This is a genomic window from Streptomyces sp. NEAU-YJ-81, from assembly GCF_017592595.1.
Taxonomy (GTDB): domain Bacteria; phylum Actinomycetota; class Actinomycetes; order Streptomycetales; family Streptomycetaceae; genus Streptomyces; species Streptomyces hygroscopicus_B.
On record NZ_JAGFNO010000001.1, the window covers coordinates 57,672 to 284,082 of the forward strand.

Sequence of the window (226,411 nt, forward strand, 5' to 3'; positions counted from 1 at the left end):
GCAGCAGCTTCCGGGCAACGCCGACCGGGACCGCGCCCGGATGGCGAAGGTGCGGGAGATGCGGGACGAGTACGCCTGGCTGCTGGAGCAGTTCCCGCCGGGGCGCCCGGTGCCCCAGGAGGCGCTGGAGATCCGCTGGATGATCGAGGAGTTGCGGGTCAGCTACTTCGCGCACGCCCTCGGTACGGCCTATCCGGTGTCCGACAAGCGCATCGTGAAGGCCATCGACGCGGCGGCGCCGTAAGGGTGTCCCAGGGGCTCCGGCGGCCTGCTGGAGCCCCGCCGGGCGCGAGTTCGACCGCACCCCCTGACCTGCTGTAGAGTCTGCATCGAAGCGCACACCAGCGCGGCGCGGGGCGACGAAGTCGCAGGCGTCACTGTTGGTCCTGTGGAGCAGTTTGGAGTGCTCGCCACCCTGTCAAGGTGGAGGCCGCGGGTTCAAATCCCGTCAGGACCGCTTAACCGGAAGGCCCGGATCCGTATATGGATCCGGGCCTTCGGCGTCTTGACGGCGCACCACACCCAGGGGTACCCAAGCTAAAAGGCGCGGGGTGCGCGGGAGGTGCGGCGTATGACGACGTCCGCGAGGCATGAGACCAGGGCGCTGCTGCGCGCCCATCTGGCGGCTGCCGCGGGCAACCGCCACTTCACCCGGCACTGTCCGATCTGCCACCGCCTGCTGCGGCTGGCGATGGAGCCCTCGGCGGCCGAGGAGGCGGGTGACGGGGCTGGCAACGGCGCCGGAGACGAGGCCGGCGACGGGGCCGACCAGGAGGCGACGGCCGCCGCTCCACCGCCAACTCGGTAAGCCCTTACCGCAGTTGCCCTTTAGCGCAACCAGTGAGCACAGGGCAATGGTTGGGCAGTGTGACGGGAGTCACCGAATGGGTTTCCGGAGTGAGGGAACTTACACCCCGCTCACCATGCGTCAATTTAATATGTGCAATTGCACCGTCTGTCCGCGCTGGCCCGAACGCCCCCCGAGGACCCCCCGGGAGCCCCCCGGAGACACTGCGGGACACCCCCGGGCAAGCCGAACGATTGCCGCTCCAGGGTCACTTGCGACCCCTCTGGAGGCACCCTCCGGAAGGCCGTTCCCAGGCATAAAAAGATCGCGCCGGACCCGGCGGAGTCCAGCGCGATCAACGACGCACCCATGTCGAGCGGTGGCGGGCCTGTTGGGGCAGGCACCCGTCGTGTGGAGCTATACAGGCGAAAACCGGGCTGGGGGGCCCGGAAATGCCCGGTTATGCGGTTGTTCAGGCCTCGCTGCGCTGCTGCGGGATGCCCGCAAGAAGTGCACGGACCTCCGCTTCGCGGTAGCGCCGATGCCCTCCGAGCGTGCGGATGGACGTGAGTTTGCCTGCCTTCGCCCAGCGAGTGACCGTCTTCGGGTCCACGCGGAACATCGTGGCAACCTCAGCCGGGGTCAGCAGCGGCTCGGCATCAGGGGTGCGAGCGGTCATGAGCGGCCTCCTCGGGAGAACCGAACCATCACGGTTCTTTCCTCTAAATTCTGCACCTTGACCCGCGTTGCCCGAAATGGCGGACGCGGGCCGAGTCGGTTATAGGACGAACGGCTTGTCCTCGGCACTACAACTACACCATCTGTCCAGCCCCGTCGGCCAAACCGATGGAATTGCCCTCTCAGGTGTCCAACCTCAACGGAAGCCGATGGACCATGCCATAGCGGACAGTCACACGGCCGTGACGATCAGTCACAACAGGATCAGGGGTAACCAGATCCATCAAGGAGTGCAATACCGATGAATCCGCCCATACTTGGGCGGAAGGAGTCCCTCCCGGACTCCTTGTCCTATTTTGACACGAGGATGGGCGATTACCGCAAGGCCCGAAGTCAGTGCTTTAGGTCACGATTGAGGCAATGGCCCGGATCAGGACCTACGTCCCCGTCTGTTCCGGCCGACCGTCAACCGGCCGTCCGGCGCCGCTCCGGTCGGGCTCAGCTCGCGTTCTGCCGCCCGCGGATCACGCTCCAGCGGTCGGTCAGCCGCTCGTACGCGCTGCCCGCCCGCTCCCCGTCCCCGTCGCGCAGCGCCGCGAGGCCCTCCGCCACGTCCGCGGCCGAGTGGTCCTCCTCGAGCTGCCCGGCCGGCAGGGTGTGCACCAGGCCGCCGTAGTCCAGCTCGACCAATGACCGGGGGTGGAACTCCTCGAGCCACCGGCCGACGTCCACCAGCCCGTCGATCAGCGGCCCTTCGCCGAGGGACTCCTTGAGCACCTTAAGGCCACGCGCAACCCGGCGCCTGGCCTGGACCATCGGGGTGCGGTAACGCAGAATGAGGCCGTCGTCACCCTTGGTGAATTCGCGCTCCTCGTCCCCGAAGAGCACGAACCAGCGCACCGGCACATGCCAGGTGGCCGAGCGGATCCACGGCCGGGCGTCCGGGTTGCGCTCCAGCCACTGCTCGAAGTCCGCCACCGCCTGCCGGCGCACCACCGGGGGCAGGGCCGCGTCCAGGAGAGGCCCGGGAAGGCGCTCCGGCAGCTCCTCCAGGGCCAGCCAGCCCCTCAGCCGCGTACGCCACGGACAGACGCATGTGACGCCGTCCACGAGCGCCACGAAGGCGTCCGCGCTCTCGTGCACCGGAACCGCCACCGGAGGAACCGGCAGGAGGTCCGCGAGCGAGCGGCGCAGCTCGTCCTGCGCACCGGGCAGGTCGTCGCGCTTGGCATACCGCGCCCAGTGCGATCTCTCCGGCTCCGGAAACGCTGCCAGTGGCTCATAGACCCGGAGATACGCCGCGTACGGGACAATCACCGAAGACGCCAAGGTCACACGCGCTCCCTCAAGGCTGAGACCACCGCCAGGGGCTCCCTCACCCCCACCTGACGGCATCGTCCCATGCCCAGTATCCGGACTCGTCGGGGACATGGCCGATCCCCTGGGACCCCAGGGCTTACCCTCTTGCCCACGGCCCTCCCCACCAGTCAGGAGGGCGTCTACCCCGACCTATGGGAGTCACCACCGTGACCGACGTACGTCACACCGTCAGCGTCGACGGTCCGACGGAGAGTCGCGTGCCGAACCCTCTCTCACCGCTTGCGACGCTGTTCCGGTCCGATCTCGGCGGGCATGAGCAGGTCCTGCTCTGCCAGGACCGCGGGAGCGGCCTCAAGGCCGTCATCGCCCTCCACTCGACCGCCCTGGGCCCGGCCCTCGGCGGCACCCGCTTCCACGCGTACGCCTCCGAGGAGAACCCCGAAGAAGGGGCGCTCCTCGACGCCCTCAACCTCGCCCGCGGCATGTCCTACAAGAACGCGCTCGCCGGGCTCGACCACGGTGGCGGCAAGGCCGTGATCCTCGGCGATCCCGAGGAGATCAAGACCGAAAAGCTGCTGCTCGCCTACGGCCGCTTCGTGGCCTCTCTCGGCGGCCGCTACGTCACCGCCTGTGATGTGGGCACCTATGTGTCCGACATGGACGTCGTCGCCCGTGAGTGCCCCTGGACCACCGGCCGCTCCCCCGAGAACGGCGGCGCCGGCGACTCCTCGGTGCTGACCGCCTTCGGCGTCTTCCAGGGGATGCGGGCGAGCGCCCAGGCGTCCTGGGGCGCGCCCACGCTGCGCGGCCGCCGGGTCGGCATCGCGGGGGTCGGCAAGGTGGGCCACCACCTGGTCGAGCATCTGCTGGAGGACGGCGCCGAGGTCGTGGTCACGGATGTGCGCGGTGAGTCGGTGGACCGCGTGCTGGCCCGCCACCCCCGCGTGCGGGCGGTCCGGGACACCGAGGCGCTGATCCGCGACGACCTGGACGTCTACGCCCCGTGCGCGCTCGGTGGCGCCCTGGACGACGCCACGGTGCCCGTCCTGACCGCGAAGGTGGTGTGCGGTGCGGCCAACAACCAGCTGGCCCACCCGGGGGTCGAGAAGGACCTGGCCGGCCGCGGGATCCTCTACGCGCCGGACTACGTGGTGAACGCCGGTGGTGTCATCCAGGTGGCGGATGAGCTGCACGGGTTCGATTTCGATCGGGCCAAGACGAAGGCGGCAAAGATCTTCGACACGACTTTGGCCATATTCGATCGGGCACAGACCGACGGAATCCCGCCCGCCGCGGCCGCCGACCGGCTGGCCGAGCACCGGATGGCGGAGGGCCACGACGCCTGAGCCATGGCCCACAGGCGCCTGAGAGCTTCTGGGCGCAGCCGTGGGCAGGCCGTGCGGGATCTTTGCCGGAGGCCGCCACACGGGGGACGTGGGAGCCCCCTGGGAGCCATCGGCGAGAGATCCCTCACGGCCTGTCGGCGGGTCGGCCCGCAAGACACGTTAAAATCGCAGTTGACCAGCGAGGAACGGGCTCCTCGCGGGTTCTGCCTCGTGGCACGTCGTGTGGGCGACGTACCGTATGGCCACAGAAGCAGGTACCGTTGAAGCCCTACGGACCGGTCTCTCTTATGAGAGTCCGCTCCGATTTATGAACGTGAACGCGTGTCAAGACTCTGGGGCCGTCGAGCCCCGTCGTTGAGGGGGTCGAGCCATGGGGCGCGGCCGGGCCAAGGCCAAGCAGACGAAGGTCGCCCGCCAGCTGAAGTACAACAGCGGTGGGACGGATCTCTCACGCCTGGCCGAGGAGCTGGGCGCATCGCCAACGAACCAGCCGCCGAATGGCGAGCCGTTCGAGGACGATGAGCTGGACGACGACCCGTACGCACAGTACGCGGATCTGTACAACGACGATGAGGACGAGGACGACGACCAGTCCGATCCGTCCCCGCAGCGTCGCCGCGCCTGAACCACCCGTTCCAGGCGCTCGGCTTTTCGCCGCACACCTCCACCGGTCCGGGGTACCCGCCTCGGACCGGCTTCTGTGCTGTCCGCGCAGGTCGCGCGGTCGACTCAGCTCGCATGGTCACCGGTCAGCGTCACCGCTTCCGCGTCCTCGGCCGTGCGCTCGGTGATCTCACCGCTGACCCAGGCTTCGACACCGCGGTCGGCGAGCGTGGTGAGCGCCACATCGACGGAGTCGGCCGGGACCACCGCCATCATGCCGACGCCCATGTTGAGGGTCTTCTCCAGCTCAAGACGCTCGACCGATCCGGCCTGACCGACCAGCTCGAAGATCGCGCCGGGGCTCCAGGTCGAGCGGTCCACGACCGCGCGCAGCCCCTCGGGGATGACCCGCGCCAGGTTGTTGGCGAGCCCGCCGCCGGTGATGTGCGAGAAGGCGTGCACCTCGGTGGTGCGGGTGAGGGCCAGGCAGTCCAGCGAGTAGATCCGGGTGGGCTCCAGCAGCTCCTCCCCCAGCGTCCGGCCGAGCTCCGGCACCTCGCGGTCCAGCGCCCAGCCGGCCCGGTCGAAGAGCACATGGCGGACGAGTGAGTACCCGTTCGAGTGAAGTCCGGACGAAGCCATGGCGATCACCGCATCACCCGTTCGGATGCGATCGGCGCCCAGCACCCGATCGGCCTCGACCACGCCCGTACCGGCCCCGGCGACATCGAAATCATCGGCGCCCAGCAGCCCCGGGTGCTCGGCGGTCTCGCCGCCCACCAGGGCGCAGCCGGCGAGGGTGCAGCCCTCGGCGATGCCCTTGACGATGGCGGCGACGCGCTCGGGGTAGACCTTGCCGACGCAGATGTAGTCGGTCATGAAGAGCGGCTCGGCACCGCAGACCACCAGGTCGTCCACGACCATGCCGACCAGGTCGTGGCCGATGGTGTCGTACACGCCCATCCGCCGGGCGATGTCCACCTTGGTGCCGACCCCGTCGGTGGCGGAGGCGAGCAGCGGACGCTGGTAGCGGGCCAGGGCGGAGGCGTCGAAGAGCCCGGCGAAACCGCCGAGGCCGCCCACGACCTCGGGCCGGCTCGCCTTCTTGACCCACTCCTTCATCAGCTCGACGGCGCGGTCACCCGCCTCGATGTCGACGCCCGCGGCGGCGTAGGTGGACCCGGACTCAGGCATGACGTTGAGATCTTTCGTATCGGGGATGACAGGCGTGCGCTCAGGGACGGCGCAGGGCGTCGGCGCCGCCGACACCAGCGGTCAGCGTCGTCACACCGTCGGCGTCGGCGCTGTTCGGGGCCTGTGTTTCGGACTCCAGGAGGTGCTTGCCCAGCAGCCCCGGATCCGGCAGCTCCATCGGGTACTCACCGTCGAAGCAGGCACGGCACAGATTCGGCTTGGCGATCGTGGTCGCCTCGATCATGCCGTCGGTGGAGATGTACGCCAGCGAGTCGGCGCCCAGCGACTTGCCGATCTCCTCGACCGAGAGGCCGTTGGCGATCAGCTCGGCGCGGGTGGCGAAATCTATGCCGAAGAAGCACGGCCACTTGATCGGCGGGGACGAGATCCGGATGTGGACCTCGGCGGCACCGGCCTCGCGGAGCATCCGCACCAGGGCGCGCTGGGTGTTGCCGCGGACGATCGAGTCGTCGACGACCACCAGGCGCTTGCCCCGGATGACCTCCTTGAGGGGGTTCAGCTTGAGCCGGATGCCGAGCTGGCGGATGGTCTGCGAGGGCTGGATGAAGGTCCGGCCCACATAGCTGTTCTTGACCAGCCCGGAGCCGTACGGAATCCCGCTGGCCTCGGCGTAGCCGACGGCGGCGGGGGTGCCGGACTCGGGCGTCGCTATGACCAGGTCAGCGTCGGCCGGGGCCTCCTTGGCCAGCCGGCGGCCCATCTCGACCCGGGAGAGGTACACGTTCCGGCCCGCGATGTCGGTGTCGGGGCGGGCGAGGTACACGTACTCGAAGACACAGCCCTTGGGGCGGGCCTCGGCGAAGATGGTGGAGCGCAGCCCGTTCTCGTCGATGGCGACCATCTCGCCGGGCTCGATCTCACGGATGAAGGACGCGCCCACGATGTCCAGGGCGGCCGTCTCGGACGCCACCACCCAGCCGCGCTCGAGGCGGCCGAGGACCAGCGGGCGGATGCCCTGGGGGTCGCGCGCCGCGTACAGCGTGTGCTCGTCCATGTAGACGAGGCTGAAAGCACCCTTGACCTTGGGCAGCACGATGGGGGCCGCCTGCTCGACGGTCAGCGGCTTGCCGTCGTCGTCCACCTGGCCCGCGAGCAGGGCGGTGACCAGGTCGGTGTCATTGGTCGCCGCGACCTGGGTGGCCCGGCCGCCGTCCCGGGGCAGGGCCGCGACCAGCTCCGCCAGCTCGGCGGTGTTGACCAGGTTCCCGTTGTGGCCGAGCGCGATCGAGCCGTGGGCGGTGGCCCGGAAAGTCGGCTGCGCGTTCTCCCACACCGAGGCTCCGGTGGTGGAGTAGCGGGCATGACCGACCGCGATATGGCCCCGGAGGGAGCCGAGAGAGGTCTCGTCGAAGACCTGGGAAACCAGGCCCATGTCCTTGAAGACGAGGATCTGGGAGCCGTTGCTCACCGCGATGCCCGCGGACTCCTGTCCGCGGTGCTGCAGTGCGTACAGCCCGAAATAGGTGAGTTTGGCGACCTCTTCACCCGGTGCCCAGACTCCGAAGACGCCGCAAGCGTCCTGGGGGCCCTTCTCACCGGGGAGCAGGTCGTGGCTGAGTCGTCCGTCACCACGTGGCACGTCATCGAGTCTAGGCCAGTTCAGCGGTGCCTCCGAACGAGGGACCCGTCAGGGGGGCGTAAGTCACATTCCCCGCACCGCTCCGGGCCCCCGGAACCCGTGCCCGACCTGCGAACGGCCGGGGGCGGAAATCCGTGGCCGAGGCAAGGATCACATCTCGCGCCCCGAAAAGGATCACATCGCGGGCGCTCAGCCGAGTAGGGGCAGGTGCGCGGAGAGGTCGGCGCGGTCGCCGCTCGCGGTCAGCGGCGCCGACTCCAGGGCATCGACCCAGGTCAGGCGGCCCGTGGCGAGGCGGACCCAGGTCAGCGGGTCGGTCTCCACGACGTTCGGCGGGGTGCCGCGGGTGTGCCGGGGGCCCTCGACGCACTGGACCACGGCGAACGGCGGGATCCGGAGCTCGACCGAGCCGCCGGGCGCCTTCGCCGCGAGGGCGTCGGCGAGCACCCGGACCGCGGTGGCCAGCGCCTGGCGGTCGTGCCGTACGGGCACTCCGGTGGCGGCCGTCAGATCGTCGGCGTGGACCACGAGCTCCACACAGCGGGTGACCAGGTAGTCCTCCAGCCGCATCGCGCCGACGCGGGTGGCCAGCAGCCGGTCGCCGGGCGCGACGGAGGCCGTCTCCGCGAACCGCGCCTCGGCGCGCTCCAGCAGCTCGCCCACGTCCTCACCCGCCGCGAGGGCACGGGTCTCGTCATCGACTGGCCCCGAGTGCGCGGCAAGCGCCGCGGCCCAGCCCGTGACGGTGACCTCCCGCGCGGGCGGCGCGGGCTGCTCCAGGAGCCGGACGACGGAGGTCACGGCCATCGCCAGATGCGCGACCAGCTCCCGGACCGTCCAGCCCCCGAGCCGGGTGGGGGCGCCCAGGCCCGTCTCGTCCAGCCCCTCGGCCGCCTTCCGCACCAGCCGCAATTGCGCGATCACGGCACTACGGGTCTTGGCAAGGTCGTACGTACGGGCGCGAGTACGGGGCGGCATGGCGCCGAGCCTATCGACAGCCCGGCGGGGCAGGCGGAGGATGGACGAAAGGGGATAGAGCGGTATCAATCAGCACGAAAGGCGTGAATGACCATGGGCGAGCATCCCGATGCCGCCGTGGTGCGCCGCGCATGCACCGCGTTCCAGCAAGGCGACCTGGACACCCTCTCCACGCTGCTGACGGCGGACGTCATGCAGCATGTGCCCGGTGACAACATGCTCTCCGGACACCACAAGGGCCGGGACGCCTGCATGGATCTGTACCGCACCGAATTCGAGGAGACCGGTGGCACGCTGCGGGTCGATCTGGAGTCGGTGATGCCCGACGGGCGCGGGCATGTGATCTCCGGCCACCACGTCCGCGCCGAGCGCGGCAACCGCACGCTGGACATGAAGACCGGGCTGTTCTTCACCATCGTCGGCGGGAAGATCAGCGACATCGACCAGTGCGTCGAGGACATTGACGCCGCCAACGCCTTCTGGGGCAAGTGAGCCCCACAAGGCCCGAAGCGACCCTACGGCCCGCTCCCTGCCGTCAGGGAGCGGGCCGTACGTCGCAAGGACGCAGGTTCTCAGGACAGCAGGCTCAGGCCAGCAGGCCCGGGATCGTCGCCTCGTACGGCTCCCTCAGCTCGGCCAGCGGGATGGAGAACTGCCCCTGGACGTCGATCACGTCGCCGTCGATCACACCGATACGGGCCGCCGGAAGCCCCCGCGCCCCGCACATGTCCTTGAAGCGGACCTCCTCGCTGCGCGGTACGGCGACGACCGCCCGGCCCGCGGACTCGGAGAACAGCAGGACGAACGGGTCCAGACCGTCGGGGACGACGATCCGGGCGCCCTTGCCGCCGCGCAGACACGACTCGGTGAGCGCCTGGATCAGACCGCCGTCGGACAGGTCGTGGGCGGCGTCCACCATGCCGTCGCGCGAGGCCGAGATCAGGATCTCGGCGAGCAGCCGCTCCCGCTCCAGGTCCACCTTCGGCGGCAGTCCGCCCAGGTGGTCGTGGATCACCTGGGACCAGGCCGAGCCGCCCAGCTCCGCCGTGGTGTCGCCCAGCAGATAGAGCAGCTGGCCCTCCTCCGCGAAGGCGATCGGGGTGCGGCGGGCCACATCGTCGATCACGCCGAGGACGGCGACGACCGGCGTCGGATGGATGGCCACCTCGCCGGTCTGGTTGTACAGCGACACATTGCCGCCGGTGACCGGGGTGCCCAGGGTCAGACAGCCGTCGGCAAGACCGCGGGTGGCCTCCGCGAACTGCCACATGACCGCGGGGTCCTCCGGCGAGCCGAAGTTGAGGCAGTTGGAGATGGCGAGCGGCGTGGCGCCGGACGCGGCCACATTGCGGTACGACTCGGCGAGCGCGAGCTGCGCCCCCGCGTACGGGTCCAGCTTGGCGTAGCGGCCGTTGCCGTCCGTGGCGACGGCCACGCCCAGACCGGTCTCCTCGTCCACGCGGACCATGCCGGAGTCCTCGGGCTGGGCGAGGACCGTATTGCCCTGGACGAAGCGGTCGTACTGATCGGTGATCCAGGACTTGGACGCCTGGTTCGGCGAGGCGACCACCTTGAGGACCTGCTCGCGCAGCTCCTCGGCGGTGGCCGGGCGCGGCAGCTTGTCCGCGTCGTCGGCCTGGAGCGCGTCCTGCCACTCGGGGCGGGCGTAGGGGCGCTCGTAGACCGGGCCCTCATGGGCGACGGTGCGCGGCGGGACGTCGACGATCTGCTCGCCGTGCCAGTAGATCTCCAGCCGCTCGCCGTCGGTGACCTCACCGATGACGGTGGCGATGACGTCCCACTTCTCGCAGATCTCCAGGAAGCGGTCGACCTTCTCGGGCTTCACGATCGCGCACATGCGCTCCTGCGACTCGCTCATCAGGATCTCCTCGGGGGAGAGCGAGGAGTCGCGCAGCGGCACGGTGTCCAGCTCGACCCGCATACCGCCGGAGCCGGCGCTGGCGAGCTCGCTGGTGGCGCAGGACAGGCCCGCACCGCCGAGGTCCTGAATGCCCTCGACCAGGTCCTCCTTGAAGACCTCCAGGGTGCACTCGATGAGCAGCTTCTCCTGGAAGGGGTCGCCGACCTGGACGGCGGGGCGCTTGGTGGGCTTTGAATCGTCGAAGGTCTCGGAGGCGAGGACCGAGACGCCGCCGATGCCGTCGCCGCCGGTGCGGGCGCCGTAGAGGATCACCTTGTTGCCGGCGCCGGACGCCTTGGCGAGATGGATGTCCTCATGCTTCATCACGCCCACGCAGAGCGCGTTGACCAGCGGGTTTCCCTGGTAGCAGGGGTCGAAGACGACCTCGCCGCCGATGTTGGGCAGGCCCAGGCAGTTGCCGTAGCCGCCGATGCCCGCGACCACACCGGGCAGCACCCGCTTGGTGTCGGGGTGGTCGGCGGCGCCGAAGCGCAGCGGGTCCATCACGGCCACCGGGCGGGCGCCCATGGCGAGGATGTCGCGGACGATGCCGCCGACGCCGGTGGCCGCGCCCTGGTAGGGCTCGATGTACGAGGGGTGGTTGTGCGACTCGACCTTGAAGGTGACCGCGTAGCCCTGGCCGACGTCGACCACACCCGCGTTCTCGCCGATGCCGACGAGCAGGGCGTCGCTCTCGGGGGCCTTCTCACCGAACTGCCGCAGATGGACCTTGCTCGACTTGTACGAGCAGTGCTCGGACCACATGACGGAGTACATCGCGAGCTCGGCGCCGGTGGGGCGGCGGCCCAGGATGGCGCGGATGCGCTCGTACTCGTCCTGCTTGAGACCGAGCTCGGCCCAGGGCTGCCCGTCGTCCGGGGTCTGCGCCGCGTGCTTGGTGGTGTCCAGGGTCATGCGCTGACCAGCCTCTTGAGGATCGAGGTGAAGAATCCGAGACCGTCGGTGCGACCGGTGCCGATCAGCGGTTCGACGGCGTGCTCGGGGTGGGGCATGAGGCCGACGACATTGCCCGCCGCATTGGAGATACCGGCGATGTCGCGGAGCGAGCCGTTGGGGTTGAGCTCCTCATAGCGGAAGACGACGCGTCCCTCGGCCTCGAGTTCATCGAGGACACGCTCATCGGCGACATAGCGTCCGTCGATGTTCTTCAGCGGGATGTTGATCTCCTGGCCCTGCTCGTATGAGCGCGTCCAGGCGGTCTCCGCGTTTTCCACTCGCAACTTCTGATCGCGGCAGATGAAGTGCAGATGGTTGTTCCGCAGCATCGCACCGGGGAGGAGATGGGTCTCGGTGAGAACCTGGAAGCCATTGCAGATGCCAAGCACCGGCATACCGGCCTTCGCCTGATCGATCACCGACTCCATTACTGGAGAGAACCGGGAGATCGCTCCGGCGCGCAGATAGTCGCCATAGGAGAAGCCGCCCGGCAGGATCACCGCGTCGACCTGCTTGAGGTCCTTGTCGCGGTGCCACAGCGGTACGGCTTCGAGGCCGGCGGTGCGCACCGCGCGCTGGGTGTCGCGGTCGTCGAGCGTGCCGGGGAAAGTGATGACTCCGATGCGTGCGGTCACGACTCGGCCTTCACGGCGGTGGCGTCGGCACCCTCGCCGACCTCGACCTTCACGGAAAAGTCCTCGATCACGGTGTTCGCCAGGAAGGTCTCGGCGATCTCATGGATACGGGCGAGGGCGGCATCGTCGACCGGGCCCTCCACCTCGAGTTCAAAGCGCTTGCCCTGACGGACATCGGCGATCCCCTCGAAACCGAGGCGGGGCAGTGCTCGCTGCACCGCCTGGCCCTGGGGGTCGAGGATCTCCGGCTTGAGCATGACGTCGACTACGACGCGTGCCACTGGCACTCCCGGTGGTGTGGTGCTGGTGCGTAAGGCGGTGGCCCAAGCCTACCCCGGCGAAAATTCTACGCGAGTAGATATGCAAGGGTTCGGTCACGTTTAAGCATCGTCGGTGGCAACCGATGGGGAAAGGTCGGGGAAAAACGTATGGTCCCGATCGCGGCGTGACACGCGGATGGAATTACCGGGGTTCACAATGCAATGCCAGTCGCTGTACAAATGAAAAAGCATTGTTGGACACAACTGGACAGCTGACATCTTTGCACGTCAACGCATCGATGCAGCCCGAAAGGACCGATATCCGTGGCGCAGCGCGTAGTAGTCACGCTCTCCGACGACCTCGAGGGCGGCCAAGCGGAAGAGACGGTCACGTTCGGACTCGACGGCAGGTTGTACGAGATCGACCTCAACTCCGCCAATGCGTCGAAACTGCGCGACGCCCTCGCGCCGTACGTGGAGGCCGGCCGCAAGCGGGCCCGCTCGGGCAAGACGTACCGCCGCACCGATGTCGCCCCGGACCCGGCCGCGGTGCGCGCCTGGGCCAGGTCGAACGGCATGGAGGTGCCTCCGCGCGGCCGGATCCCCAAGAAGGTCTACGAAGCCTTCAACGAGTCGGCCTGAGTGACCCGTTCAGCCGAGTTGCACACCACCCCGGGTGATCCGCTAAAGTCTGGAGCACGCCGAGGGGCGAGGCCGAAAGGCCAAAACCCCGAGGAAGACACCATGCGGGTGTAGCTCAGTAGTAGAGCGCCCCCTTTCCAAGGGGGAGGCGCAGTGTGCGATCCCTGTCACCCGCTCTCATCGTCTATCGCCCTCTTGCTGAAGAGGATCAGGTAGAGTGATGCACGCGCCGATCGGTGAAAGCTGGTCGGAGGCATGCGGACGTGGCTCAGTTGGTAGAGCATCACCTTGCCAAGGTGAGGGTCGCGAGTTCGAATCTCGTCGTCCGCTCCAGATCTGAGGCGCCGGTCGAATCGACCGGCGCCTCAGGCGTTTTCAGGCCCAGAATCCCTGGCCGGGGCCGGGGTGGGAGCGAACGGCGGTGCCGCTGAGGGAAAGTGACGGCGTGCCGGGTCGGTGTGGTCCCGCTGAAAGAGGCCCCTGTGCGAGGGCCGCGCTGGATGAGGTCCCGCTGGGAGGGGCGTGTGAACGACACCGCGGCGATCCGGGTGCTGCTGGCCGACGACGAGCATCTGATCCGGGGCGCGCTGGCCGCCCTGCTGGCGCTCGAGGACGATCTGCTGGTGGTCGCGGAGGCGGCGTCCGGGACCGAGGCGCTGGCGATGGCGCGGGCGCACCGGCCCGATGTGGCGGTGCTGGACCTCCAGATGCCGGAGGCGGACGGGGTCTCGGTGGCCGCGGCGCTCCGGTCGGAGCTGCCCGGCTGCCGGACGATGATCGTGACCAGCCACGGCCGGCCGGGTCACCTCAAGCGGGCCCTGGAGGCGGGGGTGCGCGCGTTCGTACCGAAGACCACCTCCGCGCAGCGGCTGGCGGAGATCATCCGCACGGTGCACGGCGGGTCCCGCTATGTCGATCCCGGACTGGCCGCCGACGCGATCAGCGCCGGAGACTCCCCGCTGACCGCGCGGGAGGCGGAGCTGCTGGAGCTGGCGGTGGACGGCGCCTCCATCGCGGAGATCGCCCAGCGCGCCGCGCTCTCCCAGGGGACGGTCCGGAACTATCTGTCGGCCGCGGCGGCGAAGCTGGGGGCGGAGAACCGGCACGCGGCGGCGCGGATCGCCCAGGAACACGGCTGGCTCTGAGCGGCTCCTCAGCGCTCCCGAGCGCTCCGCGCCGCCGCCCTGAGCGGCCTCGACACCCGGGTGGTAGTTCACCGGTCGAGGGTTTGGTTATAGTAGAGGCGCGTCGAACCGGAAAAGTCCGGCGCAGGCGGACGTAGCTCAGTTGGTAGAGCGCAACCTTGCCAAGGTTGAGGTCGCGAGTTCGAGCCTCGTCGTCCGCTCCGTGCATCAAGGGTCCCGGCCGATCGGCCGGGACCCTTGGTCGTTCTGCGGCCTACTTCCAGCGGGTGCCGGTCAGCAGCTCGTAAGCCTCCGCGTACTTCGCCCGCGTCCGCTCGACGGCCTCCGCCGGGAGCGGGGGCGGCGGCTGCTCACTGGCGCGGTCCCAACCGGAGGCCGGAGAGGTCAGCCAGTCGCGGACGTACTGCTTGTCGAAGGACGGCTGCGCGCGGCCGGGCTGCCACTGGTCGGCGGGCCAGAAGCGGGAGGAGTCCGGGGTCAGCACCTCGTCGGCGAGCACCGGCTCGGCACCCTCCGCGCCCAGGGTCGCCTCCGCGTAGCCGAACTCGAACTTGGTGTCGGCGAGGATGATCCCGCGGGCTCGGGCGATCTCCCGGGCCCGGTTGAAGATGGCGAGGGTGGCCTGGCGAAGCTGGGCGGCGGGCTCGGCGCCGATGCGGTGGGCCACCTCCTCGTACGCCACGTTCTCGTCATGCTCGCCGACCTCGGCCTTGGTGGCCGGGGTGAAGATCGGGGAGGGCAGCTCGGAGCCGTCGGTCAGCCCCTCGGGGAGGGCGATCCCGCACACCGTACGGGTCTCGCGGTACTCGGCCAGGCCGGAGCCGGTCAGATGGCCGCGCGCCACGCATTCGACCGGGACCATCCGCAGCGACCGGCACACCAGGGTGCGGCCCTCCCAGTCGGCGGGGGCGCCGGGGGGCAGCTCGCTGGACAGGACGTGGTTGGGGACGAGGTCGGCGAGCAGATCGAACCACCAGAGGGAGAGCTGGGTGAGAATCTTGCCCTTCTCGGGGATCTCGGTCGGCAGGACCCAGTCGTAGGCGGAGATCCGGTCGCTGGCGACCATGACGAGCTCACCGCGCTCGTTCCGGTAGAGGTCGCGCACCTTGCCGGTGTGCAGGTGCTGAAGGCCCGGAACCTCGACCGGTTCGGGCTTCTCGACGAATCCGGACACGCTTCCTCCTGATGCTTTTGTCCATTTGTCCTAGCCCTCCTCGATTCTGCCGCACGAAGCGGCGGTGACCGGCGGCGGGGCGCGAGGCGCGGCCCGCGGGGCCCGGCGCTTCGGGTTCCGCTTCCGTGCCGGTTCGAACACCTCGCAGGCGGAACTCGTGCGGCAGAACGCGCGCCGGAGGGCTTCGGGACACGCGACGGAGGGGGCCGGTCGGGCCGTATGGGAGGTGTGGCATGGCCGATGCGGCGATCGTGGGCAGCGGCCCCAACGGGCTCGCGGCCGCCGTCACCCTGGCCCGCGCCGGGCTGCGGGTGGAGGTGTACGAGGCCGCCGACCCCATCGGCGGCGGGCTGCGCGCCCAGCCGCCCTTCGACGCGGAGATCGCACATGACATCGGACGGCGCCGTCCCTGGCCCCGGTGTCGTAGGGGTCACCCCGCTTGCGGAATCGGACCCGCCCGCCTCAACCCCGCTTGCAGATCCGATCCAGCAGATTCGCCGTCGCCCGCTGAATCCGCTCATCCGTATGCCCCGGACGATCCAGCGCAGGCGACCACGCGAACGTCCCCGACGCGAACACCAGAGCGCCACTCGGGGCACGGTAGAGCGAAGTCTCCTGGTGGCGGACAACCCCCTCCGTGTCCTCGTACGGCGAGTGGGCCAGCAGGATGCGGCGGAGGTGCTCGGGCAGGACCGTGCGCGGGAAGTAGCGGTCGGCCTCGCCCGCGACCAGGCCGGGCAGCTCATCGCCCTCCTCCGCGCCCGTGGCCTCCCACAGCCAGTGGCCGGCGTTGCGCACGATCAGCGGGCTCGGCTCGGGCACCCGGCCCGCGTACTGGATGCCGATCAGTTGCTGTTCGGGCGCGGTCTCGCGCCACAGCGCCGAGCGGCCGGGGCCGCGGCGCTTGCGGCAGGTCAGCAGCCGGTCCGGTCCGGAGGGCGAGGCGGTGAGCTCGACCTGCCAGTACATGGTGTTGGCGGAGAGGAAGACCAGCGAGGTGCCGCTGTCGCGGGCCGATTCCACGGTCCGGCGCATCGGCGCCGACCAGTACTCGTCGTGACCGGGGAAGACCAGCCCCCGGTAGCGGGTGGGGTCGACCCGGCCCGCGTGCAGATCGCTCACCTCGGCGTAGGCCAGGTCGTAGCCGTAGCGCTCGGCCCAGCGGATGAAGTCGTACGCGTGGCCCACATGGAGGGGCAGCCCCGCGCCCGCGTACGGCCGGTCGAAGGAGACGGTGATCGCCGCCTCCGACTCGCCCAGCAGTTTTCCCCGCTCGTCCCAGGCGTGGTAGAGGCTGGCGCCGGTCCGGCCGTCCTCCGGGTAGAGGTTGTACGCCTGCCAGGTGAGGTCGGGGAGGACGAGGAGGAGATCGGAGGGGCGCGGGTCGCGGACGGTGAACGGGATGTGGCTGCGGTAGCCGTCCACGGTGGTCAGTACCGCGACATAGGCGCCGGGCTTCCAGTACGAGGGGATCTGCAGCCGCCAGGACAGCCACCAGTGGTGGCAGGAGACGGTGCGGTCGGCGGTGAGCGGGGGCGGCTGGACGATCCCGGACAGCCGGGGGCTGGTGGTGATCTTCAGCGCGCCGGCGCCGTCGTAGTAGCCGATGCGGTAGATGTCCACGCTGAACTGCTGGGGCGGGTCCACCGTGATCCGGAAGTCGATGGCCTCGCCGGGGGCCGCCGCGGAGGCGGAGGGGAAGCCCTTGATCTGCCGGTGGACATCGTCGGCGGTGCGGGGGCCGGGGATCCTGGCGGGCCCCTTCGCGCGGACCCGCCCGGCCGCCCGGTCGATGGCCCCGGGGTGGGCCCCGGAGTGCTGGACATGGTCGACGTACCACGGGACCACCCGCCCGGTGTCGTCGAAGTAGTTCTCACTGTCGCGCAGCCAGGGCAGCGGGCCCTGGCCGAAAGGATCCGTCACCGCGTGCGCAAGCGCTCCTGACTCCCAGCGCCGGATCTGGTCCGTCCCCACAATTGTTCCCCTCCCCTGCGTGCCCGGCGGCACCTCGCCCCGCTGTCCTCGCACACCGCACCGCAGCGGGTCCGGCCTTGTGGGCCGGGCTGCGGGGCCGGTCTGGCGGTCCGGGCCGGTGGGCCGGAACTCGTGGGCCGGGCGAACAGCGACCGATCCAAGCACATCACATTACGCACCTACTCCGTCACCCATAGTCGCTAATTTGCCGGAACAGACGCCGAACGCGCGACAAGGCTGGACATAGGACCGGATCCAGCGCAATATGCGCGCCTACACCAGCCGGACGGGCTTTTCCGGACGGACCCCCACCTCGCCGAGCCAGGCGCGCAGCGGCCCGTCGTCGCCGTCCTCCACCAGGCTCAGCACCGGATGGGCCAGATCGGCCCGTCGCCGCCCGCCGACGAGCAGCGCGGGCCCGTCGAGCCAGTCGAGGCCGGGGGCCGCGCCCGCGGTGTCCACGGCGGCGCAGCAGACCATGGCGGTCACATGGTCGGCGAGCAGCTCGCGGCCGGTGCGCGGCGGCTGCAGCGGGAACGCCGGGGCGAAGTCGTCGATCCACGGGTCGCCGCCGGACCCGCCCGCGGCCCCCTCCGCCCCCGCCGCGGGACCCTTGCCGTACGCCCGGGTGGCGGCGGCCTCCTCACGGGCCACCTCGACGCTGAGCCGGGCGGCGAGCCCGGGGGCGCCGCCGTCGGGGCCGTCGGCGGGGTCGGCCGCGGTGGCGGTGAGCCGGTCCATGACCCGGGCCAGGGTGGGCGGCACGGGCGCGCTCACGGGGGCCGGTGTGCGAGCGGCACCGACGAGGTCGTGGGTGTCCTCCCGCTCGTCCAGGAGGCGGTTCAGCCGGGCGGCCTCCTGCCGCCATTTGCGGTCCACGACCTCCTCCGGATACGCGCTCCAGTCGACCGGGGACCAGTCGGGGCCCGGCTCCGGCGGGCCGCCGTGGAAGAGGCGGGCGGCCAGCAGCGAGGTGGCCTCGTCCATCACCCCGGGCTCCTCCAGGAGGTCGCAGGCCGGGCGCTCGCTCAGCCGGGAGGTGAACCCCTCGGCGAGCCGGTCGCGGCGGGAGAGCTCGGTGAGCGCCGAGACCACGCCCGCGTCCAGCCGGGAGGGCCAGCGGCCCATCCGCCAGGCGGGCAGCGCGACCCGGGTCAGCAGCCGGTCCCAGCCCGCGTAGGCGAGGCCCACCTGCTCCTGGGCGACGATCCGCAGTCCGTAGTCGACCGACCGGGCCCGCTCGGAGGCGGCCGCGGCGACCGCGCGCTCCATCTCGGCCGCATGGTCCCGGCAGCCGCGCAGCAGCAGCCGGGCGACCCAGCCGACGAAGGCGAAGGCGGGGCGGCGCACCACCGCCACCAGGGCGGGCGCGGGGCCGGACGACGGCTCGCCGCCCTGGGCCGCGACGGCCACGGCGGCGTCCAGCCCGCGCACGAAGCGGCGGGCGGAGGCTATGTCGGGGTGGACGGACGGGCCGGTGCCCGCCACCACCGGGGCGAGCAGCGCGCGCAGCTCGGCGACCCGCATCCACCACAGGAACGGCGAGCCGATCACCAGCACCGGCGCCTGCGGGACCCGCCGCTCGGGGCGGTCCACGATCCGGTCCGCGCCGCTCGCCGGGCCGGGGGCGCCCCGTGCTGAGCGGGGCTCCTCGACCGCCAGGGCGCCGCGGTCCCTATGCTCCCGGCGCTGGGCGTGCGCCGGATGCGTACGGTCCTCCAGCCAACTGTCGCAGTCGGGGGTGAGCGCTATGGCCGAGGGCGCGGGCACCTCCAGGCGCTCGGCCAGATCGCGCACCAGCCGGTAGAGATCGGGCGCCGTCTCCTCGGCGATGGGCACCGTCGGGGTGAGCGCGGGCCTGGCCCGGACGACCACGGCGGCCACTGCCGCCGCCAGCAGCAGGACCAGCAGAGCGCCCCCGGTCACCACCCAGCGCAGGGCCGTCCAGCCCTGGTCCTGGGAACCGCCGACGCTGCCGGTGGCGCTTCCGGCCAGCAGCACGACGGCGGCCGCGGCCGGGAGGAGCGCGACCGCGAGCGCGGTGCTCCGGATGCGCAGTACCGCCAGGGCGCGAGCGCGCGCCGCCAGGGCACCTGCTTCGGTACCTGCCACGGTTCTCATCACCCCCTACTGTCCGGCCGATGTTTGAACAGCGGACGACGGCGGCGTTGTCTCCCCACCCACTGTCGCACTGGCCGCCCACTCCGCAATGCCGGTGGGCCAGTTGCCGCACCTCGCCTGAGCGGCACACTAGTTGGGGGCCGGGCGTGCGTCAGCAGGATGCGGAAGCGCTCACCCGATGGAATGGCCTTGGGTAAAACCGGGAACTTCGCGATGGCGACGCCTGGCCCCGTGTGAACAGGCGCAAGCGGGCTTCAGGGCCGTTCGCGGGCCCGCCCGGGACACCGCTTGAGACTCTTCTTACAGCGTCGCTTTACGCGTCTTACGGCTTGTCTTACGAGGCCGCTTCGGCCGCAGCCTTCGCGGCGATGTCCGAGCGGTGGTGGGAGCCATCCAGGCCGATCCGGCCCACCGCGCGGTAGGCCCGCTCGCGCGCCTTCGCCAGGTCGGAGCCGGTCGCGGTGATGGAGAGCACCCTGCCCCCCGCGCTCACCACCTCACCGGACGCGCCGTCCCGCTTGGTGCCCGCGTGCAGGACGTACGCCTTGGGGCCGTCCTGCTCGGCCACCTCCTCCAGCCCGGTGATCGGGTCGCCGGTGCGGGGGGTGTCCGGATAGTTGTGCGAGGCGACGACCACGGTCACGGCGGCGCCGTCGCTCCAGCGCAGCGGCGGCTCTGCCTCCAGGCGGCCGGTGGCGGCGGCGAGCAGCACCGCGGCCAGCGGGGTCTTCAGCCGGGCCAGGACCACCTGGGTCTCCGGGTCGCCGAAGCGGGCGTTGAACTCGATCACCCGCACCCCGCGCGAGGTGATCGCCAGGCCCGCGTACAGCAGCCCCGAGAAGGGCGTGCCGCGGCGGTGCAGCTCGTCGACGGTGGGCTGGCAGATCGTGGCCACGACCTCGTCCACCAGCTCGGGGTCGGCCCAGGGCAGCGGGGAGTACGCGCCCATGCCGCCCGTGTTCGGGCCCTCGTCGCCGTCGTGGGCGCGCTTGAAGTCCTGGGCGGGCTGGAGCGGGACCACGGTCTCGCCGTCGGTGATCGCGAAGAGGGAGACCTCCGGGCCGTCCAGGAACTCCTCGATCACCACCCGGCCGCAGGCCAGCGCGTGCGCGCGGGCGGCCTCGACGTCCTCGGTCACCACGACGCCCTTGCCCGCGGCCAGGCCGTCGTCCTTGACGACGTACGGCGCGCCGAACGCGTCCAGCGCCTCGTCGATCTCGGCGGGCGTGGTGCACACATAGGCGCGGGCGGTGGGCACGCCCGCCGCCGCCATCACGTCCTTGGCGAATGCCTTGGAGCCCTCCAGTTGCGCCGCCTCGGCGGACGGCCCGAAGGCCGGGATCCCCCGTTCGCGCACGGCGTCGGCCACCCCCGCCACGAGGGGGGCCTCCGGCCCCACGACCACGAGGCCCGCCCCCAGGGAGGCGGCGAGGTCGGCGACGGCGGCGCCGTCGAGCGCGTCGACCGCGTGCAGCTCGGCCACCTCGGCGATGCCGGCGTTGCCGGGGGCGCAGTGCAGTGCGGTGACGTCGGGGTCGAGGGAGAGAGCGCGGCACAGGGCATGTTCGCGGGCGCCGCCGCCGATGACGAGGACCTTCACGGTATGCAGCCTATTGCCTCGGGCACGGGGCGCTGTGCGGTGGGGGCTGCCACCCTGCGCGCGACGGGCTACTGCGCTGGGGGCTGCCGCACGGTGGGCCGCTCCGCCCATTGCCTCGGGCACGGGGCGCTGTGCGGTGGGGGCTGCCACCCTGCGCGCGACGGGGCTACTGCGCTGGGGGCTGCCGCACGGTGGGCCGCTCCGCGCTGGGGCCGCTGCCGCGTGGGGCAGCGCCTTGGGCGGTGGGTGAGGTGTCCGGCCGCGGGATTCGTCTCGCGCCTTCGGTGCGTGTACACGGCCCCGGCCGAGCCGACCAGCCCCGGATCCGGTGAGCGGGGACACTCTTTTGGGTGAGGGGTGGTCGGTCCTATACCCGATGGGGCAGCTCTTACGGGCTGAAAACCCGTGATCGGGTCTTCGTGGCCAGCCGTTCGGCGGTAGGAATGGTGGTCGCGCATCAGCCGCGCGCCAGGAGAAACGCCGCCGCAGAGGGAGTTGCACGGTGAGTCAGCCGGAGATGCAGCCCGAGGGGCTCCCTCGGCAGGAGGGTGCGAGAGCCCAGGGTGACCTGCTCGGTCGGCCCTTCCCGCACGGCGACTGGGGGGAGCCGGCGGAGCGGCTCGACGAGTTGTACCGGTGGGTCGAGGAGGGCGCCCTGGAGGTCGCGGGGTGGTACCTCGCCGAACGGGTGTGGAAGCGGCGGACCGCCCGGGTGCTGCGGGTGGGCGCCGCGGTGGCGGCGGTCGTGGGGGGCGTGCTGCCGCTGCTGGATCTGAACGGGGCGCTGGACGGCGGCGGCGGGTGGGGCGCGCTGGCGCTGCTGCTGGCGGTCGCCTGCGTCGGCGGCGACCGGTTCTTCGGGCTGACGTCCGGCTGGATGCGGGACGTGGCCACGGCGCAGGCGGTGCACCGGCGGCTGGAGGCGCTCCAGTTCGACTGGGCGTCGGAGAGCGTGCGGGAGGTGCTGGGCCCGACCGAGGGCACCGCGAGCGAGGCCGTGGAGCGGTGTCTGTCGGTGCTGCGGCGGTTCTGCGAGGACGTGTCGGAGCTGGTACGGGCCGAGACGGCGGGCTGGATGGTGGACTTCGGGGCCGGTGCGGCGCCGATGGTCACGCAGGCGCTGATGGCCCAGGGCTCCCGTCCGGACAGCGGGAGCCCCGCGAGCCGCTTTCCGCTGCCGCCGGGCCCCACCCGGCCCAATATGCCGCGGCAGCGTCCTCCGGAGCCGCCCCGCTGACGGCCACGACGCCTCTCGTAGACGCCTGTCGGAGACGCCTGTCGTAGACGCCTGGTGGAGCGGTAAGCCGAAGGAGCGATTAGCTGAAGACGATCATCGAGCCCTGGCCCAGGCTGCGCGTCGCCGCCGCGTGCAGACCCAGCCAGACATGGCGCTCCCGTGCGAAGGGGCTGTCCTCGTACGGGACCGAGGCCGCCGGCTCCTCCAGGCTCGTGGGGCGGGCCGGGGGCGCGGGGGCGGCCGGGGGGTTGGACGGATCGATGCCGAGCGCCGGGGCGACCGCCTCCAGCTCGCGCAGCAGGCCGTGGCTGGATCCCAACGGGCCGCCGCCCTCGAGGAGTTCGTCGTTGGACAGCGGGCTCTGGAAATCGACGGGGACATACGCCCCCGCGTGGTCGTAGTGCCACACCAGATGCGACTGCTGGGCCGTGGGCTCGAACATCTCCAGCAACTGCTCGTAGTCCCCGCCCAGTTCGTCCACCGGCGTCACCGCGAGTCCGCACAGTTGCAGCAGATAGGCACGGCGGAGAAAGTGCAGCGCGTCGTAGTCGAAACCGGCCACCGGGGCGACATCCCCGGACAGTCCCGGCATATAACTGAAGACGGGTACGGGCGGCAAACCGGCATCACTGAGCGCCTTGTCGTACGCGGCGATCTCTTCGGCGAAGGGGTTGTCGGGGCTGTGGCACAGCACATCGACGAGGGGGACCAGCCAGAGGTCACATGCCACGCGATCTCACTCTCGTATCCGTACGGTCGATGGTCGGCCCAGCGTAATGCCCCGCGTACGCGTCGCGAAGAGTGCCGGAAGCCAACCCTGGCGGGTCGGTTCACCTGTCGCCGCTCCGGCCTCCCCGGCCTCCGGCTCACTCACCGCCCCGGGGAACCGCCGACGGGCCGGGAGGAGTTCGGGAAGAGTTCAGGAGGAGATCAGGGGGAGATCAGGGGGAGTTGACCTCCGACGTCCGGTTCTGCGCGCGCGACTCCTCCCGCTCCACCAACCGCTCGATCAGCGCACGGAAATGCGCGTTGTACGCCCCTATCAACCGCTCCGAGTCATGCGGGTCCCCGCGGGTGACCGCCGCGGTGAGCTCCGAGTGCCCCGTCCAGAGCTGGCCACGCAGATCGGGTACGCGACGCAGATACGGCACCGTGAAGACCCAGGTCTGCACGCGTAGCCGCTGCAGAAAGTCCGACACATACGGATTGCCCACCAGCCCGCAGATCTCGCGCCAGAAGCGCAGGTCGTAGCCGATGAGGATGTCCAGGTCACCGGAGCGGGCGGCCCGCTCGGCCTCCTCGGCCCGCCGCCTTACCGAGGCCAGCACCTGCGGGGTCATGGTTTTCAGCTCGACGTAGTGCCGGAAGACTCCCTCGACCACCATCGTGCGGGCGTCGACCATGTGCCGGAAGTCGTCGATGGTGAAGTCGTGGACCCTGAAGCCCCGGTGCTCCTCGACATCGAGCAGCCCCTGGGAGCACAGATCCAGCAGCGCCTCCCGGACGGGGGTCGCGGAGACGCCGTACTGCTGGGCGATCTCCTTGACGGTGAACTGGCGCCCCGCAGGGAGCCGGCCCGCGAGCACCTCGTCACAGAGCGCGTCGGCGATCTGCTGCCGCAGGGTGTTCCGCTTGACCGGGCTGGCGCCGGGCACGGGCATCGAGGACCGTCTCCTTCCACGGCCGTCGGTGTAAGAAAGCGGACGGCCCTCGCATCACGATATGCGAGGGCCGTTGCGCGGAACACGCAGAGTGCGGCAGTGGTCTACACCGGGCAGCGGTCGGGCGGCGGCCGGAGTGCAAACGGGCAGGGGAACGAGGACGAGCCAGGCAGCCACCCGGGGACGGCCCGGGGTCGGCCCGGGGGCGGCGTTCCCCGGGCCCCCGGTGCGGCTACGCCGTATGCGCGTCGGCCGCGGCCAGCGCCTCGTCCAGGATCGCGAGCCCCTCCTTGGCCTCGGCCTCGGTGACGGTGCACGGCGGCACGACATGGGTGCGGTTCATGTTCACGAAGGGCCACAGACCGCCGCGCTTGCAGGCCGCGGCGAAGTCGGCCATCGGCTGGTTGTCCGGTCCGCTCGCGTTGTACGGGACGAGCGGTTCGCGGGTCTCCTTGTCCTTGACGAGGTCCAGCGCCCAGAAGACACCGAGGCCGCGCACCTCGCCGACCGAGGGATGGCGCTCGGCGATCTCCCGCAGCCCCGGGCCGATCACGTTCTCCCCGATCGCGGCGGCGTTCTCCACGATCCCCTCCTCCGCCATCGCGTTGATCGTCGCGACGGCGGAGGCGCAGGCCAGCGGGTGGCCGGAGTAGGTGAGACCGCCGGGGTAGGGGCGCTGGTCGAAGGTCGCGGCGATCTCGGCGGAGATCGCGACGCCACCGAGCGGCACATAGCCGGAGTTGACGCCCTTGGCGAAGGTCAGCAGGTCCGGGGTGACGCCGAAGTGGTCGGCCGCGAACCAGTGGCCGGTGCGGCCGAAGCCCGCCATGACCTCGTCCAGGATGAACACGATGCCGTAGCGGTCGCAGATCTCGCGGACCCCGGCCAGATAGCCGGGCGGCGGGACCATAATCCCGGCGGTGCCGGGGATGGTCTCCAGGATGATCGCGGCGATGGTCTGCGGGCCCTCGAAGGCGATGGTGTCCTCGAGGTGGCGCAGCGCGCGCTCGCACTCCTGCGCCTCGCTGTCGGCGTGGAAGGGCGAGCGGTAGAGGAACGGCGCCCAGAAGTGCACCACACCCGCCGAGGCGCTGTCGGAGGCCCAGCGGCGGGGATCGCCGGTGAGGTTGATCGCGGTGGCGGTGGCCCCGTGGTACGAGCGGTAGGCGGAGAGCAGCTTGGGGCGGCCGGTGTGCAGCCGGGCCATCCGGACCGCGTTCTCCACCGCCTCGGCGCCGCCGTTGGTGAAGAAGATCTTGTCGAGGTCGCCGGGGGTTCGCTCGGCGACCAGCCGCGCCGCCTCGGACCGTACGTCCACGGCGAAGCCCGGGGCGATGGTGCACAGCTTCGCGGCCTGCTCCTGGATCGCGGCGACGACCTTGGGGTGCTGGTGGCCGATGTTGGTGTTCACCAGTTGGCAGGAGAAGTCGAGGTAGCGGTTGCCGTCGTAGTCCCAGAAGTACGAGCCTTCGGCGCCCGCGACGGCGAGGGGGTCGATGAGGCCCTGCGCGGACCAGGAGTGGAACACATGCGCGCGGTCGGCGGCCTTGACGGCGGCGCCGGCCACGAGGTCGGGGCTGGGCTGCACGGACACGTTCGGTACCTCGGATCGCTCGCGGGTCGGGGTGGAACCAGCGTACGGACCGGGTCCCCGGGCCGGGCACCGACAGGCTGTCAGGGTTTCGGGCCTGTCACCGACACCTTGCCGGGCGATGGCGCTCTTGTCGCCGCCGCCGGTGATCGGGGCGCGGCGTCCGGATTCCGCTCCCCGGCCCAGGAGTGACACAGGACGGATACGGAACCGATAACGGATCGTCCGCGTCGTCCACTTCGCTCTCAGCCGCCTTTATTCTCTCCAAGGGGCTGATCAGGGGGATTCACGGGGAAGGGGCGATCGACGCATGGAAGACCTGGGGGCCGAGGACCCTCGATGGATCGGTGAGTACCGGCTGCTCCGGCGCCTTGGCGCGGGTGGCATGGGCCGGGTGTTCCTGGCCCATTCTTCGCGCGGCCGTACGGTGGCGGTGAAGCTCGTCCAGACCGAGCTCGCCCAACAGGCCGAATTCCGGCGGCGGTTCAAACAGGAGGTACGGGCCGCACAGCGGGTCGGCGGTGCGTGGACCGCGCCGGTGCTGGACGCCGACACCGAGGCCGCCACCCCATGGGTCGCCACCGGCTATATCGCCGGTCCCTCCCTGCACGCGATCGTCTCCGAGTCGGGCCGGCTGCCCGAGCGGACCGTTCGCATCCTGGCCCACGGCCTCACGCAGGCCCTGCGCGACATCCACGACGCCGGTCTGGTCCACCGCGATCTCAAACCCTCCAACGTCCTGGTCACCATCGACGGTCCGCGCGTCATCGACTTCGGTATCGCGCGGGCGCTGGAGACCGTCACCGACGGCATCCTCACGCGCAGCGGCGCCGTCGTCGGGTCGCCCGGTTTCATGTCGCCCGAGCAGGTGCGCGGCGAGCGGGTCACTCCCGCCAGCGATGTCTTCTGCCTCGGCTCGGTGCTCGCCTACGCGGCGACCGGCCGTCAGCCGTTCGGCACGGCCAACAGCGGGGTGCACGCGGTCATGTACCGCATCGCACAGGAGGAAGCGGACCTGGAGGGGCTGCCGGAGGGGCTGCGCGAGCTGGTCACCGACTGCCTGAAGAAGGCCCCGGACGACCGGCCCTCGCTGGAGGCGCTGCTGGACCGTACGGCCGGTGCGGACGACGACGGCGAACCGTGGCTGCCGGGCGGGCTCGTCGCCCAGCTCGGACGGCATGCGGTGCAGCTCCTGGAGGTGGAGACGCCCGCGGGGCCGGGGGTCCCCGCCGTGCCGGGTATGCCTGCGCGGCCGGCCGTGCCGCCGATGGCCGGGGCGGCAGGACCCGCCGCGCCCATGGCCGGGGCGGCAGGGCCTGCCGCCCCGCCGCCGCCCTCCGCGCCGCCGTCGGCCACGTCGTACCCGCTGGCTCCGGCGGAGCCCTCCACGCCCCCGCCGCCCACCACACCGCCGCTCCCGTCGGCCGCGCCCCAGGCGGGCGCGGCGCTCCCCCCGGCTCCGTCCGCGCCTCCTTCGGCGGGCGCGGGACAGGGCGGCACGGCCCAGCCGGGCGGGCACGCCGCCGGACCGTACGCCGCCGGGCCGCAAGGGGGCGCGGGACAGGCCGCCGGACCCGGGACGCCCGGCGGGCACCCTGCCGCGCCGTACAGCGCCACACCGCAGGCGGACGGGGGCCAGGCCGCCGGGCCGCAGGCTGGCGGGCCGCAGGCCGCCGCGTCGTCGGCCGACGGCGCGCAGGCCGGTTCGGGCCACGCCGGGCCGGGCCACGGCGGGCCGGGGCAGGGCGCGCCGCAGCAGGCCGCCGCGGGCCAGGACACCCCGGGCCACCCCGCCGCCGCGCCCGCAGCGCCGGGCGGGGCAGCCGCCGGGCCGCAGGGCGCCACGCCTTCGGCGGGCGCTGAGCAGGCCGGCGCGGCAGGAGGATCCGCCGCGTCGCCCAGCACGCCCGGTGGCGCCGCGCCGAGCCACGACGCCCCGCACGCCGCCGCATCCGGAACACCTGCAACCGCCGGAACACCCGGCCGACCGTCCGCCGCGCCCCAGGCAGGCGCGGCGCAAGCAGGCGCAGGGCAGGCAGACCCAAGGCAGGCGGACGCGTCCCCGGCCGGTGGAAGCCAGGGCTCTGCCGCGACGCCGAGCGGGCCGCAGAAGGGCGCGCCCTCCTCCGCCGGACCACAGGCGGGCGAAGGCCAGGGCACACCCGGACACCCCACACCGCCGCACGCCGGAACGGGCGACGCGGCAGCCGCGTCGCCCAACTCACCCGGCGGCGCCGGGCCACAGAGCGCAGCGCCGTACGCGGCGCCGCAGGCAAGCGGCGCGCAGGGCACACCTGGGAGCGCCACACCGCCGCAGGGCGTGCCGCCCCACGCCACACCCGGAAGCCCCACACCACCACACGCCGCACCCGCCCACGGCGCCCCCGGAACCCCCATCCCACCTCACACCGGAGCGACCCCCGCCGCGCCCAACTCGCCCGGTTCCGCCGCCCCCTACGCCGCCCCGGCGTACGGCTACCCGCCGCACGCCACCCCGTCGCGGCCCGGCGCGGACGGCGAGCCGCAGACGCCGCCGCACGCCTTCGGGCCGCCCGCCGTCACCTCGTTCGGGCCCGCCCCGTCCCCAGGCCAGGCAGCCGCCGCCACGCCCTCCGTCGGCTTCGGCGGGCCGAGCGGACCAAACGCACCGGCAGCACCAGGTGGACCGGGCGGGCCCGGTGGCCCCGGTGGCCCCGGGTCCGGCTCGCCGCAGCCGCCACAGCCCAAGCGCCGCCGTAAGACGCTCATCGTCGTCTCGGCCGCCGTCGCCACGCTGCTCATAGCCGGGGTCGCCGCCCTCGCCGTGGTCAAGGGAAACGACGACAAGGGCGACAAGGCCAAGACCGACTACGACAAGATGACCCACACCCCGCCCGCCAGCCCGGATGGCGCCAACTCCAAGGCGCCCACCGGTGGTTCGGGCGCGCCCGATCCGTCCGCGACCAAGCTGGACACGACCGGCGATGTGCCCACCGAGTATCTGGGCGCCTGGGAGGGCGAGATCAAGGAGAGCGGCTCGTCCACCGGCAAGATCCGCCGGATCGTCCTCTCCCAGGGGCCGGTCGGCGCGTTCGTCGCCGAGACCCTGACCTCCGACTCGGACTCGTTCTGCCAGGACTCGGCCAAGCTCAAGTCGGCGGACAGCCTGCTCCTCATCGAGGACGACGAGGTCACCACCAGCATCCCCGAGGACAGTTGCAGCACGGTCGGCGAGCAGACCCTGCGGATAGGCAACGACGGCACCCTCGCCTGGAGCACCACCGACGGCTCCTACGAGGCGACGCTGCGCCCCTCCAAGAGCGGCGGCAAGCCGATCCCCTCCTCGTACGAGGGCACTTGGCTGGCGAAGGACGCGTTCGGGAAGCAGGACGCCACGCTGAAAATCACCATCAAGCAGGGTGCGATCGGCACCGCGGTGGCCCAGGAGGTCGCGGACAGTAACAAGTACCACTGCGAGGGTGACCGGGTCCTGGCCTCGGTGGAGAAGGGCCTCGTGCTCAGCCCCTCGAAGTTCACCGGGGGTACCCCTAAGAATCTCTGTGGGCCCGGCACGTCACTGACGTTCACCTCTTCCGGACATGACAAGCTGCGTGTCGAGTATGACGACCCGGACGATTACAGCGATGAGACGATGACACAGACGTTCACCCGCCTCGACTGATCGGCCGATCGGCGCAGGGACTATCGGCACAGGGACAGGAGCCACACCGCGATGGAGAACCTCGGGGCCCAGGACCCGCGGTGGATCGGCGAGTACCGGCTGCTCGGCAAGCTTGGCGAGGGCGGAATGGGCCGGGTCTATCTCGCCCGCTCCGCCCGCGGCCGCACCGTCGCAGTGAAGCTCGTACAGGCCGAACTCGCACGACAGCCCGACTTCCGCGGCCGCTTCAAGCGGGAGGTGGAGGCGGCCACACGGGTCGGCGGCCAGTGGACCGCCCCCGTGCTCGACGCCGATACCGACGCCGAGGTGCCCTGGGTGGCCACCGGCTACATCGGCGGTCCGTCCCTGCACAGCGTCGTCGCCGAGGACTTCGGAGCGCTGCCCGAGCGCTCGCTGCGGATCCTGGCGAACGGACTGGCCCTCGCGCTGCGCGACATCCACGGCGCCGGGCTGATCCACCGCGACCTCAAGCCGTCCAACATCCTCATCACCATCGACGGTCCGCGCGTCATCGACTTCGGCATCGCGCGCGCCCTGGACGCCGTGGGCTCCACCACGGGCGGCAATCTGACGATGACCGGCGCGGTCGTCGGCTCGCCCGGGTTCATGTCGCCCGAGCAGGTGCGCGGCGAGCCGGTCACGGCCGCGAGCGATGTCTTCTGCCTCGGCTCGGTGCTCGCCTTCGCCGCCACCGGACGTCAGCCCTTCGGCAACGTGGACAGCGGGATCCACGCCCTGATGTACCGAATAGCCCAGGAGGAGCCCGATCTGGTGGGGCTCCACGAGGGGGCGCGCGGGCTGGTCACCGCGTGCCTGAACAAGGACCCGGCCAAGCGGCCCTCGGTGGACGAACTGATCGCCGCCACCCACCCGGTGACCGACGACGGCGAGCCCTGGCTGCCGGGCGGACTGCTCGCCCGGCTCGGACGGGACGCGCTGCAGCTCCTGGAGGTGGAGGCCGAGAACGCTCAGCCGGGCGCCATGGCGACGCAGCAGGGCCCGTCGGCGTACGGCCACCCCCAGGCCGCCCCGCACACCCCGCCCGGCCCCTCCGCGTACGGCACGCCGTCGGCGTACGCGACACCTCACGCGCACGCGGCCGGGGGACCCGCGTACCAGGTGCCGCCGCCCACCCAGCCCTGGCAGGGCGGCTATCAGACGCCGGTGGGCTATCCCGCCCCGGGCACCAGGCTGAAGCCGATACGGGGTCTGGCCACCGCTTTGATGAGCATGTTCGGCGTCTGGCTGGTGCTGACGCTGCTCGATATGGCGCTGAACATCTCGCTGCTCGACACGTACTTCGCGCTCGACAACGGCACGGTCACCGACGACATGCTCTACAGCAAGAAGAGCGACGTCGAAGCGATGGACACCGGCACGGGTGTCGCCGCGCTCGTGCTCGTCGTGCTGTGGCTGGTCTGGTTCCGGACCGCCTACATCAACTCCACGGTGCTCAACCCCGGCCGGCAGCGGTTCGGCAGCGGCTATGCCGTGGGGGCCTGGTTCATCCCGGTCGCCCAGCTCTGGCTCCCCAAGCAGATCGCCAACGACATCTGGACCTCGAGCACTCCTCCGGGGCCCGGACGTCGCGGACGCGGTGTGCTGCACTGGTGGTGGACGTTCTTCGTGATCATGTTCCTCATGTTCCCGGTGAACGGGATCAGCGAGGTCGTCGGCGACAACATCCGGGAACAGCGGCCCAGGGTCGCCGTCAGCATCGCCGACGACGTCCTCGGCATCCTGACGGCGCTGCTGGCCATCGCGGTGGTGCGGCGGATCACCAAGATGCAGGAGCAGCGGGCCACGGCTCCCGTCGGTCAGGCGCAGCAGCCCGCCGGAGTGTTCGGCCCGCCCGCGGCGTAGTGACGCCGACGGCCCGCCCGCGGCGTGGTGACGCCGGCGCGCGGGCCGCTTCCCGTCCGAGGGTCAGAGGGTCAGAGGGTCAGAGGAACGAGTTGATCTGGATGGTCTCGTCGCGGCCCGGTCCGACACCGATCGCCGAGATCGGGGCGCCCGACATCTCCTCGAGCGCCTGGACGTACTTCTGCGCGTTCTTCGGCAGCTCGTCGAAGGTCTTGGCCTGGGTGATGTCCTCCGACCAGCCCGGCAGGGTCTCGTAGATCGGCTTGGCGTGGTGGAAGTCGGTCTGGCTGTACGGCAGCTCCTCGACCCGCTTGCCGTCGATCTCGTAGGCGACGCACACCGGGATCCGCTCCCAGCCGGTGAGCACGTCCAGCTTGGTGAGGAAGAAGTCGGTCAGGCCGTTGACCCGGGTCGCATAGCGCGCGATGACCGCGTCGAACCAGCCGCAGCGCCGGTCGCGCCCGGTGGTCACACCGCGCTCGCCGCCGATCGTGCGCAGCTTCTCGCCGTCCTCGTCGAGGAGCTCGGTGGGGAACGGGCCCGCGCCGACGCGGGTGGTGTACGCCTTCAGGATGCCGATCACGCGGTTGATCTTCGTCGGGCCCACTCCGGTGCCGGTGCAGGCGCCGCCCGCGGTCGGGTTGGAGGAGGTGACGAAGGGATACGTGCCGTGGTCGACGTCGAGCAGGGTGCCCTGGCCGCCCTCGAAGAGGACGACCTGACCCTGGTCGATGGCGTTGTTCAGGAGCAGGGTGGTGTCGGCGACATAGCCGCTGAGCGGGTCCGCGTAGCCCAGCAGCTCCTCGACGACCTGGTCGACCGCGATGGCACGGCGGTTGTAGAGCTTGGCCAGCACCTGGTTCTTGTTGTCCAGGGCCGCCTCGACCTTCTGCCGCAGGATCGACTCGTCGAAGAGGTCCTGGACCCGGATGCCCACACGGTTGATCTTGTCCGCGTAGGCCGGGCCGATGCCGCGGCCGGTGGTGCCGATCTTCCGCTTGCCGAGGAAGCGTTCCGACACCTTGTCGAGGGTCGTGTGATACGGCGTGATCAGATGGGCGTTACCGCTGATCAGCAGCTTGGATGTGTCGACGCCACGCTCATCCAGTCCGCTCAGCTCGGAGAGCAGGACCGCAGGGTCCACGACGACACCGTTGCCGATCACCGGGGTGCACCCGGGCGACAGGATTCCGGACGGGAGGAGGTGCAGCGCGTACTTCTGGTCGCCCACCACCACGGTGTGGCCGGCGTTGTTACCGCCCTGGTAGCGCACTACATAATCGACGGAGCCGCCGAGCAGATCGGTGGCCTTCCCCTTGCCCTCGTCACCCCACTGAGCACCGAGCAGCACAAGTGCGGGCACAGGCGTACACCCCTTCCGGGCGGGGCATGTCCAACGTGCATGGTGACGTGCGCCACCACAAGAGCCGTCGAACCGGTGCCCCGGATAGACGAAGCCCCTGGCGCAACAGCGACAGGGGCTCTTGCACCGAGAGATTACCTGAGGAAGGACCGAGGTGTCGGCTCCAGATCCCCGGCCCCCTGCGCCGGACACCGTCCGGGGGCGCCCGCTGCTCATGGTCATCGACCCCAACGCCCGGCGAACGGACGGGGAGTCGGTGCGGATCGCGAAAGATGTGCTCTGTGCGGGCGCGCAAACGAAAATCTGCCTGCCGGACGGCCCGGAGGAAGTCGAGCGGGCACTGGCCCGCCGGGGCGCCCGCCGGCCGGTACTGGTGGGCGACGACCGCGCCCTGCTGCGGATGGTGGAGCTGCTCCACCGGCGGCGGGAGCTGGCGGACGCGACGCTGTCGGTGGTCCCGGTCGGCGGCTCCGCGACGGTCGCCCTGGCCCATTCGCTCGGAGTGCCGACGGACGCGGTCGCCGCGGCCCGTACGGTCCTCGACGGGACCGCGCGCCCGCGTGATCTGCTGGTGGACGAGAGCGGCGGGGTGGTCCTCGGGGGCCTGCGGATCCCCTCCGGACGCGCTCCTTACGGTGCCCACGGGACGCCGGGCGGCGGATGCGGCGCGGCGGCCGGGCCGGACGGGCACGAACCAGGCCCGTACGACGGCGGGGCGAGGGGCCGGGACTGCCGCTGCGATCCCTGCGACCGCGACCGCCGCCGCCGGGCCGAGGAGGACGGGGACGGGGACGACGGAGTCAGCGGGGGCCCGCCCGACGGCGATCCGGACGGCGATGGCAACCGGCCGTGGTGGACCCCGGCGGCCCGCACCGCCCGTACCGCGCTGACGCTGCTCTCGCTCCCCGTGATCGGGCTGGCCGGCGGCGCCCGGCGGCCGGCGCATCCGCCGCCGCAGCGGCTGCGGATCGAGGCGGACGGGGTGCTGCTGACCGATCTCGACCGGCCGGTGGAGCGGGTCTCGGTGTCGACGGCCACACCGGGCGGCGGGCTGGCCGAGGTCGTCGTCCATCCACACGCGGCGGACGGCCCACTGCGCACCCGGGCGCGGGCCGTCACCGTCTCCGGCCCGGACTTCCGCTATCACGCGGACGCGCTGATCCGGGGCCCGGTGCGCAGCCGCACCTGGACGGTCCTGGCGGAGGCGTGGTCTCTGATGCTGCCCCACCGCCCTTGAGCGACGCTAGCGCGGCCACAGGGCGGCACACTCACCGCGGCCGGCCCAGACGCTCACCGGCACCAGGCCGGGCCTTGTGCCACCGGGCCGGAGCCTTGTCCCGCCGGGTCGAGACGCAGCCGCCCCCGGACGGGCAGCACGGCCTTGGCGCCCGGGATACCGCCGCCGAGGCCGGACACTCAGCCCCCGCCCGGGACACGACCGCCACTCGGTCGGACGCGCACACGGCACCGGCCCGGGGCGGACAGCCAGGGCGGCCGGGGCGACGCACGAGCGCCGAGCGCGGCGGCACCAGGGCACAGACGCCGAGCGTGCGGCGGCACCGGCACAGAGGCGCCGAGCACGCGGGGCACCGGGGCGCCGCTCGCGCCGTCGCTACCCCGCCTCCGCCTCGCGCGCCTCCGCGGCGCGGTCCGCGGCCTGGTGGACGCGCCAGCGCTCCAGCATCTTGGGCAGCTCCTGCTGGACGAACTCGAAGAAGTCGGCGGTCTCGGTGATCCGCAGCCCCGCCGGGGTGCCCGGGCCGAGCACCTTCACACCGTCCCGCATGGTGCTCTCCCAGCGGGCCATCATCTGGTCGCGGCGGGTCAGGGTCTCGTACCAGACCTCGCTGTAGAGCCGGTAGCGATCGCGGCGGGAGCCCGGCTCGCGCTCGCGCACCACCATGTCCACCTGCGCCAGATAGCGGATCGCGCCCGAGACCGCGGCCGGGCTGATCCGCAGCTGCTCGGCGAGCTCGGCGGAGGTGAGGGCCCCGGCGTCGGAGACGAGAAGCGCCGCGAAGACCCGCGCCGCCATGCGCTGCATACCGCCCTCGGCCAGATCGGCCGCGAACCGCTCGACGAACCTGGACACCGCCGTTTCGTCCCGCGCGTCACCGGGCGCGTCCTCCGGTTCGATCATCTCCCTCACCGCTTCATCATCTCCTCTCTTCGTCACATCATCATAAGTTTATATGGTTCCTTAACTTCACAATTTTGTGAAACTAGCGTAGCTTCGGAATCATGAAAACGGCAATCTCCGTGTCCGGCCTCCACAAGTCCTTCGGCCGGACCCACGCGTTGGACGGCCTCGACCTCGAAGTCGAGGCAGGTGAGGTCCATGGCTTCCTCGGACCCAACGGCGCCGGGAAGTCCACCACCATCCGGGTCCTCCTCGGTCTGCTCCGCGCCGACTCCGGTGCGGTGCAGATGCTCGGCAAGGACCCCTGGCACGACGCGGTCGACCTCCACCGCCACATCGCCTACGTCCCCGGGGACGTCACCCTGTGGCGCAACCTGAGCGGCGGAGAGGTCATCGACCTGTACGGGCGGCTGCGCGGCGGGCTGGACTCCGCACGCCGCGCCGAGCTCCTGGAGCGCTTCGAGCTCGACCCCACCAAGAAGGGCCGTACGTACTCCAAGGGCAATCGGCAGAAGGTCGCCCTGGTCGCCGCGTTCGCATCCGAAGTGGAGCTGCTGATCCTCGACGAGCCCACCTCCGGGCTCGACCCGCTCATGGAGGAGGTCTTCCGCGAGTGCGTCGCCGAGGAGCGCGACCGCGGTCGTACGGTCCTGCTCTCCAGCCACATCCTCAGCGAGGTCGAGGCGCTCTGCCGGAGAGTGAGCATCATCCGCAAGGGCAAGCGGGTGGAGTCCGGCTCGCTCACCGAGCTGCGCCATCTGACCCGTACGTTGGTCACCGCCGAGCTCGCCGAAGAGCCGAACGGCCTGTCCGGCCTCCCCGGTGTGCACAACGTGGACATTCAGGGCCGCCAGGTCAAGCTCCAGGTCGACACCGACAAGATGGACGCCGTGCTGCGCCAGCTCACCCAGGCCGGGGTGCGCAGCCTCATCTCCACCCCGCCCACCCTGGAAGAGCTCTTCCTCCGCCACTACCAGGACGACATCTCGCACACGGAAGCCGAGGCGATCGTCCGATGACCGCCGTAGCCGACGCCCGGGTCTCCCCCCGCACCCGCGGATCGGCCCGCGATCTGGCCGGCACGGGCACGCTGTTGCGGCTCGCCCTGCGGCGCGACCGGATCATGATGCCGGTGTGGGTCCTGTGCCTGGGGCTCACGGCCAGCAGCACCGTCGGCCGCCTGAAGAGCGCGTACGACACCCCCGCCCGGCGCGCCGACCTCGTCCACGACATGAACGGGAACGGCTCGACCCGGGCCCTGTTCGGCGCCGCCTTCGACGATTCGCTCGGCGCGCTCACCGTCTGGCGCGTGGGTGCCTTCCTTACGGTGTTCGCCGCGATCATGAGCCTGCTGATCGTGATCCGGCACACCCGTGAGGAGGAGGAGACCGGCCGCCAGGAGGCGCTCTCCGCCGGCATGGTCGGCCGCCGCGCCGGTCTCACCTCGGCCCTGCTCGCCGTGGGCATCGCCAACGGCGCGGTGACCCTGCTCATCGCGGGCAGCCTCGCGGGCCAGGGCGGCACCGGCGCGCTCGCCCTCGGCCTCGCCGTCGGCCTGTCCGGTATGGCCTTCGGCGGGCTGGCCGCAGTCGCCGCCCAGCTCACGGAGAACGCACGGCTGGCCCGGGGGCTGAGCTCCGCCGCGGTCGGCGTCGCCTTCGTGCTGCGCATGGCGGGTGACGCCGCCGAGGACGGCACCAAGGGCTCCGGCCATGTCCTGGTCTGGCTCTCGCCGCTGGGCTGGGCCGAGTACGCCCGGCCGTACGGGGGCGAGCGCTGGTGGCCGCTGCTGCTGATCGCCGTGCTCGCCGCGGCCTCGATCAGCCTCGCGTACTCCCTCGCGGGCCGTCGCGACGTGGGCGCCAGCTTCTACGCCAGCCGTCCCGGCCCTCCGGCCGCGGGCCCGCTGCTGAACGGCGTCTACGGCCTGGGCTGGCGGCTGCAGCGCGGTGCCCTGCTCGGCTGGGCCGCGGGCTTCGTCTTCGCGGGCGCCATCTTCGGATCCATCTCCGACGGTGCCGACGACTTCCTCGGCGACAGCGACCAGACCCGCGACATCATCCAGCGGATGGGCGGCGCCCAGGGGCTCAACGACGCGTTCCTGGCCGCCATGGTCGGCGTCCTCGGCACCATCCTCGCCGTCTACACCGCCAGCTCCGTGCTGCGGCTGCGCAGCGAGGAGACCGACCAGCGTGCCGAGCCCCTGCTGTCCAACGCCGTGGGCCGGCTGCGCTGGGCCGGGAGCCATCTGGTCATCGCCTACCTCGGCCCGGTCGTCATCCTCGCCATCGGCGGTCTGGCGCTCGGCCTGGGGTACGGCGTCGCGGCGGGCGATCTGGCCGACCAGCTCGGCCGCTGCATGGGCGCCGCCCTCGCCCAGCTCCCGGCGCTGTGGGTGCTCACCAGCGTGACGCTCTTCCTCGTGGGCGTATTGCCGAAGTACTCGGCCGCGGCCTGGGCCTTCGTCGGCTGGGTGGTCGCCCTGGGCTGGATGGGCCCGGCGCTGGAGCTGTCCGATTCCGTCATGAACACCTCACCTTTCAGCCATCTGCCGAAGCTGCCGGGCGATGAGGTGACGGCCGCACCGTTCCTGTGGCTGCTGCTTCTCTCGGTCGTTCTCGCCGCCGGAGGACTGGTGGGTTTGCGCCGCCGTGACATCGGCGGCTGACCCCCGTCGGCCCACCACACCCCGGCAACCGCCCCCCGTTGTCCACAGGCTGTGGACAACGGGGGGTCCTTTCGTCTGCGCTGTCTGCTGTGTCTGCTGTCTGGCCGCCGTCGTCCGCTCAGAGCTCGACCAGCAGCTCCCGCAGCCCGCGGATCACGAAGTTCGCCTGCGGCTCCGGCTCCTTGACCAGCCGCATGCCGGGCGCCTTACGGAGCAGCGCGCCGAAGGAGGCGGCGAGCTCAAGACGGGCCAGCGGGGCGCCGAGGCAGTAGTGGATCCCGGCGCCAAAGCTGACATGGGGGTTGTCGGCGCGGGAGAGATCGAGGGTGTCGGGGCGGTCGAAGCGAGCTGGATCGCGGTTGGCCGAGCCGAAGAGCAAGGCAACCTCGCTGCCGCGCGGGATGACCGTGCCGTCGACCTCGATGTCCTCCAGCACCCAGCGCTCGAAGAGCTGCAGCGGGGTGTCGAAGCGCAGGAGTTCGTCCACGGCGGTGGGCAGCAGCGCGTCCGGATCGGCGCGGAGCAGGGCGAGCTGCTCGGGGTGGCGGAAGAGCGCCCACCAGCCGTTGCCCGTGGAGTTGACCGTGGCCTCATGACCCGCGTTGAGCAGCAGCACACAGGTGGAGATCATCTCCTGCTCGGTGAGCCGGTCGCCCTCGTCGTGCGCGGCGATGAGCCCGCTGATCAGATCGTCCCCCGGGGCCTTGCGGCGCGCGCCGATCAACTCGCGCAGATAGCCGGAGAATTCAAGGGACGCGCGCACCGCCCGGCGCGCCGTCTCCTCGCTCGGCCCCAGCTCGTACATCCCGCAGATATCCGCCGACCAGGGCCGCAGGGCGGGGCGGTCGGCCGGTGGAATGCCGAGCATCTCGGCGATGACGGCGACCGGCAGCGGTTCGGCGACCGCCGCGATGAGATCGCCGCCGCCCGAGGCGACGAGGGAGTCGACGAGTTCGTCCGCGAACCGCCGGATCGTCGGCACCAGTGCCTCGACGGTCCGCGGGGTGAACGCCTTGGAGACGAGCCGCCGCAGCCGGGTGTGGTCCGGCGGTTCGAGATCGAGCATGCCGTGGTCGTTGAGGGTGTGGAACGGCTCGTGCTCGGGCGGCGGCGCGGTGCGGCCGAACTCCTCATGGCTGAAGCGGTGCAGATAGGTGCGGCCGAGCCGGCGGTCCCGCAGCAGGGCGCTGACATCAGCGTGCCGCGGGATCAGCCACTGGCGGGAGGGCTCGAACCAGTGCACGCGGCCGCGCTCGCGCAGGGCGGCGTACGCCGGATACGGGTCCGCGACGAACGACGGCTGCCACGGATCGAAGGCGGGGGCTTCCGCACGGCTGCTGCTCATCCCCGGACGGTACCGCCGGGGCCCCGCGGCCTCCAGGGCCTGCTCAGCCTCCGGCGGCCTGCTCAACCTCCGGGGCCTGCTTAGCGTCTGGCGGCATGCTCAACCTCGGGGGCCTGCTCAGCCTCCGGCGGCCTGCTCAACCTCCGGGGCCTGCTTAGCGTCTGGCGGCATGGTCAGCCTCGGGGGCCTGCTCAACCCTCGGGGCCTCCTCAGCCTCCGGGGCCCGCGCAGCCTCCGGGCCCGCGCCTGTGGGGCCCGCTCAACCTTCGGGGCCTCCCAGCCTCCGGGCCCGCTCAGCCTCCGGGGCCCCCTCAGCCTCCAGGGGTGACCAGGCGGGCCTCGTACGCGAACACCGCCGCCTGGGTGCGGTCGCGCAGCCCCAGTTTCACCAGGATCCGGCTGACATGCGTCTTCACCGTCGACTCGGCGACGATCAGCCGCTCGGCGATCTCGGCGTTGGAGCAGCCCTGGGCGACCAGCACCAGGACCTCGTTCTCCCGCTCGGTCAGCTCGGCCAGCCGCCCCTGCGGGGAGGGAAGCGGGCCGCCACCGAGCCCGGCGGCCTCCCCGATCCGCGAGAAGGTGGTGATCAGACGCTTGGTGACGGTCGGGGCGAGCAGCGCCTCGCCCGCCGCGACGACGCGTACCGCCTCGCCGAGCTGACGGGCGGAGGCGTCCTTGAGCAGGAAGCCGCTCGCTCCGGAGCGCAACGCCTGGTAGACGTATTCGTCCAGATCGAAGGTGGTCAGGACGAGCACCTTGGCGTCCGCGTCCGCCGCGACGATCTCCCTAGTGGCCTCGAGGCCGTTGAGCTCCGGCATCCGGATGTCCATCAGAACGACGTCGGGGCGCAGAGCGGCGACCTGCGCGATGGCCTGGCGCCCGTCGACCGCCTCGCCGACAACCTCGATATCGGGCTGGGCGTTCAGCAGCACGGAGAAGCCCTCGCGGACCATCACCTGGTCGTCGGCGATCAGCACGCGGATGGGAGGGGTGGCATCGGTCGTCATGGCTTCATCGTCTCCCCCTCCGGGGCGGGCCCCTTCGTCAGCCCCGACGCCGCCGGTCCGGACGCCTCTGATCCGGAGGGCCCGGACGGCCCTGACGCCCCTGACGCCTCCGCTTCGGGAAGCGCCGCGGCCGGAATGAAGACCGCGACCTCGTAGCCGCCGTCCCCCTCCACCGCTCCCGCCGTCATCTCCCCGTTCAGCATCGCCACGCGCTCCCGCATCCCGAGCAGCCCATGGCCCATGCCCGGCGAGGGGCGTACGGGCTGGGTGGGTGGGCCGTTGACGATCCGCAGGCCCAGACCGCCGAGGACGTACGCGATCTCGACGCGGGCGGTGGAGCCGGGGGCGTGGCGCAGCGCGTTGGACAGCGCCTCCTGGACGATCCGGTAAGCGGACAGTTCCACACCGGAGGGCAGCGGGCGCACGGCACCGGTGATGACGTGCTCGACGGTCAGCCCCGCCGCCCGGACCCCCGCGAAGAGCGTGTCGAGCGTGGCGAGGGTCGGCTGGGGCGCCTCGGGGTCGGCGTCGGCGTAGGCATCGGGGTCGTCGGCGCGGACGACGCCGAGGAGGCGGCGGAGTTCGGTGAGTGCGGCGACCGCGTTCTCGCGGATGGTCGCGAAGCTGGTGGCCAGCTCCTCGGGCGGGTTCGCCACCCGGTAGGGCGCGGCCTCCGCCTGGATGGCGATCACGGACATGTGGTGCGCGACGACATCGTGCAACTCGCGGGCGATGGTGGCGCGCTCCTCCAGCAGGGTGCGGCGGGAGCGCTCCTCGTAGGTGGCCGACTGCTGCACTGCCACCTGCTGCTTGGTCTCGCGCAGACTGCGCCGGGCGACGACGGCGCCCACGATGACGCAGGAGGCGACCACCATGGGAAAGGCGTTCGTGGGCCGCGCGTTGATACCGAGTTCACAGGCGAACCCGAACCCGGCCGTGAGCAGCAGCATCCGCCCGGCCACCCGCGGGCGGTTCTGGGTCGCGACGATCACCATCACCGCGATGTAGGACGCGAAGAGGGTCGTCGGCCAGGGCCACATGCTCCCCCCGTACCTGTCGGCGATGCCCAGGCCCCAGACGACGCTCGCCGCGAACGACAGCCACCAGGCGCCGATCGGCCGGTAAAGCGCCAGCAACAGCGGCACAGCGCTGAGCAGGGCCAGCCCTACGCCCTCGGTCTCGCCCGCCACGGCCATGAGATAGAAGGCGAAGGCCACGATCGCGGCCTGCGGCAACCACGGCGCGTACGGCCGCACCGCCCGGGGCATCCGGCGCACCAGCCGATGCGTGGCGCCGAGCGGCGGCAGCGGGCGGAGGGCGAAAGCGCCGGTGATCAAGTCCTTCCGCAGATCGGAGAACGCCCGGCGGATGGTGCGGAGTTCGGTCCGCGGAGTCGTCTGGGTCACGCCGTCCACGGTAGAGAGCGCCTGCGGCGCCGTCGTCCCCGGGAATGTGGATTGTGCGGCATCCGCCTCAAGTACTACGCGGCGGGGCGCGCGCTGCGGTGGGGCCTGGCCGGATGCGCTGCGGCGCTGGGCGCCGAGTGCGCCGCGGGTCGCGTGGCCGGGAGCGCCCGGATGCCGTGTGGCCGGGAGCGCCCCGGTTACCCGGCCAGGTGCGCCCCGACACCACGTGGCCGCGTACGCCCCCGCCGCCACGCGGCCAGACGCGCCCCCGGAACAACACAGCCAATTGCCGCCCGGTAATGCACGGCCGGGCGCGGGCCGCTGGCACGCGCCAGGTGCGCTGCGGTGCTGCGCGGTCGGGGGCGCTGCGGTCGGGCGTGGTTGGGGTGCCTCCGGTGGCTAACTTGCCGGGCCTGTCCCGGCCACGTGGGCGATCTCCTCCGCGACGGTGTGGGCGACGGGCGTGGTGGGGTCGATGGGTGGGAAGTGCCCGCCCTCCGTCCTGACCAGCCGGACGTCCTGCCCGGCGCGAGTCGCGGCCGTCGCGAAGGCGTCCGCGACCGCCGGTGGCACGTCGATGTCGGTGCCGCCCTGCACGATGGTGGTGGGGATCGCGGTGGGCAGCAGCGCGGCGGGGTCGGCGAGGGCGAGCCGGGCCGTCAGTTCATCGCCGTCGCCGCGAACTGCACCGAGGAGTTCGCCGACGGCGCCGGAGCACACGTCCAGCGCACGGGCCGTGGCGAGGTCCGCGATGGGGGCGAGGGCGACGACACCGCGGAGCGGGGAGGGGGAGGGCAGATGCCAGGGAGTGCCGGACGGCAGCCGATGCCGGGCCGCCGCCCACAGCACGGCGTGCCCGCCCGCGGAGTGCCCGGTGAGCACCACGCGGTCCGGGTCGACCCCGGGGAGCCCGAGCTCACGGGCGAGGCTCGGCACGGTGTCCACGGCGGCCGCGATGTCGTCGAACGTCTCCGGCCACCGCCCCGCCCGTGCGGGGTCCGCCCCGCCCCGGCGGTATTCGACCGACGCCACCGCGAGCCCCCGCCCCGCCAGGAAGGCGGCGAAGGGCGACACATGGCGGCGGTCGTAGGGGGCGCGCCAGGCCCCGCCGTGGAAGAGGAGGACCAGCGGGGCGGGGCGGGCGGCCCCGCGCGGCCCGCGCGGAAGGTACAAGTCCGCCACCTGGTCCGGGTGTTCGCCGTACGCGGCGGTCCGGTCCGGAGCCACGGGTGTGAGCCCGAGGACCGACGTCTCCTCGGCCGCTGCCCTGCCCATCGGTCAGCCCTCCTTCAGCAGCACGTCGGCCAGCACCCGCGCCGCCCGCTCCACCTCGGCGAAGCCCGTATACAGCGGGGTGAAGCCGAAGCGCAGCACATCGGGGCGGCGGTAGTCGCCCACGACACCGCGCCGCGTCAGCTCCGCCATCACCTCCCCCGCGTCCGCGCACCGCAGCGCCACCTGGCTGCCGCGCTCGGCGTGTGCGGCGGGGGTGACGGACTGGACGCGGCCGGCCGGGACATAGTCCTCGACACAGCGGAGGAAGAAGTCCGTCAGGGCCAGGCTCTTGGCCCGGACGTCCTCGATCGTCACGTCGTCCCACACCTCGAGGGCGGCCTCCAGCGCCAGCATCGAGAGGATGTCCGGGGTGCCGACGCGACCGCGCGCCGAGCCATCGGCCGGGGTGTAGGCGGAGGCCATGCCGAAGGGGTCGGCATGCGAGTTCCAGCCGGGCAGCGGCGAGTCGAAGCGGGGCTGATGCGCACGGGCGACGTACAGATACGCGGGCGCGCCGGGCCCGCCGTTGAGGTATTTGTACGTGCAGCCGACCGCGAGGTCGACCCCATGGGCGTCCAGCCCGACCGGCAGGGCGCCCGCGCTGTGGCACAGGTCCCATACGACGAGCCCGCCCGCCGCGTGCACAGCGGCCGTGGTCCCGGGCAGGTCGTGGAGGCGGCCGGTGCGGTAGTCCACGTGGTTGACGAGCGCGACGGCGGTGCGCGCGCCCACGGCGCTGGGCACGTCGCCCGCGGCCACCGGCCGCAGGGTGCAGCCGGTCATCCGGGCGGCGGACTCGGCGATATAGCCGTCGGTGGGGAAGGTGGTCTCGTCGACCAGGATCTGATCGCGGTGGGCGCCGCGCTCCTGAGCGATCCGTACGGCCGCGACGACCGCCTTGAAGACGTTCACGCTCGTCGAGTCGCCCACGACCACCTGGTCGGGGGCGGCGCCGACGAGCCGGCCGACGCGGTCACCGATCCGCTCCGGCGCGGTCCACCAGCCGCTCTCCTCCCAGGAACGGATGCGCAGCTCGCCCCATTCGCGGGCGACCACATCGGCCAGGCGGGGCGGGACGGCACGCGGCAGCGCGCCCAGCGAGTTGCCGTCGAGGTAGATCACATCGTCGAGGGTGAAGGCGTCGCGCTTGGCGCGCAGTCGGTCGGCCGCGTCGAGCGTGGTGGCCTCGTCGCTCAGCACGGTGCGGGGCAGACGGGGCTCGGCGGGACCGAGCTCGGCCGCACCGGGCGCGGCCGGACCGGCCTTAGCTGCACCGGGCCCGGCCACACCGGGCTGGACACCGGTCGACTCGGCCCCAGTCGGCTCAGTACCAGCCGCCCCGGTCTCGGCACCAGCCGCCCCGGTCTCGGCACCAGTCAACTCCGTACCGGACGACTCGGCCGCAGTCGGCTCAGGCCCGGTCGGCTCGGCCCCGGTGCCGGTCGGTTCAGCCCTCGTCGCCCCGGACTCGGCACTCCTCGGCGCGGCGCCCGCCGACTCCGTCGGGATCGTCGCGTCAGACATGGCTGCGCGCCGTCCACAGCTCGGGGAAGACCGTCTTGCCCGCGCGCTTCTCCAGCCAGGCGACCCCGGCCGAGCCGCCGGTCCCCGTCTTGGCGCCCATCGCCCGCCGGGTCGCCACCAAGTGGTCGTTGCGCCAGCGCCACACCAGCTCGGCGACCTCGGTGAGCGCCTCGCCGAGCCGGACCAGCTCACCCTCGCGCGGACCGGAGTAGATCTCCTCCCAGACCCGCTCCACCCCCGGATCGGGTTCATAGCGCAGGGCGGGATCGCGGTCCAGTACGGCGGCCGGGACGGCGAGGCCGCGGCGGGCGAGGTAGCGCAGCACCTCGTCGTAGAGGCTGGGCTCGGTCAGCGCCTTCTCCAGCTCGGCGTGGACCCGCGGCGCGCCCCGGTGCGGGACGAGCATGGACGCGGACTTCTCGCCGAGCAGGAACTCCAGCCGCCGGTACATCGCCGACTGGAAGCCCGAGCCCTCGCCGAGCGCGGAGCGGTACGCGTTGAACTGGCCGGGGGTGAGATGGGCCAGCGGCGTCCAGGAGGCGTTGAGCGACTCCAGCTCGTAGGCCGAGCGCTGGAGCGCGGCCATCGCCGTGGGCAGATCGTCCTCGCGCAGCGCCTGCGCGGCGGTGTGCCACTCATGGACGATGACGGTGAACCACAGCTCCATGACCTGGGTGGTCACCAGGAACACCATCTCGCCGGGGTCGTCGGAGAGGGGGCGCTGGAGGTGGGTGAGCACGGACGCCTGGACGTAGTCCTCGTACGGGGTGGTGCCGTCGAAGTCCAGATGGGGGGCCTCGAACTCGGCCCCGCCCGGAGCGGTCCGGCTGGGGGCGGTCCGGCTGGGGGCGGCGCTGCTCGGCGTGGCCTCGCCCGGTGCGGTCCCGCCTGGGGCGGTCCGGCCTTGAGGGGTCCCGCCTGAGGTGGCCTGGGCCGGGGCGGCGTGGTCAGGGACAGGCTGCTGCGACATCGCATCTCCTGAGTACTGCTCGCTACCGGGTAGCGGTCCGCCCCATCCTTTCGGTCTCGGAGCCCCGGTCCCCTCAGGGCCCACATCCGAAGGGGCCCCGCACCGCATCATCCGCGCCGCACGGACGATCGGCAAGTACGGAAGGGGCCCGTGGGGCGTACGACACCCCACAGGCCCGGTACGCCTCGTTACGTCTCAGGAGAGCGTGTCCGCCGCGGTCGGGGAGCTCTCGCGCAGGAAGGTCGAGCAGCGCTCGTACTCCTCCTGCTCACCGATGGACTGCGCGGCGCGCGCGAGCGCGTGCAGGGCGCGCAGGAAGCCACGGTTGGGCTCATGCTCGAACGGCACGGGACCGTGGCCCTTCCAGCCGCTGCGGCGCAGGGAGTCGAGTCCACGGTGGTAGCCGGTGCGGGCGTACGCGTAGGACTCGACCACCCGGCCGGCCTCGAACGCCTCGTCGGCGAGCTGGGCCCAGGCGAGCGAGGAGGCCGGGTACTTCGCGGCGACCTCGGACGGGGCCGCGCCGGAGGCGAGCAGCTCCCGTGGCTCCGGGTCGTCGGGCAGATGGGTCGGGGGCGGTCCCCCGAGCAGGTTCTCGTGAATGGCCATGGGTTCCAGTCTGCCTGGTCCGAGGCCCCACCCGACACGCTCAAGCCACATGGTCCGCAGATCGAGGGGCACGTCCAGGGGCGCGTCCGGCGCGAAGAGGGGTGAAGAGGGCGCGGGTCAGGTACCGGAGCGTCTCTCACCCGGATCCAGGGGCGGCGCGGACACACCGCAGTGGTAGGCGCACTCGGGGCGGCACGGCGGCCCCGTCGGCCGCGCGGCGCCCTCGGCACGCCCCGCCGACGCCGGTACGGCACCCTCGACACGTTCCCCCGCCACAGCACCCTCCGCACGCTCCGCCGCCACGGCACCCTCGCCTCGCTCCGCACCCGCCGCGGCCTCGGCCCCCTCCGGCTCCGCCCCCGCCACCGCCTCCTCCCCCGCCTGCTCCAGGGCGTCCGAGCGCACCGTGCGCCAGGCGAGGACCGCCCCCAGCACCAGCACCCCGGCACAGATCGGCATCGCCCGCCGGAAGGTGTCCCCGAACGCGTCCGCCGACCGGTACGCCTCCGGGCCCATCCCCGCGAGCAGCGGCAGCGCCGCCACCGCGATCAGGCCCGCCGCGCGGGCCGCCGCGTTGTTGACGCCGCTGGCCAGACCCGCGCGGGCGACGTCCACCGAGGCCAGGACGGTCGCGGTGAGCGGGGCGACCACCACCACCATGCCCATGCCCAGCACCAGCAGCGCGGGCAGGATGTCCCGCCAGTAGACCGCCCCCACCCCCGCCCGGGTCATCAGCAGCATTCCCGCCGCACACAGCAGCGGGCCCACGGTCAGCGGGATCCGCGGGCCGATGCGCTTGCCCAGCTCTCCCGAACGGGCCGACAACAGCAGCATCAGCGTGGTCGTGGGCAGCAGCGCGGTACCGGCGGCGAGCGCGGAGTAGCCCACGACCACCTGAAGGTCGAGCACCGAGAGGAAGAAGAAGCCGCCGAAGGCCGCGTAGACGCACAGGGTCACCGCGTTGACGGCACTGAACTGGTGGGAGGAGAAGATGGAGAGCGGCAGCATCGGCTCGCGCCGCCTGCGCTCCACGGCGACGAAGACCATCCCCAGCGCCAGCCCGGCGACGGCCGGAACCACCACGGCAGGCGAGGCGCCCTTCTGCGGCGCGGCGATCAGCGCGTAGGTGATCAGGCCGAGGGTCGCCGCCCCCAACAGGGCGCCGAGGACGTCGAACCGGCCGTGCGCCCGCGGATTGCTGGTCTCCGGTACATGGCGCAAAGCGACCGGCACACACACCGCGGCCAGCGGCACATTGATGAAGAACACCCAGCGCCAGCCGGGCCCGTCCACCAGCCAGCCGCCGAGGAACGGCCCGATCGCCGCCCCGACCCCGCCGAAGCCGGACCACAGCCCGATCGCCCGCGCCCGGTCATCGTGGTGGATCACCGACTGGATCAGCGCGAGCGACCCGGGGGTGAGCAGCGCCCCACCGATGCCCTGCAGCGCCCGCGCGGCGATGAGCACTCCGGCGTTCGGCGCCAGCCCGCACGCCAGCGAGGCCAGCGCGAACCACACCACCCCGGTGACGAACACCCGCCGCCGCCCGAACCGGTCCCCGAGCGCCCCGCCGAGCAGGATCAGCCCGGCGAGGGTGAGCATGTAGGCGTTGACGGTCCACTGCAGTACGGGGAGATCGGCACCCAGGTCGAGTCCGATGCGCGGCAGGGCGACATTGACGACGGTGCTGTCGAGCAGGGCCATGGCGGAGCCCAGCACGGTGGTGAACACCAGCCACCGCCCGGCCGGCACGGAAAGCCTGACCGGCTGACCGTTACCCGGAGCGCGGCCCGCTCCGGGCGTGGCGCCGCCCATACCTGGATCATCCTCGTGTTGCCCGTGTGAGGCCAGCCCACGGGTGCGGCGCCTGCCGTTCCCCTTGAGGCTCGCCGCCGGGTGCGGCCCGGTGGCCGGTTGTGCCCACCCGTTCCTCCCCCAGTTACCGCTGGGAGGTGCCCCCTCCGCGGAACGATTGCCCACCACCGGCATCCGCGACGCAAACGGGCCCGGCGGCTCGCCACGAAGGCGAGCGCCGGGCCCGTGAGAGCGAGCCGGAGAACGAACTACTTCAGCTTCGTCCCCGTGGACCGAAGGTTCGCACAGGCCTGGGTGACGCGCTCCGACATCCCCTTCTCGGCCAGCTTGCCCCAGCTCCGGGGGTCGTACGTCTTCTTGTCGCCGACCTCGCCGTCGACCTTCAGCACCCCGTCGTAGTTGCGGAACATGTGGTCCGCGATCGGGCGGGTGAAGGCGTACTGGGTGTCGGTGTCGAGGTTCATCTTCACCACACCGTTCTCCAGCGCGGTGCGGATCTCCTCCTCCGTGGAGCCGGAGCCGCCGTGGAAGACGAAGAAGAACGGGTCCTGCTTGCCGTACTTGGCGGCGACACCGTCCTGGAGGTCACGCAGCAGGTCCGGGCGGAGGACGACATTGCCCGGCTTGTAGACGCCGTGGACGTTGCCGAAGGAGGCGGCCAGCAGGTAGCGGCCCTTGTCGCCCAGGCCGATGGCCTCGGCGGTGCGCAGGGCGTCGTCAACCGTCGTGTACAGCTTGTCGTTGATCTCGTGCGTGACGCCGTCCTCCTCGCCACCGGTCGGGGTGATCTCGACCTCGAGGATGATGTTCGCCTTGACCGCCTCGGCGAGCAGCTCCCGCGCGATGCGGAGGTTGTCGTCGAGCGTCTCGGCGGAGCCGTCCCACATGTGGGACTGGAACAGCGGGTTCTGGCCGTTGGCGACGCGCTCCTGGGAGATCTTGAGCAGCGGACGGACATAGCCGTCCAGCTTGTCCTTAGGGCAGTGGTCGGTGTGGAGGGCGATGTTCACCGGGTACTTCTCGGCGACGACATGCGCGAACTCGGCAAGGCCGACCGCACCGGTCACCATCTCCTTGCTGTACTGGCCACCCAGGAACTCGGCACCACCGGTGGAGATCTGGACGATGCCGTCGCTCTCCGCCTCGGCGAAGCCGCGCAGGGCGGCGTGCAGAGTCTGCGTCGAGGTCACGTTGATCGCGGGGTAGGCGAACTTGCCTGCCTTCGCCCGGTCGAGCATCTCGTTGTAGATCTCAGGGGATGCGATGGGCATCTGACCGCTCCTTGTATGTGCGGGTTAGTCGTACTTGGCCCTGACCTAGGGGCGACGTCATCGTCGGGGCCATAATCCCAGACTCCGTCGATTGCTCCACACGGCGCACGCGGAGACCACACGGACGGGGGTGGGTGGTTTCACGTGAAACGTCCGACCGCCCCACCCGCCACGATTCAGCTCAGCTCGAGGTCGGCAAGCGAGTACGCCGGGAGGTACGGCAGCCCGGCGTCCGCGATCGCCGGCGCGGCGCCGCGCTCGACGATCGTCGCGACCGCGACGACCTCCGCGCCCGCCTCCCGCGCCGCCTCCACCGCGGTCAGCGGTGAACCGCCGGTGGTGGAGGTGTCCTCGACCACCAGCACCCGGCGGCCCGCGATATCCGGGCCCTCGATCCGCCGCTGCATCCCGTGCGTCTTCTGGGCCTTGCGGACCACGAAGGCGTCGAGCCGGCGCCCGCGCGCGGCCGCCGCGTGCAGCATGGACGTGGCCACCGGGTCGGCGCCCAGCGTCAGACCGCCCACGGCGTCGTACTCCAGATCGGCCGTGGCCTCGAGCATGACCTGCCCGACCAGCGGCGCGGCCTCGGCGTCCAGGGTGATCCGGCGCAGGTCGATGTAGTAGTCGGCCTCACGCCCGGAGGAGAGGGTCACCTTGCCGTGGACCACGGCCTTGTCCTTGATCTGCTGCAGCAGGGCGTCACGCGCATCGCTCATGCGCATGAGCTTAGGCGGTGGCCCTCGGAACCCCTCAAGCCGCTCCGTTCCGTCAGGCCGAGCCGCCCCGCTCCGCTCCGTCAGGCCAGGCCAGGCCAGGCCAGGCCATCAGGCCAGTGTGCGCCAGCTCCAGGTCATGGAGAGCTCCAGCGGATCGATGGGGGTGACCAGGCGCGGCAAGAGGTTGAGGCCGTTGGGCGGGCCGGACTGCGGTTCGACGCACACCGCCTCCGCCTGCTCGTCGTAGACGACCACCCACTCCGTCCGGCTGGTGACCTTCAGCTCGAGCCGGCCGGGCCAGGTGAGCGTGACGTCCACCCCCTGCGGCATGCCGAAGCAGTCGTCCCAGGGGCCGGGCTTCGGGGCGATCCGGCGGCCGGTGGGGAGGTGGTCCTCCCCGCGCTCCTCCTGCCATGCGGCGTCGAAGGCGATCTCGGCATCGGCGCCGCCGTCGCCCAGGTTCCGCAGGAACCACGGATGCCAGCCCGCCTGCGCCGGGAACGAATCGCCCTCGGTCTCCACGCTCATGGTGACGGTCGTGCTGTCCGGGGAGAGCTCGAAGGTCTGGGTGACCCGGCCCTCGTACGGCCAGGGGTCGGCGAGGTCGTAGGTGAAGGCCGCGCTGGACTCCCCGGTCCTGACCGGGCTCCATGCGACGTTCCGGCCGGTCCCGTGGATCGCGTGCGGCGGGGAGTTGATGGGCAGTTGGTGGGTCTGCCCGCCGTTGCGGAACCGGCCCAGCCCGGTCCGGCCGCACCACGGCACCATCGGGAACGCCCCGAACCGCGGGCCCTGTCGCAGCAGCTCCGTACCGCCGATGCGCAGTGAACCGATACGGCAGCCGTTCTCGGGTGAGACGGTCAGCTCGGCGTCCCCGGCGGTCAGCCGTACGCCCTTGGTCTCCGGAGTCTCTTCGGTGGTCACAGCTACCGACCCTATGCGCACACGCTCATCGGCGGCGGCGAAGTACGCGACGGCCCACGACGACGACGGAGGCGAGCACCACGGCCGCGGCGGGCGCGGCCCAGCGCAGTGTGGCGCTGGTGGAGACGGTCTGGGGCGCGGGGACGGGGGCGTAGCGGCCGCGCGGCGGGGCGTGGTCGACCTCCTCCGTGGAGCGGCCGATCATCGTGCGGCGGGCGTGCGCGGCCTCGGCCGGTGGCTCGTCGTCCAGGTCGTCGAGATCGGCGAGGTCACCGAAGCCGACGGGCTCCTCGACTGCGTCCGCGTCGTCGACGTCCTCGAGGTCGCCGACGTCGTCGATGTCCATGTCGTCGGCCGACAGCGGAAGCTCGGCCTCGGTCGGCAGCCCGGACTCCTCCGCGGCGGCGGCCGTACCGGCGGCGTCAGTGGCCCCGTCATCGGCCTCGTCGTCCCCGGCCTCGTCAGTGGGCCTGTCGGTGGGCCTGCCAGGGGCCTCGTCCTCGGTGGCCGCGGTGATCGGGGACGTCTGCAGCCCGGCGGTGAGCGCCGAGGCGAACCGGTCCAGCATGCGGCGGGCCACGGTCGTGGACGCCTCATCGTCGAACTCGGCCAGCCGCCCCTCGCAGTGGACCGTCCCGGCGCAGATCAGCTCCGTACCGCCCTCGACGGGCTTCGGCGTCACGGTCAGCGCCAGCTTCACCGAGCCGCCGCCACGCGCCTCGGTGCCCTCGCCCTCGATCTCGAAGGCATCGGCGCGCCGACCGACGCGCAGCACACCGCGGTAGGTGATGGTGGACCCGCCGATGCGCAGCCGCAACCGGCCGGAGAGCGGCCCGGCGGCCTCATCGGCGTCCCGCTGGAGCCCGGGAACGCAACGGGCGACGCGATCGGGCTCCGCGAGCGCCAGCCGGACGGTGTCGACGGGAAACGGAACGAACACCTCATGCTCCATAGCTCAAGACACTACCCATCGCTCGTTACCTGAGACCCGTTCCCGGTCAACTTTCCGCACCGGGCGCGCCGCCCACCGCCTGGCCACCGCGGCCTTGCCCCTGGCGGCCTTGCCCTCTGCGGCCTTGCCCCCGGCGGGGCCTGCCGCGACCGGCGGCGCGTACCCCATCAGGCACACGCCGACGACGCGCGCCCCCGGCGTGCGGGCGGGCGCCCGCGCCGAGCCCCGGAGGATCAGGCGGCTCCCCCACAGGACCCCTCGCCCCACCGAGCACCCTCGCCGCGGAAGGCGCCCCCGCCCCCGGAAAGCGCCCCCGCCCCGAAGCGGGACGCACCACAAACGCACGGTGCGCCCTGCCAAGGCGCCTCACTCCCCATAGCGCGGACGCATCAACGTGGAAGGAGGCAACCCCGCCTCGCGATGCCGCTCGGCCGTGCGGCGGGCCGCCCGTAGCCCCTCCTCCGTCAGCGAGCGCGGTCGCGGATCATGCGGGGCCAGCCGCAGCCCCACCGGGGAGCGCGCCGCCAGCACAAAGCCCCAGTCGTGCGGGGACCCACGGCCGGGGCGCGGGGAGCCACGGCCCGGGCGCGGGGTGTCGATCACGTAGGGCGCGGTCCGCAGGCCGACCGAGCGCATCGTCGCGTCCACCGTCCAGAACGCCCGTGGGTCGGGCCGCAGCGGCCCGGCGTGGACCACCAGCCGGCCGCCGGGCGCCAGCACCCGCTCGGCCAGGCCGTAGAACTCCTGCGAGTAGTACTTGGTGCTCGGGGTGAGCTCGGGGGCGGGCAGATCGCAGACCACCACGTCGTACGCCATGGACCGGCGCAGCCAGTCGAAGGCGTCCGCCGTGACCGCCCGCACCCGCGGATCGCGGTAGGCGCCGCCGTTGAGCGCGGACAGGCCCGGATCGCGCCGGGCCAGCCGCACCACCTCCGCGTCGCGCTCCACGACGGTCACCGAACGGACCCCCGGATACCGCAGGACCTCGCGCGCCGCGAGCCCGTCGCCCCCGCCCAGCACCAGGACCCGGCCGTGCGGTCCGGCGGCCATCGCCGGGTGGATCAGCGCCTCGTGGTAGCGGACCTCGTCGCGCCCGCTGACCCGCAGCCGCCCGTTGACGAAGAGGGCCAGCGGCCGACCGCTCGTTCCGCCGCCCACGAGCACGATCTCCTGCTCACCGGTGCGCAGCGCGACCCGCACCCCCGGTCCGTAGACGGCCTGCCGGGCGGCCCGCTCGAAGGAGGGGGTCAGCACGGCACCGGCGGTCAGCGCGGCGAGCACCAGCCCATTGACGACGATCAGTGTCCACCGCGCCCGTACGCTCAGATCGCGGCGGAACAGCCAGAGCACCAGCGCCCCGCCGGCGACCGTGTTGACCGCGCCGGTGACCAGCGCGCCGGTGAGCTGCCCGAACGCGGGCAGCAGCAGAAAGGGAAAGGCGAGCCCGCCGACCAGCGCGCCCACATAGTCCGCCGCGAACAGATCGGCCACGGCGCCGCCCGCGTCCTGTCGGCGCACTCGCTGGATGAGGGTCATCAGCAGCGGCACCTCGGCCCCGATGAGCACCCCGATCGCGAACGAGAAGCCGACGAGCGCGGAGCGCGAGTGACCGCCCCACGCGAAGCACGCGTACAGCGCCATCGCCGAGCAGCCGCCGACGAGCGCGAGCACCGCCTCGACCGCGCCGAAGCCGACGGCGGCCCGGCAGCGCAGCCGCTTGGCCAGCAGCGAGCCGACGCCCATGGCGAAGACCATCACGGACAGCACCACGGATGCCTGGGTGACCGAGTCACCCGCCAAGTACGAGGCCAGCGCGACGAGTTCGAGCTCGTAGACGAGGCCGCAGGCGGCGCAGACGAAGACGGTGCCGAGAACGAGGAAGCGGCCGAGCGCCGCCCTCACGGGCAGCCGCGCCGGAGGGCCGGACTCCGGCGACGACGGCGCATCCGAGACGGCGGACATCGGCGAATCGATCACAAAGGGAACGCTACGTTACATATCGCTTACGCCTCGTCCCCCATACGAGTGCATTGCCGTTCACGCATCGGGCATCGATGGCCTCGCGAACACCCTGGACCCCCTTTAGGCACACGGCACTTGGGGCGACCGCCCATCGGGCAGGCCACCTATCTCGAGCCCGCCCGCGCCCGGCGGCCGGAGCGCGGCCGGCGCCCGGGCCCCCACACAGGTGCGGGTGGTGACCAACCGCCCCTCCTGGGGGTAGGCATGCCAGGTCCGCCACCCCACCGTGCCCTCGTGCCACTGCGCGAGCAGCGCCGTGAACGCGTTCGGACTGCCGGGAAACGTACCGGCCAGCCCGTGCGGATGGTCGGCCACCAGCGCGAGCAGCTCCTGCGCGCGCCCGGCGAAGGCCCCTTGCGACAACTCCTCGACGCGCGCCGCGAATTCATATTCGCGGCCGTCGACGAGCGTGGAAACCCCCAGCGGAAGCGCGGTGCTGTTGCCGGACATGCAGGCCACGGTCTCCGAGCAACGGCTCCCCTCCCCTTCGAGGAGGACCTGATGCGAGGCTCCCAGGAGCCTCAACTGGACGTCGAAACCATGAAGTTGAAGATCAAGCACGGCGAGGGCGGGAAGCGGTTCCCGTCCCAGGCCCCAGGCGAGGTCAGCGGCGCGGGTATCGGTGTAGGCAGTCTTGAGGGTCGTGAGCATGGATCGGCTCCGCAAACACGCAATGGAAAAAAGATGGGCCGACTCGCCCCGCGGTGGGCCAGGGGCATGCGCATACGCCGGCTCGTGCCCACGTGGGGCCGTAAGGTCGATGGTGGTATACGGAATCATGAAATGCTGGGCGCCACATCGTTTTTACCCATCTTCGCCGGGTTTCCACCCCCTAGGGCGCCTTCTAGGTCAAGTGTTCAACAAGCCCGCGCCCGGCGCACGTTGGCGCGCCGGGCGCGGGCTCATTGCTTCACGGCCGTAAGAACGGCGTGGCGACCATAAGGACGCGTGGTGGCTAGGGGATCCAGGGGGTCAGGCGCCCCCACCGCAGCCACCGCCACCACCACCGCCGCCGCCACCGCAGCCACCTCCACCACCGCCACCGCAGCCACTTCCGCCGCCGCAGCCACCGCCGCCATGGTGGCCACCCCCGTGATGGCCACCACCGCCGTCGCCACCGGCCCACCAGCCGCCACCGGCCGCCCCACTGGAACCCGCACCCCAGGACCGCTTGCGTCGTCCGCTGTACCCCTTCGACCGACCGGCGCTCAGCGCGGCGACCGCCGCGAACGTGAACGCCACCACGACCAAGATGACGACAGGACCCATGGTCCTCACTCTCCTTCCATCCCCCGTAGCGAGGTACCGCTTCGTACCTGTCGTCTCCCCTGCCCGACCTCACCCGGGTCGAAAGCGAAGTTGAGGAAGTCCAGAGGTTCGGCGAGGCGCGACTGACCGTCGGCTCAGGTGGGTAATTTGCCGTGCATGCACAGGAGCCGTGTGTACGCCGTTTTGATCGACGCGCCCAAAGCCGAGGCCGACCGGGCGACCGCCTTCTGGTCCGCGGCTCTCGGCGTCACCGCCGAGCCGTTTGCGCCGGAGCCGCAGTTCACCACGCTCCATGAGGCTCTGCCGGGGCTGGTCACCGCCGTCCAGGCGGTCGACGACGCACCCCGCATCCACCTGGACTTCGAGACCGACGACGTCGAGGCGGAAACCGCGCGCCTGCTCGCCCTGGGCGCCGAGCAGATTACGCAGTGGCAGGAGTGCCGAGTGCTCCGCGTCCCCGGCGGCCACTTGATGTGCGTACTGCCCCTGGAGAGCGACCCCGAGACCTTCCGGGCACAGGCCAACGTCTGGCCCTGACACTCGTGCGACGGCGCGCCGCTAGCGGTGCTCCCAGTGATGCGGGTCGGCTTCCAGCACCGCGCGGTCCCAGTCGCCCAGTTCGGCGGCCGCCTCATAGGCGCTGTGCAGGAATTCGCTCAGCGTCCGGTCCGGATCGGCCGCGGTGGCGACCGTCTCGTAGGGCAGCACGAACTCACCGGCATCCCGCTGGTACGAGGCCGCCTCGGGGCGGACCGTATGGTCGGCGAAGCCCGCGGGTTCCGGGTAGGCGTAGGTGTAGAACCCGCCCTCCGCACCGCCACCGGGCCAGAAGCCGCAACTGGACAGCTCGACGGAGTACGCCTCCCGCGTCACCCGGTCCGGCAGATTGGGCACCCCACCGGCGGGATGCTCCGGCGCGGACCGCCCGGAGAAGCGAGTGGCGGCCAGGTCCATCGCCCCCCAGAAGAAGTGCACGGGACTGGCCTTGCCGACGAAATGCGACCGGAATTCCCCGAACACCCGGTGTGCGCTCAGCAGCTGCCCCCAGAAAAGCCGAATGGCGTACGGGTCATACGCCGCATGCCGGTGATCCTCCGGGAACGGAATCGCCAGCGCCACCTCGTTCGGCCGGGGATGCATCCGGGTCTGAATACCCAGCTCTCCCAGCGCACCCATGATCTCGGCGTAGAACTGGGCCACCGATTTGGACTCCAGCAACAGCTCACGCCGGCTCCCGTCACTGACCCGGATCCCCAGCCGCTGATCGACGAAGTCGAACTCGATCTCGAACGCCCCGGTCCGGTACGGAATCGTCGACGTACTCAGGCCGCGCGGGGTGACATACAAGGTCACCTGCCACCACTGATTGGCCGGTGGCGCGTGATCCAGCCGGATCTTCCCGACGATCTGGGTCCACATATGCAGCGTGTCCCGCGCCTCGGCCCAGTCCTCCAGCCGAAGCCGCGGCCAGGCGCCCGCCTGCTGTGTCCTGTGCTTGGCCATCTCGCCTCCCGCGGGCCTCACCGCTCCGGCAACGCCCGCAATCGATCACAGTCGATGGCTTCCGACCCGGCCGAGTACCCGCCCATCACGCCGATGAAAACGACGACAGGTAGAGAACCCCGGCATGGGAGAGATCCAACGCCCTGGAGTCCTGTACCAGCAGCTCACTGCGGAGATCTGCAACGGCATCGTTACAGGCGAGTGCAGGCCCCAGCGCCCCGCTTCCCCGCACGGCACCGGACTCGGACGCGTGCGGTGGGTGGCTGAAGCAGCCCTCGCGCACTTCCACGATGCCCGCCGGTTACGCACTCGCTGGGAGGGCCCGTGACAACGTCCACGAAGGCTTCCTCCGACTCGCCCACTGCATGATCCTCGCCCGCAAGCATCCCGCTCTCTGAGAGGGCCCCTGATGAGGACTCCACATTGCCTGTAGGGACGAAGAAGCGCACGCGCTGCGCGACATGTATACGCCTGCTAATCGGTCGGTAGCGTGTAACGGTGCGACATTTCCCCACCCCCCGACACGATCGGCATGATGGCGCGGGCGCGGTGTGCGAGCCCCTGAGCCCGGACCTCCGCGGACGCGGGCGCCAACTGCTTTCCATCAGCGAGCTCGCGCACCGGAGCGCGGTGAGCACTCGGCCACTTCGCTACTACGAGGAACAGGGCCTCTTGATCCCCAAGCGGAACGCCGCCGGGCACCGTCGGTACGACGCCAAGGCGGCCGACTGCGTCCACTTCATCCAGCACCTGTTCGACGCCGGCATCCCAAGCAACCTGATCCGTATCGTGGTCCAGGAGTGCCAACTCCCCGATTCCGTCCCCCGGGTCGAAGCGATCCTGCGCACCAGACACGAGGAGTTGTCCGTCCAACTCGAAGGACTGCGGACCACGCTGGCCAACCTGCAGGCGGTTCTGGACACGGTGACGGAGAGCCGCTGACTTGCCCTTCACACCAGTGTGAACGCCTACGTTCGCGATGCGGGCACACGAAGGGTGAGCCCGGCACACTGGAAAAGTCGACTGGTGAGCAGCTACATGCTGGCGCAGCTTCAGCTCAAGTACGGTTTCGCGAACCTCGCACGCTACGAGCCCGCCATGGTGACCGTCCGCGCGCCCTTCGAATCCCAAGGCATCATGCTCATCGCGGAGACGGTGACGCGCGTCGGGCCACTCTACGAGGCATGGAACCTCTGGAAGGTCGAGGACCACGGCCATCTCGAACGCGCGCTTGGGACCATGACGCTCGACGATCCCGAATCCCTGGCCGAGCTGGACACCACCGTGGAGCACGAGCAGACCCGGTTCCTCGGATCACTCGCGTTCGCGGGAGGTCCAGAGACCAGCTGAAGGGGCACGGAAGAGACTGGCCGCGCGCTACTGTCGGTCCTCTCCGAGCAGGCCCAGCAAGCAGCGTGCGCCGCCTTCGACGCGGGCAAGCATGCTGATGCCACCAGCCTCTACGAGACCAGTCACCAGGCAGGAGACACGACCCTCGTCGCAAACGCTCTCGCCTTCCTCGGGTACCAGAAGATCAACGCGGACCGCACTGTCGGGATAGAGATAGTCGTGCATTCCTCCGCCACCGCAGGTTCCGACGTCCCGCCCGGCGTGCGCGCGCTGCTGTACGGGCACCTCGCCTGGGCGTACGCCGCCGCCCCTTTCGTTGGCCCCTGGGCCGAGGGAATGCATCTCATCGAGTTCGACGTTGGACCGCCCAGCGGAAGTTTTGGCGAGCCAAGGTCGCACTCAATGTCCGCCCTTATGGTCCCCCGCGCCGGGCAGAGCCCAAGTTGCCAACCAACGTATGGCCCCCTGATCATGCCCGACCCCAGACCGGGCAGGCCACCGGCCAAATTTGCTCCGCCGAGCCAGGCGTACCGCTTGGCGGTGGAAACACCGCAATTCTCGTTGTGGCCTTCTCAGCCTGCGCTGGGTGGCGTGACTGTTGCTCGATCAAGCGCTCTATGTAGTGCGCTGGCAACTGAAAGCCATTCAATTACCTCGTCCGTGTCAAAATCGGGGTCGGACGGCCTGTGCGCTCGCGGATTGCGCGCTGCCCGAAAAAGGGCCATCCCTAGATGCATGTATCCTTCTTGTTCGCTGATCTCTGAGCTCTTGACGCCATCATTAACGGCAATAATTCGCTGCTTACCAAGCGTTCTCGATACGAGCGAAGCTCCATCATCGTCCAGCCCGCTGAGCTGCTGCAAACGAGCCCCGACGCTCTGGCATGCCTCTACAACTGCCTCATCGCCATGCCCACTTGACAGCCGAGCCAGGGCTCCCGGCTTGATGGCCGGATGTAGATGCTGGAGTCGTGCCGCAATGGCGTCCCTCTTCTGTTGAGGGAGCGTTGTAGTGGACTCAGGATGCTTGATAGTATGCAGGATAAACGTTTGCAGGGTACGCGCGAATTCCTCGCAGGTGCGCTTCACGGGACCTGAAGCGTAAACCCAGGATGTGTCTTTCTGGTTTTTCGCCAACGTTACTGAGATTTGTGTATCCGGGTAGTCACCGTCGCGTTCGTACCGTGCGATGTCTACTGACGTAACGTCCCGGCGATCGTCCCCTAGGTCGATCTGGGCATCAATCAGCGTGTCGTACTTTCCGTACAGGTCCCGTTTACCCTTAAAGTAGAATTTAGTTTCCGCCTCTGGCCATTGGTCGGTTACCCTTTCCAGCTCGCGGGCAATTTTTTCGAAAAGGTCCCAGTTTTGATGGTGCCCATGCGGAACTAAGGCAGTGGCGTAGTAATCTCTTCTTGCCACCTTGGTACCCCCTAAGGTGATGAAGGCGCAGCTATCACCATGTCAGCCGCTAGATCATAGTCGGCGCAAGCCGATCGCGGATGAGAACTGTTGACGAGGTGGCTCACCAGTCATCTCGTGCGGGTTGCTGTTGGTCGGCCCGTGCCCAGGGGTGTCACAGCCTGGTTGGGCCGCCTCCGGGCCGTCCGAGGTCGGCCAGCAGTGCCCGACAACGGCCAACGTCGAACACTCGATGAACGGCGATGATGCTCATCAGAATCAAGCGAAAGCATCGATGACCTCTGCTGGTCCTGCCAAAGCACCCCAAACCGCGCTTACTTGCGTGCTCTCGGACCTGGCCATCAGCCGGTGAGCCTGCCGCACCTCCTCTGGGCGCTACTGTTCAGCGCTGCCGGATGAAGTCGCACAAGGCTGCAAGAACTTCTTCATGTGTGCAGGTCAGATGCATTATCGGTGGCCGCGTTCTTGCAGTACAGATTTACGTAACTGGGCGCAAGAACTGTCCAACCGGCTCGCGTCATTGCCCGCCGAACTGCATCCTGCTCAACACGGCAAGGAACGTTGCGACCGCGACGTCGTCCTCTGTCGCCATGACACTAAGGAGCGTCTTGTGAGCACTGCGCTTGAGCACTCACCCCTGAGCATGCCCTGTATCGTTAATGGCCGTATTGACGTGCATCACCTAGCCCCTGACGTGGTGCTGGTGGTGGTTGTGGTCCTCGTTCTTCTTGGCACCCCTGTAAGTGACGTCACCGCACTTCTAAGTGCGGTGAGCCTCCTGATCGCTCAGGTCGGTTCCGACCTCCGTCAAACTCCATGAAGGAGGTTGCGCCATGGCTCGTCCGGAGAAGCCGTTGCCTGAGGGTTCCGATCCGCATATTGACGCCGCACGGTGGCTGCGCGGGCTCCGTGATCGCGCGGGATTGACGAACCGCCAATTAGCTCAACAACTGGGTATGTCGGAGTCCACCATTTCGCGGGCGATGGCTGGCCGAGGTTCGAACGCATTGGTCAGACTCTTGTTCGTCATGACCTTCATGTGCGGTGGGAGCATCGAGGAATCTCAAAACCTGATGGGGCGCCTTTCTCGGCGTCGGCGTGCGCATCTACAGCAGCCCATCGAGGGCATTCTCGGTTGCGACCCGGATCTGATCACCACGCCAGCTGAGTTAATCCGAGGAATGAGGGTTCTCCGCATTCATGCTGGCCAACCCTCTCTTGCAGAATTGAAACGCAGGTCACCGAACCGCACGCTGGCGCCGACAACGATCAATGAAATTCTGTTGGGTCAGCGCTTGCCATCCGCGCTTGTGCTTGCTCGATTTGTCATAGCGTGCGGAGTTGTAACACCCGAGTCCGACCGCTGGGCACGAGCCTGGCAGCGGGTTATGTTTTCGCAACAGCAGAGTGGGTGGAAGTCTAAAGCCCCCTTTTCGCGCATGATCCGTTTTCAGTTGGTTGAGATGGAGGCCAATGTCGGATCTGCCTTCAGCGCGCCTTTCCAGGAAGCACATGAAGAGATCAATGGTCACCTTGCTGGATCCTCGGATCATGACTGATCTTGATTCGCGACGGGCCGGTCTCTCTATGTCGTCGGACTAGTAACCAAACCCGCCGCACTGACGACGTCTGCATACGCATCTCCTAGAGCCGATGCAGCAGGCATGCCCCGGCTGGAACGGGCTAGCCCCTCCACGACGGGCCGACGTTGCCGGTGTACAGCTGCCCACCGGCGCGGTCATGTTGCTCTTTAGGACTGCGAGGGCCGTATGAGGGCCGCTCGGTCGAACTCCTAATGCGGTGGTCGCCCGTCAAAAGCACCAGCAGCGGTGACGGCAACGTTGAAGCACAGAGCGGGGAGAGCTGTTGCGGACCAGCGCAACGGCTGAGAGCTTTAGCGGCCCTTGGCCGCGCCCCACCAGGTTGCTTCAAGCCGCCAAGATCGTGCAGGCGCTGCCAGCTCGCGGGGATCCACTGGCTGCCAGGGCCCGAGACATCGATGCACCGTGACTCCTGCCCCAAGGCCCACACGTCTCCGCCACGCGTGATTCTTAGGAGTGGGAGGGGAATGCAGCCCTGTGACGGAGTTAGGGCAGGGGAGGGGCAGCAGGTGGCGCAGCGTGGAAGCAGTCGGGGGAACGAGTACCAGCGGCAGCAGCAAGCATTACGACGGGCCCAGGAACAGCAGGCTCGCCAGGCCGAGCGGGCCCGCAAGGCGGCCGAGGCAGCCACCAAACGACGCGAGCGGGAGCGGAAGGCGGCGTACGAACAGGCGCAGGCAGAGATGGCAAGGATTCGCACGATCGGCGTGGAGCACGAGGTCGAGCAACTCGGACAGTTGCTACGTGATGCGCTGGTCGGCGACCCTCCCACGACCTTCGAGCGCCGGCGCCGAACTCACGCGTCGAAGGCGTTAGATGAGCGGGCGTATTCGCGTCCCGAACCCGCTCCGCGATGGGAGGAGTTCGCTCCGCCGGAGCCTGGCGGCTTGGCCGCGGTTCTGGGTCTAGGTAGGAAGCGGTACGAGGCGGAAGTAGCCGAGGGTCGGGTGCGCTTCGTTGAAGCAGCGGAACGTCATAGGCGAGCTGAAGAGAAGCGACTCGCGACACTGGAGCGGAAGCGGGCCGAGCACCGTCGGGCTGAGCAACGAGCCCACAACGAGGTAGCGGCCTTCAACAAGGGGTTGGACGAGCAGCGCGAGGCGTACCGCGCGGGAGACCCTGCAGCTGTGGAGGCTCACCTGGGGGCCGTGCTGGATGCTTCCTCGTATCCGAAGGGGTTCCCGCACGAGCATCGAATCGCTTACCGCCCGGCAACCGGCGAAGTCCTTGTAGAGATCCATTTACCGCCCGAGACAACCGTTCCCGCGGCGCGTGGATACAAGTACGTGAAGAGTCGAGATGAGACGACTGTGGTGCCACGGCCGGAGAAGGAGCGCAAAACGCTCTACGCGTCTGTGCTGGCACAGGTCGCTCTGCGGACCGTCCACGAGATCCTCACCAGTGATCCGGATCGGATCGTCAACGGCGTCATCCTGAACGGTCACGTCAAGACGATCGACCGTGCCACTGGGCACGAGGTGGCTCCCTGCCTGATCACGCTCAGCGCGGCTAGGGAAGAGTTCGGGAAGCTCCGTCTCAGCCAGGTCGATCCGGCGCTGTGTCTCCAGCGCCTGAATGCGATTGTGTCTCCCAACCCGTACGACCTCGAACCCATCCGCCCCATGATCGAGTTCGATCTGTCGAAGTACCGGTTGATGGACAGCATGGACGTGGTGGCTGGTCTCGACAGCAGGCCAGTGCTGGTCAAGCTGACGCCCACGGAGTTCGAGCACTTGATCCGGCAGCTGTTCGAGGCGATCGGCATGGAAGCGTGGAACACCCAGGCTTCGAAGGACGAGGGCGTGGACGCTGTGGCCGTGAGCAAGGACCCGGTGTTCAACGGGGAGTGCATCATCCAAGCCAAGCGCTACAGCAAGCTCGTTGGCGTGGAATCCGTCCAAGCGCTTGCGGGCGTGGTGGAGCACAAGCGAGCCGCGAAGGGTGTCCTGATCACTACCTCCTGGTTCGGCAGGGCAAGCCACGATTTTGCCCGACAACATGGCCGCCTACAGCTCATCGAGGGCCCGGAACTCAAGTACCTCGTCAAGGAGTACCTCGGTAAGGACGTGATCCCAGGGCCAGTTCCTCCCAAGCGCCGGCCAAGCTAAGGCCACTACTCAGCAAGCGCCACCTCGAACATCAAGGGATCCGAAGCTCGGATGAAGATACTCACGGACGACGAACGCTGAGCCAGACCGTAGAGGACGTGCTTACGGGCATCACGGAACTGGCCAAGGCTGACAGCAGAGCCGAACTCGACGATCTCAGATTGCGGACCCGTGACGACATCAGCCGACTTGTCGGCGCAGGCAAGAGGCACCTCTGAGACGCTTGCAACGTAGAGCCGCCAGGCTGGCCCTGCTGGCACCGTTGACCGCACTACAGCCGCATGAGATCGAGCGGGGAACCCCCGGGATCACGCTAGAAACGACCCCGCCTAAAGAGACCACAGTCCAGCAGCGCGCCCCGGTCAGCACCACCCTGATCGGCCCCGAAAGGCCAGACCTCCCCAAGCTCAGTTCCGTCTCAACCGGTCCTACCCGACCGAGTTGCCGTCACCCGTGCCAGCATCGCCACCTCGCGTGCCGTCACCGTCGAAGGTTCCAGGCACACCAGCCCGGAGCCGTCTGCGCCCGAAGCAGCACGCAGCCGCAGCCCTGCCGTCTCGACGCGTCGCCCAGCTCGGCCGCAGCTTCTCTCGCGTCTCGCCAGCCGCTCATGTAGTCCACTCCGCGTGCCCAGATCCCCGCCTCCAGGTCTGCCGCCTCACTCCCGAACCCGTCGTCCCCAGGGCCGCGCATCTCGTCAAGTCCCCTTCCCTGCATGCCACCTGACAATCGACTACCAGGCCACGTCGAGCGGGAGCACGACGACGACCCCAGTGCCATCGGCACCGGGGTTCGTAATCGATGACCAGCCGGACCACCCCGGTAGCTGTCCAGGCGGCGGGGTGGTCCGGTGTGGCGTTTTCGGTTGTTGTGCGTGGCCCAGCCCGAGCTGACCTCAGTACCGCTGTCGGCCACCGGGGTAGCGGATCGGCTTACGACACTCGGGGGCGCCCGCAGGCGGGGCCTCTTGGCCGAGCGCGAAGCACAGGCCCGCGTGGAGTTGTTCCGACTCGTCCAACGTCAGCACTAGGGGCGCCAGAGTCACAGGCTTCCCGAGACGGACGATCCGAAGTGTCGCCGTGAACCGGTCGTCTCCCTCTTGGTGTACGCGCAGACCCGCCGGGGTAGCTTCGATCTTCCACTCCGAGGCGAACCGCCGGTCCGGGCTCATTCGTGCGCCCCGCTCGCTTGAGCCGGTCCGTCCTCGTCGGCCGCGGGCAGACGTCTGCCGCGACTTTCTGCGACGCGGAGCGCATCTTGCAGCGCCTCGATCAGGCGGTTTGTGAGGTAGCGGAGTTCTCGGGCGTCCGCCTTCCGATCGCGGAGCAGTAAGCGGGCGTGACCGATGAGTTCAGCGCCCATCTGAAGCTGAATCGCTTCCATCTCGTCAGCCAGTCGCGACAGGTACCCCTCACCGTCCGCCTCCGACACCAGGTAGCACGGCTGGCCAGCAGGGCCAGGCCATGGCAGCAGTCGTGGTTGCGCACTCACCTGACCACCACCATCCCGTGTGGAGCGCACAGCAGCTCCACGCGAGGCACGTCCTGCTGGCGTCGTTCCTGCCGACGTCCATGCGGGGCGACGTATGGCCCGGCCGAGCCGACGTCCCCACTGCGCGGCACTGACTGATCCGATACCCGATGTACCTGACGCACGCGCGGAAGGCGCAGCGTCGGCGCCTCCACGCTGGTCGCCGAAGCGCTTGTCTCACCGGCGCGACGACGACCGGCGCCGGGCAGCAGTAGTCGTAACAGCCACCGTACGAATCGGGGGATATGGTTTTGCACGTTGACGCTCCTACACAGCGTTGACCACGCCCCCGGGCCGTTCGCATCGGTCGCGGGGGTCTCTTGCGTCTGCCAACTGTGCTGCGAAGGAACGACGGTGGCTTCCCGCCCGTGGCTATACCCATCATGGGTAGGCTGACGGTCACAACTGTGCGACACACTGTCACCAGTAGGCGCAACGGGGCACACCATGGCCGCTTACCAACCGCCGACCGCACTACCCCGAGAACTCCTCAGCCACCCAGAGATGCGTGCCGCGATCCTGGCTCACGACTTCGGCGCCGTCTTCTCCCTGGCCCGAGCCTTAGCCAAGATCAGCTACTCGAAGATCGCCGCCGAGTGTGACATCAAGCCCGAACGAGTCGGCACCCTCGCCCGTGGCCAGGGCCGCATCACCTCGTTCGAGAAGATCGCAACGATCGCCGACGCCTTACGCATCCCCGGACATCTCCTCGGCCTCGCTACCCGCGACTGGGAAGCGGCTACCGCACCCGGTCACGCCCCTACCGCCTCAGCACGCACCTCACCCACGACCCGAGAGGGAAGCGAAACAGTGCTGCGCAGGGAATTCTTCCGAGCCACAGCCGGGGCCGGTCTGGTCCTCGGTCTGCCCGAGCTGAACCAGATCAAGACAGGCCGCCGGATTGATCGAGACGTGCCCGAACAGTTGCGACAGCGCACAGCACGACTTCGGCGACTCGATGACGTCCTCGGTGGAGGAGACACCTACCGCGTCTACCTCGGCGAGTACCAAGCGACCAAGACGATGCTCCGAGAGGCCAGCTACACCGAGGAGACCGGCCGCGCGCTCCTGTCGGTCCTCTCCGAGCAGGCCCAGCAAGCAGGTTGGGCCGCCTTCGACGCGGGCAAACACGCCGACGCGCGCGGCCTCTACCAGGACAGCCACCAAGCCGCCACCGAGGCGAAAGACGCCGCCCTGGCCGGGAACGCCCTCGCCTTCCTCGCCTACCAGAAGATCAGCACGGACCGCTCTGCCGGGATAGAGACCGCTGTCCGGGCATGCCGCACCGCAGGCCCCGACGCCCCGCCCGGCGTGCGCGCACTGCTGCATGAACGACTGGCGTGGGCTTACGCCGTAGCCGGAAACCCCGGCGAGACCGAGCGCGCCCTGAGCATCGCGGAAGCCGCCCTCAGCGAGGGCGACGGAAGCCCCCAGCCCGACTGGTCAGCGTGGGTCGACCGCAACGAGCTCCAGATCATGACCGGCCGCTGTTGGACCGAACTGCGCCGACCGCTCCGTGCCGTCCCCGTCCTGGAAGACGTGCTCACCCGGTACGACGACGCCCACGCGCGCGACAAGAGCCTCTACCTGTCCTGGCTCGCCGACTCCTACCTCACCGCCGGAGAGATCGAGCAGGCCACAGCCATCACCAGCCGCGCCCTCGAACTCTCAGCCGGTGTGGCGTCCGTCCGGCCGCGCCGGCGCCTCGCGCCGATTCTCCACCAACTCAAAACCCACCAGGAGCTTCCGTCCGTGGCCGAAGTCCTGGAGAAGGCCAGGACTTGAGAGGTCAGGCCCCGGGTTCCGGCTCAGTGGTCCGCTCCACCCACCGCAGATAGGCGTCCGAACCCGCGACGATCGGCACGGCCGACACCTCGGGGTTCTTCCACGGGTGATGCTCCAAGAGGTGCGCTTCAAGGTCGGAGTAACGGTCGGCACGGGTCTTGAACAAGAGCTGCCACTCTTCCCCCGTGCCGAACTCGCCCTGGTGCCAGAAGACGGACACCACCGGCCCGACGATCTGCGCACCGGCCGCGAGTCGAGCCGTCACCACCGACCCCGCAAGCTTCTCGGCTTCTTCGCGGCTCTCCGTCGCCGTCGCCACCTGAAGGAAATCAGTCATACCCGCGAGCGTAGACCCGGCCACAGTCCGGTCAGCGTGCTGCGATCAGTCGCTCGACGGCCGTGCGGATCGACTCCGATACGGGCGCAGTCCGGCCCGCGTCAGGCCTTCGGTCAGCAGGTTTCGGTCGTGCCGCAAGGTCTCGCGCAGATCCGCGGCCCAGTCCGCCAGTCGAAGCCGTGGCCGAGCGACGGCCTGCTGTGTCTGCTGCTGGGGCCATCTCGCCTCCCGCGGGCCCCGCCGCTCCGGAGATGTGCGGTGGATATCCGTCGACGGGCAGTCGATGGTTTCCGACCCGCCCGAGCCCCTGTACGTCGCGGTGGTGAAAACCCCGGCCCCCTGCCACGCCCAGGGCCAAAGCCAGGTTGATGAAGGCCGGCGCTTCGGCGGAGTATGGGCGCCATGGGACGACCGCCGCTCAATCGCCGACTGGCCGCCTTCGGGACCACGATCTTCGCCGAGATGTCCGCCCTTGCCGTGCGCACCGGCGCCATCAACCTGGGCCAGGGCTTCCCGGACACCGACGGCCCCGAGGAGGTGCGCGAGGCCGCCGTCCGGGCGCTGCGGGACGGGCGGGGGAATCAGTACCCGCCCGGCCCCGGGGTGCCCGAGCTGCGTACCGCCGTCGCCGAGCACCAGCGGCGCTGGTACGGGCTGGGCTTCGACCCCGATACCGAGGTGCTGATCACCGCGGGCGCCACCGAGGCCATCGCGGCGTCGCTGCTGGCGCTGGTGGAGCCGGGGGACGAGGTGGTCGCGCTGGAGCCGTACTACGACTCGTACGCCGCCTGCATCGCCATGGCGGGCGGGGTCCGCGTCCCCGTCACCCTCCGCCCCGACGGGGACACCTTCCGGCTGGACCTGGACGAGCTGCGCGCCGCCGTCACCGATCGCACCCGGCTCATCCTGCTCAACACCCCGCACAACCCCACCGGCACCGTGCTCACCCACGATGAGCTGGCCGCGGTCGCCGAGCTCGCCGTCGAGCGCGATCTGCTGGTGGTGACCGACGAGGTCTACGAGCATCTCGTCTTCGGCACCGCGCACACCCCGCTCGTCTCCTTCCCCGGGATGCGCGAGCGGACCGTCACCATCAGCAGCAGCGGAAAGACGTTTTCGTTCACGGGGTGGAAGGTCGGGTGGGTGACCGGCACTCCGGAGCTGGTCACGGCGGTGCGCTCGGCCAAGCAGTACCTCACCTATGTCTCGGCGGGGCCCTTCCAGTACGCGGTCGCCGAGGCGCTGCGCCTCCCCGACGCCTATTTCCACGGCATCCGCGAGGATCTGCGCGCCAAGCGCGATCTGCTGGCCGACGGGCTGACCGACGCGGGTTTCCAGGTCTTCCGCCCCTCGGGCACCTACTTCATCACCACCGACATCCGGCCCCTCGGCGAGACCGACGGCTTCGCCTTCTGCCGCTCCCTCCCCGAGCGCTGCGGCGTGGTCGCCGTCCCGAACGCGGTCTTCTACGACCATCAGGACCAGGGCTCCCCCTTCGTCCGCTTCGCCTTCTGCAAGCGCGATGAGGTCCTTACGGACGCCGTCGCCCGCCTGAAGACGCTCGGCGCCGGCTGACGCGGCGCTCCGGTCACCCGGGTAGGCCCCGGGTAAGCCCCGGGTAAGCCCCGGGTAGGCCCCGGGTAGGCCCGGTCAGCCTCCCCCGGATGGGCCTTCCAGGTCGCGGGCGGCCGCGGTCCGGCGGAGGGTCGGTGTGTCCGCCGAGCCCCTTGGTCCGTCCCCTCCCGGGGGCTCGGCGCATGTCCGTCGGGTGCCCGCACCGGAGGTTTCCGTGTCCGCCGACACCGCCGCGTCCACCCGGACCCCGGAGCCGCCAGGACGACCGGCCACACGGCGGGGGGTGCGGGCGTCGCTGGGGCGGGCGTGGCTCGCGCTGGCGGTGTACGCGACGGTGCGGGCCGCCGGGATCGGGTGCGTGGCGGTGGGGGCCTGGCGGACCGGGAAGCATCCGCGCACGCAGCTCGGGCACTACTGGGACAGCCTCTGGTACGTGGGCATCGCCCAGCACGGCTACGGCACCAGCCGGCCCTCGCTCACCCACCCCGGCCTGACCTTCAGCGATCTCGCGTTCTTTCCGCTCTACCCGGCGCTGATCAGGGCCGTCACCAGCATCGTCCCCCTGAGCGCGGTGACGGCGGGGCTGCTGATCACCTGGGTCACGGCCGGGCTGGCGGCCTGGGGCATCCACGCGGTCGGGGAGCGGCTGTACGGGCGGCGGGTGGCCCTGATGCTGGTCGTGCTGTGGGGGCTGCTGCCGCATGCGGTCGTGGAGTCCATGGGGTACACGGAGTCGCTGCTGACGGCGCTGGCCGCCTGGTCGCTGTACGCGCTGCTGACCCGGCGCCCGCTGTGGGCCGGGGCGCTCGCGCTGTGCGCGGGGGCCACCCGGCCCAACGGGATCGCGGTCGCGGCGGCGGTGTGCGCGTGCGCGGCCGCCGAGGTCTGGCGGCGCCGCGGGCGTACGTCCTGGCGGGTGTGTGCGGGCGCGGCGCTGTCACCGCTCGGCTGGCTCGGCTACACCGGCTGGGTGGGGGTGCGGCGCGGCACCTGGCGCGGCTATCTGGACGTCCAGGACCGCTGGGGCACTTCTCTCGATCTCGGCGCGAGCGGCTTCCGCTCCGCCCGCGGCCTGATCATGGGGAGCGGCTCGCTGCCGCACTACATGTCCCTGATCGTCATCGGCGCCTCGCTGATCTCGCTGGTCTGGCTCGCGCTGCGCCCACCGCCCCTGCCGCTGGTCGTCTACACCCTCGTCCTGGTGTTCATCGCGCTCACCGGCTCGAACTACTTCGCGTCCAAGCCGCGCTTTCTGCTGCCCGCCTTCCCGCTGCTGTTCCCGGCGGCGCTGGCGATGGCAAGAGCCCGGCCACGCACCGCCGTCCTGGTGGGCGGCGCGCTGGCCGGGCTCTCCTGTCTCTACGGAACGTATCTGCTGACCATGGCCGACAGCCCGGCCTGACCGCGTTCCAGCCCTCCCGGCCCAGCCGTAATCCAGCCCCCGGGCCGACCGCGACGCGGGCCCCGCGGCTCAGGACTCGCCGTCGTCCGGCTTGTCGTCGCCGTCGGACTCGATGTCGGCCTCCAGACCAAGCTGTTCGACCAGCCAGCGGTCGAACTCGATCGAAGCCCGCACCCAGCTGACCGTGCTGGATACGAAGTGCTCAAGGCTGACGCCGGTGCCGATCAGCATCTGCGCCTCACCGATCAACCGGACCGTGCCGTCGTCATTGGTGTGGGTGTAGACCTTCGGCCACAACGTGCGGCGGTTCCAGTCGTCGAGCGCCTCGAGCAGCCGCGGCTTCTCATCGATGCCATGCGGCCGGTCGTAGAACGTACGGACGGAGAAGACCTGCTGCTCCTCCTCCCCACGGAACATGAAATAGGTGCGGAACTGCTCCCACGGCGCGGCGAGGTCCCCCTCCTCGTCGACGACGTACTTCAGCTCCATCTGCTCCAGCAGCTGCTTGACCAGATCCTGGTCGGGCAGCACGGGGCCGCTCGGACCCGTCGGTTCGGGCTCGGGCTGACCCCCGAAATTCGGAATCGAGGACGGGTCGATGCTCACCGTGGATTTCCCTTCGTATGGAATACCGCCATCCTCCCTCACACCCGCCCCCGCCGTGCAACCCCGGCCGTACATTGCCCGATCCGGCCGAACAAGGACCGGCGGGACCTATTGCCGGGACTTGCCGGGACGTGCCGGGACCTATTGCGCGGGGCCCACCAGAAGGCCGTCGCCGACCCGGTCCACCCGGACCTTGTCGCCGTCGCGGATCTCCCCGGCGAGGATCTCCTTGGCCAGCTGGTCGCCGATCGCGGTCTGGATCAGCCGGCGCAGCGGGCGCGCCCCGTACGCCGGGTCGTTGCCCTCCTCGGCCAGCCATTCCAGCGCGGCCGGGGTGATGTCGAGGGTCAGCCTGCGGTCGGCGAGGCGGCGGGCCAACTTGGCGATCTGGAGCTCGGCGATCCGGGCCAGCTCCGGCCCGCTGAGCGCGGAGAAGACCACGAGGTCATCCAGGCGGTTGAGGAATTCCGGCTTGAAGGAGGTCCTTACGGTCTCCAGGACGCGTCGCTTCTTCTCTTCCTCGCCGAGCAGCGGATCCATCAGGTACTGGCTGCCCAGGTTGGAGGTGAGCACCAGGATGGTGTTGCGGAAGTCCACCGTCCGGCCCTGGCCGTCGGTGAGCCGCCCGTCGTCCAGGACCTGCAGCAGGATGTCGAAGACCTCGGGGTGGGCCTTCTCCACCTCGTCCAGCAGCACCACGCTGTACGGGCGGCGGCGCACCGCCTCGGTCAGCTGGCCGCCCTCCTCGTAGCCGACGTACCCGGGCGGGGCGCCGACCAGCCGGGCCACGCTGTGCTTCTCGCCGTACTCGCTCATGTCGATGCGGACCATGGCCCGCTCGTCGTCGAAGAGGAAGTCGGCGAGCGCCTTGGCCAGCTCGGTCTTGCCGACGCCGGTGGGGCCGAGGAAGAGGAACGAACCGGTGGGCCGGTCCGGGTCGGCGATGCCCGCGCGGGTCCTGCGCACGGCGTCCGATACCGCCCTTACGGCTTCCATCTGGCCGATCAGCCGCTTGCCCAGCTTCTCCTCCATGCGCAGCAGCTTCTTGGTCTCGCCCTCCAGCAGCCGGCCGGCGGGGATGCCGGTCCAGGAGGCGACCACATCCGCCACGTCGTCCGGGCCCACCTCCTCCTTGACCATGGTGGGGCGGTCCTGCTGGACCTCCGCCTCGGCCTCCGACGCCTCGGCCAGCTCCCGCTCGACGGCCGGGATCTCCCCGTACAGCAGCTTGGAGGCGGTGTCGAAGTCGCCGTCGCGCTGGGCGCGCTCGGCCTGGCCGCGCAGCTCGTCCAGCCGCTCCTTGAGCTCACCGACGCGGTTGAGGCCCTGCTTCTCCTTCTCCCAGCGGGCGGTGAGCCCGCGCAGCTCCTCCTCCTTGTCGGCGAGGTCGCGGCGCAGCTTGTCCAGCCGCAGCTTGCTGGCCTCGTCGGTCTCCCGGGCCAGCGCCATCTCCTCCATCCGCATCCGGTCCACCGACCGCTGGAGCTCGTCGATCTCCACGGGGGAGGAGTCGATCTCCATCCGGAGCCGGGAGGCCGCCTCGTCGACCAGGTCGATGGCCTTGTCGGGCAGGAAGCGGGAGGTGATGTACCGGTCGGAGAGGGCGGCGGCGGCCACCAGCGCGCCGTCGGCGATCTGCACCTTGTGGTGGGCCTCGTAGCGGCCCTTGAGCCCGCGCAGGATGGCGACGGTGTCCTCGACGGTCGGCTCGGCGACCAGCACCTGCTGGAAGCGGCGCTCGAGCGCGGCGTCCTTCTCGATCCGCTCGCGGTATTCGTCGAGGGTGGTGGCGCCGACCATGCGCAGCTCACCGCGGGCCAGCATCGGCTTGAGCATATTGCCCGCGTCCATCGCGGAGTCGCCGCCGGCGCCCGCGCCGACCACGGTGTGCAGCTCGTCGATGAAGGTGATGATCTGGCCGTCGCTGGACTTGATCTCGGCCAAGACGGTCTTCAGCCGCTCCTCGAACTCACCGCGGTACTTCGCGCCCGCGACCATCGCGCCGAGGTCGAGGGCGACCAGGCGCTTGTCGCGCAGGCTCTCGGGGACGTCGCCCTTGACGATCCGCTGGGCGAGCCCTTCGACGACGGCCGTCTTACCGACGCCCGGATCGCCGATCAGCACCGGGTTGTTCTTGGTGCGCCGGGAGAGCACCTGCACCACCCGGCGGATCTCCTGGTCCCGGCCGATGACCGGGTCCAGCTTGCCCTCGCGCGCGGCGGCGGTGAAGTCCGTGCCGAACTTCTCCAGGGCCTTGTACGTGCCCTCCGGATCGGCCGTCGTCACCCGCTGTCCACCCCTGACCTTCTCGAACGCGGCGAGCAGCTTCTTGGCGCTCGCCCCCTGCTGGTCGAGCAGCTCCCCGGCCTGGCCGCCCTTGGCGGCGATGCCGATGAGCACATGCTCGGTGGAGACATAGTCGTCTCCCAGTTCCCTGGCCCGCTGGGTGGCGTCCGCGATGACGGCGAGCAGCTCGCGGCTGGCCTGCGGCGGGGCCACGGTGGAGCCCTGGACGCTGGGCAGGGCGGCGAGCAGCCGCTCGACGCCGCTGCGCAAGAGGGCCGCGTCGGCCTCCGCGGCTGCCAGCAGATCCATGACGTTCTCGTTGTCCTGGCCCTCCAGCAGGGCGAGCAGGAGATGCGCGGGCGTCATATCCGCGTGCCCGGAGGACACCGCCCGGTCATTGGCGGCGCTCAGCGCCGCCCGGCTCTTGTTGGTCAGCTCGGCATCCACGTCCCTGTGCTCCTCCTCGCCGCGATCTTCCCATCCTGCCCTACCCAACCTCCGCAAAGTTGAGTCTATTCCACTCAACCTCGCTGACGCCACTCCCCTGGCCTGAGGTTCTGGGCCATGTCGGTAGGTTCTGGGCCATGTCTGTCGATCCCCGCAACCCCGATCCCGGGTACCTCGATTTCTGGCGCGAACGCCATGTGTGCACCCTGACCACCCCGCGCCCGGACGGCACCCCGCATGTCGTCCCGGTCGGCGTCACCTACGACCCCGAGGCCGGGCTCGCCCGCGTCATCGCGAACCGCCACAGCCGTAAGGTCGCCCATGTCCGGGCGGCGGGCGAGGGCGGTGCGCGGGTCGCGGTCTGCCAGCTGGCGGGCAGGCGGTGGGCCACGCTGGAGGGGCTCGCGGTCGTACGCGAGGACCCCGAGCTGATCGCGGAGGCGGTACGCCGCTACGCCGAGCGCTACGAACGCACCCCGCGCCCCAACCCCGACCGCGTCCTCATCGAAATCGCCCTCACCCGCGCCATGGGCAAGGGCTGAGGCCCGGGCCGGATCACTCCTCGTCCTCCTCCCGGTGGCCCGCCCCCGCCCAGGGGTGGCGCAGCCGGATCCAGACGTCGCGGGCGTGCCGCCCGGCCTCCGTACGGCTCTCGGCCACCGCCGTACGCGCCTCCTCCTCGGTCTCCACCATGGGCCCCGAACCGCGCAGCGGCTTCCCCGCCGTCTCATGCAGGAACAGCGTGGCGATCAGCCCGATCACACCCGCCGCCATCAGGTAGAAGGCGGGCACCAGCGTGTTGTGCGTGGTGGCCACCAGCCACGAGGCCAGCAGCGGCGTCGTCCCGCCGAACAGCGACACGGAGAGGTTGTACGAGATCGACAGCGCGCCGTAGCGCAGCCGGGTCGGGAACAGCGCCGGAAGCGTGGCGGCGCTCGTCCCCGCGAAGGTGACCAGCATCGCGCCCAGGATCAGACAGCCGATCGCGGGCATCAGCACGCCGCCCGCCCGGATCAGCAGCACCGCCGGAATGGCCAGCGCCACCAGACCCAGGCTGCCGACCAGAAACAGCGGCCGCCGCCCCCAGCGGTCGGAACCGCGCCCGACCACCGTGATCGCCAGCACCACGAACAGCATGGTGCCCAGCACCAGCACCTGGGCCGTGGTGGCGTCCTGGCCGAGCGTGGAGGACATGTACGTCGGCAGATACGACGTCACCATGTAGTTGGTGACGTTGTACAGCAGCACCAGGCCCATGCAGATCAGCATCGCCTCCCAGTGCTGGGTGAAGATCTCCTTCAGCCGCCCCCGTCCGGACTGACGAGCCTCCTCGATCGGCACGGTGTCGCCGTGCGCCTCCGCCGCCTGTGCCGCCTCGGCCGCCCGCTCGGCCTCCTGCTGGAACGCCGGGGTCTCCTCCAGCCGCAGCCGCATATACAGACCGATCAGCCCCAGCGGCCCCGCCACCAGGAACGGCACCCGCCAGCCCCACTCCACCATCCCGGTCTCACCGATGGCCGCGGTGAGCACGGTGACCAGACCGGAGCCCAGCGAATAGCCGATGAAGGTGCCGAAGTCGAGCCAACTGCCGAGAAAGCCACGGCGCTGATCGGGCGCGAACTCGGCGATGTAGGTGGTCGCCCCCGCGTACTCACCGCCGGTCGAGAAGCCCTGCAGCACCCGGCAGGCCAGGAGCAGCAGCGGGGCGGCGAAGCCGATCTGGGAATAGCCGGGCAGCACACCCACCGCGAAGGTGCCGGCCGCCATCAAGATCATGGTGGTGGACAGCACCTTCCGCCGCCCGATCCGGTCGCCCAGCGGCCCGAACACCAGCCCGCCCAGCGGCCGCACCACGAAGGCCACGGCGAAGGTGGCGAACGTGGAGACCACCTGGGCGGCGGGGTCCTCGGCGGGGAAGAAGACCCGGCCGAGGGTGACCGCGACATAGGCGTAGACACCGAAGTCGAACCACTCCATGGTGTTGCCGATCGCGGTCGCCGTGACCGCGCGGCGCATCCCCGGCTTGTCGACGACGGTGACGTCCTCGATGTCCAGCGACTCCTTACGGCGTCGCAGCAGCGTCCGGATGAGCTGGTCGGTACGGGCACTTCCGTGCGGCCACCCCCCGCGGCGGGGTCCACGCGGTGGTATCCGACCGGTACTCATCTCGTCCCCTGCCGACGGCTGAACCGCTACAGGACGCCGCTCCCGCCCCCCGAGTCAGGCCCCGGCCTCACTCGACTTCGCATACGTCAACGCCATCTGCCCGGCGACGTCGTACACCACGACCTGCTCATCGCCGACGACCCACGCGTCATGGCCGGGCGCCACCACATACACATCCCCGGGCCCCACCTCGGCCTCCGCGCCATCGGCCGTGCGCAGCCGCATCCGGCCCTGGATCACGATCCCGCTGTGGTGGACCTGGCACAGATCGGTCCCCACGATCGGCCGCACCGACTCCCGCCAGCGCCATCCGGGCTCGAAGGTGCCCACGGCGAAATCCAGCCCGGTCAGATGCAGGGCTTCGATATGGCCTCCGGGAAAGTCACGCCGCTCATCCGGCTTCTCGATCGTCTTGACTTCCACCATGGCGATACCTCCTCCCATATCTCCATGGTGCGCCCGGCACGCCCCATCGGCGCGCCCGGCCGAGAGCCCACCGGGCAGGCATGTGGCGGAGCCGGGCACGCGAAAGGCCCGGTGGCCGTAAGGACGGTCACCGGGCCTGCGATCAGCGGCGCGCCGGGGCGCTACTCCGGGCGCTTGGGGCGCCAGACGACCAGGGCGCTGCTCTGCTGGACGTCCTGGTAGCGGACCAGGTCGCGGCGGTAGGAGGCATGGACCTGGGCCTCGCGCTGCTGCATGGCGGTCGCGGCGCCCTCGACCGCGGCCTGGAGCTCGACGACACGGGCCTGGAGAGCCGCGACCTGGTTCTCCAGCTCGATGATGCGCTTGATCCCGGCGAGGTTGATGCCCTCGTCCTGGGACAGCTGCTGGACCTGGCGGAGCAGCTGGATGTCGCGCGCGGAGTACCGCCGGCCACGGCCGGCGGTGCGGTCGGGGGAAACCAGGCCGAGGCGGTCGTACTGACGCAGGGTCTGCGGGTGCAGCCCGGAGAGCTGAGCCGCCACCGAGATGACGTACACCGGCGAATCCTCGGTCAGCTCATAAGGGTTACGGGGCCCGGCGCCCCTGCCTCCGATGCCTCCTCGGCCGTGCGACTCCATTGGGGTCACGCTCCCTTCGCGGCCTTGAACAGCTCCGCCCGTGGGTCCTCTCCCACGGTCGCTTCGCGATACGACTCCAGCGCGTCCCGCGCCGTGTCGCTCAGGTCCTGCGGCACCGTGACCTCGACGGTGACCAGCAGGTCTCCGCGCGTGCCGTCCTTACGGACCGCGCCCTTGCCACGGGCGCGCATCGTCCGTCCGTTGGGCGTGCCGGGCGGCAGCTTCAGCGTGACCGGCGGGCCGCCCAGGGTCGGGACCTTGATCTCGCCGCCGAGCGCCGCCTCCGGAAGGGTGACGGGCACGGTGACGGTCAGGTTGTCGCCCTTACGGCCGAAGACCGGATGCGCGTCCACGTGCACGACCACATACAGATCACCGGCCGGGCCGCCGGTCTCGCCCGGGGCGCCCTTGCCGCGCAGCCGGATCCGCTGGCTGTCGCTGACGCCCGCGGGGATCCGGACCTGCATGGTGCGGGCGGAACGGGCCCGTCCGCTGCCCTTGCAGGTTTCGCACGGGTTCTGAGCGATCAGGCCGCGGCCGCGGCACTCCACACACGGGTCGGTGAGCGAGAAGCCGCCCCCGCCGCCCCGGCTGACCTGGCCGGTGCCGACACAGGTCGGGCAGACCCGCGGGGTGCCGTCCCGGTCGCCGGTGCCCGAGCACGCCTTGCACGGGGCCTGGCTGGACATCCGCAGCGGGACCGTGGCCCCCTCGACGGCCTCGGTGAAGCTGAGCGTCACCTCGGACTCGATGTCCTGGCCCCGGCGCGGCTGGGCGCGGGTGGCGCCGCCGCGGCCGAACAGCCCGCCGAAGACATCCCCGAGCCCGCCGCCGAAGCCACCGGCGCCACCGCCACCGCCACCGGCACCGCCGCCGCCCTGGGCGCCACCGAAGAGGTCACCCAGGTCGAAGTTGAAGTTTCCGGTGCCGCCCGGACCGCCAGGACCGGGGCGGAATCCGCCGTTCCCGAAGAGCGAGCGGGCCTCGTCGTACTCCTTGCGCCGCTTGGGGTCGCCGAGGATGTCATTGGCCTCGGAGATCTCCTTGAAGCGGTCCTCCGCCTTGGCGTCGCCCTTGTTGGCGTCCGGGTGGTACTCGCGGGCGAGCTTCCGGTACGCCTTCTTGATCTCCGCCTCGGTCGCGTCCTTGGGGACGCCGAGGACTTTGTAGTAGTCCTTCTCCACGAAGTCCTTGGTGCTCATCCTCGACGTCCCTCCTCTCCTGCTGCTCCCGCGATCACCGTCACGTCAGCCCTCTTCCGGGCCACCGCTCTCCTCGTCCGGCGCCGCGGCCTCGCCTTCGCCGCCCTTGACGGGGGTGGCTCCCGGCTGGGGCTCGGCGACCGCGACCCGCGCCGGGCGGATCGTGCGCTCGCCGATTCGATACCCCGGCTGCAGAATCTGCACGCACGTGGTCTCGGTGACATCCGGCGCGTACGAATGCATCAGGGCCTCGTGCACCAGCGGGTCGAAGGGCTCGCCCTCCTTGCCGAACTGCTGCAGGCCCAGCTTCGCCGACACCGACTCCACCGATTCGCCGACCGACTTGAAGCCGCCGACGAGCTCGCCGTGCTCACGGGCGCGGCCGATGTCGTCGAGCACGGGCAGCAGCTCGGACAGGAGGCTCGCCACGGCGATCTCCTTGACCGTCACCCGGTCCCGCTCGACCCTGCGCCGATAGTTCTGGTACTCCGCCTGGAGCCGCTGGAGGTCGGCCGTCCGCTCACTGAGGGCGGTACGCACCTGGTCCAGCTGTGCCTGAAGGGCTACCTGCTCGAGGTCCCCGGCCGGGGCTGCCGGGCCCGCCTTGTCGGCGGACCCGGCGCCCTTCGCCGCGTCGTCGGGGTTCTGCGCGGCCTCGGAGGGGACGTCGGGCTGCTCCTCGAAGCCCGGGGTCTCCTCCGTCACGCGGCACCACCCTGGCCCTTGTCGGCCTTGTCGTCGTCGACGATCTCGGCGTCCACCACATCGTCATCGGCCTTGGCCTGGCCCGCGGCGCCGGCGTCACCGGCGGCGGCACCGGCCGCGTCCGCGCCGTCCGCCTGAGTGTTGGCGTACATGGCCTGGCCCAGCTTCTGGCTGACCGCGGCGACCTTCTCGGTCGCGGTGCGGATCTCGGCGGTGTCCTCGCCCTTGAGCTTCTCCTTCAGCTCGGTGAGGGCCTCCTCGACCTCGGTCTTGACCTCGCCCGGGACCTTGTCCTCGTTGTCCTTGAGGAACTTGTCCGTCTGGTAGACGAGCTGCTCGGCCTGGTTGCGGGTCTCGGCGGCCTCGCGGCGCTTGTGGTCCTCCTCCGCGTACTGCTCGGCCTCGCGCATCATGCGGTCGATGTCGTCCTTCGGCAGCGCGGAGCCGCCGGTGACGGTCATCTTCTGCTCCTTGCCGGTGCCCAGGTCCTTCGCGCCGACGTGCATGATGCCGTTGGCGTCGATGTCGAAGGTGACCTCGATCTGCGGCACGCCGCGCGGGGCCGGCGGCAGACCGGTCAGCTCGAACATCCCGAGCTTCTTGTTGTACGCCGCGATCTCGCGCTCGCCCTGGTAGACCTGGATCTGCACGGACGGCTGGTTGTCCTCGGCCGTGGTGAAGATCTCCGAGCGCTTGGTCGGAATGGTCGTGTTGCGCTCGATCAGCTTGGTCATGATGCCGCCCTTGGTCTCGATGCCGAGGGACAGCGGGGTGACGTCCAGCAGCAGGACGTCCTTGACCTCACCCTTGAGGACACCGGCCTGGAGGGAGGCGCCGATGGCGACGACCTCGTCCGGGTTGACGCCCTTGTTGGCCTCCTTGCCGCCGGTCAGCTCCTTGACGAGCTCGGCGACGGCGGGCATGCGGGTCGAGCCACCGACCAGGACCACGTGGTCGATCTCGGACAGCGAGATGCCCGCGTCCTTGATGACGTTGTGGAACGGGGTCTTGCAGCGCTCAAGCAGGTCGGAGGTGAGCTGCTGGAACTGGGCGCGGGTGAGCTTCTCGTCCAGGTGCAGCGGGCCCTCGGCGGACGCCGTGATGTAGGGCAGGTTGATGGTGGTCTCGGACGAGCTGGAGAGCTCGATCTTCGCCTTCTCAGCGGCCTCGCGGAGGCGCTGCAGGGCCATCTTGTCCTTGGACAGGTCGACGCCGTGGCCGTTGTTGAACTGCTTGACCAGGTAGTCGACGACGCGCTGGTCCCAGTCGTCACCACCGAGGTGGTTGTCACCGTTGGTGGCCTTGACCTCCACCACGCCGTCGCCGATCTCCAGCAGCGAGACGTCGAAGGTGCCGCCACCGAGGTCGAAGACCAGGATGGTCTGGTCGTCCTTCTCCAGCCCGTAGGCGAGCGCGGCGGCGGTAGGCTCGTTGACGATACGCAGGACGTTGAGGCCCGCGATCTCACCGGCTTCCTTGGTGGCCTGGCGCTCGGCGTCGTTGAAGTACGCCGGGACGGTGATGACCGCGTCCGCGACCTTCTCGCCGAGGTACGACTCCGCATCCCGCTTGAGCTTCTGCAGGATGAAGGCGCTCATCTGCTGCGGGTTGAAGTCCTTGCCGTCGAGGTTGACCTTCCAGTCGGTGCCCATGTGGCGCTTGACCGACCGGATGGTGCGGTCCACGTTGGTGACCGCCTGGCGCTTGGCCACCTCGCCGACGAGCACCTCGCCGTTCTTCGCGAACGCCACAACGGACGGCGTGGTCCTGGCGCCCTCGGCGTTGGTGATGACGGTGGGCTCACCGCCCTCGAGAACACTGACGACGGAGTTCGTCGTACCCAGGTCGATGCCGACCGCACGTGCCATTTCGGGATCCTCCAGCTACAGCATTGAGTGGAACAGGCTCAAGCGTGCATCAGCCCGATCGCCGCTGTCAACAGACCTGAGTCGCATGGGCTCAAGTTTTATATGAGGCTTATGCCCAACCAAGCGCGGATGAGAGGGAGGAGGGGCCAAGTGAGCGACACAGATCACCGGCTCGTCGACTACATACGCCCCCGTCCGGGCGGGTAATCTCGGTCAGGCCACATTAAGTTACTGCTTAGTAATCCAGCTCGCAGGTTCGAGGAGCCCCATATGCAACTCGCCGCGATCATCGTGTCGCTGGTTCTCACCGCGGTCGGCGTTGCCCTGCTCGGCCGGGCCGTCGCGCAGTTCGTGCGCTTCTTCAAGCTCGGCGCGCCGGTCCCAGCGGGGGCCAGGACCGACAACCCCTACCAGCGCAGCGTGACCCTGGCCCGGGAGTTCCTCGCGCACACCCGCATGAACAAGTGGGGCGTGATCGGCGTCGCCCACTGGTTCGTGGCGATCGGCTTCCTGACCCTGCCGCCGACCATCATCAACGCCTACGGCCAGCTCTTCCAGGCGGACTGGACGCTGCCGATCCTCGGCGGCTTCCTCCCCTACGAGCTGTACATCGAGTTCATCGGCACGATGACCACCCTGGGCATCCTGACGCTGATGGCGATCCGGCTGCTCAACCTGCCCAGCCGGGCCGGCCGCAAGTCACGGTTCACGGGCTCCACCGCCTGGCAGGCGTACTTCGTCGAGTACGTCATCCTCATCATCGGCGTCGCGATCATGGCCCTGCGCGGCACCGAGGGCGCGCTGCACCACGTCGACCACTACGAGCCCGCGTACTTCGCCTCGTATCCGCTGGTCCAGCTCTTCGACGGGCTCAGCGTGGACACGGTGCAGAACCTGACCTACCTGTTCGCGATGATCAAGCTCGGTACGACCATGATCTGGATGATCACGGTCAGCACCAACCTCGACATGAGCATCGCCTGGCACCGCTTCCTCGCCTTCCCGAACATCTGGTTCAAGCGCAACGCGGAGGGCGACGTGGCCCTCGGCGCGCTGCAGCCGATGGTGAGCGAGGGCAAGCCGATCGACTTCGAGGACCCGGACGAGGACGCCCAGTTCGGCGTCTCGCAGATCGAGCACTTCTCCTGGAAGGGCATCCTCGACTTCTCCACCTGCACCGAATGCGGCCGCTGCCAGTCGCAGTGCCCCGCCTGGAACACCGGCAAGCCGCTGTCGCCCAAGCTGCTGATCATGGCGCTGCGCGACCACTCGCACGCCAAGGCGCCGTATCTGCTCGCCGGTGGCGGCGCTGTGACATCAGCGGCTGGCGCCGCGGGCATGGAGGGCGAGGAGAAGGCGAGCGAGGGGCAGCTCGCGGACGTGCCCGCGTCCGCGCTGGCCGAGGCCGAGCGTCCCCTGATCGGGACCCTCGAAGAGAACGGCGTCATCGACCCCGACGTGCTGTGGTCCTGCACCACCTGCGGTGCGTGCGTCGAGCAGTGCCCGGTGGACATCGAGCACGTTGACCACATCGTGGACATGCGCCGCTACCAGGTGATGATCGAGTCCTCGTTCCCGTCCGAGGCGGGCACGATGCTCAAGAACCTGGAGAAGAAGGGCAACCCCTGGGGGCTCGCCAAGAAGCAGCGCCTCGCGTGGACCAAGGAAGTCGACTTCGAGGTGCAGGTCGTCGGCAAGGACATCGAGGACCTCACCGAGGTCGACTACCTGTACTGGGTCGGCTGCGCGGGCGCCCTGGAGGACCGGGCGAAGAAGACCACCAAGGCCTTCGCGGAGCTGCTGCACATCGCGGGCGTCAAGTTCGCGATCATGGGCGGCGACGAGGCATGCACCGGTGACTCCGCCCGCCGCCTGGGCAACGAGTTCCTCTTCCAGCAGCTCGGCCAGCAGAACGTCGAGATGCTGAACATGGCCTTCGGGGAGGATGCCGAGGAAGGCGTCACCGTCGACAAGGCCAAGAAGAAGATCGTCGCGACCTGCCCGCACTGCTTCAACACCATCGCGAACGAGTACCCGCAGCTTGGCGGCGAGTTCGAGGTCATCCACCACACCCAGTTGCTGCAGCACCTCATCGACGAGGGCAAGCTGATCCCGGTCACCCCGGTCGAGGGTCTGATCACCTACCACGACCCCTGCTACCTGGGCCGCCACAACAAGGTCTACACCCCGCCGCGCGAGATCATCGCCAAGGTGCCGGGGCTGCGGAACGAGGAGATGCACCGCCACAAGGAGCGCGGCTTCTGCTGTGGCGCGGGCGGCGCCCGGATGTGGATGGAGGAGCGGATCGGCAAGCGCATCAACAACGAGCGCGTGGACGAGGCGCTGTCCCTCAACCCGGACATCGTCTCCACCGCCTGCCCGTTCTGCCTGGTGATGCTGACCGACTCCGTCAACGGCAAGAAGAACGACGGGAAGGCGAAGGAAGAGCTGCAGGTCGTGGACGTGGCGCAGCTCCTCCTCGACTCGGTGAGGACCCCGGCCGCGCCGGAGGACGGCGGCAAGAGCGCCGAGGAGCCGGAGCCGGCCCCGGCCAAGTGACGCCGCAACCGATGCGCTGAAGCCCGCCCACGGGGTCCGTGGGCGGGCCTCACGCTGCGCTGAGGGCCGTAAGGCGGCCCTGGAGAGTCGTAGGCGGCCGCGTTGCCCGTACGGCGCTCGTGAGGCGCTCGTGAGCGCCTCACGGCTTTCATACGAGCCCTGGAGCGCCCTGAGGCCCTTACGACCGCGGCTTGACGCTCTTCGACAGCGGCAGCGCCTGCTCGGTCCAGATGACCTTGCCGTCCGAGGTGTAGCGGGTGCCCCAGCGGTCGGCGAACTGCGAGACCAGGAAGAGCCCCCGGCCGCCCTCGTCCGTCGTCCCCGCGTACCGCAGATGCGGGGAGGTGCTGCTGGTGTCGAAGACCTCGCAGATCAGGCTGCGGTCGCAGAGCAGCCGCACCCGGATCGGGCCGGTCGCATAGCGGATCGCGTTGGTGATCAGCTCGCTGAGGATGAGCTCGGTCGTGAACGCGACATCGCCCAGATCCCACTCCGCCAGCTTCCGGGCCACCGCGGCGCGCACCGCGGCCACCTGCGACGGGTCGGAGGCCACCTCCCAGTCGGCGGTCAGACCGGGCTCCAGCACCCTCGTACGGGCCACGATCAGCGCGATGTCATCGCTCGGGCGGTCGGGCAGCAGCGCGTCCAGCACGGCCGTACAGGCGTCCTCGGGCGTCCGGCCGGGGTGGGACAGGGCATCGCGCAGCATCTCCAGACCGGTGTCGATGTCCCGGTCGCGCTTCTCGATCAGCCCGTCCGTGTAGAGCACCAGATGGCTGCCCTCGGGCAGGTCCAGCTCCGACGTCTCGAACGGCAGCCCGCCGAGGCCCAGCGGGGGCCCGGCCGGGAGATCGAGGAACTCCACCGAGCCGTCCGGACGCACCAGCGCGGGTGGCGGATGACCGGCCCGCGCCATCGTGCACCGCCGCGTCACCGGATCGTAGATCGCGTACAGACACGTGGCCCCGGTGATCCCCTCGCTCCCACCGCCGTCACCGTCCAGTCCACCAGGGCCCTCGTCCTGGTCGATCCGGGCGATCAAGTCATCGAGGTGCGACAGGATCTCATCGGGCGGGAGATCGAGCGTGGAGAAGTTGTGCACCGCCGTCCGCAACCGCCCCATCGTCGCCGCCGCGTGCAGGCCATGCCCGACGACATCGCCCACCACCAGCGCCACCCGCGCCCCCGGCAACGGGATGACGTCGAACCAGTCGCCCCCGACCCCCGACTCGGCCGGCAGATAGCGGTACGCCACATCCAGCGCGTTCTGCTCGGGCAGCATCCGGGGCAGCAGGCTGCGCTGCAGGGTCACCGCCATGGTGTGCTCGCGGGTGTAGCGCCGGGCGTTGTCGATGCTGACGGCGGCCCGGGTGACCAGCTCCTCGGCGAGGGAGATGTCGTCCTCCTCGAAGGGCTCCGGCTTCTCCGCGCGCATGAAACTGGCCACGCCCAGGACGACGCCCCGGGCTCGCAGCGGGACCGTGATCATCGAGTGGATGCCGTAGTCGACGATCCGCCGGGCGTGCTCGGGGTCCTGCTCCTGCCAGCCGGCGAAGTCGCTCAGGACCGGCTCGACCGTCACCGCTCCGCTGCGGAAACCGCGGGCCTGGGGCGCGCTCGGGCCGAATTCGATCAGCATGCCGAGGGGGTAGAGCGGGCCGTCGTCGCGGATGCCGCTGAGGGCCGTACGGCGCAGGACGGTACGGTCGCCGTCGGCGACCGCCATAGCGCCCCACGGGCCCGAGTCCGGGGCGCCGGTGCCCGCCGCTCCGTCCGGGGGCTCCTCGCCGCGCAGCACCGAGTCCGCGAGGTCCACCGAGACGTAGTCGGCGAACCGGGCCACCGCGTACTCCGCCAGCTCCTGGGCGGTGCGCACCACGTCCAGCGTGGTGCCGATGGAGACGCCCGCGTCGTACAGCAGCTTGAGCCGGTTGCGCGCGAGGTCGACCTTGCCGGACAGCGCGCGCAGCTCCGTGGTGTCGCGCAGGGTGGCGACGCTGCCGGGCGGGCCGCCGTCGCGGTCGGTGGGGCGGTGGCTGACGGACAGCAGCCGCTCACCCGCCGTATGAACCTCGTCGGTGGCGGGGCGCCCGGACACCAGCAACGCGGCGGTGTGCGGATCGAAGCCGAGCTCGGACACCAGCCGGCCCTCGGCGTCCGGCGGGAGATCGAAGAGTCGGCGCGCCTCGTCGTTGGCGAGCACCAGCCGCCTGTCGCCGCCGACGATCAGCACGCCCTCGCGCACCGAGTGCAGCACTGCGTCATGGTGCTCGTACATCCGCGTCATCTCGGCCGGGTCCAGCCCGTGGGTCTGGCGCCGCAGCCGCCTGCTGACCAGGGCCGTGCCCGCCGTGGCGAGCGCCATCGCGGCCGCGGCCGCGCCGAACAGCAGCGGGAGCTGATGGTCGGCCGCACCGCTCACCTTCTTGATCGTGATACCGGCCGCGACCAGGCCGACGACCTTCCCGTGGCTGTCCTTGACGGGCACCACGGACCGCACGGACAGGCCGAGCGTGCCCGTGAAGGTCTCCTGGACCGTCCGGCCCTCCGCCGCCGGGCGGATGCTGCCCATGAAGTGCTTGCCGATCCGGGCGGTGTTGGGGTGGGTGAAGCGGATCCCCTGGGGCGTCATGACGACGACGAAGTCGACGTGGGAGCCCTTACGGGCGCGCTCGGCGAGCGGCTGCAGCACGGCGCTCGGATCGGGGCCGCGGATCGTGCTCACCATGCCCGGCGCGCTCGCGAAGCTCTCGGCGACCGCCATGGAGCGGTTACGGGCCTCCCGCTCGCTGTCGTAGCGGGACTGCAGGACGAGCGCCACCACGGCGGCGACGACCAGCAGCAGCACGACCCCCACCTGAAGGACGAAGACCTGGCCGGCCACGGTGCGCACGCCGCGCACCGGGTTCCGGCGGGGCCGCCCGTAGCCGCGGCCGTGGGCGGTGCCGTGGCCGGAGCCGGATCCGCCGCCGGTCCGGCCGATGCGCACCGGCGACCGCTTCTGCGGGCCCCGCTGGGCGTACGCGTCCTGCCGGCCCTGCGGATCCCAGTGGTCATGGGGATCCGGCGAGCCCTGCGGATCGGATGGATCGCGCTGATCTCGCTGACCCTGCGGGTCCTGCTGAACGCGCCGCCCACGTCGTTCCCACGCCGAGCGGGGCCCCTCACGCCGACCCCGTGGGCGCCAGTCGTTCATCGTGCGGGCCAGCGGAACCCGTGGTCGACCGAAAAGTCCGGCCATGTCGTTATTTCTAGCACCCTCGCTCAGCGGCGGGCGAGCGGCGTCCGCCGCCGGGCGCCGAGCGCTCCCGTCCGACATCGCGACTACACCCCGCCCGAGCCCTCTTTCGCCGGTCTCGCCGCTTCACCCGTCACCCGCACACCGTGCGTTAAGCACATGACTGCCCCCGCTTTTCCGCGTTGAAGTTCCGCGTCGACCGACTACCGATACTGGCCGTGAAGTATCCCTTCTCACAACGACGTTACGAATTCCCTACAGGATCATGCCCGACGGCGCATAGGTAAATGTCCTGGACAGACCTTGTGCTCCAAAGGTCATCTTTACAGCCAAGCGGACTGATCGGTCCCGCGTCCTCGCGTACAACCAGTGAGCGGACGAGGACGAAACGCCAGGCATCACCCTCGTAACGAAGTGCCGCGCCCCTTGGCCTCAGCCGCCCTGATGGGTTGAGGTGGCCCGATGACGCCCGCACCTCCCCCCACCGCACCACCCGGCAGCGTCCCGGGCCCCCGACGCCGCACCCTCCTCCGCACCCTCCTCCGCGTCCCCACCGCCTCCATCGCCGCAGGTACGGCCTGCCTGGCGCTGCTGCTGGCCGCTTGCGGCCCCGACGACGGGGGCGCACGGGGTGGGCGCGACGGCTCCTCCTCCACCAGCGGGTCCGTCATCACCCCCACCGCCACCGCGCCCGTCCCCCACGGGAAGGGCAGCCGGCTGCCGGATGACGTCAACGGCGACGGCTATCCCGATCTACGGCTCCCCGTCCCGTCCGGCAAAGGGGGCCTGCCCAGCCGGATCGCCTTCGTCCACGGCTCGTCCCACGGCCTGAATCCCGCCACCCGCACCGTGCTGCGCCACCGCGACCTCGGCCTGCCGTCCCAGGACGTCACCGTCGCGGGCGCGACCGAGGTGGCCACGGCCGACCTGGACGGCGACGGCTACGCCGACGTCACCACCACGGCGGGCGAGGCCCTCGGCGAGCGCGAGACGGAGCGCACCCAGGCCACCGTCCGGACCGTCCCCTACATCTCCTGGGGCGGCCCCGGCGGCCCCCAGAGGACCCGCTCGGCCGCCCGCGTCCAGCTGACCGGCCCGGACGACGGCGTGGACGCCCAGCGCCCGACCGTCGGCGACTTCGACGGCGACGGCCACCACGACCTGGCCCTGATCCGCGAGGACCGCCACTCGCTGCTGGTGCTGTACGGACCGTTCAACCGGGCGGGCAAGGCCGCCCGGACCGTTCCGTACGCGAGCCCGCTGGACGGCCACGGCGAGATCGGCGATCTCATCGCCGACACCATCGCCGACAACGTCACCGCCAGCGACACCGCCCACGGCACCGGCACCCACGCCGCCGACGGCCACCGCGCCACCGATCTGGTGGTGCACGCGGTCAACGACAACGACCAGTCCGGCTCCACCCTCCTCGCCGCCGGGTCCCACGGCCTCAGCACAGAGGGCCGCAGACTGCGCGAGGGCAACGCGATCGCCTTCGGCGACTTCGACGGCGACGGCCGCCGCGATGTCGCGGTCGGCGACAGCGGCACCCGCAACGACGAGCCGGGCGGCGAGACGGAGCGGCCGGACATCGGTAAGACGGTGAGCGTCTACTACAAGCGGACCGCGCGGCCCGGGCGTGCCGATCCGCGCCTTCTAGAACCACGCCCCCTCAAGATGCCGGGGATGTCGGGCAAGCTGGCCGCCGCCGACACCGACGGTGACGGCACCGATGAGCTGGCCGTCTCGCTCGGCCGGGGCGGCGTCGAGCTGCTCACCCTGCGCCGGGCCTCCCACACCGCCACGACCCGCGTCACCGGGCGTCACCTCCTGACCCGCGCGGCACCTTCCGTCGTGGACGGCAAGACGATCCGTAAGGGCGAGCGCGCGGCCCGGCTCTACGACGTCGCGGACTTCGATCATGACGGTAAGGACGAGGTCGTTCTGGCGTGGGGCCCCGGTCTGGCCTTCTCGCGGTACGGCGAACGTCCCGAGTGGTGGTGGATCACGGACGGTAAGGCGGACAAGACGGCCTTCAGCAGCAAGCCGTTCGGGGCGGACGCGGACTAGGGCGGCGGGCCGGGGGAGCGAGGGCGGGCGAACGCCGGGGGAACACCGGGCGGGTACACCAGATACCCTCAGGAACCACCGGGGGAAAACCCATAAGGGACCCCCTAGGGGATGTCACAGCTCGGCCGCAAAGCCTGGTCCACCACACAGCTCCCGCACCCGGCCCGCTACGACCGGGTACGTTCGAATGGTGGCTGGATTCAGGATCGGACGCGGACGGGACTCCCACTCCGCGCAACAAGGGCAGCAGCAGCGGCCGCCGCAGTCGCCGTACGGACAGCAGGAGCCGTACGGCGGTCAGCAGCCGACGCAGTGGCAGCAGCCCTCCTCACAGGGAGAGCCGGAGTACTTCGGCGGCCAGGACCCGCACTACGGCCCCGGGCACGGCCCTGGTCCCGGACACGGAGGCCAGGGCCAGGGGCAGAGACCGTACGGACAGGGCGGCGGGTACGCCGACAACAACGCGGGCCATACACAGCAGTTCAGCGTCGGCGAGGCGCCCGACGCGTACGACCCGTACGGCCAGGCCCCCGGTTCGTACGACGACGGCTACGGCGGGCAGACGTACCGCGCCGGCTCCTCCACCGCCCCGCCCTCCGGCCCCCGGCTGCACTGGCAGCAGCTGCTGAGCGGCATCGTGCTGCGCCCGTCGGCCACCTTCTGGCAGATGCGGGACTACGCGGTGTGGGGCCCGGCGCTGATCGTGACCTTCGTCTACGGTCTGCTGGCGGTCTTCGGCTTCGACGACGCCCGTGAGGACGTCCTCAACGCCCCTATGGCCAACAGCATCCCGTGGGTGCTCACCGCGGGCGTCGCCATGGTGATCAGCGCACTGATCCTGGGCGCCGTCACCCACACCCTCGCCCGCCAGTTGGGCGGCGACGGCACCTGGGCACCGACCATCGGCCTGTCGATGCTGATCATGTCGATCACGGACGCGCCGCGGCTGGTGTTCGCGCTCTTCCTGGGCGGTGACAACTCACTGGTGCAGGTGGTGGGCTGGCTGACCTGGCTGACCGCGGGCGCCCTCTTCACCACGATGGTGAGTAAGTCGCACGACCTGCCGTGGCAGAAGGCGCTGGGCGCGTCGGCGCTCCAGCTGATCGCCCTGCTGAGCCTGCTGAAGCTGGGGACGCTGTAAGGCAGCCACCGCATTCCGCACGACCAAGGGGCCCGCACCGCGGGCCCCTTCCTCATCTCCTGCACGATCTCACGGGCTTGGCACCAGTGCACCCGTAAGGCGTCCAGCACCCTTCAGAGGCTTCCCGCCCCCATCGCCCCGCTCAGGCGTCCCGCCCCGTCAGGCGTCCCGTACCTGCCCCTCCCGCCGCACGACGGGCGGTTCGACGCTCCACGGAAAGTTGATCCACTGATCGGTGCGCTTCCAGATGTACTCGCACTTCACCAGCGACTGCGGCTTCTCGTAGATCACCGCGCTGCGCACCTCGGCGACGGAGCCGATGCAGAAGTCACGGACCAGCTTCAGCGTCTTGCCGGTGTCCGCCACGTCATCGGCGATCAGCACCTTCTTGTCGGAGAAGTCGATCGCGTTGGGCACGGGCGCGAGCATCACGGGCATGTCGAGGGTGGTGCCCACGCCCGTGTAGAACTCCACGTTCACCAGGTGGATGTTCTTGCAGTCGAGCGCGTACGCCAGCCCGCCGGCCACGAAGACCCCGCCACGGGCTATGGAGAGCACGATGTCGGGCTCGTACCCATCCTCGGCAATCTTCTCCGCCAGTTCGCGGACCGCGACCCCGAACCGCTCGTACGTAAGGTTCTCCCGCTGCTCACCCATGCCACTCACACCTTCGTCCGATGGAAGCGCTGGAACGACCGCGAGGGCGTCGGCCCGCGCTGCCCCTGATAGCGGGAGCCGTAATGGGCAGAGCCGTAAGGATGCTCGGCGGGCGAGGTCAGCCGGAACATGCACAGCTGCCCGATCTTCATCCCCGGCCACAGCTTGATCGGCAGCGTCGCGACATTCGACAGCTCGAGCGTGACATGCCCGGAGAACCCCGGGTCGATGAACCCCGCCGTGGAGTGCGTCAGCAGCCCCAGCCGCCCCAGACTCGACTTCCCCTCGAGCCGCGAGGCGATGTCGTCGGGCAGCGATACGACCTCGTACGTCGAGGCGAGCACGAACTCCCCGGGATGCAGGATGAACGCGTCCTCGCCCTCGGGCTCCACGAGCCGCGTCAGATCGGGCTGCTCCACCGCCGGATCGATATGGGGATAGCGGTGGTTCTCGAACACCCGGAAGAACCGGTCCAGCCGTACATCGATACTCGACGGCTGCACCATCGCCGGGTCGTACGGATCAATCCGCACCCGTCCGGCGTCGATCTCGGCCCGGATGTCCTTGTCTGAGAGAAGCACCCGAAGAGGATACGCACATCGGACCCACCCCCACGGCACAGGCCCGGTCCCACCGGACCGGGCCCGCACCCTGCGGCTTCATCGGCTACCGCTTACCGCTTCTCGGCACCCACCGGCACAGCGTGCCGGAGCCGGGCGCAACGCGGACACCGCAGCAACCGGCCGGGACCAATGCGGTCGACGGTGAGGTGCTGCATCGGGAACGAGGCGGTGCTGAATACGTGCCCTTCAGCACAACGGACGACGGTGCGCTCCATTGAGTCCCTTCCCCAAGAACGTGGACGGCGTGGACGACAAAAGCCACATTAGGGGATCAACCACACACCGCTCCACGCGGCACTCCGCACCCCCACCGTACGCCCAACTCCCGCACCTCAACAGCCGCTTCCACCCCGCCCACACCTCAGAATTCCACCCCAAAACACCCCAGAATCCACCCCGAACAGCACGAAGACCCCACGACGAATGCGCCTGGGGTCAGCCATGGGGTAAAGTGTCCGACGATGCGGCGCCGAGATCAGGCGCCCCTCGCGGGTGTAGTTTAATGGTAGAACATGAGCTTCCCAAGCTCAGAGCGCGGGTTCGATTCCCGTCACCCGCTCCACGCTTAAGGCCCAGGTCAGCGACCTGGGCCTTGTTTGTTGTCTAGACCTCTCTATGCCTCCCGTGCCCGTTGCGTGCCCGATGGGCTCTCGGCCGCCGCGCGGTGTGCCCGTACCCGAGCGTCCAGGGCGGCGGCGATCTCCTTCTGACGGTCGAGGTTGGAGTGCTGATAGATCAGCGCGGCCCGCTCGGAGGACTGGCCGGCACGGACCATGGTGTCCTTGAGCGTCGCCCCGGATTGGGTCGAGAGGGTATGTCCGGTGTGACGAAGATCGTAGAAACGAAAATCTTCCGGCAGCCCGACCTTGGCCCGTGCCCGACGCCACTTCCGCCCAAAGGAGGACCGCCGGAACGGTGCCCCCTTCTCACCCACAAACAGAAGCCCGTTGGGCTCCTTTTCGGCGAACCACTTCAGATGACGCTCCAAGTCCTTCCGGAGGAAGCCGGGCAGGACGATGAACCGCTTGCCCGCCTCGGACTTGGTGTCACCGACCACCCGCCGCCCGGTCGTCAGCTCAGGAGCGGCCCGCCGGACCCAGACGCCGACCGTTTCGAGGTCCACGTCAGGCCGCCGCAACGCGGCTTGCTCCTCCGGCCGTGCGGGCCCGTACGCCGCGATGTAGACCATGAGGCGCCAGCGGGGTCCGATCGCGTCCGCGAGGGCATCCACCTGGTCCACGGTGGCGATGGCCCGCTCAGGAGCCGACTCCTTGCCCGCCCCTCGAATCCGGCACGGATTGCGGCGGATCAGCTCATCCTCAACAGCCGTTTCCAGGATCGCTTTCACCAGCCGATACGACTTGGCGACGGTCGTTTCCCCCGTAGCCTTGAGCCGCTCAGCTCGCCATGTGCGCACCCGGGGCGGGGTGATCTCGTCCAGCTCCCAGGCCCGGAAGGTGGGCAGTATGTGCAGCCGCAGAAGGCGCCGGTACAGCTCTTCAGTGGTCGCGGAGAGGTCCCGTTCGTCGACCCACTGCGCGGCGTACTCAGCGAAGTTGACCGCCCCCGCGTCGGGGTCCTGCCAGTCGCCTTTGCGTACCTCCGTCTGCTGCTCTGCCAGCCAGTCATCTGCCTCCCCGGCCGTGGCGAAGGTGACTGGTGCCGGGCGGTCGATGCCATCGGGGCCGAGGTACCGCGCCTGATAGCGACCGGAGGGCAGCTTGCGAACACGCCCGAAGCGCCGCTTCTTCGATGGCTTCTTCTTCGGCATCAGGCAGCCCGCCCAAGGCGCCGACGCCGAGGCTGAACCGTGTTGGCGTCGATGTACTCCTGAATGACGCTCTCCGGGATACGGACGTGACGACCCACCTTGACGTACTTGATGCGCCGCTCGGCGACCAGCCGTCGAGGGAAACGGTCCGTGGTGCCCAGCAGCTCGGCCACCTGAGCAACGCTGAGGTACCGGTCACGCATGGGTCGGTTCTCCTTCCGTTCCGGGAGCGGGGGCGATCGTGGCAGTCAGCCATTCCTCGGCGGGCGTGAGGCCGGTACCGGCGTAGACCCAGTGGGCGAGGACCAGCGTGGTCTCGGCCGGGCCGGAGTCGTCGGCCGCAGCCTGAGCACGACGCCAGGCAGCGCGGGCGTCATGGAGGGCGCCGAGGGTGGTGGAGTAGCGGCGGGATTTGGTGGAGAAGTGGCCCCGGAAGCCGAGCATGTGAGCCCAGGCACTGAGCCGGAGGTGTTCCAGGTCTTTGCGGGCGCCGAGGGCCCAGGCGGTGCGTATGAGGCGGCGGGCGTGCTCGCTGATGTCGAGTTGGGCGACTTCGGCGATGAGCCGTATGGGCCGGTCCAGGGCCCCGGTCGCCGTCTCGGCGCCCTTGGTGGCGTACTTGGCGATGTATGCGGCCACGGCCCGATCCGTCAGCTCCTGGCCGCCGTTGAAGTCGGCGCCTCGGATGGGCCGTACGTCGAGTTCGTCACCGAAGGCGAAGGTGTGGGCCTGCCCGTCGATGACCGGCCCGGCGACCTGCGCCTTGGGCGTAGCCGCCTCGATAGCGTCGGCCAGCAGCTCGACCGTGGCCCAGGTCGGAGGCGGAGTGTGGCTGCCGCCGGGGCCGTCGAGGCGGATCACGGCATGGAAGTGGACAGCGCCGCGCTTTTGGTACTCGGCCACTTTGGCGAAGGACAGCCGGGCGTGCTCGCGGAAGGCCCGTTGCGTGAGCCCGGCCCGCTTGGCGACCTCCCGCCGCAGGTAGATCGAGAACCGCCGCCACAGCAGGCCCGCGTGAGCGTTCCAGAGCACCGCGGATTCGTAGTCGTACCTGTCCGGGGCCAGCGGCGTACCAAGCGCGTCGTCCTCCTGATCGTGGCGGACGCCGCACCGGCACCGACGGACCGTGCCAGCCGGACCGGTGGGCCGGTTGTGGACCGGGCCGAAGCTGGGCGCGGTGAAGGTGGCGAAGACGCGAGGGTGAGTGGCGACGTCTTCCGGGATGCCCTTGCCGCCACGTAGTCCGGCGGTGATCAGGTGGAAGGTGTCGCGGCGGTAGGTCTCGGCGCAGGCCGCACAGCGGGTGACACGGCGGTTGTTGCAGCGGACCAGGAGGTGCCCGGCGGGCAGTTCGGCGGAGTCGAGGTGTCGGAGGACGCGGCCGATCTCGCCGGTGTCCTGGTTGAGGTGGTGTTCGGTGCGGTGGCCGTCGAGGCGGATGGGGTTGGTGCAGCCGCCGAGGCCGGAGAGTTGGCGGAGCAGTGCGGGCATGGTCCCGAGGGCTGCCAGGCTGCGGAGTTCGGGCAGCGGAGGCGGGGTGGTGCGGGTGATGACGGGGTCTCCTCTTTCGGCTCTTGGGTCGGGAGGGGTTGGGCTGCCGGGGCGGCGGATGCTTGGCGGTATCGAGGCCGCCCCGGCAGTCGTGTTCGTGCGGGATCAGCGGCGGCGTTGGCTGGCCAGGAGCGAGCGCATGACGACAGCGGCCACGGCGACGGAGACGGCCGTCACGGCAACAGCGGCGAGCAGGGCCGTGAGGACGATGCCGACCGTGACCACGGCGCCGACCGTTCCGGCGTTGAGCCCGCTCAAGACCCCGGCCGGGCGAGTTGGAGCGGGCGCGGGGGCGTGTTGGCAGGAGCAGGCCGCAGCGTGACTCTGCTGGGCCGCCGGGACGGCCGTGGGCACGTGGACGATCGACGGCTTGGGGGCCTCTGGGTACTTCGGTCGGAACACAGCGATCTCCTCTCAGCTACTCGTCTAGTCGTGTTGTTCGTTGACGGAGTCGACGCCGGAGCGCGTACCGGACTCCACAGACGGCGCGAGGCCGGTGTGGGCGAGCCAGAAGCCGAACAGCGCGATCACGACGGCGACCCACAGGCGGACGCCCATGAACTTGATCGCGATCCAGGCGACGGCGCCGAGGACGAGGACCAGGGGCAGGCTCACGGTCACAGGCAATCTCTCCTTTCAGCGGACGGGGCAGCGGTGCGTACGAGCGGCCAGCTCGGCGGCGGCACGGGTGTCGTAGTCGGCGGAGAAGTCACAGCGCGGAGCGGTGCACACGGCGGTGTGCTTCACGCGCCCGCGTTGGTCGTTGGCGGTGCCAACACGGACCGGACCAACGCGCAGGATGTTGCGGAAACGGCGGAGCATGGTGGACTCCTGTCAGAGGCGGGAGGCGATGGCGTCAGCCAGCGGCGCGGGGACGCCGAGACGGGCGCGCAAGGTGGCTGTGTCGATGGGCGAGCCAGTACGAGCGAGATGTTCGTCGGCGAGCTTGCGCGCGTGGTTCACGAGCGCAGCCGGAACGTGCAGCGTGGGCGTTTCCGGCTCGGGCTCCGGGGCGGCGGGTGGCCCCGCGGTTTCCGGTGCGGCCGAGAGTGATACGACTTCGGCGGATTGGGCCGGGACCGGAGCGGCCTCGGCCGCTGGTGTGGTGTGTGCGAGGAGCGTGCCGCCGAGGAAGGCGACGGCAGGCCATCCGGCGACGAGGATGCGCAGCCAGTCCGGTACGTCGGCCAGGTCGAGCAGCCCGGCGGTGGCGACGTTCGCCCCGAGCGACGCGGCCAGGGCAACGACGAACCAGCACCAGCCCGCAGCCTTGGACGCCCCCGACCGGAGCCGCTTCCAGGCCGCCACGAGCAGCAGGTCAACGGAGACCGGATAGGCCCACGCCTTCCACCCGTCCTGCCCGGCCGCCGAGGCCAGGTCATGCAGGTGGGCGAAAGACAGCGCGGCAGCGATGACCGCTTGCACGAGCACCGCGTCAACCCGCGCCAGGTAAGCGCGCATGGGTAGAAGCTCCTTCCAGTGAGTCAGCCGTCTGCGGTGAGTTCGTCGGCACGTGCGCGAGCGGCGGCGGCGACCTCAGCGGCCTCAACGTCATCGGGCTGGGCAGCGGCGATGCGCTCCAACAGGTCCGCTTTGCGGTTCATCAACTCGGCGTTACTCCCGGCCCCGCGTGTACGGAAGTCGGCCAGGTCGGCCAAGAGCGCGGAGACCTCGGAAATGGTGGGACGAGGCACAGGGACTCCCCTTCGCTTTCAGGCATGGCGGGGGTAAGGACACGGCGCGGGTACGGTCGCGCCAGCCGTCGGGCGGGTGGATTACTCGGCGGCCGGAAGCGGCTTGAGCAGGGACGCCGGAGCGCTCACCGGTACGGCCGGCACGGTCGGCCGGAACGCTTCCAGCGCGGGCAGGTCCGGCACGAGATGGGCATGGTCGCGGCAGACGGCCGCAGCATCGGCGAGTGAAAGATGAGGCGGACGGATGCGGGACCAGCCGCCGGACGTGTCCCCCGCGACCGCAAGACCGGGCCGTTCGGGGGCGATGGCGCAGGCCGCGCCGACCGCTTCGGGGGCGATATCGCCAAGGGCCATCTTGGCGGAGGCTTCATCGTTCACGCGGTGGCAGACCCGGCCGGTCAGCTGAGCCCGGAGCATCGTGGCGCCCTTGCCCAGCTCGGCTCCGAACCGCTGTCCGCACACCTCCAGGTAGATGCCTGCCGCGCGGCCGAGTTGGGCGAGGCGGATGAGCTGGGTGACCATCTCGTCCCGCCGTTCCTCGTCCTTCCGCGTGGCGACGAGGAAGAGTTCGGCCACCTCGTCCACAAGCAGCACCACCGGCACCGGCTGCTCATCCTCCGGCAGCCCCCAGACATCAGAAGTGATCTCCTCATCCGGGGTACTGGGAGCGATGCCCTGCCGGGCCTTGATCAGGTCGTACCGGTCCTCCATCAGCCCGACCAGCACAGGCAGCAGCTCCGCCGCCTGCTCAGGATCAGTCGCCAGGGCCGAGAGCCGTGGGGCGAACGGCGCCAACTCGACACCCCGCTTGCAGTCGATCCCGACCAGCGCTACCGGCTGCCGAGCGAGCCCGGCGATCAAGTGCCGCAGGAACATCGACTTCCCCGACAGCGTCGCGCCTAGGGTGAGCTGGTGCGGGATGGCCCTGTAGTCCCGGACGAACGCCGTCGCGTCCTCCCGCAGCGCCACCGGCACCTTGAGAAACCCGCCACCGGTCTTACGAGGCATCCGGACCTTCCGGAGTACATCGAAGCCGATCAGCCGCAGCTCGACCACGCCCGGTTTGATCTCCTCCACGTAGGCGCCGTGCACGCCCCAGGCATGCCGAAGCCGTTCGGCCGAGGCCGCCACGTCCGCCGGTTCCTGCCCCGGCGCCAGCCGCAACCGGACCCGCAGCCCGGTCGACGTCGGACGGATAAGCCCCCGACGAGGAGGCACCGGCCGGACTTCCCGGTGCGTGAGTGCCTGCACTGCCCAGGCCCGCAGCCGGGACGGCGGAACGGTCAGCCCGCACGCGTCCATCACGGACCCGTACGACCCCAGCAGCCGGGCCGTCGAGATGGGCATCCCGATCGTGGACCAGTAGGCGGCCGGATGCTGGGCCCGGAGGTAGGCGGCTCCGCCGACCGTAGCGGCGACCGGACCGCCCACCTCCATCAGCGTCATCACGTCAGCCATCAGGTTCAGGCCCCCGCGCCGACGGATATGGCGGCCGGGGCGATGGCCTCGGCGCGGAAGGCGATGCCGTGCCGCTGCTGCCCGTTGAACACGGTGTCCCAGGGCCGGGCGATCAGCCCGATCAGCGTGACCGGCGAACCGAGGGCCAGCCCCTCCGTCACGCCGCTCTCCGGCACGGTGACCTGGAGCAGCGAGGATTCCCCGCCGTCGATGTAGACGACGCCGAGCCGCATCAGCGTCTCGCCGCTCTGTGCGTCCTTGGCAATCTCGCCGGTCTGCCGGTCCTTCACCTTCGGCTCCGGCGCCTCAGTCAGCAGAACCGTGGCGCCAGAGGTCTCAACTCGGATGGAACGCAACTACTTCTCCTTCTCTCACGAACAACGCACCTAGTTGTGTAGATGAGTTGCGGCCTTCGAACCCGAACGAGCGGGAACGGGGACCACCATGCCACACAGCTTGCCCACTCGTCTATACGAGTATGCGTCTTCGTGTGTACGAGTCAGAAGAAGCAGCCCGGGGCCACAACGCCCCGGCCATGCGTCAGTTGGCAGGAAGCTGGTAGGCGAGGACGTACGCGTCAGCGGCCATCACGGTGTCACACACCTCCACCGCCCGCCCCTCACCGTCGTAGGCAGTCCGGACCAGATGAATCACCGGCACCCCGGAAGCGAGCTGGAGCGTACGCACCTCGGCAGGCGAGGGCATCCGGGCCCGGATCTCCTCATCGAAGTGATCCAGGCGGTGCCCCATCTCCTCCAGCCGGGCATAGATGCCACCGGGGCCGGGGTTGGGCTGCGCGATCGGGGTGTTCCGCGCCAGGTCGAGCGGCAGATACGAGGTGGCGAACTCCACCGGCCGCCCATCCAGCAGATAGCGCCGCCGCCGAGCCAGCACCTTACGAGGCGAACCCAGCCGAGCCGAGATGTCCGGCGACGGCCGCTCCTCCTTCACCTCGAGGTTGTCCACCTCCGGGCGACTGCCCGCCGCCTCGGCCTCCACGGTGAAGGCAGCCTTCCCCTGATCCCGATGCCGCCGCGCGAACCGGTCCGAAGCCAGCCGCCGCACAGGCGGCCGGGGCCGCACGAAGACCCCCTTGCCGTGCTCAGACACGGCCAGCCCCTCTTGCTGGAGCAGCGACAGAGCGTTCCGCACGGTCATCCGCGAGACACCGAAGTGGTCGACCAGCTCAGTCTCCGAGGGCAGCTTGTCGCCCTCCCGGAAACGCCCTTTGTCGATCGCTTCCCGCAGCGCGTCGGCGATCTGCCGGAACACCGCCCGGTCACTCGTCGGGTCCAATACACCCAGAACGGAAGTCAGGGAAGGCATGTACACATACTCCTTTAGGTATCTAGACGAGCGGCTGACCGGGATTGCTACGGTGGAGAGCCTAGCCAGCCGAGAGGGCCGAGGAACGTGAGCACTGAGCGCCCGCACTCCGTGAGCGTCGCCGGAGTCATCGTCGACGACGCGGGCCGTGCGCTGCTGATCAAGCGACGCGACAACGGTAAGTGGGAACCGCCCGGCGGCGTGCTCGAACGCGAGGAAACCATCCCCGACGCCCTGCAACGGGAAGTCCTCGAAGAGACCGGAGTCAAGATCGCGCTTCCCGCGACCCTCACCGGCGTCTACAAGAACATGACCGGCCTGATCGTCTCCATAGTCTTCCGCTGCGAGGCCATCGACGGCGCCCCGACCACCGGAGCCGAGACCCGCGCTCTGCGCTGGGCCACCCGCGACGAGGTCACCGAGCTCGCCGACGAGGCATACGCGATCCGCGTCCTGGACGCGCTCGACAACACATCCCCGCCGGCCATCCGCGCCCACGACGGCGTACGACTCATCTAGCACGCACCCACGCCCCATAGCCCCTACCAGCACGAAGGAACTTGTATGGACGAGTATATGAGTGCTCCGCGAGTTTGGGGCCTGATGTGCCCAGGATCCCGAGAAGAAGTCACCCGCGCTCGCCGCTGGACCCGCGACATCCTCAGCAACCACCCATGCGCCGACGACGCCGAGCTGATCGTGAGCGAACTCGGCAGCAACGCCCTCACCCACACCGCAAGCGGCAGCCCCTACGGAACCTTCCAGCTCACGCTGTCTCTCTCACCCCGCACCGTCGCGATCTCCGTCACCGACGAGGGAGGCCACCCCGAAGAACCCCGCCATACGGAGGCCGACGCAGACGACACCCACGGCCGCGGATTAAGCATCGTCATGGCACTCGCCCGCCGCCTGGACATCACCGGCAGCCAGCACGGCCGCACCGTCACCGCCCAACTCGTAGCACCCGAGCAGGCAGGAGTCACCACATGCTGAGGCCCCTGCTGCACCCCGGCTACTGGTGCGAGTGCTGGAGCCGTTCACCAGCCACAGGCCCCCGCTCGGTCCTCCTCGCCTCCATCGAAACCAACAGCCCCAGCGAGGCCACCAACTGGGTCCGCATCACCGTGCGAACCATCGCCTCAGCACTCGACCGCGAAACAGCCCACAAGGCATGGGACTGGGTCACCTACGGCCACAAGGAAGCCGAAGACGCCCTCACCAACGGCGAAGCGACCACGTTCGCACTCACCCAGCACGACACTCACATCGAATGGATCATCCGGCCGGTCATCTTCCTACCCCTCGCCCATCGCGAATCCCGACGCCTTCCGGCATGCGCCGAACAGTTCACCTGCCCCACCACACACAAGATCGCCCGACACCAGGCCAACGGCCACTGAGTTACAACCTTCTTTACGGGTTCAAGGCGGCTCGCTCCGCTCACCGCGCGCGGCCCGGCCCCCGGCCGGGCCTGCGCTCCTGTCTCCGCCCCGCTCCAGCCCAGCCGCCGCCCGTGCCGCGCACACAGCAATCAGCCGCCTGACGTCAGAGAAGGGGTACGTCGTGGCTGGCGCCGGTCGGCTCCACGGCTTTAGGCAGCCACTTTGGGGCGAGCCTCTAAGATCATGGCCCCAACGTCGTGCTTTACCGGGCAGGTCCACAGACTGCCCGACGCGCCGCAAGCTTACGGGGCCATGATCACTCGCCCCAAAGCAGCTCCAGCCCAAAGCCGCTCCACCGACCTACGTCACGCTCACTGGCGACCCAGGAACCCTGCGAGCTGGGCGTGACGCTTCAACGTAGTGCGAATAGCATCCTTGATTGAAGATGGCCGCGTATTCTCCGTCGAGTATGCCTTCAGCTCGACGATCACCGAGTCCTGCTGGGCACCAGGCCGCTGAACTAGAACGTCTGCCCTGACCTTACTATGAGGCGTCTTAATCTCCTGCTCATGCTCAGCGTCGAAACCAATCGCCTTCAAGCAGAGCGCAATACGCCTACCAAGCTGGGTGGGCATAGTGGTTACACCTTCGTACCACTCTCTCGCGTTCCGCGCCCTCGCAGACTCACGCTCCCGCAGAGGGCTAAAGGTGCTGGGGTCCCAGTGCTCGCTGATGATCGACGCGAAGTGCGAGTTCTCCAGACGGTCCAAGTAGGAGCGGCTCGGCGTTACGTCAGCCTTATCGAGATCCTTGCAAAGAGGGTGGAGGTCAGCAGCAGCAATGGGCACGAGGCGAACATCGAAGTAGAGTCGCGCCCGGTTGAGCTCAGAGAGCGGAAGACTCTGTCGATCGTCTTCGTTGAGCTCGCGATAAAACGCATTCCAATCGAGCTTGTACCCGTCTCGCGCATTAGTGAAGCCCGCAACTCGTGTAATGCGAAGACCATCTGTCACCGGCCACAACATCACGACTTGATAGCGCGAGATGTCATGCAACTTAGTGGTGTAGGAAGCGAGCTCTTCTGCAACCTTCTCAATTGCAGCGCCGATAGTGGGAGACTTATCGGAGAAATCCTCCACATCTGAAGAGAGGACTTCAAAGTCAGCAAGTGGTTGGTTCTTGTTGTGGAAAGCGAAAGTCTCTTCGACAATTTCAGGCCACTCACCCCGCGCGGGCCCGGAAAGCTCGAAATCGCCACTTAGCAGGATGCGCTCATTCCTAGAAGTAGCCGCAGCCAAGTCCGCCTGAAATTCCCTGCTAGTGGTCAGCCAAAGAAACAGAACGGGGCGCTGCCTCAACTCTCCACGATCAAGAAGGCTAAGCCGTTCGACGAACTGCGAGGGAATGGCCGTCTTTTCAGCCACTCGCTCCTCGAATTGATCCACTACAGCAATTATCAGCTGGGCTTGGTTTCGGTACCCGTCGACTGCCCTCAACTCTTCAAGCAGAGCGGCCTCCGATGCAATTGCTGAACGACTAAGTTCGACGACCTTGCATTCGGGAAGGTGTGTAGCCAGCTCACGAGCAGCCGAACTCTTCCCCGACCCGCTCCGACCAAAGATGGGTAGGAAACGAATTCCGCCCGTGATCTGCATGCTGGCGTGGGCCCGCTGGACCTGCGCGAGCAACTGACGATTCGGCCGGAGACGACCCCTGAAGGCAGGGTCGAGGTCCTCATAGCGGGAAGGTAGGCGCGCCAACATGTCCTGAGTATAGGCGACTTGCGCGTAGTTGCGGTGACTACGCCGACTGCATGCTGGCAGCACACGCGAGCGCCCTCCCGGGCCGTCCTCGGGCCGTGGAAGGGCGCTCAATGGTGACCAACGTCGACAGGTGCCGACAGCTCGGCAGCAGGTCAGGGCGTTGATCGGTTAGGCGGCCGCAGGTCACGGCCGCCGTAGGTCAGTTGTGGCTTGGTAGAGCGCGTACTAGCGCCACCATGCTGCACAAGCTACTGACGGCCGCGGCATGAAACTGTCAGGAGAGGAGCGCGGCCAGAAAAGTCAGGCTGAAGCCCCACCAGTCGTACGGCTCAGGCTGGAGCTTGGCGGGGCCGGCGGACCAGTTGCCTACTCCCTTGTTGCCTGAGCAGGCGGCAGGAGGCGCTGACTGAGCAGCGTCCCTGCAACTGTGCGCCGGGGAGGTGGTCTTGCGCCCTTGAGCCTAGGAACTTACTGTCGGGACCCCTGGAGGGTGCAACTTTATTGGGGGAGAGTACACGTGGACTTCAGTTCCTTAGTACAAGAGTTAGGGACCCCTGCCAACCTCGTTGTGAACTCTGAGGCAGAACTCGCGAAAGAAGTCGAAAGGGAGGCCCGCGAGAGGACCGGCCCTAAACGCGGAGCTTCCTATCTGTATCGGAAGCCGGTGTATCCAATAGACTCTTCCCTGTTCAACGGAATCGTATCTAGCCCGGCAGAAGTGCTACGCGAATTGGGGCTGGCGACCACTTTTATTACGGCCTCACCGTTTGCAGATATAGCCCGCCACTGGGCCCATGTACGTTACTGTGCGACCCTGGCTAGTAACCAAAAAAGGATCCTGGCCTTAACTAAAAGCGGGTCTGATGTTGTCCATCATCACAAGATGGTCCAATCTGAGCAATTAGGCATTGGCTTGGCTCTGGTGGTAGCCAAGCGGATACTTGAACGAAAATATCCTGGCTGGCTGTTTTCCAGCGTAGACGTAGATGTGGCCTTGCATGCTGGTTTCATTGACGGAGTAGGGCCGGTCCGGCAGAAAAATAAGACAACAATGCGTCCGGACTACTTCTTGGTCGGACAGCGCGCTGGAGGCGGAACCTCGGGCTGTAAAGTATATGCACTAGAATGCAAAGGGACCCACGGCAGCGCGTATCACGCCAGACAGCAGCTGGCTACCGCCTCTTTGCAAGTAGGTTCTATCGAATTGGGATCACGGACTCTGCCGAGTCTTATAGTAGCCTCTCGCCTCTCTACGGCGGGAATATCGATAAACGTGTTTGATCCGCCTGGCGATGACGATCTGTGGACTGGTGAGTACGGGCAATTCGATGAGCTAATATCAGCGGATCCAGGGCCGCAGCAGTGGACATCGGGCAGGCCAACTTTTGAGCAATTCATGGCACGGCGAAGAGAGCTCTCTGGCATAGAGGGCGAGCCCGACGAGGAGGAGTTGCGATCCTCCCGTGCCGGTTATGAAGCGAACGTAGACGACCTGCCAGTCGTTTTCCGGATACCCGAGGACGGCAAAAAGTGGCTGTTTCGCACCCTTGCGAGGAATGCTGCTCATTCCATCCTGAGATTCGCTGGAGATAATAGCTCGGCTTCGCGGTTTGCTACTACGAGAGCCAGTGAGCACGAACGTCTCCCGATAGATGGTTTGACTCCGGACTGGCAAGACTTCACGGTAAGTTCCGAATCTAGGATTCGCTCGCATAAATTCATCGGTGTCGAGTATTCGATGCCACTCCCCAATGGCGCTTCTCTCGAAATATTTAGAGGTGTCGAGAAGGGAGTGTACGAAAGTCTTCGTGAAGGGAAAATCAGTTCCTACCTGAGACGAGCTAATCGACTACGCGACTCATGGCAAGCCGTCTCGGACGGAGCGAATGGGAATCGCATCGCACACCATGCGATCTCGGTCGGGAACGACGGGACCGGCCTGCGAGTTCGCGTGGTTCGGCGATCCACAAACTAACCAGTGGAGCGCGCTGTATGTGACGGTGCGTGCCACAGCCGTGCCGCATAGTGCGGTCAACCATGGTCAACGACAGTTCGCCCCAGTCAAAATGAGCCAGTGACCTGCCCTGCCTCCACAGCCGGAGTGGCCTGCGCACCACAGGCCGCAGTGGTCGCCCGTTGATCGAACTCCGAAAGCGGGTGTCGGTCCGCCTGACGCGGCTCCTCGCGCTGACGTATGCGCGATGGCTCAATGCTTGCTGCCCAGTAAGACCGCGGAGCAGGGTCGTGCCCGATGCGTGCCCGATGGGGCGGTGAACCACGGTCAATCAAGGGCTGCCACGAGCCGGACGGTGGGGCTCTTCTCCACCCGTCCCAGCAGGTCAGAGTGGGTTTTCAGCGCACTAGACCCCGTGATTCCCAAGCTCAGAGCGCGGGTTCGATTCCCGTCACCCGCTCCACAGCGAAGGCCCAGGTCAGAGACCTGGGCCTTGTTTGTTGCCCAGATGGTTCAGTTGCCCAGACGGTTCAAAGGTCACCGTGCCCGTTCCGTGCCAGATGGCTGTCGCGCGTGTCCGGCGGCCACGTTCACTCCCCCGTGCGCCGATCCGCACTGTCGATGCGCTCGGCAGTCCCCTCGGGCATGCTGGATCCATGAGCAGGTATGCAGCGGCGAAGCCGTACGTACTGCCGAAGTCGCTCGACGGGCTGGCCGGGCCGACGGTCGGCAGTGTCACGCTGCCGCGCCACATCGACTGGGGACCGCGCTACGTCTACGACCTGACCGACGAGGCCGACCTCCGGCTGATGTACGAGCGGGTCATCCGCGAGGCCCAGACACGCCAGGACCTCGACGCATATCTGAACGCGATGTCCCTGCGGAAAGTGTGGCGCGAGCTGTTCCTCCCCCTCCCGGTCAAGACGGCGTGGGAAACCCGCTTCCCCGAGCTCCGCGAACCGGGCGCCACGACAGCGGCCGCCTAGTGGACGAGCTGCACCGACAACTGATCCGCATCGGCCTGGACGCGCTCGCCGAGGACTACGGATACGCCCTCGCGGGCGGCTACGCCGTCCAGGCCCACCACATCGTCAACCGAATCAGCGACGACGTGGACCTCTTCGCCCCCTTCGAGAGGGCGAGGCGGGGGATGAGCCAGGCCGCGGAGCGGATCACCACCGCCTACGAAGCCGCCGGATACACCGTTGAACAAGCCCACTTGACCCACACCTACACCAGGTTGAACGTCACCGACCCTGGCTCGGGGACGCAGAGCAAGGTGGAGCTTGTCGCTGAATTCCTGCACCACACACCAGTCGACTCCGACCTGGGCCCAGTCCTGCACCGCGACGATGTCGCCGCAGGCAAGACCAGCGCACTGTTCACCCGAGCCGAGGTCCGCGACGTCATCGACGTCGCGGGGCTGTTGTAAGGCCGGCTACACCCGCGAACAGCTCATGGAACTCGCCGCCCAGAACGACGCAGGCTTCGACCACCGCATGTTCGCCGACTCACTCGCCCGCGTCCAGCGGTACACCGACAAGCAGTTCGCCGCCTACGACCTCAATGCCGAGGAGGCCGCCGCGATCCGCGACACCTTCGCCGACTCGCAGCAGCAACTCCTTTGAACCGGCGCTCTCCCCCCGACAGCGCGGGCCGCCGCTCCTATCTCCGCCGCGCTCCAACGCGGCCTCCATGCCTCGCGACAACAGCCAGCGCCTTGGCTAAGGCTCGCATCGGGCAAGGCCAGGGGCCACTCGGTCACAAAGCAGGCAGGTCCAAAGCCTGCCCAAGTCGCCAAGCAGCGTACGGCCTTTGGCCATGCCCGACCCCAAAGCGGACAGGCGACCGCCCAAACCCACTCCGCCGACCTCAACTGCGCCGCCACAGCGGCATCGGCATCGGCATCGCCACCGTCGAGGCGCTGGCCGCCGCGGGCGCCCATGTGGTGCTCGCGGTACGGGACCCCGAGCGCGGCGAGGCCGCCGCCGCGCGCGTGCACGGCAGCGTGGAGGTACGCCGGCTCGACCTGGCCGCCCTCGCCTCCGTGCGTGAGTTCGCCGCCGCCTGGCGGGGCGATCTGGACCTGCTCGTCAACAACGCCGGCGTCATGAACACCCCGGAGTCCAGCACCAAGGACGGCTTCGAGACGCAGTTCGGGACCAATCACCTGGGCCACTTCGCCCTGACCAACCTGCTGCTGCCGCACATCACCGACCGTGTGGTGACCCTGTCGTCCGAGGCGCACAAGAAGCCGGGCACCCCGCACATCCACTTCGACAACCTCAACCTCACCGGCGAGTACCAACCGAGGAAGGCATACAGCCAGTCCAAGCTGGCCAACCTGCTGTTCACACTGGAACTCCAGCGCCGCCTCGCCGCATCGCACTCGCCCGTGCGCGCCCTGGCCGCGCACCCCGGCTGGGCCAACACGAACCTGCAGCGCCACGACGGCAGCGCGCTGAGCCGCGTCATCATGCGGGTCGTGGCCCAGGACAACAAGGCCGGCGCACTGCCGACCCTGTACGCCGCCGTCCAGGACCTCCCCGGCGCGAGCTACGTCGGCCCGGACGGCTTCGGCGAGGTGCGCGGCACCCCGACCCTGGTCGGCCGCTCCCCCGGCGGCCAGCGACCCGGCGACGGCCCGGCACCTGTGGACGGTCTCCGAGGAACTGACCGGCGTCACGTTCCCGCAGCCGGCCGCGGTCACCGGAGCGTGAGCGCACCGCGTCCCTACTACCGCCGCCCGGGGTCGGTCAGCCGCACGCGACCGGCTGCCGCTGAGAACGGGGCGGCGCCTGTTTCGGGCTGCGGGAGGGTTGTCGGCATCACGGGTCGGTAGTCCCGGGATGGAGTGACGGGCGGTGTCCGGTGGTGCGGGTAACCGTAACGACGACGGTGACGGGTCCGGGTATCCCGTGGCGGGTCACACGTGCATCGACCGCCGATCGGACGCTTTCATGAACGTCGCGTGCGGTGTCCAGAGCGCGGCGGTCTTCGTTGAGCACACAGCGGACTTCGACGTGCCAGGCGCCCGTTCGGGGAGCGCGTTCGGCGTGGATGCCGGTCTCGGGGAACGGCGCGGCGGAGCCGAGAGTTCGACGGACTCGGGTAGCGGCTTCGGCCAGGGACTGGCGGAGGCTGGGCTGCAGTTCGGCCACCCCCGGGACTGCCAGCGCCGCTCGGGCGGCAGTCCGCTCGACACCGGCCGTATGGACGGCGGTCACCGTCCGCTCCCGTCTCGTAGCGTGGGTTCCTCGGAGGCTGTGGGCTTCAGGGGCTTCAGGGGCTCCAGGGGCTCCAGTACGGACACGATTCTCAGGTCGATGGTGCTGACGGCGAGGCCGAGCTCGTGCCCAGCGGCATGAGCGACGGCCCGGCGCACCTCGGTGGCCCTGCCGGGCAGGGGTTGGTCGAGCGTGACGGCGAGGGTCATGGCGATGGTCACCCTGGTGCTCCCCTTCTCAGGGGCCAGGCGGCAGCTCGCGGCGCGCACTCCGGGGACCCGGTCGGCGGCCCGGCGCAGGACCTTCGCCGCCGCCGCCTCCGCGATCCGCAGTTCTCGTGTGGGATCGTCCAGGGGCAGTATGCGACCGAGCCGTACCTCGGCGCGCACCGCGCGCATAACCCGGTCCGCGACAGTGTGGGCGCTGGGGCGTTCCGCACGCAGGGTGCGGGTGGTGCTGTCCAGGGCTGTCAGTCCCTCGACCGCCTGCCGACAGAACGCGCAGCCCTCCGTGTGAGGGTCGGGCTGATCGCCGGCGGCGCGGGCCTGCTCCCAGGCGTGGCCCACCAGCCGCCCGCAGGGCAGCCGTTCGTCCCCGATGAGCCGTGCCGCGTCGGCGTCCTGGGCGGTCGGAGCGTCGCACAGGGGCGTGGCACGCGGGTCGTCTAGCGCCATGAGGCCATCTCCTTCATCAGGGTGCGCCGGGCCCGGAACAGCCTGCCGCGTACGGTCTGCTCGCTCTCGCCCACCACATGCGCGATCTCCTCGTACGACAGCCCGTGCAGCTCCCTCAGGATCCAGCAGGCACGCTGGGTGGGCCGCAGGTCCCGGAGCGCTTGAGTCAACGCCGCCGCGGCGGCCGCGCTTTCGGCTGCCCGGGCGGGTTCGCCACCGGCATCGTGGGCCGCCGGCTCGGAAACGGCGTCCAAGGAAACGGAACGGGCCTGCCCGCGCCGGACATTGAGGCATCGGTTGGTCACGATGCGGTACATCCAGGTGCGGAACGAGGCGTCCCCGCGGAACTCCGGAAGCCGCCGCCATGCGCTGATGAGGGCATCCTGCACCGCCTCCTCGGCGTCCGAGAGGTTGCCCAGCATGTGGTACGCCAACCCCAGCAGCGGTCCGCTGTGACGCTGGACCAGTACGGCGAACGCGTCGTCGTCACCTTCGGCGGCCCGGGCCACCAGCAGTCCGTTGTCCAGATCACGAAGGTCGTCTCCGGTCTCACCCATCCTCTCGGCCGGGGGAGGATCCGACCCGGTGGGCTGGCACAAAGCCGCGTACCGGGTGGGTGAGAGTCCTCCCTGCTTCGCATCCACTGTTCGCTTCCCACACGATTCGCGTCCTGGACGGCGTCACCGCGGCTCCCGCCCCTGTCCGCTTGATGACGGCAGTCCCGCTAAGCCCCTTGACCAGCCTACGTGACGCACGCCACAGAAAAGTGTGACGATTTCTGACTTTTTGTGTCCATTCTTATGACGGGCGCTGCTGCGGTGTCCGTCTCCCCCTCAAGGAGAACGTCATGACGGACACGACGCCCCGCCCGGGCACTGAAAGGCACTGGTCTGCCGATGAGACAACGGCACAGCACAGTGCGAAGCACAGTCTCGACGCACCGGACAGCCGTGGGCGGACCACGATCGCGGACACCGTCGCGGAGAAGATCGCCGGAATGGCGACTCGCGAGGTTCCGGGCATCCACAACCTCGGCTCCGGCATGGCGCGGACCATCGGGGGCGTCCGTGAGCGGATGCCCGGCGGACAGCCCAGCATCACCCGCGGTGTACACGTCGAGGTGGGCGAGCACCAGACGGCTGTGGACCTGGACGTCGTCGTCGACTACGGATTCCCCATCGTCGACGTCGCCGCGGATGTCCGCACCAATGTCATCGCGGCCGTGGAACGCATGACCGGTCTGGAGGTCGTCGAGGTGAACGTGGCCGTCGACGACATCAACCTGCCAGGGGACGAGGAGGAAGGCGAAGGCGACGAACACCGGGTGGAGTGATCTCCCCCCGGCCTCCGCCCCTGCCGTGCGGCTACGTCGCGCACGGGAAGGAGGCGACCACGTGAGACTGGTGAATGAACGATGAACACAACTGTGGTGGGACTCCTGACCGGCCTGACACTGGGTTTCGCCGGTTACTTCGGCGGCTTCGGGGCTTTCATCGTGGTGGCGGCCCTGGGCTTGGTGGGCCTGATCGTCGGCCACCTGGCACGCGGCGATGTGCATGTCACCGACTACGTACGCACCCGCGAAGGCGATGGACACCGGGCGCAGACCTTCCAACGCCGCCGGAGCGACCACGGACCCACCCCCGGCACTGAGCACAGGGGGCGTGTGCGATGAGCACCCAGCCCCCGTCCCGTCCCCTCCGAGGCGGCCCGGGAAGCGAGGGCACGGGCACATCCCGCGAAGGCACGGGCACATCCCGCGAAGGCACGGGCACATCCCCCCTCCCGCCGCCCGCCCTGCGCGGCGCGACACTGATCCCCGACACCGTGGTGGCCCGCATCGCGGTCCGGGCGGCACACGAAGCCCTTACGCGGCAAGGAGGCAAGCCCCCCGCACGGCTCGGACTGGGGACACCCCGCACCAAGGCCACCGTGCACGACGGCTCGGCCCGCCTCGGTGTCTCCTTGGAGCTGCCCTATCCCGTCGACATCGCCCGCGCCGGCGGCGAGATTCGGCACTACATCGCGGAACGGGTGGCCCATCTGACCGGCCTGCGTATCGACGGCATCACCGTGTCCGTCCAGCGACTCGTCGCCAGTCATGGCCCGCGACGAGGACGAGTCGAATGACCCGGCGGCACCCGCCCGCGACAGGAGGATCATGACTTCCCGCACCCCGAACACCCCGCCGGGCCCCGGCGGCGATCCCCCTCGACCGCGGCCGGACACCATGGCGGCTCCGGCCGGGAATACGCCGCACCACGATGCGCCGCCCGTTGAACCGCCGCGGCAGCAAACGGCGTTGGAAGAACGCTCCCGCCGTCCATGGGGAGCGCGCCGGGCCCCCGCGGGCATGGCCGCCGCACTGATCCTGCTCGGAGCGGGCGCGCTGCTCTTCGAAGCGGTCTGGATACGCACCGGACACCAGGCCGCTGCCTGGTGGACACGTTTGACCGACGAACTCGCCACCCGCCCGGTGGACGACGTCTGGATCCTCACCGGCGCCGCGATCGCGGCCGCCCTCGGCCTGTGGCTGATCGTCCTGGCCCTCACCCCCGGCCTGCGTCCCCGATTGCCGTTGCGGGTCCCCACCGACGGCCACGGGCGGATGCGTGCCGTGCTCGACCGCAAGGGTGCGGCGCTGATCCTGCGCGACGCCGCCCTGCGGGTCCCCGGGGTCAGCGCGGCGCGGGTCCGGGTGCGCCGCCGCCGGGTCACAGTCCGTGCCGACGTGCGCTTCCGCGACCCAGCCGACGTCAAGGACGAACTCGCCGACGCCGTCCGGCGCGAAGAACGCGACCACCTCGCCCTGGCCCGGACCCCGCGGCTGGCGGTCCGCGTACACCGGAGCCCGACCTGACGGCCGTAGCGCCGGGGCCCCGATATGCACCGGAGAAGACGATGAGGGAACACACCACGACCAACCGCGTTCTTCTGGCCCTGCTCGGACTCGTACTGCTGGGCGGCGGCCTTCTGGTGCTCGCCGGCGGTGCCGACAGCTACCGTCGCCTGCACCTCACACCGCCCGCCGGCTGGCCGCTCACCACTCCGTACAACGTCCTGATCCCCCGCGCCGACCAGATCCAGTGGACTGACCAGGGCTGGTGGTGGCCGGCCGCCATCGCAGCACTGACCCTGCTCATGCTGCTCGCCCTGTGGTGGCTGCTGTCCCAACCCCGGCGACGGCACTCCCGCCGGCTGTCCGTCGGACACACCCCCCGGGACACCGTGACGGTCAACGACCACGCGCTGCGCGACGCCCTCACCACCGACCTCGACGCGCTGCCCGGCGTCCGGCGGGCCCGGACACGCTTCCTCGGGCCTCCCACTCACCCGCGGGCCCGTATCGGCCTCACCCTCAGCCCCGGTAGTACTCCGGAGCACGTACTGAAGGACCTGCGCGACGCCGCCGATCGAGCCCGCCAATCAGCTGGTTGGGACCGCCTCCCCACGGATGTCCGCTTGGGCGTTGCCCGCCATGGCCCGCACCGTGCCGAATGACGTCAGGTCCGGCTCCGCCCCCTCGCAGCAGTGAGGGAACGAGTTGGCGTAGTGCCTGATTCGGGGCGACAGTGGAAATGGAGCATTCTCGAAAGATCGGAGGACCCCATGATCGTCCTCGGGATCATTCTCCTCGTCGTCGGCTTTCTGACCGGCATTGCCATCCTGTGGACCATTGGAATCATCGTCCTCGTCATCGGAGCGATCCTCTGGGTCCTTGGCGCCGTCGGGCACGCAGTCGGTGGGCGTCGGCACTACTGGTAGCAGGGCGGCAACGCTGTTCGACCCCGCCTGAGACAGGCGCAGGCGCATGAGGCATCAAGACGCGCGATCCGGTCGTCGGTGATCAGTCGTGTCGGCAGTTCTTCCGTGCGCGTCGGAGGCCAGGCCGACGCGCACGATGGGCAGTACAGTGAAAACACCGGGAGTACTTCGCACACCGGCTTCCACGCGGGTGTCGTTCTCGGCGAGCGACAACACCGGGACGTTGCGAGACGCGCCCGGGGACAGGTCCGCGCCATGACCGTGGCCATCGACCGTACGACCCCTGATGAGCGCGTGCCCTCCCCACCGGCCCGCCTGTCACTGACGCCGACCAGCCCGGTTCCAGGTCTTCTGGACGGTGCGTGGTGGCCTCGCTCCCGCGATCTCCTCCGTGAGCTGCCCGCCCTGACGGACGTGTTGGACGCACGCTGGGGCCGTATCACGCGCGTCTCCGTGAACCCGGCCCACTGGCCCGTGATCCCGCGCAAGGTGCCTGCGACCGGGCACACGGTGAAGGTGGGCTGGTTCACCGATGAGCAGGACCCGCACAAGTTGATTCTGCTCTCCTACACGACGGGCCGCTGGGACCTTCTGGTGATCCCGCCGGAGACGAGTGCGGCAGCCGCCGCCCGGCTGATGGCCGCCGCAGCCACCGTCGGCAGCCTCCTCACCGCGAGCAGTCTGATGGCGAACGAGACCGCCACCCATGCCCTCGCCCCCTCCACACCCCGACCACCGCGACGGGGCCGCGAATGACCCATGGCCTTCTCCTGACCTGGGCCGGTGGGCACGAAGCGAGGGCCCGCGCCCACCACCACGTCTTCCTGATGAACGAGGTCACCATGCAGCCACCGAAATCACCCTCGGCAGGGCGCGCCGAGGTACGTATTGTCGCCGCGTCCCCCGATGTCGCCCGTCAGGTCGCGGAGGTGCTCCGTCGTTGCTTCGCCGGCACCGAACAGCGGAGCTACCCGGCCGCCGCGGACGGCGGAACCCTCCTCCATCTCACCGTGGACACCGCGCACACGGCAGAGCCGGCGCGGTCCTGGCTGGTAGCAAGTCGGTCCTCCGGGCAAGACCCCGCGCAGACGGACCACGTCTGAAGGGGTTCAGGGCGCCGTCGGCCCGCGTCGGCGCCCGACGCCCGACGCCCGGCGTCGCCGGAAGAACTTCTGGACGCGAAAAGTCTCTGATGCCGGAAAAGCGCACCAGACATAGCATGGGAGTGGGCCGGTGCACTCTCACGTGCGACCGACCCGAAAGGGCGGCCCCGGTGTTTCTGCGCCGGGGCCGTTGTCTCCTGTGGATCAAGGCCATGCCGGGGTCATGCCCGACGTTCGGCCCGCAGTGGGGCCCCCACCGCGTGGAGATGACGCAGCACCTGCCGGTACGAGTCCACCAAGCCCGTCTGTTCGTAGGGCAGGGCGAGCTCGGCACAGTAGGCGCGGATCAGGGGCTGGGCCGCCGGCAGAGCGGTTCGGGGCATGCTGGGGAACAGGTGGTGTTCGATCTGGTAGTTCAGACCGCCGAGCACGAAGTCGATGACCCGCCCGCCCCGTACGTTGCGCGAGGTGAGGACTTGGCCGCGCAGGAAGTCCGGTCGGTCATGCTCCCCCGGCATCGCCATCCCCTTGTGGTTGGGGGCGAAGGAAACCCCCATGTACAGGCCGAAAAGGGCCTGCTGGACCACAACGAACGCCAGCGCCTTCAGCGGCGAAAGGACCACGAGCACAACGGTGAGATACGCCGCCACGTGCACGAGCAGAGCCAGTACCTCGACCGGGAGAGGAGCGGGAGCACTCGTCCGGCCCCTGCGCAGCGCCCGGAATGTGGCCACATGCAGTGCCCAGCCCTCCAGCAGCAGCATGGGGAAGAAGAGGCGGGCCTGGTGGCGGGTGATGAAACCGGCCACACCCGTACGCCCACGAGCCTCGTGATCGATGAAGACCACGGCGCCGGTCTCGATGTCGGGGTCGCGGCCGACCTGGTTGGGATGGGCGTGGTGACGGTTGTGCTTGGCCACCCACCATCCGAATCCGAGACCGATGAAGAGATTGCCGAACACCAGCCCTGTCGCGTCGTTTGCCCGCTTGCCGTGGAATAGCTGGCGGTGGCCCGCTTCATGGCCGCGGAACCCGCACTGTGTGAAGGCGAAGGCCAACACCGCGGCGACGGTCAGCTGCCACCAGGAGTCGCCGATCAGGAGGAAGGCCGCCCAGCCACCGGTCAGGAGGAGCAGCGTGACAGCCAGCGCCGTGACGGAACGCAGTGGCCGGTGCCGCAGCAGTCCCGCGTTTCTGACCTGGCGGGAAAGCAGCGCGTAGTCACTGCCCGGGGATCGATCACGGATCGTCTTGGACCCGCCCGGGATGTTTCCGGAGGGCTCGGCCCGCGGAGCCGAAGGGCTTGAGGAAGTCGAGGAAGTTCCAGCCGACCCCACGCCGACAACGGGGGGTTGACTGAAGTCTGAGGACGCCATGGATCTCGATCCTGATCGGTGTCAGCCGTCAGCCCCCAGCCATCAGCACTCAGCCGTCAGCACTCAGCTGTCAGCGGCACGCGGATGCGGGCTGTTCATGCGGTGCGGTGCCATCGGAGCGGCAGCCCTCGCAGGTCACCACGGGGGGACAACCATCGCGCGGATCAACCGGTCCGCTTGGCCGGTGCTCGGACCACGTCGCCCGTAACCCTGACGCGGACGACGTGAGCTGTGTATACGCCCTCTCCGAGCCCGTGGTCCGGACCGTGTCGTGAATCGCGAAGGATCGTGAAGGATCGTGAATCGCGAAGGACGGCCGGCTGTGGCGGGGGAACCGCCATTCCGGATCGCCCTTCTTCCTCTTCACCGTACTCCCCGCGCGCCGAGGAGGCATGTTCCCGTGCGGCCCGGCGGCCACAGACGCGCTCCAGCGTCCGGACGAGAGTAGGGTGGCGCTACCCACGCGCATCTCGGGTGGCGTCATCGCCGCGGCGTCAGCCTCGGGAACAGTAGGCCGGGCAGCCACCGCCGAGATGAGAGCCCGACCACCGGTCGCCACATCGCGTGCAGCGAATCGTCGGGCCCGAGCGCCGACCGACCGCCGGGCCCGCAACGGCCCAGAGCAGATCAGTAACGCTCCCTGAGCACTACGGAACCAACCGCAACACACCCGGCCCTTGCCACGGGTCCTTTGGGCCCACTGTCGCGCCATGAGCAAGAGGAAATGGTTCACATGTATTCATCTGACGCCATCTCGAGCCGCCGTCGCAGTCACTCCGAACCGACCGAGGAGATGGTGGCCGGACTGGTCTGCGTCGTCTGCCGCACCGACTACCGGCGTGCCCCGGACACGGACGCGATGGTGGTCGCGCACGACAGCGGCAAACAACTGCTCGCTTGCGAGGGTGTCTGCGCGCGTATGGCCGGCGGGTCCGTCAACGGTTCCGACGGGACGCCTCTTCCGCTGGTCGAGCGCATGCACAGGTATGAGGCCGAGCACTGATGCCGTACCCGGCGCTTCGCCGGGGCGCACATCGCTCTTCGCCCGCCTCAGGCACCAGTCGCGCGCTCCGGCGGCCTGGCGCCAGGTGTCGCGGGCTCCCATGTGCGCGATGCTGGAGTGGCGGAGGCAGCGGGGCCACAGTGGCGAACAGCCCCAAGGACCGCCTCCGCGCGAGGGCGGTGCGGCGAGACGAGGTCGCCATGGCAGACGGTGAACAGGACTTCCGTAAAGTCACAGTGGACCGGTCGGAGGGATTCGGGGAGCGGCTGCTGGGTGTGCTGCTGGACCGGGCGCACGAGATGCCACCCCAGCTGATCGCCCCACTCGTCGCCGAGGAAGTGAGCAGGATCGGCGGGCGGAACGTCTCCATCCTCCTCCAGGACTACGACCAGCTGATGCTGGCTCCCCTGCCAGGCATGAGACTCATGGTCGGGGAAGCCGAACGGATCGACGACACTCAGGCCGGCAGGGCTTTTCTGAGCGCCACGACAGTAGAACAACCGCAGGCCGACGGCGTACGGATATTCCTGCCGCTGCTGGACGGCAGCGACGTGGTAGGGGTACTGGCCGTCACCCTGACCACTGTCGACGACGACGACCGGCGCTTGCTGCGGCGCCTCGCCGGCCTGATCGCCGACATGCTCGTCACCAAGAACAGCTACACCGACCAATTCTTCCGGGCCCGGCGACGTGAGCCGATGACGCTGGCCGCGGAGATCCAATGGTCGCTGCTGCCCCCGCTGACCATGGTCACACCACAGGTGGCAGTGGCCGGAATCCTCGAACCCGCCTACGACGTCGCGGGGGACAGCTTCGACTACGCCCTGAACAACGACATCCTGCACGTAGCCATCATCGACGCCATGGGCCACGGGCTGGACGCCGCCGTACTGGCCACCGTCGCCATCGGCGCCTACCGGCACGCCAGACGCGCCGACGTCGACCTCGCCGACCTGTACATGTTCATGGACACGGCCATCGACGCGCAGTTCGGGCCCGACCACTTCGTCACCGCGCAGATGATGCGCCTCGACATCGGAACCGGCCATCTGCAATGGGTCAACGCCGGACACCCGGCGCCCCTGCTGATCCGCGACCACCGCGTCGTCCAAGCACTGGAGAGCCCAGGCACCCTGCCCGTCGGCTTCGGCGGCGCCATCCCACAGATCAACGACCAGCTACTGTCCCGCGGCGACCGGATCCTCTTCTTCACCGACGGTCTCATCGAGGAGCACCGCGCCGGCGAAGAGCAGTTCGGCGAGGAACGGATGCTCGAATTCGTGGACCGAGCGGGATGCGTGGGAGAAGGCGTACAGGAAATGGTGCGCAGCCTGTCCCACACCCTGATGCGAGAACGCGGCGGGGTCACCACCGACGACGCGACGCTCTTCATGGTCGAGTGGTCTGGCGGCACCGCCGACCGCCTCGTCACGATATGAGCGGTCACTCCGCTGATCTGGGGTTTTTGCGCTGGTTGGCATTGAAGCGCGCTTTCTTCTGACGATTCCCACACGTGTTCATGTCACACCATTTGCGGGTGCGACTTTGGCTGGTGTCGAAGAAGGCGGCTTGGCAGGTTGGTGATGCGCACAAGGCCAATTTCCCGTCTCGTTCGCCTGCGATGATGCTGATCGCGTCGGCGGCGATCACGCCGAGTGCATCTTCCACGCAGGAAGCCGAGCTGAGCCGCCATCGCCGCTTACCCTCGGGCGTCAGGATCGCCGCGGCCCGACCCTGAGCGCTGCAGTCATTGATGACCTGGACAGCAGACGCAGGGAGAGCGTCCTGGATCGCGGCCGCTGTCGCGGCGGCGTGAATCGACTCCCTCAGTTCCCGAGCGAGGTCGAGCTGGTCAGTGGTACAGGAGTCCACGGCGAGGCCGTTCACTGCCAGCCAGTCGACGAGTCGGTGCGGCGTGGGAATGCGCTCCACAGCGTCGCCATGACGCTCCGACAGAGTCCCCGTGAAGCTGGTCGCCAGCACGCTACCGAGGCGGAAGTCAGGGAAGCCAGCACGCATGGAACCACCTTAGCTGGTTGCGGGCCGACATGAAGACATGCTAGAACCGCCTTAGCCGGTTCCGCCATGGCCAGGAGGTCTCATGCCCCGTCCAACCAGCGACGTGCAAGCATTTGAAGCCCACGCAAGTGACGCTGACCTCGACGATCTGCGCGCGCGGTTGGCCGCGGCGCGGCTACCGGAGGCTGAGACGGTCTATCGCGCCGCGCCCGGCCCTCGCCGATGGGAACAGGGCGTTCCGCTCGCCGACCTCGTCGATGTCGTGAGCTACTGGCGCACCGGGTACAACTGGCGGTCGTTCGAAGAGCGCCTTAACCGGATCGGCCAGTTCCGCACGACCATTGATGATCTGGGAATCCACTTCCTGCACCGCCGATCCGCGCGCGCGGATGCCACTCCTCTGCTCTTGACGCACGGCTGGCCAGACAGCATTGCTCGGTTCATCGATGTAGTGGACGAGCTGGCAGATCCGAAAGATGCGGACGTGCCGGCGTTCCACGTCGTGGTCCCGTCGCTACCAGGCTTTGGTTACAGCGAGAAGCCGGCCACCACCGGGTGGGGAACCGAAAAGATCGCGGCCGCATGGGTGGAACTGATGGGAAGGCTCGGCTACAGCAAGTTCCTGGCCCACGGTGGCGACTGGGGAGGCAATATCACCACGGTTCTCGCCGGCAGGTTCCCGGCGCACGTTCTCGGCATCCACACAACGTTCGCGGAGGGACCGCCCGGGTTGACAACGGACGGGCTGACGGCGGTCGAGCGCAAATGGACCGAGGAAACCCGTGATTTCTGGCGCCACCGCGCGGCCTACGCGAAGCAGCAGGCGACCCGACCGCAGACCATCGGCTACTCGCTCGTCGACTCACCGGTCGGGCTTCTTGCCTGGATCCTTGACAAGTTCGCCGAGTGGTCAGACACCGAAGACAGCCCGTTCGAGACGATTTCCAGAGACCGCATTCTCGACGACGTCACCCTGTATTGGCTGACGCGGACCGGCGCATCGGCGGCCCGCATTTACTACGAAAGCCACAACTCGCTCGACCCCGAACTTCGGGTCGACGTCCCGTCAGCACTCACTATGTATCCCCGCGACGTCGAAAAGTGTCCGCGCCCCTGGGCACAGGAGCGGTACCGACAAATCGTCCGATGGAGGTCGCCCGAAATCGGAGGACATTTCCCGTCGCTGGAGGTTCCCGAGTATTTCGTCAAAGACCTCCAAGAGGGCCTCGCGGCAGTGCTGGCCGCTAATCGGTGAACGCGGGGAAGGCCCTCCTTGCGCAGGACGCCGACGGATCGAGGTCGGCCTCGCTCGCCTTTACATTTTTGGCTGCACGTCGACAGGCAGGGCGAGACGGCCGCCGCCGAAGGAACTACTGGCACGGTCGATCTCACCGAAGAAGACCATGACGTCGTTCGGGTCCGCCGGTCCAGCTCGTTCCCGGCCTCGTCGTATCCGGCGTCGGCGATCCGTTGCAGCTCGCGCAGGTCGCCGGTCGCGGCCGCGCGGCGGGTGAGCAGGAACCCGGCGTGCATGGACCCCTCGTCCAACAGCTCGCTCAGCTCGCCGAGGTCGCCGGCCGCCTCGGCGAGGTCGGCCAGCCGGTCCAAAGCGGTCTCGTTGCCCTGATCGGCCAGCTCGCGCAGGCTCTCCCGGTTGAAATCCATGTGCGCCATGACGCCATGCTGCAACCCTGCCCCAGGGGAAGGGTCAAGTGGAACGATGGCCGGGTGATCACCATCGGGCAGCTGGCCGGGTACGTCGGAGTGTCGATCAAGACCATCCGCGTCTATCACGACAAGGGGCTGTTCCCCGAGCCCGACCGCGATGCGTCCGGCTACCGGCGGTACGGCGCGAACGACGCCATCGAGCTGATCAAGATCCGCACCCTCGCCGAAGCCGGCGTCCCCCTGGCTCGTATCCGGGACCTGAGATCAGCGACCGACGAGGAGTTCCAGCAGGCCCTGCGCGAGATCGACGAGGAGCTCACCGCTCGTATCCGTGGCCTGCGGGCAACGCAGGGGCGCCGGAGCCAGCTCGCCGCCGGGCGGCTGACACCGCTGCCCGGCGAGGTCGGTGCCCATCTGAAGCGCCTCGCTCGCTGGGGATTCACGTCTCGGTGGGTCGAGCTGCAACGCGACCTGTGGATCCTCGTGTTCGCCACCCACCCGGACCGCGCGATCACACTGTTCCACGACCAAGCCGAGTCCCTTGCCGACCCGGCACTGCGGCAGCTCTTCCTCGACTACGACCACGCGCACGATCTGAACGCCGACGATCCCCACCTCGACGACCTCGCCCGCCGGATCTCCGAGGCGACCCGGGAACGCTACGGCCCCGACGAACTGCCCGAGCTGGACGCGGCCTCCGAGATCCCCGCCCTCATCCAGGGCACGGTCAACGCCTCGTCCCCGGCATGGCAGCGGCTCGACACGCTCATTCGCGCACAACTGAACGCATGACTCGACGCATGACTCAACGCATACGGACGCACGGTCCCGGCTTGCGTGCGGAAATCAGCCGACCAGACCACGCATGGCGTCAATCACCTGCGGGAGGGGACGGGGGCCTGCGCAGCAGCCACTGCGCGAACGTCCGGCGCGGGGGCCGCACCACCACGCGGCCGTGGGTCTTCTGACCGACCAGCTCCACCCGCAGAGTGACGGGCGTATCAGGATTCGTCAGAGCCTGACGGTACTTGACCCTGCAGTGCAACAGCTGCAGACCGTCAGTATCAACCACGACACCCGGCCTTGTGACCAGCGTCAGGGTCTTCCCCGTCATGCCTACGTCGATCCGCAAGGTGTCGTGCGTGATCACGGCCTCAGTGAAGTCGAGCGTCACCCCGCAGAACGTCACCGCGAGCTCCAGCCTCCGCGGTACCACCCAGCGCCCCACGCGCTCTACCGCGCCGCTGTGGATCTGTTCGATCCGAACCGTGTCCTTGGCCTCTGCTCCAGTCCCGCCGACCGTAGCCGATACGGGCGGCAGGTCGGCGGTGAGCGCGGCCAGCTCGCTCAGAGTCCGCGCCGACAGGGCGACTTCCAGGCGCTCGTCCAACTCGTCCGCGGTCAGCAGGCCGTCCCCCGCCGCGATACGCAGCACATCCACCACCCGGTCCCGGTCCGCATGAGAGGCCCGCAGCTCGGGCGACGAGCCGGGGCCGGGGCGCTTCCCGGCGGGCGAGATCTCTCCCGACATGCTTCCGTCCTGGTCCTGTCGAAGTCCTGTCGAACGTCTCCGCCGTCTCCGCGCGGATGCGGACAGCGGCGCGAGTGGAAGACTAACGCTATATCGCGATATAGATCCGGGCCAAGCCCCCTCACGGAGAGGCGATGGCGAGCGTCGATTCCCGGCATGTGGCATCCATCATGCCGAGGCCCGGTCGCGGCAACAACCGCATCCCAGAGGCCAGTTCACTGCGGCCGTCTATCCGCGGTCCGGGCTTGGCGTGGCAGGGCTGTCCGGGGTCGTCGGCTCGGCGTTCGGCTCGGCGTTCGGCTCGGCGCTCATGTAGAGGATGTCGCGAGCCTGTTCTGTGGCGCGGGCGAGGCTTTCGGCGACGAAGTCGAGGAAGCGGGCGACGTTCTCCAGGCGGACGGCGGCCGGGGTGCCCGGGCCGAGGATGCCGACGCCCTGGCGTGAGATCTCGACCTGCTGGGTGAGGGCGCGGACGCTGGCGGCCATCGACTGGTACCAGAGGTTGTCGTCGATGACGTAGCGCTCTCGGCGGCGTTCGTCGCGTTCCCTGCGGACGAGGGACTGGCTCTCCAGGAAGGTGATCGATTTGGAGATGGACGCCGGGCTGACCTGAAGACGCTGGACCAGTTCAGCGGCGGTCATGCTGCCGGAGTCGGTGGTGAGGAGGCAGACCATCACCCGCGCCATCATCTTGTTGGACAGGCCCGATTGCATCATGACGGTGGTGAACCGCTCTTCGTACTCGGCCACGGCCTCGGGGTCGCGTCCGTGCGGCAGGGCGGCCGGCTCCGCTCCCCGGGACGAGGCGGGCTTGCGCCGGTGGGCGCGGCGTTCGGTGGCGCGGTGGGCCAGGTCCGCGCGGTAGCCGGTGGGGCCGCCGTTGCGCATCACCTCACGCGTGATCGTCGAGGTCGGACGCTCCAGGCGGCGGGCGATCTCGGCGTAGGGGAGGTTGTCGGCCAGCCCCAGCGCGATCTGCTGACGGTCCTTCTGAGTGAGCCTGCCGCCCGGCATCGCGCCCTCCTTCGTGTTGTCCGATGCCCCACAGCATAGCGTTCACATGCAATCCATTGCAACGTTCGGTGAACCCAAGTTGCATTACGTTCAGGACCATCGCAACGATTATTGGGCCTCCACCTGCATAGATAGAGATCTCATGCAACGACTGCGTTGCCAGTTTCTTGAACGCAACGTAGCTTTTCCAATGTCGGAAACAACGAGTCGCAAGGAGAGCACGATGCCGAAGTTCGAGACCCCCACCCCGATCGCCGCCGTCCTGGACATCCCCGCGGGGCGCGTCCAGATCATCGCCGCCGATCGCGCCGACACCGCGGTCGAGGTCCGGCCCACCAACGCCTCGAAGAGCCGTGATGTGAAGGCGGCGGAGCAGACCACCGTCGGATACGCCGACGGAGCCCTGCGGATCGAGGTCCCGGTGAAGAACGAGTACCTCGGCCCCTCCGGATCCATCGAGGTGACCGTTCAACTGCCCGCCGGTTCCCGCGTCGAGGCGAAGGCGGCGAGCACCGAGTTCCGGGCCGTCGGCCGCCTCGGCGACATCGCCTTCGACGGCGCGTACCGCCAGATCAAGATCGATGAGGCCGCGAGTGTCCGCCTCACCGCGATCGACGGCGACGTCGAGGTCGGCCGGCTCAACGGACCCGCGGAGATCAGCACCGCGAGGGGCGACATCCGGATCGCCGAGGCCGTGCGCGGCAAGGTCGTGCTGAGCACCCAGCAGGGCGACATCTCGGTCACCGCCGCCGCCGGGGTCTCGGCCTCCCTGGACGCCGGTACCTCCTACGGCCGCATCAGCAACGGCCTCAAGAACGCGGGCAGCGTCGAGCTCGACATCCACGCGACCACCTCCCAGGGCGACATCGCCGCCCGCAGCCTCTGACCCCGCAACCTCCGACCCCGCAACCTCCGATCCGCGGCTTCCAGAAGGAGCACCCCTCATGACCAGCTTGGCCATCGCGGCGAACGGGCTGCGCAAGTCCTACGGCGACAAGGTCGTGCTCGACGGCATCGACCTGGCGGTGCCGGCCGGCACCGTCTTCTCCCTGCTCGGCCCGAACGGCGCCGGCAAGACCACCGCCGTCAAGATCCTCTCCACCCTCATCAGCGCCGACGGCGGCGAGCTGCACGTCGCCGGCCACGACCTCGCCGCCGACCCGCAGGCGGTGCGGGCCGCGATCGGTGTCACCGGGCAGTTCTCCGCCGTCGACGGGCTGATCACCGGTGAGGAGAACATGCTCCTCATGGCGGACCTGCACCATCTCTCCAAGCGCGAGGGGCGGCGGGTCGCCACCGAGCTGCTGGAGCGGTTCGACCTGGTCGAGGCCGCGAAAAAGCCCGCCGCCAGCTACTCCGGCGGCATGAAGCGCCGCCTGGACATCGCCATGACGCTGGTCGGCAGCCCGCGGATCATCTTCCTCGACGAGCCGACCACCGGTCTGGACCCGCGCAGCCGCCACAACATGTGGGGCATCATCCGTGAGTTGGTCTCCGACGGCGTCACCGTCTTCCTCACCACCCAGTACCTGGACGAGGCCGACGAACTCGCCGACCGCATCGCGGTCCTGAGCGACGGCAAGATCGCCGCCGAGGGCAGCGCCGACGAGCTGAAGCGGCTCATCCCCGGCGGGCACGTACGGCTGCGCTTCGCCGACCCTGCCGCCTACCAGTCCGCCTCCGTCGCCCTGCGCGAGGTGACACGGGACGACGAGGCGCTGTCGCTGCAGATCCCCAGCGACGGCAGCCAGCGCGAACTGCGCTCCATTCTCGACTGGCTGGACTCCGTCGGCGTCGAGGCCGACGAGCTGACCGTGCACACTCCCGACCTCGACGACGTGTTCTTCGCCCTGACCGGCTCCACCGTGCCCGCCCAGAACAACCAGCCCAAGGAGAACGTCCGATGAGCGCCCTCTCGCTTGCCGTCCGCGACTCGGCCACGATGCTGCGCCGCAACCTCCTGCACGCCCGCCGCTACCCGTCGCTGACCCTGAACCTGCTGCTCACACCGGTCATGCTGCTCCTGCTCTTCGTCTACCTCTTCGGCGACACGATGAGCGCGGGCATCGCCGGAAGCGGCGCCGACCGCTCCGACTACATCGCCTACGTCGTCCCCGGCATCCTGCTGATGACCATCGGTTCCACTGTCATCGGGGCCGCGGTGTCCGTCGCCACCGACATGTCCGAGGGGATCGTCGCCCGCTTCCGCACCATGGCCATCCACCGCGGATCCGTGCTCATCGGGCACGTCATCGGCAGCGTGATGCAGTCCATCGCCAGCGTGGTCCTCGTCGGCGCCATCGCCGTGGCCATCGGCTTCCGCTCGACGGACGCCACCGCCCTGGAGTGGCTCGCGGCGTTCGGACTGCTGGTGCTCTTCGCCCTGGCCCTCACCTGGATCGCGGTCGGGATGGGCATGGCCAGCCCGAACGCCGAAGCCGCAAGCAACAGCGCGATGCCGCTGATCCTGCTGCCGCTCATCTCCAGCGCCTTCATTCCGATCGACTCGATCCCGGGCTGGTTCCAGCCCATCGCCGAGTACCAGCCGTTCACCCCGGCCATCGAGACCCTGCGCGGTCTGCTGCTGGGCACCGAAATCGGCCACAACGGGTGGCTCGCCCTCGCCTGGTCCATCGGCCTGACCGCGCTCGGCTACCGCTGGTCGACCGCGTCGTTCAAGCGCGACCCGAAGTAACCGGCATGAGCCCGCGGGCCACCTCCCGCACCTCGTCCCACCCGGGGCGGCGTCCACCGACACCATGTCGCGGACGCCGCCCCGTCGGCGTCCCCGCCATCAGCCGGGTGCCCCCGGAAGGGCCATGAAGGGCCGTGAAGGGCATGCCACTGTGGGGCCCGGAGATGGTCCTGCCTACCCTGATTCGGCTGATTCTTTTCGACGACATGTTCGGTAGCCCGAGCTGACCAGGAGTGCACCATGGCCACCTCCACCGATGTGGAGCCCCGCCCGGCGGAGGCCCCCACGGGAGGCCGTCTGCGGACCTGGCTGCTGCAGGGCCTGTCCGATATGGCCAAACAACAGCCCGGACCGCATGCCCAGGTCCCCGAGGGGCACCGGGGGCAGCGGTGGTGGCGGGTGATGTGCCTGACCGGCGTGGACTATTTCTCCACGCTCGGCTACCAGCCCGGCATCGCCGCCCTCGCCGCCGGGCTGCTGTCCCCCATCGCCACCGTCGTGCTGGTGGCCGTGACCCTGGCCGGGGCGCTGCCGGTGTACCGGCGGGTGGCCAAGGAGAGCCCGCATGGCGAGGGGTCGATCGCGATGCTGGAGCGGCTGCTGTCGTTCTGGAAGGGCAAGCTCTTCGTTCTGACGCTGCTGGGGTTCGCGGCCACCGACTTCCTGATCACCATCACCCTCTCGGCCGCCGACGCCTCCACCCACCTGGTGGAGAACCCGCACTTCACCAGCGCGCTGCACGGCCATGAGGTGGCGATCACGCTGGGGCTGGTCGCCCTCCTCGGCGCCGTCTTCCTCAAGGGCTTCATGGAGGCCATCGGGGTGGCGGTGGTGCTCGTGGGCGGCTACCTGGCGTTGAACGCGGTCGTCGTGATCGTCGGGCTGTGGCATGTGGCCACCGCGTCCCACGTGGTCACCGACTGGTCGCGGGCGCTGACCGCCGAGCACAGCAACCCGCTGGTCATGGTCGGCCTGGCGCTGGTGGTGTTCCCCAAGCTCGCGCTCGGCCTGTCCGGGTTCGAAACCGGTGTGGCCGTCATGCCCCATGTGGACGGCGGCCCCGGCGACACCGAGGAGCGTCCCACCGGGCGGATCCGGGACACCCGGAAGCTGCTCACCACCGCCGCCGTGATCATGAGCGTCTTCCTGATCACCACGAGCTTCATCACCACCGTGCTCATCCCGCAGGACGAGTTCAAGGCCGGCGGCCAGGCCAATGGACGGGCCCTCGCCTACCTCGCGCACCACTACCTGGGGTCCGTCTTCGGCAGCGTCTACGACGCCGCGACCATCGGCATCCTGTGGTTCGCGGGCGCCTCGGCCATGGCCGGACTGCTCAACCTCATGCCCCGCTATCTGCCCCGCTACGGCATGGCCCCGCACTGGGCCCGGGCGGTGCGTCCCATGGTGCTCGTCTTCACCTTGATCGCCTTCCTGGTCACCTGGCTCTTCGACGCCGATGTGGACGCCCAGGGCGGTGCCTACGCCACCGGGGTGCTGGTCCTGATGACCTCCGCCGCGGTCGCCGTCACCATCGCCGCCCGCCGCGCCGGGCAGCGGGGCTGGACCATCGGCTTCGGCGTGATCTCGGTCGTCTTCGTCTACACCACGGCGGTCAACGTCGTGGAACGCCCCGACGGCGTCAAGATCGGCGCCTGTTTCATCGCCGGCATCATCGCGGTGTCCCTGCTGTCCCGGCTCGCCCGTGCCTTCGAGCTACGGGTCACCGACATGGATCTGGACGACCTGGCCGAGCGCTTCGTCCGTGACAGCGCCACCCGCCGCATACGGTTCATCGCCAACGAGCCGGACCACCGGGACGTGGCCGAGTACCGCGACAAGATCCAGCAGATCCGAGCCGACAACGACATCCCGGACGACGAGGATCTGATCTTCGTCGAGGTCACCGTCCGCGACCCGTCCGACTTCGAATCGGCGCTGCGCGTGCACGGCGAGGTGCTGCACGGCCGCTACCGCGTCCTGACCCTCGACGGCTCCAGCATCCCCAACTCGCTGGCCGCGCTGCTGCTGCACGTACGGGATGTGACCGGGTGCAGGCCGCATATCTACTTCGAGTGGACCGAGGGCAGCCCCTTCGCTCAGTTCCTGCGGTTCTTCCTGTTCGGCCAGGGAGAGGTCGCACCCGTCACCCGGGAAGTGCTGCGCGAGGCCGAGCCCGACCGGGCCCGGCGGCCCCATGTCCACGTCGGCTGAGTGCCGGAGTTGCGTCAAACGTGCGGACGGCGGCGTCACGCGTAGGTAGTTGGTGCCGCTGTCCGTGGCCCGGCCCCCGGACGTCGTTCGCCCGCGGTCACGAGGACGCGCATGCCCCTGCCCTTCGGCACACCCTGGTCCACCGGGGAGCGGCCTTCACCGAGATGGACCTCGACGCCGTCCTGGCCCGCCGCCCCCAAACAGCCCTGGTCGATGAGCTGGCCCACACCAACGTCCCGGGGTCGCGCAACACCAAGCGCTGGCAGGACGTGGACGACCTCCTCGACGCCGGGATCGACGTCGTCACCACGCTCAACATCCAGCACCTGGAGTCGCTGAACGACGTCGTACGGCAGATCGACGGAACCACCTCGGAGCCGAACGGCTCCCGAGCCGACACCCCGCCCCTGCGGCTCTCCCGCGACCTCACCGAGGCCATGGGCGGCACCTTGAACCACACCAGCCGCCGCCGCGCCTTCGCGGTCACGCTCACTCTCCCGACATCAACGCACCGCCCGGGACGCTGACGGGCTCACCGCCGCGCGTGGCGGATCGTCAGTCGGCCGAATCCCATGGTCCCGGAGATGCGGATCCTCGGCCCGCCGGGGCCGGAGTGCCGCCGGGGCTTGTAGCGCGTGTCCTTCCACCCGGTGTGCAGACCCTCGAGGTCGACGATCGCGTCGCGAGGCACCGTGATCTTGGCTCTGCCGGTGCCGAGTTGGAGCTCGATGTCCACTACCGGATGTTCGATGACCGCCCGGGACAGGTCCAGGCGCACCCTTCCGAACGCGGACGCGACCTTGAGGACGCGAGGTACCCGCCATGCGCCGCGCCGCTTGATCCGTCCACCGGCGGCGGCGATCGTGGACGTGGTGCCCGCGTTCTCCTCCGGGAGCGAGGCCAGAGCCGACACAAGTTCGCCGCGCGTCTTGGCGGTGAGCACCTGGTGGAGGCGTTCGTCCATGTCCTCGTGCGAGATGTGCCCCTCGGCGTACGCCTCCTGCACGCGCTGTACGGCCGCGTCGCGGTCGTCTTCGCTGACCAGTAACGGCGGGTCTTCCGGCAGAGAAGTCACCGTTTCACTCTACTGGCGCGGCGACGATACGCAGGTGGGTCAGCAGGTTTGTGATCGCGTCAGCGCTTCGTTAGTGGAGCGCTAATGGAACGGTAGCGGCCACCGGCAAGCTGAGTTGCACACCGAGCGAAACATCGCCGGGAGCACTACACCACTGATGACGAAGAAGGTCTTCCCATGCTTATCAGCCGCCCCCGGGTCCGTATGTTCGCCGGTGCCAGTCTGCTGGTGACTGCCGCGATGTTCGCCACCGCTTGCCAGTCGGACGAGACGAGCAGTGGGTCCAATGACTCGTCTGCCTCCGCCAAGGCCACGACCGGGGCCACGGCCGATGCCGCGGGCGACAAGGACACCGCCGCCGACTCGTCGGCCAAGACCCCCGGCGCGAAGGACAAGGGAGCCCAGGATGGCTCCGGTGCCGACACGGGCAACGGCGAGCGCGGCAAGGTCGGGCAGGTGTGCGGGGCCAACGACATTTCCTGGAGCACTCGGGAAGAGACGCAGGCCGGCGGATACATCCTGGTCATGGCGAAGGCCAAGGCGGGGATCACCTGTGTGCTGCCCGCCGCGCTTCCCACGGTGGCCTTCGGGTCGGACGGCACCGAGGCGGGTCCCGCCGAGCAGGCCGTAGGACCGGCGGTCACGCTGAGCGGGGGAACTACCGCCTATGCCGGGGTGAACCCGAAGACCACCGGGGACAACGGTGGCAAGGAACTGGACAGCATCATCGTCGCCGTCGGTGACAAGGACCCCAACCCGGTCTCCCTGCCGGTCGGCACCATCAAGGTCGACAAGCCCATCGTCACCAACTGGCACACCTCCGCGGCGGACGCTGTCCCCTTCGACGGCGGAACGGACCAGTAGCCGACCGGGCCGCCCCATTCCGGTGACGGTGGTTGACGGGGAGGGCGCGCGCCAGCTCTCCCCGTTCGCACGCCGCGGCGATGTAGTACGGCACCTTCGGTACGCGTTCGCGGGGCGTCGCCACCCTCTCACTTCGCAGTAACGACGTTAGGAGTTCGTAGATGCTTCGCAAACGGTCACGTCTGATCGCCGCCCCGATCGCGGCTGTCGCTCTGACCCTGACCATCGCCGGTTACCAGGCCAGTGCGGCCGGATCGTCGCCCTCGGGCGCGGATCGGTCCGGCAAGGTCAGCGAGGCGGCGGGCCCGTGTCTGGCCGACGCCACGACGCTGGTCGGCGATCTCGACGGCGACGGCCACCCGGACAAGATCTCGAACCCCGGGCACACCGGAACCAAGATGACCATCCAGTGGGGCGCCGCGGACGGCACGTTCGGCGCGAAGCACGCCGTCAGCGAACTTCTCGGCGCGAAGAAGGGGGAGGTCGCGACCGCCGCGGTCGCCGACTTCCAGAACGACGGCACCCTGGGCATGGTCGTCAACATCGTCAAGCCGGCCGACGGAGACGACGCCTCGACCGCGCGCGTCGCGGAATACCGCCCCGGCCCGCTCGCCCGGACGGACCTGAGCTCCGCCGACGCCCGGCACTCCGACATCGGCGACCATGGCGAGGTCCAGCAGCTTCGGATCGCCAACTACGGCGACGACCCGTACCCGGACCTCGCGATCCTCAACAACCCCGGTGACGGGCAACTTGATCGGGACGTGCGCCTGTCGACCGCGGGCAGCGGCCCGGGGGACTTCGACTACGCGATGAAGGTGAAGTACGGGGAGTTCGCCAGCACGGCCGAGCCGCCCGCCATGCCCGGCGACGGCTGGAAGCACTTCTACAAGCCCTGCTCCTGACCCCAACCCGGCGCCGCCGATCCTCCGGGCATCGGCGGCGCCGGGCTGCTTCACGCACGCTCCCGGGCCAGGGACCGGGATCGGGCCCGGTCCCGTCCACCGATCGGTGGACGGGAAGTTCAACCGGGCACCTCTGTCGGCCAACCGCGCTGGCCAGCAACGCTTTTGGCCATGAACTCATTCACTGTGCGCATGGCGCGTTGGAGCGCTCAGCACCCCTGGCGGGCCATCGTCGGCTGGCTGGTGTTCGTGGTGCTGTGCCTGGGGATCGGCAGTGCCGTCGGCACACACAGCGCGACCACGGCCGATTACCGGGTCGGCGAGGCCGGGCGGGCGGAGGCGATGGCCGCCGAGGGGGGTCTGGAGCGCAGGGCCGCCGAGCAGGTGCTGATCTCTTCCCGGTCGGGACCCTTCGACCGGGACGCGGCCGAGGCCGCCGCTGGGGACCTGACCGCCCGGATGAAGCGGCTGCCCGAGGTCGCGGGCGTCGCCGACCCGCTGCTGTCCGAGGATCGCCGGATCCTCATGGTCGAGGTGGCTCTGAAGGGCGAGGAGCGGGACGCCAAGGACAAGGTCGACGCGCTGGTCGGACAGACCGACGCCGTGGGGAAGGCGTATCCGGGGCTGCGGCTGGAGGAGACCGGGAGTCCCTCCATCAGCAAGGGAGTCGATCAGCAGCGCGGTGACGACCTGGCGCTCTCCGAGAAGATCACGCTTCCCATCACCCTGATCACCCTGTTGGTCGTCTTCGGATCCGTGACCATGGCGGGGGTGCCGCTGCTGCTCGCGCTGTCGTCCATCGCGGCGGCCGTCGGGCTTTCGATGGTGGCCTCACACCTTTCCCCCGACGCCGGGGTCGGCACGAACGTCATCCTGATGATCGGCCTCGCGGTCGGCGTCGACTACACGCTCTTCTACCTCAAGCGGGAACGCGAGGAGCGCGCCCGCTCGGGCGGCCGGCTGAGCTCCGAGGCGCTGGTGGAAATGGCCGCGGCGACCTCCGGCCGGGCTGTCGTGATCTCCGGACTCGCGGTCGTGGCCTCCACCGCGACGCTGTATCTCGCCTCCGACGTCATCTTCTCCTCACTCGCCACCGGCACGATCGTGGTCGTCCTGGTCGCGGTGGCCAGTTCGCTGACGGCGCTGCCCGCGATGCTCGTCAAGCTCGGACAGCGGGAGGAGCGCAGGGCGCGGCGCCGTGCTGAGCGAGGAAAGCCCGCGCGCCGGACCCGGGACGACAGCGGTGGCCGCGTATGGGCCGCCCTGCTGCGACCCGCGAGCCGGCACCCCCTGGCCACCCTGTGCGTCTCGGTTCTCGCCCTGCTCGCGCTCGTCACCCCGTTGGCCGGGCTGAAGATCACGGAGATGAGCCGGGACACCCACTCCCGTGACATCGCCGCCATGCGGGTGTACGACCGGCTCAACGCGGCGTTCCCGGAGCAACGGGTCACCCACCAGATCGTCGTACGGGCCGACGCCGCGCGCTCCGGCGAGGTCGGCGGGGCGTTGCGCGAGCTGGCCCGACGTGCCGACGCCGACCCGCTGTTCGCCGGCGCCTCGCGCATCCGGACCTCCGCCGACCACCGGCTCAGTGTGCTCGAGCTGAAGGTGCCGTACCTGGGCAACTCCGACCAGGCGTACGACTCCCTCGACCACCTGCGTAAGGACTACCTGCCCGCCACCGTCGGCCGGGTCGAGGGGGCGGAGTTCGGAGTGAGCGGGGACGTCGCCCGGTACGCCGACTATCCCGCTCACCAGAACGGCAAACTCCCCCTGGTCCTCGGGGCGTTGTTGCTGGTGACCTTCGCGATGACGACGTACGCGTTCCGCTCGGTGGTGCTGGGCCTGATCGGTGTCGTACTGAATCTGCTGTCCGCGGCGGCGGCGCTAGGACTGCTCGTCCTGGTCTTCCAGAAGACGTGGGCCGAGGGGCTGTTGGACTTCCACTCCACGGGTTCGATCGGATCGCGCGTACCGCTGTTCCTCTTCGTGATCCTCTTCGGGCTCTCGATGGACTACCAGGTGTTCGTGGTGAGCCGGATCCGGGAGGCCGTCCTCGCGGGCGTGTCCACGCGGCAGGCTGTGCTCGAGGGAATCCGGAGGTCCGCGAGTGTGGTGACGAGTGCGGCGGTGGTGATGACGACCGTCTTCGTGAGTTTCGTCTTCCTGCACATCATCGAGATGAAGCAGATCGGCTTCGTCCTCGCGGCGGCCGTGCTGCTCGATGCCTTCATCGTCCGGATCATGGTCCTGCCGTCGGCGATGCTGCTGCTCGGTGAGGCGAGCTGGTGGCCCTCGCGGACGGCGGGGCGAACGGCGGCGGCCTCGGCTCATCCGGCCGACGGGCGACCGGTGGTCGACGTACGTTGATCGGTATGACCGCTCTCGCCAACCCCTTGGCCGACGCCTTCTGGGCCACTTCGCTGCGCCGGTGGAACGCCGTGTGCTGGGGCCTGTTCGCCGCGATGGCCGTCGGGCTGGTGACGACGGTTCCGGCCGGGGGGAGCAAGTACCAGGCGATCGCGCTTCTGGGCTGCGTGGTGCTGTGCTACGCGGTGCTCGACCGCTTCCCGGGGAATCCCGTCGTACGTCCGCGGGTCTACCTCTCGGTGCTCGTGTTCGCGCTCGGCGGGCTGGCCTATCTGGGCAGCAGCTATGCGGCGCTGTTCATGGTGACGCTGCCGCACTACTGGATGTTCGGGCGCACTCCGCGGGCCTCGATGGGGTTCCTCGGGCTGGCCACCGGTGCCACGCTGGCCGGGAGCCTGGTCCGGCAGGGCTGGTCGGCGGAGTTCTTCGGCGAGACGCTGATGTCCACCCTGATCGTGGTCGCGGTGGGCGTACTGATCGGCCTGTGGGCGCACTCGGTCGTCGCGCAGAGCAGTGAACGGGCACGGCTGATCGAGGAGTTGGAGCGGACGCAGGCACAGCTGTCCGAGGCACACCAGCGACAGGGCGCGGCGGACGAACGGGAACGCATCGCACGCGACATCCACGACACGCTCGCGCAGGGCTTCGCGTCGATCATCGTGCTCGCGGAGGCGGCCCAGGCGGGCATTCACCACAATCCGGCGACCAGCGCCCAGCAACTGCGGTCGATCGAGTCCACCGCCCGGGAAAACCTCGCCGAGGCGAGGGAGTTGGTCGGCTCTGTGGGGCAGCCGGGCCCGGGCCAGGTGGCGGCCGGATCGGTGGCGCGGACGCTGCGCCGTACGCTGGACCGCTTCGCGGAGGACACCGGCCTGGCGGTGGACGCCGACCTGGCAGACCTGGAGTGCGACCAGCAGACCCGTATCGCGCTGCTGCGCTGCACCCAGGAGTCCCTGGCCAACGTGCGCAAACACGCACGCGCATCCATGGTCGGCGTGGTGCTGGTGCGGCGTCCGCACGGAGTGGAGCTGGAGATCACCGACGATGGGACCGGGTTCCGGGTGGGGGAGTCGACCGGCTTCGGACTCGACGGCATGCGCAAGCGACTGGCTGAGCTGGGCGGGAGGCTCACGGTGACGAGTTCGGTGGGCGACGGGACGCGGATCCTGGCGATGATCCCCATGGCGAGCGAGGTGGAGGCATGAGCGAGGGAGGTCTGCGCATCGTCGTGGTGGACGATCACACCGTGATGCGGGCCGGAGTGATCGCCCTGCTCGCCGCCGAGGACAGCATCGAGATCGTCGGCGAGGCGGGCGACGGACGCGTGGCGCTCGATCTCGTCGAGCGGTACGACCCCGACGTGGCGCTGGTCGATCTGCGGATGCCCGTGCTCGACGGGGTGGCGACGACGACGGAGATCGTCGCCCGGTATCCGCGTACGCGGGTGCTTATCCTGACCACGTACGACACCGACACCGAGATCGAGCGCGGGGTGGAGGCCGGTGCCATCGGCTATCTGCTCAAGGACACCACCCGTGAGCAACTCGTCGACGCCATCCACGCGGCGGCCCGGGGCGAGACGGTGCTCGCTCCCCGGGTCGCCGAGAAGCTGGTCGCGCGCATGCGGCGGCCCGTTCAGGAGCCGCTGACCGACCGCGAGACCGAGGTCCTGGGCGCCGTGGCGGACGGTCTCACCAACGCCGAGATCGGACGACGTCTCGTGATCGCCGAGGCCACGGTGAAGACGCATCTGCTGCGCCTGTTCGCCAAGCTCGATGTGAACGACCGGACGAGGGCGGTGGTGGTGGCCATGGAGCGGGGGCTTCTGCGGCGGCCTTAGGGGCGTATGACGCGGCCATAGCGGCGTACTGGCCACTGGTGCGCGACAGAGACAGGGCCCTCACCGCTCGTCGGGCGTTGCCTCGGGAATGCGCTTCCGGTAGTGGATCCGGTCGTACGCGCCGTCCTGGCGGCGCTCGGTCGCCTCGTACCCGTACCTCGGGTAGATCTCCTGGTTCTCCCACATCTGGGCGTTGGTGTAGAGCCGGATCTCCGGGAGGCCGAGAGCGCGTGCGTGCAGCTCGGCGAAGGCGAGCAGGCGCCTGCCCACGCCCTGTCGGTGCGCGTCCGGGTGTACGGCGATGCTCTCCAGGACGAGATGGTCGGGCTCGGCCACCAACACCAGCACCCCCACGACCGGGTCGCCGGTGACGAAGACGCGCCCCGCCGCGATGTCGGTCGCGTAGTCCGCGTCCATCGGTGCGGGGCGGACGCCGATCCGGGCGACGTAGGGGCGGTATGCCGCGTCGGTGACGGCCTCCACCGCGTCAACGTCGGCTGCGGTCGCAGGGCGGACGTGGCTGCGGTTGTCCATGCCCCACAGTTTGGCGCACGGCTCAGCCCGGCTGGGCCTGGGTGCCTCGTTGGGTCTGGGCCACCCACTCCGGCGCCGGCGCGGCGTCGCCGTACGCGTCGTGCCAGTTCCACCATTCGTACGGCGGGGTTTTGGGGTAGTCCTTCGGCGAGTCCTCCCACTCCTCCTGCCGCCCGAGCGCCGTCATGTCGAGGTAGCTCCAGGTGCTCCCCAGCGCCTCGTCACCGCGGGCGTTGATGAAGTAGGTGCGAAATACGCGGTCGCCATCGCGGATGAACGCGTTCGTGCCGTGCCACTCGTCCACACCGAAGTCGGCGTCGAAGTCGTCGGTGATCGTGTACCAGGGCATCGTCCAGCCCATCCGCGCCTTCACCTGCTCGATCTCCGGCTGCGGCGCGCGCGAGGCGAAGACGAGGGTGGTGTCGCGGGCGTTGAGATGAGCGAGGTGGCCCACATGGTCGGCGACCATGGAACAGCCGCGGCAGGCGTGGTCGGGCCAGCCGTAGACGACGGGCTCGAAGAAGGCGCGGTAGACGATCAGCTGACGACGCCCCTGGAACAGGTCGAGCAGACTCACCCGGCCCTCGGGACCCTCGAACGCGTACTCCTTCTGCACCGCCAGCCACGGCATCCGCCGGCGCTTGGCGGCCAGCGCGTCACGGGCGCGGGTCAGCCGCTTCTCCTCCCCGAGCAGCTCCTGACGCGCGGCCTCCCACTCCTGCGGCGAAACGACCGGGGGTGTCTTCATCGTGACGTTCACCTTCCAGTTCGGTCCGAGCTCCTGCGCTGGGCCAGGGGCACGTGAGCCGGGCGCTGCTCAGCAGGCTCCCCGCGTCCACCCTCCAGGGTCGGCCGTCACCGGCGAGGGCGCACGTCGGCACGCCGGAAATCAAACGTACGATCGATATCGGTCGAGCGCACGGCTCCCGGCGCTCATAGCAAAGCCCCAGGCCAGCGGCCCGGGGTTGCTTTGCTGTCTGTTGTCTACTTGCCGGTGCCGACGGGGTCCACCTTGATCGCGGAGCCGGAGCCGTCGGAGACGGGGACGTTGATGCTGACGGGCAGGGAGTGCGAGTGGGTCTCGTTGGGCGGGGTGACGACGAGCGTGGTGAAGGTCTCGCCGGAGCCACCGGAGGTGTTCGGCGGGTAGTAGAGCGTGAAGCGGGTCTCCTCGCCCGGCTTGACGCTCGTCTTCGGCGCCGCGAGGTCGCTGCGCTTGGCACTCAGGGTGCCGTTCTTGCTCTTCAGGTCGACGCCGGGGAAGCCCTGGAGCGTGCAGGTGGCCGACCCGGTGTTCTTGAGGTCGACGATCAGAGTGCCCTCACCCATGCCGTGGGTGCTGCGGAACGCGAGCTGCGAGGTCGCGCAGGCATCGGAACCGGCGTTGCCGCCCCCACCGGAGCCCGAGGAACCCGAGCCGGAGGAACCGGATGAACCCGAGTCGGAGGAACCCGAGTCGGAGGAGTCCGAACCGCCGGAGCTGGACGAGGCTGCGGAGGACGAGTCCCCGCTGGCATCCGCGTTGTCCTGGCACGCGGTCAGACCGAACGCGGCGACTGCGACGACCGCGGCGGCGGCGACCTTGCGTGCGTGACGAGTGGTGATGCGGTGCGACATGAGTCCCTCTGTTGTCGTGAGCGTTGTCCCCGTCCCCCGGGGCCATGACAACAAGTCTGTCCGGCCCCGCTGACGATCAACTAACGCCCTGTTAACAGGCTGACAACGCTGTGACCTCGGGCTTTGTCGCCTTGACCCCTATGAGGCGTTGTGCCCTCCGTGTGCGGTCGCGAGCACGTTGCCGTCGGGCCCGGGTGGCGGTTTCCAGCACCGCCACCCCGAAGCGGCGGTCGGCACGGTCCATGGTCGCCGCCATGGCGAGCCTCGGCAGCCTCGCCGTGGGTGGCCCGCTCGCGTACGCCGGAACGCAGAAGGACTCGGCACAACAACAGTCGGCGCGGAAGAACACCGCGCACCGGAGCCGAGCTCGCCGACATCACCGAGCTGGACCCCTCCAAAGCCTGGGCCACCGGACAGCTCGTCTCCACCCCCGCGACCTCAACCGCTACTTCTCTCGACATCCTCTTCCGGGCCACCCGGCCGAGCTCCATCCGCGTCGTGACGGAGGGCATCGGCATGTTCTTGAGCGCGTGGCCCGCCAACCGGCCGGTTCGGGCCCTGCAAGCTTTCCGCAAGGGGTCGGCAAGCCTTCTGTCCGTCGGGCCGGGCAGAGGACGGACGCGAGACCCACGAAAGTCCATGCCCGAAATCCGCATGAGAGATCAACGGGGGGCGCCATGTCGGCGTTGAGCACGATCGCAGAGTCTTCGTCGGACGAGCCACGCCAGTGGCTCACGCTGGTGGAACGCAAGAAGGTACTGGCCGTCGTCCACACCGTCACCTACGCCAAGCGACTTCTCGATGTCCTGTCGCTCCTGGAGGCCGACTTCCGGCTCCAAGTGGTATTCACCACGCCACCCCACGTCTTCGGGGACGAAGTACCGCGTTTCCTCCAACAGCTGGGAAGCCCCGTACTTCCCTGGGCAGAGGCCACCCGCATGACGTTCGACCTCGCGGTGGCGGCAGGGCCGCGTGGGGTGGAGCAGGTGCAAGCGCCCCTGATCACGATGCCGCACGGCGCCAACTACCTCAAACGCCTGCCCGGGATGTCGGACGCGGGCGTGGCGGGGCTCCGCAAGCGGGACCTCATGCCCGGCGGCAAGCCGCCGGCCGCCGTAGTCGTACCGCACCACGCTGACCTGCGAGAGCTGGGCCGTCATTGCCCCGAAGCGCTTGAGCTGGCGCATGTGGTCGGCGACCCCGCGCACGACCGGATCACCGCGAGCCTGCCGCGGCGCACCGCATATCGTCGTGCGCTGGGTCTCGCGGACGGGGAGCGGCTGGTGCTCGCCGTCTCCACCTGGGGTCCGCACTCGTTCTTCGGCCGTTTCGAGATGTTGCTGCCACGCATGGTCGGGGAGCTTCCCTGCGGGCGGTTCCGTACCGCCATCCTTGTCCACCCCAACGTTTGGTCGGGCCATGGACCGTGGCAGGTCAGGACGTGGTTGGCGTGGTGCAGTCGGCTGGGGGTCAGCGTGGTGCCGCCGGAGGCGGACTGGCGCAGCGTCCTGATCGCCGCTGACTACATCATCGGCGACCATGGCTCGGTCACCCTCTACGGAACGCTCACCGGAGTGCCGATCCTTTTGACCGGGTCCCCGGAGCCGGAAATCAACCCGAGCTCTCCGGCCGCCACCCTCGCTGTCACCGCGCCGGCGCTGTCCCCGGCTCATCCGCTCCCCGAGCAACTCGAGTACGCCGCAGCCGAATACCGCCCGGAGGAGTACGCCGCGATCGCCGCGCGCATCACCTCCGAGCCCGGCCGCTTCCATCGCAATATGCGGCGGCTGATGTATCGGCTGATGGGATTGGGCCAGCCCGCCCACGAACCGCGGGCGATACCGCTACCGGAGCCGCCGACACTGCGATCGTGGTCCTCCGATCGTGGAGAGGCATCGGCATGAGGCGCCCGGCCGGGTGTTTCGTCACCGTGGAGTGGTGGGAGGAGGCTCCACCCGATCCAGCGCCGACGCCGTCCCTGTGCCTCTGGACGGGCCGGGCGGCGGGCGGAGGCGTCTTGCTGGCGCGTACCGGTCTCGCGGGCACCCGCCGGGCGACCGTCCTCGACGAGCACTTGACGGTGGACGCCGATGCCTGCGCCGACGCACGCGGGCTGGACTGCGCCGACGTCCTGCGTGGAAGCCGCCCGCGGTCGGCCGCCGAGGCGGTGCGGTGGCTGGCGGAGGTCGGGCCCGCCGGACCGGGGTGCCGCCTGGCCGCCGTACCGCTGACCGGTGGCGGCTGGGTGGCGCGCGGCGGTACTGACCCGGACGTGGTGGCCCTGCCCTGCCGTGTGCCACCGGAGCAATGGCTCTTCGCGTCCTGCCTGCACGCATGGCTGGTGGCGGGGCTCCCGCTGAGCGGAATGTTGGAGGCACGCCCGCGGATCACGTACCGCTCGGCGATTCCCTGAGCCGACGCGCGTCGGAGGGGCTGGTGACCTCGAACAGCGCAAGCGCCCGGGCGCGGAAGTTCCGTGCCGCCGTCTCTTCCCCGCGTTCCCGGGCGCTGTCTCCGAGCATCTCGAGGGTACGGGCCTGCCAGTGAGCAGCCCCGGACGAGGTGAACACCGTGAGGGCCTCTGCCATCGCCGTCACACCCACCACGTGTTCACCGGCGCGCGCACGGGCACGCCCCAAAAAGACCAGGGCGCGCGCCGCGTCATGGGGGTCGTTGACGGCCAGCAGACCAGCGCGCGCGTACGTGAAGTACTCGACGGCCCGGCCGGTGTCGTCCTGGGCGAGTGCGATCTCACCGAGGACGATCCTGGCCAGGGCCACACCGCGTGGGTAGCCGCACGCTTCCCACAAGATGGTGGCCTGGTGGAGATAGTCCACGGCAGCCACCATCCGCCCGGCCTCGCGGTGGCAGCCGCCGAGGCCCAGTAACGCCTGTCCCTCGTCCCGTACATCGCCCGCCTCGCGCGCCGCCCGGCGGGACTCCTCGTACCACTCGGCCGCGTCGTCGACGCGGCCGGCGGCACTCAGGCCGATGGCGCCGGAGTTGAGCATCTGGCGCTCGGCCTCGGCGTTACCGTCTCTTCGGGCCGCTTCCAGCCCGATCTCGTGAGCCTCGATCCACAGATCGTAGTAGCGCAGCCGAAGGAAGACCGGCCACATAGCGTCCACGAGCTGCCAGGTCATCGCATGCCACTGGGATGCCGCGGCAGCGCGTATCACCGCCATGAGGTTCATCCGGTGGGCATCGAGCCAGGCGAGCGCGCCCGGATCGTCGGTGAAGGGGATGGGGAGCCCCGAGGGGTGGGCCACGTCCCTGTCGAGGGTGAACTGCGCGGGTGTGATCAGCTTCTCCGCTTCGGTGGCCGTCTCCAGATACCAGTCGCAGACCCGCCGCAGTACCTCCGCGCGAGTCGTAGCGCTCTCCTCCGCGATCGCTCGGCCGTGGGCGTGGACACGCACCAGATCGTGGTGGCGGCAGATGCCCGGGCCGATGTCCTCCATCAGGTTGGCCTCGACGAGCTCGTCCAGTCGGGATTCCGCCCACGCAAGGGAGGCGGCGCAGGCCGCGGCGGCGCTACTCGCGTCGAAGGTCCGCAAGGGCAGTGGGCCGAGCCTGCGGTAGAGGAGGGCGGCGCCCTCGGTGAGTACGGCGTAGGAGGCGTCCAGGGCGTTGCTCACTGTGGTCTCCCCTTCCACTTGCAGCGCGGCCAGACGCTCCGTGTCCCGGGTCAGGGCATCGGCCAGTGTCTTCACGGACTGTCGTGGCCTCGACGCCAGGCGCGCGGAGGCAAGGCAGACGGCAAGGGGCAATCCTGCACACAGCGCGACGACCTGACGCGCCGCGTGCGGCTCGTTCGCGACGCGGTCGTCGCCGATCGCACGGCTGAGCAGCTCGGCCCCGGCGGCCGGTTCCAGCGCCTCCAGCTGGTGCATCGCCGCTCCATCCATGCGGAGGCCGGTCAGTCTGCGGCGGCTGGTGACCACGGTGAGGCCACCCGGTCCCGCGTGCAGCAGCGGGCGGACCTGCGCAGCGGTGAACACGTTGTCCAGGACTACCGCGATCCGGGCATCAGCGGTCCAAGACCGCCACAGCGACGCCTTTTCGGCCATATCAGCGGGCACGGAGCCGGCACCGAGCGCCCGCAGGAACTGGCTCAGAATCTCGCCAGGGCTCGCGGGGCCCTCGGGCGAATGCCCCCGCAGGTCGGCGTAGAGCTGTCCGTCGGGGAACTCAGGCGCGAGAGAGTGCAGCCAGCTGCACACCAAAGTCGTCTTGCCGATACCGGCCGGGCCGCTGACCACGATCAGCGAGCGGGCCGGGCCGCCATGCCCACGGCCGGTCAACAGTCCATCCAGCGCCGCCAGATCGTCGCCACGGCCCGTGAAGTGGGCGGGGACCGGCAGGAGCTGCCGGGGTGGCGGCACCGCAGCGGCCGCTCCGGTGTGCACATGGATGCCGCCGTGAACGTCGCGCGCCTGTACCACGGGACCGAAAATCCGGGCCTGGCCGCCGATCAGATTCTCGTGGGCATCCCCGTGAGCCTGGCCCATCCGTCTGCCCCCCGGTCAGTCGGTTGCCGTTTGTGTGGATCAGCCCGGTTCTACCCTCGACGAGGCTTCGGCGATGCACCCGGGAACGCCCGATGACGTGATTCGGCCAGTGCGCCGCGAACGGCGTATGGCGGCTCTCGATGCCCCATGCCATGCTCACTGAAAAGGACAGACCAGCGGGAGGACGCTGGTGGACATCCATTTACTCGGGCCGGTGGAGCTTCGGCTGGAGGGCCGGCAACTGAAGCTCGGTTCGGACAAGGAACGGGCTCTGCTGGCCGCTTTGGCGCTGGAAGTGGGCCGCCCCATCTCCATGAACGCGCTCCTGGAGCGGCTCTGGGACGGCAAGGCTCCACCACGCGCCCGCGAGAACGCCCACACGTACATCTCGCGAGTGCGTAAGCATCTACGCCTCGCCGGCACCGGGCCGAGCGCCCCGCGCATCACCAGCCGGGCCCACACCTACGTGCTGAACACCGACCCCGACTCGGTCGACTTGAACCGCTTCCAACGCCTCACCGATCTCGCCGGAGCGGTGGCGACAAGCGGCGAGGACGAACGCGTCGTGGACCTCCTTACTCGCGCCGAACACCTCTGGCAGGGGGAGGCCCTCGCCGGGCTCCCCGGCACCTGGGCCGAAACCGTACGCAGCACGCTCGCCGAGCGCCGTCTCCAGGCGACCATTTCCCGAATCGCGGCTCTGCACCGGCTCGGCCGTTTCGCGGACTCGATCGGTGAGCTGTCGGCCATGGTGCGCCACCACCCTGAGGACGAGACGCTGGCAGGCCAGCTGATGCTGGCGTACTACGGCAGCGGCCGATACACGGACGCCTTACGGGTGCATCAGCAGGCCCGCCGACTGCTGATGTCGGAATTCGGCTCCCGGCCAGGGGACGAACTGGACCGAATACACCGCGGCGTCCTTGACCGGACACCGGTGGACCGGCTCCTCCAGGCCGCCGCCCCCGCGGCGTCCTCCGAGCCTTCCGCCGGAGGGCATTCCTCTGCGCAGCCTCCGCCACGCAATCTGCCGTACCAGCCCCCGCTCATCGGCAGGCGCTCCGAGCTCGACGTCTTGATGGCGTCCATTGGCACGGAGTCGAGGGAAGGGGCTGTGCTGACGCTGGAAACGGTCAGTGGCATGGCCGGGGTTGGCAAGACAGCGGTCGCGGTGGACACCGCTCGGACACTGGCTCCTCGATTCCCTGCCGGTCAAGTCTTCCTGGACTTGCGGGGCCACTCCCCCTCCCAGGAACCGCTGAGTCCGAGCGCGGCCCTTGCCACGCTCCTGCGGCTGTTCGGCGCGCCCGCCGATTCAATCCCCGTCCGGTTGGACGAGTTGATCGCCCTGTGGCGGACCACCATCGCCGACCGCCGAGCCGTGATCGTGCTGGACGACGCGGCGGGGCCCGATCAGGTCGCACCGCTGCTGCCTGGCAATTCGCCGTGCCTGACCATCATCACCAGCCGTCGGCATCTGACGGGGCTTCCGCATGCGGTGCCGCTTGCCCTGGACGTGCTGCCGACCGATGACGCGATCACCCTTTTCCGGAGTTTCGCGGGTGCGGCACGGACCGAGGACATCACAGAGACCGCCCGCATCGTGCGCCTATGCGGCCATTTGCCGCTCGCCATCGAATTGGTGGCCAACCGCTTCCGTTCCCGCCCCTCTTGGAGCCTGACCACCCTGGGCGAGCGCCTGGCACGCAGCCCCGGTCCCCTCGGCGAGATCCGCAACGCAGATCAGGAGATTCTACGCGCCTTCGCCCTTTCCTACCGGGCCCTCGACGCCACGCAGCGCAGCACGTTCCGGCGCCTGGGGCTGCATCCGGGGCGCGACTTCACGGCCGAATCGGCCGCCGCGCTACTCGACCTTCCCCCCAAGGAAACCGAGCGGCTGATTGAATCCCTGCTGGAGTGTCATCTCCTCCGGGAACCGGCGCCCGACCGGTACCGGTTTCATGACCTGCTGGGCGAATACGCCCGGATGCTTGCTCTTTCGGAAGACAGCGCGTGGGAGCGTGAGCAGGCCCTGGAACGGCTCATCGCCTCGTACCTACGGAACGCGGAGCAGGCCGACCGAGTGGCGTACCCGCGGAGGATCCGGCTCGCGCCGGACGGTGCGCACGAGCTTCCGGCCCTCTCCCCCATGCGGAACGCCCAGGACGCGCGCGCCTGGTTCACCGCCGAGTACGGCAACCTCCTGGCTGTCGAGCGCCACGCCCGTACCCATGACTCCCGGCCGTCCGCGGCCCGGCTCGCCCACGCATTGGCGGGATTCCTGGAGTCCGAGTGTCACTGGCAGGACGCCATTGACATCCTCCAGCACGCCGCCGACCACTGGTCACGCACCGGCGACCAACCGGCCCAGTGCCACGCACTGCTCTGCCTCAGCTCCAATCACGCCAACACGGGCCGCTATGCGCAGGCCGTGGAGGCGGGCGAGCGGGCACTGGAGATCGCGCGGACGACCGGGGACCGGGAGGCGGAGTGGGAGGCATACCGGAGCCTCGGGGTGATTTATTGGCATATAGGTGAGAACGAGACCGCGGTGGTGATGCACCAGAGAGCATTCGCGATCGGCATCGCGACCGGCAACGTCCTGAATCAGGCCAGATCTCGAAACAACACCGCGATATCCCTTCTCGCCCTCGGAGAACTGGAGCGCGCACTGGACCATTTCCAGAACGCGATATCCGGTTTCCGGTCAGCAGGCGATGAGGTCGGCGTTATTAGAACACTCAACAATGTAGGCGACCTGTACGCACGCCGAGGTGACTACGCACAGGCCCGGAAGGCTTTCGAGGAATTACTTCCCCTGACGGAGTCCACCGGAAATGCCTACACCCAGGCGATGGTGCGTACCAATTTGGCCGCAAGTCTTGCCGAAGCCGGCGAAATCGACCGGGCGCTGGCACTTCACCATCGGGCATTGACGGACTTTCGCATGCTCGGGGACAGAAAGAGCCAGGCGACAGCGTACAACGGGCTTGGGGAAGCGTACTTCAAGGAGGGCTCTGTTGACTCATCCGTCGAGAACCACCTGAAGGCCCTGGACATCGCCCGCGACATCGGAACAACCCAGGAAGTCACGCGCGCCCTGCGCGGGCTGGGTCAAAGCGAACTCGCCAGTGGCCGACTCGAGGCCGCGGCCGAGCACCTGGAAGCGGCCATAGCTGCCGCGAACAGGGTCAACGCCCGCGACGAGGGAGCCAGGGCGCAAGCGATCCTCGCCGAGGTACGGGCGACAGCGGGTGATATCGCGGGAGCTCGGGAACTGCTGCGTCGGGCGCTCTCTACGCTGCGCGGTTTGAACGAACGAGAAGCGAACAGATCACACAAACTCCTGACCAGAATCGATCATGGAGAAACAGACTTTGCGACTCGTCGGTAAGTTAATCCCCGGTAGTGCATGACGCCGGAGATCGAACACTTGACCTCAACTTCTCTGTTTGATTTAGCTCCCGAGGGGCGCTACTGTCAGTGTCGATCTTGGACGCTCACATCAATCCGAGGACAAGTGCAGAGATTGCAACTCACTATTCGCTGGCTTCAAGCAGTGACGTTTCTCTTGGCGGTTTTGGCATGCATGCCGACTCTGCTCGGGGGATGGACATCCAGCAATCCGGCAACTCCGGCGAATGACAGAATCCGCCATGGCGTGGTGCGGCATACCGAAGACATCGCCGCCGTACCCCTCATCGACGGGACATACATCGCCGAGAACTAGGATCACCGGCCAGCTACGGTAGCTCAAGGCCCAGGTCACCGGCCTGGGCCTTCAAAAACCCCGCGCCGTAGGCGGCCTCGCGTCGTTAGGATCCGGCGCATGGCCACAGCCGACCACGCAGTTACCCATGTCCTTACGGGCTACCGGCCGAAGACCACCGCGGAATGCGTCGACCTCGAGCGGGTGCTCGGCGTTGTCGAGGCGGGCGCCCCCTGGGACCGGTCCAACCCCCTCCACATCACCGCATCCGCCCTGATCGTGCACCCCGGCAGCGGCCGAGTGCTGCTGCGCTGGCACCAGCGTCACCAGTCGTGGCTGCTGGTGGGCGGGCATGGCGACCCGGGCGAGTACGACCCGATCGCCATCGCCCTGCGGGAGGGGCGGGAGGAGACGGGGCTGCCCGACCTGGCCCCGTGGCCGGACGCGGACGTACGGCATGTGGTGATCGTCCCGGTCCCCGCGAACAGCCGGGAGCCGGCGCATGAGCACGCCGATGTGCGCTATGTGCTGGCCACCAGCGTTCCCGAGGCGGTACGGCCGGAGAACCCGGACGCGCCGCTGCGCTGGCTGACGCCGGACGAGGCGCGGATGGCGATCACCGAGGCCAATGTCCTGGACACGCTGTCCCGGGTGGAGTCCCTGCTCGCGCGCTGATCAGTCCTTACTGAATGCCTGGGCTACGGCGAGGCTGTCCTCGTAGACGTGGTGGCGGGTGACGAGGCCGCCTTCGAGGGTGAGATACAGGGCGAACCGCGCACGATAGGCGCGTCCGGTGGCCCGGGCGGTCTGGCGGATCTCGCCGAGCACGACCGCGTCGTCGCCGTCGACGAGGATGCGCTCGACCTCGGTGGCCGCCTGCTCGGGCACATGGTGGCGGGCCAGCTCCGCGAAGTGGGCGGCCACGTCCGCGCGGGTGGAGCGGTGGCGAATCCACGGGGTGGCGGGGCGGCCGTGCTCGGCCTCCGGCCAGTCCAGCTTCCAGTCGCTGCGCTCGGCATACAGCTCGGCGATGCGCTCGGGGTCACCCTCACCGATGCGGCGCAGCAGTTCCGCCACCAGGGCGCGGGTGGTCGTGGGTGCGGCCGAGGACATGGTGATCCCTCCGATCGGAAGCCTTGCGGGGAGCGATCACCATGCTGCCCGGGGGCGCGGCGCGGTGCGATTACGTCCCAGGTAATGCCCGCCGTGGAACGGGGTGCGGCCGACCGTTTTGTCCGGAGAGGTCAAGCCCGGCTGGATCGATTCGACCCGGGCGGACGTGGCGGCCCGGGGCGGTGGCGGCCACCGTGGGACGGGTTGGCACAGCAGGAGGAGTAGTGGAGTAGCGGAGGGAGAATCGACGATGGCCGGTTCCACAGCGTTCGATCGCGGGGAGTGGCGGACCACGCTCGATCAGGTCACGGCCGAGCACGAGGGGGAACTGGCCACCATCGAGGTGCTGGACCCGTCGGTCGGGCATCAGTACGAGGCCGAGCGGCTGCCCTTCTCCTCCCTCAGCTACGACCCGAAGGACGACACGGTGATCGGTGCCGTCGGCGGGAGAGCGCCGCGGTATCCGGTGGTGCTGCGGCACATGGTGTGGCATCCCACCGAGGTCGACGTGGCCACGGAGGACATCCCGGAGGCGGCCGTCCGCGTCGTCGCGCCGGACGGCAGCACCACCTTGATCACCTTCTATCCGGAGGAGTCCGGGACGTAAGCGGTGAAGGGCGCTCCGCCGTCTCGCCTGGCGTACGTCAAGAGCTCGCCGCCTAGTGCCACAGCGAGACGGCCAGGCCCAGGCCGCCGAGGGCGATGGCGATCCGGAGCGGGGTTTCGGGCAGGCGGCGGACGGCCAGGGGGCCGAGCCAGCTGCCGAGGAGGGCGCCGAGGCCGAGGGATACGGCGGCGGCCCAGTTCACGGGGGCGACGGCTACGTAGGCGACGGCCGCCGTCACATTAGCCGCACCCGTGGCGATGTTCTTGACGGCGTTGGTGACCGGGAGGGGCTCCGTGGCGGAGAGCGAGAGCACCGCCAGCATCAGGACGCCCGAGGCCGCGCCGAAGTAGCCGCCGTAGAGGCCGACCAGCAGGACCGCGCAGGCGAGCGGGAGGGTGGGCCGGGCAGTGTTGGCGAGGGAGCGTGAGCGGGAGGCCACGAGCCGGCGGAGCGGATCGCGGACCAGGATCAGCACCGAGCCGAGGGCGATCAGCCACGGTACGACGGTCTCGAAGGCGGAGGACGGGGTTCCCAGCAGCAGGGCGGCCCCGACCGCGCCGCCCAGTGCCGCGATGACGCCGAGTCGGAGGAGGCGGTCGCGCTGGCCGCGGAGTTCGGCGCGGGATCCCGCCGCGGTGCCGACGGTGTTGGAGAACAGGGCCACCGTGTTGGTCACATTGGCGGCCACCGGCGGCAGGCCCACCGCGAGCAGCGCCGGATAGCTGAACAGCGAGGCCAGCCCCGCGATCGAACCGGCGAGCCCGGAGGCCACCCCGGCCGACACCAGCAGCGCCGCCGAGTCGATGCCCATCCGTTCTCCACCCCTGTGGCTGTGTCCTGCGCGTTTGCGTCCGCGTGTGCGTATGCGTGTGCGTGTGCGCGCTGGTGAGTGGCGCTGTTCGCCACCTCGGCGACGCCGCTGTTCTTTACTCCACGTCGGCGACGTCGCTTCATACTCCAGGGGTGCTGTCTCCTATGCAAGACAGCGTTCATCTATATGAACTTGTAGATGGCCCCAGAGGGTCGCGCGGCCCTACCAGGTCAGGGCGTCCTGCGCAGTCGTCTGCCAGTACGTGACCTGGGCGGCGCTGTCGATGTAGACCGAGCCGCCGGGCAGTTCGACGCTCACGGGGTCCTCGCTGCCGTCGATGAACACCTCGAGCGAGTTGACCTCGCTGCCCTCCGAACCCGAGCCGTCCCCCGCGGAGGTGGTGATGCCCGCATAGGTGCTCTCGCCCGGGGCGAGCACGACGACGGACTGCGGCCGGCTGTCCTCGTTCACCGGGGTGGCGGACTGTGCGTCCTCGCCGAACTTCAGGCCGGGGTAGCCGACCAGCTTGCAGTCCACGCCGGCCCCGTTGGTCGCCTTGAGCAGCAGGTGGTTGATCGGGTTCTTGACCTTCTGGAGGGAGAAGACCGTCTTGTTGATGTCGCAGTCGCCGATCGGCTCCTCCTCGGACCCTGCCCCGGCCTTCTGGGCCTGCGTCTTCGCGTCCTTGGCGTCCTTGGCGCCCGCGTTACCACCCTTGGCCGTCTTGTCCGCCGCGCCCGCCTTGTCCGACGTGCCCGCGTCCTGTCCGTTCGAGGATGGCCCCGGGGCCGAGGCCGACGACTTCGCCTTGCCCTCGTTGTCCGAACCTCCGTCTCCGCTACCGCCGCACGCCGCGGTCAGACCCAGGGCGGCGACGGCCAGCATGGAGGCGGCGAGGGTACGGACGGTGCGGCCGCGGCGGTAAGCGGTGACGTTCATGGCGGGTTCTCCCTTTGGGGCGGGTCGGCGGTCCGGCGTTGTCCCCCACCGGCCCTCGGTATGGCTATGAGCCTGCCGTGATCCGCTGGCGTAAAGCTGCCGCCGCAACGCCGTTCCGCTAACACGGCGCTAACACAACGGCACGGCCCCCACCTCCAGTTGGCCGACCCGCCCGTTCGCCGGTCCGTCCGTTTGTCCCGCCGCCGGACGGCGCTCCGCTGATAACCGTTCCGCCACGCCCTGGACCACCTGGTCCGCCGATGCTCCCGCCGACCTAATCTAGGAGGCCGGTACGGCCGTTCAAGACGCGGAGACAGCGCGGGAAAGGGGATCGGCGATGCCGCTGGCCACCGGGGATCCGGAATCCATAGGCGGCTACGCCCTGGTCGACCGGCTGGGGTCGGGCGGCATGGGCGTCGTCTATCTCGGGCGTTCGGCCTCGGGGCGGCAGGTCGCGCTCAAGCTGATCCACGAGCAGTATGCGCAGGACGAGGAGTTCCGGACCCGTTTCCGGCAGGAGGTCGCGGCGGCGCGCCGGGTGAGCGGGGCGTTCACCGCACCCGTCGTGGACGCCGATCCGGAGGCCGACCGGCCGTGGATGGCCACGCTGTATGTGCCGGGGCGCACCCTCTCCGAGGTCGTACGGAAGAACGGGCCCTTGGACGGGCGCACCTTGCGGACACTCGGCCTCGGGCTGGTCGAGGCGCTGCGCGAGATCCACCGGGCCGGGGTGGTGCACCGGGACCTGAAGCCCGCCAACATCCTGATGGCCGAGGACGGGCCGCGCGTCATCGACTTCGGCATCTCCCGCGCCGTCGACAGCCAGACCCTCACCGTCACCATCGGGCGGGTGCTCGGCACCCCGCCGTTCATGTCGCCGGAGCAGCTCCGCAGTCCGCGGGACGTCACGGCGGCGTCCGATGTGTTCTCGCTGGGGTCGCTGCTGGTGTTCGCGGCGCGGGGCAGCAGCCCGTTCGAGTCCGACAGCCCGTATCTGTCGGGCTACCAGGTGATGTACGAGCATCCGACGCTGGACGAGGTCCCGGCACCGCTGGCGGGCATCGCCGAACGCTGTCTGGCCAAGGAGCCGGAGGCCCGGCCGAAGCTGGACGAACTGCACCATATGCTGCGGGCGCTGCCGGACTTCCCCGCGGCGGAGCGCGTCGTAACCGCCGGTGGTCCCGGGGCGGACGGTGGTCCCGGAGCGGCCGCCGCCGGGCATCCCCCCGCCTCCTCGGCCCACGCTCCCCACCCCGACTCGCAGCCCGGCCCCCAGCCCCCCGGCTCGCAGCCCCCCGGACCGGGACGGACCGGACCTGGGCGGGGAGCTCGGCGGCGGCTCGTCGTCACCTCCGCCGGAGTCGCGCTGGCCGTCACCGGGCTGACCGTCGCGGCGGCGGTCTTCGCCCCGGACATGACGGATTCGTCGGGCGACGCGTCCGCCGCCTCCGCCACCGCGCCGTCCCAGAAGCCCGCGTCACTCCCCGAGGGCTGGCGGCCATGGCGGACGGCTCTGCGGGTCGAGACCGAGGGGCCGCCCCTCGTCTACCAGCAGTCCGGATGTGTCCCGGATAACGGCCGGACCCTGTACTGCGGCGGAAACGGGTTCACGATCGCCAAGGTCGACGCCGCCACCGGTCGCGTCCTGTGGCGCTGGGGCACCCGCCCCCAGGCGGCGCGCCCGATCGGGGTGCGGGACGGAATCGCCTACGCCTACCGGGAGCCGAAGGACGGCGGGCGATGGGTGGTGGCCCTGGACGCCGCCACCAAGCGACAGCGGTGGGAGCAGAGGATCAGCGACTCCGCGTCGGTGCAGCTGTTCCGCGGCGGGGTGCTGACGCTGTCGCCGGACGCCGGCCAGTTCGTCGCCTACGGGACGTCGGGTGAGCGGCTGTGGCAGTCACCGGCGCCCCAAGGGAAGTACTGCGAGCCGACGGTGCTGGGCGGCGAACCGTACGGCCTGTGCTCACCCGTGACTTCCGACGGACTGGCCGCCGAGGGCCCGTACGACCTGCTGCGGCTCGACCCCTCCGACGGCAAGCAGCACGAACTCACCACCCTTCCGAAGAAGACGCTGACCATCGGCGCGGCCACGGGCAAGCCACTGTTCCTGATACCGCAGACCGCGAAGGAGGTGTACGACTCGGGGTACGAGCGCCCGTACACGTCCATGCTCCGGGTGGATCCGAGCACCGGCGAGACCAAGCGGATCCCGCTGCGGCGCCCCGTGCTGGGTGAGCCGACCCTGCTGCGCGGTGCCGTCTACTTCGTCCGTGCCAACGGCACGGTCACCGCGGTGTCGGCGGACAGCGGCCGGGAGCTGTGGCAGCGGGCGACGGAGACGGAGAACCTGTCCGCGCCCGTGCTGTCCAGGCGGTACGGACAGCTTTACTTCTCCAACCGCTTCGGCCGGCTGCTGGCGCTGAACGTGGACGACGGCACGGAGGCGTGGCGCACGGCCGCGCTGGACAACCCCGGGACGGCGGCGCAGGACACGGAGCCGAGGGTGGTGCTCGTCCAGGACGCGATCGTGGGGACGGCCGGGGACACGGCGTTCTCCGTACGCCCGGACCGTCCCTCGGCGCGGCCCCCGTCCTGATCCACCCGCTCCTGTCCCGATCCACCCGCTTCCGTCCTGATCCACGCGACGGCGGTCGGCGCGGCTACACCGGGGCCGGGCCCACGAGTTCGTCCAGGACGTCCGTCATCGTGACGAAGCCGAGGACCGCCGTACCGGTGTCGGCCGTCACGACGGCCAGGTGGGTGCCGGTGGCGCGCATGGTGGTGAGGGTGTCGTCCAGCGGGGTGTCGGCCCGCACGCGGGGGATGGTGTGGACGGCGGTATCGGGGAACGGGCGGTCCCGGTCGACGGCCCCGAGGGTGTCCTTGATGTGGAGGTAGCCCAGCATGGCGCCGCCGGGGCCGGTGACCGGCAGGCGGGAGTAGCCGGAGGCCGCGGCCGTGCGTTCCAGTTGGGCGGGGGTGACGCGATGGTCGACGGTGACCATCGCGCCGAGGGGGACGAGGATGTCGCCGACCCGCCGGGTGCCCAGCTCCAGGGCGTCGCGCAGCCGGTCGCCGCCGGACTTGTCGAGCAGCCCGGCGTTACTGGAGTCCCGTACCAGCCGGATGAGTTCGTCGTCCGTGAAGACCGACTCGACCTCGTTCTTGGGCTCGACCTTCAGCAGTCGCAGCACGGCGTTGGCGAAGGCGTTGACGCCGAAGACGACCGGGCGCAGGAGGCGGGTGAGGGCCACCAGGGGCGGGCCGAGGAGGAGTGCGGTGCGCTCGGGGGCGGCGAGGGCGATGTTCTTGGGGACCATCTCGCCGATGAGCATGTGGAGATACGTGGCCACTGTGAGCGCGACGACGAAGGCGATCGGATGCACCAGGGCGTGCGGCACGTGGACGGTGTCGAAGACGGGCTCCAGCAGATGGGCGATGGCCGGTTCGGCGACCGCGCCCAGGGCGAGGGAGGAGATGGTGATGCCGAGCTGGGCCGTGGCCATCAGCGCGGACAGGTGCTCCAGCGCCCACAGCACACCGCGCGCCCGCTTCTCCCCCGCCTGTGCGCGCGGCTCGATCTGGCTGCGGCGCACGGAGATCAGGGCGAATTCGGCGCCGACGAAGAAGGCGTTGGTGAGGAGGGTGAGGGCGCCGATGGCGAGTTGGAGGACGGTCATCGGGTGGCCTCGGTGATCTCGACGGCCTCGGTGGCCTCGGTGGCCCCGGCGGTCTCGGTCGCTTTGGTGACCTCGGCGGTCTCGGTGATCCGTACGCGGTCGGCGCGGTGGTGGTCCACCTTCAGGACCATGAGCTGCCAGCCGTCGGTCTCGATGGTGTCCCCGGCCGCCGGGATGCGCTCCAGGGCGGTGGCCAGCAGGCCCGCCACCGTTTCGTACGGGCCCTCGGGGGCGGTCAGGCCGATGCCGGTGAGCTCGTCCAGCCGTACGCCGCCGTCCGCCTCCCAGGCGCCGGGGCCGAGGGGCACCAGGCCCGGGGTCTCGTCGGTGTCGTGTTCGTCGCGTACGTCGCCGACGATCTCCTCGACGATGTCCTCCAGGGTGGCGACCCCCGCCGTGCCCCCGTACTCGTCGATCACGACGGCCATGGTGTGCGCTCTGCGCAGCCGGTCCAGCAGCCGGTCCACCGGGAGGCTGTCCGGGACCAGGAGCGGGGGCGTGGCCAGGTCGGTGACGGGGGTGGTGGCGCGGTCGGCGGCGTCCAGGGCGAGGACGTCGCGGATGTGCACGGTGCCGACCACCTCGTCCAGGGTGTCGCGGTAGACGGGGAAGCGAGATCGGCCCGTCGCCAGGGTGAGGTTGGCGGCGTCGGCGGCCGTGGCGTGGGCCTCCAGCGCCTGGACGTCCACGCGCGGGGTCATCACGTTCTCGGCGGTCAGCTCGCTCAGGTGGAGCGTACGGACGAACAGCTCGGCCGCGTCCTGTTCCAGCGCGCCCGCGGCGGCCGAGTGGCGGGCCAGCGCGACCAGTTCGTCCGGGGTACGGGCGGAGGCCAGCTCCTCGGCGGGCTCCAGGCCCAGACGGCGCACCAGGCGGTTGGCCATGTTGTTGAGGTGGTGGATCAGCGGGGCGAAGGCGGCGGTGAAGGCGCGCTGCGGGGCGGCCACCGCCTTGGCCACGTGCAGGGGGCGGGAGATCGCCCAGTTCTTGGGCACCAGCTCCCCGGCGACCATCAGCACCACCGTGGAGAGGGCCACGCCCAGCACCAGCGCGGTCGTCGAGGCCGCGCCCTCCGGCAGGCCGGTCGCGGTGAGCGGGCTCTGGAGCAGGGTGGCCAGCGAGGGCTCGGCGAGCATGCCGATCACCAAGGAGGTGACGGTGATGCCCAGTTGGGCGCCGGAAAGCTGGAACGTCAGCCGGCGCACCGCCATCAGCGCGCTGTCGGCCCCGCGCTCACCGGCTTCGGCGGCGCGCTCCAGGTCACCACGTTCGACAGTGGTGAGGGAGAACTCTGCGGCCACGAAGAGGGCGCAGGCGAGGGTAAGCGCCAGCGCGAGGAGAAGCAACAGGATCTCGGTCACCGTGCCACCGCCGTCTGCCCGCTCAGGGGAGCCCTGGTGCGGGACGCCGTGATGAGGGGCGTCCTCGTGAGGGGCGTCCTCGTGAGGGGCGGGCGGAGGGTGGCACGGGTGGTACTGGGAGGGTCAGGGTCGCCCATCGCGGGTCTGGTGCTCCTTCATCGCTGGTAGGTGGCTCGCCGGGACGTCCGGTGGATCCCCACATGTCCGGGGAAGGCAGTGTCCCTCCACCCATAGTAAAGGGACGGTAAAAGTGCGGGCCCCCGGCCCGCACCGCCACCCGCGTCGAGATTCGCTCCGCACAACCTGCGGCTTTTCCGTGTCGGCTCGATTGGGGACGGGGTTGCCTGTCGTCGGCACAGGTTTATCGGCAATACTTCCCGCCGTGGAGCAGAGCACTGGACCGATCATCCCGCCCATGCACACAGCCGGGACGGATCCGGGGTATGTCCCCGGCCTGACGTCCCCGCGCCCTGCCGATGTGGAGGAGGACGCACCGGACAACGCAGCAGAGCGGCCACCCGAGGAAGTCACCGCCGAGGACGAAGTCGACGAGGTAGAAAGCGCCGAGGCAGAAGGCGCCGACGCCGAGGCGGAGTCCGACGACGAAGCCGATACGAAGGGCGACGTCGCGTCCGACGGGGAAGCGGACGACGACGGCGAGGAAGAGGAAGCGGAAGAGGACGGCGAGGAGGAGGACGGCGGCGTCGTCTTCGACGTGTCCGACCGGCGCGGTGCGATCCGGGCCGGGCGCCATGGTGTCGCGTTCGAACTCGACGGCGAGAAGGCCGAGTTCGGGTGGGACGAGATCGGCGCGGTGGAGGTCGACACCCCCCGGTTCGGGAAGCGTTTCGGGATCACGGTCTATACGACCAACCGGCGTTGGTACACGGCCGATGTCGAGGCACCCGCCCGCAAGCTCCTCAAGGAATGGACGGCGGAGCTCGACGCGGTGCTCGACGCATATTTCGAGGACTCGGCGGACGGCGAGGCCGAAGCAGACGCCGAGAGCAAGGACGCCAAGGACGACCAAGACGCCAAAGACGCCAAGGACACCGAAGCCAAGGACGCCACCTCGTAGCGGCCATCCGCGCGGGTGGCGGTTCATCCGGTCCTCGCTGCGCACAACCGTATCCGGCGCCGGGAAAACGGTCTAACGTCGGATTTCAGCAGCGGAACGACTGGGGGGCGGCCGCCGTATGACACCGGATGATCCTGTGATCGGTTGCACCGGGGTGCTGGTACTCGGCACCCGGGGGGCCGGTGGTCCCGGTGAGGTCCTGGTGCGGGTCAGAGGCGGTTCGGAGACATTCCTCGCCTGGTCTGCCGACCCGTTGCCCCAAGGCGCGTCCGTCCTCGTGATCGACTTCCGTGGCTCCCGCCAGGTCGACGTCATCGAGTGGACCGATCCATTGAACGCGTCGTCCGGCCTGGCCGGCGGCGCCGGCTGAGGAGACGAAGGATGTTCGGTTACCGCGTGCCCGCACCCGACCAGGCGATGCTGATCTCGGGGGGCAGGCGTGGGCAGGGGGGTGCGCCGTTTCGCGTGGTGACCGGGCACGGCAAGTTCGTGCTTCCGGTCTTCCGCAAGGTCCGCTTCCTGACGCTGGCGATGTGTGAGGCGGAGGTCGAGGAGAAGTGCGTCAGCCGGCAGGGCATCACGCTGACGGTGCGCTCGGTGATCGCGTTCAAGGTGGGCAATGACACCGAGTCCATCGTCAACGCGGGCCAGCGGTTCCTCTCCGACCAGGAGCAGATGGCGGTGCTGACGGGCCGGATCTTCGCGGGCCATCTGCGGTCCATCATCGGCTCGATGACGGTCGAGGAGATCATCACCGAGCGGCAGAAGCTGGCCACCGAGGTGCTGGACACCTCCAAGGCGGAGATGGCGAAGATCGGGCTGATCGTGGACTCGTTGCAGATCCAGTCGATCGACGACGGCGACACCGGCTATATCGACGCGATGTCCGCCCCGCACAAGGCCGCCATCCAGCGCCAGGCCCAGATCGCCCAGGCGCAGGCCAGCCAGGCATCGGCCGAGGCGGAGCAGGAGGCGGCGCGCAACCAGGCCGAGTACGCACGGCAGACGGCGGTGGTCCAGGCCCGGTACACCGCCGAGGTGGACCGCGCCCAGGCCGAGGCCGCCCAGGCGGGGCCGCTGGCGGAGGCGCACGCCCAGCGGGAAGTGCTGGCCGCGCGGACCGAGTTGGCCCAGCGGGCGGCGGATCTGCGGCAGCAGCAGCTCGTGGCCGAGATCGTGAAACCGGCGGAGGCGGAGGCCGAGCGGATCCGGGTGGTGGCGCTGGCCGAGGCGGAGCGGATGAAGATCCAGGCCGAGGCGGCGGCCTCGCACGGCCGGGTGGCGCTCGACCGCATGCTGATCGACCAACTCCCGCAGATCGTCAAGGAAGCCGCCTCCGGACTGTCCGGGGCGAACGTCAACGTCCTCAACGGGACCGACGGGCTGGGCGAGATCGCGGCGGGCCTGGTCGGCCAGGGACTGACCATCCTGGACGCGGTGCGGCGCAACATGGGCACGCCGGGTCCGAAGGACGAGCCGAAGCCGAAGCGACGGGGCGGGGCGGACGACGGCGCGGTCGAGGTCCGTTAGGGGGTGTCCGGCGGGTCGTGACGCCTGCGGCGGGCTGCTCCCCTCCCCGCCCCTTCCCGCAGGACGCCCTTCGGGCGTGTCCTCAATCGCCGGACGGGCTGAACGCAGCCCGTCCGGCCGTTGCTACCGTGAGAAACCCAGCCAGCCGAGAGGGCCGAGAAACGTGACCCCTGACCGCCCGCACCGCGTCAGCGTCGCCGGAGTCATCGTGGACGAGCGCGGCCGAGCACTGCTGATCAAACGGCGCGACGGCAGCACCTGGGAGCCGCCGGGCGGTGCGCTCGACCCCGACGCCACCGTCCCCGAAGCCCTGCAGCGCGAAATCCTCGAGGAGACGGGCGTCAAGATCGCGCTCCCGGCCGCGCTCACCGGGGTCTACAAGGACATGAACGACCTCACCGTCTCCCTCGTCTTCCGCTGCGAGGCCCTCGACGGCACCCCCGCCACGGGCCCCCGCACCCGCGCCTGGCGCTGGGCCACCCGCGCCGAGGTCCCCGACCTCGCCGACGAGGCGTACGCCGTGCGCATCCTGGACGCCCTCGACGCCACCGCCCCACCGGCGGTCCGCGCCCACGACGGCGTCACGCTCGTCTGACCCACGCAGCCATAGGTCACGCCGGAAGCAACCGCGTCAGCTCGTCCGCCACCGCCCGCGCCGCCGGGCTGGTCCAGCGGCGGCGGTGCTGGGTGAGGTGGACGGGGACCGGGGGGATGGGTGGGCCGTGGACTTCGGCGAGTTGGCCGTCGGTGAGCTGGCGTTCCACCGTGGCGCGTGGCAGCAGCGTCAGGCCGAGCCCGGCGGCGACGCAGGAGCGGGCGGCCTCGATGCTGCCGAAGCGGGTGAGGCGGGGTGGCGGGCCGGGGAGGGTGAGGAGGGTGCGGACCAGGTGGTCGCTGTAGGAGCAGCCCTGTTCGTGGACGAAGAAGCTCTGCGCGGCCAGTTCGTCCCAGTCCGCCTCGCGTCCGGCCAGCGGGTGGCCGGGGGCGGCGAGGTAGACGAGGGGTTCGCGGGCGATGGGGCGGGCGACCAAGTCGGCGTCGCTCACGTCCTGTTCGAGGAGGAGGGCCAGGTCGAGCCGTCCCGTACGCAGCCCCTCGACGGCCGCCGCGGTGCCCGCGGGGTGGAGGTGGAGGTCGATACCGGGGTGGGTGCGGCGCAGCGAGGCGATCACGCGGGGGAGGCGCGAGGCGCACAGGGACTCGCCCGCGCCGAGGGCGACGGGGCCCTGCACCGCGCCGTCCGCGCCGTCGCCGTTTCCGGCCGCCGCCACCGCGCGCAGCCGGGCTTCGGCGTCCAGGACCTCTTCGGCCTCCTTCAGCAGCCGTCGGCCGGCGCTGGTCGGCAGGGCGCCTGACGGCAGCCGGTCGAAGAGGCGGGTGCCCAGCTCACGTTCCAGGGTGCGTATCTGGACGGTGACGGTGGACTGGGCGAGATGGAGATCGGCGGCGGTCGCGGTGAAGCTGCCGGTTCTCGCCAGCGCCGCGAACGTCCTCAGGAGTCGTGTGTCCACGACGGTCAGGATAGGCAGCCCCCACCTGGCCCCATCGGGTTTCTCGATCGCCTCCAGCGAAAGGAATCGTTGGACGCGATACCGACTGCGGTGGAACCGTGGACGGCATGACCGCACCCACGACGGACATCGACGTTCTGCACTACTCCGCCTTCACCACCCACCCCGACGGCGGCAACCCCGCCGGTGTGGTCCTCAACGCCGCGGCCCTCGCGGACGACGACGCGGCCATGACCGCCGTCGCCGCACGAGTCGGCTACTCGGAGACCGCGTTCATCACCGAGCGGGACGAGGCCGCGCGCCGCTACCGGCTGCGGTACTTCAGCCCGCTCGCCGAGGTCGCCTTCTGCGGACACGCCACCATCGCCACGGCCGTCGCCCTCGCCGACCGCGACGGCCCCGGTGAGCTGGTCTTCGACACCGCCTCGGGCGAGATCCGCGTCGAGACCACGGCCGACGGCGACGGCCCGTCCCGGGCCACGCTCACCAGCGTTCCCACGCGGTCGCGCCCCGCCGACCCGGGCGCGGAGGTCGAACCGACGCTGGCGGCGCTGCGCTGGTCCGCGGACGACCTGGACCCGGCCCTGCCCCCGCATGTCGCCTTCGCGGGCAACGACCACCTCGTCCTCGCCGCCGCCACCCGCGAGCGGTTGGCGGACCTCGACTACGACTACGACGCGCTCGAGGCGGTGATGCGGCGGCGCGGCTGGACGACGGTGCATCTGGTGTGGCGCGAGGTGGCTGATGGCGCCGCGGGTGGCTCGGCGGACAGCTCCCCGGACGGCCTTACGAACGGCTTCGTCTTCCACGCCCGCGATCCGTTCCCGGTCGGCGGGGTGGTCGAGGACCCGGCCACCGGCGCCGCGGCCGCCGCCTTCGGCGGCTATCTGCGGGCACTCGGCCTGGTCGACGGCCCGACCCGGGTCCGTATCCGCCAGGGCGAGGACATGGGCCGGCCGAGCGATCTCCTGCTCGACGTCACGCCCGACGAGCCCCGGGTGCGGGTCAGCGGGCAGGCCGTCCGGATCCCGCAGAGCGGGTGAGGAGCAGTGCGAATCATCAACGCGTGACACCGCGACACCGTGACACCGTGACACCGGCCTCGGCGGTCACGGTGCGGGCGGAACCGCCTGCGCCAGGCCCGTCTGGTAGGCGATGACGACCAGTTGGGCGCGGTCGCGGGCGCCCAGCTTCGTCATCGCGCGGTGGATGTGGGTGCGCACGGTCAGCGGGCTGAGCGTGAGGATCTCGGCGATCTCGGTGTTGGACCTGCCCTCGGCGGCCAGCCCCATCACCTCACGCTCACGGCCGGTGAGCTCCGACAGGCGCTCCGGGGGCGCGAGGTGGGCGTCGGGGGCGGGGGACATGAGGAAGTTCGTGATGAGGGTGCGGGTCGCGGCGGGTGACAGCAGCGCCTCGCCGGAGGCCACCGTGCGCAGGCCGGCCAGCAGAGTGTCGGCGGTGACGTCCTTGCCGAGGAAGCCGCTGGCACCGGCGCGCAGCGCCTGGGCGACGTAGTCCTCGGTCTCGAACGTCGTCAGGATGAGGACGCGGGTGGCGGCCAGCTCCGGGTCGGCGCAGATCGCGGAGGTGGCGGCGAGACCGTCCGTGCCCGGCATCCGGATGTCCATGAGGACGATGTCGGGGTGGTGGTCGCGGGTCAGTTCCAGCGCCTCCGCGCCGTCCGATGCCTCGCCGACCACCGTCATGTCCTCGCAGGAGTCGATCAGGATCCGGAAGGTGGCCCGCAGCAGGGCCTGGTCGTCGGCGAGCAGCACCCTGATGGTCATCACTCTTCTCCTCCTGCTGGAACGTCGGTGGCGGCTACGGCCGCTTGGGGGGCCGTCTCGGGTGCCGCCTGAGGTGCCGCCTGGGGTGCCGAGGGCTGGAGCGGCAGGGCGGTGGTGACCTCGAAGCCGCCTTCCGGGCGGGGGCCCGCGCTGAGTTCGCCGCCGATGGTGTGGGCCCGTTCGCGCATGCCCATGACGCCGAAGCCTCGGCTCGGCACGGCCTCGGCGACATCAGTGCGGCCCATGGTGCCCGTAGTGCCCGTAGTGCCCGTAGCGCCCGTAGTGCCCGTAGCGCCCGTAGTGCCCGGACCGTCGTTGCTGACCGTGATCAGCAGACGTGATCCGGCGTAGGCGATGCGTACGTGTGCGGCGTCCGCGGCGGCGTGCTTGGTGACGTTGGTGAGCGCCTCCTGCACGATCCGGAACGCGGTCAGGTCCACCCCGGGGGAGAGCGGGCGGGGCTCCCCTGTCGTGGTGACCGTGACGGTGAGCCCCGCGGACGCACACGCCGAGACCAGTTCGGGCAGGCGGGCGAGGCCGGGGGACGGCTCCAGCGAGGCGGAGGCCGGGTCGTCGTTCTGGCGCAGCAGTCCCAGCGTGGCCTTCAGCTCGCGCAGTGCGGAGGAGGTGGTGCCGGTCAGGTCGGTGAGGATCTTCTTCGTCTGCTGCGGGCTGGTGAGCGCGAGGTGGGCGGCCGTACCGGCCTGCGCGTTGGCCAGGGCCATGTGGTGGGCCACGACGTCGTGCAGCTCGCGGGCGATGCGCATGCGCTCTTCGGTGACGCGCAACCGTGCCTCTTCCTCCCGGGTGCGCTCGGCGTGTTCGGCGCGGGCCTGCACCGATGCCAGGTAGGCGCGCCGCAGCCGGGTCATGTTGCCGGCGGCGAGCGGCAGCAACAACCAGAAGAAGGGGCCGACCGTCCTGAGTACCAGGGGGACGCTGTCCATGGAGTCGGAGATCGCCGCCGCGACCATCAGCGCCGCCATGGTGGTGACGCCGAAGACGCGTGTGGTCTTGCGGTCGGTGAGCGTGGCCAGCCAGTAGAGCGCCGCCATGACGGGGCCCAGCAGCAGGGGGGTGAGCAGATACCCCAGCGAGATCGCGATCACGGTGCAGACCGCGGTCACGACGACGGCGGTGCGCGGGTGGGTGCGGTACTTCAGCAGGGCGAGGCAGGACACGCCCATGAGGACGATGGCGGTCCTGTCCTGGTCGGGTGGGTCGACGCCGGGCAGGGTGAGATTGCTGCCGAGGGTCGCACAGCCCATCAGTGCCAGGACGAGCACCACGTCGACGATGCGGGGGTAGCGGTCGGCGTACTGCTCGAAACGGTCCGTGTAACGCTCAAGGCTGGTGCTCATCGGGCTCTCCGGTCGTTGCTCTGGGGCCATCGTGACCGTTCCCCGCTCCCCGCGCGAATGGCTGTCGGGACCGCCCATGGCGTTCGCCACGGGTGGTCCCGGTGGGGGTGGGTCGGGCGGTCGCCGTCAGATGCGGGCCACTTCCCGGCCGGGAGTCCCGGCCGGTTCCGGGTCCGCTCCCGGGTCCGCTTCCGGCCGGCGGCTGAGCGCCTCGCCCTCCACGTCGACGTTGGGCAGCAGCCGGTCCAGCCACTTCGGCAGCCACCAGGCCCTGTTGCCGAGCAGAGCGAGCACGGCGGGCACGATCGCCATCCGTACGACGAAGGCGTCGAACAGGACGGCGGAGGCGAGTCCGAACCCGATCATCTTGACCATGGAGTCGCTTTCGCTGACGAACCCGGCGAACACCGCGATCATGATCAGCGCGGCGGCCACCACCACGCGCGCGCTGTGCCGGAAGCCGGATGTGATCGCCTGGCCGGGTCCCTCTCCGTGGACGTACGCCTCCCGCATCCGCGAGACGAGGAACACCTCGTAGTCCATGGCCAGGCCGAAGACGATGCCCACCAGGAAGATCGGCATCAGGCTCATGATCGGGCCGGTCTGTTCCACGCCCAGCAGTTCGGCGCCGTGACCCTGCTGGAAGACGAGGACGACCACGCCGAGGGAGGCCAGCACCGACAACAGGAAGCCGAGGGCCGCCTTCAGCGGGACGAGCAGGGACCGGAAGACCACCAGCAGGAGCACGATCGCGAGGCCCACCACGACGACCAGGTAGGGGATCAGCGCGGACTGCACCTTGTCGGAGATGTCGATGTTCAGTGCGGTGGTGCCGGTGACCTCGAAGGTCGCCCCGGTCTCGGACTCGACTCCGGGCCGCTCGCCCCGAATGGTCGTGACCAGGTTCTTGGTCTTCTCGTCGGTCGGCGCCGTGGACGGCACGACCTGGACGACGGCCGTGTCACCGGCCTCGTTGAAGCGGGCCGGGGAGACGGACAGGACACCCTCGGTGCCGCCGATCTCCTTCGCGACCATCTCGGCGGCGCCCTTCGGGTCGACGGCGCCCTTCGCGTCCACGACGACGCTCAGCGGCCCGTTGAAGCCCGGCCCGAAGCCCTCGGCGAGCGCGTCGTAGGCCCGGCGCTCGGTTGTGGAGGTCGACTTGGCCTCGTCCCCGGGCATGCCGAGCTGCAGGTCCGTCATCGGCACCGCGAGGGCTCCGAGGCCCACCACGCCGAGCAGCAGCACGGGCAGCGGACGCCGCAGCACGAACCGCGCCCAGCGGCTGCCCCCGTTGTTCCGGGTGCCCTCCTCCTCGATCCGTCCGCTCTTACGGGCCCGCCGCCGGAGCACGGCGTCCGGCCAGAAGCCGAGGAACGCCGGGACCAGCGTCAGCGCGACCAGTACGGCGACGACGACCGCGCCCGCCGCGGCCAGACCCATCTTCGTGAGCATCGGGATGCCGACCACCGAGAGTCCGGCCAGCGCGATGACGACGGTGAGCCCGGCGAACACGACCGCGGAACCGGCCGTGCCGACCGCCATGCCGACCGCCTCCTGCGGCACACGGCCCTTGGCGCGCTCCTCGCGGTAGCGGGAGACGACGAACAGGGCGTAGTCGATGCCGACCGCGAGGCCCAGCATCATCGCCAGGGTGCCGGTCGTCGTGGACAGGCCGAGCGCGTCGGACAGGGCCAGGATGGTGGCCATGCTCGCGCCGACGCCGATGAGGGCGGTCAGCAGCGGCAGTCCGGCGGCGGCCAGCGAACCGAAGGTGACCAGCAGCACGACGGCGGCTATCGCGACCCCGACCACCTCGGCCGCACCACCGGCCCCACCGCCCTGGCCCATCGCGTTTCCGCCGGCCTCGACGGTCAGCCCGGACTTCTGGGCCGTGTGGATGGCCCGCTCGAGCTGGGTCTTGGCGGCGTCGGTGAGGTCGTTGGCGGCGACCTTGTAGGTGACGGTCGCGTACGCCGTCGTGCCGTCCTTGCTGACGGCCTTCGCCTGGAACGGGTCGACAGCGCTCGCGACCTGTGTGCCGTCGGCCAGGTCGGCCACGGCCTTCTCGACGGCCCGCTTGTTCTCGGTGGCGGTGACCTTCTCACCGCCCGGCGCGACGAAGACGACCCGGGCGGTCGCGCCGTCGGCGGTGGCTCCGGGGAAGCGCTCTTCCATCAGGTCGAACGCCTTCTGGGACTCGATGCCCGGCATGGAGAACCCGTCGTCGGAGGCTCCCGGAGCCTTGAGGGCACCCAGTCCGACGGCGGCCAGGACGGCCGCCCAGACCAGGGCGACGTACCAGCGTCGCCGGAAGGCCAGACGGCCCACTCGGTAAAGGAAAGTAGCCACGGCAGGAGGTCTCCACATCTGGTGCCGACTGTCCGCCCAGGCTCTCTGGGAGCGGGCCGTCCTGTCGTCGTGCGCCTGCCGACAGTTCGCACTACTGAGAACGCAGTACGGAGGGGCCGAGGGGGTCCGCCGCTGGTACGACGGACCCGGTGGGGTGGTCGGGGTTGTTGGGGGTTGTCGGGATGTACGGGCTGGTCGACTTGGTTGGGTGCGGCGCCGTTTCGCGCCTTCGGCGCGATTGAGCAGCGGCGACGGGAGTGGGGGGCGCGGCAGCGCCGCCGGGCGCCGGGTCGGTGGGTGCGGGCGCCGGTGGCGGCTGCGCTGGTCGGCGGCTGGGGATGGTGCCGGCCAGCCGGGAGGGGGGTTGGGGTACCCCTCTTGAAAACGCTTGACAAATTAGTTGCTTCAGATCAAGCGCTTTTTTTGGGGGGGTACCCGGAGGGGCCGTCGGTCCGGATGGGGTCCTGGCGGCGGCGCCAGACCGCTAATGGAGGCCGTGGAGCTTGGCGATCAGACGTCGCAGGAGGGCCACCCGGTCGCTGCCACGCGGTCGGCAGTCCTCCAGACGGCGGACGACCCCCGGCGGTACGTCCTCGACCCCGACGGCGTCCACGACCTTGTCGAGCGCGTGAATGCCCCAGTACTGGTTGAAGGCGAGCGGCTCCCTGACGACGGCGTCGGCGAGAAGGGTCAGCGCGTCGGGTACCGGCACCGCGTACAGCCGCGCGTACGCGGCCAGCCGCAGACCGCCGTCCGGGGAGGTGAGCCAGCCGTCGAGGTCGGGGTCCGCGAGCCGCTGGGTGGTGCGCACCAGCCGCGCGAAGATGCCGCTCATGCGCTGCGTACGGGCCGATCCACTGGCCATCGACCTACGGACCTCAAGGTATTCGGCGGCCAGTCGGCGCACGTCCGCCAGCGCCGTGGGGTCGTCGGTCTCCGGTCCGTCGCCGCCGCTTCCGACGAGGGCGGCGTCGGCGATGCGCTCGGCGGCCTCGATGCGCTGCTCGACCGCCTCCTTGAACTCCAGCCGGACCCCGCCCGGCAGTTCGATGCTGTCGAGCAGATCGCGCAGCCAGGGCACGACGGCCACCACCAGGAGCGCCACGGTGACGTTGTCTATCTTCAGGTCCGGCGCCAGCACATGCGTAACCGCCACCGCGACAGCCACCCCGCTCACCACGGACGCGACGACATACCGACGCCACGCGGCCCGCCGCGCAAAGCGTTCGCTCTCCCCGTGCTCCCCCCGCCTCATGTCCCCCAGCCTTCCCCAACCGGGGCCACTTCAGGCCGTGCGGGCATGGGCCCGGGCCGGCCGCCTACGCTGCCCGCATGATGCGCGCAGTGGTCTTCGACGTCGGCGAGACCTTGATCCGGGATGACCGTGGATGGGCCATGTGGGCGGACTGGCTGAACGTCCCCCGCCATACCCTCTCCGCACTCGTCGGCGCGGTCGTCGCTCAGGGCCGCGACAACGCCAAAGCCCTGCGGCTCATTCGGCCCGACATCGACATCGCGGCCGAGCGAGCCGCGATGGAGGCCGCTGGGGTGGGTGAAGGACTGAGCGAAGTCGATCTCTACCCGGATGTGCGTCCCGCCCTCGCGGCCCTCCGTGAGAAGGGGCTCCGCATCGTCATCGCGGGCAACCAGACCGCGCACGTCGGCCAGTTGCTACGGGAGCTGGACCTCCCGGTTGACGAGATCGCCACGTCGGGAGAGTGGGGCGTGGCCAAGCCCGACCCTTGCTTCTTCGCCCGCGTCCTGGACCTCGTCGGCACCCCGCCCGACAAGACGGTGTACGTGGGGGACCACCCCGCGAACGACATCCGCCCGGCAAAGGCGGCGGGACTGCGCGTCGCGCATCTGCGCCGTGGGCCGTGGGGGCATCTGTGGTCCGGCACAGCTGAGGCGGCCGCTGCCGACTGGCAGATCGACTCGCTGCACGATCTTGTACGACTCGCCGCCAGTTGAGGCGAGCAGCCCCGCTGTCGCAAGGCCGCTCGCTACCGTTCGGAGTGGACGCACCGAACGGAGCACCGGTATGCCCACCGATCTCGGCAAGCGTGTGGCCTATCAGCGCCGCATCGCTCGCATGACGCAACAAGAGCTGGCGGACGCCGCCGGTGTGCACGTCGGCACCCTGCGAAAGATCGAACGCAACGCCCGGGGCGCCGGCGACAACGTGGTGGAAGCCCTCGCGGCAGCTCTCGGTGTCGACCCATCCCTCTTATTGGGAAGCCGGGACCGGACGGACGCCCGCGTTCACGCAGCGATGCCATCCCTGACGGCCGTCATCGCGGCGTACGACGTGCCTGACGATGGGCCGGTGCGGCAACTCAGCGAGCTGGGCGCAGCAGTGGATGAGGCGGTGACCTGGCGCCTGGCCTCCCAGTACGTCCGGATCGCACGCCACTTACCATCGCTCATCAGCGAGCTGATTCGCGCCTTCCACCTCGCTTCGGCAGAAGCGAAGCCCGAGACGGCAAGCCTGCTCATCGGTGCGGTTCGAACCGCTGACGCTGTGGCGTACAAGTACGGTGCCCGGGACCTGTCCGCCCGTCTGGTCGATCTGATGCGCTGGGCGGCGCCGTACACCGACGACCCGCTGCTGGACGCCGCCGTCGCATACGTCCGCACCGAGACCTTCTTCGCCGCCCGCGCGTTCGCCCCTGGGCTACGCGCACTGGAAGCCGCGTTGGACCGGGCACCCACCAGTGATGACGAGGCGGCAATGGCTGCCCGAGGCGCCTTGCACATGCGCGCCGCTGTCATTGCGGGGCGCGCCGGTCTCGTGAAAGCCGCCGACAAGCACCTCGCGCAGGCTCGGCGCCTGGGGGACGCCGTGCGCGAGAACGTCTATCAAGGCACAGCGTTCGGGCCGGACAGCGTCCGTGTCCACGAAGTGTCCGTCGCGGTCAGCCTCGGTGGTGGCCATGTGCGTCGCGCCCTCGACGTGGCCAACGATTGGGCCCCGCCGCGGGACCTTCCCGCCGAGCGCCGCAGTGGGTTCTACATCGAGGTCGCGCGTGCGCAATTGTGGTCAGGGCTGACCCGCGATGCGTTCGAGTCGCTGAAGATCGCGCGGCATATCGCTCCGCAGCACACTCGTGATCACCCGTGGGTGCGGGAGGACGCCGCGACTCTCCGCCGCCTGCGACGCGGCGATGCCGAGAGCTTGAGCAATTTCGCGGAGTGGTGTCACGCGGGTGAGTGACCCTCACTGACCCTCTCCGGGTCACTTGCCACCCTTGCAGCGGAGAACCATCTACCTGTCCACACCGACCAGGCAGATGGGACAGCACCAGCCATGGCAGCCGACTCTCTCAAGTCCGAACCATGGGCGCCACCGCGCGGCGCCGACGTAGAGATGGTGCGGGTCGGCCCGCACTGGGACGTCGTACGGGCGCCGGAGGCGCTTGGCGGGTGGGCGCTGGAGTTACTCGGTGGGGGAACCGGCGCCGTCATCGCCGACTACAACCTCATGTACTGGCTCATCCGCCCGGGAAGCGCCCAGTACTGGCGACGCATCCGGCAGGTTCAGACGCTCGGTACGGGGCGCGTCGAGACCTCGTACATCGGCGTTCCCCCCATCGACCGCACCAGCGGGCCGTATCTGCACTGGCGCGTCCCGCTCGGGCCGGGGCGATATCTCACCGACGCCAATCGGCTCCGCGAGGCGCTGGCCAGGGCGGCCGTCGCCGAGCTCGGGATCGGCGAGGAGGACGACCGGTGACCGACGGGGGTTCAGCCGCCCAGCAGCCGCTCGCGGCAGTGCGGGGCATCGAGATGCCGGACCCCGACACGCTGACCGGGCCGCAACTGGAGGGCTGGCACTGTGCCCTGTGCGGGCGGCGGCTGTACGCCGATCAGTTGCTCGGCACGGTCGAGTGGACCTGCGGCGGCCGCACCCAGGGGGTCGAGCTGTGGGTGTGCCGACCGCTCTGCGAGGTGGGCCTTCGCGTAGGTGCGCCGGCCCGGCTCAGGCCGGATACGCGTGGGTCTGGGTCGCCTTGAGGGTGGCCCAGACGGTGCGGCCCGGGTGGAGGGCGAGTTCGGCCACCGCCACCGTCGTGAGGTCGGCCAGCAGGGGGAGTTCGCCGGTGAGGTCGACGCGGATCTGGTCGCCGTGTGACTCCATACCGGCGACCTCCAGCCGCCACAGGTTGCGTGCGCTGGAGTCGGGGCGGTCGCGGTGGAGGGTGACCGCGGCGGGTGGGAAGGCGACGAAGACCGGGCCGGTGAGGTCCTCGGTGGTGGTGATGGTGGCGCCGCCGTCGAGCCGTACGGTGTGGCCGTCGGCGCGGCCCTGGTAGAGGTTGAGGCCGACAAGGCTGGCGATGTAGTCGGTGCGGGGGCGGCGGGAGATGTCCGAGGGGGCGCCCTCCTGGACGATACGGCCCTCCTCCACGACCACGAGCCGGTCGGCGAGCACCATCGCGTCCAGCGGGTCATGGGTGACCAGGACGGCCACCGCCTCGAACTCGGCCAGATGGCGGCGGAGCCCGGCGCGCACGTCGAGGCGGGTGCGGGCGTCCAGCGCGGCCAGTGGCTCGTCCAGCAGGAGCAGCCGGGGGCGGGTGGCGAGGGCGCGGGCGAGGGCGACCCGCTGCGCCTGGCCGCCGGACAGGGCGCGGGGTTTGGCGCCCGCGCGGTCGGTCAGGCCCATCCGCTCCAGCCAGTCGGCAGCCTGGGCGCGGGCCTCCGCCTTCGGCACCCCGTGGCAGCGCGGGCCGAAGGCCACGTTGTCGAGCGCGGTGAGGTGAGGGAAGAGCAGATAGTCCTGGAAGACGACGCCGACCGGGCGGTGTTCGGGCGGGGTCCTCAGCCGGCGCTCCGGCTCCTCCAGGGTGCGGCCGTCCAGCCGCAGCGCCCCCGTGGTGAGCGGGGTGAGTCCGGCCAGGGCGCGCAGGGCGGTGGTCTTGCCCGCGCCGTTGGGGCCGAGCAGGGCGACCACCTCGCCGGGGGCGGCGGACAGCCGCAGGTCGAGGCGGAAGGTGCCGCGGTCCACGACGAGGCGGGCGTCAAGGCCGTCGGTGCGCGGCCCGGCGTCCTCGATGGGGGATGCGTCCGTGGTCATGAGGCGGCCGTCCGGCGGTCGCGCGGCCCGGCGTTCTCGGCGAGAGACGTGTTCGTGGTCATGAGGCGGCCATCCAGCGGTCGCGCAGCCCGGCCAGGACCGCGATGGAGACGGCAAGCAGGACGAGGCTGAGCGCGATGGCGGCGGCCGGGTCGCTCTGCAGCGCGAGATACACCGACAGCGGCATCGTCTGCGTACGGCCGGGGAAGTTGCCCGCGAACGTGATAGTGGCGCCGAACTCGCCCAGCGCCCGCGCCCACGCCAGCACCGCGCCCGCGGCCACGCCGGGCGCGACCATCGGCAGGGTGACGCGCCGGAAGGCGGTGAAACGCGAGGCGCCGAGGGTGGTGGCGGCCTCTTCGTAGCGCGGATCGGCGGCCCGCAGCGTGCCCTCGACGCTGATCACGAGGAACGGCATCGCCACGAACGCCTCCGCGATCACCACCCCCACCGTGGTGAACGGCAGCGTGATGCCGAACGCCGAGTCCAGCCAGCGGCCGACGATCCCGTTGCGGCCCAGCGCGAGCAGCAGCGCCACACCGCCCACCACCGGCGGCAGCACCAGCGGCAGGGTCACCAGGGCGCGCACCAGCCGGCGGCCGGGGAAGCGGGCGCGGGCCAGCAGCCAGGCCAGTGGCACGCCCAGCACCAGCGCCACGGCGGTGGCGGCGGTCGCGGTGATCAGCGAAAGCCGTAGCGCCTGCCACACCGCGACACTCGTGAGCTGGTCGGGCAGGCTCCGCCAGGGCGCGCGGACCAGCAGCGCCACCAGCGGAAGCACCAGGAAGACCAGTCCGCCGAGGGCGGGCAGCAGCAGCGGCAGCGGGACCCCCGTCCGGAAGCGGGGGGTGCCGGACCGTCGGCGCGAGCCGCCGTCCAGCACTTCCGCCGGGCCGGTCGCGGCGTCCGGCACTGCCCCCGCCTTCGGCGTCCCCGCCTTCGGCTCCGTCACGGCTTGAGGAAACCGGCCTCGCCGAGCACCTTCTGGCCCTGCGCGGACTTCACCAGGTCGATGAAGGCGGTGGCCGCCTCGGCGTTGGGGGCGTTCTTCAGCAGGGCGATCGGATAGTCGTTGATGGCCTGCTTGGACTCGGGGAACTCCACGCCCGCGACCTTGCCGCCCGCCGCCTTCACATCGGTCTTGTAGACGACGGAGGCGTCCACCTCCTTGAGCTGCACCTTGGTCAGGGCGCCCTTGACGTCCTGCTCGTACGAGACCGGGGTGAGCTTCAGCTTGGACGCGTCCAGCGCCTTCTGGGCCGCCGAGCCGCAGGGCACCTCCTTGGCGCACAGCGCGACCTTCAGCCCGGAGCGGGTGAGGTCCTTCAGCGTCGCGATCTTCTTCGGGTTGCCCGGGAGGGTCGCGATCTCGAGCTGATTGCGGACGAAGGTGACCGGGGTGCCCTTGGCGTCCTTGGCGTCGGTGACGGTCTTCATGGTCTTCGGGCTCGCGGCGGCGAAGACATCGGCGGGCGCACCGGAGGTGATGCTGGCCGCGAGGGCGTCGCTGCCGCCGAAGTTGAAGGAGACCTTGGTACCGGGGTGTGCCTTCTCGAAGGTCTTGCCCAGCGCGGTGAAGCTCTCCTTCAGCGAGGCCGCCGCGAACACGGTCACCGTGCCGGACGGCTTCTTCGAGGAGGAGCCGGAGTCGGACTTCTTGGAGGAGTCGTCGGAGTCGCCGGAGGAGCAGGCGGTGAGCGCCATGGCGGCGAGCGCGAAACCGCCCACCGCACGGTAGGTCCAACGGACTCGGGGTCCGGATCCGGATACGGAACGGGTCGTCATGGAGTCTGTCTCTCCCTCTCTGCCTCTGCTGCCGCTGCCGCCTGTGCCGCCTCTGCCGCCTCTGCCACTCTCGGCGCGCGTGCTCACGGGGTTTCCACGACCACGTTGGTCGACTTGATCACGGCGACGGCCGGAACGCCGGGCTCCAGCTTCAGCTCCTCCGCCGACTCCCGGCTGATCATGGACACCACGCGGAACGGCCCGGCCTGGATCTCCACCTGCGCGGACACATCGCCCAGGATCACCTCGGTGACGATCCCCGCGAAGCGATTACGGGCCGAAGAGCCGGGGTTGTCGCGCTCCGCGCTACTGGCGACCTCGCGGGCGAACGCGGCGAGCGCCGGGCCCGGGATGATCCGGCGCCCCTGCTCGTCCCGTTCGGCGGCCAGCCGTCCGCTGTCGACCCAGCGCCGCAGGGTGTCGGCGCTGACCCCCATCAGGGCCGCGGCCTCACCGATCCGGTACGTATGCATCCGCCGATGGTAGCGCCGCATCTGCGAGCCGGTACACGGCGGGCAGGTGGTATTCGTCCAACGATTCGAGTACGAAGGCTGGCATCTGCGCGAGGGGAAACGAACGTGAGCTCAGGGCTCGCCGTCGGCGTCGGCTCCGGGCTCCTCGTCGGCGTCGGTTCCGGGCTCCTTGTCCGCGTCGGCTCCCGGCCCCTCGTCCCCGTCCGCCATCCCCGCCAGCTCCCCCAGCGTCACCGGGGCCGCGAACGGCCGTGCCGAGAGCGGCCGTAGATCCTCCGCCGTGGCCGGGCGGCCGGTCAGCGACGCGGTGACGGCGGCGACGGCGAACCCGCAGATCCGGCCCTGGCACCAGCCCATCCCCGGGCGGGCCAGGAGCTTCATGGTGCGGGGGTCCTCGGCGCCGAGTTCGCTGCGGGCGCGGCACAGCTCCCCGTAGGTGACCTCCTCGCAGCGGCAGACCACCGTGCGTTCGGTCAATCGGTCAGTCCACCCGGCGGGCACGGGGTAGGTGCGGTGCAGGGCCGCGGCGAAGGCCCGGCCGTGGCGGATCGTGGTGCGCAGCCGTCGCGCGGCGCGCGGATCGACCGGCAGCCCGTGGGCCGCCGCCAGGGTCAGGGCGGCCATGCGTCCCTCGGCGACGGCCGGCGCGGCGCCGCCCACGCCCGTGGTCTCCCCCGCGGCCAGGACGCCCGGGACGGTCGTGCGCTGGCGGGCGTCGACCACGGCGACGAGGGAGCCGTCGAGGTCTCGCCGGGTGGCGGCGCCGACCATCAGGGGCAGTTCGAGGGCGGGGGTGAACCCCCAGCCCAGTGCCACCAGATCGGCCTCGAGCACCTCGCCGCCGTCGAGCCGCACCCCGCGCACCCGGTCCTCGCCCAGGATCTCGGTCACCGCGGCCCGTGTCCGGTACGGGATGTGGTGGCGGGCCATCAGCGCCGCGTACCGCAGCGCCTCGGCGGACTTGGCGGGCGCCCGCGCCGCCCCGCCCAGGTGGCGCAGCCAGCCGTGCGCCGGGTTGGCCTCGCATACGGCCAGGACGCGCACACCCGCCTGAGCCAGGCCCGTCGCCACCGGCAGCAGGAACGGGCCCGTGCCCGCGACCACCGCCCGGCGGCCCGCCGCCGTCCGATGCCCCTTCAGCAGCGCCTGGACACCTCCGGCCGCCATCACCCCGGGCAAGTCCCAGCCGGGAAGCGGCAGTTGGCGGTCGTGGGCGCCGCAGCAGAGCACCAAGGCGCGGGCCCGCACTCGGTCCCGCTCGACGGGGGCCGTGTCGTACGGACCGTTCAGGCGCAGGGTGAACGGCCCGGTGTCCGGGCGGGGGCGGTCGATCAGCCAGACCTGATGGCCGGGGAGGTAGTGGAGGCGGCCGAGGCGACGCTGGTGGTGCAGCCGGGCGCGAAGGCGGGCGAAGAGCCGCCCGTCGCGGTGGCCGGGGTGCGGGGAGTGTTCATCGTCGTGGCGCCAGTACTGGCCGCCGGGCAGGCGCCCCGCGTCGATGAGAGCCACGTCCAGGCCCGCCTCGGCGGCGCCGACGGCGGCGGAGAGCCCGGCGGGTCCCGCGCCCACGACGGCCACGTCATACGTCGGCGGATCAGTCGACATCGCCATCACCGCCGCCTTCGCCGTCTACACCGCTATCGACACCGCCACGGCTGCCGTCACGGCCACGGTCACCGTCACTGCCACGGGCACCGCCACCACCACTGCCACCGGCACGGTCACCGCCGCCACCGCCACCGCCACTGCCACCGGCACCGCCACCGCCACCGCCACCGGCACCGGCACCGGCAGCGTCACCGTCGCCGACGCCACCGCCCTCCGCCGACAGCCGCATCCCGTCCCGTGCCGGGACCAGACAGGCCCGCTGGCCGGGTCGCCCGTCCACGGTGATCAGGCAGTCGAAGCACACCCCGATCCCGCAGAACAGCCCGCGCGGCCTGCCCTCCCGCCGCGTCGTCCGCCAGGCCACGATCCCGGCGGCCACCAGCGCCGCGCCCACGCTCTGCCCGGGCAGCGCCGTGACCGTCGCGCCGTCGAAGGTCAGCCGGTACGGCGGCGATCCCGTGCCGACGACGGGCTCACTTCCCGCGTGGCTCATCCGCGCCCTCCTTCGGATGCGAAGCGTTCGGGGGCGAACGGCGTCAGGTCCAGCTCCGTCGCCTCCCCGCTCAGGGCCTGCGCGATCAACTTCCCCGTCCCCGCCGCGAGGCCGATGCCCGCGCCCTCGTGGCCGCAGGCGTGCCACAGCCCGGGGGCGCGCGGGTCGGGGCCGATGACCGGCAGATGGTCGGGGCAGTACGGCCGGAAGCCCGCGTACACGCGCATCGCCCGCACCGACGCCAGCACCGGGAACAGCCCGATGGCGCCCCGGGCCAGCGCCCGTAGGGCGGCGGGGGAGGGCCGCCGGTCGAAGCCGACCCGCTCCCGGGTGGAGCCGATCAGCACCGTGCCGCCGCCCGTGCCCTCCACGACCGGCGACGCCTGAAGCTCCGCGTCCGAACTGGCCACGGCGTCCACGTAGTCGGCCGCGTAGACCTTGTGCCGTACGGTCGCGGGCGGCAGGGGTTCGGTGACGAGGACGAAGCCCCGGCGCGGCAGCACCGGCAGCTCGACGCCCGCGAGCCCCGCCACCGCACCGGCCCAGGTGCCCGCCGCGTTCAGGACGGCGGGGGCGCTGACCGTGCCGTGGGGGGTCCGTACGCCGGTGACCGGTGAGCCCGCGGGCCCGCCGCCGGGCCGCAGGAACCCCACCACCTCCGTCCGCGTCCGCACCACCGCTCCGCGCCGCCGCGCGAGCCGCAGCAGATGCGCCGCCGCCAGCATGGGCTGCACCTGGGCGTCCTGCGGATACAGCGCGCCCCCGGCGGCCTCGCGGGTCAGCCGCGGTTCGAGGGCGTGGAGCTCCGCCCCGGACACCTCCCGTACGTCGACACCGAGGGCCCGCTGTTGCTCGGCCAGCGTCCGCAGCGCGCCCAGGGCGGTGGGTGAGGAGGCCACCACCAGCCCGCCCTTGGACTCGAACTCCCACAGCCCGCCGTACGCGCCCAGGTCCTCGCCCCACACCCGCCGCGAGTATTGGGCGAGTTCCAGCTCCGGGCCCGGCTCCTTGTCCGAGACCAGGACGTTTCCCTCGCCCGCACCCGAGGTGCCGCCCGCGACGGCGCCCCGGTCGACCACCACGACCCGCAGCCCCGCCAGGGCGGCGAACCAGGCCGCGGCCGCACCGACCACTCCGGCGCCGATGACGACCAGGTCGGCGGTGCTCGGCAGCTCCTCGGCGGTCCCGGGAGTCGTGATGCGCCGGTCCGGGGTCACGACCGGGCACGCAGGCTTTCGCGCTTGCCGAGCGGCCCCGGGCCGCAGGGGCGCCCACGGGAATCGGATGTCTTTCCCACCATCGCCACGCTCGCTCCCCCTACATCAAGAACCCGGCCGGAAACGGATCGTCGGGATCGAGATGGAACTGCGCGGTGCCGGTGACCCACGCCCGTCCGGTGATCGCGGGCACGACGGCGGGCAGCCCCGCCACCGTGGTCTCCTCCAGCAGCCGCCCGATGAACCGCGTCCCGATGAACGACTCGTTCACGAACTCCTCGTCGAGGCCCAGCTCACCGCGTGCGTAAAGCTGCGCCATCCGTGCGGAGGTGCCGGTCCCGCAGGGGGAGCGGTCGAACCAGCCCGGGTGGATGGCCATGGCATGGCGGGAGTGGCGCGCCGTCGACCCGGGGGCCTTCAGATAGACATGGTGGCAGCCGGTGATGTCCGGCCGCTCGGGGTGGTGCGGCGGCTCCTGCGCGTTCACCGCCTCCATGATCTTCAGCCCGGCGGTCAGCAGCTCCTGCCCCGCCGCCCGGTCAAACGGCAGCCCGAGGGCGTCTAGATCCACGATGGCGTAGAAGTTGCCGCCGAACGCGATGTCGTAGCGCACCTCGCCGAGGCCGGGGACCCGCACCGTACGGTCCGTGGCCAGGCAGAACGAGGGCACGTTCCGGATCGTCACCGAGGTCGCGGCCCCGTCGCGTACGGCGACGTCCGCGACCACCAGGCCCGCCGGGGTGTCCAGGCGGATGGTGGTGACCGGCTCGCGCACCTCGACCATCCCGGTCTCGACCAGCACCGTGGCCACCCCGATGGTGCCGTGCCCGCACATCGGCAGCACCCCGGACACCTCGATGAAGAGCACTCCGTGATCCGCGTCCGGCCGGGTCGGCGGCTGCAGGATGGCCCCGCTCATCGCGGAGTGGCCGCGCGGTTCGTACATCAGCAGGGTGCGCAGATCGTCCTGGTGCTCGATGAACCACCGGCGGCGCTCGGCCATGGTGGCGCCCGGGAGCGTCCCCACCCCGCCGGTGACCACCCGGGTGGGCATGCCCTCGGTGTGGGACTCCACGGTGTGCAGGACCCGCCGCGACCTCACCGGCGCCCCTTCGCCGACGGCCGCTTCACCGGTACCCCAACCCGAGCACCGTCTCGGTCTCCCGCACGACGCGCGCCGCCACCTCGCCGGTCAGCCGCGAGCGCGGCGGCCGGCAGGATCCGCCGCGCAGCCCGGCGAGGTCCATGGACGCCTTGATGGCCTGGACGAACTCGGTCCTGGAGTCCCAGCGCAGCAGCGGATGCAGCGCGCGGTACAGCGGCAGCGCCTTCTCCAGGTCCGTGCCGACGCCCGAGGTGGCGAGCCGGTAGAGCTCCACGGTGGCCTCGGGAATCGCGTTCGGATACCCGGCGATCCACCCCACGGCCCCGGCGAGCCCCAGCTCCAGCAGGACGTCGTCGGCGCCGATCAGCAGATCCAGCCCGGGGGAGCGCTCGGCGATCTCGTACGCCCGCCGCACATCCCCGCTGAACTCCTTGACCGCGACGATCAGCCCCTCCCCGTGCAGCTCGGCAAGCAGCTCCGGGGTGAGGTCGACCTTGGTGTCATGGGGGTTGTTGTACGCCACCACCGGCAGCCCGGCCCGCGCCACCTCGCGGTAGTGGCCGACCACGGCCTCCCGGTCGGCGCGGTAGCTGTTCGGCGGCAGCGCCAGCACCGCCCGCGCCCCGGCCTCCCGCGCCTGCTCCGCCCACCGCCGGCTCTCCAGCGCCCCGTACGCCGCCACCCCCGGCATCACCCCGAACCCCTCGGGCGCCGCCTCCACGGCCACCCGCACCACCCGCGCCCGCTCCTCGTCCGTCAGGGTCTGGTACTCCCCCAACGACCCGTTGGGGCAGACCCCGTCACATCCGTGCTCGGCGAGAAACCGCACATGGGCGGCGTATCCCTCGTAGTCGACCGACAGTTCGTCATCGTCATGGAACGGAAGCGCCGTGGCGACATGAACGCCACGCCAGGGCGCGGAAACACCGGGAATCTCGGGCATGCGGAACCTTCTCGGCGAGGGGACCAGGCCACTTGTCCATTCAACGGTAACAGTGCAATGTCACACCGCACAGACCTCGGCACGCGGCTGGTTATGGCGATGGGACACCGGACCGGAGGTCGTGGCGCGCCTCACCGGAAGTCACCGGAAACGCGCAGGAGTTCACACGGCGAACGGTGCGGTCTGGACCTTTTGCGGCATGCAACTTCTTGTCGCATCGGACAGTGAACGTGACTACTATTCACCTCAATTCGGCACGACCTCACGGCTTGTCAGGCGGCTCGAAATCCCTAAACGGGGACTGCTCTACGTCTCTTGTCAGCCAGGTCACCGGCGTGAAAGGCTCGGCCCGCCCCGTAAGGGGAATCCCCAACTCCGAGGCAGAGCTGTGCTGTTGGCTGACTACCCCGCGGCCCGTTTATGAGAGGGTTGCCCCCGGCGGGGGCGCCGCTGTTCGTGAGTGAGGAATTGCCTCCATGCCCGACCACTCATCGCCCAGGGAATCTCCCGGGGACGGCTCCCCGGCGCTCCACGGTCTCGCCGAAGCGCCCGCCGAGGAAGTCGATGGCGCGGCCTCCGCGACGGCGCTGCTGGGCGCCTATTGGGAGGCGGTCGCCGATTACGCGGAACTGTGCACGACCACTCCAGAAGACGGGATGCGGCTCGCCACCGAGGCGTTCCGGCGGGGTATTCGGGAGACCCGCCACCGCCGCACCCGGGGCTTCGGCAAACGCCTCCCGTGGCTTCCGCTCTTTCTGACGTCGGTACGGAAGACCGCCGCCGACTGGCACGCCCACCGCCACGGCGACCGGCTCAACCCGGAGCTGCGGACGTGGCTGACCTCCGACCTCGCCGCCCGCTTCGCCGCCCCGCCCCGCGACCAGCCGCTCGCCCTGCGCGCTCTGCGGGATCTGCCGGAGGCGGACGGGGAGCTGCTGTGGCTGGTCGAGGTGGAGGCGCGGTCCACGGAGGCGGTGGCCCGGCAACTGGGCTACGACCCGGAGTACGCCACCGAGGAGATCGCCCGGGTCCGCGCGGCCTTCCGTGAACGGTGTCAGCGCGCCCATGTGGACACCCTCACCGACGAGGAGTGCCGCAGCTACGCCAAGCTGCTGGACGCCGCCACCCGGGCGCCCGACTCGCCCTCACCCGCCGACCTGTGGCAGCACCTCGCCCGTTGCCGGACCTGCCGTGACGCCGCCACCTGCATGTATGTGGACGGCGAGGGGCTGCCCGGCGCACTGACGGGCGGGGTCATCGGCTGGGGCGCACACCCCTACCTCGCGCGGCGCCGCGCACTCGCCGAGCGGGCCCCGGGCACCGCGCCGAGCGCCCGCGCCGCGGCGCCCACCGCACACGCGGTCCGCGCGCCGCTGTGGGAGCGGCTGCGCGACCGGGTCCTGGACGTGATCGGGGCGCGGCGCAGCAGACGGGCCGGTGACGCGGGCGGCAGAGCCGGGGCGGGAGGCAGAGCCGGTGCGGGCGGGGCGGATGGTGGTGCGGGGGCTTCCCGCCCCGGGGGGCACCGGGTCAGCCGGAGCCGCGCCTCCCGCCGCCGGTTACGCAGGGCCCGTACGACGGTCATCCTGGCGGTGATCGCCATCGTCGCCCTCGCCACACTGGTCGCGCTGACCAGAACCGCCGCGGACTCCGACGACCGCAGCAACGGGTACCTGGGCCCGGAGGAGACCCCCAGCCTGGCGCCCGCCACCTCCTCGCCGAACAACCCCGGCGCCCCCACCTCCCCGAGCCCCTCGAAGGGCGGGAGCGACGGCAAGGACCCGGGCAAGGGCTCCGGTCACGACCCCGGCAAGGGCTCGACGAGGAAGCCCAATCACTCCCCCTCCGCGTCCCCCTCGCCCTCCAAGGGCGACTCAGGCTCCGGCTCCGCCTCCGGCCACGGCGGAAGGCCGCCTTCCGACCGGAGGCACGGCGCATACGCCGACTGCACGGCCCGCTTCCAACTGGTCACCGAATGGCCCGACGGCTTCAAGGCCGCCGTCACCCTCACCTCCCGCAAGCCCCTCGACGACTGGCGGGTCACCTGGACCTTCCGCGACTCGCAGCGGGTGACCCAGATGTGGGACGGGGAGTTCACTCAAGCCGGCTCGAAGGTGACCGCCACCGCCGCCGACTACAACAAGCGGGTCAAGGCGGGCGGCTCCCTCTCCGTGGGCTTCCTCGGCACCTGGAACGACGGCAACCGGCCACCCGGATCCTTCACCCTGAACGGCCGCCCCTGCTCGGACTGACGACACGCTCCGCCCGGCCCGAACGGCGTTCCCACCCGGATGGCGGAACAAGTCCTCCGTCCAGGGGGAAAACATCTCGGAGTGAGCAGTGTCCTGAGCGGCATCGTGACCCTGCCCCCCGACGCCCCCGCCGGGCGGGCGGCGCGGGTGGTGGTGGAGGTGCGCAATGTGTCCCGCTCCGATACCCCCGAGTCGATCGTGGCGGCGCAGGTCCTCACCGATGTGCCGCTGAGCCCGGGAGGCCACGTCCCGTTCAGTGTCACCGTCCCGGTTGAGCTGGTCCCGGGCGACAACTACGGGCTGCGGGTCCATGTGGACGTCAGCGGCTCCGGTGTCATGGAGAGCGGCGATCTGGTCAGCGCCGAGGCCAACCCCGTACCGGCCGGATCCACCGCCGGTCTGATCGCCCCGGTCACCCTCGTCTGAGGGGGCCCCCGGCGCGATGCCGCGCCGGGGACCTCCCGGCATCTTGCGATCACTTGTCGTTCGGGGTCAGTTGTCGCTCGCGGCGTCGGAGTCCGCCTTGTCAGCCGCCGACTCGGCGTCGTCCACCAGCTTGTTCAGCTCGTCCAGCTCAGAGGTGGACGGAGCCGGTGCGGTGGCCGACGGGGCGGACGACGACCCCGATGAGCCGTCCGAGCCGTCCGCGTCGTCCGAACCGCCCTTGCCGCCACCGCAGCCGGTGGCCAGCGCGGCGCAGAGCACCGCCGTGGCCGCCACGGCCCAGGGGCCGCGCCGCACGGGCCGGCCGCGCCTCATGTGCCGGAACCCTCACCGCGCGAGGCGCACCACGTCTGGACCTTCGACAGGTCCTTCTGGCGCTGCTCGAGCGTGGTCACGAGGGACCTGCGGAAGGTGAGCTTGTGGTTGAGGAAGGTCTCGACCTCGGTGTGGTCCGCCTTCTTCGCCCGCTCGACCCGCTTCGCCAGCCGGGCCACGGACCCCTTGACGGACGCCTGGCCCTTCAGCCGCTTCAGGGCCCGGTCCAGCCGCTTGTCGATCTTCTTGGAGCGCTTGCACAGCCCCTGGGAGCCGTCCCCCGCCCCCTTGTGCGGCTTCGCGCTCGGGGCGGCGGCCGGTGTCGAGGCCGGGGCGCTGCCGTCCGCCGCCGCGACGCCCACCGGACCGAGCAGGGCAGCGGTGGCCGCGCAGGCCACGATGACGCTCTTTCCACGGTGCATGGTGCTTGTTCCTTCCCTTGGAGCCGGACGGCCCGGGAGGGGCCGGACCGTCCCGGACTAGGGAAAAAGCTAGGAGCCTTCTTTGTGGAAATTCTGTGGGCCGGAACGGCCGGAACGCCCTGCATACACGGAAGCACCGGGCGGAGCTGAACATCCCCCGTTCACGGGCCGGTTGTGCGGCCCTCCGGCTGCCCGGACGGTCGCAGGACAAAGCCCACGCCGCGCACCGTGTGCAGCATCCGGGGCCGGCCGCCCGCCTCCAGCTTGCGGCGCAGATAGCTGACGAAGGTGTCCACGGCGTCCGTCCGCACCTCGAAGTCATAGCCCCAGACGCGGTCCAGGAGCTGATCGCGGGTGAGCACGATCCCGGCGTTGCGGGCGAACATGTCCAGCAGCTCGAACTCGCGCCGGGTGAGCCGCAGCGGCGTCCCGTCCAGCCACGCCTCCCGGGCCTCCGGCGCCATCTCCAGCGCACCGGCCCGCACCCGGTCGGTGGCGGCGGGCGGACGGCGGCGCAGCAGGGCGTGCAGCCGCAGCACCAACTCCTGGAGCGCGAACGGCTTGACGAGATAGTCGTCGCCCCCGGCCTGCAGCCCGGCCACCCGGTCGGACACCTCGTCGAGCGCCGACAGCATCAGGACGGGGACGTCATTGCCGTCCCCGCGCAGGGCGCGGCACACCTCGATACCGCTGAGGTCGGGCATGGAGATGTCCAGGACCACCACATCGGGGGCGCCGTCGCGCACCGCGGCGAGCGCGGCGTGGCCGCCGTCCGCGAGGGTCACGGAGAACCCGTTGAGCCGCAGCCCGCGCTCCAGGGACCGCCGTATGGCCGCGTCGTCGTCGGTCACCAGGACGCGACCGCCGCCTGTCTCTCCCATGTCCCTACCACCTCCGGCCGGGCATGGTACGTGGCCCGCGGTGCGCCCGGCCCGGTCCAGGGGGCCGGTATGGCCTTTGGGCCAATTGACTCTGTCCCGTCCGCGCCGTGGGATAAGCGTGGTTCACCCCTTTCCCGCCGCGCCCGCCAAGGGGCCGGTGTGTCCTCCGCCCGCGAAGGAGCCAGCGTGTCCCAGCCCGCCACCACCCCGGACGCCCTGGACGCCCCGGACGCGCCGCATACCGTGGACACGCCGCATGCCGTGGACACGCCGGACGCGCCGCACGCCCCAGGCTCCCCGGACGCGCCACCCGCCCTCCAGGCCCTGGACGCCCTGGACGCCCTCGGCCCCAAGGGGCCGTACCGCTCCCGTCACCGCCTCACCATCAGCGATGTCACCGGCACCCCCATGGCCGAACTCTCCCTGGTGCCCCGGCTGTTCGTCACCCGCGCGCTGGCCGCGCTGCACGCCGCCGCCACCCCGCCGCTGGAGGAGCGACTGGCCGCGCTGAAGCGGGCGGGGGAGCTGTTCGCCACCGGCACCGTCGCCGGGATGACGGCGGCGGCGTACGAGAGCGCGGTGTGCCGGATGTCGGGCACCCCGCTCGCCAATGTGCGGATCGCCGTGGAGGCGATACGGCTCAGCGCCACCGAGGCGTACCGCAGCGTCCAGGCGGCCCGCCCGATGGGGGCGGTGGGCGACTGGCGCGATCCGTACGCCCGCAGCGGCACCGCGGTGTGGATCCGGCGCGGCGATGTCTTCGCCGTGCACGCCGCCGGAAACCACCCCGCCGTGCACGCCCTGTGGCTGGAGGCGCTCGCGCTGGGCTACCGGGTCGCCGTACGCCCCTCCCGCCGTGAGCCGCTCACCCCGTACCGGCTCGTCAGCGCCCTGCGCGAGGCGGGTTTCGGGACTGATCAGGTGGTGCTGCTGCCCACCGACCACGACGCGGCCGGGGAGATCCTGCACGGCGCGGATCTGTCCATGGTCTACGGCGGCCAGGAGGTCATCGACCGCTACGCCGCCGATCCGGCCGTGCTGCCCAACGGCCCCGGCCGCTCCAAGATCCTGCTCACCGCCGACCGGGAGTGGCGCGACCACCTCGATGTGGTCGTCGACTCGATCGCCCGCCATGGCGGCACCGCGTGCGTCAACGCCACCGCCGTGCTCGTCGAGGGCGATCCGGCGCCGGTCGCCGAGGCGCTGGCGGAACGGCTCGCCGCGCTCCCCAGCCTGCCGCCGCAGGACGAGAAGGCGGTGCTGCCGGTCCATCCGCTCGACACCGCGCGCGGCTTCGAGCGCCTTCTGCTCGGCAAGGCCGCGGGCGCCCGGGCGTGGCTGGGCGGCGACGGGGTGGTGGACGACCTCGGCGACGGCAGCGCCGCCCTGCGTCCCGCCGTCTTCCAGCTCGACGATCCGCTGGACCCGCGGCTGGGCATGGAGCTGTCGTTCCCCTGCGTCTGGGTGGCCCCCTGGACGCGTGCGGCGGGGGTCGCCGCGCTCCGGGACAGCCTGGTCGTCACGGCCATCACCGGGGACGAGGCGCTGCTGGACGCGCTGCTCGCCGAGCCGTCCGTCAAGAACCTCTACATCGGGGACCACCCCACGCACTGGATCGCCCCGGGCATCCCGCACGACGCGTATCTCGGCGAGTTCCTGATGCGTACGAAGGCCGTCATCCGCGGCTGACGGCGCCGATCCGGCGTCGCCTGTCCTGACGGGCGCCGATCCCGCGCCGCCTGTCCTGACGGGCGCCGCCCCGGCGTCGCCTGTCCCCCACGAGGAGCATGAGGAGCAACCCGTGCCGACAGCTTCCCTTTCCGTGCTCGACGTCCCCTTCGACGAGCGCCCCGACCCCGACGAGTACATCCGCGCCGCCATGGAGTGGCACTTCGGCCCGGACACCGGCTCCCCGTTCTGGCTGCGGAAGGCGCGCACGCTGGACTTCGATCCGCGCCGGGACGTCAAGGGCGTCGCCGATCTCGCCCTCTTCCCCAATGTCACCGGGGAGTTGCGCGACGTGCCGGTGCGCGATCTGATCCCCCAGGGCTACGGCGCCGACGCCCGGATCGTCGGTGTCTTCGAAAGCGGCGGCACCACCGGCGCGCCCAAGCGGATCGTGTGTCTGCGCGACTGGCTGGACCGGCTCACCCACGGGCTGAGCGCCGACCTCGACGGGCTCGGCATCCCGCGCGGGGTGGACTGGCTCGCCATCGCGCCCAGCGGCCCCCATATGGTCGGCGAGATGGTCGCGGGCACGGCCGCCCGGCACGGTGGGCTGATGTTCCGCGTCGACATGGATCCGCGGTGGGTGAAGAAGCTGATCTCCGCCGGGAAGGCCGAGGAGACCGACGCCTATGTGAGCCACCTGGTGGAGCAGGCGGCGCACGTCCTGCGCACCCAGGACATCGGGGTGCTGATGACCACCCCGCCGCTGCTGGAGCGGCTGGCCCGGCATGACGACCTGATCGAGCTGATCGGGGAGAAGGTCAAGGGCATCATGTGGGGCGGCGCCCATATGGACGCCGACACCCGCGATCTGCTGCGCAGCGAGGTGTTCCCCGGCTGTGCGCTCTACGGCACCTACGGCAACACCATGATCCTCGGCGGCGCCACGGAGCGGCTGGGGCTCGGCCCGGACGAGCCGTGTGTCTTCGATCCGCGCACGCCGTTCGTCACCTTCTCGGTGGTGGACCCGGCGAGCGGGGAGCCGGTGCCGTACGGCGAACGCGGCCAGGTGGTGATGAACCACGTCAGCAAGTCCGCTCTGCTGCCGAACAACCTCGAGCGCGATCTGGCGATCCGCGTCCCGCCGCCCGAGGGCGCGGCCGGGGACTCGGTGGCCGATGTGGGGCCGGTCGCGATGTTCGACGACGAGGCCGTGATCGAGGGCGTCTACTGAGGGGCGGCATACGGCGGGCGGGGGGGGCGGCGCGGCTGACGCCGGGACACCTGAGTCACGGCTGACGCCGGGACACCTGAGGCCACCGGACGTCGCGCCTGATGCCGCGCCCCCACCAGGCATTTGCCCACGTTCCGCCGTGGGCCCATTCAGTCGCGGCAGTCACAGTGGTTACGATCTGGCGCGATGGGCAGAGGGCAGGGCGGAGAGGGCCACATACGGAGGGACGCGGTGCGCGGCACCGTGCCGTCCGTCCTCTGCCGTGCCATTCTGCTGCTCGCCGCGGCGATATGGGTGGCGCCCTCGTGCGTCCATCCCGCCGCCGACCACAACGGCCTGTCGACGGGGTGCCCGCGCCGCCCGGCGGACACCATCGCGTCGGCCGAGCCGCACGAGAAGCCGGTCACCTATCCGTCTCCGGGGCACGGCCCGTCCGACGGCTCCGGCACCGGCTCCGGCACCGGCTCCGGAAGCGACGACTGTGTCACGGGCCCCCGGGGCGTGGTCCAGGCCCTGGTGCCCACGCCCGTACCCCCGCTCTTCCTCGCCGAGGTTCCGCCGCCCGACGGCCACCGGAATCCGGACTCCGTCCGGGCGCCGCCCGACCACCCCGTCCGCGCCCTCGGCCTCCATCAGCTCCAAGTGCTTCGGACCTAGGCCGGCGCCGGTAACCGCGATGCACCGCTCCACCCATCCAGCGTGCGAACTGCGCGAACTGCGCGAACTTTGAGCACTCCGAGGACAAGGACAGCCATGGGCTCCAAGGGATCGAAGACGAAGGGCACCGCGGCCGACCGCCGCGCGAAGATAGAGGAACTGCGCCGTGCGGAGAAGGCGCGCGAGCGCAGGTTCCGGGCCATCACCATCACCTCCGTCACGGTGATCGTCGCCGGACTCGCCGTCGGGGGCTACTTCCTCGTCGACGCGAGCAACAAGAAGGACGAGAAGGCGGCCAAGGTCACCTCCGCGGTCGTGAAGACCGGCGAGTTCAAGGGCATGAAGACCTGGAAGAACCTGGGCCGGACGCATGTCCAGGGCACGGTGAAGTACGCGATGTCGCCGCCGGTCGGCGGAAACCACAATCAGGTCTGGCAGAACTGCAACGGCGACGTCTACACCAAGCCGCTGGCGAAGGAGAACGCCGTGCACGCGCTGGAGCACGGCGCGGTGTGGGTGACGTACACCGACAAGGCTCCGAAGGAGGACATCGCCGCCCTCTCGGCGCGGGTGAAGAAGACCCCGTACTCGATGATCAGCCCCTACCAGGAGCAGGACGCGCCGATCGTCCTCAACGCCTGGGGCAACCAGCTCGACATCCAGAAGGCGTCGGACCCGCGGGTGGCCGCCTTCTTCAAGAAGTTCGTCCAGGGCAAGCAGACGCCCGAGCCCGGCGCCTACTGCACCAACGGAAAGACCTCGTGAGCGACGGAACCGCCGTCGGCCGCGCCGCACGCCAGCCGCTGGTGGCGGGGATCGCCGCCGCCCTCGCGCTGGTGACGCTGGTGGCGGTGGCCGTGCTGTGGCTGACGAGCGACCGCTCGGAGGGCACGACCGACACGGGTACGCCGAAGGACACCTCCGCCGAGGCCGGTTTCGCCCGCGACATGTCCGTCCACCACCAGCAGGCGGTGGAGATGTCGTTCATCGTGCGCGACCGCACCAGCGACGACGAGGTGCGGCGGCTGGCGTTCGACATCGCCAGCACGCAGGCCACCCAGAGCGGGATGCTGCAGGGCTGGCTGGACATGTGGGGGCTGGGCAAGACGTCCGAGGACCCGCCCATGACGTGGATGAAGAACGGCATGGACGGTATGGAGGGCATGGACCACGGCTCGATGAAGGGCATGGACGGCGGCGCGTACAAGCCGCACGACGGCTCGCTCATGCCGGGCATGGCCACCAACACCCAGCTCGACGAGTTGCGCAAGGCCAAGGGCAAGGCGGCCGAGGTGCTCTACCTGAAGCTGATGACCGCCCATCACAAGGGCGGCGTCGAGATGGCGAAGGGCGCGGTCGAGCTGGTCAAGGACCCGACCGAGAAGCATCTGGCCACGACCATGGTCCAGGGCCAGCAGTCGGAGATCCAGCTGATGGCCGACATGCTCAAGGCACGCGGCGCGTCCTCCTGACGCCCCGCCGATGGCGCCCCCGCCCCGGGGGCGCCATCACCCCCTGCGATCCCCCTCGCGATCCCCCTCGCGATCGCCCTCGCGATCGCCCTCGCGTACGAACACCCCCGAGCGGGCGGCCTGATACGTCGTCTCGACGCTGGTGCGCACCAGCCGCTCGTCGATGAACCCGCGCAGAATGAGCACCCGGTAGTAGAGGGGCGCCGCCAGTGCGGCGATGACCTCCCGCGCCTCGGTGCCCTCGGGGATCTCCCCCCGCTCGACCGCCTGCCGCGCGATCAGGGTCACCTCCTCGGTGCGCCGCACGAACGCGGCTCGGACGATCTCCTCGACCCGGGGATCGTGCGCGGCGGCCGCGAGCAGCCCCTGGATGACGTTGCGGTTGCGCAGCGCGTTGTTGAAGTCCGCTATGGCCTGCGTGAGTTGCGTCAGGTCCCGCCGGAAGTCACCGGTGTCCGGGGTCGGCAGCGTCGAGCTGTGCTCGGCCAGCAGATCGACGACGACCCCCTCCACCGTGCGCCAGCGCCGCCGGATGGTCGACACATGCACCCCCGACCGCCGGGCGAGCCGGTCAAGGGTGAGCGCGGCGAACGAGTCGCGGTCGAGCTCCTCGTACGCGGCCGCCAACACGGCGGCACGAGTCCGGGCCGTACGCCCCCCGGGGCGAGCCGACCCATGCGGTGGTCGCTCTGTCATGACGCGCCGACTCTACGGCCCCTCCACCCTCGTGAGCACCAGATCTTCACGACATCCGGGCGCCCTACGCCCGGTAACCCATTGCACGGCGTACACGCCCCTCGCTATTGTGACACCCGTTACCTAATGCGCGCGACAGCGCATTAGGCCAGCAGGGCGCAGAGTTGCCGGACCTTCCTCACGAGGGGAAGGAAGGTCCAGCACGCCCCCTTCTTCTCCCGCCCTGCGATGCTCCCGGCCCGGTACCAACAAGGCCCACGCAGCGGCGGTCGGCCACGTCAACGTCAGTACATCCCCACTTGGGCCAGAGGGCCCGCATCGGTGGCCAGAAGAAAGGCCAGCGGCCCCGCCCTTTTGGCGCGAAGGGCAGGGCCACCGAAATTGGTCCTAGTTCAAACGCTCGCCGAGCCTGGCCGACTGCCGCTCGGAGCCCTTGGTGTGCCACCACTCGAAGAGGCGGATGCGGAGCGACATGGCCACCGCCTGTACGAGTTCCCCCGGCGAACTGCCGTCGAAGATCCGGTGCTCGGAACTGTCACACTCCAGACGGACTCTCCAATGCCCGTCCGGAGCGATCAGTTCGACCACCACCGTGAACCTTCGCCCCTGGTCGATGACCTCAAGCCCGAGGACTTCAAGACAGACCGAGCCGTCCTCGAGTCGCCCCGTCAAATACCGGGCGAGGAGGCCACGGACACCTTCGACAGATGGCACGGATTCCTTCTCCTAGGACGACGAGATCAAGACCGCGCAGGAGCTACTGCGCCGACTGACCACCAACGTCGAGCAGCACACTTCCGGAAGCTGACCAGAAAAGCCCTGCCCCCTGGCAGTGACAACGCACCACCAGGGGGCTCAAGCTCGCGCTGTCAGCGGCATCCACACCCCGTGGACGTCGTTCACGGTGTTGAAGCCGGGCTGTTCGTACAGCGCGTGCCCATCGACGGTGAGATCAGCCGTAGGAGGCCGACCACTTGCCGCGCGTGAAGTGACACACGCCGTCAGGTACCGCGCCGCACGGTCGCGGTCGCCGCGCGCAGCAGCAGCATCCCCCACAGGGACAGATCGATGGGCCGGGACCGGAATCCGGGCTCGATCCGCTCGGCGGCGGTCAGGGCGACGCGCTCGGCGTCCTCCAACCGTCCCTGCTTGGTGAGGATCCACGACAACGTGGAGATGCCCATGGTCTCGAGGTGCGGATCGTCCGACCGCCGGGCGGCCTCCATTGAGCGCTCCAGCGCTGTGAAACCGGCGTCTTCCCTGCCGAGCGCGGCCAGCGTGGTGGCCGCCACCTGGTACGCCTCGGCGAGCACCGCATGGGCCGCGGCGGCGTCGGCGCCGCTGTGAGCGTGAGCCGCCGTCCTGGGGTCCCGGATGAGCTGGGGCAGCAGGACGCCGATGTCGGCCATCCGCCCCTCGCGCCGGACCCGTTCGGTGGACCGTAACGCGGCGCGCAGCGCGCCGACGGTCGGCGGGGCCTCGGGGTCGGCGTCCTCACCGAGGAGTTCGGTCAGCGGGGAGACGGCCTGCCGTAGCGCGAGAACGGACGGCGAGTCGCCCTCCTGACGGGCTTCGAAGGTGGTCGGCTGCCCGATCAGTACGGACGGTTCCACATCGAGAGCGCGGGCGAGGGCGTTGATCGTCGAGAGCCGCGCCGTCTGCCGCCGGCCCTGTTCCAGCTTGCGCACCACGTCCACGGACAACTCCGCCCGTTCGGCGAGCCGCTCCTGGGTGAGCTTGCGCCGGACCCGGAACCGAGCGATCCGATCCCCGAGCCCCTGCTCGTCGTCACAGCCCATGACCCTGGCCCCCCACTCACCGTCAGGTATCAGGTGGATGTGGCTTCCACGCTACGCCCTCGCACGCGCCAGATGGGAAAACCGGTACCCCTTTCGTCCCCCGGCGGTGGCAACGCATCACCGGGGGACAGCGAAGGGTCAGTGGAGGTGGGCCGGGGTGAACCGGACCGGGAGGGCGGCCACGCCGCGCATCATCAGGGTGACCCGCCATTCGAGGTCGTCCGGGGCGACGGACAGGGCGACGTCCGGGAGGCGGTCGAGGAGGACCTCGACCGCGGCGCCGGCGATGACCTGGGCGATCTCACGGGCGGCCGGGGGGCAGCCGTGCTTGCCGTGGCTGAAGGCCATATGGGCCTGGTTGCCGCCCGCGCCGGAGTGGAAGTCCGGGCGTACGTCGGGGTCGGCGTTGGCCGCGGCGAGGCCCAGCATCAGGCAGTCGCCCTTCCTGATGCGGCGTCCGCCGAGCATGGTGTCCTCGGCGGCCCAGCGGCCGATCCAGAACGGGACCGGGGTGTCCTCCCACAGCACCTCGTTGAGCGCCTGGCCGACGCTGCGCCGGCCGCCGGAGAGGGTGATGGCGAACCGTTCGTCCGTCAGCATCAGCCGGAGGGCGTTGCCGATCAGGTCGCTGGTGGGCTGCTGGACGGCGTAGACGCTGCCGAGCAGGTCGTTGACGATCTCGTCGTCGGTGAGCCCGGCCGGGTGGGCCACCAGATGGGCGGCGACGTTGACCTGGTCGGGGTTCTCCCGGACGCGCTTGATCAGCGCCTCCGTCCTGGTCTGCATATTCCGCAGCGCGAGGGGGGCGTCGGGTCCGGTGAGGTGGAGCGAATCGTCCTGGATGGCGGCGGATTCGGCGTCGTCCAGTCCGTACAGCCGGGTCACCACGCGCAGCGGGATCTGGCTGGCGTACTCGGCCACCAGATCGGCCCGGCCGCTGCCCGCGAAGGTGTCGATCAGCCGGTCGGCGACGCGCTCGCACTGCGCGCGCAGTTCGAACTGGTCCACCGACGCCAGACCGTCCCAGATCGCCTCGGCCCGCCGCTGGTGCTCGGCGCCCTCGCTGAAGAGCATGGTCGGGCGGTAGCCGACGAAGGTCATCAACTCCCAGTCGGGCGGCACCAGATGCCAGGCGTGCCAGCGGCGGGGGTCGCGGGCGAACAGCCGGGGATCGGTGGTGACCCGGACCACCTCGCGGTAGCCGAGCACCGCCCAGACGGGGATCTTGCCGTCCAGCAGGACGGGCACGACGGGGCCGTGGTCCCGGCGCAGCTCCCGGTAGAGGTCCAGCGGCTCGTCCCGGAACCGCTGGTAGTCCAGCGGCAGCGACCCGGTGGGCACCACCCCATCGGGCGGCGCGGGGGCGGACCGGAAGACGGGCTCGGGCGGGTCCTCGGACGAGCCCTCCGACAGGTCCTCGGGCAGGTCCTCGGGCAGATCCTCCGACAGGTCCTCGAACGAGGGCTTGGGGTCAGGGGTGGTCACGCGGTGCTCTCCCCGGCGGCGCCGTTGGTGGAAAGGGAGTAGAGGTAGTGGGCGAGCGCGACCAGTACGGCCTTGCTGGAGTCGCGCTTACGGGCGTCGCAGTCGATCATCGGCACCTCGGGCGGAAGGTCGAGCGCCTCCCGCACCTCCTCCAGCGAGTGCTGCGGCTCGGTGAAGTTGTTGCGGGCCACGATGAACGGCGTGCCGTGGTGTTCCAGCCGGTCCAGCGCGTACCAGGAGTCGGAGAGCCGATTGGTGTCCACCAGGACGACCGCGCCCAGGGTCCCGGAGAAGAGCCGGTCCCACAGGAACCAGAACCGCTCCTGGCCCGGGGCGCCGAACAGATAGAGCACCATCTGCTCGTCCAGGCTGATCCGGCCGAAGTCGAAGGCCACCGTGGTGGTGGTCTTGTGCCGCACGAACGAGGCGTCGTCGATGCCGACGCCCGCCTGCGTCATCGTCTCCTCGGTGCTGAGCGGGCGGATCTCGCTGACCGACCGCACCATCGTCGTCTTGCCGACGCCGAACCCGCCCACGATCACGATCTTGAGACCGTTGCTCGCGCTCTCCCGCAGCGGAGCGTGTCCGGTGCTGCCGGGGAGTGCCATGCTGACGGTGTCGTCAGAGATTCTGGAGTGCAACGAGCACCTTCTTCAGGGTTTCGGGCCCGGGCAGCCGGCCGCCGGGGCGGGCCACCTGCGGATGGCGCGCGGTGATCCGGCCGGTGTCCAGCAGATCGCACAGCAGGATCTTGACCACGCTGACGGGCAGTTCCAGATACGAGGAGATCTCCACGACCGACAGGGGGCGGCGGCACATCCGCAGGATCCGGACGTGCTCGGACTGCATCCCGGGGGTGGGGTCGCTTTCGCTGACGATCAGCGTGACCATGTCGAACCGGCTCTCGTCCGCCCGGCTGCGGCCGCCGGTGACGGTGTACAGCCGGTCCGGCCCCTCCTTGTCCAGCGGCCCTCGGATCATGCCTTCGCCCCGCCGCCGCTGTCGCCCGCGGCCACCCTCGGGGCAGCCCGCAGATGGTCACCGATCTGCTCGACCAGCTCGTTCATGTTGTGGCCGATGATGCCGACATCGGCGTCGTCATTGGCCACCACGGCGAGATGGGCGCCTTCGCCGGCCTCGACGATGAACAGAATTCCCCCGTGGAACTCCGTCATCGACTGCCGTACGCCGCCGCTGCCGTCGCCGAACTCGATGGACGCGCCATGGGCGAGGCTCTGGATGCCCGACGCGATGGCCGCCAGCTGATCGGCCTGGTCCACGGACAACCCGGAGGAGAGGCACAGTTTGAGCCCGTCCCGCGACAGCACCAGCGCGTGGCGTGACCCCGGGGTCTTCTCCAGCAGGTTCTCCAACAGCCAGTCCAAGCTGCGGTCGGTGGTGTTCATCGGCGTTCCTTCTGTCACGGCTTGTCGTTCTCGGCAGGCTCGGCGGACTCGGCGGATACGGCAGGCTCGGCGGACTCGGCGGTCTCGTTGTGCTCTGCGGATACCGAAGGCTCGGTGTCACACGGGGCACCGGTGGCGGAACCACCGCGGGCCGCCTGGCGGAAGGCGCCGAAGCGGGCTCCGGCTTCCTCGGGTCGTGGACGGCTGATCTTGGCCTTGGGTTCCGCCTCGGCCGCCTGGGCGGCCGCCCGGGTGGCGGCGGCCAGCGTCTCGCCACGGCGCCGCTTGGGCAGTCCGTTGACGGGCCGTGGGGGCTGCGCTGCGGGCTCCGGCGCGGTGGGCTCCGGCGCGGACGACGGCGAAGGGGGCAGCGAAGGGGACGGCGAGGTGGCGGGTGCGGGGGCCGCCGCGGCGGGGGCCTCGGTGGTGGTGGCCGTGGACGCGACGGCCTGGGCGGACGCCTGCCGGGGGACCCCGGAGCGGACGGAGCCCGGTGCGTCGAGGACGACGGCGTCCTGGTTGACGTGCGTGATCAACTGCTGCGGGATCAGGACGACCACACCGGTGCCGCCCCGCGCGGACGGCCGGAAGGAGACGGTGAGCCCGTGCTTACGGGCCAGACAGCCGACGACGGCCAGGCCCAGCCGGGTGCCGGACAGGCTCATCAGGTCCAGGCTCTCGGAGGAGACGGACTTCTGGGCGCGGTCCAGGGCGGCCGGGCCCATCACGAGTCCGCCGTCCTCGATGGTCACCACGACGCCCGCGTGCGTCTCCTCGACGTACACATGCACCTCCTCGGTGGGAGGCGAGAAGCTGGCGGCGTTGTCCATCAGTTCGGCGAGGGCGTGCATGACGCCCTCGGCCGCGTAACCGGCCACCGCGGCGTTGCTGGCCGAGTGGACCCGTACCCGCTGGAAGGCGCTGATCCGGCCGATCGCGCCGCGCAGCACGGACTCCATGACGATCGGCTTGGTCCAGCGGCGCCCGGAGCGCGCACCGGTCAGCACCGCGATACTGTCCGCGATCCGGCCCGCCTGGGCGGTGGTGTGGTCCAGTTTCAGCAGATCGCCGAGGACGGTCTCGTCGTGGCGGTTCTCCATCTCCCGCAGATCGGCCAGCATGCTGGTGGCCAGCGCCTGGACACGGCCCGCGGCGTTGGCGCACGCGGCCATCGCGGAGGCGCGCATCCGCTCACCGTCGCCGATCTCGCGCAGCAACGCCCGCAAGAGCTGCTGATGGGCCCTGCTGGTGGGGCGCTCCATGCGGGTGATCACGGTTTCCGCCGAGCCGCCCTCGCGCAGTCTCCGCACTGCGGACGGAATCGTTTCCTCGGCGATCCGGGTGGCCTCGATCTCCTTGGCGGCGGCCGCGGTCTCCAGCTCCGTGACCCGCTCCTGGAGACGGCCGATGGTCCGCGAGCGGTTGGTGGCGACCGCGAGCGCCACCCCCAGCAGCACGGCGGCCACTCCGCAGAAGACGGCGACGGAGGCGCGCTGGGCGGAGGGCACGGCGCTGGTCACCCACAGTCCCGCTCCACCGGCGACGACGGCTGCCAGCAGGGGGACGGTCAGGGCCCCACGTGTCACCGAGGGCCCTTTGTACGGATGGCTGGATATGTGTGCTGACATCTATCAGGTCCTCATGGGCGCGTTGAGGGTTTTTGGCTGGACCACGCGGACATCAAGCCGTGGGCGCCACATGTTAGTAGAGTCACGTCACTTTGACCGGTCCCGCTCATCACATGGATCATGACGGTCCGTCAAATCGGAGCGTCGAGAAGCGTCACCTTCCGGACGCATATGCCGCTGCCATCGCTCGCAAGCGTTCCCGACCCGGAAACGTCACGGATCCGGAAGCGTCCCGCCCCCGAAGCTTCACGGAATCGCCAGCTCGGCCCAGATGACCTTGCCGTTCGAGGTGTAGCGGGTGCCCCAGCGCTCGGCGAACTGGGCGACCAGGAAGAGCCCCCGGCCACCCTCGTCCGTCGTCGCCGCGTACCGCAGATGCGGGGAGGTGCTGCTGGTGTCGGAGACCTCGCAGATCAGGGCCTTGTCGCGGAGCAACTGCACCCGGATCGGGCCGGTCGCATAGCGGATCGCGTTGGTGATCAGTTCGCTGAGCACCAACTCGGCGGTGAACGCCGCCTCGTCCAGCCCCCACTCCGCCAGCTTCCGCATCACCTCGGCGCGCACCCCGGCCACGGCGGCGGGGTCGGACGGCACGTCCCAGGAGGCCACCCGGTCGCCGCCCACGACCCGGGTACGGGCGGCGATCAGGGCGATGTCATCGCTCGGGTTGCTGGGCAGCAGCGCGTCCAGCACCTCGGTGCAGATCTCGTCGGGCGTCCGGCCGGGGTGGGACAGGGCGTCGCGCAGCATCTCAAGACCGGTGTCGATCTCCCGGCGGCGGTCCTCGATGAGCCCGTCGGTATAGAGGACGAGATGGCTGCCCTCGGCCAGTTCCACCTCGGCGGTCTCGAACGGCAGCCCGCCCAGGCCCAGCGGTGGCCCGGCGGGCAGGTCGAGGAACTCCACGGAGCCGTCCGGACGCACCAGCGCGGGCGGCGGATGACCGGCCCGCGCCATCGTGCACCACCGCGTCACCGGATCGTAGATCGCGTACAGACATGTCGCCCCGGTGATCCCCTCACTGCCGGCGCCATCGCCATCCGGCCCGCCAGGGCCCTCGTCCTGGTCGATCCGGGCGATCAGATCGTCGAGGTGCGACAGGATCTCGTCGGGCGGAAGGTCGAGCGTGGAGAAGTTGTGCACCGCCGTCCGCAACCGCCCCATCGTCGCCGCCGCGTGCAGGCCATGCCCCACCACATCGCCCACCACCAGCGCCACCCGCGCCCCCGGCAACGGGATGACGTCGAACCAGTCGCCCCCGACCCCCGACTCGGCCGGCAGATAGCGGAAGGCCACATCCAGCGCGTTCTGCTCGGGCAGGGCGCGGGGCAGCAGGCTGTGCTGCAGGGTGACCGCCATCGTGTGCTCACGGGTGTAGCGGCGGGCGTTGTCGATACAGACCGCGGCGTGCGCGGCGAGCTCCTCGGCGAGGGACACCTCCTCCTCTTCGAAGGGCTCGCGCTGCTTCATCCGCCAGAAGTTGACCACGCCCAGCAGCACGCCCCGGGCCCGCAGCGGCACGGTGACCAGGGACCGGACGCCGTATTCGATGACCTTGGCGGTCTGCTCGGGGTCCTGCGCCTGCCAGCCGGTGGCCTCGGTGAGATCGTCCTCGACGACCGGCTCACCCTCGCTCAGCCCGAACGCCTGGGGGGAGGTCGGGACGAACGAGAACACCCGGCCGACCGGATAGAAGGGGTGGCCCTGGCCGGGCCGGATCCCGTGGACCGCCTCCCGGCGCATCTCGACACCGCCGACCGCCAGCGGCTCATCGCCGCGCGCCACGGGCTCCGCCAGGTCGACCGTGACGAAGTCGGCGAAGCGGTCCACCGCCACCTGTGCCAGCTCCTCGGCGGTCCGGGCCACATCGAGGGTGGTGCCGATCTCCACGCTCGCGTCGTACAGCAGCTTGAGCCGCTTCTGGGCCACGTCGGCACGGCCGGAGAGGGCGCGCAGTTCGGTGGAGTCGCGCAGGGTGGCGACGCTGCCGGGCGGCCCGCCGTCGCGGTCGGTCAGCCGGTTGTTGATGGCCAGCAGCCGGTCGCCGGCCACCAGCACCTCGTCGGTGACATCGCGCCCGGAGGCCAGGACGTCGGCGACATGGGGATCCAGGCCCAGATCGTCGACCAGCCGCCCCTCCGGCCGCGGCGGCAGATCGAGCAGCCGGGACGCCTCGTCGTTGGCGAGCACCAGCCGCCCGTCGCCGCCGACGATCAGCACGCCCTCGCGCACCGAGTGCAGCACCGCGTCATGGTGCTCGTACATCCGCGTCATCTCGACCGGGTCCAGGCCGCGGGTCTGCCGCCGCAGCCGTCTGCTCACCAGGGCGGTGCCGCCGGTGGCGAGGACGAGGGAGGCGGAGACGGCGCCGACGAGCAGCGGGAGCTGGCGGTTGGCGAGCCCGCTCACCTTCTGGATCGTGATCCCCGCGCCCACCAGGCCGACGACCTTGTGATGGCTGTCGAAGATCGGGGCGACCGCCTGCATCGCCGGGCCGAGGGTCCCGGGGCGGCTCTCGGTGATGGTGTGCCCCCGCAGCGGGGGGCCGATGTTGCCGATGAAGTGCTTGCCGATGCGGTCGGGCTTGGGGTGGGTGAGCCGGATGCCCTTCGGGGTCACCACCACGACGAAGTCGAGCCCGGATTTCTTCCGGGCGGCCTCGGCCTTCGGCTGGAGCGCCTTGGTCGGGTTGCGGGTGTGCAGGGCCTGGACGATGCCGGGGGAGTTGGCGAAGGATTCGGCGACCGCGATGGACCGGCCGCGGGCCTCGTCGGTGGCGTCGTGCCGCACCTGGAGTACCAGGGCGATGGTCGCCGCCGCGCCGAGCAGCAGCACGATCACGAGTTGGAGGACGAAGACCTGGCCGGCGACGCTGCGGACGCTCAGCCACGATCGAAAGCGCCGGCCCGCCACCTCCGGGCGCTCCCGGCGCCGACTCCGTGGGCGCCGACCGGGGATCATGCGGGCAGCCCACGATCGACCCATAAACCGGGCCATACACATACATCTACACCGGGAAATCCTGGAAGGCGAATCCCCGCTTCCGCCGGCCGGGCGCGAAACGACAAGGCACATACAGTGCGCGACTTTCCGTGCCTAATCGATTACGGAGCGCTCCAGCGGGGCGTATTCACGATGGCGAGGTGCCGAAGCCGGGGGTCTATGCAAATCTGAGAAAAAGGGCAATTCACCCTTATTGCCGTCAATCGGTGCCGACGCGGCACCGATTGCGCCTGACGAAGGAGCCCGACATGGCCAGTCACGCCGGTGGAGTTCAGACAGGGGTCGCCCCGGGCCACGCGCACCGGGCGGTGAGTGGATGGCTCGTCTTCGCGGCGGTCATGATGATCTTCAGTGGGCTGATGAACCTGCTCCAGGGCATCTCGGCCATCCGGACCGACCGGGTGTTCCTGGTCACGCAGAGCTATATCTTCCAGTTCGACCTCGCCGGCTGGGGATGGGTCCACTTCGGCGTCGGCATCGCCCTCCTGCTCTCCGGGTTCGCGGTGTTCACCGGTGCGATGTGGGCCCGGGTCACGGGTGTGGTGCTGGCCGGGCTCGCGCTGAGCGCCAACTTCCTGTGGCTGCCGTACTACCCGGTCTGGGCCACTGTGCTGCTCATCATCGACGCCCTCGTCATCTGGTCGCTGTGCGCCGGGCCGGGCCGCAGCGGCGCGGGAGGACGCGGCGAAGCGGGACGCGGCGAGGCGGGACGTACCGCCTGAGAGCCGGGGTGCCTGGCTTCCCGGCGGGGTGCGGGGCAGGCTGGAGCCATGCTGCTGGCTGATGTCGCGCTGACCTCCCGCCAGGTCGCGGCCACCTCCGCCCGCTCGGAGAAGATCGCCGCGCTGGCCCGGCTGTTCCGGCGTACGGAACCGGCCGAGGCGGCCGTGGTGATCACCTACCTCGCGGGCAAACTGCCCCAGCGCCGGACCGGAGTGGGCTGGTCCACCCTGCGCCACCGGCGGGAACCCGCCGCCGGGCCGACGCTCGCGGTGCTCGATGTGGACGAGGCCCTCACCCGGGTCGCGGCGGTCTCCGGCACCGGCGCGACCGCGGCCCGCAAGCGGCTGATGGGCGAGCTGCTGGCCGCCGCGACCAAGGAGGAGCAGGGCTTTCTGCTCGGGCTGATCGGCGGGGAGCTGCGGCAGGGGGCGCTGGAAGGGCTGGCCGTGGAGGGGCTCGCCGAGGCGGTGGGCGCACCGGCCGCCGAGGTGCGGCGGGCGGTGATGGTCGGCGGTTCGCTGGGCACCGTCGCCGAGGCGCTGCTGGCGCGCGGCCCGGAGGCCCTGGCCGACTTCCGGCTCGAGGTGGGGCGGCCGGTGCTGCCGATGCTCGCGCAGAGCGCCAAGGACCTGGATGAGGCCATGGACCGGCTGGGGCCGTGCGCGGTCGAGGAGAAGCTGGACGGGATCCGGGTCCAGGTGCACCGCGACGGCGAGGACGTACGGATCTACACCCGCACCCTCGACGAGATCACCGACCGGCTGCCGGAGGTCGTCACGGCGGCGCGGGAACTGGCGGTGGACCGGGCGATCCTCGACGGTGAGGTGATCCTGCTGGACGCCGAGGGGCGGCCACGGCCGTTCCAGGAGACCTCCGCCCGGGTCGGCTCCCGGCTCGATGTGGCCGGGGCGTCGGCCGCGCTGCCGCTGTCCCCCGTCTTCTTCGATCTGCTCGTCGTGGACGACCGCGATCTCCTCGACCTCCCGGCCCGCGAGCGCCATGCCGAACTCGCCCGGATCGCCCCCGGGCCCCGGCGGGTGCGGCGGCTGGTGGCCGACGACCCGGCGGATCCGGAAACCCGGCGGGCGGCACGGGAGTTCGCCGCCGACGTGCTGGCCCGGGGGCATGAGGGGGTGCTGGTCAAGGCGCTGAAGGCGCCGTACGGCGCGGGCCGGCGCGGGGCGTCCTGGCTGAAGGTCAAACCGGTGCACACGCTGGATCTGGTGGTGCTGGCGGCGGAGTGGGGACACGGCCGCCGCACCGGGAAACTGTCCAACCTCCACCTGGGCGCGCGAGCGGCGGACGGCACGTATCTGATGCTGGGCAAGACCTTCAAGGGGCTCACCGACGCGATGCTGGAGTGGCAGACACAGGCGCTGCTGGGGATCGCGGTCAGCGACGACGGCTGGGTGGTGCGGGTGCGCCCGGAGCTGGTGGTGGAGGTGGCCTTCGACGGGCTGCAGCGCTCGTCCCGCTATCCGGCGGGCGTCACGCTGCGGTTCGCGCGGGTGCTGCGCTACCGGGAGGACAAGCCGGCGGATCAGGCGGACACGGTCGAGGCGGTGCTGGCGCTGCGCGGCGAGTGACCGGCCGGGGCCGGGAGAGCGCGAGATCTCGGGCGGTCCGGGGCCCCGGACCGCCCGACCCCGGGCCGCCAGGCGGTCCGGGGTCGGGCGGGATCGGGAGCGATCAGGAGGGGTTCTCCGCGTGGGTCAGGGTCTCCCAGCCCAGGAAGAGGCTGTTGGTGCCCGCCGGGCGCTGCTGCTCGGTGAGCTTCTGGGTGTTGGCCATGGCGATGCCGAGGCGGGTGTGCAGGGCGTTGTAGCCGACCTCGGTGATCGGGCCGAGGCCCCGCTTGACACTGCCGCCGCACAGCCAGGACGGCACGCCCTCGCCGAGTTCATACTTCGACTGGAAGCCCAGCGCCTGCCGCAGCCGCTCGCCCACCTCGGGGTAGAGGTCCTGGCCCTGGATGCGGCTGGTCTCGGCGACATGGGCGATGGAGGCGATGCCGTATCCGGTGTGGGTGAAGTCGCGGCAGGTCTCCTGGGTGAGGCCGGTGACGAAGGTCGTCTGGCCCTGCCAGTACTTGACGATCTTGTCGCGGGTGTCCAGGCCGCTGCCGGGCGCGGTCTTGGGCAGGGAGCCGTCGGACTGCAGGTAGATGTACGCGGGGACGCGGCCGCGGAACTTCGCGACGGCCTTGTCGTAGCTGGCCCGGTCGTCGAGGAAGACGGAGATGCCGGTGGCGGCCTCCATCATCACCAGCTCCCAGTTGCCGTTGGAGTTCGAGCCGCCGATGACCTTCGGGAGGTAGACGTTCCGCAGCATGGTGGAGAAGCGGCTGATGGAGGCGTCCGACCAGCCGTCATAGGTGTAGCGGATGATCTCGGCCGCCCGGGGCCAGGAGGATCCGGCCCAGCCGGTCTGCAGCGGGGCGTTGCTGTTGGTGTGGTCCTTGATGGTGGCCGACCAGGCGTCCATGATCTGGATCGCCTTCTCGGCGTAGCGGCTGTCGCGGGTGACGTACCAGGCCAGCGAGAGCGAGTAGGCGGCGAGCGCGTCCTGGCGCTCATCGGTGCAGCCGAGGTTGGGGTCGGAGTACGGACCGCATTCGACGACCGCCCGCGGCTTGGGGGTGCGCGACAGCGAGGCGTACGGGCTCGACAGCATCGCGTCGTACGCGCCCTTCCAGGGCTGCGCACCGGCGTTCACCTTGGAGCGGACGAAGTCGAGCTGGGCCTGGCTGACCAGGACGCCGGGGTGGGTGAAGGCGGCGGCCTTGGGTTCGGCGGACCGCTGGGTCTGCCCGGCCGTGGCCGGGCCGCTGAGGATGCCCGCGAACAGCGCGGCCAGCGCTGCGGCGAGGGCGAGATACAGGGCTCTGGTGCGCATGGGGGCGGCTCCTGACGGTGGGGTTCGTGTATATGAACGACGGATGCCGACATGAACTCCTGCGATGCTCCGGGAAGTTAGCTCATGAACACGTCAAGGTCTAGACCTGCGGGGCGTAGGAGAGAATGTGCGCCCCGCCCCGATCGAGAGGCCCAGCGTGGAGACGACAGTCGCGGAGGACCAAGGCACAGGCCCCGGCCGACCGCCCGGCGCCCCACGCGGCGCCCGGGGCACCTGGGGCGCGGTCGGGCGGCTGCTCCGGCTCCCCGGCGGACGGGCCCGGCGGACGGCGGCCTGGTCCGCGATGGTGCCGCTGGCCCTGGTCAGCGTGGTGGTGCTGTGCCGGGCCGCGGACATCGACGGCATCACCCCCATACCGCAGCTACTGGCCTTTCTGCCCTGGCTGCTGGTCCCGGCGGCGCTCGGGCTGCTGCTCGGCACGGCCGCCCGCTGGCCACTGGGGTGCGGCTGGGCGCTGGCGGCAGCCGCGGCCACCGGGTGGTTCATCCAGCCGTACGACGGCGGCACCCCGCCCGAGCCGCACGGACCGGTCCTCGCCCGGCTGCGGGTGATGACCGCGAACCTCGAGTTCGGCCAGGCCAGGGACGGGCTGCTGACCGCGCTGCGCCGGGAGCGGCCAGACCTGGTCGCGGTGCAGGAGTGCGACACGGAGTGCGCCGAGGCGCTGGACTCGGCCGCCGTCCGCGCGGCCTACCCGTACCGGAGTATCGCCCTCGGCGACAGCCCCGCCGCGGGCTCGGCGATCCTGAGCCGCCACCCGCTGACCCGGGAGGAGGGGGTGCGCGGGACGCTGCGGATGCCGGGCGCGGTCGTCCGGATCGCCGGGCAGCGGCTGCGGCTGCAGGTCGCGCATCCCATGCCGCCGATGCCGGGCCAGTTGGACGTCTGGCGCACCGAGCTGGGGCGGCTGCGGGCCTACGCCGCCGGGCGGGGTGAGGAACCCACCCTGATCGCGGGCGACTTCAACGCCACCCAGGACCACGCCGCCTTCCGGGCCGTCCTGGACACCGGGCTGCGGGACAGCGCACGGGCCACCGGGGTCTCCCGCACGCCGAGCTGGCCGAGCGCCACGGCCCCGGTACTGGGGGCGCAGATCGACCATGTGCTGGCCAGCCGGGCGCTGCGGCCGCGCACGGCCCGCTTCCTGGATCTGCCGCACACCGACCACCGCGCGCTGCTGGTGGAGCTGGACCTGTACGGGCCGCAGGGCTGACCGGCGGCTCGGCGGCTCGGCCCTCGCTCGGGTCGCGGCTCAGCTCTCGCTCGGGTTGTAGGAGTTGGCCAGCTCGAACGGATCGGGCTCCAGGCCCGCCGTGGGCCAGCGCTGCTCCCGCTGCCAGCGCGCGTTCTCCTGGGCGAGCGCGTCCCAGAGCAGATTGAGCGGATGGGCCGCGTCATAGGACGCGCGCTCACCGCGCCGGGTGAAGGCGCCCAGCAGCACCTCCAGCCGTGGCCCGGTGTCATTGACCAGCTCGACCGCGCGCAGCCCGCGTCCGTACGCCACCCGCGGATCGCCCGCCGCGTCCGCGACCCCCTTGGTGACCAGCATGCAGCCGCGCAGCAGACCGGAGCGCAGCAGCTCGAAACCGTAGTTGACGGTGTCTATCTCGGCGGCGATGCGCAGCTTGTTGCGGTAGTCGCCGCCGAACCAGGTGTGCAGCACCCCGGCCATCAGCCCGCTGGCCGAGACCACCAGCGGCAGGGAGCGCAGCGCGCTGCTCGGGGCGGTGGGACCGGGCAGCTCGGCCTCGGACAGATTGGTCAGCAGCGAGACCCCGCTGCGGCGCCACTCCATCACATCGAAGGCGGCGAGTTCATCGTCGCCCTCGGGCCGGGTCACCACGGAGCCGCACACCAGGTCGACATCCTTGGCGCGCAGCTTGGCCAGTACGTCCCGGGTGCGCACATGGCCGACCTTGAGGTCGATGGCGCGCTGCCGGAACTCCTCGGACACCCGCTCCCCGGCGCCCGCCAGATAGCTGAGGGTAAATCGAGTGGTGCCCACCACCAGGGTTTTTCCCAGGCGGCGCCGTGACTCATGGATGCCGTCCAGCCACTCGCCGAGAGTTCCGCGCGCCAATTCGACCAGGGCTTCTCCGGTGCCGGTGAACAGCACGTCCTTGCCACGCCCCTGCTTGAGTATGAGGGGTTCGCCGCAAAGCTCGCGAAAGTTCCGGTTCATGGTGTCGATCTGCTTTTGCACGCTGGACTGTTCGCGGCCCAGAATCCGTGCGGCGCCCAGTGCGGTACCGGCCTCATGGACCATGATCAAGGTGCGCAACTGGTCCATCGTGGTGTCCATGAGCGCGAGTGGGCTCTGCGCCCAACGGCCGCGCCGATCCGTCGTCGGTGGTCCGAGCGACCCTGGTCTCACCATGATTTCCCCCGCTTTTCAACTTCTGCCGTTTTCCTGACTCCAGAGTTTAGTCAGCGACCCCGTGATAACTCGGGTCCGTATGAAGCGAGAAGCGGAGATAAATGAGCGGCTCGCGGACGACCGGACGGCCCCTGGCGCCCGTACGGACACCAGGGGCCGATCGCCGCGCGGCCGGCGCTGCCGCGTTTGCGGGTCAGGCGCCGATGTCGCCGCCGTCGCGCCGCCAGACGCTGACCACGGACGGCCGGGTCAGCTTGCCCGGGCCGTCGGGCCAGGTGGACGCGGGCTTCTCCACGCTCGCGCCGTCGAGCTCGCCCGGGTGCTGCACGGCCACCAGCACGCGCCGCTCCTGCACGATCGGGCCGCAGGTCTCGGCGCCGTTCGGCACGGTCAGGAACTGCTTGACCTGGCCGCGGCGGCTGCCCGCCGTCGCCACACCGAACAGCCCGTCGTGGTTGCCGAGCGCGTTGCCGTCCGTGGAGATCCACAGATTGCCGTGCACGTCGAAGGTGATGTTGTCCGGGCAGGAGATCGGGCTGACCTGGTCCTTGGGGAAGCCGCCGAAGTAGGTGCTCGGGTCCTCGGGGTCGCCGCAGACCAGGAACAGCCGCCAATTGAAGCGGGTGGAGCCCGGGTTGTTCCAGCGCTCGGTCAGCTCCAGGATCTGGCCGTGCTTGTTGGCGTTGCGCGGGTTGGCCTCGTCGACGGCGGCCTTGCCCTCCTTGCCGCGGTCCGTGTTGTTGGTCAGCGCGATGTACACGCGACCGGTGCGCGGGCTCGGCTCGACGTCCTCGGGGCGGTCCATCTTCGTCGCACCGGCCTTGTCGGCGGCCAGGCGCGTGAAGACGTACACCTCCTCGGCGGTCATCCCCTCCACGAAGGAGCGGTCGCCGCAGGCCAGCGCGATCCACTCACCGCCGCCGTCGAACTCGCCGTCCTTGGGCAGCTTTCCGGTGCCGTCGATCTCGGCGGACGGGCTGTCGCCGGTGAACTTGGCGACGTACAGCGTGCCCTCGTCCAGCAGCGTGCGGTTGTGCTCGCGGGCGATGCGGCTGTTGCCCTTCATCATCCGTTTGGCGGAGACGAACTTGTAGAAGTAGTCGAACTTCTCGTCGTCGCCCATGTAGAGGACCGGACGGCCGTCGGTGGTCAGCCGGGGCTCGGCGGCCTCGTGCTTGAAGCGGCCCAGCGCGGTCAGCTTGCGCGGGGTGGAGTCGGGGTCGAACGGGTCGACCTCGATGACCCAGCCGAAGCGGTGCGCCTCGTTGGGCTCCTTGGCGAGGTCGAAGCGGTCGTCGAAACGCTCCCACTTGCGCTCGGAGGCGCCGTCCTCGAAGCCGTAGCGCTTCAGGCCCGCCTTGACGGCCGGGTCGGTGACCTTGTCGGGGTTGGCGAAGTACTGGTTGAAGTTCTCCTCGCCGGAGAGCACCGTGCCCCACGGCGTGATGCCGCCACCGCAGTTGTTCAGCGTGCCGAGGATGCGCTTGCCCGACCGGTCGGCGGAGGTGCGCAGCAGCTCGCTGCCCGCCGCCGGGCCGGTGACCTCGAACGGAGTGGTCGCGGTGATACGGCGGTTGAGGTGGTGGCGGGGCACGGCGGTGAGCCGGCCCAGCCGGCGCTCCTCGGCCGTCACGACCACGGACAGCCCGTGCGCGGCCCAGCCGATCTCGGCCTGCTCGCGGGTGGGGTTCTCCGGGTCGTACCCGGCGAACATCAGCACCTCGTCGGTGTACTCATGGTTGACCACGAGCAGCTGATGGTCGCGCTCGCCGGGGACGTCCAGCACCGCCATGTAGTCATTGTTGTAACCGAACTGGCCCGCCTGGGCCTTGGCGCTCTGCTTGGCCGGGTCGAACGCGGGCGCACCGCGCAGGATCGGGTCACCCCAGCGGAGCACCACGTTCTGGTCGTGGCCCTCGGCGGCGACCACGGTGTCCTCGGTGTTGGGGGCCACCGGCGAGAAGCGGAGGCCGCGGGCGGCCTTGTCGTGCTTCGCCTCGGCGGCGGCACCGGCGGTGGCGGCCGCGTCGCCCGACGCGGCGGATGCCTGCGGCGCCCGCTCGATCGCCACGGCTCCGGTCGCGGCCGCCACGGTCATCACCGCACCGGCCCGCAGAAGGGAACGGCGCGAGGCGGCAGCGGCGACAACGTCGCCCACGTAGGCGTTGTCAGAGGTGTTCGGCGTCTCGTGAAAGCAGGCGTCGCCACAGCGGTACCGGCACGTCAGCGCGGAACGACCGCCCGGGTGCGAGCTGATGAGCGGCAGGAGGTTGCGCACGTCTTCCCCTCCGTAAGGGTGTCACGTATGAGCTTCGAAGGGCCCCGCATGGGCAGTACGCCGACGCGGTCCGGGCCGACATGACGTCGGGATCCTTTGGCGGCGAAGCTATGGGCGTAGAACCGCACGGTGGCGACGAACGCCTGAACCAGAGGTGAACGAAGCGCGAGCGGAATCGGCGGAAGAGGGCCGCCGGGCGGCCCGCTAGCCTTTCGGCACCACGGTCATGCACCGCCATGCACCGCACTCGACACGTGAGAGGTATCTCCCATGGGCATACGGGACCTACTGCGCAAAGTTTTCGGCCGCTCCCGAACCACGGGGGTGGACGAAGCTTCTGCCGCGCCGGAGGCGGAGGTTGTCCCGGACCCCCAGTCGGCCGAGCCGGAGCCGAAGTCGGCGGAGCGCCAGTCGGCGGAGCCGACGGCAGACGAGAAGGCCGAGTCCGAGGCTGCGTCGGACGTCGAGCCGAAGGCCGAGTCCGGCGTCGAGCCGAAGGCCGAGGTGGAGGCCGAGGTAGAGGCCGAGCCCGAGCCGAAGGCTGAGCCGAAGCCTGAGCCGACCGCGGACATGGCACCGGCCCCGGACTCCCCCGACGACGAATCCGCGCACGACCCGGCCCTGTCGGCTCCGCTGAAGTCCCTCGACGAGATCCTGAAGTCCCCCGCGCCCGAGGACACGACAACCTCCGGCGACGACGCACCGGTTGAGGCAGCGGCAGCGGCCGACGCGAAGGAGACGGACACCGCTGAGGCGAAGGCAGAGGCGGACGAGCCCAAGCCCGCCGCCGAGGCCGAGGCAAAGGCCACGCCCGAGCCGGACGTTGAAGCCCAGCCCACGCCTGCGGACGGTGCCGACGCCACGTCCCCCACCACCCCCGCGGCCGACGCCGAACCCGAGCCGACGCCCGAACCGGCGGCCGAGGCCGAGGACAAGACGGAAGCAACCGAGGCCGCAGCGGAACCTGAGGCGAAGGCGGAGTCCGCCACGACGCCCGAGGCAAACGCAGACGAGCCCAAGGCTGCCGCCGAGGTCGAGACCGAGACCGAGGCGGCCGTAAAGGCTGACGACGAGGCCGTCCCGGCCACCGAGACCGACAACGAGCCTGCCGAGACCACGGCCAAGGCCGTGGCGGAGGCCGAGCCTGAGCCCGCGACCGACCCGGCGCCGGAGACCACCGAGCCGGTGACGGAGACGGCCGAGCCGGTGACGGAGACGGCCGAGCCGGTGACGGAGACGGCCGAGCCGGTGACGGAGACGGCCGAGCCGGTGACGGAAGCCGCCGACGCATCCTCGGCGGAGGCCGACACCACGCCCGAGGCCGAGGTTGCGGAGGACCCCGCGCCGGAGACCGCCACGGCGGAGACGGCAACCGCCGCGGCGCCCGAGGCGGCCGCAGAGACCGCCGCGCCCGAGGGGAAGGCAGCGGCAGAGGCTGGCGACGAGGCCATGCCCGCGGCCACGAGCGACGACAAGCCCGCTGCGGCAGAGGCCGAGGCCAAGGCGGAAGCCGAACCGGAGGCCACGGCGGAGGCCGAGCCCGCGGACGACGGCGATGCCGCGGCGGCTCCGGCGGCGGCGAGTGCCGATGCCGAGCCCAAGGCCGAAGCCGAGGCGGCAGCAGAGGCTGACGGCGAGGCCGCCCCGGCGGTCGAGACCGATGACAAGCCCGCCGAGGCGGAGACCGAGTCCGAGGCCGCCCCCGCAGCCAAGGCCGATGACGAGTCCGCCGAAGCGGAGACCGCCCCCGAGCCCGAGGCCAGCCCCGCGGCCAAGGCCGATGACAAGCCCGCCGAAGCGGAGACCGCCCCCGCGCCCGAGGCCGCCCCCGCGGTCGACCCCGAGCCGGTGGCGGTCGCTGCCGCCGCCCCCACCGCCGCCAAGGCCGACGCACCCACCACCGCCACCGCATCCGCCATCACGCCCGCCGACCTCGAATCGCGGGCGCCCGGGCTGGTCGGGGCCTTCGCCGCCGCGGGGGAGGCCATCCAGGCGCATGGGCTGGCCGGGCAGCGGGCGGTCGTCTACCTCGTGCTGGACCGGTCCGGGTCGATGCGGGGGTACTTCAAGGACGGCACCGTGTCGCACCTCGCCGAGCAGGCGCTCGCCCTGTCCGCGCAGTTCGACGCCACCGGCACCGTGCCCGTCGTGTTCTTCTCCACCGACATCGACGGCACCGCCGACCTCGAGCTGGACCAGCACACCGGCCGCATCGAGGAGCTCCACGGCTCGCTCGGCCACATGGGGCGGACGAACTACCACACCGCCGTCAACGCGGTCATCGAGCACTACAAGGCGTCCGGCACCACCGACCCCGCGTTCGTGATCTTCCAGACGGACGGCGCGCCCACCGCCAAGACCGCCGCCGAGAAGGCGCTGTGCGAGGCGGCGGGGCTGCCGCTGTTCTGGGAGTTCCTGGCGTTCGGGGACCCGGAGGCGAAGGGGTTCGACTTCCTCCGGAAGCTGGACACCGCGCCCGCCCTCGCCGTCCCGGAGAAGCGGGCGGTCGACAACACCGGCTTCTTCCACGCCGGGCTCGACCCGCGTACCGTCGCCGACGCCGAGTTGTACCGGGAGATCCTGAAGAAGTTCCCGGGCTGGCTGGCCGCCCGTACGCAGGGCTGACCAGGGGGCGCACCACACCCGGCAACCCACCAGGAACCACGCCGAGCACCACACCGGGGGCCATCCGTCGCGGAAAAAACGCCGCGCGGGTGGCCCCCGTCACTCGGATACGATATGGGCGGCTCAGCAGGGCCAGAAGTCACTTACCGTATCGACTCGGGAGCAGCCTGCAATGGCTCGACACCTCATCACCAGCGCCCTTCCCTACATCAACGGGATCAAGCACCTGGGCAACATGGTGGGGTCCATGCTCCCGGCCGACGTCTACTCCCGCTATATGCGCCAGCGCGGCCATGACGTCCTCTACATCTGCGCCACCGACGAGCACGGCACCCCGGCCGAGCTGGCCGCCAAGGAGGCCGGGCTGCCGGTCGACGAGTTCTGCGCCCAGCAGCACGAGGCGCAGAAGGCGATCTACGACGGCTTCGGGCTCGCCTTCGACTACTTCGGCCGCAGCTCCTCCGCGCAGAACGTGCAGATCACCCAGACGATCGCGCGTGAGCTCAAGGCGAACGGCTTCATCGAGGAGCGCTCGATCCGCCAGGTGTACTCCAACGCCGACGGCCGCTTCCTCCCCGACCGCTATATCGAGGGCACCTGCCCGCACTGCGGCTACGACAAGGCCCGCGGCGACCAGTGCGAGAACTGCACCCGCGTGCTCGACCCGACCGACCTGATCGACGCCCGCTCCGCGATCAGCGGCAGCAGCGATCTGGAGGTCCGGGAGACCAAGCACCTCTTCCTCCTCCAGTCCAAGCTGGCGGAGGAGGTCGCCGCCTGGGTCGACGAGCGCGGCAAGGACTGGCCGACGCTGGCCTCCTCGATCGCCCGCAAGTGGCTGAACGAGGGGCTGCAGGACCGGGCGATCACCCGCGACCTGGACTGGGGCGTGCCGGTGCCGGCCGACACCTGGCCGGAGCTGGCGGCCGAGGGCAAGGTCTTCTACGTCTGGTTCGACGCGCCGATCGAGTACATCGGGGCTACCAAGGAGTGGGCAGACCTCGACCCGGCGAACCGCGACTGGAAGTCGTGGTGGTACGACGTGGACGAGGCGGTCCGCTACACCGAGTTCATGGCGAAGGACAACGTCCCGTTCCACACCGTGATGTTCCCGGCCACCCTCCTCGGCACCCGGGACGCCTGGAAGAAGGTCGACTACGTCAAGGCGTTCAACTGGCTGACGTACTACGGCGGGAAGTTCTCCACCTCCCAGAAGCGCGGGGTGTTCACCGACGCCGCGCTCGAGGTGCTGCCCGCCGACTACTGGCGCTACTTCCTGATGGCGAACGCCCCGGAGTCCGACGACACCTCCTTCACCTGGGAGCACTTCACCGCCACCGTCAACAAGGACCTGGCCGACACCCTCGGCAACTTCGTCAACCGCGTGCTGTCCTTCTCCCGTAAGCGGTTCGGCGACGAGGTCCCGGCCGGGAAGGCCGCCGGGGAGGCGGAGGAGCGGCTGGGCGTGGAGATCGCGCGGCTGCTGGCGGAGTACGAGGAGCACATGGACACGCTCCAGTTCCGCAAGGCCGCGGCGGCGCTGCGCGCCCTGTGGAGCGCGGGCAACTCCTACCTGGAGGAGAAGGCCCCCTGGCTGGAGATCAAGACCGACCAGGAGGCCGCGGCCCTCACCCTGCGTACGGCGATGAACCTCATCCACCTCTACGCGATCGTCTCCGAGCCGTTCATCCCGGCCTCGGCGCGGGCCATGCGGTCGGCGTTCGCGCTGAGCGAGGACACCGCGGTCTGGGTCGGCCAGGAGGAGGCGAAGGCGCTGGCGTCGGTTCCGGCGGGCACGGCCTTCACCGTTCCCCCGGTGCTCTTCGCGAAGATCACCGAGGAGGACCTGGAGTCCTTCCGGGAGCGCTTCGGGGGCGCGGAGCAGAACGGGAACGGCGCCGCGTAGCAGGTCGGCGAGCGGCGCCGGATAGCCGCTCATGCGCGTGTTGATCGCGCGGCAACCGTTCGTTTAGTCCCCTCGGTGACCCTGTGGAGTCCATAACCACCGGGGAGTCGAGGAAGCAGTGCCGGACGCACGTGTCACGGTGACGGTCCACGGCCCCGACCCGCTCAGCCGGGCCGGGGTCGTGCGTCATCTGCAGCATCAACCCAGCGTCGAGCTGGTCGACCGGCCATGCCCGCCCGGCGACGAACCCCGCGGCGCCGTCGCCGTCATGCTCGCCGAGCGCCTCGACGACCGCGCCGGGGCGGAGCTGCGCCGCCTGGTGCGGGGCGGTCGGCAGCGGGTGGTGCTGATCGCGGGCGAGCTCCGTGAGACGGAGCTGATGGCGGTGATGGAGTACGGCGTGCAAGCCGTCTTATGGCAGCACCGGACCACGCCGAAGCGGCTGTTGCGCGCCGTGCACCGGGCCGCCCGCGCGGACCGTGGCGCACCGTGCGGCGTGGACCGGAGGCTGTGACCGAGGACGCCCCAGGGCTTCACCTCACCTCACCTCAGGGCTTCACCTCACCCAGGGCTTCAGAGGTCCGTGCCCTCGTGGGTCGCGTCGGGGTCGACCCCCAGCGTGAGGCTTCCGGTGACGCCCTTCTCGATCTTTCCCTTGCGGTACTTGAGGTTCAGCAGACCGCCCTGCGCGCCATTGCCGGGGTAGATCCCGTCCTCGTCGAGGGTGGTGCGCTCGGTGGTGCTGGTGTTGTACGGGGCCACCTCGGCCGAGGCGAGCACCGCCTCCTCGGCGAAGAAGAGCTGACCGGTGTGGCAGGTGTGGCCGCCCTCGTAACCGGCGTCCGTGAGCTTGCCGCCGACGTGCACCTTGGTGTGGATGTGCACACAGCGGCCCCGGTACCAGCCGGGGAAGACCGTGGTGAACTCGACGAAGCCGTGCCGGTCGGTGAGCTGGGTGCCGCGCAGATACCGCTTGTCGTCGGTCGGCTCCTGGTGGCCGCCGCCGGGCGGGCCACCGGTCGGAGCGCCCGTCGGGGCGTCGGTGGGCGGCGTCCCGGTCGGCGGGGTGCCGGTGGGCGGGGTGCCGCCTCCGCCGCTGCTCGAGCTCTCATACCCCGAGTAGAGCCCCAGCGCGTCGCAGTGCCAGATGTCGACGGCGGCCTTCGCCACCGGTTTACAGCTCTCGGAGTCGATCACTTTGAGGCGGAGGGTCATCGGAATGCCCTCCTTGTGCTCGGTGATGTCCTTTCTGATCTTGTCCGCGTCGATGTAGTACGGCCCCTCGGTCGTCTCCGAGGTGAGCCGGTAACAGACCTCCCCGGACGGAGAGGAGGCGGAGGCCGAGGGGGTGGCGGAGGTGGCGGAGGTCTCGCCCGCCGAGGCGGTGGTGGCGATGGCCGTTCCCAGGCCCGCCGCCGCGACGGCCGCGCCGCCCGCCACCACGACCCGCCGCCTCGTCAGGTCCCGCTGGGGGTCGACGTCGTTGCTCTGCTGTTCGGTCATGGCCCGGGACAGTAGGGAGGCAACCTGGCAGCCCCATGGGTGCCGGCTGTGAATGGCTGTGCGAAGCGCGTCATTCGGCCATCCGCAGACGCGGGGCGGGGGCGCGCCGTTCGGCACGCCCCCGCCCTGTGGGTCTCGTCCGGCCCGGCTACTCGGCGGGCTTCTCCGCCTCGGTGGCCGTCTTCGCCGCGTTCTCTGCCTTCTCGGGGGTCTCGGCCTTCTTGACCTGCGGCGGCTTGCGCACCGACAGGTGCAGCTCCCGCAGCCGGGCCTCGTCCACCTCGCTGGGCGCGCCCATCAGCAGGTCCTGCGCGTTGCCGTTGAGCGGGAAGGCGATGGTCTCGCGGATGTTGGGCTCATCGGCCAGCAGCATCACGATGCGGTCGACGCCGGGGGCGATACCGCCGTGCGGCGGGGCACCGAAGTGGAACGCGCGCAGCATGCCGCCGAACTCGCGCTCGACCTCTTCCCGGTCGTAGCCCGCGATCGCGAACGCCTTGTACATGACGTCCGGCTCGTGGTTCCGGATGGCGCCGGAGGACAGCTCCACGCCGTTGCAGACGATGTCGTACTGCCAGGCCAGGATGTCCAGCGGGTCCTTGGTCTCCAGGGCTTCCAGACCGCCCTGCGGCATGGAGAAGGGGTTGTGGGAGAACTCGATCTGCCCGGTGTCCTCGTTCCGCTCGAACATGGGGAAGTCCACGATCCAGCAGAAGCGGAAGACGCCGTCCTCGAAGTGGCCGGTCCGCTTGGCGGCCTCGACCCGCACCGCGCCCATGATCTTGGAGACCTCGTCGAACTCACCCGCACCGAAGAAGATCGACGTGCCGGGCTTGCCCTGGACCTCGGTGATCAGCTTCTCGACGTCCTCGTCGGTGAGGAACTTCGCGATCGGCCCGGTCAGCTTGGAGTCCTCGCCGATCCGGACCCAGGCCAGCCCCTTGGCGCCCTGCTCGACGGCGAACTCGCCGAGCTGGTCGAAGAACTTCCGGGGCTGGTCGGCGGTGTCGGGCACGGCCAGCGCGCGCACATGCTTGTCCGCGAACGCCTTGAAACCGGAGCCCTCGAAGATGTGGCTGACGTCCCGCAGCTCCAACTGAGCCCGCAGATCCGGCTTGTCGGAGCCGTACTTCAGCATGGCCTCGCGGAACGGGACCCGCGGGAAGGGCGAGGTCACATGGCGGCCGCCGCCGAACTCCTCGAAGAGCTCGGTCATCACCTTCTCGATGACGCCGAAGACGTCCTCCTGCTCGACGAAGCTCATCTCGACGTCGAGCTGGTAGAACTCGCCCGGCGAGCGGTCGGCGCGGGCGTCCTCGTCGCGGAAGCAGGGCGCGATCTGGAAGTAGCGGTCGAAGCCCGCGATCATCAGGAGCTGCTTGAACTGCTGCGGGGCCTGCGGCAGCGCGTAGAACTTGCCCGCGTGCAGCCGGGAGGGGACCAGGAAGTCCCGGGCGCCCTCCGGCGAGGTGGCGGACAGGATCGGAGTCGCCAGCTCGTTGAACCCCTGCGCGGTCATCTTCTGCCGGATGGCGGAGATGACGGCGGAGCGCAGCATGATGTTGCGGTGCATACGCTCGCGGCGCAGGTCCAGGAAGCGGTACTCCAGGCGCCGTTCCTCGCCGACCCCGTCCTCGGGGAAGACGGTGAAGGGCAGCGGGTCGGCGGCGCCGAGCACCTCGACGTCGGCGACCTCGACCTCGATCTCGCCGGTGGGCAGTTCGGGGTTGACGTTGTCCGCGCCGCGCGCGATGACCCGGCCGTCGATGCGGACGACGGTCTCCTTGCTGATCGAGCTCAGCGCCTCGTTGGCGGCGGTGTCGGGGCGCACCACGAGCTGGACCAGGCCGTAGTGGTCGCGGAGATCGATGAAGAGGATGCCACCCAGGTTCCGTCGATTGTGGAGCCAGCCGGAGAGCCGGACGTCGGTGTCGACGTCAGCGGCGCGGAGCTGACCACAGGTGTGCGACCGGTACCGATGCATCATTCATCCAAGTCGTCTGATCGGGAGGCGTGCGTACCCTCGTGAACTTCCGGCCAAGCCTACCGGCGCCGCGACCCTCACTGGTAAGCGGTTGGCAAATCCCCATAAGGTAGTGCAATGCGCACCGAGGACCTGCTGGCCGCCATAGCGACCGGCCTATGGCGTTGGGACAGTGTCTCGGGCGCCGTCAGCTATGACGCGGAAGCCGCCCGGCTGGTGGGCCTGCCCGCCGAGGCCATCACCCTTCCCGAGGCCGCCGCCCGCGCGTGTTTCCACCCCGCGGACTGGCTGGAGGTCAAGGCGATCGTCGACCTCGCGGTGGCCGAGGGCACCCTGGCCGAGGCCCGGCTGCGCGTCGTGGACGAGAAGGGCACCGTGCTGCGGACCGTGCGCACCCGGTCCCGGCCGATAGCGCGGGGCGGCAGCGAGGACGGCTACTACCTGCTCGGCACCCTCCAGGAGGTCCCCGACCCGCTGCCCGGCACCTCGGCCGCGGGGCCGCCGGTCACCGGCGACTGGCGGCGCAACCGTGAGGCGTTCCTGCTGGACGCGGGGCGGGCGCTGGCGGAGGCGATGTCCACCGCCGAGGTGCTGCGGGTCGCGGCGGGGCTGTCCATGCCGGGCTTCTCCCCGGAGGGACTCGCGGTCTTCGGCGTCCAGGGCGAGCGGATCTCGGTGATCGGCCACCACGGGCCGCGGACGGGCGCCGATCACCCCTTTCACGACATCGCGCTGGGCACCGACTATCCGGCGGCCGAGGTGGTCCGCACCGGCCGGGCGGTCTATCTGCCCACGCCGGAGGAGTACCGCGGCCGGTTTCCGGCCGCCTGGTCGCTCGGCCGGCCCCGTAAGCGCCGGTCCTGGGCGTTTCTGCCGCTGATCGTCGCGGGCCGCACCATCGGCGCGTGGATGGCCGGATTCGCCCATCCGGTGTCGTTCTCGCCCGATGAGCGCTCGGTGCTGACCACCATCGCGCGGATGCTGGCCCAGGCGCTGTCCCGCACCGCGCTCCAGGAGACCGAGCGGGAGCTGGCGGACGGGCTGCAGCGCTCGATGCTGCCCGCCAGCAAGCCCGATATCCCGGGGCTGACGGTGGCCGCGCGCTATGTGCCGACCGGCGGCGGACTGCAGGTCGGCGGCGACTGGTACGACGTGATCGGGCTGCCCTCGGGGCGTACCGCGCTGGTGATCGGCGATGTGCAGGGCCACGATGTGCACGCCGCGGGGATCATGGGGCAACTACGGATCGCGGTCCGGGCGTACGCCTCCGAGGGGCACCACCCCGACGCGGTGCTCTCCCGCGCCTCCCGCTTCCTCGCCGGGCTGTCGGCGCCGGACGGTGCTGACAGCCCGGACAGCCGGTACGACCCGAGGTTCGCGACCTGCCTCTATATGGAGGTGGACCCGGTCGCCGGCACCCTGGACATCGCCCGCGCGGGCCACCCCGACCCGGCGGTCCGGCTCGCCGACGGCACGATGATGGTCAGGCCCACGGCGGGCGGGCTGCCGCTGGGCATCGACCCGGACACCGACTATCCGACCACCCGGGTGGTGCTGGAGCCCGGCGAGACGCTGCTGATGTGCACCGACGGGCTGATCGAGACCGGCGGGCACGATCTGGAGACCGGCTGGGACCGGATCCGTAAGGTCTTCGAGCGGCCCGCCACCCTCACGAACGACTCCGGCACCCTGCCCTCCGACGACCTCGACTCCGACGACCTCGAAGCCCTCGCCGACTCCCTGGTGCAGGCCGTGCACGGGCCGCCCTCCCACCACACCACCGGTCCGCTCGCGGACCGCCGCGAGGACGACATAGCGCTGTTGCTGATCCGCCGGGAGGCGGAGGTGTGCCTGGTCGGGCCCGGTTCGGCGCCGGTGCGGCGGACGGCGGTCACGGTTGCGCAGGCCGAACCGGAGCGCATAGCGGGCACCCGGCAGCAACTGCGCGACATGCTGCACGACTGGGCCGACCCGGACCAGGTGGAGTCGGCGGTGCTGATGCTCTCCGAGATGGTCACCAACGTCCTGGTGCACACCGACGGGGACGCCCTGCTGGTGGCCGAGGTCAGCGGGCGGCACGGGGCCCGGCGGCTGCGGCTGGACGTCGCCGACAGCAGCGATGAGCTGCCGCACCGCCGGCGGCCGGGCGAGCTGGCCTCGTCGGGACGCGGGCTGCTGCTGCTGGAGATGCTCGCCGACAACTGGGGGGTGGATCCGCGCGGCGACGGCAAATGCATCTGGTACGAGCTGCACGAGGCCGCGCCGGATGGCGCGGCCCCTTCGTCCCCGCCCGACGGCGCCTAGTCCCTTTCGGCCGTTCGTGGTGTCGGCTCAGGAGACGGGCGCGCTCGATGGTCTGCACACGGCGTGTGTCATGGCGCGGGCGCTGCCGAGGTAGGCCATGGGGTCGGCAAGTTCACGGATCCCGCGGTCGCCGAGAGCGGCGACGACTTCCGGGCGCGTGAGGAGTTCGTCGACCAGCGGCCTTTTCGTCTCCGTCGCCACGCGGCAGGCGTCGTAGACGAGTTCATGGGCGTGCTGGCGGCCCAGGTGGGGGGCGAGGGCCATCATGACGGCTTCCGCGAGGATGAGTCCCTGGGTGAGATCGAGGTTGTCGCGCATGCGGATGGTGTCGATGTGCGGGCCGGCCATCGCGTCGACGGCGTGGGCCAGGGAGGAGGACAGCAGCAGGAACGCCTCGGGAATGACGGCCCATTCGACATGCCAGGGGCCGGTGGCCCGCTCGAAATCCTGCATCATCGCGTCGAGCATGGCCGACGCCTTGTCACGCAGGAGCTTCGCCGCCGCCACCATCACCTCACTGGAGATGGGGTTGCGCTTTTGGGGCATGGTGGAGCTGGCCCCCCGCCCCTTCACAAAGGGTTCGGCCAGTTCGCCGAACTCGGTGGAACACATGAGGGCGACGTCGGTTCCGATCTTTCCCAGCGATGCGCCGATGGCGGCGAGGATGCCGACGATCTCGGCCAGACCGTCCCGTGCGACGTGCCAGGTGATGTCGGGGTCCCGCAGGCCGAGTTCCGTGGCGAGTTCGGCACGTACCCGCAGAGCCTGGGGGCCGGTGCCGAGGGAGGCCAGGGTGCCGGCCGCACCGCCGAGCTGGACCATCAAGGCACGCTCGCGTGCGTCGCGGAGCCGATCGGCGTGCCGGTCCAGGGAGGAGACCCATACCGCGATCCGGTAGCCGAAGGTGATGGGCAGAGCGTGCTGGAGGTGTGTCCGACCGGCGGTGACGGTGTCGGCATGGCTCAGGGCGAGCCGCCTGAGCGTGTCGCGCAGCTCGTCGAGTGCTCCCGCGACCAGGTCCAGCCCTTTGGCGCACTGCAGGATGGTCGCCGTGTCCATGATGTCTTGCGTGGTCGCGCCCCAGTGCAGGTAGCCGCCGGCGTCACCGCACTCTTCGGCGAGCTGGGTGACGATCGGGAGGATGGGATAGCCCACGGTCGCGGTGTCGCGCCCGAGCCGTTCACGGTCGAGGCGCGTGGCGTCACAGCACGCGGCGATGGTGTCGGCCGCGTCCTGGGGAATGATCCCGACGCGGGCCTGCGCCTGGGCCAGTGCGGCTTCGACGCGCACGACGGCTTCGAGATAAGCCTGGTCGCTGAAGACCGCGCGCATCTCGGGTGTGGCGAACAGGTCGCGCAGGAGGACCGAGTCGAAGACGGTACTGGCGGTCATCGGACGCCTTTCGCGGCGCTGGCGTCGGCGCCGGGGCTCTGCGGCCACGGTGCCGGAATGTCGATGGCGAGGTACTTCTGCTCCAGGTACTCGTCGATGCCCGTATTGCCGCCCTCACGGCCGATGCCGGACTGCTTCATGCCGCCGAAGGGGGCGCTGGGGTCGGAGACATAGCCGCGGTTGAGTCCGACCATGCCGGTTTCGAGCTGCTCGCCCATGCTCAGGGCCCGGTTCAGGTCCCTGGTGTAGAGGTAGCTCACGAGGCCGAATTCGGTGTCGTTGGCGTCGCGCAGTGCCTCCTCGTCGCTGGTGAAGGTCTGGATCGCCGCGACCGGGCCGAAGATCTCCTCCCGCGTGATCCGGGCGTCGGCGGGGACGCCGGTGAGGACGGTCGGGGGGTAGAAGTAGCCGTGGCCGTCCGGCGGCGAACCGCCGGTGCGCAAGCGGGCGCCCGCCGCGACGGTCTCGTCGACCAGATCGGCGACACGGCGGCGCTGGCGTTCGTCGATGAGCGGTCCGAGCGTGGCTGCGGGGTCGGTGCCCGCACCGACGGTGATCGTGCTCATACGTGCGACCAGCTTCTCGGTGAACTCCTCGGCGACATCGGCATGGACGTGGAAGCGGTTGGCGGCGATGCACGCCTCTCCGATGTTGCGGAGCTTGGCGGTCATCGCTCCGTCGACCGCGGCGTCGAGGTCGGCGTCCTGGCAGACGATGAACGGAGCGTTGCCGCCGAGCTCCATCGAGGTCCGCAGCACCGTGTCGGCCGCCTGCGCGAGCAGAAGGCGGCCGACGGGCGTGGACCCGGTGAAGGACAGTTTGCGGAGCCTGCCGTCGCGCAGCAGAGGTTCGGTGACCGCCGCGGCCCGGGTGGTGGGAATGATGCTGAGGACACCGTCGGGGAGGCCGGCCTCGGCCAGCAGCGCGGCGAGCGCCGCCGACGTGAGCGGCGTCTGCGGTGCCGGCTTGACGATCATGGTGCAGTCGGCCGCCACGGCCGGTGCGATCTTGCGGGCGGGCATGGCCAGCGGGGCGTTCCACGGAGTGATCAGCAGGCAGGGGCCCACCGGCCGGCGGGTGACCAGGACGCGGGCGGTCCCGTCCTCGCTGACCTTCCAGGTGCCGTCGATCCGGACGGCCTCCTCGCCGAACCAGCGCAGGTACTCCGCGGCGTAGGCGACCTCGGCCCGGGATTCGGCCAGTGATTTGCCCATCTCCAGCGTGATCAGCAGCGCGAACTCTTCCCTGCGCGCCATCAGCAGGTCATAGGCACGGCGCAGGATGTTCCCCCGCCGGCGCGGGGGGACCGCCGCCCAGGTCCGCTGCGCGGCGGCGGCGGAATCGAGGGCGGCCAGCGCGTCCGCCGGTGTGGCGTCGGCCACCTCGCACAGCCGCAGGCCGTTGGCGGGATCCTCCACCGGGAAGGTGCCGCCGTTTTCGGCCGGGCGCCACCGGCCGCCGATGAAGACGCCCTTCTCCACCTGCTCGATGACGTCGTGTGCACGCTCGGCGACACGCTGTGAAGGCGCGAGAGTGTCCATCGGTGCGTTTTCCCTTCTCTCAGGGTGAGTGATCACAAGGGGGCGTCGGCCGGTCCATGCCCGACCACCGCTTGCCCGGGGTCAGCCGAGAGCGGTGATCATGTCGACGGCCATGGAGCCGCTGGACGCCGGGTTCTGGCCGGTGAACAGGTTGCCGTCGCGGACGTTGTATTGCTGGTAGGCCGGACCCTGGGAGTGTTTCGCGCCCATCTCCCGCAGTCGGGCGGCGAGCAGCCACGGGGCGCCTTCGGCCGTGCCGAACAGCTCCTCCTCCTCGTCGGTGAACGCGGTCATCTCCCGCCCCGCGAAGATCCAGCCGCCCTGTGCGTCCACGGCGCTCAGCAGCGCGGCCGGCCCGTGGCAGACGGCTCCGATGAGCTTGCCGGCCGCGTCCGCCGCGATGAGCAGACGGCCGAGGTCGGAGTCCTGGAAGAGGTCGACGACCGGGCCGTGACCGCCGGGGAGCACCACGGCGGCGTACTGCTCGATGTCGATCTCCGCCAGCTTCAAGAGGGGGCCGAACTCCCGCAGAGCCTGTTCGGCGTGTGCGACGTAGTGCGCGCAGTTCGCACCGGCGACCTCGGGGTCGGCGCTGTGCCGGTCGAGCGGCTGCAGCACCCCACCGGGGGCCGCGAAGTCCACCGTGTGGCCGGCCCGGACGAACTCCTCGTGGGGCGCGGCGACCTCCTCGGCCCAGTAGCCGGTCGGGTAGGCCGAACCGTCAGTGCGCTCCCAGGTGTCGGCGGCGGACATGACGATCAGAATCTTGCTCACGGGTAATCCCTTTCCATGAGGTGACGAGACGAGACGGGACGTGGCGTTGCGTGGCGGACCCGCCGTGGCAGTGACTCCAGCGTGGTCCGTCGCACGGCGCCGTGGGCGCCCATCTCGCGCCCTGTGCGACCGCGGACCCGGCTGACTAGGACGCACAGACCCAGTCAGGAGCGCGCGGTGTCGGGGACACTGGATCCATGGCCGAGATCAACCGTGAACTCGCTGACTTCCTCAAGCGCTCTCGCAGCCAGGGCGACCCCTCTCGGGCGGGTCTGCCCCCGGATGCCCGGGTGCGCAGGGTGCCCGGGCTGCGTCGTGAGGAAGTCGCGATCCTGGCGGGAGTGTCGGCCGACTACTACGCCCGCCTCGAACAGGGCCGCCGCATCACGCCCTCGCCCGCCGTCGTCGAGGCGATCGGCCGCGCCCTCGATCTCGACGCCGCGGGCCGCGCGCATCTGCACGACCTCATCGGCATCGCCTCGGGGCCCGTTCGGCACCGCCCCCGCGCCGTCCAGCAAGTGCGCCCCGGGCTCTACCAGCTCCTGGAGGCGCTCGACGGCGAGCCCGCCCTCCTCCTCGGCCGCCGCACCGACGTACTGGCCGCCAACCGTATGGCCAAGGCGCTCTTCACCGACTTCGACCGGATGACGCCCCAGCACCGCAACTACGCGCGCTGGATGTTCCTCGACGACGACGCCCGATCACTCTTCGTCGACTGGGACGTCCAGGCACGGGCCGCCGTCGAGAGCCTGCGGTTCGACGCCGGCCGCGACCCCGACGACCAGGCCACCACCGCCCTCATCGCCGAACTGCGGGAACGCAGCACCGAATTCGACCACTGGTGGGAGCAGCACCGCGTCCACCAACGCACCCACGGCTCCAAGCACCTGCGCCACCCCGTCGTCGGTGAGCTGACCGTCGGGTACGAGACCTTGACCCTGCCCGGCGACCCCGACACGGCGCTGTTCGTCTACACCGCCGAAGCCGGCTCCTCCTCCAAGCGCGCCCTGGACCTTCTCGCGAGCTGGTCCCTGCCCGACTCCGCCACCGGCACCGTCCCCTCCCGCGACCAGCGGCCCGGCTCCCACGAGTGAGAGGCGGGGCGGACGCCGGCACCGGACAGGACGCGACAGCGGCCAAGGTCCGCACCCTGCCTCGCCCTTCACCCGGCCTCCTCGCCGCGGACGGCCGGATGAGCCTTGCCCGGCTCGCCGCACGCACGCACACCTCGGCCGCAACCGCACAGCGCCGGCTTCACCGGCTGAGGCTGACCGGCGGGGCCGAGATCGCCACCGTCGTCGGCCGCTGCCAGGTCGGCCTGGAGTCCAGGCGGTGTTCTTCCTCCAGACCGACCCCGCCACCCTGCACGAGGCCGTCAAACAGCTCACGGCCCGCACCCCGGTCCACCTCGCCGTTGCCGTGACCGGTCCCGACAACCTTCTCGCCGCCCTCGCCGCACCCGACACCGACGTCGTCTATCGGCTCCTGGCCGAAGAGATCCCCTACCTGCCCGGCTACCGGCACGCCCGCGTCCACCTGGTCACCGCGTTCGTCAAGGAGAGCGGCATGGTCTTCCACGACGGCCACTGGCAGCCCGTCGAGCCCTGAACCAGCGGCGGGGAACATAACGGGCGCCGCGCGGGCTTGACCTTGCCGCGGCGTCAAGGACTTCACTGGAGTCATGCGAGTCGAAGAGGGCGACACACCCGCCTGACCGGGGCCGCGAACCGGCCACCGGCAGCGGGAGCCGCATGCCGTGTTCAGGCCGTTGGCAGCCGACCGCCGCACTTCACGGAGCAGCACCCCGTACTCGACCCGAGCCCCTGAGCCGTCCGAGGAAGGATCCCGATGAACACCACCACGACCGAAAAGAGCTTGGCCCTTCTGCGCACCGCGTACCAGCGGTTGCAGAGCGGCGACGTCGACGCGTGCGAAGCACTGCTGGCGGAGAAGTTCATCGCCAACCTCCCCGGGATGCCCGACCCGCTGTACGGACGGGAGGTCTGGAAACAGGGCACGCAGGCCATGTTCGAAGCATTCCCCGACCTGCGGATCGAAGTCGAGGACATGTTCGGCGTCCACGACAAGGTCGCGGTACGCGTCCACTTCCGTGGCACCCACCAGGGCATGTTCCAGGGCGTGGCCGCGACGCACCGGCCGGTCAGCTTCCGCAGCATCGAGCTCTACCGCATCGAGGGAGACAAGATCGCCGAAGAATGGGTGGCCCCGGACATGACGAGCCTCACGCAGCAGATCTTGCCGCCCAGCTCATGAATGTTCAGGGCGACGAACAGCCCGAGAACGGCGGTGACGACCACCACACCGATCCGTCGTAAGCCGCCCCACGGCCCGCGCCGGTTCGCGGGCCGAAAGACCGGGTCAGAGCGACCCACAGGAAGCGTCGGCGCGCCCTACAGTCCGCCCTCGGACATCCCGTGCACGGCCGGGATCGTGCCCAGTCGCCCCTTCTGGAAGTCCTCGAACGCCTGCTGGAGCTCCTTGCGGGTGTTCATGACGAACGGGCCGTAGTGGGCCATCGGCTCGCGGATGGGCTGGCCGCCCAGGAGGACGACTTCGAGCTCCGGGGTGTGGGAGTCCTGCTTTTCGTCCGCGCGGACGGTCAGCGCGCCGCCGTCGCCGAAGACCGCCGTCTGCCCCAGCTCAACGGGGCGGCGCTCGGTGCCGACGGTGCCGCGGCCCGCGAGGACGTACGCGAGGCCGTTGAAGTCCTCCCGCCACGGCAGGGTGATCTCCGCACCCGGCGCCAGCGTGGCGTGGATCATCGTGATCGGCGTGTGGGTGATACCGGGACCCTGGTGGCCGTCCAGCTCCCCGGCGATGACCCGCAGCAGCGCGCCGCCGTCCGGGGTCGTCAGCAGCTGCACGTTGCCGCCGCGGATGTCCTGGTAGCGCGGCGCCATCATCTTGTCCCTGGCCGGGAGGTTCACCCACAGCTGCAGACCGTGGAAGAGGCCGCCCGACATGACCAGCGACTCCGGCGGCGCCTCTATGTGGAGCAGCCCCGAGCCGGCCGTCATCCACTGGGTGTCGCCGTTGGTGATGGTGCCGCCACCGCCGTTGGAATCCTGGTGGTCGAAGATCCCGTCGATGATGTACGTGACGGTCTCGAAGCCGCGGTGGGGGTGCCAGGGGGTGCCCTTGGGCTCGCCCGGAGCGTAATCCACCTCACCCATCTGGTCCATCATGATGAACGGGTCGAGGTGCTGGTAGTCGATGCCCGCGAAGGCCCGGCGCACCGGGAAGCCCTCCCCCTCGAAACCGCCGGGGGCGGTGGTGACGGCGAGCACGGGGCGCTGTCGCGCCTCGGCGGGTGCCGCGACGCGCGGCAGGGTCAGCGGGTTCTCTACGGTCACTGCGGGCATGACGGCCTCCTCGGTCGTTCACCATTCAACTTAATTGAATGCTGAACAACTCGCAAGAGGGCCTTTATTTCCACCCGAGCGCCCCGCGAGGCGAACGGCGATATCCGGACCTATCCGGGGCCTATCCGTACATACGCCGCATGGCGAAGTCCACCATCTGCTCCACCGCCTTCGCGTCGAAGACGATCCGGTGCTCGCCCTCCATGTCGAGGACGAAGCCGTAGCCGGTGGGCAGCAGGTCGATCACCTCGGCGCCGGTGATCACGAAGTACTTGGACTCCTTGCCCGCATACCGCCGCAGCTCCTTGAGCGAGGTGAACATGGGGATCACCGGCTGCTGGGTGTTGTGCAGCGCCAGGAAGCCGGGGTTGTCACCGCGCGGGCAGTAGACCTTCGAGCCCGCGAAGATCTGCTGGAAGTCCTCGGCCGGCATCGAACCGGTGGTGAAGGCGCGCACCGCGTCGGCGAGCGACGGCGGCGAGGGCTCCGGGTAGAGCGGCTGCTGGCCGTAGCCCGCACCCGCCTGCGCGTGATGTGACGCATGCGGCTGCTGTTGCGGCGGAGGTGGCGGAGCGGCATAACCCTGCCCTGCGCTCGCGTTCTGGTCGTAGCCGTACATGCGAAGAAGCGTACTGAGTCACAGTTACCCGGTTGAGGGTTGCCCTTTATTACCCACGGGTAGCATCATGGCGACAGCTGATCCGATACGCGTCAACGCAGAGGTCCTGGCCTCCCGATCCCTTACGGAGCCGTCGCCATGGGGCACTACAAGTCGAATCTCCGCGACATCGAGTTCAACCTCTTCGAGGTGCTCGGGCGCGACACGGTGTACGGCACCGGCCCGTTCGCGGAGATGGACGTCGAGACCGCCAAGAGCGTGCTCGCGGAGATATCCCGGCTCTCCGAGCACGAGCTGGCCGAAAGCTACACCGACTCCGACCGGAACCCGCCCGTCTTCGACCCCAAGACCCACACGGCGCCGCTTCCCGAGTCGTTCAAGAAGAGCTACCGGGCCTACATGGAGGCCGAGTGGTGGCGGCTGGGCGTCCCGGAGGAGCTCGGCGGCACGGCCTGCCCCCGCTCGCTGCTGTGGGGCTCGGCCGAGACCATCCTCGGCTCCAACACCCCGATCTGGATGTACGCCTCGGGCCCGGCTTTCGCGGGCGTGCTGAACGACGAGGGCACCGAGGAGCAGCTCAAGATCGCCCAGCTGATGGTGGACAGGCAGTGGGGCTCCACCATGGTGCTGACCGAGCCGGACGCCGGCTCCGACGTCGGCGCGGGCCGCACCAAGGCCGCCCAGCAGGAGGACGGAAGCTGGCACATCGAGGGTGTGAAGCGGTTCATCACCTCCGGTGAGCACGACCTCTCCGACAACATCATCCACTTCGTGCTGGCCCGGCCCGAGGGCGCGGGTCCCGGCACCAAGGGGCTGTCGCTGTTCATCGTCCCCAAGTACGACTTCGACTGGGACTCCGGTGAGCTCGGCGAGCGCAATGGCGTCTACGCCACCAACGTCGAGCACAAGATGGGTCTGCGGGTCTCCAACACCTGTGAGCTGACCTTCGGCGCCGACCACCCGGCCAAGGGCTGGCTGCTGGGCGACAAGCACGACGGCATCCGCCAGATGTTCAAGATCATCGAGTTCGCCCGGATGATGGTCGGCACGAAGGCCATGGCCACCCTCTCCACGGGCTACCTCAACGCCCTGGAGTACGCCAAGGAGCGGGTGCAGGGCCCGGACCTGGCGGCCTTCACCGACAAGACCGCCCCGCGCGTCACCATCACCCACCACCCGGATGTGCGTCGCTCGCTGATGACGCAGAAGGCGTACGCGGAGGGCCTGCGCGCGCTGGTCCTCTACACCGCCTCCGTCCAGGACGAGATCCTGGTCAAGGAGGCCGCGGACGAGGACGCCTCCGCCCTGAGCCGCCTCAACGACCTGCTGCTGCCCATCGTCAAGGGCTACGGCTCGGAGAAGGCGTACGAGCAGCTTGCGCAGTCCCTGCAGACCATCGGCGGCTCCGGCTACCTCCAGGAGTACCCGCTGGAGCAGTACATCCGGGACGCCAAGATCGACACGCTCTACGAGGGCACCACCGCCATCCAGGGGCAGGACTACTTCTTCCGCAAGATCGTCCGGGACCAGGGCCAGGCCCTGACCGTCGTCTCGGAGGAGATCAAGAAGTTCCTGGCCGAGGCCGCCGGGGGCGAGGAGCTGGAAGCCGCCCGCGACCAGCTCGCCCAGGCCGCGGTGGACCTGGAGGCGATCGTCGGCGCGATGCTCACCGACCTGGCCGCCACCGAGCAGGACGTCAGCTCGATCTACAAGGTCGGTCTCAACTCCACCCGGCTGCTGCTGGCCTCCGGCGACGTGATCATCGGCTACCTGCTCCTCAAGGGCGCGGCCGTCGCCACCGAGAAGCTGGGCACCGCCTCCACGAAGGACCGGTCCTTCTACGCGGGCAAGATCGCCGCCGCGAAGTTCTTCGCCCACGAGGTGCTGCCGGGCGTCTCGGTGCAGCGCTCGATTGCCGAGTCGGTCGACAAGGGGCTCATGGACCTGGACGAGTCCGCGTTCTAAGAGCTCTCCTCCCTCGTCCAGGGGGCCGACCGTCCCATCCTCCAGCGGGGCGGCCGGCCCCCTGGCCTGTGCCCGCGGACGTCGTCACCGCTCCTGGTCACCGTTCCGCGTTTCGTCGGGCGGCCGCTCCCGCAGGGCCCGTTCGACCTCCTCCCGGGCCCACCGCCGGAGCTCCTCGCCCTGGGCGAGGAGCTCGTCGACCGACTCGCCCCCGCCCTCCGGCGGGCGCGGGCGGGCCCTCAGCTTCGCCAGCAGATCCCGGCACGCCTCGTCCTCCGTGGCGAACCGGCTGGTGTCCCGGTCCAGGGAGCGCTCCCTCAGCCCGGTCTCCCAGCCGCCGTCCGCAGCGGGGCGCAGGTAGTAGTAGGCGTCCGGCTGCACCGGGATGTCCTGCACTCCCGGGATGTCGTACAGCGCGTCCGGCACCTGTTCGTCGCGCAGGGTTGTGACGAGTTCCGTTCTGTCCACCGGTTCAGGATCCGCCCTCAGTTGAGTGCGCGCAGATTACCCGCCGCGACAAGCTGGGGGATCGAAGGACCGGTCAGATACTGGAGCCCGAAGCCGGGTTGTCCGAACCATGGCCGGATGGGACCGGCCTCGACCAGGAAGGGCTCGGTGACCTCATAGAGGTGATAGCCGTTCGGATACGCCGGGTCGATGGTGTTGAGGTTGCTGGGCGGCAGCGCGCGCTCCTCGTAGGGCGTACCCGCCGGGGCGAGGAAGTGGCCGAAACCGCTCCCGAAGAGATCGACCTTCTGACCGACCTTCATCCTGATCGTGGTGTGCAGCGGTGACCCGTTGAGCAGAACCCAGCCGTCGGGGTAGGGGAACCACCAGCCGCTCGTCTGCTCGTTCCAGTAGCAGTCGAGGAACGCGGAAGAGGTGCGGAAGTGGTCGAGCCGTTCATAGCCTTCGAGCATCCGCCCGATCGCGCCGTACCGGGGGAGCTGGGCGGGGCCGAGCCGCCAGTCACCCTGGTAGTAGCGCTCACGCGGCGGGTTGGGTGCGATGCTGGTCCCCCCGATGCGGTCCATGGTCGGACAGGGAGGGTGGCCCTTGCCCTCACCATCCCCGCCGTTCCCCGGACGCGGGCCGGGCGAGGGCGCGGCTGCCGGCTCCGGAGAGGCCACGGGCGCGAGCCCCGCGGCGAAATCCGTGACAGGCTTGGCCATGGCAGGTCCGCCTGCGCACAGCAGCAGCAGCGACCCCAGAACGACAAGCAGGTGGCGAAGAACGCGCATCCGGTATCCCCTTGAGTTACGACTCAGTGCGGCGTTGCTCGGTACACGGGGAATATCGACCGATTCTCCCGAATTCTCGCCTTACCTGACGTGCTTTCATCAGATTGGATCAACGTGGCCCCACGGATGGATGCCACGACCCGCACCAGGGCGAGCCACCCCCGGCGAATCTATGCTGAGCACATGAGCGCACAACCCGGCATCGACCGCGGCCACACCGATGACCTGATGTCCTTCCTCCGCGCCAGCCCATCGCCGTACCACGCTGTGGCGATCGCCGCTGAGCGGCTGGAGAAGGCCGGGTTCCAGCGGGTCGAGGAGACCGCGCGCTGGGACGGCGCGGCCGGTGGTCGGTTCGTACTGCGAGGCGGTGCGATCATCGCCTGGTACGTACCGGAGGGGGCGGACCCCGCCACTCCGTACCGAATTGTCGGTGCTCATACCGACTCTCCCAATTTGCGGGTCAAGCCGATTCCCGACACCGGTGCGCACGGCTGGAGACAGATCGCCGTCGAGGTCTACGGCGGGGTGCTGCTCAACACCTGGCTCGACCGCGACCTCGGGCTCTCCGGCCGGATCTCGCTCAGGGACGGCTCACACCATCTCGTCACCATCGACCGGCCGCTGCTGAGAGTGCCCCAGCTCGCCGTCCACCTCGACCGGTCCGTCAACACCGAGGGCCTCAAGCTGGACAAGCAGCGCCATATGACGCCCATCTGGGGGCTCGGCGGCGTCGAGGAGGGCGACCTGATCCGCTTCGTCGCCGAGGAGACCGGTGTCGCGGCCGAGGAGATCGCCGGCTGGGACCTGATGACGCACAGCGTCGAGCCGCCCGCCTACCTCGGCCGGGACCGCGAGCTGCTCGCCGGGCCCCGGATGGACAACCTTGTCTCCGTGCACGCCGGTACGGCCGCGCTCATCGCCGCCGCCCGCCCGGAGCTGCCGTACATCCCCGTACTGGCCGCCTTCGACCACGAGGAGAACGGCAGCCAGTCCGACACCGGCGCCGACGGCCCGCTGCTCGGCACGGTGCTGGAGCGCTCGGTCTTCGCCCGCGGCGGCGCGTACGAGGACCGGGCCCGCGCCTTCGCGGGCACCGTCTGCCTGTCCTCCGACACCGGCCACGCCGTTCACCCCAACTACGCCGAGCGCCATGAGCCGGGCCACCACCCACGGCCCAACGGCGGCCCGATCCTCAAGGTGAACGTCAACCAGAGATACGCCACCGACGGCGCCGGGCGGGCCGTCTTCGCCGCCGCCTGCGAGCGCGCCGGGGTGCCCTGGCAGAGCTTCGTCTCCCATAACTCGATGCCGTGCGGCACCACGATCGGTCCGATCACCGCCGCCCGGCACGGCATCGCCACCGTCGACATCGGCATCGCGATCCTGTCCATGCACTCGGCACGGGAACTGTGCGGAGTGCAGGACCCGCGGCTGCTGGCCAAGGCACTGCAAGCCTTTCTGGAGGGCTGAGTTGGACTTCTCCGTGCTGGGACCGGTGACCGTCATCGCGGGACCGCCGGCAGCGCCCATCGAGCTTCCGCTGGGGCCCGCCAAACGGCGCAGCGTGCTCGCGATGCTGCTGCTGCGGCCCAATGCGACGGTGTCCGTGGAGCAGTTGATAACCAGCCTGTGGGAGGACGAGCCGCCAGCCCACGCCCGGACCGTCATCCAGGGCCATGTCTCCCGGCTCCGCGCCGCGCTGGCCGAGGGCGGCGCCGAGGACCACGGTGTCGAGCTGGCCACCCACAGCTCCGCCTATCTGCTGCGCATCCCCGAGGCGCTGATCGACACCCAGCGCTTCGACCAGCTGACCGCCCAGGCCAGCCCGGAGTCCGCCCCCGGCGAGGCCGTCCGGCTGCTCCGCCAGGCGCTCGGCCTGTGGCGCGGCCCGGCGCTCACCGGGACCGTGGCCAGCCCGCCGTTCGCGGCGGCGGCGCACGCCCTGGAGGAGCGCCGGCTGAGCGCCGTGGAGGCCCTGGCCCGGGCGCACAAGGCGCTGGGCGAGCATGAGGAGGCGGTGCGCGCCCTGCACCCCGCCGCCGTCGCCAACCCGCTGCGCGAGGGGCTGATCGCCGCCCTGATGCTGGCGCTGTACCGCTCCGGACGGCAGTCCGACGCGATCGCCTGGTTCCACCGCACCCGGCAGTTGCTCGACGACGATCTGGGCGTCGACCCGGGCCAGCGGCTGAGCGCCGCGTACCAGGAGATCCTGCGTGCGGCCCCCGAGGCGGACGGGCCGCAGGGCGGCGCCGAGAGCGCCGGAGCGCCGGGCCCCTCGGGGCAGCCGGTGCCGTCGGCCCCGTCGCATCAGCAGTCCGTGGCCGCCGCATCGGCCGCCGCGCCCGTACCCGAGCTGCTCCCCCGGCCTCCGGCGGGCTTCCACGGCCGGGGTGCGGAGCTGGCCGAGCTGACCCGGCTGACCCGGGACAGCGCCGAACCGGCCCAGGGCGGCGCGGCGGGCGGCTCCGGCGGCTACCCCCAGGAGGGCGGTATCGCGCTGCTCACCGGGCCCGCCGGGGTCGGCAAGACCGGTCTGGCGGTCCACTGGGGCCATGCCCAGGCCGCCGCCTTCCCCGACGGACGGCTCTTCGCGGATCTGCGCGGCTTCAGCGGCGGCGAGGCGACGGTGCCCGCCGAGGTGCTGCGCGAGTTCCTGCTCGCCCTGGGCACCCCGGCCGAGCAGATCCCCACCTCGACCGAGGCCGCGTCCGCGCTGTACCGCTCGCTGGCCGCCCGCCGCAGGCTGCTGGTGGTGCTGGACAACGCGGGCAGCTCAGCCCAGGTGCGCCCGCTGCTGCCCGGCGGACCCCACTGCGCCACGCTGGTCACCAGCCGCAGCAGGCTGGACGGGCTGATCGCCACCGACGCCGCCCGCCCCGTACGGCTGCACGCCCTCGGCACCGAGGACGGGGCGGCCCTGCTGGGCGCGCTGCTGGGCCCCGCCCGGGTCGCCGAGGACCCGGAGGCCGCGCGGGAGCTGGTGGCCCTGTGCGACGGGCTGCCGCTGGCGCTGCGCGCCGCCTCCGCCCAACTGATGGCCCGGCCCCGCTGGCGGCTGGCCCGGCTGGCCACCGCGCTGCGCGACGAGCGCCGCAGGCTGGCGTTGCTGTCGGCGGAGGACACCGGAGTGGCCGCCGCGCTGCGCAACTCCGTGGCCCGGCTCTCGGCGGACGACGCACAGCTCCTGCGGGCCCTGGGCACCGGTTTCGCGCGGGAGGTCAACACCGCCGAGGCGGCCGCGCTGTCGGGGGCGGACCCCGAGCTGATCCAGGACTCCCTGGAGCGGCTGGCGGAGATGCATCTGCTGGACGAGGAGGCCACCAACCGCTACGTCATGAGCGACTTGGTGAAGCTCTTCGCCCAGGGCGACGGGAGCGGACGCGGCGAGACCCCCGGCGGGGCCTCCGGCGAACCGTCACAGGGGGCCTGAGCAGCGGTGAACAGCGGGGCGTTAGCGGGACGTTAGCGGGCGGCAGCCGTTCACCAGCCGAACGGCAGCGGGTCCGGACAGGCTTGAGCCGTACCGGAAAACGCCCGAACGCCCGCTGAGGGGAGACCCGCCATGCCGCTCACCACCGCTCGCCTCGCCCACCGCCCCGGCACCCTGCGCTCGGTCGCGGCCGGCCTTACGGTCGTCGCCGCGGGCATCACCCTCGCGGCGTGCGGCACCGCCGACGCATCGGGCGTGAAGACGGCAGGCAAGGCCGAGAGCATGGCCTCGGCCTTCCCCACCGTCCCCACCGCCAACGAGGAAGACCTCCAGGGCGGCGCCCAGCAGGCCGCGCGGGAGACGGTGGCGGGCGGGGCCGACGCCGGGGCCCAGGGCGGTCTGCGGGCCGACAGCGGCGTCGAGGGCGAGACCGGCGTCTGCCGTCTCGACACGATGTCGGTGAGCGTCACCTCCGTCCCCCGGCCGGCCAACCATCTGCTGCTGGAGATCACCAACCAGTCCGGGGTGACCTGCCGTCTCATCGGCTCCCCTGTGGTGCGGTTCGACGACGGACGGACGTCCGTGCCGCAGGACGGGGACACCCGGCCCCAGACGGTCGTCACGCTGCCCGCCGGCGAGAGCGGTTACGCGGGCCTGACCACCTCCGCGGCGAACGCCCCGGCCGCCGACGGCCGTAAGGCCACCGGGTTGACCGTCTCCCTCCCCGGCGAGGACAGCCGCCGCGCCGTCGATCTCCCCGGCGACTCGGTGGAGGTCGGCGACGGGACGGAGGTCGGCTACTGGCAGAGCGACGCGTCCGACGCCCTGCTCTGGTGACCGCTTGACCTTCCCTCCGGTGACCGCTCGACCCCTCCGGTGACCGCTCGACCTTCCACTCCGGTGACCGCTCGATTCCGAGCCACCCAGCTGGACAGGTAGCCGCCTCCCCCCGGCTACCTGCCCCGGACGGCCCCCGCCTCGGCGGGGGCCGTCTCGTCATGTCCCACGGCACCGCCCTCCGTGTCCCGCTCCTGGCCTCTCCCGTGGGCGTCTTGGCAGGTCATCAGGGGCGCGCCCGGATGGGACGTCCCAAAGGACGGCTCGGCCCCCGAAAGGCCCCGCCCCGCGGCCCACAGTGGTTCCCGTCGCCGAGGCGAACGGCCC

General features: G+C 70.3%; 201 protein-coding genes, 5 tRNA genes and 5 pseudogenes (1 of these 211 running past the window's edge). 98 read left to right on the forward strand and 113 right to left on the reverse strand.

The window, feature by feature from the left end:
* From hrpA to J5X86_RS00230, 3 genes are all read left to right on the forward strand, one after another.
* Window positions 1-244, forward strand: partial view of an ATP-dependent RNA helicase HrpA gene (gene hrpA, locus J5X86_RS00220; protein WP_208514842.1) — the 3' end only. Its footprint begins 3,683 nt before the window's first position; 244 of the gene's 3,927 nt are visible here — the last part of the coding sequence; its start codon lies off the left edge, out of view; its stop codon occupies window positions 242-244.
* Between the two features lie 138 nt (window positions 245-382).
* A tRNA-Asp gene (locus J5X86_RS00225) sits at window positions 383-457 on the forward strand.
* 114 nt (window positions 458-571) lie between these two features.
* Entirely contained in the window at window positions 572-808 is a 237-nt protein-coding gene (locus J5X86_RS00230) for a DUF6274 family protein (RefSeq protein ID WP_208514843.1), read from the forward strand.
* A 451-nt stretch (window positions 809-1,259) separates the two neighbouring features.
* On the opposite strand, the gene bldC is transcribed toward J5X86_RS00230, so the two are convergent.
* A complete protein-coding gene (gene bldC, locus J5X86_RS00235) occupies window positions 1,260-1,466 on the reverse strand; it encodes a developmental transcriptional regulator BldC (RefSeq protein ID WP_003949541.1) in 207 nt (68 codons plus the stop codon).
* A 497-nt stretch (window positions 1,467-1,963) separates the two neighbouring features.
* Window positions 1,964-2,800, reverse strand: coding sequence for a hypothetical protein (locus J5X86_RS00240; protein WP_208514844.1), 837 nt, complete (start codon window positions 2,798-2,800; stop codon window positions 1,964-1,966).
* A gap of 176 nt (window positions 2,801-2,976) precedes the next feature.
* Here J5X86_RS00240 and J5X86_RS00245 point away from each other — a divergent pair, with 176 nt between their 5' ends.
* Both J5X86_RS00245 and J5X86_RS00250 read left to right on the forward strand, forming a co-directional pair.
* Entirely contained in the window at window positions 2,977-4,131 is a 1,155-nt protein-coding gene (locus tag J5X86_RS00245) for a Glu/Leu/Phe/Val dehydrogenase dimerization domain-containing protein (RefSeq protein WP_243979160.1), read from the forward strand.
* A 370-nt stretch (window positions 4,132-4,501) separates the two neighbouring features.
* A complete protein-coding gene (locus J5X86_RS00250) occupies window positions 4,502-4,756 on the forward strand; it encodes a DUF3073 domain-containing protein (protein ID WP_078642646.1) in 255 nt (84 codons plus the stop codon).
* Window positions 4,757-4,860: 104 nt separating this feature from the next.
* Here J5X86_RS00250 and purM read toward each other — a convergent pair whose 3' ends face one another.
* The 3 genes from purM to J5X86_RS00265 all read right to left on the reverse strand — a co-directional run bounded on the left by purM (window position 4,861) and on the right by J5X86_RS00265 (window position 8,506).
* A complete protein-coding gene (purM, locus tag J5X86_RS00255; RefSeq protein ID WP_208514846.1) occupies window positions 4,861-5,928 on the reverse strand; it encodes a phosphoribosylformylglycinamidine cyclo-ligase in 1,068 nt (355 codons plus the stop codon).
* A gap of 40 nt (window positions 5,929-5,968) precedes the next feature.
* Window positions 5,969-7,528 carry an amidophosphoribosyltransferase gene (gene purF, locus J5X86_RS00260; protein ID WP_208514847.1) on the reverse strand — a complete coding sequence of 520 codons (1,560 nt, stop codon included), beginning with the start codon at window positions 7,526-7,528 and terminating at the stop codon, window positions 5,969-5,971.
* A 189-nt stretch (window positions 7,529-7,717) separates the two neighbouring features.
* On the reverse strand, window positions 7,718-8,506 hold the full coding sequence (locus J5X86_RS00265; protein ID WP_208514848.1) for a maleylpyruvate isomerase family mycothiol-dependent enzyme: 789 nt from the start codon (window positions 8,504-8,506) through the stop codon (window positions 7,718-7,720).
* Between the two features lie 93 nt (window positions 8,507-8,599).
* Here J5X86_RS00265 and J5X86_RS00270 point away from each other — a divergent pair, with 93 nt between their 5' ends.
* The gene (locus tag J5X86_RS00270; protein ID WP_208514849.1) at window positions 8,600-8,998 is read left to right on the forward strand and encodes a nuclear transport factor 2 family protein; all 399 of its coding nucleotides are present in this window, start codon (window positions 8,600-8,602) and stop codon (window positions 8,996-8,998) included.
* 94 nt (window positions 8,999-9,092) lie between these two features.
* On the opposite strand, the gene purL is transcribed toward J5X86_RS00270, so the two are convergent.
* From purL to purS, 3 genes are read right to left on the reverse strand one after another with little or no spacing between them, the layout of a single operon-like run.
* On the reverse strand, window positions 9,093-11,342 hold the full coding sequence (gene purL, locus J5X86_RS00275; protein WP_208514850.1) for a phosphoribosylformylglycinamidine synthase subunit PurL: 2,250 nt from the start codon (window positions 11,340-11,342) through the stop codon (window positions 9,093-9,095).
* Window positions 11,339-12,019 (reverse strand): phosphoribosylformylglycinamidine synthase subunit PurQ, encoded by a 681-nt coding sequence (purQ, locus tag J5X86_RS00280; protein ID WP_093463487.1) that lies wholly within the window; start codon window positions 12,017-12,019, stop codon window positions 11,339-11,341. The genes purL and purQ overlap by 4 nt, the downstream gene beginning before the upstream one ends.
* Window positions 12,016-12,300, reverse strand: coding sequence for a phosphoribosylformylglycinamidine synthase subunit PurS (gene purS, locus J5X86_RS00285; protein WP_078642640.1), 285 nt, complete (start codon window positions 12,298-12,300; stop codon window positions 12,016-12,018). Before purS ends, purQ begins: the two co-directional genes overlap by 4 nt.
* Window positions 12,301-12,603: 303 nt before the next feature.
* On the opposite strand from purS, the gene J5X86_RS00290 reads away from it, so the two are divergent.
* From J5X86_RS00290 to J5X86_RS00310, 5 genes are all read left to right on the forward strand, one after another.
* A complete protein-coding gene (locus tag J5X86_RS00290) occupies window positions 12,604-12,921 on the forward strand; it encodes an Lsr2 family protein (protein WP_078642639.1) in 318 nt (105 codons plus the stop codon).
* Window positions 12,922-13,025: 104 nt separating this feature from the next.
* Window positions 13,026-13,097, forward strand: a tRNA-Gly gene (locus J5X86_RS00295).
* A gap of 81 nt (window positions 13,098-13,178) precedes the next feature.
* Window positions 13,179-13,254: transfer RNA gene (locus J5X86_RS00300), tRNA-Gly, on the forward strand.
* 167 nt (window positions 13,255-13,421) lie between these two features.
* On the forward strand, window positions 13,422-14,066 hold the full coding sequence (locus J5X86_RS00305) for a response regulator transcription factor (RefSeq protein WP_208514851.1): 645 nt from the start codon (window positions 13,422-13,424) through the stop codon (window positions 14,064-14,066).
* A 127-nt stretch (window positions 14,067-14,193) separates the two neighbouring features.
* Window positions 14,194-14,266: transfer RNA gene (locus tag J5X86_RS00310), tRNA-Gly, on the forward strand.
* A gap of 53 nt (window positions 14,267-14,319) precedes the next feature.
* Here the strand turns inward: J5X86_RS00310 and J5X86_RS00315 are convergent.
* Window positions 14,320-15,240 carry a phosphoribosylaminoimidazolesuccinocarboxamide synthase gene (locus tag J5X86_RS00315; protein ID WP_208514852.1) on the reverse strand — a complete coding sequence of 307 codons (921 nt, stop codon included), beginning with the start codon at window positions 15,238-15,240 and terminating at the stop codon, window positions 14,320-14,322.
* A 233-nt stretch (window positions 15,241-15,473) separates the two neighbouring features.
* On the opposite strand from J5X86_RS00315, the pseudogene J5X86_RS00320 reads away from it, so the two are divergent.
* Window positions 15,474-15,590 (forward strand): annotated as a pseudogene (locus J5X86_RS00320) (FAD-dependent oxidoreductase); the annotation flags it as partial.
* Window positions 15,591-15,702: 112 nt separating this feature from the next.
* Here J5X86_RS00320 and J5X86_RS00325 read toward each other — a convergent pair.
* The 3 genes from J5X86_RS00325 to purD all read right to left on the reverse strand — a co-directional run bounded on the left by J5X86_RS00325 (window position 15,703) and on the right by purD (window position 20,935).
* Window positions 15,703-17,214, reverse strand: coding sequence for a N,N-dimethylformamidase beta subunit family domain-containing protein (locus J5X86_RS00325; protein ID WP_208514853.1), 1,512 nt, complete (start codon window positions 17,212-17,214; stop codon window positions 15,703-15,705).
* 273 nt (window positions 17,215-17,487) lie between these two features.
* Window positions 17,488-19,335, reverse strand: coding sequence for a hypothetical protein (locus J5X86_RS00330; RefSeq protein WP_208514854.1), 1,848 nt, complete (start codon window positions 19,333-19,335; stop codon window positions 17,488-17,490).
* A 334-nt stretch (window positions 19,336-19,669) separates the two neighbouring features.
* Window positions 19,670-20,935, reverse strand: coding sequence for a phosphoribosylamine--glycine ligase (gene purD / locus J5X86_RS00335; protein WP_208514855.1), 1,266 nt, complete (start codon window positions 20,933-20,935; stop codon window positions 19,670-19,672).
* Window positions 20,936-21,437: 502 nt separating this feature from the next.
* On the opposite strand from purD, the gene J5X86_RS00340 reads away from it, so the two are divergent.
* On the forward strand, window positions 21,438-22,172 hold the full coding sequence (locus J5X86_RS00340) for an SLATT domain-containing protein (protein WP_208514856.1): 735 nt from the start codon (window positions 21,438-21,440) through the stop codon (window positions 22,170-22,172).
* Between the two features lie 79 nt (window positions 22,173-22,251).
* On the opposite strand, the gene J5X86_RS00345 is transcribed toward J5X86_RS00340, so the two are convergent.
* The 3 genes from J5X86_RS00345 to J5X86_RS00355 form a co-directional block, all read right to left on the reverse strand.
* Window positions 22,252-22,902, reverse strand: a complete 651-nt coding sequence (locus J5X86_RS00345) for a hypothetical protein (protein WP_014053817.1) — start codon at window positions 22,900-22,902, stop codon at window positions 22,252-22,254.
* 211 nt (window positions 22,903-23,113) lie between these two features.
* Window positions 23,114-23,833, reverse strand: coding sequence for a GntR family transcriptional regulator (locus J5X86_RS00350; protein WP_208514857.1), 720 nt, complete (start codon window positions 23,831-23,833; stop codon window positions 23,114-23,116).
* Window positions 23,834-24,065: 232 nt separating this feature from the next.
* Window positions 24,066-25,427, reverse strand: coding sequence for an aspartate aminotransferase family protein (locus J5X86_RS00355; protein ID WP_208514858.1), 1,362 nt, complete (start codon window positions 25,425-25,427; stop codon window positions 24,066-24,068).
* Window positions 25,428-25,734: 307 nt separating this feature from the next.
* On the opposite strand from J5X86_RS00355, the gene J5X86_RS52760 reads away from it, so the two are divergent.
* Complete coding sequence (locus tag J5X86_RS52760; protein ID WP_243979162.1) at window positions 25,735-29,085, forward strand: serine/threonine-protein kinase; 3,351 nt, start codon at window positions 25,735-25,737, stop codon at window positions 29,083-29,085.
* Window positions 29,086-29,136: 51 nt separating this feature from the next.
* A complete protein-coding gene (locus J5X86_RS00365; RefSeq protein ID WP_208514859.1) occupies window positions 29,137-30,948 on the forward strand; it encodes a DUF4328 domain-containing protein in 1,812 nt (603 codons plus the stop codon).
* 79 nt (window positions 30,949-31,027) lie between these two features.
* Here J5X86_RS00365 and J5X86_RS00370 read toward each other — a convergent pair whose 3' ends face one another.
* Window positions 31,028-32,311: an adenylosuccinate synthase gene (locus J5X86_RS00370; RefSeq protein WP_119990351.1), complete on the reverse strand. Its 1,284-nt coding sequence runs from the start codon at window positions 32,309-32,311 to the stop codon at window positions 31,028-31,030.
* 214 nt (window positions 32,312-32,525) lie between these two features.
* On the opposite strand from J5X86_RS00370, the gene J5X86_RS00375 reads away from it, so the two are divergent.
* The gene (locus J5X86_RS00375) at window positions 32,526-33,548 is read left to right on the forward strand and encodes a hypothetical protein (protein WP_208515609.1); all 1,023 of its coding nucleotides are present in this window, start codon (window positions 32,526-32,528) and stop codon (window positions 33,546-33,548) included.
* A 375-nt stretch (window positions 33,549-33,923) separates the two neighbouring features.
* Here the strand turns inward: J5X86_RS00375 and J5X86_RS00380 are convergent, their stop codons facing one another.
* Entirely contained in the window at window positions 33,924-34,451 is a 528-nt protein-coding gene (locus J5X86_RS00380) for a GbsR/MarR family transcriptional regulator (protein WP_208515610.1), read from the reverse strand.
* 101 nt (window positions 34,452-34,552) lie between these two features.
* Here J5X86_RS00380 and J5X86_RS00385 point away from each other — a divergent pair, with 101 nt between their 5' ends.
* Both J5X86_RS00385 and J5X86_RS00390 read left to right on the forward strand, forming a co-directional pair.
* Complete coding sequence (locus tag J5X86_RS00385; RefSeq protein WP_208514860.1) at window positions 34,553-35,470, forward strand: ABC transporter ATP-binding protein; 918 nt, start codon at window positions 34,553-34,555, stop codon at window positions 35,468-35,470.
* The gene (locus J5X86_RS00390) at window positions 35,467-37,119 is read left to right on the forward strand and encodes an ABC transporter permease (protein ID WP_208514861.1); all 1,653 of its coding nucleotides are present in this window, start codon (window positions 35,467-35,469) and stop codon (window positions 37,117-37,119) included. The genes J5X86_RS00385 and J5X86_RS00390 overlap by 4 nt, the downstream gene beginning before the upstream one ends.
* 118 nt (window positions 37,120-37,237) lie before the next feature.
* On the opposite strand, the gene J5X86_RS00395 is transcribed toward J5X86_RS00390, so the two are convergent.
* From J5X86_RS00395 to J5X86_RS00465, 15 genes are all read right to left on the reverse strand, one after another.
* On the reverse strand, window positions 37,238-38,464 hold the full coding sequence (locus J5X86_RS00395; RefSeq protein WP_208514862.1) for a cytochrome P450: 1,227 nt from the start codon (window positions 38,462-38,464) through the stop codon (window positions 37,238-37,240).
* Between the two features lie 311 nt (window positions 38,465-38,775).
* On the reverse strand, window positions 38,776-39,474 hold the full coding sequence (locus J5X86_RS00400) for a response regulator transcription factor (protein WP_208514863.1): 699 nt from the start codon (window positions 39,472-39,474) through the stop codon (window positions 38,776-38,778).
* Window positions 39,471-40,889: a histidine kinase gene (locus tag J5X86_RS00405; RefSeq protein ID WP_208514864.1), complete on the reverse strand. Its 1,419-nt coding sequence runs from the start codon at window positions 40,887-40,889 to the stop codon at window positions 39,471-39,473. Before J5X86_RS00405 ends, J5X86_RS00400 begins: the two co-directional genes overlap by 4 nt.
* A 390-nt stretch (window positions 40,890-41,279) precedes the next feature.
* Window positions 41,280-42,155 carry an alpha/beta hydrolase gene (locus J5X86_RS00410; protein ID WP_208514865.1) on the reverse strand — a complete coding sequence of 292 codons (876 nt, stop codon included), beginning with the start codon at window positions 42,153-42,155 and terminating at the stop codon, window positions 41,280-41,282.
* A 3-nt stretch (window positions 42,156-42,158) separates the two neighbouring features.
* Entirely contained in the window at window positions 42,159-43,367 is a 1,209-nt protein-coding gene (gene kynU / locus J5X86_RS00415; RefSeq protein WP_208515611.1) for a kynureninase, read from the reverse strand.
* Between the two features lie 304 nt (window positions 43,368-43,671).
* Complete coding sequence (locus J5X86_RS00420; RefSeq protein WP_243979164.1) at window positions 43,672-44,649, reverse strand: tryptophan 2,3-dioxygenase family protein; 978 nt, start codon at window positions 44,647-44,649, stop codon at window positions 43,672-43,674.
* 195 nt (window positions 44,650-44,844) lie between these two features.
* Complete coding sequence (locus J5X86_RS00425; RefSeq protein WP_014053800.1) at window positions 44,845-45,258, reverse strand: DUF3151 domain-containing protein; 414 nt, start codon at window positions 45,256-45,258, stop codon at window positions 44,845-44,847.
* A 117-nt stretch (window positions 45,259-45,375) separates the two neighbouring features.
* The gene (locus tag J5X86_RS00430; protein WP_208514866.1) at window positions 45,376-47,073 is read right to left on the reverse strand and encodes an MFS transporter; all 1,698 of its coding nucleotides are present in this window, start codon (window positions 47,071-47,073) and stop codon (window positions 45,376-45,378) included.
* 248 nt (window positions 47,074-47,321) lie between these two features.
* Window positions 47,322-48,344, reverse strand: a complete 1,023-nt coding sequence (gene fbaA, locus J5X86_RS00435) for a class II fructose-bisphosphate aldolase (protein WP_208514867.1) — start codon at window positions 48,342-48,344, stop codon at window positions 47,322-47,324.
* Window positions 48,345-48,520: 176 nt separating this feature from the next.
* Entirely contained in the window at window positions 48,521-49,066 is a 546-nt protein-coding gene (pyrE, locus tag J5X86_RS00440) for an orotate phosphoribosyltransferase (protein WP_093463450.1), read from the reverse strand.
* A gap of 102 nt (window positions 49,067-49,168) precedes the next feature.
* Window positions 49,169-49,984: an aldose 1-epimerase gene (locus J5X86_RS00445; RefSeq protein ID WP_208514868.1), complete on the reverse strand. Its 816-nt coding sequence runs from the start codon at window positions 49,982-49,984 to the stop codon at window positions 49,169-49,171.
* 25 nt (window positions 49,985-50,009) lie between these two features.
* Window positions 50,010-50,936 carry an SRPBCC domain-containing protein gene (locus tag J5X86_RS00450; RefSeq protein WP_208514869.1) on the reverse strand — a complete coding sequence of 309 codons (927 nt, stop codon included), beginning with the start codon at window positions 50,934-50,936 and terminating at the stop codon, window positions 50,010-50,012.
* 366 nt (window positions 50,937-51,302) lie between these two features.
* Window positions 51,303-52,898: a polyamine aminopropyltransferase gene (locus J5X86_RS00455; protein WP_208515612.1), complete on the reverse strand. Its 1,596-nt coding sequence runs from the start codon at window positions 52,896-52,898 to the stop codon at window positions 51,303-51,305.
* Window positions 52,899-53,018: 120 nt separating this feature from the next.
* Window positions 53,019-53,609, reverse strand: a complete 591-nt coding sequence (locus tag J5X86_RS00460) for a DUF2617 family protein (RefSeq protein ID WP_208514870.1) — start codon at window positions 53,607-53,609, stop codon at window positions 53,019-53,021.
* 321 nt (window positions 53,610-53,930) lie between these two features.
* The gene (locus J5X86_RS00465) at window positions 53,931-54,227 is read right to left on the reverse strand and encodes a hypothetical protein (protein ID WP_078642615.1); all 297 of its coding nucleotides are present in this window, start codon (window positions 54,225-54,227) and stop codon (window positions 53,931-53,933) included.
* Window positions 54,228-54,383: 156 nt separating this feature from the next.
* Between J5X86_RS00465 and J5X86_RS00470 the strand changes: the two genes are divergently transcribed.
* Entirely contained in the window at window positions 54,384-54,764 is a 381-nt protein-coding gene (locus J5X86_RS00470; protein ID WP_208514871.1) for a VOC family protein, read from the forward strand.
* Between the two features lie 21 nt (window positions 54,765-54,785).
* Here the strand turns inward: J5X86_RS00470 and J5X86_RS00475 are convergent, their stop codons facing one another.
* Window positions 54,786-55,730 carry a DUF5996 family protein gene (locus tag J5X86_RS00475; RefSeq protein WP_208514872.1) on the reverse strand — a complete coding sequence of 315 codons (945 nt, stop codon included), beginning with the start codon at window positions 55,728-55,730 and terminating at the stop codon, window positions 54,786-54,788.
* Between the two features lie 214 nt (window positions 55,731-55,944).
* On the opposite strand from J5X86_RS00475, the pseudogene J5X86_RS00480 reads away from it, so the two are divergent.
* The 3 genes and pseudogenes from J5X86_RS00480 to J5X86_RS00490 all read left to right on the forward strand — a co-directional run.
* Window positions 55,945-56,128 (forward strand): annotated as a pseudogene (locus J5X86_RS00480) (IS5/IS1182 family transposase); the annotation flags it as partial.
* A 151-nt stretch (window positions 56,129-56,279) separates the two neighbouring features.
* Entirely contained in the window at window positions 56,280-56,672 is a 393-nt protein-coding gene (locus J5X86_RS00485) for a MerR family transcriptional regulator (RefSeq protein ID WP_308124407.1), read from the forward strand.
* Window positions 56,673-56,756: 84 nt separating this feature from the next.
* Complete coding sequence (locus tag J5X86_RS00490; protein WP_208514874.1) at window positions 56,757-57,080, forward strand: hypothetical protein; 324 nt, start codon at window positions 56,757-56,759, stop codon at window positions 57,078-57,080.
* A gap of 572 nt (window positions 57,081-57,652) precedes the next feature.
* Here J5X86_RS00490 and J5X86_RS00495 read toward each other — a convergent pair.
* The gene (locus tag J5X86_RS00495) at window positions 57,653-58,501 is read right to left on the reverse strand and encodes a TIGR02391 family protein (protein ID WP_208514875.1); all 849 of its coding nucleotides are present in this window, start codon (window positions 58,499-58,501) and stop codon (window positions 57,653-57,655) included.
* Between the two features lie 833 nt (window positions 58,502-59,334).
* Between J5X86_RS00495 and J5X86_RS00500 the strand changes: the two genes are divergently transcribed.
* On the forward strand, window positions 59,335-60,060 hold the full coding sequence (locus J5X86_RS00500; protein WP_208514876.1) for a helix-turn-helix transcriptional regulator: 726 nt from the start codon (window positions 59,335-59,337) through the stop codon (window positions 60,058-60,060).
* Between the two features lie 551 nt (window positions 60,061-60,611).
* Complete coding sequence (locus tag J5X86_RS00505; protein ID WP_308124408.1) at window positions 60,612-62,210, forward strand: restriction endonuclease; 1,599 nt, start codon at window positions 60,612-60,614, stop codon at window positions 62,208-62,210.
* 1,167 nt (window positions 62,211-63,377) lie between these two features.
* On the opposite strand, the gene J5X86_RS00510 is transcribed toward J5X86_RS00505, so the two are convergent.
* A complete protein-coding gene (locus tag J5X86_RS00510) occupies window positions 63,378-63,701 on the reverse strand; it encodes a hypothetical protein (RefSeq protein WP_208514877.1) in 324 nt (107 codons plus the stop codon).
* 543 nt (window positions 63,702-64,244) lie between these two features.
* Between J5X86_RS00510 and J5X86_RS00515 the strand changes: the two genes are divergently transcribed.
* Window positions 64,245-65,525: an XRE family transcriptional regulator gene (locus J5X86_RS00515; RefSeq protein WP_243979168.1), complete on the forward strand. Its 1,281-nt coding sequence runs from the start codon at window positions 64,245-64,247 to the stop codon at window positions 65,523-65,525.
* 4 nt (window positions 65,526-65,529) lie between these two features.
* Here the strand turns inward: J5X86_RS00515 and cutA are convergent, their stop codons facing one another.
* On the reverse strand, window positions 65,530-65,862 hold the full coding sequence (gene cutA / locus J5X86_RS00520; RefSeq protein ID WP_208514879.1) for a divalent-cation tolerance protein CutA: 333 nt from the start codon (window positions 65,860-65,862) through the stop codon (window positions 65,530-65,532).
* A gap of 393 nt (window positions 65,863-66,255) precedes the next feature.
* On the opposite strand from cutA, the gene J5X86_RS00525 reads away from it, so the two are divergent.
* Window positions 66,256-67,437 carry a pyridoxal phosphate-dependent aminotransferase gene (locus tag J5X86_RS00525; protein ID WP_059146504.1) on the forward strand — a complete coding sequence of 394 codons (1,182 nt, stop codon included), beginning with the start codon at window positions 66,256-66,258 and terminating at the stop codon, window positions 67,435-67,437.
* A gap of 214 nt (window positions 67,438-67,651) precedes the next feature.
* Window positions 67,652-68,839: a hypothetical protein gene (locus tag J5X86_RS00530; RefSeq protein ID WP_208514880.1), complete on the forward strand. Its 1,188-nt coding sequence runs from the start codon at window positions 67,652-67,654 to the stop codon at window positions 68,837-68,839.
* A gap of 69 nt (window positions 68,840-68,908) precedes the next feature.
* Here the strand turns inward: J5X86_RS00530 and J5X86_RS00535 are convergent, their stop codons facing one another.
* Window positions 68,909-69,445: a YbjN domain-containing protein gene (locus J5X86_RS00535; RefSeq protein ID WP_078642600.1), complete on the reverse strand. Its 537-nt coding sequence runs from the start codon at window positions 69,443-69,445 to the stop codon at window positions 68,909-68,911.
* Between the two features lie 141 nt (window positions 69,446-69,586).
* A complete protein-coding gene (clpB, locus tag J5X86_RS00540; RefSeq protein WP_208514881.1) occupies window positions 69,587-72,178 on the reverse strand; it encodes an ATP-dependent chaperone ClpB in 2,592 nt (863 codons plus the stop codon).
* Window positions 72,179-72,315: 137 nt separating this feature from the next.
* On the opposite strand from clpB, the gene J5X86_RS00545 reads away from it, so the two are divergent.
* Window positions 72,316-72,720 carry a pyridoxamine 5'-phosphate oxidase family protein gene (locus J5X86_RS00545; protein WP_208514882.1) on the forward strand — a complete coding sequence of 135 codons (405 nt, stop codon included), beginning with the start codon at window positions 72,316-72,318 and terminating at the stop codon, window positions 72,718-72,720.
* Window positions 72,721-72,733: 13 nt separating this feature from the next.
* Here the strand turns inward: J5X86_RS00545 and proP are convergent, their stop codons facing one another.
* From proP to dnaK, 6 genes are all read right to left on the reverse strand, one after another.
* Window positions 72,734-74,344 carry a glycine betaine/L-proline transporter ProP gene (gene proP / locus J5X86_RS00550; protein WP_208514883.1) on the reverse strand — a complete coding sequence of 537 codons (1,611 nt, stop codon included), beginning with the start codon at window positions 74,342-74,344 and terminating at the stop codon, window positions 72,734-72,736.
* Between the two features lie 54 nt (window positions 74,345-74,398).
* Window positions 74,399-74,770 carry a cupin domain-containing protein gene (locus J5X86_RS00555; protein WP_208514884.1) on the reverse strand — a complete coding sequence of 124 codons (372 nt, stop codon included), beginning with the start codon at window positions 74,768-74,770 and terminating at the stop codon, window positions 74,399-74,401.
* Between the two features lie 161 nt (window positions 74,771-74,931).
* Window positions 74,932-75,408: a heat shock protein transcriptional repressor HspR gene (locus tag J5X86_RS00560; protein WP_208514885.1), complete on the reverse strand. Its 477-nt coding sequence runs from the start codon at window positions 75,406-75,408 to the stop codon at window positions 74,932-74,934.
* Window positions 75,409-75,413: 5 nt separating this feature from the next.
* Window positions 75,414-76,610: a molecular chaperone DnaJ gene (gene dnaJ / locus J5X86_RS00565; protein WP_208514886.1), complete on the reverse strand. Its 1,197-nt coding sequence runs from the start codon at window positions 76,608-76,610 to the stop codon at window positions 75,414-75,416.
* A gap of 45 nt (window positions 76,611-76,655) precedes the next feature.
* Window positions 76,656-77,315, reverse strand: coding sequence for a nucleotide exchange factor GrpE (gene grpE / locus J5X86_RS00570; protein ID WP_208514887.1), 660 nt, complete (start codon window positions 77,313-77,315; stop codon window positions 76,656-76,658).
* Window positions 77,312-79,183, reverse strand: coding sequence for a molecular chaperone DnaK (gene dnaK, locus J5X86_RS00575; RefSeq protein ID WP_208514888.1), 1,872 nt, complete (start codon window positions 79,181-79,183; stop codon window positions 77,312-77,314). The genes grpE and dnaK overlap by 4 nt, the downstream gene beginning before the upstream one ends.
* A gap of 270 nt (window positions 79,184-79,453) precedes the next feature.
* On the opposite strand from dnaK, the gene J5X86_RS00580 reads away from it, so the two are divergent.
* A complete protein-coding gene (locus J5X86_RS00580; RefSeq protein ID WP_208514889.1) occupies window positions 79,454-81,742 on the forward strand; it encodes a (Fe-S)-binding protein in 2,289 nt (762 codons plus the stop codon).
* 178 nt (window positions 81,743-81,920) lie between these two features.
* Here the strand turns inward: J5X86_RS00580 and J5X86_RS00585 are convergent, their stop codons facing one another.
* Entirely contained in the window at window positions 81,921-84,983 is a 3,063-nt protein-coding gene (locus tag J5X86_RS00585; protein WP_243979171.1) for a SpoIIE family protein phosphatase/ATP-binding protein, read from the reverse strand.
* Window positions 84,984-85,442: 459 nt separating this feature from the next.
* Between J5X86_RS00585 and J5X86_RS00590 the strand changes: the two genes are divergently transcribed.
* On the forward strand, window positions 85,443-87,050 hold the full coding sequence (locus tag J5X86_RS00590) for an FG-GAP repeat protein (protein ID WP_208514890.1): 1,608 nt from the start codon (window positions 85,443-85,445) through the stop codon (window positions 87,048-87,050).
* A 187-nt stretch (window positions 87,051-87,237) separates the two neighbouring features.
* The gene (locus J5X86_RS00595; RefSeq protein WP_208514891.1) at window positions 87,238-88,191 is read left to right on the forward strand and encodes a Yip1 family protein; all 954 of its coding nucleotides are present in this window, start codon (window positions 87,238-87,240) and stop codon (window positions 88,189-88,191) included.
* A 159-nt stretch (window positions 88,192-88,350) separates the two neighbouring features.
* Here the strand turns inward: J5X86_RS00595 and J5X86_RS00600 are convergent, their stop codons facing one another.
* The gene (locus tag J5X86_RS00600; RefSeq protein ID WP_208514892.1) at window positions 88,351-88,848 is read right to left on the reverse strand and encodes a phosphoribosyltransferase; all 498 of its coding nucleotides are present in this window, start codon (window positions 88,846-88,848) and stop codon (window positions 88,351-88,353) included.
* A gap of 5 nt (window positions 88,849-88,853) precedes the next feature.
* Entirely contained in the window at window positions 88,854-89,429 is a 576-nt protein-coding gene (gene dcd, locus J5X86_RS00605) for a dCTP deaminase (RefSeq protein WP_078642588.1), read from the reverse strand.
* 530 nt (window positions 89,430-89,959) lie between these two features.
* Here dcd and J5X86_RS00610 point away from each other — a divergent pair.
* Window positions 89,960-90,033, forward strand: a tRNA-Gly gene (locus tag J5X86_RS00610).
* Between the two features lie 51 nt (window positions 90,034-90,084).
* Here the strand turns inward: J5X86_RS00610 and J5X86_RS00615 are convergent.
* From J5X86_RS00615 to J5X86_RS00665, 11 genes are all read right to left on the reverse strand, one after another.
* A complete protein-coding gene (locus tag J5X86_RS00615) occupies window positions 90,085-91,242 on the reverse strand; it encodes a tyrosine-type recombinase/integrase (RefSeq protein WP_208514893.1) in 1,158 nt (385 codons plus the stop codon).
* Window positions 91,242-91,445: an excisionase family DNA-binding protein gene (locus J5X86_RS00620; protein WP_030836256.1), complete on the reverse strand. Its 204-nt coding sequence runs from the start codon at window positions 91,443-91,445 to the stop codon at window positions 91,242-91,244. The genes J5X86_RS00615 and J5X86_RS00620 overlap by 1 nt, the downstream gene beginning before the upstream one ends.
* Window positions 91,438-92,733, reverse strand: coding sequence for a replication initiator (locus tag J5X86_RS00625; RefSeq protein WP_208514894.1), 1,296 nt, complete (start codon window positions 92,731-92,733; stop codon window positions 91,438-91,440). Before J5X86_RS00625 ends, J5X86_RS00620 begins: the two co-directional genes overlap by 8 nt.
* 165 nt (window positions 92,734-92,898) lie before the next feature.
* Complete coding sequence (locus J5X86_RS00630) at window positions 92,899-93,195, reverse strand: hypothetical protein (RefSeq protein WP_119990290.1); 297 nt, start codon at window positions 93,193-93,195, stop codon at window positions 92,899-92,901.
* Between the two features lie 24 nt (window positions 93,196-93,219).
* Window positions 93,220-93,414: a hypothetical protein gene (locus tag J5X86_RS00635; RefSeq protein ID WP_020869652.1), complete on the reverse strand. Its 195-nt coding sequence runs from the start codon at window positions 93,412-93,414 to the stop codon at window positions 93,220-93,222.
* A gap of 15 nt (window positions 93,415-93,429) precedes the next feature.
* Complete coding sequence (locus J5X86_RS00640) at window positions 93,430-93,615, reverse strand: mobile element transfer protein (RefSeq protein WP_069875102.1); 186 nt, start codon at window positions 93,613-93,615, stop codon at window positions 93,430-93,432.
* Between the two features lie 12 nt (window positions 93,616-93,627).
* Window positions 93,628-94,254, reverse strand: a complete 627-nt coding sequence (locus tag J5X86_RS00645) for a DUF2637 domain-containing protein (RefSeq protein WP_119990288.1) — start codon at window positions 94,252-94,254, stop codon at window positions 93,628-93,630.
* A 23-nt stretch (window positions 94,255-94,277) separates the two neighbouring features.
* Complete coding sequence (locus J5X86_RS00650; RefSeq protein ID WP_119990286.1) at window positions 94,278-94,487, reverse strand: hypothetical protein; 210 nt, start codon at window positions 94,485-94,487, stop codon at window positions 94,278-94,280.
* Window positions 94,488-94,568: 81 nt separating this feature from the next.
* On the reverse strand, window positions 94,569-95,945 hold the full coding sequence (locus J5X86_RS00655; RefSeq protein ID WP_119990284.1) for an FtsK/SpoIIIE domain-containing protein: 1,377 nt from the start codon (window positions 95,943-95,945) through the stop codon (window positions 94,569-94,571).
* A gap of 5 nt (window positions 95,946-95,950) precedes the next feature.
* Window positions 95,951-96,301, reverse strand: a complete 351-nt coding sequence (locus tag J5X86_RS00660; protein ID WP_030836282.1) for a hypothetical protein — start codon at window positions 96,299-96,301, stop codon at window positions 95,951-95,953.
* Window positions 96,302-96,485: 184 nt separating this feature from the next.
* Window positions 96,486-97,271: a GntR family transcriptional regulator gene (locus J5X86_RS00665; protein ID WP_119990282.1), complete on the reverse strand. Its 786-nt coding sequence runs from the start codon at window positions 97,269-97,271 to the stop codon at window positions 96,486-96,488.
* 111 nt (window positions 97,272-97,382) lie between these two features.
* Between J5X86_RS00665 and J5X86_RS00670 the strand changes: the two genes are divergently transcribed.
* The 3 genes from J5X86_RS00670 to J5X86_RS00680 are packed head-to-tail and all read left to right on the forward strand — an operon-like array spanning window position 97,383 to window position 98,671.
* Window positions 97,383-97,790, forward strand: a complete 408-nt coding sequence (locus tag J5X86_RS00670) for an NUDIX hydrolase (protein ID WP_208515615.1) — start codon at window positions 97,383-97,385, stop codon at window positions 97,788-97,790.
* 45 nt (window positions 97,791-97,835) lie between these two features.
* A complete protein-coding gene (locus tag J5X86_RS00675; protein ID WP_208514895.1) occupies window positions 97,836-98,264 on the forward strand; it encodes an ATP-binding protein in 429 nt (142 codons plus the stop codon).
* A complete protein-coding gene (locus tag J5X86_RS00680; RefSeq protein WP_119990276.1) occupies window positions 98,258-98,671 on the forward strand; it encodes a hypothetical protein in 414 nt (137 codons plus the stop codon). The genes J5X86_RS00675 and J5X86_RS00680 overlap by 7 nt, the downstream gene beginning before the upstream one ends.
* 353 nt (window positions 98,672-99,024) lie before the next feature.
* Here J5X86_RS00680 and J5X86_RS00685 read toward each other — a convergent pair whose 3' ends face one another.
* Complete coding sequence (locus J5X86_RS00685) at window positions 99,025-100,098, reverse strand: hypothetical protein (protein ID WP_199817090.1); 1,074 nt, start codon at window positions 100,096-100,098, stop codon at window positions 99,025-99,027.
* A 2,928-nt stretch (window positions 100,099-103,026) separates the two neighbouring features.
* Between J5X86_RS00685 and J5X86_RS50295 the strand changes: the two genes are divergently transcribed.
* The 4 genes and pseudogenes from J5X86_RS50295 to J5X86_RS00695 all read left to right on the forward strand — a co-directional run bounded on the left by J5X86_RS50295 (window position 103,027) and on the right by J5X86_RS00695 (window position 105,090).
* Window positions 103,027-103,356, forward strand: coding sequence for a hypothetical protein (locus tag J5X86_RS50295; RefSeq protein WP_243979172.1), 330 nt, complete (start codon window positions 103,027-103,029; stop codon window positions 103,354-103,356).
* The gene (locus J5X86_RS50300; RefSeq protein ID WP_308124409.1) at window positions 103,356-103,802 is read left to right on the forward strand and encodes a nucleotidyl transferase AbiEii/AbiGii toxin family protein; all 447 of its coding nucleotides are present in this window, start codon (window positions 103,356-103,358) and stop codon (window positions 103,800-103,802) included. Before J5X86_RS50295 ends, J5X86_RS50300 begins: the two co-directional genes overlap by 1 nt.
* A 25-nt stretch (window positions 103,803-103,827) precedes the next feature.
* Window positions 103,828-103,998, forward strand: coding sequence for a hypothetical protein (locus tag J5X86_RS50305; RefSeq protein ID WP_243979173.1), 171 nt, complete (start codon window positions 103,828-103,830; stop codon window positions 103,996-103,998).
* Window positions 103,999-104,246: 248 nt separating this feature from the next.
* Window positions 104,247-105,090: pseudogene (locus J5X86_RS00695) on the forward strand (oxidoreductase).
* Between the two features lie 503 nt (window positions 105,091-105,593).
* Here J5X86_RS00695 and J5X86_RS00700 read toward each other — a convergent pair.
* Window positions 105,594-106,271, reverse strand: coding sequence for a hypothetical protein (locus J5X86_RS00700; protein WP_208514896.1), 678 nt, complete (start codon window positions 106,269-106,271; stop codon window positions 105,594-105,596).
* Window positions 106,262-106,828 carry an RNA polymerase sigma factor gene (locus J5X86_RS00705; RefSeq protein ID WP_208514897.1) on the reverse strand — a complete coding sequence of 189 codons (567 nt, stop codon included), beginning with the start codon at window positions 106,826-106,828 and terminating at the stop codon, window positions 106,262-106,264. The genes J5X86_RS00700 and J5X86_RS00705 overlap by 10 nt, the downstream gene beginning before the upstream one ends.
* A gap of 290 nt (window positions 106,829-107,118) precedes the next feature.
* Here J5X86_RS00705 and J5X86_RS00710 point away from each other — a divergent pair, with 290 nt between their 5' ends.
* The 8 genes from J5X86_RS00710 (at window position 107,119) to J5X86_RS00745 (ending at window position 111,139) form a co-directional block, all read left to right on the forward strand.
* Window positions 107,119-107,604: an Asp23/Gls24 family envelope stress response protein gene (locus tag J5X86_RS00710; protein WP_208514898.1), complete on the forward strand. Its 486-nt coding sequence runs from the start codon at window positions 107,119-107,121 to the stop codon at window positions 107,602-107,604.
* An 81-nt stretch (window positions 107,605-107,685) separates the two neighbouring features.
* A complete protein-coding gene (locus tag J5X86_RS00715; protein WP_208515687.1) occupies window positions 107,686-107,946 on the forward strand; it encodes a hypothetical protein in 261 nt (86 codons plus the stop codon).
* Window positions 107,943-108,401 (forward strand): Asp23/Gls24 family envelope stress response protein, encoded by a 459-nt coding sequence (locus tag J5X86_RS00720; protein ID WP_208514899.1) that lies wholly within the window; start codon window positions 107,943-107,945, stop codon window positions 108,399-108,401. Before J5X86_RS00715 ends, J5X86_RS00720 begins: the two co-directional genes overlap by 4 nt.
* A 223-nt stretch (window positions 108,402-108,624) precedes the next feature.
* Complete coding sequence (locus J5X86_RS00725; RefSeq protein ID WP_208514900.1) at window positions 108,625-109,131, forward strand: DUF6286 domain-containing protein; 507 nt, start codon at window positions 108,625-108,627, stop codon at window positions 109,129-109,131.
* Between the two features lie 41 nt (window positions 109,132-109,172).
* Entirely contained in the window at window positions 109,173-109,772 is a 600-nt protein-coding gene (locus J5X86_RS00730; protein WP_208514901.1) for an alkaline shock response membrane anchor protein AmaP, read from the forward strand.
* A gap of 108 nt (window positions 109,773-109,880) precedes the next feature.
* Complete coding sequence (locus J5X86_RS00735; RefSeq protein ID WP_208514902.1) at window positions 109,881-110,036, forward strand: DUF6131 family protein; 156 nt, start codon at window positions 109,881-109,883, stop codon at window positions 110,034-110,036.
* 255 nt (window positions 110,037-110,291) lie between these two features.
* Window positions 110,292-110,792, forward strand: coding sequence for a DUF5994 family protein (locus J5X86_RS00740; protein WP_208514903.1), 501 nt, complete (start codon window positions 110,292-110,294; stop codon window positions 110,790-110,792).
* A gap of 86 nt (window positions 110,793-110,878) precedes the next feature.
* On the forward strand, window positions 110,879-111,139 hold the full coding sequence (locus J5X86_RS00745; protein WP_208515616.1) for a hypothetical protein: 261 nt from the start codon (window positions 110,879-110,881) through the stop codon (window positions 111,137-111,139).
* Between the two features lie 221 nt (window positions 111,140-111,360).
* On the opposite strand, the gene J5X86_RS00750 is transcribed toward J5X86_RS00745, so the two are convergent.
* Window positions 111,361-112,476, reverse strand: a complete 1,116-nt coding sequence (locus tag J5X86_RS00750) for an acyl-CoA desaturase (RefSeq protein WP_308124410.1) — start codon at window positions 112,474-112,476, stop codon at window positions 111,361-111,363.
* A gap of 772 nt (window positions 112,477-113,248) precedes the next feature.
* On the opposite strand from J5X86_RS00750, the gene J5X86_RS00755 reads away from it, so the two are divergent.
* Complete coding sequence (locus J5X86_RS00755) at window positions 113,249-113,518, forward strand: hypothetical protein (RefSeq protein ID WP_208514905.1); 270 nt, start codon at window positions 113,249-113,251, stop codon at window positions 113,516-113,518.
* 200 nt (window positions 113,519-113,718) lie between these two features.
* Window positions 113,719-114,957: a PP2C family protein-serine/threonine phosphatase gene (locus tag J5X86_RS00760; protein ID WP_208514906.1), complete on the forward strand. Its 1,239-nt coding sequence runs from the start codon at window positions 113,719-113,721 to the stop codon at window positions 114,955-114,957.
* Between the two features lie 4 nt (window positions 114,958-114,961).
* On the opposite strand, the gene J5X86_RS00765 is transcribed toward J5X86_RS00760, so the two are convergent.
* Entirely contained in the window at window positions 114,962-115,537 is a 576-nt protein-coding gene (locus J5X86_RS00765) for an ABATE domain-containing protein (protein WP_208514907.1), read from the reverse strand.
* A gap of 82 nt (window positions 115,538-115,619) precedes the next feature.
* Between J5X86_RS00765 and J5X86_RS00770 the strand changes: the two genes are divergently transcribed.
* Together J5X86_RS00770 and J5X86_RS00775 are read left to right on the forward strand one after the other, a co-directional pair.
* A complete protein-coding gene (locus J5X86_RS00770; protein ID WP_208514908.1) occupies window positions 115,620-116,792 on the forward strand; it encodes an epoxide hydrolase family protein in 1,173 nt (390 codons plus the stop codon).
* A gap of 272 nt (window positions 116,793-117,064) precedes the next feature.
* Window positions 117,065-117,997 (forward strand): MerR family transcriptional regulator, encoded by a 933-nt coding sequence (locus J5X86_RS00775; RefSeq protein WP_308124411.1) that lies wholly within the window; start codon window positions 117,065-117,067, stop codon window positions 117,995-117,997.
* A gap of 79 nt (window positions 117,998-118,076) precedes the next feature.
* Here J5X86_RS00775 and J5X86_RS00780 read toward each other — a convergent pair whose 3' ends face one another.
* Complete coding sequence (locus J5X86_RS00780; RefSeq protein ID WP_208514909.1) at window positions 118,077-118,736, reverse strand: DUF1707 domain-containing protein; 660 nt, start codon at window positions 118,734-118,736, stop codon at window positions 118,077-118,079.
* 228 nt (window positions 118,737-118,964) lie between these two features.
* Window positions 118,965-119,750 (reverse strand): helix-turn-helix domain-containing protein, encoded by a 786-nt coding sequence (locus tag J5X86_RS52765; protein WP_208514910.1) that lies wholly within the window; start codon window positions 119,748-119,750, stop codon window positions 118,965-118,967.
* 223 nt (window positions 119,751-119,973) lie between these two features.
* Here J5X86_RS52765 and J5X86_RS00790 point away from each other — a divergent pair, with 223 nt between their 5' ends.
* The 5 genes and pseudogenes from J5X86_RS00790 to J5X86_RS50320 all read left to right on the forward strand — a co-directional run.
* Window positions 119,974-120,636, forward strand: coding sequence for a DUF4097 family beta strand repeat-containing protein (locus J5X86_RS00790; protein ID WP_208514911.1), 663 nt, complete (start codon window positions 119,974-119,976; stop codon window positions 120,634-120,636).
* A 58-nt stretch (window positions 120,637-120,694) separates the two neighbouring features.
* Window positions 120,695-121,657, forward strand: coding sequence for an ATP-binding cassette domain-containing protein (locus J5X86_RS00795; protein WP_208514912.1), 963 nt, complete (start codon window positions 120,695-120,697; stop codon window positions 121,655-121,657).
* Window positions 121,654-122,445: an ABC transporter permease gene (locus J5X86_RS00800; protein ID WP_119990243.1), complete on the forward strand. Its 792-nt coding sequence runs from the start codon at window positions 121,654-121,656 to the stop codon at window positions 122,443-122,445. Before J5X86_RS00795 ends, J5X86_RS00800 begins: the two co-directional genes overlap by 4 nt.
* A 240-nt stretch (window positions 122,446-122,685) precedes the next feature.
* Window positions 122,686-124,659 carry an APC family permease gene (locus tag J5X86_RS00805; protein ID WP_208514913.1) on the forward strand — a complete coding sequence of 658 codons (1,974 nt, stop codon included), beginning with the start codon at window positions 122,686-122,688 and terminating at the stop codon, window positions 124,657-124,659.
* 125 nt (window positions 124,660-124,784) lie between these two features.
* Window positions 124,785-125,024: pseudogene (locus J5X86_RS50320) on the forward strand (sensor histidine kinase KdpD); the annotation flags it as partial.
* Window positions 125,025-125,191: 167 nt separating this feature from the next.
* On the opposite strand, the gene J5X86_RS00815 reads toward J5X86_RS50320, so the two are convergent.
* The gene (locus J5X86_RS00815; RefSeq protein WP_208514914.1) at window positions 125,192-125,734 is read right to left on the reverse strand and encodes a DUF1707 domain-containing protein; all 543 of its coding nucleotides are present in this window, start codon (window positions 125,732-125,734) and stop codon (window positions 125,192-125,194) included.
* Between the two features lie 177 nt (window positions 125,735-125,911).
* Here J5X86_RS00815 and J5X86_RS00820 point away from each other — a divergent pair, with 177 nt between their 5' ends.
* The 5 genes from J5X86_RS00820 (at window position 125,912) to J5X86_RS00840 (ending at window position 131,713) form a co-directional block, all read left to right on the forward strand.
* A complete protein-coding gene (locus J5X86_RS00820) occupies window positions 125,912-126,598 on the forward strand; it encodes a DUF4232 domain-containing protein (protein ID WP_208514915.1) in 687 nt (228 codons plus the stop codon).
* 161 nt (window positions 126,599-126,759) lie between these two features.
* The gene (locus J5X86_RS00825) at window positions 126,760-127,503 is read left to right on the forward strand and encodes a VCBS repeat-containing protein (RefSeq protein WP_208514916.1); all 744 of its coding nucleotides are present in this window, start codon (window positions 126,760-126,762) and stop codon (window positions 127,501-127,503) included.
* A 171-nt stretch (window positions 127,504-127,674) separates the two neighbouring features.
* Window positions 127,675-129,873 carry an MMPL family transporter gene (locus J5X86_RS00830; RefSeq protein WP_208514917.1) on the forward strand — a complete coding sequence of 733 codons (2,199 nt, stop codon included), beginning with the start codon at window positions 127,675-127,677 and terminating at the stop codon, window positions 129,871-129,873.
* Between the two features lie 5 nt (window positions 129,874-129,878).
* Window positions 129,879-131,078: a sensor histidine kinase gene (locus tag J5X86_RS00835; RefSeq protein ID WP_208514918.1), complete on the forward strand. Its 1,200-nt coding sequence runs from the start codon at window positions 129,879-129,881 to the stop codon at window positions 131,076-131,078.
* On the forward strand, window positions 131,075-131,713 hold the full coding sequence (locus J5X86_RS00840; RefSeq protein ID WP_208514919.1) for a response regulator transcription factor: 639 nt from the start codon (window positions 131,075-131,077) through the stop codon (window positions 131,711-131,713). Before J5X86_RS00835 ends, J5X86_RS00840 begins: the two co-directional genes overlap by 4 nt.
* A gap of 60 nt (window positions 131,714-131,773) precedes the next feature.
* Here the strand turns inward: J5X86_RS00840 and J5X86_RS00845 are convergent, their stop codons facing one another.
* The 3 genes from J5X86_RS00845 to J5X86_RS00855 form a co-directional block, all read right to left on the reverse strand.
* Window positions 131,774-132,247, reverse strand: a complete 474-nt coding sequence (locus J5X86_RS00845) for a GNAT family N-acetyltransferase (RefSeq protein ID WP_208514920.1) — start codon at window positions 132,245-132,247, stop codon at window positions 131,774-131,776.
* 22 nt (window positions 132,248-132,269) lie between these two features.
* Window positions 132,270-132,995, reverse strand: coding sequence for a DUF899 domain-containing protein (locus tag J5X86_RS00850; protein ID WP_208514921.1), 726 nt, complete (start codon window positions 132,993-132,995; stop codon window positions 132,270-132,272).
* 236 nt (window positions 132,996-133,231) lie between these two features.
* A complete protein-coding gene (locus J5X86_RS00855) occupies window positions 133,232-133,864 on the reverse strand; it encodes a DUF4232 domain-containing protein (RefSeq protein WP_208514922.1) in 633 nt (210 codons plus the stop codon).
* 677 nt (window positions 133,865-134,541) lie between these two features.
* Here J5X86_RS00855 and J5X86_RS00860 point away from each other — a divergent pair.
* Both J5X86_RS00860 and J5X86_RS00865 read left to right on the forward strand, forming a co-directional pair.
* Window positions 134,542-135,768, forward strand: coding sequence for a hypothetical protein (locus J5X86_RS00860; RefSeq protein ID WP_208514923.1), 1,227 nt, complete (start codon window positions 134,542-134,544; stop codon window positions 135,766-135,768).
* 113 nt (window positions 135,769-135,881) lie between these two features.
* Window positions 135,882-136,277, forward strand: a complete 396-nt coding sequence (locus J5X86_RS00865; protein ID WP_208514924.1) for a hypothetical protein — start codon at window positions 135,882-135,884, stop codon at window positions 136,275-136,277.
* On the opposite strand, the gene J5X86_RS00870 is transcribed toward J5X86_RS00865, so the two are convergent.
* The gene (locus tag J5X86_RS00870; protein ID WP_208514925.1) at window positions 136,252-138,375 is read right to left on the reverse strand and encodes an NB-ARC domain-containing protein; all 2,124 of its coding nucleotides are present in this window, start codon (window positions 138,373-138,375) and stop codon (window positions 136,252-136,254) included. The two genes, J5X86_RS00865 and J5X86_RS00870, sit on opposite strands and share 26 nt — an antisense overlap.
* Window positions 138,376-138,565: 190 nt before the next feature.
* Here J5X86_RS00870 and J5X86_RS00875 point away from each other — a divergent pair, with 190 nt between their 5' ends.
* Both J5X86_RS00875 and J5X86_RS00880 read left to right on the forward strand, forming a co-directional pair.
* Window positions 138,566-141,769, forward strand: coding sequence for a tetratricopeptide repeat protein (locus J5X86_RS00875; protein WP_308124412.1), 3,204 nt, complete (start codon window positions 138,566-138,568; stop codon window positions 141,767-141,769).
* 435 nt (window positions 141,770-142,204) lie between these two features.
* Complete coding sequence (locus J5X86_RS00880; protein ID WP_208514926.1) at window positions 142,205-142,759, forward strand: NUDIX hydrolase; 555 nt, start codon at window positions 142,205-142,207, stop codon at window positions 142,757-142,759.
* Here the strand turns inward: J5X86_RS00880 and J5X86_RS00885 are convergent, their stop codons facing one another.
* A complete protein-coding gene (locus J5X86_RS00885; protein ID WP_208514927.1) occupies window positions 142,760-143,197 on the reverse strand; it encodes a nuclear transport factor 2 family protein in 438 nt (145 codons plus the stop codon).
* A 250-nt stretch (window positions 143,198-143,447) separates the two neighbouring features.
* On the opposite strand from J5X86_RS00885, the gene J5X86_RS00890 reads away from it, so the two are divergent.
* Entirely contained in the window at window positions 143,448-143,804 is a 357-nt protein-coding gene (locus tag J5X86_RS00890; protein WP_208514928.1) for a DUF5335 family protein, read from the forward strand.
* Window positions 143,805-143,856: 52 nt separating this feature from the next.
* Here the strand turns inward: J5X86_RS00890 and J5X86_RS00895 are convergent, their stop codons facing one another.
* Window positions 143,857-144,615 (reverse strand): sulfite exporter TauE/SafE family protein, encoded by a 759-nt coding sequence (locus J5X86_RS00895; protein ID WP_208514929.1) that lies wholly within the window; start codon window positions 144,613-144,615, stop codon window positions 143,857-143,859.
* A gap of 222 nt (window positions 144,616-144,837) precedes the next feature.
* A complete protein-coding gene (locus tag J5X86_RS00900) occupies window positions 144,838-145,554 on the reverse strand; it encodes a DUF4232 domain-containing protein (protein WP_208514930.1) in 717 nt (238 codons plus the stop codon).
* Between the two features lie 337 nt (window positions 145,555-145,891).
* On the opposite strand from J5X86_RS00900, the gene J5X86_RS00905 reads away from it, so the two are divergent.
* Window positions 145,892-148,153, forward strand: coding sequence for a PQQ-binding-like beta-propeller repeat protein (locus J5X86_RS00905; protein ID WP_208514931.1), 2,262 nt, complete (start codon window positions 145,892-145,894; stop codon window positions 148,151-148,153).
* Between the two features lie 64 nt (window positions 148,154-148,217).
* Here J5X86_RS00905 and J5X86_RS00910 read toward each other — a convergent pair whose 3' ends face one another.
* Together J5X86_RS00910 and J5X86_RS00915 are read right to left on the reverse strand one after the other, a co-directional pair.
* Window positions 148,218-149,237 (reverse strand): hemolysin family protein, encoded by a 1,020-nt coding sequence (locus J5X86_RS00910; protein ID WP_208514932.1) that lies wholly within the window; start codon window positions 149,235-149,237, stop codon window positions 148,218-148,220.
* Entirely contained in the window at window positions 149,234-150,598 is a 1,365-nt protein-coding gene (locus J5X86_RS00915; RefSeq protein WP_308124413.1) for a hemolysin family protein, read from the reverse strand. The genes J5X86_RS00910 and J5X86_RS00915 overlap by 4 nt, the downstream gene beginning before the upstream one ends.
* A gap of 415 nt (window positions 150,599-151,013) precedes the next feature.
* On the opposite strand from J5X86_RS00915, the gene J5X86_RS00920 reads away from it, so the two are divergent.
* The 4 genes from J5X86_RS00920 to J5X86_RS00935 all read left to right on the forward strand — a co-directional run bounded on the left by J5X86_RS00920 (window position 151,014) and on the right by J5X86_RS00935 (window position 153,801).
* Window positions 151,014-151,676, forward strand: a complete 663-nt coding sequence (locus tag J5X86_RS00920) for a hypothetical protein (protein WP_243979175.1) — start codon at window positions 151,014-151,016, stop codon at window positions 151,674-151,676.
* 118 nt (window positions 151,677-151,794) lie between these two features.
* Window positions 151,795-152,046 (forward strand): hypothetical protein, encoded by a 252-nt coding sequence (locus J5X86_RS00925; protein ID WP_078642549.1) that lies wholly within the window; start codon window positions 151,795-151,797, stop codon window positions 152,044-152,046.
* Between the two features lie 11 nt (window positions 152,047-152,057).
* Window positions 152,058-153,206: a flotillin gene (locus J5X86_RS00930; protein ID WP_208514933.1), complete on the forward strand. Its 1,149-nt coding sequence runs from the start codon at window positions 152,058-152,060 to the stop codon at window positions 153,204-153,206.
* A gap of 163 nt (window positions 153,207-153,369) precedes the next feature.
* Complete coding sequence (locus tag J5X86_RS00935; RefSeq protein ID WP_208514934.1) at window positions 153,370-153,801, forward strand: NUDIX hydrolase; 432 nt, start codon at window positions 153,370-153,372, stop codon at window positions 153,799-153,801.
* Between the two features lie 16 nt (window positions 153,802-153,817).
* Here J5X86_RS00935 and J5X86_RS00940 read toward each other — a convergent pair whose 3' ends face one another.
* Window positions 153,818-154,717, reverse strand: a complete 900-nt coding sequence (locus J5X86_RS00940; RefSeq protein ID WP_208514935.1) for a LysR family transcriptional regulator — start codon at window positions 154,715-154,717, stop codon at window positions 153,818-153,820.
* Between the two features lie 107 nt (window positions 154,718-154,824).
* Between J5X86_RS00940 and J5X86_RS00945 the strand changes: the two genes are divergently transcribed.
* A complete protein-coding gene (locus J5X86_RS00945) occupies window positions 154,825-155,760 on the forward strand; it encodes a PhzF family phenazine biosynthesis isomerase (protein WP_208514936.1) in 936 nt (311 codons plus the stop codon).
* Between the two features lie 66 nt (window positions 155,761-155,826).
* On the opposite strand, the gene J5X86_RS00950 is transcribed toward J5X86_RS00945, so the two are convergent.
* The 4 genes from J5X86_RS00950 to J5X86_RS00965 all read right to left on the reverse strand — a co-directional run bounded on the left by J5X86_RS00950 (window position 155,827) and on the right by J5X86_RS00965 (window position 161,388).
* Entirely contained in the window at window positions 155,827-156,507 is a 681-nt protein-coding gene (locus tag J5X86_RS00950; protein ID WP_208514937.1) for a response regulator transcription factor, read from the reverse strand.
* Window positions 156,507-157,868, reverse strand: a complete 1,362-nt coding sequence (locus tag J5X86_RS00955) for a sensor histidine kinase (RefSeq protein ID WP_208514938.1) — start codon at window positions 157,866-157,868, stop codon at window positions 156,507-156,509. The genes J5X86_RS00950 and J5X86_RS00955 overlap by 1 nt, the downstream gene beginning before the upstream one ends.
* Before the next feature lie 126 nt (window positions 157,869-157,994).
* Window positions 157,995-160,220 (reverse strand): MMPL family transporter, encoded by a 2,226-nt coding sequence (locus J5X86_RS00960; RefSeq protein WP_208514939.1) that lies wholly within the window; start codon window positions 160,218-160,220, stop codon window positions 157,995-157,997.
* 484 nt (window positions 160,221-160,704) lie between these two features.
* Entirely contained in the window at window positions 160,705-161,388 is a 684-nt protein-coding gene (locus J5X86_RS00965) for a hypothetical protein (protein WP_208514940.1), read from the reverse strand.
* 164 nt (window positions 161,389-161,552) lie between these two features.
* Here J5X86_RS00965 and J5X86_RS00970 point away from each other — a divergent pair, with 164 nt between their 5' ends.
* The 4 genes from J5X86_RS00970 (at window position 161,553) to J5X86_RS00985 (ending at window position 164,234) form a co-directional block, all read left to right on the forward strand.
* Entirely contained in the window at window positions 161,553-162,191 is a 639-nt protein-coding gene (locus J5X86_RS00970) for an HAD family hydrolase (protein ID WP_208514941.1), read from the forward strand.
* A gap of 70 nt (window positions 162,192-162,261) precedes the next feature.
* On the forward strand, window positions 162,262-163,434 hold the full coding sequence (locus J5X86_RS00975; protein WP_208514942.1) for a helix-turn-helix transcriptional regulator: 1,173 nt from the start codon (window positions 162,262-162,264) through the stop codon (window positions 163,432-163,434).
* 93 nt (window positions 163,435-163,527) lie between these two features.
* Window positions 163,528-163,953 (forward strand): hypothetical protein, encoded by a 426-nt coding sequence (locus J5X86_RS00980; protein ID WP_243979177.1) that lies wholly within the window; start codon window positions 163,528-163,530, stop codon window positions 163,951-163,953.
* Entirely contained in the window at window positions 163,950-164,234 is a 285-nt protein-coding gene (locus tag J5X86_RS00985; RefSeq protein ID WP_308124414.1) for a hypothetical protein, read from the forward strand. Before J5X86_RS00980 ends, J5X86_RS00985 begins: the two co-directional genes overlap by 4 nt.
* On the opposite strand, the gene J5X86_RS00990 is transcribed toward J5X86_RS00985, so the two are convergent.
* The 9 genes and pseudogenes from J5X86_RS00990 to J5X86_RS01030 form a co-directional block, all read right to left on the reverse strand.
* Window positions 164,200-165,297: an ABC transporter ATP-binding protein gene (locus J5X86_RS00990; RefSeq protein WP_208514943.1), complete on the reverse strand. Its 1,098-nt coding sequence runs from the start codon at window positions 165,295-165,297 to the stop codon at window positions 164,200-164,202. The two genes, J5X86_RS00985 and J5X86_RS00990, sit on opposite strands and share 35 nt — an antisense overlap.
* Before the next feature lie 58 nt (window positions 165,298-165,355).
* Window positions 165,356-166,180, reverse strand: coding sequence for an ABC transporter permease (locus tag J5X86_RS00995; protein ID WP_308124445.1), 825 nt, complete (start codon window positions 166,178-166,180; stop codon window positions 165,356-165,358).
* A gap of 65 nt (window positions 166,181-166,245) precedes the next feature.
* Entirely contained in the window at window positions 166,246-167,082 is an 837-nt protein-coding gene (gene modA, locus J5X86_RS01000) for a molybdate ABC transporter substrate-binding protein (RefSeq protein WP_208514944.1), read from the reverse strand.
* 83 nt (window positions 167,083-167,165) lie between these two features.
* Window positions 167,166-167,555 (reverse strand): molybdopterin-binding protein, encoded by a 390-nt coding sequence (locus tag J5X86_RS01005; protein ID WP_208514945.1) that lies wholly within the window; start codon window positions 167,553-167,555, stop codon window positions 167,166-167,168.
* Between the two features lie 111 nt (window positions 167,556-167,666).
* A complete protein-coding gene (locus J5X86_RS01010) occupies window positions 167,667-169,166 on the reverse strand; it encodes an FAD-dependent oxidoreductase (RefSeq protein ID WP_243979180.1) in 1,500 nt (499 codons plus the stop codon).
* A gap of 202 nt (window positions 169,167-169,368) precedes the next feature.
* Window positions 169,369-169,656, reverse strand: a pseudogene (locus J5X86_RS50325) ((2Fe-2S)-binding protein); the annotation flags it as partial.
* Window positions 169,653-170,873: an FAD-binding oxidoreductase gene (locus tag J5X86_RS01020; protein ID WP_308124415.1), complete on the reverse strand. Its 1,221-nt coding sequence runs from the start codon at window positions 170,871-170,873 to the stop codon at window positions 169,653-169,655. The gene J5X86_RS01020 and the pseudogene J5X86_RS50325, both read right to left, overlap by 4 nt.
* A 100-nt stretch (window positions 170,874-170,973) precedes the next feature.
* Window positions 170,974-171,975: a proline racemase family protein gene (locus J5X86_RS01025; RefSeq protein WP_208514948.1), complete on the reverse strand. Its 1,002-nt coding sequence runs from the start codon at window positions 171,973-171,975 to the stop codon at window positions 170,974-170,976.
* 25 nt (window positions 171,976-172,000) lie between these two features.
* Window positions 172,001-172,921 carry a dihydrodipicolinate synthase family protein gene (locus tag J5X86_RS01030; RefSeq protein ID WP_014053685.1) on the reverse strand — a complete coding sequence of 307 codons (921 nt, stop codon included), beginning with the start codon at window positions 172,919-172,921 and terminating at the stop codon, window positions 172,001-172,003.
* Window positions 172,922-173,397: 476 nt separating this feature from the next.
* Here J5X86_RS01030 and J5X86_RS01035 point away from each other — a divergent pair, with 476 nt between their 5' ends.
* Together J5X86_RS01035 and J5X86_RS01040 are read left to right on the forward strand one after the other, a co-directional pair.
* Window positions 173,398-175,173, forward strand: a complete 1,776-nt coding sequence (locus J5X86_RS01035) for a cellulose binding domain-containing protein (protein WP_208514949.1) — start codon at window positions 173,398-173,400, stop codon at window positions 175,171-175,173.
* Between the two features lie 81 nt (window positions 175,174-175,254).
* A complete protein-coding gene (locus J5X86_RS01040) occupies window positions 175,255-175,599 on the forward strand; it encodes a hypothetical protein (protein ID WP_208514950.1) in 345 nt (114 codons plus the stop codon).
* Between the two features lie 66 nt (window positions 175,600-175,665).
* Here J5X86_RS01040 and J5X86_RS01045 read toward each other — a convergent pair whose 3' ends face one another.
* From J5X86_RS01045 to J5X86_RS01055, 3 genes are all read right to left on the reverse strand, one after another.
* Window positions 175,666-175,932 carry a hypothetical protein gene (locus J5X86_RS01045; RefSeq protein WP_208514951.1) on the reverse strand — a complete coding sequence of 89 codons (267 nt, stop codon included), beginning with the start codon at window positions 175,930-175,932 and terminating at the stop codon, window positions 175,666-175,668.
* Window positions 175,929-176,354 (reverse strand): hypothetical protein, encoded by a 426-nt coding sequence (locus J5X86_RS01050; protein ID WP_208514952.1) that lies wholly within the window; start codon window positions 176,352-176,354, stop codon window positions 175,929-175,931. Before J5X86_RS01050 ends, J5X86_RS01045 begins: the two co-directional genes overlap by 4 nt.
* A 161-nt stretch (window positions 176,355-176,515) precedes the next feature.
* Complete coding sequence (locus J5X86_RS01055; RefSeq protein WP_208514953.1) at window positions 176,516-177,235, reverse strand: response regulator transcription factor; 720 nt, start codon at window positions 177,233-177,235, stop codon at window positions 176,516-176,518.
* A gap of 324 nt (window positions 177,236-177,559) precedes the next feature.
* Here J5X86_RS01055 and J5X86_RS01060 point away from each other — a divergent pair, with 324 nt between their 5' ends.
* The 5 genes from J5X86_RS01060 (at window position 177,560) to J5X86_RS01080 (ending at window position 182,266) form a co-directional block, all read left to right on the forward strand.
* Window positions 177,560-178,924, forward strand: a complete 1,365-nt coding sequence (locus tag J5X86_RS01060) for an aldehyde dehydrogenase family protein (protein WP_208515623.1) — start codon at window positions 177,560-177,562, stop codon at window positions 178,922-178,924.
* A gap of 112 nt (window positions 178,925-179,036) precedes the next feature.
* On the forward strand, window positions 179,037-180,137 hold the full coding sequence (locus J5X86_RS01065; RefSeq protein WP_208514954.1) for an AMP-binding protein: 1,101 nt from the start codon (window positions 179,037-179,039) through the stop codon (window positions 180,135-180,137).
* 186 nt (window positions 180,138-180,323) lie between these two features.
* Window positions 180,324-180,794, forward strand: a complete 471-nt coding sequence (locus J5X86_RS01070; protein ID WP_208514955.1) for a hypothetical protein — start codon at window positions 180,324-180,326, stop codon at window positions 180,792-180,794.
* 96 nt (window positions 180,795-180,890) lie between these two features.
* Complete coding sequence (locus J5X86_RS01075) at window positions 180,891-181,559, forward strand: DUF3105 domain-containing protein (protein ID WP_208514956.1); 669 nt, start codon at window positions 180,891-180,893, stop codon at window positions 181,557-181,559.
* Window positions 181,556-182,266 (forward strand): DUF305 domain-containing protein, encoded by a 711-nt coding sequence (locus J5X86_RS01080; RefSeq protein WP_208514957.1) that lies wholly within the window; start codon window positions 181,556-181,558, stop codon window positions 182,264-182,266. The genes J5X86_RS01075 and J5X86_RS01080 overlap by 4 nt, the downstream gene beginning before the upstream one ends.
* Before the next feature lie 36 nt (window positions 182,267-182,302).
* Here J5X86_RS01080 and J5X86_RS01085 read toward each other — a convergent pair whose 3' ends face one another.
* The 9 genes from J5X86_RS01085 to J5X86_RS01125 form a co-directional block, all read right to left on the reverse strand.
* Window positions 182,303-182,962 carry a TetR-like C-terminal domain-containing protein gene (locus J5X86_RS01085; RefSeq protein ID WP_208514958.1) on the reverse strand — a complete coding sequence of 220 codons (660 nt, stop codon included), beginning with the start codon at window positions 182,960-182,962 and terminating at the stop codon, window positions 182,303-182,305.
* 387 nt (window positions 182,963-183,349) lie between these two features.
* Window positions 183,350-183,676, reverse strand: a complete 327-nt coding sequence (locus tag J5X86_RS01090; protein WP_208514959.1) for a hypothetical protein — start codon at window positions 183,674-183,676, stop codon at window positions 183,350-183,352.
* Window positions 183,677-183,963: 287 nt separating this feature from the next.
* On the reverse strand, window positions 183,964-184,761 hold the full coding sequence (locus J5X86_RS01095; RefSeq protein ID WP_208514960.1) for a helix-turn-helix domain-containing protein: 798 nt from the start codon (window positions 184,759-184,761) through the stop codon (window positions 183,964-183,966).
* Between the two features lie 138 nt (window positions 184,762-184,899).
* Window positions 184,900-186,246, reverse strand: a complete 1,347-nt coding sequence (locus tag J5X86_RS01100) for a cytochrome P450 (RefSeq protein WP_208514961.1) — start codon at window positions 186,244-186,246, stop codon at window positions 184,900-184,902.
* The gene (locus J5X86_RS01105; protein WP_374229206.1) at window positions 186,243-186,887 is read right to left on the reverse strand and encodes an ATP/GTP-binding protein; all 645 of its coding nucleotides are present in this window, start codon (window positions 186,885-186,887) and stop codon (window positions 186,243-186,245) included. Before J5X86_RS01105 ends, J5X86_RS01100 begins: the two co-directional genes overlap by 4 nt.
* The gene (locus J5X86_RS01110; protein WP_069860309.1) at window positions 186,868-187,227 is read right to left on the reverse strand and encodes a DUF742 domain-containing protein; all 360 of its coding nucleotides are present in this window, start codon (window positions 187,225-187,227) and stop codon (window positions 186,868-186,870) included. The genes J5X86_RS01105 and J5X86_RS01110 overlap by 20 nt, the downstream gene beginning before the upstream one ends.
* Window positions 187,224-187,652: a roadblock/LC7 domain-containing protein gene (locus J5X86_RS01115; protein ID WP_208514963.1), complete on the reverse strand. Its 429-nt coding sequence runs from the start codon at window positions 187,650-187,652 to the stop codon at window positions 187,224-187,226. The genes J5X86_RS01110 and J5X86_RS01115 overlap by 4 nt, the downstream gene beginning before the upstream one ends.
* A gap of 14 nt (window positions 187,653-187,666) precedes the next feature.
* On the reverse strand, window positions 187,667-189,280 hold the full coding sequence (locus J5X86_RS01120) for a sensor histidine kinase KdpD (RefSeq protein WP_208514964.1): 1,614 nt from the start codon (window positions 189,278-189,280) through the stop codon (window positions 187,667-187,669).
* 246 nt (window positions 189,281-189,526) lie between these two features.
* Window positions 189,527-192,277 carry a SpoIIE family protein phosphatase gene (locus J5X86_RS01125; RefSeq protein ID WP_374229207.1) on the reverse strand — a complete coding sequence of 917 codons (2,751 nt, stop codon included), beginning with the start codon at window positions 192,275-192,277 and terminating at the stop codon, window positions 189,527-189,529.
* A 254-nt stretch (window positions 192,278-192,531) separates the two neighbouring features.
* Between J5X86_RS01125 and J5X86_RS01130 the strand changes: the two genes are divergently transcribed.
* The gene (locus tag J5X86_RS01130; RefSeq protein ID WP_208514966.1) at window positions 192,532-193,005 is read left to right on the forward strand and encodes a hypothetical protein; all 474 of its coding nucleotides are present in this window, start codon (window positions 192,532-192,534) and stop codon (window positions 193,003-193,005) included.
* A 48-nt stretch (window positions 193,006-193,053) separates the two neighbouring features.
* Window positions 193,054-194,592, forward strand: a complete 1,539-nt coding sequence (locus tag J5X86_RS01135; protein ID WP_208514967.1) for an ATP-dependent DNA ligase — start codon at window positions 193,054-193,056, stop codon at window positions 194,590-194,592.
* A gap of 103 nt (window positions 194,593-194,695) precedes the next feature.
* Here the strand turns inward: J5X86_RS01135 and J5X86_RS01140 are convergent, their stop codons facing one another.
* Entirely contained in the window at window positions 194,696-195,901 is a 1,206-nt protein-coding gene (locus tag J5X86_RS01140; RefSeq protein ID WP_208514968.1) for an alginate lyase family protein, read from the reverse strand.
* 157 nt (window positions 195,902-196,058) lie between these two features.
* Between J5X86_RS01140 and J5X86_RS01145 the strand changes: the two genes are divergently transcribed.
* Entirely contained in the window at window positions 196,059-197,135 is a 1,077-nt protein-coding gene (locus J5X86_RS01145; protein WP_374229208.1) for an endonuclease/exonuclease/phosphatase family protein, read from the forward strand.
* A gap of 39 nt (window positions 197,136-197,174) precedes the next feature.
* On the opposite strand, the gene J5X86_RS01150 is transcribed toward J5X86_RS01145, so the two are convergent.
* Both J5X86_RS01150 and J5X86_RS01155 read right to left on the reverse strand, forming a co-directional pair.
* A complete protein-coding gene (locus J5X86_RS01150; RefSeq protein WP_240450624.1) occupies window positions 197,175-198,224 on the reverse strand; it encodes a LysR family transcriptional regulator in 1,050 nt (349 codons plus the stop codon).
* Window positions 198,225-198,492: 268 nt separating this feature from the next.
* On the reverse strand, window positions 198,493-200,577 hold the full coding sequence (locus J5X86_RS01155; RefSeq protein ID WP_208514970.1) for a PhoX family phosphatase: 2,085 nt from the start codon (window positions 200,575-200,577) through the stop codon (window positions 198,493-198,495).
* A gap of 270 nt (window positions 200,578-200,847) precedes the next feature.
* Here J5X86_RS01155 and J5X86_RS01160 point away from each other — a divergent pair, with 270 nt between their 5' ends.
* The 3 genes from J5X86_RS01160 to J5X86_RS01170 all read left to right on the forward strand — a co-directional run bounded on the left by J5X86_RS01160 (window position 200,848) and on the right by J5X86_RS01170 (window position 205,622).
* Window positions 200,848-203,202: a VWA domain-containing protein gene (locus J5X86_RS01160; RefSeq protein ID WP_243979186.1), complete on the forward strand. Its 2,355-nt coding sequence runs from the start codon at window positions 200,848-200,850 to the stop codon at window positions 203,200-203,202.
* Window positions 203,203-203,374: 172 nt separating this feature from the next.
* Window positions 203,375-205,108, forward strand: coding sequence for a methionine--tRNA ligase (gene metG / locus J5X86_RS01165; protein WP_208514971.1), 1,734 nt, complete (start codon window positions 203,375-203,377; stop codon window positions 205,106-205,108).
* A 118-nt stretch (window positions 205,109-205,226) separates the two neighbouring features.
* The gene (locus tag J5X86_RS01170) at window positions 205,227-205,622 is read left to right on the forward strand and encodes a DNA-binding response regulator (RefSeq protein WP_208514972.1); all 396 of its coding nucleotides are present in this window, start codon (window positions 205,227-205,229) and stop codon (window positions 205,620-205,622) included.
* A gap of 59 nt (window positions 205,623-205,681) precedes the next feature.
* Here J5X86_RS01170 and J5X86_RS01175 read toward each other — a convergent pair whose 3' ends face one another.
* A complete protein-coding gene (locus tag J5X86_RS01175; RefSeq protein ID WP_208514973.1) occupies window positions 205,682-206,611 on the reverse strand; it encodes an intradiol ring-cleavage dioxygenase in 930 nt (309 codons plus the stop codon).
* Window positions 206,612-206,759: 148 nt separating this feature from the next.
* Entirely contained in the window at window positions 206,760-208,595 is a 1,836-nt protein-coding gene (gene aspS, locus J5X86_RS01180) for an aspartate--tRNA ligase (RefSeq protein ID WP_208514974.1), read from the reverse strand.
* A 117-nt stretch (window positions 208,596-208,712) separates the two neighbouring features.
* On the opposite strand from aspS, the gene J5X86_RS01185 reads away from it, so the two are divergent.
* Window positions 208,713-210,899 carry a SpoIIE family protein phosphatase gene (locus tag J5X86_RS01185; protein ID WP_208514975.1) on the forward strand — a complete coding sequence of 729 codons (2,187 nt, stop codon included), beginning with the start codon at window positions 208,713-208,715 and terminating at the stop codon, window positions 210,897-210,899.
* 27 nt (window positions 210,900-210,926) lie between these two features.
* Here J5X86_RS01185 and J5X86_RS01190 read toward each other — a convergent pair whose 3' ends face one another.
* The 3 genes from J5X86_RS01190 to J5X86_RS01200 form a co-directional block, all read right to left on the reverse strand.
* Window positions 210,927-212,291 (reverse strand): adenylosuccinate lyase family protein, encoded by a 1,365-nt coding sequence (locus tag J5X86_RS01190; RefSeq protein ID WP_208514976.1) that lies wholly within the window; start codon window positions 212,289-212,291, stop codon window positions 210,927-210,929.
* Complete coding sequence (locus J5X86_RS01195; RefSeq protein WP_208514977.1) at window positions 212,288-213,832, reverse strand: NAD-dependent succinate-semialdehyde dehydrogenase; 1,545 nt, start codon at window positions 213,830-213,832, stop codon at window positions 212,288-212,290. Before J5X86_RS01195 ends, J5X86_RS01190 begins: the two co-directional genes overlap by 4 nt.
* 81 nt (window positions 213,833-213,913) lie before the next feature.
* Window positions 213,914-214,606: a type 1 glutamine amidotransferase domain-containing protein gene (locus J5X86_RS01200; RefSeq protein WP_208514978.1), complete on the reverse strand. Its 693-nt coding sequence runs from the start codon at window positions 214,604-214,606 to the stop codon at window positions 213,914-213,916.
* 197 nt (window positions 214,607-214,803) lie between these two features.
* On the opposite strand from J5X86_RS01200, the gene J5X86_RS01205 reads away from it, so the two are divergent.
* From J5X86_RS01205 to J5X86_RS01220, 4 genes are all read left to right on the forward strand, one after another.
* Window positions 214,804-215,700: a helix-turn-helix transcriptional regulator gene (locus J5X86_RS01205; protein WP_208514979.1), complete on the forward strand. Its 897-nt coding sequence runs from the start codon at window positions 214,804-214,806 to the stop codon at window positions 215,698-215,700.
* Window positions 215,697-216,029, forward strand: coding sequence for an AsnC family protein (locus J5X86_RS52770; protein ID WP_208514980.1), 333 nt, complete (start codon window positions 215,697-215,699; stop codon window positions 216,027-216,029). The genes J5X86_RS01205 and J5X86_RS52770 overlap by 4 nt, the downstream gene beginning before the upstream one ends.
* Window positions 215,939-216,214, forward strand: coding sequence for an Lrp/AsnC ligand binding domain-containing protein (locus J5X86_RS01215; protein ID WP_208515688.1), 276 nt, complete (start codon window positions 215,939-215,941; stop codon window positions 216,212-216,214). Before J5X86_RS52770 ends, J5X86_RS01215 begins: the two co-directional genes overlap by 91 nt.
* Before the next feature lie 240 nt (window positions 216,215-216,454).
* Window positions 216,455-216,880, forward strand: a complete 426-nt coding sequence (locus J5X86_RS01220; RefSeq protein ID WP_208514981.1) for an ester cyclase — start codon at window positions 216,455-216,457, stop codon at window positions 216,878-216,880.
* A 137-nt stretch (window positions 216,881-217,017) separates the two neighbouring features.
* Here the strand turns inward: J5X86_RS01220 and J5X86_RS01225 are convergent, their stop codons facing one another.
* Entirely contained in the window at window positions 217,018-217,989 is a 972-nt protein-coding gene (locus tag J5X86_RS01225) for a pirin family protein (protein ID WP_208514982.1), read from the reverse strand.
* Between the two features lie 121 nt (window positions 217,990-218,110).
* Window positions 218,111-218,608 carry an SseB family protein gene (locus J5X86_RS01230; RefSeq protein ID WP_014053638.1) on the reverse strand — a complete coding sequence of 166 codons (498 nt, stop codon included), beginning with the start codon at window positions 218,606-218,608 and terminating at the stop codon, window positions 218,111-218,113.
* Between the two features lie 138 nt (window positions 218,609-218,746).
* Between J5X86_RS01230 and J5X86_RS01235 the strand changes: the two genes are divergently transcribed.
* The gene (locus J5X86_RS01235) at window positions 218,747-220,573 is read left to right on the forward strand and encodes an acyl-CoA dehydrogenase (protein ID WP_208514983.1); all 1,827 of its coding nucleotides are present in this window, start codon (window positions 218,747-218,749) and stop codon (window positions 220,571-220,573) included.
* Window positions 220,574-220,657: 84 nt separating this feature from the next.
* On the opposite strand, the gene J5X86_RS01240 is transcribed toward J5X86_RS01235, so the two are convergent.
* Together J5X86_RS01240 and J5X86_RS01245 are read right to left on the reverse strand one after the other, a co-directional pair.
* Window positions 220,658-221,041, reverse strand: coding sequence for a hypothetical protein (locus tag J5X86_RS01240; RefSeq protein WP_208514984.1), 384 nt, complete (start codon window positions 221,039-221,041; stop codon window positions 220,658-220,660).
* Window positions 221,042-221,058: 17 nt separating this feature from the next.
* A complete protein-coding gene (locus J5X86_RS01245; RefSeq protein WP_243979187.1) occupies window positions 221,059-221,607 on the reverse strand; it encodes a TNT domain-containing protein in 549 nt (182 codons plus the stop codon).
* A 390-nt stretch (window positions 221,608-221,997) separates the two neighbouring features.
* On the opposite strand from J5X86_RS01245, the gene J5X86_RS01250 reads away from it, so the two are divergent.
* The 3 genes from J5X86_RS01250 (at window position 221,998) to J5X86_RS01260 (ending at window position 226,084) form a co-directional block, all read left to right on the forward strand.
* Window positions 221,998-223,287: a M18 family aminopeptidase gene (locus J5X86_RS01250; RefSeq protein WP_208514985.1), complete on the forward strand. Its 1,290-nt coding sequence runs from the start codon at window positions 221,998-222,000 to the stop codon at window positions 223,285-223,287.
* A gap of 1 nt (window position 223,288) precedes the next feature.
* Entirely contained in the window at window positions 223,289-225,247 is a 1,959-nt protein-coding gene (locus J5X86_RS01255) for a BTAD domain-containing putative transcriptional regulator (RefSeq protein ID WP_208514986.1), read from the forward strand.
* A gap of 132 nt (window positions 225,248-225,379) precedes the next feature.
* The gene (locus J5X86_RS01260) at window positions 225,380-226,084 is read left to right on the forward strand and encodes a DUF4232 domain-containing protein (protein ID WP_208514987.1); all 705 of its coding nucleotides are present in this window, start codon (window positions 225,380-225,382) and stop codon (window positions 226,082-226,084) included.
* Window positions 226,085-226,411: the final 327 nt, after the last annotated feature.

What these genes read in the sequence shown, in the direction of transcription:
- J5X86_RS00955 (WP_208514938.1), bottom strand. Translation starts at nt 157,868, where the DNA reads ATGAGCACCAGCCTTGAGCGTTACACGGACCGTTTCGAGCAGTACGCC.
- J5X86_RS00460 (WP_208514870.1), bottom strand. Translation starts at nt 53,609, where the DNA reads ATGCTCACGACCCTCAAGACTGCCTACACCGATACCCGCGCCGCTGAC.
- J5X86_RS00705 (WP_208514897.1), bottom strand. Translation starts at nt 106,828, where the DNA reads ATGGGTGAGACCGGAGACGACCTTCGTGATCTGGACAACGGACTGCTG.
- J5X86_RS01260 (WP_208514987.1), top strand. Translation starts at nt 225,380, where the DNA reads ATGCCGCTCACCACCGCTCGCCTCGCCCACCGCCCCGGCACCCTGCGC.
- proP (WP_208514883.1), bottom strand. Translation starts at nt 74,344, where the DNA reads ATGAGTACCGGTCGGATACCACCGCGTGGACCCCGCCGCGGGGGGTGG.
- J5X86_RS00515 (WP_243979168.1), top strand. Translation starts at nt 64,245, where the DNA reads ATGCGTGCCGCGATCCTGGCTCACGACTTCGGCGCCGTCTTCTCCCTG.
- J5X86_RS01190 (WP_208514976.1), bottom strand. Translation starts at nt 212,291, where the DNA reads ATGACCGCCAGTACCGTCTTCGACTCGGTCCTCCTGCGCGACCTGTTC.
- purL (WP_208514850.1), bottom strand. Translation starts at nt 11,342, where the DNA reads ATGACCCTGGACACCACCAAGCACGCGGCGCAGACCCCGGACGACGGG.
- J5X86_RS01010 (WP_243979180.1), bottom strand. Translation starts at nt 169,166, where the DNA reads ATGGCGATGTCGACTGATCCGCCGACGTATGACGTGGCCGTCGTGGGC.
- J5X86_RS00830 (WP_208514917.1), top strand. Translation starts at nt 127,675, where the DNA reads ATGAACTCATTCACTGTGCGCATGGCGCGTTGGAGCGCTCAGCACCCC.
- J5X86_RS01050 (WP_208514952.1), bottom strand. Translation starts at nt 176,354, where the DNA reads ATGCACCGTGGAAAGAGCGTCATCGTGGCCTGCGCGGCCACCGCTGCC.
- J5X86_RS00385 (WP_208514860.1), top strand. Translation starts at nt 34,553, where the DNA reads ATGAAAACGGCAATCTCCGTGTCCGGCCTCCACAAGTCCTTCGGCCGG.
- J5X86_RS01005 (WP_208514945.1), bottom strand. Translation starts at nt 167,555, where the DNA reads ATGCATACGTACCGGATCGGTGAGGCCGCGGCCCTGATGGGGGTCAGC.
- metG (WP_208514971.1), top strand. Translation starts at nt 203,375, where the DNA reads ATGGCTCGACACCTCATCACCAGCGCCCTTCCCTACATCAACGGGATC.
- J5X86_RS00855 (WP_208514922.1), bottom strand. Translation starts at nt 133,864, where the DNA reads ATGTCGCACCGCATCACCACTCGTCACGCACGCAAGGTCGCCGCCGCC.
- J5X86_RS00625 (WP_208514894.1), bottom strand. Translation starts at nt 92,733, where the DNA reads ATGCCCGCACTGCTCCGCCAACTCTCCGGCCTCGGCGGCTGCACCAAC.
- purM (WP_208514846.1), bottom strand. Translation starts at nt 5,928, where the DNA reads ATGCCTGAGTCCGGGTCCACCTACGCCGCCGCGGGCGTCGACATCGAG.
- J5X86_RS00980 (WP_243979177.1), top strand. Translation starts at nt 163,528, where the DNA reads ATGGCAGCCGACTCTCTCAAGTCCGAACCATGGGCGCCACCGCGCGGC.
- J5X86_RS00245 (WP_243979160.1), top strand. Translation starts at nt 2,977, where the DNA reads ATGGGAGTCACCACCGTGACCGACGTACGTCACACCGTCAGCGTCGAC.
- J5X86_RS00975 (WP_208514942.1), top strand. Translation starts at nt 162,262, where the DNA reads ATGCCCACCGATCTCGGCAAGCGTGTGGCCTATCAGCGCCGCATCGCT.
- J5X86_RS00680 (WP_119990276.1), top strand. Translation starts at nt 98,258, where the DNA reads ATGCTGAGGCCCCTGCTGCACCCCGGCTACTGGTGCGAGTGCTGGAGC.
- J5X86_RS00715 (WP_208515687.1), top strand. Translation starts at nt 107,686, where the DNA reads ATGAACACAACTGTGGTGGGACTCCTGACCGGCCTGACACTGGGTTTC.
- J5X86_RS00890 (WP_208514928.1), top strand. Translation starts at nt 143,448, where the DNA reads ATGGCCGGTTCCACAGCGTTCGATCGCGGGGAGTGGCGGACCACGCTC.
- J5X86_RS01125 (WP_374229207.1), bottom strand. Translation starts at nt 192,277, where the DNA reads ATGGCCCGGTTTATGGGTCGATCGTGGGCTGCCCGCATGATCCCCGGT.
- J5X86_RS00560 (WP_208514885.1), bottom strand. Translation starts at nt 75,408, where the DNA reads ATGGAGTCGCACGGCCGAGGAGGCATCGGAGGCAGGGGCGCCGGGCCC.
- J5X86_RS00555 (WP_208514884.1), bottom strand. Translation starts at nt 74,770, where the DNA reads ATGGTGGAAGTCAAGACGATCGAGAAGCCGGATGAGCGGCGTGACTTT.
- J5X86_RS00250 (WP_078642646.1), top strand. Translation starts at nt 4,502, where the DNA reads ATGGGGCGCGGCCGGGCCAAGGCCAAGCAGACGAAGGTCGCCCGCCAG.
- J5X86_RS00990 (WP_208514943.1), bottom strand. Translation starts at nt 165,297, where the DNA reads ATGACCACGGACGCATCCCCCATCGAGGACGCCGGGCCGCGCACCGAC.
- J5X86_RS00885 (WP_208514927.1), bottom strand. Translation starts at nt 143,197, where the DNA reads ATGTCCTCGGCCGCACCCACGACCACCCGCGCCCTGGTGGCGGAACTG.
- J5X86_RS00665 (WP_119990282.1), bottom strand. Translation starts at nt 97,271, where the DNA reads ATGCCTTCCCTGACTTCCGTTCTGGGTGTATTGGACCCGACGAGTGAC.
- J5X86_RS00395 (WP_208514862.1), bottom strand. Translation starts at nt 38,464, where the DNA reads ATGAGCAGCAGCCGTGCGGAAGCCCCCGCCTTCGATCCGTGGCAGCCG.
- J5X86_RS00700 (WP_208514896.1), bottom strand. Translation starts at nt 106,271, where the DNA reads ATGGCGCTAGACGACCCGCGTGCCACGCCCCTGTGCGACGCTCCGACC.
- J5X86_RS00895 (WP_208514929.1), bottom strand. Translation starts at nt 144,615, where the DNA reads ATGGGCATCGACTCGGCGGCGCTGCTGGTGTCGGCCGGGGTGGCCTCC.
- fbaA (WP_208514867.1), bottom strand. Translation starts at nt 48,344, where the DNA reads ATGCCCATCGCATCCCCTGAGATCTACAACGAGATGCTCGACCGGGCG.
- J5X86_RS00730 (WP_208514901.1), top strand. Translation starts at nt 109,173, where the DNA reads ATGAGGGAACACACCACGACCAACCGCGTTCTTCTGGCCCTGCTCGGA.
- dnaJ (WP_208514886.1), bottom strand. Translation starts at nt 76,610, where the DNA reads ATGAGCACCAAGGACTTCGTGGAGAAGGACTACTACAAAGTCCTCGGC.
- J5X86_RS00835 (WP_208514918.1), top strand. Translation starts at nt 129,879, where the DNA reads ATGACCGCTCTCGCCAACCCCTTGGCCGACGCCTTCTGGGCCACTTCG.
- J5X86_RS00450 (WP_208514869.1), bottom strand. Translation starts at nt 50,936, where the DNA reads ATGGAGCATGAGGTGTTCGTTCCGTTTCCCGTCGACACCGTCCGGCTG.
- J5X86_RS00470 (WP_208514871.1), top strand. Translation starts at nt 54,384, where the DNA reads ATGCACAGGAGCCGTGTGTACGCCGTTTTGATCGACGCGCCCAAAGCC.
- J5X86_RS00365 (WP_208514859.1), top strand. Translation starts at nt 29,137, where the DNA reads ATGGAGAACCTCGGGGCCCAGGACCCGCGGTGGATCGGCGAGTACCGG.
- J5X86_RS01160 (WP_243979186.1), top strand. Translation starts at nt 200,848, where the DNA reads ATGGGCATACGGGACCTACTGCGCAAAGTTTTCGGCCGCTCCCGAACC.
- J5X86_RS00800 (WP_119990243.1), top strand. Translation starts at nt 121,654, where the DNA reads ATGAGCGCCCTCTCGCTTGCCGTCCGCGACTCGGCCACGATGCTGCGC.
- J5X86_RS00400 (WP_208514863.1), bottom strand. Translation starts at nt 39,474, where the DNA reads ATGACGACCGATGCCACCCCTCCCATCCGCGTGCTGATCGCCGACGAC.
- J5X86_RS00805 (WP_208514913.1), top strand. Translation starts at nt 122,686, where the DNA reads ATGGCCACCTCCACCGATGTGGAGCCCCGCCCGGCGGAGGCCCCCACG.
- J5X86_RS00430 (WP_208514866.1), bottom strand. Translation starts at nt 47,073, where the DNA reads ATGGGCGGCGCCACGCCCGGAGCGGGCCGCGCTCCGGGTAACGGTCAG.
- J5X86_RS00950 (WP_208514937.1), bottom strand. Translation starts at nt 156,507, where the DNA reads ATGACCATCAGGGTGCTGCTCGCCGACGACCAGGCCCTGCTGCGGGCC.
- J5X86_RS00910 (WP_208514932.1), bottom strand. Translation starts at nt 149,237, where the DNA reads ATGACCGTCCTCCAACTCGCCATCGGCGCCCTCACCCTCCTCACCAAC.
- J5X86_RS00265 (WP_208514848.1), bottom strand. Translation starts at nt 8,506, where the DNA reads ATGCCGCCCCGTACTCGCGCCCGTACGTACGACCTTGCCAAGACCCGT.
- J5X86_RS52765 (WP_208514910.1), bottom strand. Translation starts at nt 119,750, where the DNA reads ATGCCGGGCGGCAGGCTCACTCAGAAGGACCGTCAGCAGATCGCGCTG.
- J5X86_RS01070 (WP_208514955.1), top strand. Translation starts at nt 180,324, where the DNA reads ATGGGCAGAGGGCAGGGCGGAGAGGGCCACATACGGAGGGACGCGGTG.
- J5X86_RS00920 (WP_243979175.1), top strand. Translation starts at nt 151,014, where the DNA reads ATGCACACAGCCGGGACGGATCCGGGGTATGTCCCCGGCCTGACGTCC.
- J5X86_RS00745 (WP_208515616.1), top strand. Translation starts at nt 110,879, where the DNA reads ATGCAGCCACCGAAATCACCCTCGGCAGGGCGCGCCGAGGTACGTATT.
- J5X86_RS00330 (WP_208514854.1), bottom strand. Translation starts at nt 19,335, where the DNA reads ATGAGAACCGTGGCAGGTACCGAAGCAGGTGCCCTGGCGGCGCGCGCT.
- J5X86_RS01205 (WP_208514979.1), top strand. Translation starts at nt 214,804, where the DNA reads ATGGCCGAGATCAACCGTGAACTCGCTGACTTCCTCAAGCGCTCTCGC.
- J5X86_RS01140 (WP_208514968.1), bottom strand. Translation starts at nt 195,901, where the DNA reads ATGCGCACCAGAGCCCTGTATCTCGCCCTCGCCGCAGCGCTGGCCGCG.
- J5X86_RS01045 (WP_208514951.1), bottom strand. Translation starts at nt 175,932, where the DNA reads ATGAGGCGCGGCCGGCCCGTGCGGCGCGGCCCCTGGGCCGTGGCGGCC.
- J5X86_RS00675 (WP_208514895.1), top strand. Translation starts at nt 97,836, where the DNA reads ATGGACGAGTATATGAGTGCTCCGCGAGTTTGGGGCCTGATGTGCCCA.
- bldC (WP_003949541.1), bottom strand. Translation starts at nt 1,466, where the DNA reads ATGACCGCTCGCACCCCTGATGCCGAGCCGCTGCTGACCCCGGCTGAG.
- J5X86_RS00735 (WP_208514902.1), top strand. Translation starts at nt 109,881, where the DNA reads ATGATCGTCCTCGGGATCATTCTCCTCGTCGTCGGCTTTCTGACCGGC.
- J5X86_RS00595 (WP_208514891.1), top strand. Translation starts at nt 87,238, where the DNA reads ATGGTGGCTGGATTCAGGATCGGACGCGGACGGGACTCCCACTCCGCG.
- J5X86_RS00545 (WP_208514882.1), top strand. Translation starts at nt 72,316, where the DNA reads ATGTCTGTCGATCCCCGCAACCCCGATCCCGGGTACCTCGATTTCTGG.
- J5X86_RS00760 (WP_208514906.1), top strand. Translation starts at nt 113,719, where the DNA reads ATGGCAGACGGTGAACAGGACTTCCGTAAAGTCACAGTGGACCGGTCG.
- J5X86_RS00820 (WP_208514915.1), top strand. Translation starts at nt 125,912, where the DNA reads ATGCTTATCAGCCGCCCCCGGGTCCGTATGTTCGCCGGTGCCAGTCTG.
- J5X86_RS00755 (WP_208514905.1), top strand. Translation starts at nt 113,249, where the DNA reads ATGTATTCATCTGACGCCATCTCGAGCCGCCGTCGCAGTCACTCCGAA.
- J5X86_RS00585 (WP_243979171.1), bottom strand. Translation starts at nt 84,983, where the DNA reads ATGGCCGGACTTTTCGGTCGACCACGGGTTCCGCTGGCCCGCACGATG.
- J5X86_RS01075 (WP_208514956.1), top strand. Translation starts at nt 180,891, where the DNA reads ATGGGCTCCAAGGGATCGAAGACGAAGGGCACCGCGGCCGACCGCCGC.
- J5X86_RS00615 (WP_208514893.1), bottom strand. Translation starts at nt 91,242, where the DNA reads ATGCCGAAGAAGAAGCCATCGAAGAAGCGGCGCTTCGGGCGTGTTCGC.
- J5X86_RS01135 (WP_208514967.1), top strand. Translation starts at nt 193,054, where the DNA reads ATGCTGCTGGCTGATGTCGCGCTGACCTCCCGCCAGGTCGCGGCCACC.
- J5X86_RS00270 (WP_208514849.1), top strand. Translation starts at nt 8,600, where the DNA reads ATGGGCGAGCATCCCGATGCCGCCGTGGTGCGCCGCGCATGCACCGCG.
- J5X86_RS01195 (WP_208514977.1), bottom strand. Translation starts at nt 213,832, where the DNA reads ATGGACACTCTCGCGCCTTCACAGCGTGTCGCCGAGCGTGCACACGAC.
- dnaK (WP_208514888.1), bottom strand. Translation starts at nt 79,183, where the DNA reads ATGGCACGTGCGGTCGGCATCGACCTGGGTACGACGAACTCCGTCGTC.
- J5X86_RS00465 (WP_078642615.1), bottom strand. Translation starts at nt 54,227, where the DNA reads ATGGGTCCTGTCGTCATCTTGGTCGTGGTGGCGTTCACGTTCGCGGCG.
- J5X86_RS00645 (WP_119990288.1), bottom strand. Translation starts at nt 94,254, where the DNA reads ATGCGCGCTTACCTGGCGCGGGTTGACGCGGTGCTCGTGCAAGCGGTC.
- J5X86_RS00925 (WP_078642549.1), top strand. Translation starts at nt 151,795, where the DNA reads ATGACACCGGATGATCCTGTGATCGGTTGCACCGGGGTGCTGGTACTC.
- J5X86_RS00725 (WP_208514900.1), top strand. Translation starts at nt 108,625, where the DNA reads ATGGCCGCCGCACTGATCCTGCTCGGAGCGGGCGCGCTGCTCTTCGAA.
- J5X86_RS00900 (WP_208514930.1), bottom strand. Translation starts at nt 145,554, where the DNA reads ATGAACGTCACCGCTTACCGCCGCGGCCGCACCGTCCGTACCCTCGCC.
- J5X86_RS00425 (WP_014053800.1), bottom strand. Translation starts at nt 45,258, where the DNA reads ATGGCCATTCACGAGAACCTGCTCGGGGGACCGCCCCCGACCCATCTG.
- J5X86_RS00410 (WP_208514865.1), bottom strand. Translation starts at nt 42,155, where the DNA reads ATGGGCAGGGCAGCGGCCGAGGAGACGTCGGTCCTCGGGCTCACACCC.
- J5X86_RS00380 (WP_208515610.1), bottom strand. Translation starts at nt 34,451, where the DNA reads ATGATCGAACCGGAGGACGCGCCCGGTGACGCGCGGGACGAAACGGCG.
- modA (WP_208514944.1), bottom strand. Translation starts at nt 167,082, where the DNA reads ATGACGACCCGTTCCGTATCCGGATCCGGACCCCGAGTCCGTTGGACC.
- cutA (WP_208514879.1), bottom strand. Translation starts at nt 65,862, where the DNA reads ATGACTGATTTCCTTCAGGTGGCGACGGCGACGGAGAGCCGCGAAGAA.
- J5X86_RS00850 (WP_208514921.1), bottom strand. Translation starts at nt 132,995, where the DNA reads ATGAAGACACCCCCGGTCGTTTCGCCGCAGGAGTGGGAGGCCGCGCGT.
- J5X86_RS00525 (WP_059146504.1), top strand. Translation starts at nt 66,256, where the DNA reads ATGGGCGCCATGGGACGACCGCCGCTCAATCGCCGACTGGCCGCCTTC.
- J5X86_RS00350 (WP_208514857.1), bottom strand. Translation starts at nt 23,833, where the DNA reads ATGCCCGTGCCCGGCGCCAGCCCGGTCAAGCGGAACACCCTGCGGCAG.
- J5X86_RS00970 (WP_208514941.1), top strand. Translation starts at nt 161,553, where the DNA reads ATGATGCGCGCAGTGGTCTTCGACGTCGGCGAGACCTTGATCCGGGAT.
- J5X86_RS00375 (WP_208515609.1), top strand. Translation starts at nt 32,526, where the DNA reads ATGGTCATCGACCCCAACGCCCGGCGAACGGACGGGGAGTCGGTGCGG.
- J5X86_RS01085 (WP_208514958.1), bottom strand. Translation starts at nt 182,962, where the DNA reads ATGACAGAGCGACCACCGCATGGGTCGGCTCGCCCCGGGGGGCGTACG.
- J5X86_RS00880 (WP_208514926.1), top strand. Translation starts at nt 142,205, where the DNA reads ATGGCCACAGCCGACCACGCAGTTACCCATGTCCTTACGGGCTACCGG.
- J5X86_RS01030 (WP_014053685.1), bottom strand. Translation starts at nt 172,921, where the DNA reads ATGCCCGAGATTCCCGGTGTTTCCGCGCCCTGGCGTGGCGTTCATGTC.
- J5X86_RS00590 (WP_208514890.1), top strand. Translation starts at nt 85,443, where the DNA reads ATGACGCCCGCACCTCCCCCCACCGCACCACCCGGCAGCGTCCCGGGC.
- J5X86_RS00580 (WP_208514889.1), top strand. Translation starts at nt 79,454, where the DNA reads ATGCAACTCGCCGCGATCATCGTGTCGCTGGTTCTCACCGCGGTCGGC.
- J5X86_RS00620 (WP_030836256.1), bottom strand. Translation starts at nt 91,445, where the DNA reads ATGCGTGACCGGTACCTCAGCGTTGCTCAGGTGGCCGAGCTGCTGGGC.
- J5X86_RS00770 (WP_208514908.1), top strand. Translation starts at nt 115,620, where the DNA reads ATGCCCCGTCCAACCAGCGACGTGCAAGCATTTGAAGCCCACGCAAGT.
- aspS (WP_208514974.1), bottom strand. Translation starts at nt 208,595, where the DNA reads ATGCATCGGTACCGGTCGCACACCTGTGGTCAGCTCCGCGCCGCTGAC.
- J5X86_RS00475 (WP_208514872.1), bottom strand. Translation starts at nt 55,730, where the DNA reads ATGGCCAAGCACAGGACACAGCAGGCGGGCGCCTGGCCGCGGCTTCGG.
- J5X86_RS01150 (WP_240450624.1), bottom strand. Translation starts at nt 198,224, where the DNA reads ATGGACACCACGATGGACCAGTTGCGCACCTTGATCATGGTCCATGAG.
- J5X86_RS00600 (WP_208514892.1), bottom strand. Translation starts at nt 88,848, where the DNA reads ATGGGTGAGCAGCGGGAGAACCTTACGTACGAGCGGTTCGGGGTCGCG.
- J5X86_RS01055 (WP_208514953.1), bottom strand. Translation starts at nt 177,235, where the DNA reads ATGGGAGAGACAGGCGGCGGTCGCGTCCTGGTGACCGACGACGACGCG.
- J5X86_RS00860 (WP_208514923.1), top strand. Translation starts at nt 134,542, where the DNA reads ATGTCGGCGTTGAGCACGATCGCAGAGTCTTCGTCGGACGAGCCACGC.
- J5X86_RS01245 (WP_243979187.1), bottom strand. Translation starts at nt 221,607, where the DNA reads ATGGACCGCATCGGGGGGACCAGCATCGCACCCAACCCGCCGCGTGAG.
- J5X86_RS52760 (WP_243979162.1), top strand. Translation starts at nt 25,735, where the DNA reads ATGGAAGACCTGGGGGCCGAGGACCCTCGATGGATCGGTGAGTACCGG.
- J5X86_RS00420 (WP_243979164.1), bottom strand. Translation starts at nt 44,649, where the DNA reads ATGTCGCAGCAGCCTGTCCCTGACCACGCCGCCCCGGCCCAGGCCACC.
- J5X86_RS00740 (WP_208514903.1), top strand. Translation starts at nt 110,292, where the DNA reads ATGACCGTGGCCATCGACCGTACGACCCCTGATGAGCGCGTGCCCTCC.
- J5X86_RS00710 (WP_208514898.1), top strand. Translation starts at nt 107,119, where the DNA reads ATGACGGACACGACGCCCCGCCCGGGCACTGAAAGGCACTGGTCTGCC.
- J5X86_RS00905 (WP_208514931.1), top strand. Translation starts at nt 145,892, where the DNA reads ATGCCGCTGGCCACCGGGGATCCGGAATCCATAGGCGGCTACGCCCTG.
- J5X86_RS00825 (WP_208514916.1), top strand. Translation starts at nt 126,760, where the DNA reads ATGCTTCGCAAACGGTCACGTCTGATCGCCGCCCCGATCGCGGCTGTC.
- J5X86_RS01120 (WP_208514964.1), bottom strand. Translation starts at nt 189,280, where the DNA reads ATGTCAGCACACATATCCAGCCATCCGTACAAAGGGCCCTCGGTGACA.
- J5X86_RS00840 (WP_208514919.1), top strand. Translation starts at nt 131,075, where the DNA reads ATGAGCGAGGGAGGTCTGCGCATCGTCGTGGTGGACGATCACACCGTG.
- J5X86_RS01230 (WP_014053638.1), bottom strand. Translation starts at nt 218,608, where the DNA reads ATGTACGGCTACGACCAGAACGCGAGCGCAGGGCAGGGTTATGCCGCT.
- J5X86_RS00795 (WP_208514912.1), top strand. Translation starts at nt 120,695, where the DNA reads ATGACCAGCTTGGCCATCGCGGCGAACGGGCTGCGCAAGTCCTACGGC.
- J5X86_RS00455 (WP_208515612.1), bottom strand. Translation starts at nt 52,898, where the DNA reads ATGTCCGCCGTCTCGGATGCGCCGTCGTCGCCGGAGTCCGGCCCTCCG.
- J5X86_RS00845 (WP_208514920.1), bottom strand. Translation starts at nt 132,247, where the DNA reads ATGGACAACCGCAGCCACGTCCGCCCTGCGACCGCAGCCGACGTTGAC.
- J5X86_RS01250 (WP_208514985.1), top strand. Translation starts at nt 221,998, where the DNA reads ATGAGCGCACAACCCGGCATCGACCGCGGCCACACCGATGACCTGATG.
- J5X86_RS01220 (WP_208514981.1), top strand. Translation starts at nt 216,455, where the DNA reads ATGAACACCACCACGACCGAAAAGAGCTTGGCCCTTCTGCGCACCGCG.
- J5X86_RS01095 (WP_208514960.1), bottom strand. Translation starts at nt 184,761, where the DNA reads ATGGGCTGTGACGACGAGCAGGGGCTCGGGGATCGGATCGCTCGGTTC.
- J5X86_RS00305 (WP_208514851.1), top strand. Translation starts at nt 13,422, where the DNA reads ATGAGGTCCCGCTGGGAGGGGCGTGTGAACGACACCGCGGCGATCCGG.
- pyrE (WP_093463450.1), bottom strand. Translation starts at nt 49,066, where the DNA reads ATGCGCATGAGCGATGCGCGTGACGCCCTGCTGCAGCAGATCAAGGAC.
- J5X86_RS01110 (WP_069860309.1), bottom strand. Translation starts at nt 187,227, where the DNA reads ATGATCCGAGGGCCGCTGGACAAGGAGGGGCCGGACCGGCTGTACACC.
- J5X86_RS00390 (WP_208514861.1), top strand. Translation starts at nt 35,467, where the DNA reads ATGACCGCCGTAGCCGACGCCCGGGTCTCCCCCCGCACCCGCGGATCG.
- J5X86_RS50295 (WP_243979172.1), top strand. Translation starts at nt 103,027, where the DNA reads ATGAGCAGGTATGCAGCGGCGAAGCCGTACGTACTGCCGAAGTCGCTC.
- J5X86_RS00945 (WP_208514936.1), top strand. Translation starts at nt 154,825, where the DNA reads ATGACCGCACCCACGACGGACATCGACGTTCTGCACTACTCCGCCTTC.
- J5X86_RS00230 (WP_208514843.1), top strand. Translation starts at nt 572, where the DNA reads ATGACGACGTCCGCGAGGCATGAGACCAGGGCGCTGCTGCGCGCCCAT.
- J5X86_RS00500 (WP_208514876.1), top strand. Translation starts at nt 59,335, where the DNA reads ATGGCTCGTCCGGAGAAGCCGTTGCCTGAGGGTTCCGATCCGCATATT.
- J5X86_RS01115 (WP_208514963.1), bottom strand. Translation starts at nt 187,652, where the DNA reads ATGAACACCACCGACCGCAGCTTGGACTGGCTGTTGGAGAACCTGCTG.
- J5X86_RS00780 (WP_208514909.1), bottom strand. Translation starts at nt 118,736, where the DNA reads ATGTCGGGAGAGATCTCGCCCGCCGGGAAGCGCCCCGGCCCCGGCTCG.
- J5X86_RS01185 (WP_208514975.1), top strand. Translation starts at nt 208,713, where the DNA reads ATGCGCACCGAGGACCTGCTGGCCGCCATAGCGACCGGCCTATGGCGT.
- J5X86_RS00870 (WP_208514925.1), bottom strand. Translation starts at nt 138,375, where the DNA reads ATGGGCCAGGCTCACGGGGATGCCCACGAGAATCTGATCGGCGGCCAG.
- J5X86_RS00720 (WP_208514899.1), top strand. Translation starts at nt 107,943, where the DNA reads ATGAGCACCCAGCCCCCGTCCCGTCCCCTCCGAGGCGGCCCGGGAAGC.
- J5X86_RS00765 (WP_208514907.1), bottom strand. Translation starts at nt 115,537, where the DNA reads ATGCGTGCTGGCTTCCCTGACTTCCGCCTCGGTAGCGTGCTGGCGACC.
- J5X86_RS01035 (WP_208514949.1), top strand. Translation starts at nt 173,398, where the DNA reads ATGCCCGACCACTCATCGCCCAGGGAATCTCCCGGGGACGGCTCCCCG.
- J5X86_RS00930 (WP_208514933.1), top strand. Translation starts at nt 152,058, where the DNA reads ATGTTCGGTTACCGCGTGCCCGCACCCGACCAGGCGATGCTGATCTCG.
- J5X86_RS00640 (WP_069875102.1), bottom strand. Translation starts at nt 93,615, where the DNA reads ATGCTCCGCCGTTTCCGCAACATCCTGCGCGTTGGTCCGGTCCGTGTT.
- J5X86_RS01235 (WP_208514983.1), top strand. Translation starts at nt 218,747, where the DNA reads ATGGGGCACTACAAGTCGAATCTCCGCGACATCGAGTTCAACCTCTTC.
- J5X86_RS50305 (WP_243979173.1), top strand. Translation starts at nt 103,828, where the DNA reads ATGGAACTCGCCGCCCAGAACGACGCAGGCTTCGACCACCGCATGTTC.
- J5X86_RS01225 (WP_208514982.1), bottom strand. Translation starts at nt 217,989, where the DNA reads ATGCCCGCAGTGACCGTAGAGAACCCGCTGACCCTGCCGCGCGTCGCG.
- J5X86_RS00655 (WP_119990284.1), bottom strand. Translation starts at nt 95,945, where the DNA reads ATGGCTGACGTGATGACGCTGATGGAGGTGGGCGGTCCGGTCGCCGCT.
- J5X86_RS01175 (WP_208514973.1), bottom strand. Translation starts at nt 206,611, where the DNA reads ATGACCGAACAGCAGAGCAACGACGTCGACCCCCAGCGGGACCTGACG.
- J5X86_RS01130 (WP_208514966.1), top strand. Translation starts at nt 192,532, where the DNA reads ATGGCCAGTCACGCCGGTGGAGTTCAGACAGGGGTCGCCCCGGGCCAC.
- J5X86_RS00790 (WP_208514911.1), top strand. Translation starts at nt 119,974, where the DNA reads ATGCCGAAGTTCGAGACCCCCACCCCGATCGCCGCCGTCCTGGACATC.